This window comes from Lysinibacillus sp. COL-1, from assembly GCF_059814265.1.
On sequence record NZ_JCAWSJ010000003.1, the window covers coordinates 345601 to 576286 of the forward strand.

Below are 230686 nucleotides of genomic sequence, written 5' to 3' on the forward strand. Positions count from 1 at the left end.
TGGGATGGTTCTGATCTAACAAAAGTACGCGAAGAAATTTATGCAAATCCTAAACTTTCAAGCATGAAAGCTATTAAAAATAAACAAATTTATATCGTAGATTATAATTACATGTTTGGTTATGGCTACAACACAATAGATGGAATGGAAGCATTAGCAAAAGAGATGTATCCAGACTTATTTAAATAAGAGAGTCGATTAGACAGCTTAAAAAAGGTAATGTCAACGGTATAATAAGCAATTTTGTAAGGCGAGGGGTTGATTTCCGTTCCGCCAGCCTCCTTTCCAGGGGGCGTCCGATGAGCCGCTTCACTCACTGCGTTCGCTCCAGGGTCTCCTCTGTGACGCTAAATCCCCTAGGAGTGACGCTGGCTCCACTCCAATCAACCATTCTGCAAAAGTGTCTTTTCCTGAACAAAATAGCCCATTATTTATATTATAAGAGAGGATAGCCTCTTATTTTCAATGTGGAGAAGTGATGTGTGACAACACCCCTCCATAAAAGAGTAGTGAATGCCTTCACTTGAACCTTTGCTAAAAAGTGAACATTTTTATTTTATGGATTGGAGTGGAAGGCTACTTGACTCCCGTGGGAATAGCGAGACAGGCGAGCCCCTGCACGAAGCGGTAGCAGAGGAAGCGGCTCGGCGCTCGCCCACAGGAAAGCAAGTAGCCTGCAACGGAAATCCATTTTCACCTTTCACATAAATTCTATGGATGGTTTTGTTTTTCAACACTATGAAAGGGGGAGAAATTATTAATTTCTCCTCCTTTTTGTTATAGCAATGGAAGCAGCTCTCTATTAAACATTGTAATTGTTTCGGCAGATGGATAAAGGATGTTGTGAATCGAGAACGAGCTAGAAAGTTCTTTCTTGGCTCGCTTAATATTAATGGTATCAAACAAATGAGGTTTATAGCACATGCCCAACCAAGCAATGCTCATTGCTGATCCTGCAAAAGCCTGTATTTCTTAAATTTTCGTTAAACACCAGAAGGGAGTACTTAAAAAAAGTATCCCACTCTGTTAGTGTTAACGATATGCAAATAGCTGTATATCCTGTTTGATTATCTTATGTTGACTTGACTTGGAGCAGGGAAGTAGCCTGTATCTATTCCATATTGAATCATTCTGTGAATAAAGGCTGTATTAGGTACTGCACATTCAATTTTCGTATTGACTAAAAATTCTAGTGTTTTTTTGCAATTGAAAATAAACGGGGAATCACCAGCTCCATCACCTTCAAGCTGAGCAATGGCTAACGATAAATATTCCTGTGCTTCTTTTGTATGCTCACTATGCAATAGCCAATTTGTATATTCCTGTGCTGAAACGATTGATAGATCATAGCCAAATTCCTTAATCATGTCGATTAATTCTAAATAAGGAAGCGATACAGGATTACATAAATGGAAGACATGACCGTTTGCTGCTGGCTGACTCGCCAGAGAAACGAGTGCTTGGCTCGCATAATTAATAGGAGTAAAGTCAACATGCCATTGTGCAGTAGGTGTTTTACCTAAATAAAGCATCGATTTAATCATACGGTAAAAGGCATTGTCATCAATATTACGTTGGAATTTGCCTGTTTCAGAGTGACAACTTAAATTTCCTACACGATAAATGGAAATAGGAATGGCATCATTTACAGCATTTCGAACAAGATTTTCCGCCTCTAGCTTACTTTGGGTATACACATTATTAAGCTTCACATCGTAATTAAAATTACCTTTTGCCTCATTTGAGCCCCATTGAATGGCAGCTAACTCCTCTGGAATACCAATTGTTGATACATAATGGAAATGCATACCCGGTTTTCGTTTAGCTATTTCAAGCAAATGGCGAGTACCATTCACATTGACATTATTGAAATGGTCAGCCGCACCAAAATGACGTACATCGGCACCACAATGAATGATTGCATTGATTTTTTCCAGCAACATTTGTTCAGCTTCATCAGATAAATCAAGTTGTTGCTTTCCTAAGTCGCCTGGGATAATTGTGACACGCTCTTTCATAGGATGAACAAGATCGTTGCCAAAGTAAAATTGCATACTATCCATTAGCTTGTCCTCAATCGTTGCATGGGCACCTGGTCGAATAAGACAGTAAATATGTGCATTTGTTACTGTTAACAGCTCGTATAATATATGGCTTCCTAAATAACCTGTAGCTCCTGTTAATAATACCGACGTCATTGGCAAGGGTCTTACAGTTTGAGAGACTTGCAGCGGACTTGGCTCCATTAAATCCTTAAAAACAAGATTAGCTGGTTGCTCTTGATTGTCATTAGCTTCCGGCTGATAATGACGAATATATTGATCTAGCTCTGCAATCGTTTGGTAGTGGAAGAAATCTTGTATTTTTAAGAATGGTATATGCTTTTTCACTTGTACAAGAATTTCAAGCACTTTTAATGAATGACCTCCAATATGGAAGAAATTATCATGAATGCCTATTGGCTCGATACCAAGTGCCTTTTCCCATGCGGTAGCTAGCAGCTGCTGTATATTATTTTGGGGTGCACTGTATGCATGGCTACGCGATAAAACCACTTCCAGTGATGCTAGTTGTTTTCGATCGATTTTTCCTGTAGGAGAAAGCGGCATTTCAGGCAATTCTATAAAACGCTCAGGCACCATATAATCTGGTAGAAGAGTTGACAGGTAGTCTCTTAAAATATCTTCCTCAAGTTGTATACCACTAGTCACTGTATAGTAGGCAAATAAATGATTGTTACCATCGGACTTTTTCTTCGCAATGATTACGACTTCCTGAATGTTAGGATGATTGCTTAACACCGTTTCAATTTCTCCAAGCTCAATACGGAAGCCCCTTACTTTGATTTGTGAATCCTTGCGCCCAACAAATTCAATAATACCACTAGGTAATAGGCGAACTAAATCACCTGTACGATACATTTTTTGTTCTGGCTTCAATAGATGAGGTACAAATACCTCAGCCGTTTTTTCTGGCTGATGTAAATAGCCTGCTGCTAAACCAGCACCTGCAATACATAATTCTCCAGTTTCATGAACTGGGCAAAGCTGCTCATCGCCATTAACAACATACATCTCATAATTAGCGATTGGTCTGCCAATAGGAATACTGGATTGTTTATCTATTATAGAATCCTTTATCTTGAAGTAAGAGGACAATACTGTACATTCAGTTGGTCCGTAAAGATTAATAATTTCTGTAGTTAATCCAAATTTTTCATGCCATTTTTGAACGACAGCAGGTAATAGAGCTTCGCCACCAACAGATAGGTAGTTTAGTGTTGTCAGTTTTTCTTGGTATTCTACAGGTAAATGTGTTGCTAGCTGTGTAAAGAAAGCATTGGGTACAGTGGCAGCGGTTACTTGCTCACGACCAATCATATCAGCAAATGCTTCAATCGATAGACGTTCCACACTTGTTAGCATATGAAGCCTTGCTCCAGAAAAGAAAGCGGTAAAAGTCTCTGTTACTGATGGGTCAAAACTATAGGAGATAAACTGAGAATATACATCGTCTTGTGTTGAATGGTAGATTCTTTGATTATCTGTAATCAAATTAATAACAGATTCATGTTTAAGCATAACCCCTTTTGGTTTGCCCGTAGAACCAGAAGTATAAATAATATAGGCTAGGTCGGATGGATGTATTTCACAAGTTAGATTTTCCTGTGAGTAGCCTTTTTCTGATTGGTTGATCGTTAACACTGTACGTGTTTGGGAATCATTATGTATGAAATCATTCAGTAATGCTGTATGTTCGTTTTTCGTTAGAATAAACGGGGCACCTGTATCGTTTAATAGATACTGACACCGTTCTTTCGGGTAGCTTGGATCAATAGGAACATATACACCACCAGCTTTCAGGACACCTAAAAGGCTGATGATTGTTTCTTTACTTCGTTCCATAACGATTGCCACATAGTTTCCTTTTTGCAGACCGTTTGCTATTAGCATGTGAGCAACTTGATTGGATTGTTCATTTAGCTGATGGTAGGTCATCTTACCATTTTCAAAGGACAATGCAATGCGTTCAGCAAACTGTTGTGCTGCCTGATAAAATACGTCAGGTATTGTGGTGTTTTGATCGTAGTCAGCTAATGTTTGGTTTAAAGTTTGATAGGCTAGTAAATCTTCTTCGTTCAACAGTTGTGTACGATTGGATGGTAGAGTTTGTGGCTCATAAGAATGCGTATTATTCTCTAATGGGTATACATCAAATTCTCGTTTATTATTCAATCATGACAACTCCTATTTTAGAAAAGGGCAGACACTTATGAAGGAGTGTTTATGCCATTAGTTCCACAGAAAATGAATCATTCTCAGAATTCTAACGGACATACATCTCCTGATAAGAGCAGCCCTTTCGCTTTTTTATTTCACTACAAAGGTATTAACAACATTTAATAGTTCATCAGATAACTCGGATAATACTTGAGCTTCTTCAGAAACTCGTTGTACGGTATTCAGCTGAGAGGCAGAAGTTGCGGCAACTGCTCTCGTATTGTCTTTTGAATTGATAGAGAAGTCTTCCATATCTTTAACAGCAGATGTTACTTCTTCCATACCAGCTGCCATTTCTTCAATCGTAGCAGAAAGCTCTTGAATTTGTCCTGTTACATGATGAATGGAAGTTAGAATCTGGCTAAATGATTTTTCTGAATCATTAATCATAACAATTCCATGATCGACCTCTTCTACAGCGTGAACCATGATATTGACAGATTCGTTTGTATCATGCTGGATATGAGAAATAAGTGTAGAAATTTCCCGTGCAGATGCCTCAGACTGTTCAGCAAGCTTACGTACCTCGTCAGCAACCACTGCAAACCCACTACCAGCTTCTCCAGCACGGGCAGCTTCGATGGCTGCATTCAATGCCAGTAAATTTGTTTGGGAAGCGATTCCCGTAATAATGCCCACAATTTCTTCAATTTTATTGGAGTGATCGCCAAGTAATTTAACAGAAGCAGCAGACTGATTTACAGCTTTACTAATCGCATTCATTTGTGCAACTGATTTATTTGTCGATTCATTACCTCTTTCAGCTTCCTCTGATGCTAAGATAGAGGATTCTGAAATTTGATTGGATGTCATCGCAATGCGTTGGATACCAATACTCATTTCTTCAATAGTAATCGTACTCTCTTTTGCCTTTTGAACTTGGAGATCCGCACCACTCGCAATTTCTTGCATAGAAGAAGCTACATTATTATAAGAATCGGAAGCTTCCTGCATATTTGCCGATAAAACGTTGGCTGTGTTTGACACACGAGCAGAAACGTTTGTTGTACTTTTAATGACAGTTTTTAGATTTTCAATCATTAAGTTAAAGTTTTGTGTGAGCGTTCCTATTTCATCTGTAGAAGTAACGGATAATGGTTCAAGCTCTAAATTACCTTCTGCTACTTTTTTAGATTGTAAGGAAAGCTGTTGAATTGGTGTTAATTTTTTTCTCAAAAGAGTGTATACAGCAATAGATGAACCAATTAAGAAAATAACAGTGACTAATAATGTCCATAGAGCTTCAGACATGGCTTTTCCAGTTACCATCGATACGTCATAGTCAATGGCATATGCAGCCAACATATCACCATTTTCATCTAAAATGGGTGTGAGGCCCGTTTTGTAGCTACCAAACTCATCGCTATAAATATCTGTTGCTGTTGCTTTTTTTGTGTTAAAAACCTCTTTGATTCTTGCTAGGAAATCGGGAGATAAACCCATAGCAATCATATCTTGATTATATTCAGCACCTAGTTCTAGTATACTAGATGAAAGAACAGGTGCATTAATATTTTCTCCATTAACCGTAATTAAAAATAGATTGGTAATGCTATCAGAATTGTCATTGATCGCATCCATTTCTCTTGTTAATTTTAAGGCGTCGGAGTTACTGTTTGTTGGATTATCTAGTATTGATTTCAACGTATTGATATCAATCGTTTTTGCTAAGATCATGCCTTTGTCAGAGAGCGATTGATCCATATCTGTTAAATTACTATTTCTGACAATATAATAAGAAAGGCCTAAAGTAACTAAACCAAATAATAATAAAATACTTACCATTATTACGGTTAGTTTTTTGCTAATGGACATATGCTGCTTCTTGCGTTTTTTCATACTTTTCCTCCTAATATGATATAACAAATATTTCAAGCTAAGGATAAGAAATGGATAATTTAGTCAATGTACTGCACATTGAAGATTGTGATGTTATTCGTAGAAGTCCAGATGCATATTAAATATTTATGAATGCAAAGTAATCTATTTATCCCCTAACATTAAACTACTATACTGCCAAAAAAATTGATTCACAACCCAGAAAACTTACTATTTAAAGTCTAGATTTATAAAATTAAAGAAGGAAATTTAGTTTTTTAGTCTGTCTATTTTGTATTTTAGTCTGTATTTTTACAAAAACTTGGATGATTACTAGTATAAAAAAGAAGTTTGCTTGGAACTAGTCGATTTCAATTGAATTAAAAATTTGGTGGATATCCTATTTTTCAACTCCTTGTTAGGGCTTTTTACTTATTTTGTAATGTCTGATATGCTTGAGAATGCTATGGTTTTCTGTCATTTTTATTATGGGAATAAAATGAAAAAAAGGTTATTTCTTTATTCAAAGATGAACAAAGAAATAACCTTTTCTAATTGGCTATGGTCGAGGATTACCAAAGATACCTGGTAAAATATTAGGCAATCCTGGTATTAATGGTGGTGGGAATCCGGGATATTGCCCTCCTGGACGTGGTGGATAAGGTTGCGGCGGATAGGGCTGTGGTGGATATGGACGTGGAGGATAGGGTTGCGGTGGATAAGGTTGTGGCGGATATGGACGTGGAGGGTATGGTTGCGGCGGATAAGGTGGTGGATAGGGTGGTGGATATGGCGGAGGATAGGAACTACCAGGTGGTGTACCTGTACCTGCGGCAGTAATTTGACTAACATCCACAGTCACTATTTGACCGTTATCTAGCTGGATTTCAGCTGTTCTTCCTCCAGTGCCAAATGTTCGAATCAATGTACCTGCATAAGTACCTGTGGGGAGTGTTACCCATATTTTCATACCTGGGCGAAATTGACTGTTAAAATCATCAGGAGCTAATCTAGGATAAACCAATGAAACACACCTTTCTTCATTTTTTCTAACATATGCCTATTGCGATAATTGCCATAGGCTTTAGGCTAGTCAATACTTAAGGTTGAAATTGTTATAAAATATAACAATTTTCATTATAATAAGGAAAAAGGTTAAAAGGATGTTTAGCAAATGGCGATTATTAAAATAAAAAAGATGAACATACAAAATTTACGAAATGTAAGACAAGGCGAAATTGTACTAGGAGTAAATTTTGAGACATTTCTACAAGCAAATGTTGTAGGGCTGTATGGACAGAATGGCTCTGGAAAGACAACCATTGTGGATGCATTTGAAATATTAAAGACACTTATATCGGGTTGGCTTGCTGAAGTGAAACTACCCTCACAAGAAAAACGACTTATCTTAGCAGGTGAGCAAACAGCCTGCATAGATGTCGAATTTTTAGTTGAAAATCAATTTGGGACGTTTTATGTAAATTACTATGTGGAGCTACAGGAGGATCAGCATCGGTTATATACAACGCTGGAACGTCTTAGCTATCGAGAAAATGCTAAAGGGAAGCGTTCAAAGATATTAGTAGCTGTAACAGAGAAGGACGTCCGAATTCGTCAATCAAAACTGGCTGATTTAAGTGAGCAGGCACGTATCCAATTACTTGTTATTCAACAGTTAGCAAGAAAGCAATATATGTCATTTCTATTCCATAAAGATGTAAAGCCATTGTTACAGGAACGACTTTCGGAGCAAGAAATGCAACTACTTCAAAATATTGCGGTTGATTTTAATAGAGACTTACATGTTGTTAATAATCAAAATATAGCACCATTATTTGAAGAACGGATCATGCCGTTTAGTATTCATTTAGAGAAAACGAGAGGTCTAATACCTTACGATTTAAAGGGACCAGCAATATTACCAGAGGATGCATTCTATGCATTATGTGAAGTAATTGAGCAAAGTAACCGTGTGTTAACGGCTATTATTCCAGGTCTAACTATTAAAATTAATGTGATTACAAAGCAAATGATGGATAATGGTGAGCCGGGAATTCGTTTTGAATTTTTATCACAGCGTGGAGAGAGGGAATTACCGCTGCGAACAGAGTCTGAGGGGATTTTAAAGATCATTTCTGTTCTTAGTGTATTGATAGCTGTCTACAATAATCCGAATGCCTGTGTGGTTATTGATGAATTAGATTCGGGAGTATTTGAATATTTGTTGGGTGAGTTGTTAACAGTGATAGATGAGGATGGAAAAGGACAACTTATTTTTACATCCCATAATCTACGTGTATTAGAGGTGCTAGCTATTAAAAACTTATGGTTTACAACGACAAATGAAAATCACCGCTATATGCAGCTAAAAGGCATTAAAGAAGTAAATAATGCTAGAGATGTCTACTTACGTGCTATTCAACTTGGTGGACAGGATGAAGATGTCTATAAGGAAACCAAAACATTTAAAATTAAACGTGCTTTTCGTAAAGCGGGTGTTCAGTATGACTAAAAAGGTACTTTTAATCATTGTGGAAGGACAAACGGAGCAAATTATTTTAGAGGATTATTTAGATGCTCACTTTGCGAATTCAACCATACGTTTTGATGTACAACGTGAAGATATTTTGACAAAATGGGATGCCCATAAACGTATCCCGAATATTAAAAATAGTGTGGTACGAGTAATCCAAAGCTATCTTGAAAAATATAAATTTTTAGCAAATGATTTAACTGCTGTCGTTCATATTACAGATACGGATGGTTGCTTTATTGCACCGGAATGTGTCAAGGTAGATGAGAAAATTGAGCAAAATTTATTTTATACTGAGGATGCTATTTTAGTGAAGTCAGCTAAGCGTAAAGAACAAATTGAACAACGTAATGATATGAAAGCGAAGAATGCTAAAATTTTAATTGCCAACGACCATTTTAGCATTAATCGTATGAAAGTACCTTATCAATTGTTTTATTTCTCTACGAATTTAGAGCATGTTTTATGGGATGAGCGCAATGAAATCCCAACAGAAAAAATACAAAAAGCAGATGCGTTTATGGACAATCTATCTGGCACAATTGAAGAATATTTGAGAGCCTATCTCCCGGTTAGTTCAGAGCTACCTTATAGGGAAAAAATAAAGAAAAGTTGGTCGTTTTTAATGGAAGGTTGCCATTCATTGCAACGAGGTACGAATGTACCACTATTATTTGAAATGATTAAAACGGATGTACAATAAAAACAGGTGACTTGTTTTGTCACCTGTTTTTACTTGGCTTACATTAGCGCATTTGTTCATAGCTACGAATATGAGTTAAAATGGCAGGATCTTTAATTTTAGTATCTTCACTTAGTAATAACAGTTTTGACATGATTTCGGCTGTGCGTGGATCATCATCCACCATTGGTAAGAAAATTCGTCCACGATGCTGTGATGGAACAGCAATAATCGGAATCATCGAACCACCTACTTGATGCACCACACCACTTCCTAAATGTAAGGAGTAGCTTGCTAGCTTACCTTCAATGAGGGCATGCTGTTTTTTCACTTCCACATTGTTTAGCTTCAATAATTTAGCTAATTCTTCTACAATAATACTGCGCATATCAACAGTAGAATGACTTGCCTCAGGATCTACACCACCAATATGAGCAACGCTGACAACAAGGTCAATATCTCGCATAACCTCAGAGAATATCGTAGCAGGAATAACATCTAACACAATATTTTTGCCGGTTAGACGATCATAGAAGTAAACCCCTTCGATTGCAGGTGCTTCAATTTCTGCTGGGGTAAACCAATCTGCCTGTGCATACAAGGATGCCACAATATTTTCCTTGTAATACACTTTACGAGGACCTGTTTCATAACTCATTTGCCAGCCTCGTGTTTTCAGCAAAGCTATTGTTTGTGATGGATTTACCTGATGTCCTGCATAGCGCAATGATTGTTTTTGTGCTTTTTCATCTGCATTGATGAGATATAATTCACGGAACACTTGCTTAAATGGTTGTTGTATTTTGTGCTCAAACATATAGGCTTGCCACTGTCTCCATTGACCACTTTCTAAAAGGTGATAAGGGTGGGCAATCTTGATGGCGGACGTTGGTGCCAGTGCCACAATGTCAGCAGATAAAAGCTGTAAGCCATCTGGTGTAAGCATGCCAACATGTTCATCACTGATAAAGACGAGCTTTTGTAAAAGGGGAGCTAGAATCGGATGAGCTAATAAATGGATAAGCTCATCAGCTGAAAATACAGTTTCTAATTCCATAGCCTGCTCCAGTGCTGGACGCGCCCGTTTATATTGTTCTTGTAAATCTTTTCGAGCTTCCTGCAAGGTTACAATAGCAGCATGTTTTTTTAATGCAGCAGGAATATTCTTTAGACGTTTACCATCCTTTTCAACGACAATGGCTACAGACGCATCTTCTTCAATTTGCAAATGAGCTGTAATTTGCTCGATTTGTTGTGCTTTAAATAAATACTTGATATCGTTAAAGGCTGATAATTCCATACGCCATGTAAAGCGTGTGGCTTCTCCATCACCAGCATTGCGTGCTAAGTTTTCTAGTGCAATACTGGCTGCGCGTGCTTCACTAGCCCGGCGTTGCGCACCAAATTGCTTACTTTCCTTTAAAAATTGTTGAATAAATTGATAGCGTGTTAGGGCATCTTTATCATCAGATTTATTTAAAGGAATCAGGCCAAGTGCGCGTAATTTATCTTTATTACGCTTGTCTTGAATTTCTTGCATAAATGGTTTGGGACTGAGCTTACCGATAGCCGTATCTGCATAAAGCTGTGCCCGACGATGGTTGGCTCCTTCAGAAGCATATTTTGCTGCATCATAGACGAGTTTGAATTTTTTTGCACCAAGTGTTTCGTAGGCACTTTGGAACCAAGCTAAATCGAATGCACCATCACGAAAATCCTCAGCAGTTATGCTAGAGAAGAGGGCAATCTGATCTTTGGCAAAGTCTGATAAAGAATCAGTTGTATGGGCGATAAAATACCAGGCTGATTCCTTTAATCCATCCCAGTCAATGACCTCACTGACAAGGTCTATCCAATGCTGGTTGTACATCATGGCTTCGATTAAACGTTCTTTTGAAATATCTGTTTGTTCCCACGCCTCTTTTAATTGCTGTGCCGTTTCTTCTTTTTTAGGGTAGCAGCTAGTTAGCAATCGAGAGAATACATCCTTTTTCGTTTCGGCTTGCCAAATATAACCTCGTGCAAGCTTTTCTCCATCAAGTGCCTGTAGAATTTGTAAGAAATAATGAATACCCTCAAAATAAGAAATATTACTAGCAAGCTTGGTTACAGTGGTAGGTGTATCACCACGCTTTAGCTCTATGGCTAAAATACGATCAATCGCTTGTTCACGAATAGCAAAAAAATCTGTTAAGTCTTCAAATGACTGCTGATAGCGTTCTAGTAATTTATTAGGCTCGTTAAATATTTCTGAAGCAAGTGTATCAGTAAAGATGGCTTCAAATAAATGATCCTGTGTCAATAACCCAGCCTTCATAGCATCTAAATATTGGAACAGTGATAAATTGTATACATTAGCACTATAGCCTTCGTTTTTCATACGCTTTGTAAGCTCTTCATTGATCGCGAGCATTTTGACATATTCACCATAGGTTGAGTAACCAGACCAGCATCGCTCTACAAATGTCTCAATAACATCCAAATCAATAATAGTAGATGTAGAACGATAGTAATAATAACTTTGCTCTCTAACATCAAGCTGCCACTGATCTGCAGGGATTTGTTTGAATAGCTGTAGCATTATGCCGATAGCCTGTTCAAAGCTATTAAATTCAGGAGCATGCTTTTCTAGTAATGAGAGAGCTTCTTTATGCAACATTGTCTCTCCTGAAATTTTATCGCTATCTTGCGATAGCACAGAGAAAATTTGTTGAATCGTATAGTTATATTTCAAGGAATCAAATTGAACAACTCGTGCTTTAATTTCTTCGTATTGGAAGAAAGGTTTAATAAGTGTATGGGCTGCATCGGAAAGATCATGGGCAGCAGGGTATTCTGATAGATTATTGTAGAAATTAAAATAGACTAAGTCCTCACGGCTAAATAGAGATGACTTGATCCATTGAACAATTTCCTCAGGAATAGGATAAGCATCTAGACTAGCATCTCGCCGACTGTCCGTTTTATCTGTCAGGACACTATATTGTTGTCCTAACGTTGTAGTAATAGGCGTATCATTCCATTGGTACGTCTCATACTCAAGTTCAGCATGTTCATCAAGTACTTGGATAAGTTGCTCAAGCTTCGACAGCAATTTTTCAATATCATATTGAAAAAATTGTTCAAATGGTGTCGGTGTCTGTACATAGAAAGGAACAAGCTGCTGCCAAGGTTCTTCACCATTCATTTGAATGGCCCCATCGGCAATACGATCATATTGAATAGGGGAATGCGGCGTATATAAGCCAAAGCCATTGCGCTCGTTATACTGTGGTACATCCCTTGCTACTAATTGTTCTAACAGAACTTGTTCACTTTTTGTTATTTTTGGTAATAAGGAACATAAAGTGGTAATTTGCTCACTCGTTAAATTGTCGTCCTTAGAAGCTTCTAACAGTAATTCAAGTCCTCCAAGCCTTTTTAACTGCTTACTATCTTTTATCAGTCGTTCAGCACTTTGCAATAACGGGTCCTGTGGTTGAGCTTTTAACAAGGAGATAGCCTCTTTACGAAGTGCCCCTGATTTATTAGCTAAAAGATCTTCAATTTTTACGATTTCTTCTTCGGTTGGTGTCAGAGCATGTATTTTTTTCAATGCAAGAGAACGATTGATGGAGCTGCGATCTCGTAAAGAATTAAATAAAAATTCACGTTGACCTTGTGTTTTAGGATCAAGACAATAAATATTAAGTAAGCCGATTCTACTTGATGGTGAGTAGGAATCTGCCTGTGCAATAATTCGTTGGAATAATACCTCATCTTGTACATGATGGGCCAAAATAATTTGGGCTGAAATTAAATCTTCTAATGATAAATGGACATGGACAAAGGATAAAGGTTTACCTGTAATATTCAGCCCTTCTTTTGTAACTTCATTCTTAGCCCATTCTAGTTGTTCGAATAATAGATATTCAATGCCTTGCAACTGTGCATTTTCTTGCATGAATTTTTGAAGGTTTTGATCCCATTCATGATCTCTTGCATACTCGCTATTAATATAGTGGTTAGCATAGAGGAAATTGCCCCATGCAAAGGCAAATAACTCGATATCTTTCGTCGTTAAAATTAAATCCTTCACAAATGGCGCTGTAAATGAGGTCTTAGATAAATTTTTTAAAAAGGCAAGCGTTGTAAGCTGGATATGTTTGTTACGTTTTAAGAGCGTTGTCACGACAGCATCTAGCCTTGTATAGTCTCTTGTAGCAGTTGCCCATAATGCGACATAAATATCAATTGTACGTTCACTCTTTAGTAGCTGTTCAACAAAGTTATCTTCTTCGATGGCTTGGACAGCTAAAGCTAAAACTTCCTCCGTCACTTTTTGATTTTCAAAGCTATTATAGCCAAGCCCCATCCAAGTATCGACTGCTCGAATCACAGAGGAGAAGCGTGTTAGTTGATGTTCTTGAATAAGTTTCATCATTTTTAGCTGTGCAACAAGATTGCCATGGTCAATATTTTCAACGATTGCTTGTCGTAGCCCTTCTTGACGGGCAGCTGCTACTAATAATTTGCCAAGAGCCTCGTGCATACGGTGGTTATTGGACTTAAAAATACCCCGAATGAACGGATGACCGAAAAAGCTACTGTGATGCTCATCAAATAAAATACTTTCCACTACCTCTTCAATAGAAGGATTTTCTAAAGAGAGTTCGTCAGCAAGCAACTGTTCAAAGACGTTAAAGCCCATTACTTTTATATTTTCATTCTTCAAAACGTAAGAGCTGTAATTGGGATAGGTACCATGTTCGTATTGATGATGATTCGCTAGTAACTCCTCCAAAGTAATTTCCTCAAAGGTCAGCATTTCTTCTATTAATTGTAAACACTGGAATAGATGATCCTGCACGGGTTGAGATGAACGAAATGATCGACGTAAAACATCGGTTTGGAACATTGTAGCATCAAAACGTAATGCTAGTTTCTTAATCTTTAGTGCACGTTCTTGTGAAGAAAATAGCGTAAGCACGTCAAATAGTGGACCACTAAATAGCTCTTCAAGTGTTGAATTTTGTTGAGCAGCAATCAGCTGTTCTATTTCATAATCTCTGTTGTCCATATATTTTAGTAATGCTGCAGCTAATGGCTGTATAGCTATAGGTGCGGAATCGACTATACCTTGAAAATATGTTTTTTGTTCATGTGAAAGTGTCATGAAATATCCCTCCTTACCAAATGCGTCCTGCAAGCATAGTTAATTTAATGAATGTAAAAACATCGTCTTCCTGTATGGTTAAAGGTGTAGTAAGAGAATCTAGCGATTCCTCATTGTGAAGGACCAAGAACAGCTCATCTTGAAATGCTTGAAGCATATTGGACATGGCTTGGTCAACTGACTGTAAAGAATCATTTTTCTTCTCTCCAAAATGTACTTTCCCATACTGGGTTGCGTCATCTAATTGCTGATCCGTTAAGTAAAGATGAAGTGGTGTATCGACCATTTTTTCATTAAATTGTTGTACCTGCTGTGTCACAAGTTGAACAAGTAAATCTTGTAAAGTTGTAACAGGCTCATCAATAGAAAATGGAATTTTTTGAAGCTTACGAGATTTCTTGCCGATTACTTTTTGCTGGTAAAATAAACGCAATCTAACACCTCCTTACAATAATTTCATTATACAAGAGTGGTGATAGTGAAAAGAATAAGGCATATGATACTAGTTGCGTTAAATATTTCGGGAAAAGTGCGACAAAAACTAGCGTACAGAGACTTATGTATAAGGTAGAAAGAGGGGGAATTTATACAGAAGGATATGTCATATATAGAACGTTTGTACGATAAATATTTTAGGGTTGTGTATCATTTTGCGTTTTCTTATACAAATAGTAGAGAAGAAGCAGAAGATAGGACACTAGATATATTGAAAACATTAAAATGAAGGGAAAGTAAAAACATGGATATTATCGAGTACATGGCATACAGCAGTAGAATACATAGCAAACAAAAAATCAGGTGAATGGGGGTTCCGAAGCCTTAGGAAATTATTATTCATACACTAATAAAAAAACTATTTTAAAAAGGATGATAAAATACACCATCCAAAAATTCATCCACTATTCGAAGTAATAGATTTTTGTGGTGTTGTAGCAAGACATCTTTTCTTATCGGGTTTCATAAGATTTATAGGTATGATTTTATCAAGCGAGAAGGAGGCAAAATCATTCAAATACATGTTGTACGGGCTGGCGAGTCTTTATGGGGTATTGCGCAGGCGTATGGGACTACGGTTCAGAGTATTGTAGAGGCCAATCAAATTCCCGATCCAAATCGTTTAGTTGTGGGGCAAGCTCTTGTGATCCCAATTGTCGGAAGTTTTTATTATGTACAGCCAGGCGATAGCTTATGGTCAATCGGGCAACGCTTTGGTATTAATTATGTAACGCTTGCTCAAGTAAATGGTATTAATCCCAATCAACCATTAGCTATTGGAACGAGATTATATATTCCACAACCGCCAAAAACCAGGGCAGAAACATTGGCGTATTTAGAGCCCAGAGGAACATCTGTTAGCGAGGCCCTCTTGAATCAGGCTAGGGAAGCGGGTCCCTATTTAACATATTTAGCTTTATTCAGTTATGAGGCAAGAAGGGATGGAACCCTACAGAGACCACCGAGTCAAGGTGTGACACAAATTGCGGATGATACGGGAGCATCTCTGGCTATGGTTATTTCCAATCTGGAGAATTTTAGTTTTAGTGGCGAGTTAGCGAGAGATATTTTTCAAAGTACGGCTGTTCAAGATTTATTATTTGATAATATTCTTGCAGAAGCAAAGCGACTTGGGGAAGTGAAAGATATCCACTTTGACTTTGAAAATTTGCCAGCAGATCAACGACAAGCTTATAACAATTTTTTAAGAAGAGCTGTCGAAAAATTCCATGCTCAAGGATATACAGTGTCTACCGCACTAGCTCCAAAAACAAGTGATAGTGAACGAGGTCCATGGACAGCAGCACATGATTATAGGGCGCATGGAGAAATAGTCGACTTTGTTTTACTCATGACCTATGAATGGGGATATTCTGCAGGACCGCCAATGGCCGTTTCGCCTCTCCCTGAGGTAGAAGCTGTTGTAAAATATGCGATTAGTGAAATACCTGCAAGTAAAATTATGCTTGGACAAAATTTATATGGCTATGACTGGACGTTACCTTTTGTACAGGGTGGACCGTACGCGGAAGCACTTAGCCCACAAAGAGCCATTGAAATTGCCAAACGTTATAATGCAGCAATTCAGTTTGATTGGCGAGCCCAAGCACCATTCTTTGAATACTATGATGAGCAAGGCAGGGCACATATGGTGTGGTTTGAAGATGCTAGATCTATTCAAGCAAAATTCAATCTTATTAAACAATATAATCTCCGTGGTATTGGTTATTGGAAGTTGGGGCTACCATTCCCTCAAAATTGGGTATTAATTGGAGCCAATTTTGATGTGGTGAAGAAATAACATGAGGAAGGAAAATAGGGTTTACCCAATGTATTTTCTTCTAAGTGGAAATTATCTGTAAAAAACATTTCTAAATATCGGAAAATACATTATAATTATGGTAAATAGTATTTTAGGAGGGATATTTTGGGTAAATTTAAAAAGTTAGGTATTATTTTGACGTCAACAGCATTTTCTGTTGGTATTTTAGCACCAATTTCGCATGTATCTGCAAATGTAAAGGAATCATCGGAGCGTATCGAAATTCAGGTAGCTTCAACTGAAACAAAAGTTACAAAAAACATGCTGATAAAAAAATTACGTTCACTATTCCCAGAAGAGTTCAAATTTGTAGCGGATAATGACTTTAATTCTGGACCAGGTCATTTTTATAGAGATGATACAACGGTTCGATATGAACTAAACTTCTATAAGACAATTAATGGTAAAGATGCACATGGTAGTTTTGTATTTAAGGGCGATGATTTAGAACTAGAAAGTTTTTATTATCAGCCTGCAAATATAGCAGAAGCAATCTATCCAGCAAAGTATTCAGAGAATGAGGCGCAAAAAATTGCACAAAAATTCCTGGGTAAATTTGTTGATTCGGATAATTACAAACTTCGTGATGATTATAACGAATATGGTTTTAATATTACTAGACCATTATCAGAACCAATTACTTACTCCTTTGTCTATTCACCAATTTATAATGGGGTTCTTATTGGAGATCAAAGTATTACTATTCATGTTCTGGCAAATGGTGAAATTACGGGGATGTCTAGTAATGCAGAATCTATTAGTAAAGCTTCCTTTGATCGTTTAGATCAAAAAAAGAATGAGGAAGATATGCTGGCACAAGTTCGTGATAATTTAGCTGTCGAGCTTCGTTATTATATTGATTACGACTACAGATCTAATCAACGTAATGTGAAGCTTGTGTATACGCCTGCCACAGGGTTCAATGGTGTACATGCTCTAAATGGGCAATGGCAGACAGCAAATGGTTTTACTGAGCAATTGCCAAAGACAAAGAGTGTTGAGAAAATTTCAGCACAGCCATTACCACCAAGAAAGAACGGTATGACGGCAGCAGAGGCTGAAGAGTTCGCGAAAAATTTCTTAAAGGTTGATGAGAGTAAAGCGAAGCTCAATATAGAATTAGTAGATGAAAGAGAAAATGACAATGGTGAGACGATATACTCTGTAAACTATACGTATATGTATGGCAATGGTGGATCTGGTAGCTCTTTAGAAATCAATAAGGCGACAGGTGAACTAGTTCAGTATCATGACCTATCGAGAGATTTTTTAGTAGATAACAAAGTAAATGCTATTTCGAAGGACGCTGCATTGAAGAAGGCAACTGATTACTTGAAGGAATGGGCACCTTCATATCTACATGAGTATTCAATGCCAATCGAGGATGCTGTATTTGATCAATATAATAAGGAATATTACTTCACCTTCCCACGCATTATGAATGGAATTGCAGTTGTAGGAGATGGCTTATATGTAGGTATTGGCTCTGATGGATCTTTACGCTCACTAAGTGTATATAAGCAAAAGATAGATAGCTGGCCATCTATCAATAAGGTCATTTCAGCTGACAAAGCAAAAGAAGCCTATAGCAAGGCACTTACATTGCAACTACAATATGTAAAACAAGATATGGAGAATAAACAACATTATGATTTAGTGTATGCTCCTACGTACAATGGTAGTTTATTTAACCAGATTGATGCTATTTCTGGTGAATGGTTAAATAATGTAGATGACTCTAAAGAGAAGCCTGTTATTTCTCACCCAACGGCTGCCAAAGAGTTAAATTATTTATTAAATCAAAATGTGTTAGAGGTAAAAGATCTAGCAAACTTTAATGCGGATGCTGCTGTGACAAAAGGAGAAGCATTGAAAATTTTATTACATTCCTTAACATATGGTTACTATGGTAATGGAGATGGTGAAAAGCAATCCTTTAACAATATTGATAAAAAGCATCCACTCTATGGAGTAGTAGAACAAGCTGTTAAAATGGGGATCATACAGCCTGCAAATCAATTTGCATTGGATGCGACTCTGACTCGTCAAGAGTTTGCAGAGTGGTCAATCAAACTATTACAATTAGATAATGTTGCTAAATATAAAGATATTTATAAATTAAACTTTGCTGATGCAACTTCAATTGATCCAGCGTATACAGGCTATATTGCTTTAGCACATGGTATGGGTCTAATTGATGCACAGCAAAACAACTTTAATGCTACGAAGAGTGTGTCATATGCTGACTTGGCTATCTCAACAGTCCGTTTAGCAAAGGCTATTCAAGAAAATAAAGTTGATCACAACTTCTATTATTAATTAGCGTGTCATTAAAAGGACATTTCCTCATCAAAGGAGATGTCTTTTTTGGGTTAGTTTATAGCTGGATGGGGAAATAATATGGAAAGAAGGGAGTGTATAATTTGAAATTGAAATTTTTATTAACGATTTCTTTCATGACTGTTATTCTTTATGGCTGTAATAAGGATGAAGTAAAGGACGTACCTACTAACGCACCAGCAAATCAAAATGGTACACAGCAGACTGGTGATACGCCAACAGACCAAATGACCTTTAATTTTTTAGAGTTTTCATTAGATGTTGATTATTCTGCAACAGAGTCATATGAGGTAGAATATGAAGACAAAAAATCAGGTATAGAAGCGAAGTTACAGGATGACCGTAAGAATGAAAGACTGCAAGGGGATGAAGCTTATACAAAATTAGAGCCATTATTTAAGCAGTTAAATTTCGATTCGACAACACCTAATGATGAGGTAATCGATCAAGTAATTAAAGTATTTAATATTGAAGCCAACTACCAATCCATTGAAGTCGATGTTGAATTTGTTGACGGAAATGAAAAGGAATTTACACGAATTAAATAAGAGAAATACGCCAGCTAATAGATTCAATACGTTAGCTGGCTTTTCCATTCATTATCGTACCCAATGTCGATGCTTAGCAAGGAAACGAATAAAAGAATTCAGATTGTTTGCCACACCATTTTTATTGGCAAGATGCTGTAAAAACGAAACATTTTCCGTATAGCCTATTGTTTTACAGTGCTGATAGGCCTGTTCAATGAATTGTAGTGCTTTTGATTGCTGATCAGAATGCTGGAAAGCTCCAGTCACATAAACCCCATCATAAAGAACGGAGGAGGTAGTAGCTAATGTTTCTTGAATTTCAAAGCCATTTAGGATGCCTTGCTTAGTACTCACAAGTTCAACCACTATATTTTTACTTAACAATGTAGCCATTAGTTCGTTTAAGTTTTCACTACTATTGTCTGTTACAATCAGAGCTACTTTAAAAGATTTAACATTTTCGACTGCATTGATCATTTGGCTAACAGCAGGTGAGGTTTGTTGAGTATGTGGTACTTCTACTTGGATTGGTGGTACTATACCAATTTGATCAGCAATAGCTGATGCAAGTGTGTAGCTGACATGAGCAAACATATTTACAACTTGTTTTCGAATGTCTTTATTTTTTACTTTTCCAAGTTCGAAGCTAAAGGCATTAATAATATGCTTTTTCTCCACATCGGTCATACTGAGCCAGAATAATCTTGCTTGTGAAAAATGGTCTTTAAAGCTATCGCTACGTGCACGTACTTTGTGTCCTTCCAATTTTTCTTCATAATGTTTATATCCTCCGTCGCTTTCAGAGACAGGAGAGGGTGAGTTATTGGCTAAGGAGTTTTTATGGTAGCTAACTTGCCCGACATTAATGGTTTGTCGGCCATAGCCATCTCGTTGGTTATTATGGAAGGGACAGATTGGTTTATTAATAGGGATTTCATGGAAGTTCGGTCCTCCAAGTCTTATTAACTGAGTATCTGTATAGGAGAACAAGCGACCTTGTAGTAAAGGATCATTTGAAAAATCAATACCAGGTACAACATGTCCAACATGAAATGCAGCTTGTTCCGTTTCAGCAAAAAAGTTATCAACGTTTTTGTTCAGTGTCATTTTCCCAAGGATACGTACTGGAACTTCTTCCTCTGGCCATATTTTTGTTGCATCGAGAATATCGAAGCTAAAATTAAATTCATCCTCAACGGGAATAAGTTGGACACCAAGCTCCCACTCTGGGAAATCGCCTCGTTCGATGGATTCCCATAAATCTCTACGGTGAAAATCAGGGTCTTTTCCAGCGATGATTTGCGCCTCATCCCATACTAATGATTTAACCCCAAGTATAGGTTTCCAATGAAATTTAACAAAGTGTGCTTTTCCTTCAGCGTTGACAAGGCGATAGGTATTAACACCAAAGCCCTCCATCATTCGATAGCTTCGTGGGATGGATCTATCGGACATATGCCACATGACCATATGGGCAGATTCCTGATTATTTGCAATGAAATCCCAAAACGTATCATGGGCACTTTGAGCTTGAGGAATTTCGTTATTCGGTTCAGGCTTTACAGCGTGTACAAAATCGGGGAATTTAATGGCATCTTGAATAAAGAAAACAGGTATATTATTACCAACTAAATCATAATTACCTTCCTGTGTATAAAATTTTGTAGCAAAGCCGCGTACATCACGGACAGTATCAGCAGATCCTTTTGAGCCTGCAACGGTAGAAAAACGAACAAAGACAGGTGTTTTAGTTCCTTGTCCATTTAAAAATTGAGCCTTTGTAATGTCACTCGCGCATTTATAGGTTTCAAAGATTCCATGAGCTGCAGACCCGCGTGCGTGTACCACTCGTTCAGGAATTCGTTCATGATCAAAATGAGTCATTTTTTCGCGAAAATGAAAATCCTCCAATAAAGTGGGTCCTCGTTCACCAGCTTTTAGTGAATGTTCATCTTCCGATATTTTTAATCCTTGGTTGGTTGTTAGAGGTTGATCTTTATCACTTACTCGGAATGCTTTTAGCTGTTGTTGTTTTTGATTGACGTCTTTTTTCATGTAAAATCCTCCTTTATAAGTTACAACTACATTCTACCCGTAGAAGAAGATGGCAAACGTGAGAAACAAAATGATTGCTGATTAAAAATGAATATGTTATTATTATCTCGAATTAAAGATAAATGAATTCGAAGTAAAAGAGGGAGTCGTATGAAGGAAGACAATCGTAACTTAAAAGCATTTACGGTCTTGTTCCGAGCATATCAAACGATTCAGGATGCCACTAAAAGAGATTTACTTCAATATGATTTAAATCAAACCGAATTTTCGGTTCTTGAATTTTTGTACCATCATGGAGAGCAGCCTATTCAAGCGATTGGTAAAAAAATATTAATTGCAAGCAGTAGTATTACTTATGTAATTGATAAGCTCGAGCAAAAAGGCTATGTATATCGAAAGGCATGTCCGAAAGATCGACGTGTTACGTATGTGTTATTAACTTATGAGGGACAGGCTTTAATGGAAAGGATTTTCCCTAGGCATGAACAAAAAATAAACGAGATTTTTGAAGTATTGGAATCGCAGGAGCTGGACACAATGATTTTGTCTCTTAAAAAAGTAGGTAAAAACGCTACTAATTATTAAAAAATTTTACACATATATCTCGAAGTCGAGATAAATGGGAGGAATATTGTATGAATCATTTAAAAGGTGTACACCATGTAACAGCTATTACAAGTAGTGCTGAAGAGAATTATAAATTTTTTACATTCGTTTTAGGTATGCGTTTAGTAAAGAAAACAGTGAATCAAGATGATATTCAAACATACCATTTATTCTTTGCAGATGATAAAGGTAGTGCAGGGACAGATATGACATTCTTTGATTTCCCAAACATTCCAAAAGGGATACATGGAACAAATGAAATATCAAAAACTTCTTTCCGTGTACCGACGGATGCAGCTTTAGATTATTGGGTAAAGCGCTTTGATCGATTGACTGTAAAACATACAGGTATTAAAGAACAGTTTGGTAAGAAAACATTGTCCTTTGTTGATTTTGACGATCAGCACTATCAGCTTATTTCTGATGAGCATAATACAGGAGTTGCTTCAGGCACGCCTTGGCAAGATGGTCCCATCCCAGTAGAATTTGCAATTACAGGTTTAGGGCCAGTATTTGTTCGTGTAGCTAATGTGAAATATTTTAAAGATATGCTAGAAAAAGTGATGCTTTTTAAAGAAATTGCAGAAGAAGGGGATTTCCATCTATTTGAAGTAGGTGAGGGTGGAAATGGCGCTCAAATTATTGTAGAGCATAACACCGTGTTACCTGTTGCTCGACAAGGCTTTGGTACGGTTCACCATGCAGCCTTTCGTGTAGAGGATCGTGCAGTATTAGATGAATGGACTGCACGTTTTGAAAGCTTTGGCTTCCATACATCTGGCTATGTAAATCGTCATTTCTTTGAATCATTGTATGCACGGGTAGCACCTCAAATTTTATTTGAATTGGCTACAGATGGTCCTGGGTTTATGGGTGATGAGCCATATGAAACGCTAGGTGAGAAACTGTCATTACCACCGTTTTTAGAACCAAAGCGTGAGCAGATTGAAGGCCTCGTTCGTCCAATAGATACTGTAAGAAGCTCCATTACGTTCGATAAAGAATATGAGTAATATTATTTCATTCAGTAGGGTTACTACTGGATGAATACATAATTATATTGGGGGTTTAATAAGTGGAATTTTCCAAGCTGATTGATAAGCGTCGCTCTGCTAATAATTTTATCAAGGGCGTTAAGATGACTGAGGAAGATATTCGTCCTATTTTGGAGGATGTTAAGCTCGCCCCATCAGCATTTAACTTACAGCATGCAAGCTATATCATTGTGCTGGATGAGGATATGAAGGAAAGGGTGCGAGAGGCGGCATTTGGTCAATATAAAGTGCATTCAGCTTCAGGGGTAATCCTTGTCTTAGGTGATAAAGAAGCTTATAAAGATACTGCTGAACTAAGTCAAGGTATGGTTGATTTGGGTATAATAACAGCTAGTGAACTAGCAGAAATTGTTGCAGAGAATACTAAATTTTATGAAGAACGTGGTGAGACATTTATGAAGGATGAAGCTATTCGAAATGCGTCTTTGTCTGCCATGCTATTTATGCTTGCTGCAAAAAATCGGGGTTGGGACACTTGTCCAATGATTGGCTTTGATCATCAGAAATTGCGAGAACTATTTCATGTGCCAGAAACCCATGAAATAGCACTGATGATTACAATTGGGAAAGAAAAAGAAGACAGTCGTCGCTTACGAGGCTATCGCAAGCCAGTTGAAGAATTTGCCACTTATTATTAATGTGGTATAAAATAGAATTGCTATACAAATACTATGAATAATGTACATTTAGGAGGAAACATCATGAAAGTGGTAGCTATCGTTGGTAGTATCCGTAAAGAATCTTATAATATGCAATTAGCTCAATTTATTCAAAAACGTTATACAGAAAAGTTAGATCTTGAAGTTTTAAGCTTAAAGGATCTACCAATGTATAATCAAGATATCGAAAATGAAGCACCGCAAGAGGTTCTTGATTTTAAAGCAAAAGTAAAGGCGGCAGATGCTGTACTATGGGTGACACCAGAATATAATGGTACAGTACCAGGCGTTATGGTCAATGCCATTGATTGGCTATCTCGTGTAGATAAAGTAATGATTGGTAAACCATCTATCATTATGGGTGCATCTATGGGGAACTTAGGTACTGTAAAAGCGCAATTACATTTACGCGATATTTTATTCTCTCCTGGCATTAACTCACCATTACTAAGCGGCAATGATGTTTACATTGGTGCTGTTCACACTAAATTCGATGCAGAAGGCAATTTAACTGATGAAGGTACAGTAAAATTCCTTGATGTAGTCATCGATAACTTTTTAAACTGGGCAAAAAAATACATTTAATTAAAATCTGACCCATAAGTATACTTTACTTATGGGTCATCTTATTAGAAAAATAAGAATAGCAGTTGAGCAAAGCAAAGTTGATTTCCTTTGTGAACGATCACTTTGTTCTTTGCATAGAGCTAAGCTTTCAAGGATCATCCGATAAACTGTTTCACCCACATTATTCTCTCCAAAACTACTTCTGTGACGCTAATCCCCAAGGAGTCGCTTGTTTTTCTTCAATCAATCCACTACTCATCAACTAATTTTATAGCAAGTCTGGTTAACGAGGATAGCTTAAGCAATATTAAGTACTAAATTAATTAACTGTTGCTGACGTACATGGGTTGTGACAATCGTTTTATAAAGTTGTGCCGGATCCAAGACCCTGCACAAGAAGAAGCATTAGCATCAAGAAATTTCCCTTAGTGGAGGTCCATTTCGTTATAGACATTTTTTTAATGTTGTTTCTGCATGAAATCTTCATACTTTCACGCTATACTTTTAAGAAATTCTAAAATGGTGGTTACAGATGAGAAAATTATCACTAAAGCTGGGCATCATCTTTTTTATTACATTATTTTGTATCGAAACATTTATGATGTTTTTTTTACATGTCTCCTTAACCAATTCTAGAGTTGAGGAAGAGCTAGCAAGTTTGCAAGCAAGGGGAAATTCACATCGTACAGTATTAGAACAGAACTTCAACGAGGAAACGCTAGCACATGTGGTACTTATGGAATCTAATGAAAGTACGGATGTAGTAGTGACTGATTATGAGGGAACAATACTGGTTTCTTCGCAGCCTGATTTAGAAATTAGTGATATGATCCATAAGATTGAGGGAAAAATACCGTATGAGGGAAGGATCTTACAAGACGATTGGCAAGAGGTTCAAGCGATTGCCACTATTAGTCCTATTCAAAATCAGCAAAGAACGATTGGCTATGTCTTTATGTTTCAAAATACAGACTCCATTCATGCGTTAATGAAACGCTTAAATAAACATTTTCTCATCGTTGGTATAGTATCTGGTCTTGTCACTATAGCAGTCATTATCGTTCTATCTCGAAAGCTTGCTAAACCATTAATTCAAATGAAAGAGGCCACATTGAAAATGAGCAAAGGTGATTTTACAGTCGCCCTTTCTACCAATGGGAAGGATGAGCTTGGGGATTTATCGAATGCTATACAGCTGTTGTCTAACGATCTGAATCATTTAAGGCATGAGCGTAAGGAATTTTTATCGAGCATTGCACATGAGCTTCGCACACCGCTAACCTTTATTAAAGGCTATACCGACATTCTTTCGAAACGGGATTTAACAGAGCAGGATCGTCAAAAGTATTTAGCCATTATAATAGAAGAAACAAATAGACTTTCTCGATTAATTAAAGATTTATTTGATTTAGCTAAAATGGATGAAAACTCGTTTGTGATTGAACAACAAAACGTACATTTAAATTCATTTTTTACAAACATTGAAAAAAAGCTAAGCCCTGCTTTTCAAGAGAAAGGTATACATTTTATTGTACGTTATGAAGAGGGCTTGACAGTATGGGCAGATGAAGCAAGGCTAGAGCAAATCCTAATAAATCTATTAAATAACGCATTAATCTATTGTGCGTCAGGAGATACGACTTCAGTCACCGCAAAGAAACACAATGATGTTTTAAGCATTATCGTTCAAGATACAGGGAAGGGGATTCCAAAGAAGGATTTACCCTATATTTTTGAACGATTTTATCGAGTGGAAAAATCTCGTAGTCGTGCTTTAGGTGGTTCTGGACTGGGGCTTGCTATTGTCAAGGAACTTGTACAGGCGCATGGGGGCGAAGTGAAGGTTAGCAGTGAAATAAATAAAGGAACTACTTTTGAATTATCTTTTAAAGGGGTAGAAACAGATGAAAACCATTTTATGCATTGATGATGAGCCAAGAATGTTAGATTTATTAACCCTTTATTTAGAGCCGAATTTTTATTGTAGAGCTATGTCTTCCGTTCAAGAGGCTTTCGATTTTTTAGAAGATGGGCATGCAGATTTAATTCTTTTGGATGTTATGATGCCAGAGATGGATGGGTGGCAGGCGTGCCAAGAAATTAGGAAGTTTTGGGATGTACCCATCATTATGCTTACTGCAAAAGGAGAGCATGCGGATATTGTCAAAGGCTTAAACCTCGGTGCTGATGACTACATATTAAAACCCTTTGATGAGGAAGAGTTATTAGCACGTATATATGCGGTATTAAGAAGATCGAAAATAGAGGAAAAGGTTATTAGCTTTGAGGGTCTTCGCTTAGATAAGGAATCCTTTGAATTATATTTTCAACATGAGGCAATTCCCCTAACACCAAAGGAATTTTCCATGCTTGTTTTATTTTTAGATCATCAAAATAAAGTATTTTCTAGAGAACATCTAATCACCACAGTCTGGGGATATAATGTGACAATTGAAGATCGTACCATTGATTCTCATGTGCGTAATTTACGAGAAAAATTAAGAAAAAGTGGGTTCCCTGCGGATGATTACTTGCAAACAGTATGGGGTATCGGCTATAAATGGCATAAGTCAATTGATAGAAAACCGTTACAACACAAAAGCTAGAAAACAACCTCTGCCAGAAATGCTGGAGAGGTTGTTTATATTATTTTGAGGTTAATTCTTCTTCTGTCACCCATTTATGATTTTTAACAGCTTCACCATTTGTGGTCGAAGTGTAATCAACCATATAAACAGTCGTTTGGATAGCCTCCTCAATACGGACAGTCGCATTTTCCATACCTTCCATATGCGCTGCGTCCGTTTTTACTTCTGTGCCAGGGGCTAGTGGTGCTTCTTCTGGATCAATCAATTCTTCATGAATCACCCACTTATGATTTTCTACACGCTTTCCACCGGAAGTTGGCTCATAGGAAATAACATAGGCAGTTGTGTTATAGGCACCTATTATTGTTGCTTCGGCACCTCTCATACCGTCCATATGTCCATCCGTAATAATCACGTTACTTCCAACAGAAAACTTCGGATTATCCGCGTTCTTTAATGTGGATGGTACTTCACCTGAGCTTGAGTGGTTCATCGTAGAATGATCCATTTCTTCAGCAGTGTTATTGGAAGTAGATGCAGGCTTCGTTTGCTCCTCCGCACAAGCTGTTAAACTAATGAAGGCCGTTACTGCTAGAAGTCCAGTAGACCATTTTCTTTTAAATATCATGTAATATCCTCCTCACTATTTTCCCTTACTGTAGCAAACAAATGTGCAGAAATGATGGATGTCAATTGCTTTTTGACATGAATGAAGAGAGCGAAATGTTATTGATGTATGTGATAGGAAAAATGGCTAAGATGTGGTGGAGTATCCTCCCATGCCAAAACTATTAAGTAATAGATAGCCAATTTATAACGAGCAAATAGCTATTGTGCTCAAAACTGCGAAGATACAGCTTATATATTGTTCTTCCTTAGAAATAAAATTCCATGTAGACTAACAATCTATAAAAATGTATGATAGAATCGTCACAATTTTATAAATTCAAATACTATTGGTGTGCCATTTTATAATGTCACTTAAAAGGGAAGTCGGTGTAAGTCCGACGCTGTCCCGCAACTGTAACGAGGAGTCCTATAATATTATTTGCCACTGTGGAAGAATGGGAAGGTAATTATAGGGTGTTGAATCGAAGCCAGGAGACCTGCCAGTTAGTAATACCTGTAATGCCCACGAGGATGCAAGCAATTACGGACAATAGCTGGATTTTTTCTGACTTTGTTTATTCTAGGGTATTTCTATGCGTCGTTGCGTATGGAATACCTTTTTTTATTGCTTCATTCATCACTATTCAGTAGGAGTTTGAAACAGATGAATAAAAAATTTATGTTATTTTCCTTCGTACTTTTTATGGTATTAATTGTTTCAATGACCTTTGCTGTAATGGTTGGCTCAGTTTCAGTTACACCATTATATGTATGGAAAGTTATTCTTTCTAAAATCCCCTTTATACAAAATGCCATAGAGCAGGATTGGAGTCGCTCACAGGAAATTATCATTTGGCAAATAAGAGCACCTCGTGTTTTATTGGCTGCTATTGTTGGTGCTGGATTAGCCATTGCGGGGGCAGCCATTCAGGCACTTGTGCGAAATTCCATTGCTGACCCGTATATTTTAGGGATTTCTTCAGGGGCAGCCGTCGGAGCGACATCTGTGATTATTTTAGGAGCCTTTTCATTTTTAGGTATTTACGCGCTTTCAATATCAGCCTTTCTAGGATCATTACTTGCCATTGCACTGGTGTTTTTCTTATCTCGTGTTGGGGGACGGGTTTCTATTTTTCGTCTGTTATTGGCAGGTATGGCTGTTTCCTTTATTTTAACGGCCATTTCTAATTTTATTTTAATGATGTCAAAGCAAGAGGGGGCTTTAAAAGCTGTTATGTTTTGGATGCTAGGTAGTCTAGCAGGAGCTAAATGGAATAATATTATCATTCCAGCTTCCATATTTTTCGTCGTATTTGGGCTTCTCTGGCTACACTATCGAAATTTAAATTTACTTTTACTTGGGGAAGAAGCGGCAGTGACGTTAGGCGTTAATCTTCAGCAATTTCGGATTCAGCTTATATTACTTGTCTCCCTGTTAACAGGTGTACTGGTGGCAGTCAGTGGCTCTATTGGTTTTGTAGGTCTAATTATCCCTCATATAGTACGTTTAATTGTGGGATCTAACTATAAATATGTGATACCGATTAGTGCTTTAATAGGGGGGATTTTCTTAGTGTGGGCTGATGCCTTTGCTCGAATTATCATTGCTCCTCAGGAAATGCCAATTGGTATTATTACAGCCTTTTGTGGAGGTCCATTTTTCATTTGGCTACTCCGTCGCAATAATTATTCTTTCGGTGAAGGAGATTAACTTATATGACATTAGAAGCAAAGCAAGTATCATTCTCCATTAACGATCAACGTATACTACATGAAGTAAGTATTCAAATAAAGAAAAAGCAGTTTGTTGGGTTAATTGGCCCTAATGGTAGTGGCAAATCAACATTGCTAAAAAATATGTATCGTCTTCTAAAACCTGAAAGCGGGACGGTATTATTAAATGAGCATGATATTTTAAAGCAATCTAGTAAAGCAATTGCGAAGAATTTAGCTGTTGTTAGTCAAGATACACCTGTTTTATTTGATTTCACTGTACATGATTTAGTTAGCATGGGGAGAACGCCACATAAAAAACTGTTAGAGCTAGATCAAGAGCAAGATTTTCAAATTGTTAAAGATGCTTTGAAGCAAACAGGTATAGCTCATTTAGAAAAACGAAGCTTTAGCTCCCTTTCAGGTGGAGAGAAAAAACGTGTAATGGTTGCACGAGCACTAGCACAGCAAGCACAAGTGCTTATATTAGATGAGCCAACGAATCATTTAGATATCCAACATCAACTTCAGCTTATGGACTTAATTCAAACCTTACATTTAACAGTAGTTGCGGCTTTACATGACTTGAATATTGCGGCAATGTACTGTGATCAAATTTACGTGTTGCAGCAAGGTCGAATCGTGTGTCATGGGACACCGGAGGAAGTGCTAACACCAGCATTGTTACAAGAAGTATTTGGTGTTTTTGCTGATATTCAAACACATTCCTTGACTGGTAAACCATACCTCACGTATGTTCCTGATCAATTCGCAAAGAAGGTCAGTCAAGTTTAAAAAAGTAAGGACAACTAATTTACATAATATATTCATTATGAAAGTAGCATTTACGAAAATACATGGCATTGGAAACAGTCATACCAGGAAGAGTTTTTATGTTTCTTAGTTAGAAAAATAGTCAATGTTTATACAGGAGACGGATTTTTCATTAGCTAGAGTAAGGACCGCAGTGTATCTGTTTTTAATTATAAAAATGTAACAGGTTCAAAGATATACTCAATGGTTTAAATGACAAAGGACATTCCTCGATATAAGAAGGATGTCCTTTGAGTGTAATTTAATTAAGATACGGCCTTTAACCCTGCTACACCGATGATAATAGCGATGATACTGATAATTCGTGGTAGATTTTTGGATTCACCAAAGAAAATGATATTGACAAGCACTGCACCGACAGTACCAATACCTACCCAGACAACATAGGCAATGCTTAGCTGTAAATAATTGAAGGAAGCATATAAAAGGGCAAATGATAATCCAAAGCCACCGACATATAATAATAAATTTCGTATCGTTTTATTTTGACTATAAAAGCGTAATCCAATAACACCTATAATTTCGGCTATTGCTGCTAATAAAATATATACCCAACCCATTATGCATTCACTCCTTTCTTTTCATCGTGATCTGTTGGTGCGTTATCTGCTAATTTTAATCCAATAACGCCCGATATTAAAATAAACATGAAAATACCTTTAATCGCATTAAACTCTCCATCGAAAATAAAAATGTCCATTAACGTAGTGCCAATTGCACCTGCACCAGCGAAAATAGCGTATACGGTACCAGTAGGTAGGTTTTCACAAGCTTTTGATAAGAAGTGAAAATCGATAGCAATTATAGACACAATAATAATCCAATGCCACCAGGAACTTGCTACATTAAAACCAAATATCCAAAACAATTCAAATAAACTTGTTAGACCGACATATAACCATTCTTTTTGCATAATTAAAATCCTTTCATTAATAGAATTAATGACTGACGTTCAGTCATTTTGTAGATAAAAGAGAACGTCACTTACGCGTGACGTAGGCCAAGTGCATGATATAAAAAGTCTAGAAGTTCAAGCTTAAGCAGTGTCATCGTTTCATCCTTGCTGTCATCAAACAAATAAACTTGTTCTGCGGCAGATTCAATTAGACCAATAATAAGCTTTGCTGACCGTGATGGATTAATTGAATCTCGAATGATGCCTTGTTGTTGAGCCGTTAATAAGAAATTACTCATCCAATCATAGTATGGTGCATAAATGCTTTCCCATTCTTTTAAATGCTCTGTTTGTGCAATTCCAGCATAAATGAGTGCAACGATATCACCATATTCCTTTGTGATCGAGAAAATGATTTCAACAACCTCTTCAAGTTGCTGATCAAAAGGCTTATGATCTGAAACACCTTCATCTACGGTAGTAATAATTCTTTCTACCATATTTTTTGCAATAGCTGGCATGACAGAAAGGCGTGATGGGAAGTAGAGATAAAATGTTCCTTGAGCAATCCCAGCAGCTTTGACGATATCTGAAACCTTCGTCTTTTCAATTCCTTTTTCGCGAAAAACTTCAATTGCAGCTTGAATAATTTTTTCTTCCTTTGACATGCAATCCCTCACTTTTGCCTTACTTGTTTAGTATGTTACAGGATGAGAAAAACAATGTCAATAAAAAATGACTGAATATCAGTCATTTTCATTCAACAAACGTTTGGAAATTAGCTAAATCACAGAGCAGTACGCAATTGTGATGAGGTGAAATGACGTATACTTTTTTTATTTCAGGGAACTTTATGAGTGAAAGGATTGATGATAATGGAAGACATTAAATTTGCTCAATTAGATCCACAGCAACTTGCGAAAATTAACGAGCTTGAAAAAAAGATTGGTGTGACATTAGTTGCCTATGATTCATCGTCAGGGTCATCACATAGTTCAGGTGCTTATGAGACAAATAATAGCACTACCACCAATCATCCATCATAATAAAGTGAGAAATACCTTGCTGTGATGTAAGGTATTTTTATCTTGAGTCCGCTTGAACAAAAAAATTTACGTACTTGAAATACTAAAGGGAGCGATTGAAATGCAAACATTTTATGCAGATTTACATATTCATATTGGGCGTACTTCTAGTGGGCGAGCAGTGAAAATTACTGGCAGTAAAACATTAACATTAGCAAAAATTTTAGAGACTGCTAGTGCTAGAAAGGGATTAGATATTATTGGGATTATTGATTGTCATTCACCCGAAGTAATCGAAGAAATGATGGAGATGATTGAACAAGGTGAACTACAGGAATTAAAAGAGGGCGGCCTACGCTTTCAGGAAACAACGTTGATTCCAGGGTCGGAAATCGAAATTTACGATCAATATTGTCATGGACCTATTCATGTGCTTGCTTACTTTCCAACACTGATGCTAATGAAGCAGTTCTCTGATTGGATGTCCCAACATATGAAAAATATCCACTTGAGTTCACAGCGAATTTATTGTGACGGTCTCACATTACAGCAAAAGGTGCATGAATTGGGAGGTCTGTTTATTCCTGCCCATGTTTTTACACCATTTAAAAGTTTGTTTGGTAGAGGGGTTGAGCGTAGCTTAACAGAAGTCTTTGATCCGCAGCTTATCGATGCCATTGAATTAGGGTTAAGCTCTGATACCAATATGGTAAGTCGTATCAAAGAATTACAAGCATATACGTTCGTTAGTAATTCTGATGCCCATTCGCTTGGAAAACTGGCACGTGAGTATCAAAAGTTACAATTAGCAGAAGCAAATTTTGCAGAATTAAAAATGGCTCTACATGAACAACAAGGTCGAGCAGTAACAGCGAATTATGGTTTAAATCCTTTGCTTGGCAAGTATCATCAAACGGTCTGTGCTAAATGTGGAGAACGACTAGGTAACGAAGCTACCATATGTACAAACTGTGGAAGTATGCAAATCGTAAAGGGTGTAGCTACACGTATTCAGGAACTATCAGAGGATTTTCTGAATGAACGAAATAGACCGCCTTATATTCATCAAGTACCACTTGATTTCATCCCTGGTATTGGCCCTAAAATGATGGAACGTCTAATAGAAGCATTTGGTACTGAAATGAATATTTTACATGTGGTAACGCTCAACCAGCTTGAACAAGTTGTGCCACATAAAATCGCCCATTTAATTGATTTAGCTAGAACGGGTCAATTAGCGATCGAGGTTGGTGGTGGTGGAATATATGGAAAAATACAGTCTGAGTAGAGAAAAGTTTAAAAAGATTGCTGTAATTTAACCTATTTTTAACTCGCCTCTAGTAAAATAGTGAAAACAATGACTATTTTACAAGTGGAGGAGAGAGTAAATGCGATTATCAAAGAAATTTCGTTATTTAGCAGCGAGTGTACTGGCTTTGCAATTAACCATCCCTGTAGTAGCTAATGCACAAGAACAAGACGACTACATAGCACCAAGCTGGGTTATTCAATCTGATTATGTGGCACTAGGCGACTCATTAGCACATGGAATGAATGAGGTAGGTGTTATTGGGTTAGGCTACACGGATTTTATTGCACAGGCCTTACAGCAGGGTGGCTTCCTTACTTCTTATAATAAGGGCTTTGCTATGTCAGGCTACACTACCAAAAATGTTTTAGCAGATTTACAAAATGATGTAGAAAAAACAGTCACAGGTTTTGGATACACAAAGGAACAAGTAAAGTTACGAGCTTCTATTAAAGAGGCAGAAATCATTACATTAACGGCTGGAGCAAATGATTTATTACCATTATTAAAAGAGTCCCAAACAACGGGAATTGATACGATGGCCCTTGTTAAAGCTACTAAAGAAGCTGTATCGAATATTGCTACAATCCTATCTGAAATCAAAAAGATAAATCCACAAGCAGAAATATATGTGATGGGCTATTATAATTCTTTCCCATACTATAGTGAGAATCTACAAAATCAATTTAAACTGTTATTGGCTACAGTGAATTCAACAATTAAAGCAACCGCTGAAAAAGCAGGCGCCATTTTTGTGCCGACATACGATGTTGTTGCAAAGGATGTTGCAAGCTATTTACCAAACCCTGATAACATTCATTTAAGTGAAGCTGGTTATTTAGCGGTCGCAAATGAAGCATTTTTACCAATCATTAAAACTAGCTCGTTATGGGATATAACGAAGGCTATTCAAGTAGATGTGAAAGATCGTACAACTGTAGAGGTTAAATGGCAGGACGCGACAGATAATGTAGGTGTGGCAAATTACAATGTCTATGTGAATGGAAAATTAATCTCAACATTGGATGCAGATACGACAACATTTACACTTGAAGATTTAACAGAAAATACAACCTACAATGTTTCCATCAAAGCAATCGATGCAGCTCGTAATGAAAGTATTCAAAATCCAACGATTACTTTCACTACAAAGGGAACAGTAAGCTTTACAGATACAGCACAGCACTGGGCGAAAGAATACATTCAAAAAGCTGCGGGTGCTGGGCTAATGAATGGTTATACGGATGGGACATTTAGACCTGATAGTAGTGTAACGCGTGCGCAGGCCGCTGCTATTCTTGTGAGAAGTTTAGAGTTATCTACAGATGAGAAGGCACCATTTACTGACATTGCAAATTATGACGCAGTAACACAATCAGAAATTGCAGCAGCATATGTTCATGGGCTTATTAAAGGAACGGATGGGAAATTTAACCCTGGACAGTCTGTTACACGTGCTCAACTAGCATTAATGATAAGTCGTGCCTATGAACAGCAATTTAATCAACCATATAGTGCAAAGGGCGATGTGCCATTTACAGATGTAACCTCTTATAATGCAGAAACAAAACGTGCCATTACCATGTTGTATGAGTTGGGGATTGTGACAGGAAATGAAGGGGAATTCTCACCAGAAGCTGTCACAACAAGAGGTCAAGCCGCTAAAATATTTACAAACCTTAGTCAAATATTCATTAAATAATGCTGAAAAGGTAGGGGGACATCACCTCTACCTTTTGACGTTTTTAATAAAAACGAAGTATAGTCTAACTATGTTGTAGAACGTATTTAAAGAGGAGAATGGGGATGCTGTCATTTATATTATCTGCGAAAAGATTAGTAAAAGGGTTGTGGAAGTCATTTAAACGTCCTCAATTTATCTCATTATTTACTACATTGTTTTTAATCATTTTATCAGGAACACTGTTTTACAAGGGAACGGAAGGATGGTACTGGTTAGATGCTATGTATTTTGCTGTAGTGAGTTTGATACCAACAGGCGTAGAAACAGGGTTATATCCAACAACGACTTATTCTAAAGTATTTACAATGATTTATTTAATAGTTGGTACGGGAGTAATGTTTATTATGTTGCTAATGCTAGGGCGTTCTATCGTAGATTTTTCTCTTAATGAGGAAGAAAAAGAAGAGATGAAGAAACGTTTGAAAAAGTAAAAAGCAGTACGATGAATTTTTGAACAATTCATTGTACTGCTTTTTTTTATGATAGTTTGGCAATAATGCCTTCCTCGTCGTCTAAAACAAGCTCAATCCCAGTTGAGAATGGGTCACTATGTAGAACATCTTTAATCCAAACACGTAATGCACCAATCATAGCTGCTGTATTAAGCACTTCGATTTGACCGTTTACTTCAACCTCTGCACCAAAGCCAGCGTCATCTTCGTAAGTCAATTCGACAAGAACTGCCTCGGGACGAATGTTTTTATAATAAGCTTGAGATAAACAAATAGCATTAATAATATCTTGTTCGTTGATTATTTGTGCCATTGTGCTTCCTCTTTGCGCTTCTTCTCTTTAAACATATTCATAATCTTAACCACAAGCATCACGATAACGGCAATTGCAGCTACATTAATGAGTAGACCTAAAATATTGCCAAGAATCCCCATGCCACTAAATAGACTGCCGAATAATAAACCAGCTAGACCACCAAGCATTAAGCCTTTCATTAGACCGCCAGAGAAAAAGCCACCTTTTTTAGTAGTATCTACTTTATTAGTAGAGGATGAGTTGTTTTTATTTGTTGTTGCATTATTTTGATCTTTAGAAGTATCCTTAGATTTTTGGATATTCGAGCTATTATTGTTGTTGTTGTTAGTGAAGCCTTTTTTACCTGATTTATAGGATTTAGCTTCTGCCGTTGGCGTATCCGAAATGAATAATGTTGCACCAACAGTCGAAAATATCAGTGTCGCTGCAAAAAGAGCGGCAAGAATTTTTTTCATTACTTACATTCCTCCAATATAATTTTGAATTTGGTCATAAACTAGTTCTTATATAGTAATATTACATGAACTATATTAAAAAATAAAACAAACGCCTTCAATAATTGAGCTATATCACCAAATTTGAACAAGTAGTGACAAATGCCATGATTGTGAAAATTCTGCAATAGAAAGGAGTGAAACGATGCTACTAACTTTAACACTTTTCACCACATTATTTCTCGTGTTGTACTTAACAGAAAAAAGGCGCTTTCTCAATGCGGTAGCACTAGGTTTAATAGGGATATATATGATAAGAGCGTTCATTATGCACTATCCATTATTGCTGCCAAATGATCAGGGGATTATTTCAGAAATGGGGATATTTATTATATTGGGAAGCTTTCCAAGCATTATGTTTATTTTATCAATCGCAATGTTTTTCAATAGTAAAGTATTATTAGAGAAGGAAGGGCGTAAAGTACGTAATTTAATGTTAGCCATTCTCGGACTAAGTTTTGTTATTATGATGATATGGTATGTTTTCGTCATTTTTATCCAAATAGAAAATATACTTTGGCATATTCTTTTCTTCTATGCGTTTTTGGTTTTTGGCTATACAATGTTTTTATACACAAGTGTCCTTGCCTATGCAATACTGTATCATTTTACACCCATACGCTATGAACCAAATTATATTATTGTATTGGGCTCAGGGTTAATTGGGGATAAAGTGCCCCCACTTTTAGCAAGTCGTTTAGATGAGGCAGTAAAGCAGTATAAAAAGTATGGGGAGAGAGCTTTTATTATTGTCTCTGGTGGTCAAGGCAATGACGAAAAGCTAACCGAGGCATATGCCATGAAACAATACTTAATAGATGTACATCATCTTCCCACTGACAAGATATTGCTCGAAGATCAATCGACCAATACAGAACAAAATATGGTCTTTTCCAAAAAAATAATGGACCATCATGCGCAGGGAGAAAAATATCGTTCGCTATTTGTGACCAATAATTTCCATGTATTTCGTGCAAGTATTTATGCTAAGAAAGCAAAGCTAGATGCAGAAGGAATTGGCTCAAAGACAGCCTTTTACTATGTTCCCAATGCATTTACACGAGAATTTATAGGCTTATTAGATATGTATAAATGGGCCCATATTACAGTTTTTTTAATCATTACGCTATTCGTTGGCTTATTATTGAGAGCATATGTGTAACCAAATTTCAACTGTCTTCCATATAATAGTGGCAAGGCAGTTTTTTTACATAGTGTGCAAGGGAGGAAAATAATGTACGAGCAAATGTTAGCCAAGCGAAATAAAGAAAGAATTGATTCCCTACAAAATCTGACACAGTCAGAAAATACATGGTTTGCTCAAAATATAAAATTACTTACATTCACGGAAGTTACCCTAACAGCCTTGCAAAAAATATTGTATCAAATAGTGCGAGGGCTATTGAAAGAACAGCAACAACGGCATTTACAAATTATCCATTCAGAACAATCTCAGTCCATACAGGAGAATGTTTTAACATTGTTAGCGGAATATGACGATGTCTTGCGTGATGCCATTCCCGAATCTATCTATATCCTTGTTTGGCAAATTTCTTCGTTAGAAAAGCTAGCAAGCCGTATAGCAGTAGTTGATGATGTACTTGATATTGTGGAGTGGTACTTCCGTCATCAAGATGAACAGCTCCCTATTTTAGATGAAGAGGATTTAGATCATGAAGTCATTATTGATTTATATAAAGAAGCAGTTGAAGAACAAGACGCAGATGCACAATATCAATTGGGAGAATACTACAACGCTAGAGAAGGTGAACATTTTCAACCTGAAAAATCATTGAAATGGTTTGAATTAGCAGCGCTTCAGAATCATGCAGATGCTCAATACGTACTAGGGAATTTTTACTTTGAGGGGATTGGTGTGGAAGAAAATGATTCCCTTGCTTTTTCATACTATGAAAAAGCAGCTTTACAGGGGCATGCGGATGCCGCCAATAATTTAGCGGATATGTATTTCAATGGGGAGGGCGTACCGCAAGATTTTATATTAGCAAAACAATGGTTCGACTATGCTGCAGAAAAAAATGTGGCAGAGGCGATGTTTACGTTAGGAATTATATACGAGCAGGGACTGGGTATCGAAGCAGATGTAGAAGCAGCCTTTAATGCCTACAAAAAATCAGCAGAGCTAGGTTATGTCGAAGCGCAATATCGGCTTGGTGGAATATATTTAGAGGGACGCTTGGGTCAAACAAAGGAGGTAAACCGCGGCCTCTTTTGGTATGAAAGAGCGGCTGAACAATATCATGTAGATGCCTTTTATGATTTGGGCTATATATGGAGTAATGGACTAACTGGTATACGCAATATCGAAAAAGGTATTCATTGGTTTAAACAGGCTGCAATTCAAGGAGACGCGGATGCTAAGCTACAACTAGGGCATATTTACAATAAAGGTGAAGGAATTGCTAGAAACCTAAAAGAAGCCATCAAGTGGTATGGCCTCGCAGCGGATGCTGGTGTTGCAGAAGCTTCTAAAATATTACAGGAACTTAAAGGATTGTAAATTTTGTGTGAAAAAATATAGTTTATTTGAATTATTTATTTGCCATACATTTATAAAACTTTTGATTTAAAACGGGCTGTGTTTTTAGGTATATAGATGCTCTTGTGGAGAGGGTAAAAAATATTGATATAGTGATATTTAAAGAAGATTAATAAAAAAGGATAAGAAAAATAAAAAAAATAGGCATAATAAACAAGAAAACGGGTAAAAAAGCTACCAAATAATATTGTGGTAGCTTTTTTCTTATGCATTACCATTAATTTTAAGATAGGGACTTTTGGTGTGGTATATGTAAAAAAACGGAATCGATAAGATTGACAGCAATTTATAAAATGATTAATGTAAATGAGTGATTTTGAAATAAAGCATACGTAAATAAGTCTACTGTTAGTCATGTACTGACTAGGTCTGCTTGCTGAGCGGGAATATTTTTTATGTGATTGTACAAAGAGGTACTCGACATGCTTTTGGAGGAAGTGTGCCAGACAGAAAGAGTATTAGCCCATAGCATAATAGCTAATCTGTTTTTATCGGTATTTTTTCTTGTATCAATCAATATGTTAAAAAAGGGATTTGGTGTTTCTCAGCCTGCTGAAAGTAAACGGAATGAAAGAGGGAAGATGTGTGATTTTTCAAAAACAGAGAAAGACGAAGGTATTGGATTTACAGCAATATACAGTAAAAATGGATTTGTCTACTCGCCAATCAATGGTGAAACAAATTGAAATGCTGAATCTAACGAAGCAAGACTTACAATATTTAAAAGCTTTCCAGCCATATGTTATGGACAATGTAGATCACATCGTAAACCGTTTTTACAACATGATAGGAACAGAGCATCATTTGGTAGATATTATAAGTCATCATAGTTCTGTAGACAGACTTAAAGTAACACTACGGCAGCATATTATTGAAATGTTTAACGGAACCATTGATGAGGTGTATTACCAAAGACGAGTAAAAATTGCAAAGGTACATGTTCATATTGGGCTTAGAACCCAATGGTATATTTGCGCATTCCAAGATTTATCCATATCATTTATTGATTTAGTCGAAAAAAATATAGAGCACCCCCAAGATCAATTTAATACGATCAGGGCCATATCGAAAATTTGTAATTTCGAGCAGCAGCTGGTTTTGGAGGCTTTTGAAAACACTGTAGAACAAATGAAAGAAAAAATGATGCATGAGAAAGAAGCTATTGAACGACAAATTGTTGATTCTTCCGAAGCACTTGCCACAATTTCTCAGGAAACAAATAATTCATTTTGCTGCTTAAGCAAGCAATCTGATGAAATTAAACAATTGGCTAAAAAATCACTTGATGTCTCAACACTGGCTGAAAATCAAGCACTTGAAGGTCGTGAACGTTTAAAAAATCAATCACAAAATATGCTTAATATTATTCATTCACTTCATGATATAGAAGAAAATATTGAACAATTATCGGATATGTCTAGGGAAATGGAGACAATCATGAATGTTGTTACTAATATTGCTAATCAAACCAATCTGTTGGCATTGAATGCTGCAATTGAAGCGGCGCGTGCTGGAGAAGCGGGCAAAGGCTTTAGTGTAGTGGCTGATGAGGTGCGTAAATTATCTATTCAAACGAAGGATTCGGTTACTTCGGTGGCATTGTTATTGAAAAAAACGAGTGAACGGACAGAGAAATTAGAGCATTCTCTGGCAAATATTCAAGATGAAGTGGCGTCAGGTGAGGAAAACATGTTACAAACTGAAGGTCAATTTACAAGCATATTGGGAGCCATGACAGAAGCAAAGGATCAAAACGACTGTATGGCAACGAAAATACAAGCAATCGTCGGGATATTAAACGAGTTAGGGACATCATTTACAGAAGTAACGAATTCAGCAGAAAACTTAGCAAGCTTTTCCAAAAATCTAAAAGGATAGACTACTAAATTAACGTTTATGTTTCCGTATTTTTTAGACATATTAAACACTATAGTACCTATAAATATGTGTATTTTTGTAAATCTTGAAATGGAAATTCCATATGATTAAGCTAGAGCTATCTCACAGATGAGGTAGCTCTATTTTTGCTAAATTTGTAAAGGGTTTAACGTAATTTTCAATGAAAATAAGTTTATACTGTAGGAAGAACTAAAAATAGGGGCGGTTACTATGAAAACAGTTGTTGTATTAGGTGGCGGTATTACAGGATTATGCACAATGCATTATTTACAACGTCAAGTGAAGGAAAATAATGTAGATGTGCGTCTAGTGCTTGTAGAAAAAAATACATATTTAGGGGGCAAATTATATTCAACACATGAGCAAGGTTTTATTATGGAAACAGGTGCTGACTCGATTGTAGCTCGTCATAAAGGTGTTATGGAGCTTGTACAGGAGCTTGATTTTGAGGAGAATCTAGTTTACAACGAAACAGGTATTTCCTATATTTATACGAATAATGAATTACATGCCATTCCGGCAGATTCTACTTTTGGAATACCAATGAGTTTGGCATCCTTGGAGCAAAGCACATTGATTACAGAGCAAGGTAAACAAGATGCATTAAAAGATTTGACTTTACCAAACAAAGACTTCACAAAGGAAAGTTCAATTGGAGAGTTTTTAACCTATTATTTAGGGGAAGAGCTTGTGAAAAATCAAATTGCACCCGTTCTTGCAGGTGTTTATTCAGGGGATTTACACCAGCTTTCGATTGCCTCTACTTTACCGTACTTGATTGACTATAAGAACGAGTATGGAAGTATCATAAAAGGCTTTGATGCGAATCGTGAGCAATTTGCTAAAGCAGCCAATAAAAAGTTTATATCGTTCAAAAACGGTTTATCTTCTCTAATTGATCGTCTCGAACAAACATTAACTGATGTAGAGATCATCAAGGGTGTTGCAACTGTCAATGTTCAAAAGCAAGAAAACCACTATTCAATTGCCTTAGCTAATGGTGAAAGCATCGAGACAGATTATGTCGTTTTAGCACTGCCGAATGAGGCTGTTCAAGGCCTACTACAGGATGAATCATTAAACCGTTATTTTGACCAATTTACGACAGCTTCAGCAATTACGATCTATTTAGGTTTTGATGTACCAGACTCTAGATTGCCAGCAGATGGAACGGGCTATATTGTCTCACATAATTCTGACGTTACATGTAATGCTGCAACTTGGACAAGTCGTAAATGGAGGCATACATCAAGAGATCATAAATTACTTGTGCGACTCTTTTATAAAAGCATCAATCCAGCATATGAGCAACTCCGTGCCATGTCTGACGAAGAATTAGCAGCGGTTGCTTTAGAGGATGTGCGCAAGAGCCTAGGAATAGAGGAACAGCCAACAGTTATTAATGTCACAAAATGGATTGATCAAATGCCAAAATATGATCTAGCTCACCGTGAAGCATTACAAGGTTTAGTTCAAGAATTACAAGAAAACTATCCTAATCTATCCATCGCAGGTTGTTCATACTTTGGGGTAGGGATTGGTGCTTGTATTCAAAATGGGAAGAAAATCGGTGAGGAGCTTGCAAAGGAACTAGCCAATTTCTAAGCTTTTAAGTGAAAAATATCTTTGTTATGTGAAATAGTCTTGACTCATTCGTCAGTAAACGATATGATTCTTTTAATTATTTAAAAAATTCATACTACATTCTTATCAAGAGAAGCAGAGGGACTGGCCCATTGAAGCTTCAGCAACCAACTTTTTTGTCAGGTGCTAAATCCAGAAGACCATTGAGTCGAAGATGAGAAGGAAAAAACAATGATGAGTCATTAAAGCCTTCTTTTTTTTATAAAAGAAGGCTTTTTATTATACAGAGATATAGGAAGAGAGGCTAGTTTAATGAGATTGCTTGAAAGGTTAAAAACGCATGTATTGACGGCAGATGGCGCAATAGGCACAGTACTTTATGGCTATGGTTTGGAGTATTGTCATGAGGAAATGAATGTACAGAAACCTGAGTTAATTGAAAAGATTCATAGAGAATATATTGCAGCTGGTGCTGATATCATCCAAACGAATACGTATGGTGCAAATGCCATTAAATTAGCTCGCTATGGATTAGAATCGCGTGTCCAACAATTTAATGAAGCAGCGATTACAATCGCAAAGCGAGCTGCGGCAGATGGAGGTCAGTTTGTCTTAGGGACAATTGGTGGTATTCGTGGTATTCGTAAAAGTGATGCAACGTTAGATGAAATCTTAGCAACTATTGAGGAGCAAGCGAGTGTTTTACTTGCTGGGAATCCAGACGGCCTTTTACTCGAAACCTATTATGATTTTGAAGAATTAACAGCTACCTTAAAGATGCTACGGACAAAGACAAAATTACCGATTATTGCGCAAGTTTCCATGCACGAACCTGGTGTTTTACAAAACGGTATGTCTTTAAATAACGCCCTGCATGAGCTAGAAAAACTTGGTGCGGATATTGTGGGTGTCAATTGTCGTTTAGGTCCACACCATACCATTCAGGCGTTTGAAGGTGTAGAACTTCCTGATAAGGCATTTATGTCGGCTTATCCGAATGCTTCACTCCTTGACTTAGAAGATGGTCGTGTCGTTTATGAGTCAGAAGCTGAATATTTTGGTCGAGCGGCTGTGGAATTACGTGATCAAGGGGTACGCTTAATTGGAGGCTGTTGTGGTACGACACCGAAGCATATAGCAGCAGCGAAGAAGTATTTAGAAGAGTTATCACCAGTTCATGAAAAGTATGCCAAACCGGAGAAGATTCAAATTGTTCGTGAAGCAGAGCCAACGAAGTATGAACCTCTTCATGAAAAAGTAAAGCGCGAACGCTCTGTCATTGTAGAGCTAGATACACCTAGACATCTAGAAATTGATGGTTTTTTGGAAGGGGCAAAACAATTGTATGATGCAGGAGCAGATGTCGTCATGATGGCAGACAATTCTCTGGCTTCTCCACGTATTAGCAATATTGCTATGGGTGCATTGTTGAAGAGTACTAATGGTGTACGTCCTCTAACACATATTACATGCCGAGATCGTAATTTAATCGGTCTGCAATCACATTTAATGGGGTTAAATGCATTAGGAATTCATGATGTGTTAGCTGTTACTGGTGATCCAACAAAAGTTGGGGACTTCCCAGGTGCCACAAGTGTTTATGATGTCTCATCAATGGAGCTGATCCAATTAATTAAGCAGTTAAATCAAGGCATTTCCTTCTCAGGTAAACCACTTCGTAAAAAAGCAAGTTTTTCAGTAGCTGCTGCATTTAATCCAAATGTCCGTGTATTAGATCGTGCTGTGGCACGCTTAGAGAAGAAAATTGAGTATGGAGCAGACTACTTTATTTCACAGCCAGTATATACGAAGGAAAAAATTGTGGAAATTTATGAGGCAACCAAGCATTTGCAAGCACCTATTTATATTGGTATTATGCCCGTTACAAGTTATAAAAGTGCTGAATTCTTACATCATGAGGTGCCAGGCATAAAATTATCTGAAGATGCCTTAGCAAGAATGAAGGCCTGTGGTGAAGATAAAGAACGTGCAACATTTGAGGGAATTGCCATTGCGAAGGAATTAGTTGAGGTGGCTGCCCAGTATTTCAATGGCATTTACCTTATCACTCCATTTTTACGTTATGATGTGACATTAGAGTTGATGAAATATATTGAGCAATTGGATGAACAGAAAAAAGGGGTAAGTATACATGGCTAAGCACTTGATTGAAAAGCAACTAGAGAAACGTATTTTAATTCTTGATGGCGCAATGGGAACAATGCTACAAAACGAAAACTTATCCGCTGAGGATTTTGGCGGGGAGGAGCTTGATGGCTGTAATGAAAATCTTGTGCTGACTAGACCTGATGTAATTAAGGAAATTCACCATAAATATTTAGAGGCAGGCGCAGATATTATTTGTACGAATACTTTTGGCGGGACGCCTCTTGTGTTAAATGAATATGATCTTGGCGCAAAAGCGGAAGAAATTAATAAACGTGCCGTCGAAATTGCTCGTCAAGCAGTGGATAACTTTTCAACATCAGATTGGCCACGCTTTGTTGCTGGCGCAATGGGTCCAACAACAAAAACATTATCCGTAACTGGCGGTATTACATTTGATGAGCTAGAGGAAAACTTTTATGTACAGGCGAAGGCGTTAATTGAGGCAGGAGCAGACGTCCTTTTACTAGAAACTAGTCAGGATATGTTAAACGTAAAAGCAGGTACTCTAGGTGTAGCACGTGCTTTCGCGGCAACTGGCAAAGAACTACCCGTCATGATTTCAGGAACAATTGAACCGATGGGTACAACACTCGCAGGGCAAACGATTGATGCTTTTTATATTTCTATTGAACATATTAAACCACTATCCGTTGGCTTAAACTGTGCGACTGGACCAGAGTTTATGACGGATCATATTCGTTCATTAGCAGAGCTTTCCACAGGCTATATTAGCTGTTATCCGAATGCAGGCTTACCGGATGAAGAAGGTTGCTATCATGAATCACCAGAATCTTTATCACAAAAATTAAAAGGCTTTGCAGAAAAGGGCTGGCTTAATATTGTAGGTGGATGTTGTGGGACGACTCCAGCTCATATCACAGCTATCCGTGAGGTTTTAAAAGATGAAAAACCACGCCAAATACCAGAGAAAACACATGGTCATGCGGTATCAGGAATCGAACCATTATTGTATGACGATTCTATGCGTCCATTATTTATTGGTGAAAGAACGAATGTTATAGGCTCTCGTAAATTTAAGAATTTAATCATTGATGGGAAGTTTGAAGAAGCTGCAGAAATTGCACGTGCGCAAGTAAAAAATGGTGCACACGTTATTGATATTTGTTTAGCCAACCCTGATCGTGATGAATTAGCTGATATGCGTGGTTTTATGCAGGAGGTTGTGAAAAAGGTTAAGGTTCCTCTTGTAATCGACTCGACAGATGAAAAGGTCATTGAGGAAGCATTAAAATTTTCTCAAGGAAAAGCCATCATTAACTCTATAAATCTAGAAGATGGTGAAGAACGATTTGATGCAGTAATGCCACTCGTAAAGAAGTATGGAGCCTCATTGGTAGTTGGAACCATTGATGAAATAGGAATGGCTGTTGATCGTCATCGCAAGCTTGAAATTGCCGAACGTTCCTATAAATTACTAACTGAAAAATGGGGACTTGCACCGGAGGATATCATTTTCGACCCGTTGATGTTCCCTGTAGGGACTGGTGATGAGCAGTATATTGGATCGGCTCTAGAAACAATTGAAGGAATTCGACTAATCAAAGAAAAGATGCCACAGACATTAACTGTACTGGGTGTAAGTAATATTTCATTTGGCTTACCACCAGTTGGCCGTGAAGTACTGAATGCTGTGTATCTTTATCATTGTACACAGGCCGGCTTAGATTATGCCATTGTCAATACAGAGAAACTAGAGCGTTATGCATCCATTCCAGAGGCAGAAATTAAACTTGCAAATGACTTACTGTTTAATACGAATGATGAAACATTAGCAGTATTCACAGACTTTTATCGTGATAAAAAGAAAGAAAAGACCGAAGCGGATATACCAAAAACGGTTGAAGGTCGTTTAGCTTATTATATTTTAGAAGGTACAAAAGAAGGGCTGATTGAGGATTTAGATGCTGCACGCGAAATCTTTGAGGCGCCACTTGATATTATTAATGGTCCTTTAATGGCTGGTATGGCTGAGGTAGGTCGATTGTTTAATGATAACCAACTCATTGTAGCGGAGGTTTTACAATCAGCAGGCGTGATGAAGGCTGCTGTTGCCCATTTAGAGCAATTCATGGAAAAGGATGAAGAGAGTGCTGGAAAAGGGAAAATGGTTTTGGCTACCGTTAAAGGAGATGTGCACGATATTGGGAAAAACCTTGTTGATATTATTTTAAGTAATAATGGCTATAAGGTTGTCGATTTAGGCATTAAAGTAACACCAGCACAATTGATTGAAGCGATTCGCAAGGAAAAACCAGATTTTATCGGGCTATCAGGCTTACTGGTAAAATCAGCGCAACAGATGGTCATTACTGCTCAGGATTTCAAAGAGGCTGGCATTGATGTACCGATTTTAGTTGGTGGAGCTGCACTTTCTCGACGCTTTACAGAAACAAAAATTGCAGATGAATACAATGGTCCAGTTATTTATTCAAAGGATGCTATGCAGGGATTAGAGCAAGCAAATCTATTAATGGGTAAGGAAACGCGTGCGAATTTCTTAGCTGAAATCCAGGAATCTCGTCAAAAACGTCTAGAGGCAGATGTAAAAAGAGCTGCACGTCCAGCTAAAGAGATAACAATAAAGCCAGTACGTACTGTAAAGGGAGCGTCAGTATTTTTACCAGCTGATTTACGTCGTCATGTGAAGAAAGACTATGCAGTATCGCATTTATATCCATACGTCAATATGCGTACATTGCTGGGACATCATTTAGGCTTGAAAGGGCAGGTTCAGCAATTGCTAGATGCCGGTGATTCACGAGCAACAGAGCTAAAGGATTTAGTAGATGATTATTTAAAAAGTGATTTATTAAAGCCTTCAGGTTTATATCAATTTTTCCCTGCTCAAGCGGATGGGGATGATGTCGTTGTTTATGATCCTGCCGATAGTAAAACAGAAATTGAACGTTTTACTTTCCCGCGCCAGCAAGTAGAACCATTTTTATGTCTTGCCGATTTCTTAAAAACGGTAGAGAGTGGAGAAATGGATTATATTGCGCTCATGGTGGTAACAGCAGGGCAAGGGGTTATGGCAACAGCTCGTCAGTTAAAAGATTCTGGCAAATTCCTTGAAAGCCATGCACTGCAATCGACTGCACTAGAATTAGCAGAGGGCTTTGCTGAACGTATGCATCAAGAAATACGTGACCAATGGGGCTTCCCAGATGCCACTGATTTTACAATGAGAGATCGTTTTGCAGCTAAATATCAAGGGCAACGTTTTTCTTTCGGTTATCCTGCGTGCCCTAACTTGGAGGATCAGGAAAAACTATTCGGCTTATTAAAGCCTGAGGATATTGGCGTTCACCTTACAGAAGGTTTTATGATGGAGCCTGAAGCATCTGTTTCAGCGATTGTTTTTGCTCATCCCGATGCTCGCTACTTCAATGTTTAAGGCGTAAAATAGGAGGATATAGATAGTCAATGAATTGACTATCTATATCCATTCCATTGAATCATTGAAGAGTGTGAGGACAATTTCATTAAGGAAGTGAGCAGGATGATTCGATTCATGGAAGAAAAAGATATACCTGAGGTTTTAGACATCTATAATGATATTATTTTAACAAGTAAGGCTGTCTACCGATATGATATACAAACTTTAGATGAAAAAATGCGATGGTATAAGGAGCAGCAAGCATTCGGCAATCCACTGCTTGTATTTGTGGAAAATGGGATTGTTGCTGGCTTTGCTACTTATAGTCAATTCCGTCCTTACCCTGGTTATCAATATACAATGGAGCATTCCGTCTACGTGCATAATGAGCATTATCAAAAGGGGATTGCAACGAAGCTCATGCATAAGCTTATAGCGATTGCAGAGGAGCGTGGTGTCAAAACACTCGTTGCTGGCATTGATGGAGAAAACATTGCTAGCATTAAAGCACATGAAAAATTAGGTTTTGAATATGCAGGTACAATTAAAAATGCAGGCTATAAATTTGAACAATGGCTAGACCTTGTGTTCTATCAGTTGCATTTGAATGGACCAACATCATAAAAAGGATATGACAAATGTCATATCCTTTTTATGATGTTTGCGTCTGTTACTGACTTGTACTCTTGTTTTATGATGAGGTCATAAGAAAAAAAGAAACGAGGGAGTAAAGGATGGCAACTATTAAAGAAAAAACAAAAAAGCTACGCCAAGATGTAGCGCCATTTGCTAAATCTAATACGGGTAAAAGTGTTTTTCAAATGATAAATACACTTGTACCGTTAATTGCATTGTGGGTTGCTGGTTACTTATTAGTAGATGTTTCACCTTGGCTAACAGTTGGCTTAAGTGCCATTTCAGCGGGGTTTGTCGTACGAACTTTTATTATTTTTCACGATTGCACACACGGATCATTTTTCAAAAGTAAAAAGGCAAACGACTGGGTTGGATTTTTTACTGGAGTGCTAACATCATTCCCATATGAAAAATGGAAACGTGAACATACAATTCACCATGCAACAAGCTCAAACCTAGACAAGCGTGGTATTGGTGATATTGATATGATGACAGTGGAAGAATATATGCAAGCTTCAAAGGGACAACGATTATGGTATCGCTTTTATCGTAACCCATTCGTTATGTTTGGGTTAGGACCATTATATATGGTGCTTATCTTAAATCGTTTTAATCGTAAGGATGCAAGAAAGAAAGAACGCTTGAACACAATTTTAACGAATATCGTTATGGTCGGAATTTGTGCTGCTTTAATTTTCTTCATGGGCTGGCAAGCATTTTTATTAGTCCAAGGCGTTACCTTATTTATTGCTGGTTCTTTAGGAATTTGGCTGTTTTATATTCAGCACACATATGAAGATTCTTATTTTGAACATGAATCAGAATGGGATTATGTTAAAGCCGCAGTGGAAGGTAGCTCGTATTATAAATTGCCAAAGATTTTACAATGGGTTACAGGGAATATTGGTTTCCACCATGTCCATCACTTAGCTCCTCGAGTACCTAACTATAATCTTGAAAAAGCACATAATGAAACGCCGCCTTTACACATGGCAACAACGATTACGTTACGTACAAGTTTAGAATCATTACGTTACAAGTTATATGATGAAGATCAAGGCAAATTTGTATCGTTTAAAGAAGTAAATGAAATCATCAAACGCAAAGCAAGAGGCAGTATTGCCGCTTAGTTGAAAACAGCCATCTCTGCAAACGAGATGGCTGTTTTATGTAAAAGGATGGGTTTTGTCTAAAGCATGTGCAGGCATAAATTAAATTTTCTTGTTATAATAAGGGAAAAGTAGGAAAGAGCGTGAGATTATGTTGAGGAAATGGCATAGTATTATTCCGAATAGTCCAATGCTCAGTGTATATTTATGGATTATTTTTTGTTTCCTACCGTTTTTCTTCATTTTTAGGAAATCATCTTATATCGAAATCTCGATTGGCATTACGTTTTTAATGCTTTATTTTATTTTCTATCGATTTTCCATGAATTCGAAAAGCGGTTTAGTTTATATGTGGATCAGCTTTGAAATGGCCATCAATATTGTCATGACCATCTTATATGGCTATGTGTATCTATCTATTTTCACAGCATTTTTTATTGGCAACATACGAAGACCTGTCGGCTTTTATATTATGTACGGTCTACATATTGGGTTTACAGTTATATCTACCGGTGTCGGCTTCTTTGTGGAGCTTCACTTATTTTTATCGCAGCTACCTTTTGTTGTGCTAACCATTCTAGCTGTTGTTCTTTTACCATTAACGATTTATTCCAAAAATAAACGTGAAAACTTAGAGGGGCAGTTAGAAACAGCTAATGAACGTATTGCCGAGTTAATTGTTTTTGAGGAACGACAACGAATTGCTCGTGATTTGCATGATACTTTGGGGCAAAAATTGTCCATGATTGGCTTAAAAAGTGATCTAGCTTCTAGGTTGATTGAACGTGATCCACAGCAGGCTTTGATTGAGATTAAGGATATACGCCAGACGGCAAGCATTGCCTTAAAAGAGGTTCGTGAATTGGTGTCAGACATGCGGACGGCAAAATTTGAGGATGAGCTAATGCGTATTTCTCAAATACTAAAGGCAGCAGAAATGGAGTTTGTTTTTGAAGGAGATAAAAATGCATTGCAAGTTCCGCCACTTGTCGAAAATGTTTTATGCATGTGCCTAAAAGAGGCGGTTAATAATGTTGTCAAACATAGTGGAGCAACAAAATGTGAAATTGCTTTCCATCAAAACTTTAAGGAAGTTTACTTAATCGTTCGGGATAACGGACAAGGTATTACGAAAAAACAAGCATGGAAAACGGGGAACGGATTGAAGGGAATGCGGGAACGCTTAGAGTTTATTAATGGGTCCTTTAAGATTGAAAGTGTTGAGGGTACTACATTAACGGTAACTATACCAGTGGCTATTACGCATCAAAATGTCAAAGAAAATCTGAAGAACATATAGAATAGAAAAGAGGCTTGTGACATGATACGAATTGTGATCGCTGAAGATCAGGGGATGCTATTAGGGGCTCTTCGCTCTTTACTTAGTATGGAAGAGGATATGGAGGTCGTCGGCTTAGCAAAAAATGGTGAGGAAGCATTGACGCTGGTGGCAGAGCATCAGCCTGATATTTGTATTATGGATATTGAAATGCCAGTGAAAACGGGACTAGACGCAGCAGAAGAAATGCATAGTATTGGCTCAGATTGTAAGGTCATTATTTTAACTACATTTGCCAGACCAGGTTATTTCGAGCGTGCTAGGAAAGCGAGCGTAAGAGGCTATTTATTAAAGGATAGCCCTATTGAGGAATTAGTAAGTGGGATTCGTACAATAATGGACGGTAAACGTATTTATGCACCAGAGCTTGTTGATTTTGTCTATGAGGATGATAGTGAAAATCCTTTAACAGAGCGTGAAAGCCAGGTGCTGACACTTGTGGCAGAGGGCAAGACGACAAAGGAAATTGCGGCAGAGCTATTTTTATCTGCTGGAACGGTACGTAATTATATTTCAACCATTTTAGAAAAACTAAATGTTGGTAATCGTATTGAGGCCATTGCACGCTTTAAAGAAAAAGGATGGAACAAATAAAGAGAACCTTATCGCATGAGCGCGATAAGGTTCGTTTTTTTACTTTTTGCGTTTTGTTATACGTCCAAGAACGAATGCACCTGCTGCTACAGCAAGAACAGTATTCGTTTTTTTCGTAAACACTTGTTTTGTTACAAGGTTAAGGTTTTGAGGACGCTCAGCTAAACGGCGCATAAAGTAGCCGTACCAATCTTCACCGAATGGAACGTACACACAGAAGTTATAGCCTTCTTTTGCAAGCTCTTTCTGCATATCAGTGCGGAAACCGTATAGCATTTGGAATTCAAATTTATCAAGTGGAATATTATGATCTGCAACAAAGCGTTTTACGTGTGCGATGATATTATGATCATGTGTTGCAATTGACGTAAATTTGCCGTGTAGCAAGTGATATTCAATCAACTCAATAAAGTTTAAATCAATATCTAATTTATCTTGATAGGCGACTTCTACAGGCTCTTTATAAGCACCTTTTACAATACGTAAACGGTAGTCCTTGAATTTTTCGATATCGTCTTTTGCACGGTAAAAGTAGGATTGAATAACTGTACCAACATTATTAAATGTTTTAGATAACTCTTCTACCATATCAAAGGATGTTTGAAGACGGCCGTAGTCTTCCATATCAAAGTTAACAAATATATCATAAGAAGCGGCTTTTTCTACTATTTCATACAGGTTGTCATAACAAAAATCAACATCAATGTCTAAACCTAATTGAGATGGTTTTAATGAAATATGTGCAGCAACACCGTTCTCATGGATGGCTTCGATTACAGTAAGGATTTTTTCTTTTGCAGCCGTTGCTTCTTCTTTACTTGAAACAAATTCACCTAGGTTGTCTACCGTACAAGAAATATTATGTGCATTTAGTTCTTTGATGCTTGCAATTGTTTCTTCAATATTTGTACCAGCTACTACACTCTGTGCTCCTAATTTTAGGCCATATTTCTTTGCAGCATTATTTAATAGTTGGTTTTCAGATAACTGGATGAAAAAATCGCGTAATAACATGGTCATTCTCCTAACTGCATTTTCTTTTTAGTATAACATAAATGTTTTAAACTATATTCATTTCAGCTTAACAATTATTTCATATCAAGTATTTGCATACGTTCATTAAATAGCACAGGATAACTTAAAAAACCAATCATGATGCTGGATAATGTTGCTGTTGTTAAGAGCGCAAAGATGATTAAAAGTTGAAATTGGACAGCATGGATAGGGTCAGCCCCACCAATAATTTGCCCACTCATCATACCTGGTAGCTGTACTAAACCGATTGTTTTTTGGCTTTCAATCGTAGGAATCATACTAGCTTTTACGGCATTGATCAGTTGGCGATGAACGGCTTGTTTTGGCGTGCCACCTAGCGATAAAATTAATTCCATTTGATCTTTATGGCTACTAATTTCAGCTGTAAAACGATTTAAAAATAAAATGGACAGCACCATCGAATTGCCAATTAACATCCCACTAATCGGAATGATATACTGGGCAGTAGCTGGAACAATTTGAAATCCTAGCAAGACACCTTGTGTAACAATTTCTATGACGACAAGTGTCAGTGCTATTTTCCAAGTAATTCCTTTAATACCCACCCCTTTTTTTCGTGCATTTAATGTTGCGACGACAATCATTAGCGCTACCATGAGAAGTATATAACCATAACTATTGGCGTCAAAAACAAATTTTAAAATATAGCCGACAGCAAGCAATTGAACAATGGAACGTAACGTTGCAATGAGCGTATCTTTTTCAAGACCCAACTTTAATGTTTTAGATAATATGAGAGGAATACAGACAAAGATTAGGGTTAAGGATAAGGCTGTAAATGTCATTGATTAACCCCCTGAACAAACACTGCAACACGTGGATTCGTTGGGGCATTAAGTAAAGCACTTTTACCAGTTTCAATTAACTCCCCATCCATCATAACCCATGTATAGTGACCAATTGTCAATGCTTGTTGCAAATTATGTGTAATCCAAATTATCGTGACATTGTATTTTTTGTTAATAGTAGCAATCAATTTTTCAATTTCTTGTACGGATTGACGATCCAGCGCAGATGTAATTTCATCTAATAATAAAATAGAGGATTGATTGATCAGGGTTCGTGCAATGGATACCTTTTGACGTTGTCCACCAGACAATTCACTTGTTGATTGGTGTAAGAAGCTTTCGTTTAATCCAACATCCTCTAAATATTGGACAGCCTCCTGCTGCGAGAGTTTTTGCCCCTGTAGTGTACGGGGAAGGGCGAGATTATCTAGCACTGTACCTGCTATCATCGGAGCTGCCTGTAAAGCAATACCAACATGTCTCCTTAAAGCGGTGGGCTCATATGTAGAAATAGGCTGATTTTCAACGAGTATATGCCCGTTTGTTGGTGACAGAAGACCATTACATAATTTAAGTAGCGTTGTTTTACCAGCACCAGAAGGACCAACAAGAGTCGTAATTTGCCCTTTTGGAAATGACCCAGTAATTGACTTTAATATTATTTTGTCATTTACTGAAAAATGAACTTGTTGAAAGTGAATGGCAGGCTCATATAACGTATTCATTTATTGAAGCTCCTTTGTTATAGTCGGTAAAATAAATGTAGCATGAAATGACTGGAAGATGCAGTTTAAATAGTAGAAAGTAGGGGATTTGGAAATGCAAATATTGTATGTCGATACATTAACGTATACACAGGGGGATATGTATCTAGTGGCTTCAGATAAAGGTCTTGTCTATATAGGAACACCAAATGCATCATTTGAGGAAGTAGAAGTGTGGGCTAAAAAACCTTTTAAAGGGTATGGCTTTGAAGAAAATCCAGAAAAATTACAGCCATATAAGGCTCAATTAACCGCTTATTTTAACCAGGAGCTTACTGAGTTTGACCTACCTGTCCATGTAAAGGGAACTCCTTTTCAATTAGCCGTTTGGGAAGCCCTAAAAGAATTGCCTTATGGTACAACAACATCCTATGGTAATATCGCACAACGCATTGGTAATCCGAAAGCAGTTAGAGCTGTAGGAACTGCAATTGGTGCAAATCCAATACTAGCGATTATTCCATGCCATCGAGTCATTGGCAAAAATGGTCAATTAACAGGCTTCCGAAGTGGCCTCGCTATGAAACAGTTTTTACTTGAGTTAGAGCAAGTTTAAATTAAGTGAAGGTTGATGAAGGGGTTTGAGCAATGGGAAGAGCGTTTCGAGCAAAAGGAAATTAACAATAATCCCCAAACTAAAGGCCACTAAAAAAGAAAAATCTGCCCCCATCATCTAGAGATACAGGAGCAGATTTTTCCACTAGCTATACATGTTGTTCTTCTTGGACATTGCTTTGTGATTTACCGAAATGTGTTAAGCGATGAGCAAAGGTTTCTCCTCTTACAGCAGAGCTTTTGAAAATGTCTTGGAATTCGTAAGCAGGAGCACCATGCTCCATTACATCTAAACCAGCAATCTCTTCTTCAGCTGTTACACGTAATGGGATAAATGCTTTGATAATCAATAAGCCTGCTGACACAGATACGCTAACCCAGGCAACTGTTGCGATGACACCGATTGCTTGAATCCCCAGTAGACCAAAACCACCGCCATACAATAAACCTTGACCACCAATGTCAAATAAACCAACTGCCAATGTTCCCCAAATACCACAAATACCATGAACCGCAATCGCTCCAACAGGATCATCTACTTTTAGCTTCCATTCAAGGAAACGTACACCTTCTACAAGTAATGGCGCGGCGATTAAGCCGATGATGAGGGAGCCCATGATACTGACATTCGCAGCACCAGCCGTAATCCCTACAAGCCCGGCTAATGCACCGTTTAATGTAAGGGAGCCATCAATATGACCGTAACGGAATTTCGTATAGAAAGCGGTAGCAACTACACCAGCAGCAGCTGCAAAGAATGTATTGGAAATAACACTAGGAACAAGTTCAGGATCGGCAGCTAACGTTGAAGCTCCATTAAAGCCAAACCAACCAAACCAAAGTAAAAATACGCCTAAAGCTCCTAATGGGATACTGTGTCCTGTAATTACATTTACTCGACCATTTTCATATTTACCAAGTCGAGGTCCAACCATAACAGCTGCGACAAATGCTGCGACAGCCCCCGTTAAGTGAACAACTGTAGAGCCGGCAAAATCAACAAAGCCTAGATCTGTTAACCAGCCTTGCCCACTCCAAACCCAGTGACCAACAACAGGATAAACAACTAGAGACATAAGTATAATGATGCCGATATAAGCGAAAATATTAGTACGTTCTGCGACAGCGCCAGACAAAATCGTTGCTCCAGTTGCAGCAAACATTGTTTGGAAGATAAAGAAGGAAAGATCATCTACTCCTTTTAAAGCAAAACCGCTAGTGCCGAAAATACCACCTACTGTGTCGCCGAACATAATGGCGTAACCACATAAAAAATAGACAATGCCACCAAGGGAAATCGTTAGGAAATTCTTCATGATGATATTGACGGCATTTTTCGAGCGGGTAAATCCAGCCTCGACCATAGCAAAACCAGCGTGCATAAAGAATACTAAAATAGTGCCAAGCATCACCCAAATTAAATTAACCGATAATAATACTGCATCCATCTACATCTTCCCCCTTTACTCTACTGCAATCGATCCGACTTCTTTTGTTCGGATACGAATTGCTTGTTCTACTGGATAAATGAAAATCTTTCCGTCCCCGACCTTGCCAGTTGCTGCTTCACGCAATAAAATCTCTACGATGGCATCGATTTTCCCATCGTCCACAATCATTTCCAATTTCAATTTAGGTAAAAATTCAATTTCATACGTATTGCCGCGAAAGAGTCCTGTTCTACCTAACTGACGACCACAGCCGGCAATTTCAGAGACGCTTAAACCTGCAATTCCTTCCTTTGCAAGTCCGTCCCGAACGGCCCCAAAAACTTCAGGACGAATGATTGCTTCAATTTTTTTCATGTGTACCAGCTCCTTGCGTAAATTTAATTTACATGTTAAAGCGGAATAAAAATCAATGCAATTGTTTTTTTAGAATGCATGTTACATTACCTTACATCTTATATTTCTATTCTCGAAATAGTTTGCAGAAAATGTTTTTATAAAAGGAATGAAAGCGGTACTAAAAAATGTGTCTAAAATGTGAATAGTTCTAAATTTTCTGACTATTTATGTTAGAAAACCTAACATCAAATAGAAGATATGTAAAACGCAAGAATTTGGGTATATAGTGTATACTAGGACTAATTATCAAAGCGGAAGAAGGGGTTTCTTTTGAGATCAAACTATGCAGATGATAGCTTAGCGCTACACACAGACTTATATCAAATTAATATGGCAGAATCCTACTGGGCGGATGGCATACATAATAAAAAAGCAGTTTTTGAATTATATTTTAGGAAATTACCTTTTGGTAATGGCTATGCCATATTTGCTGGGTTAGAGCGAATGCTTGATTATCTACGTGATTTTCATTTTAGCGAATCCGATATTACCTATTTACGTGAGGAAGTGGGCTACAAGGAGGACTTTATCGAGTACTTGAAAAATATTCGATTCACAGGGGATATGTATTCTATGGTAGAAGGGGAGCTTGTTTTTGCCAATGAACCGATTGTTCGAATTGAAGCTCCATTAGTGGAAGCGCAGCTTATTGAAACGGCATTGCTTAATATTGTTAATTACCAAACATTAATTGCCACAAAGGCAAGCCGTATTAAACAAATTACTAAAAATGAAGTGGCGATGGAATTTGGGACAAGGCGTGCACAGGAAATGGATGCAGCTATTTGGGGAACTCGTGCTGCGTTTATAGGGGGCTTTGCTTCTACTAGTAATGTTCGTGCAGGTAAACTTTTTAATATTCCTGTCTCTGGTACACACGCACATGCATTAGTACAAGCATATAAAAATGATTATGATGCATTCCATGCTTATGCTAAACGACATCGTGATTGTGTTTTTTTAGTAGATACTTACAATACATTGAAATCAGGTGTGCCAACTGCTATTAAAGTAGCTAAAGAGCTAGGAGACAAAATTAACTTTATTGGCATACGTTTAGATAGCGGTGATATCGCGTTTTTATCAAAAGAAGCTCGTCGTATGTTGGATGCTGCAGGCTTCCAGGATGCCAAAATCATTGTCTCGAATGATTTAGATGAATACACAATCTTAAATTTAAAATCTCAAGGTGCAAAAGTAGATGTTTGGGGAATTGGTACAAAGCTTATTACAGCTTACGATCAGCCTGCATTAGGTGCAGTTTATAAAATGGTGGCTATCGAAAATAGCGAAGGGCAACTTGAAGATACAATCAAAATTTCGGCTAATGCGGAAAAGGTATCAACTCCAGGATTAAAAAATGTCTATCGTATTATCGATAAAAAAAATGGGAAGGCAGAGGGCGATTATATTACGATGCAAGAAGAAAACCCTCAAGCTGAGGAACGCATAAAAATGTTCCATCCAATCCATACATTTGTATCAAAGTTTGTCACAAATTTTGAAGCAAAAAATTTACATCAGCATGTCATTAAAAGTGGAGTAATCAATTATCAAAATCCTACTTTGGTGGAAATGCGTGATTATGCTGCGGAAAATTTAGAATTGCTGTGGGATGAATATAAACGTGCGATGAATCCTGAAGAGTATCCAGTCGATCTCAGCCAAAAATGCTGGGATAATAAAATGCGTAATATTGAAGAAGTGCACAATATGGTTAAGCGAATGTAAATAAGAGGAGTGACGGGTACAATGACTTTACAACAACAAATTATTGAAGAATTACTTGTATTGCCTACTATTAATGTACAGGAAGAAATACGTAAATCCATTGATTTTTTAAAGGAATATGCACAACACTATAGCTTTGTAAAAGGATTCGTTCTTGGTATTTCTGGTGGTCAAGATTCGACGTTAACAGGAAAACTAGCACAGTTGGCAATTGATGAACTGAATGCAGAGGCTGGGGAAATGAAGTATTCTTTTTTGGCTGTACGTTTACCATATGGCGTGCAGGCTGATGAACAAGATTGTCAGGATGCCATTGATTATATAAAACCAACGAAAATTTACACTGTGAATATAAAAAATGCTGTAGATGCTAGTGTGTTGGCTTTAGCAAATGCAGGCGTTGAGCTGAATGATTTTGTGAAAGGGAATGAAAAAGCTCGTGAGCGTATGAAGATGCAATATTCAATTGCCGCGATGAATGGGGCAGTTGTGTTAGGAACGGATCATGCTGCGGAGGCTATTACGGGGTTTTATACAAAATTTGGTGATGGTGGAGCGGACTTAATGCCGATTTTTCGTCTAAATAAACGACAAGGTAAGCAACTGTTAGCAGAACTTAAATGTCCTGAGCATCTTTATAAAAAGGTGCCAACAGCGGATTTAGAGGAGAATCGTCCATCATTGCCAGACGAAGTGGCACTTGGTGTATCATATGATCAAATTGATGATTATTTAGAGGGAAAAGAAATTCCTGAAGAACCACGCCGAATCTTAGAAGGATATTATTTGCGTTCTCAACATAAACGTCATATGCCAATTACGATATTTGATGATTTTTGGAAGTAAGATGAGTGAAAAGAGTTATGAAAAAGTGAACTTCGCTTTTGAAAATAGCTCTTTTCTCTCTTTTTTTATGCCATTTGGTTCTATGTTGTTAATGATCAACATATAATGTCGATATAATTACCTATAAGGATAATAAAATGTAGGGGAGGGTAACTTTTTATGAGGACTTCTAGAGTGAGTGCAACGACAAGCAGTGTTTTTCGGCAAGAAAATCAGTATTTGCATGCTGGGGATATTAGCCATAACTTTGGGCAAAATCCACAAAAACTATTTAAAAATAGTTTGCAAAAAAATAAAGAGAAGAAGCACAGTTCAATAAATGCACCAAATCAACAGCAGCAACATCAACATACAGCGCCTATTCATATGGATAGTGCTAGTGATTTACAAATTCGTCGGGAATTAAATGAAACTGCGTTAAAGCTAAGCCGTTTAAGCAAACAAAAGAAGCGACTCAATAGTTACCGTTCTTCCATATAAATAACGAGCTCTCCACATTCATAGTGTGGGGAGTTTTTATATAAGAGTGGAAAAAGAATTGCTCTAAATTCAAAATATTTGAAGTGAAGATGTTCATTGAATGTTCAAGATAATTTTTCCAATTCTTCACTCCGATTTTTAACTAATTTCACAACTAATCTGTAATGTAGAGTATAGCAACAGAAAACTAAATTTGGAGGAAATAGTTGTGAAAAAATTATGGTTACCTGCACTAATATTATTATTTGTACTTGCAGCATGTGGCAGTGAAAAAGCCCAAGTGAAAGAGAAGGAAACGGAGCAAGAGACTACGAAAAATGAAACAGCAACATTGAAAGAAGATTCTGTCCAGGTTGCTTCGCTAGTAGATCCACGGTTACAAGAGCCAAAGGAAGATACAGTTTGTGAAATGTGTAATATGAAGGTTTACATGAAAGATCACGAGATGGGAGTATTTTCAACACAAGCAATAAAAGAAGATGGATCGATTGCTTTTTATGACGATATTGGCTGTTTGTTGAACGCGGAGGTTGCCAATGAAGAAAAAAATGAAAAATTTGTCCGTGATTTTGTGACAAAGGATTGGGCAAAGGTTGAAGATGTAACTATTGTGAAAACAGAGCTGAAATCTCCAATGAACTGGGGCTATATTTATTTTGTGAACAAGGCTGAAGCAGATAAATATATCCAAGAAAATTCGAAAGCTTACGTTGAAGATCTACAAAAAATTAAAGATGATGCATTGGAGAGACGTAAGAAGAAAATGATGCAAAAAAAGGCTGAGGAAGAAAATGGCGAATCTGGTTCCATGCATTCGAATGAAATGAATCATGAACAAGAGGGACACAGTCATTAAAGCGTTAGACTAGGGGGCATTCCTCTAGTCTTTTCATGCTGAATGGGGAGGTGAAGAGTGATGAAACAAATCAGTTTTTTCTTTTTGTTTTTTCTATTTACAAGTCAAACGGCATATGCGGAATTTGATATTCAATTTGCTATTGATCAAGCGAAAACTGGAGAGATTATTCATATTCCTGCTGGTCGTTACCAAGGGAATTTTACGGTGAAGAAACCAATTATACTACGCGGAGAAGAGGGGGTTGAGTTGTATTCTTTAAATAATAACCCTGCACTAAAAATTGAACATGTAGCTAATGTCTCTGTAGGAAATATAATGATAAGTGCAAAAAACAAAGGCATTGTAGCCAATGAGGCAGAGAATCTAGAGTTGAGAGAGATAGAGGTAAAAGATGTTCAAGTAGGTATCCATATTCAACGTTCAAAGCATGTTCGAATTTTAGAAAATAGGATTATTGGTAATCAGTCACATTATGCTGAAAAAGGCAATGGGATTGCTGTGTTTAAAAGCGAGGACATTGCCATCGAACAAAATACTATTGAACAAGTGCAAGATGGTATATACGTAGAAGAAGTGAAGCAAATTGATGTTCAACGAAACAAGGTGACGAATAGCCGTTACGGAACACACTTTATGTATTCGAGTGGTGTGGAGGTGCTTTTCAATACGTATTCACATAATGTTACAGGTCTAATGGTCATGATGACTACTGACTTAGAAATAGCTAATAATACAGTCAGTAGCCATAACGATTTCAATAGCTATGGTCTTTTAATGTATGACACTCAGCAAGCAATGATAAGAAAAAATAGCTTTCATAATAATCGAGTAGGTGTAGCATTGCAAAAAAGTTCAGACATTCAAATACAAGAAAATCGCTTTCGAATGAATCAGACCGCATTAGAAGGTACAAAGGTAGAGGATGACTCAATCATAAATGATAATCAGTTTACGGGAAATATATTAACGGCAAGATCAGACCACCAAGGTTTGCGTCTCATTGGCAATTTTTATGATGATTATACTGGGATAGATGTTGCGGGCGATGGTTTCGGGGATGTTCCCTACGTAGCTGTATCGAGCTTTGGACAGTGGATGGTGAGACAACCAGTTTATCAATTTTTTGTAGCATCACCAAGCGTCATGATCTTGACGTCACTAGATCAGCAAATTAATAAAACAGAACAAAATCTACTCGTAGATAATGAACCAAAATTACTTAGCGATATGAGAAAGACGGAGTTTTCGATAAATATCATACAATTGTTAATTGGTCTAGTGGTATCTATGTGTGGTTTATGGTTTTGGAAAAGAGGGATGCGAATATGACTAGATGGATAACTATTTTGATTTTATGCAGTGCACTATTGGTAGGATGTAGCGATAAAACATATAAACCACGTGAGATTATCAGTGAAACAGATGTTTGTGAAATTTGTAATATGAGTATTGTTCATAATGAATATGCTGGACAGATTGTTTTGAAAAATGGAGACTATGAGATTTTTGATGATATTGGGTGTCTGATGGAATATCTTGAGCTAAATGGTGAGGATGAAGTTGGCGCAGCCTATATTAAAAATAAGGCAAACAATGAATGGATTGACATTTATAAAGCGACATTTGTGTACAACAAAGAGTATTGGACTCCGATGAACTATGGAGTTCTAGCATTTGCGACAAAAGATGAAGCGCAAAAATGGATGACTAATGAAGGAGATGGTCAACTATTGGCTTATCAGGATTTGCTAACGTTTAATTGGGGGATACATGAGTGATGTTTGTGAAAATAGAGCTGAAGCAAATTTTAAGAAGTCGTTGGATGCAGCTAGTAGCCTTTCTTTTTACATTTGTTTTTGTAGCAATTATTGTCATTCAACAAATGGCTTTACCTGTTATCGAGGGTTTTACACGTCAAACAGCATCATTTTTAAATGTATTATTGTTTCTATTACCATTATTTATTGTAAGCATTGGAAGTATGAGTATAGCTGGTGATATAGAATCTGGTTGGTATTCGTTACTAAAAACCTATCCGATGAAACGACGACAATATATTATAGGCAAATATGTAGCAACATCACTTGCCTTTTTACTGGTTGTGTTAGTGGCATTTGGTGTTGTATTAGCATTAGGTGGTTTTTTAGGCGGCGTACGATTACCGTTTGTTTTAGTTACCCTTACGCTATTAAGTATCTTTATTTTTGTATCAATAGGTATTGCACTGGGGGCATTTGCCCAAACAAGGTTATTTGCACTAGCATTATCACTTGTTGTATGGTCCTTTTTTTTATTGCTTATATCTTATGCTTTAATGGCTCTAGGTGCAGTTGTAGCTGGTCATGTTTTACAAAAGCTTACCATCATAACGATACATATAAATCCTGTGGAATGGCTGCGCTTTGGTTATTTTATATTCAGCAATCAAGCTAGTGTGCTTGGTCCAGCGTTTTATGGAGTAACGAAGTTTTATTTGTCGCCATTGGGTCACGTGGTATATGGGATTGTGACGACTTGTTGGATTGTTTTGCCGCTTATGCTTGCTACGAAGTTATTAAAGGAGGACCAGCAACGATGATTCTTTTAGAAGCGAAAAATGTAGCTAATGTCTATGATAATGATAGAGGTTTAAAAGAAGCAACCTTTACATTGTATTCAGGTCGAATTTTAGCGCTGGTTGGAGGCAATGGAGCAGGAAAGAGTACGTTGATTCGACTATTAACGGGGCAAGAAAAGCAAAAATCTGGGGAAATGATATGGCATAAACCACAAGCAATTCGTTATATGCCTGACGATGTAGATTTCCCTACTATGCTAACTGCCGCTGAAATTTTAGAGTTGTTGGCATCTTTAAAACAAGTAGATAAATATGAACAAGAGCAAGTTTTGAAGCGCGTTTCCTTGTGGGACGTTCGCAGGCAACAGGCTAAACAGTTTTCTAAGGGAATGCTACAACGATTAAATCTTGCGCAAAGCTTACTTGGCAGCGGTTCTTTGTTGATCTTAGATGAACCGACTAATGGCCTTGATCCGTTTTGGATAGCGCAGCTGAAAAATATGATGTTGGAGGAAAAGGAGAAAGGGAATACGGTCATATTTTCTACACACTTGCTGTCTTTTGCTGAAGAAATAGCAGATGATATATTAGTTTTACATGAAGGGAAAATTATTGTTTCTGGGACGATAACTGATATTTTTTTACAAGAAGATGCTACATCATTGGAAGAAATATGGTTAAAAAGAATAAAATTGTAACATTCTATTACAGAATGACGTTATATAATAAGGACTAGGCTTGTTTGATAACATTCAAACAAGCCTTCTTTATGAGGATCAATAGTATGTAGCGGTTTCAGATAATTGTTTTAGAAGACAGATTTCGCTATGCTTAGGATAAGTTATCGTGCAATTCACACAATTGCCTGATGGAATAGGAGGCTTTTTTGATTTATGAATTCTCAAATACAGGATGTTTTAGAAAATATAGAAAAAGTAATGATTGGTAAAAGAGAGGTTGCTGAGCTTAGTCTTGTCGCATTATTAGCGAGAGGGCATGTCTTGTTAGAGGATGTACCTGGAGTAGGAAAGACGATGATGGTACGAGCGCTTGCGAAATCCTTTGACGCTCAGTTTAAACGCATTCAATTTACGCCAGATTTATTGCCTTCAGATGTAGTTGGTATATCTATTTATAATCCAAAAACAATGGAGTTTGAATTTCGCCCAGGACCAATTATGGGGGATGTTGTATTAGCAGACGAAATAAACCGTACGTCGCCAAAAACACAATCTGCCTTATTAGAGGGCATGGAGGAGGCATCTGTCACAATTGACGGAAAAACACTGCTAATTAACCAGCCATTTTTTGTTATGGCCACACAAAATCCGATTGAACATGAGGGTACCTATCCTTTACCAGAGGCACAACTGGATCGCTTTTTATTGAAGATAAAAATGGGTTACCCATCTAGAGGGCAGGAAGTAGAAATTTTGCGAAGAGCTGAAAATGGTAAACCAATTGAAAAAATCGAATCAGTGTTATCTGTAACGCAATTAATTGAATTGCAGGAGCTTGTTCAGGGCGTGTATGTGGAAGATTCAGTTAAAAATTATATGGTGGAGCTTGCTGCCCAAACAAGGGAAAATAGCTATGTTTATTTAGGGGTGAGTCCGCGGGCAACATTAGCGCTAATGAAAGCTTCTCAAGCTTATGCATTTATGAAAGGGCGCAGCTATGTGACACCCGATGATGTTCAATATCTTGTGCCATTTGTCTTTAACCATCGTTTAGTTTTAAAACCAGATGCACGCTACGATAACGTAGCCGCAGACGAAATAATCAAGCGCATTATTGCGAGTACACCTGTTCCGACTAAAAGGTTTGCAGAACAATGAAGAAATGGAAAGGCTTTTTAGAAAAAAGCAAACATTTTTTATTGATTACCTTTTTGATGGTCGTAACATTTAGTTACGCTATGTTCCAAGGAGGATTCGTCAGCTGGTTTGTATTTTTTACGGTTAGTCCATTTTTAGTGTACGCACTCTTGTTCTTTGTAGTGAGAGAAGATATTTTACTTGTAGAGCGTAAAATTGAACCAAATCATATAGAACGAGGGCAATCGGCAAAGGTGTTTATTACGATAGAAAGAAGAACACGTTTCCCATTTGCCTATATCATGATGGAGGAACTTGTAGATAGTGAGGGGTTAGTACAGGCTAAAATAGAAAATTCAAATGCCATTAAGTTTGTTGGTTTTAGGAAAAAATTTAGCTGGCATTATGACTTGGAAAAGATGCCTCGTGGAGAGCATCGCTACTTAGGGGTTACAATGGTTTTCTATGATTTCTTTGGCTGGGCAAAAAAGCCTGTCATAGCAGAAAAGGAACAAACTATTTTAGTTTATCCGAGAATCAGGGAGATGAAATACGCTACCCTTCAAACGAAATATGATGTTGGCTCTATGATGTCACCCTATTCCATTGTAAAGGACACATCTATGGCTGTTGGGTTAAGAGAGTATGTTCCAGGAGATCGCTTTTCATGGATTCATTGGAAATCATTTGCGAGAACGCAAACCTTACAATCGAAGGAGTTTGAGGATCGACAATCTTCAGAGTTATTGCTCGTATTAGACGCTAAAAAATCTCCAATGTTTGAAGAAAAAGTGGAGTTAGTAGCATCCATGCTACAGATGATTGTTCAAGAACGAGGAGATTTATCTTTTATTTCCGCTGGAGAAATGACGAAAGTATTCCCGGTTATACAAGGTGAAAAGCAATTAGATCAGATTATGTATCATTTAGCTGCTATAAAGCCTACAGAGAATGTCAAATTCAGATTTTATGATCAGCAATCTTTTAAGCAAGTTGCAACATTGCTTTATGTGACAAGTGATGTATCAGAAGAATTACTACATACTCTTGCGAATTTAGTGAAAAGCTGTATTTGTTTTGTAGTGGCAAAACAGCCACCTGTGCAATCTGAGCTTATGATGCGCTATAAACATATACAAATCGTTTATGTAGACCCAACAGATTTTTATCATTTATTCACGGAGGTGATGAAACCGTGAAACGACCATTAGGGGAATTTATAGAATTAACCATTGCGTATATTATTATATTCTTCATTTTGCGTGAATGGCTTATTCCTATTATGCAATTAACGAATACTGGCGGGATGCAACTCTTCCTTGTGTTTATTGGTTTATCCCTAGCGTTAAGTTTATGCCGAGTACACCAAATATTATCTGGATTAGTGAAGTTAGGCTATATTACTTGGCTTATTGTCTTCACTTATAGTACAAGCCCCGTTTTTTCAGGAGAAACTTTACCGTTTTTATTGTCTGAATGGACAGGGAATATGGCCTCTATACTATCGGGGGATTTTGGACAAGTATCAAATGCCTTTAGGACAGTGCTATTTCTTGTATTAATTTGGATGCTTGTTTATTTAATTCACCATTGGGTTTCAGTGCGGAAAAATATATTTTACTTTTTTGCTATGACTGTCTTCTTTATTGCCACATTAGATACGTTTAGTGATTATGATGGTAAAGCGGCTATTGTAAAAGTTATTGTACTTGGATTAATTATGACAGGAGTACTCTTTGTTAAACGTCTATGGCTTCAAGTTGAGACAACAAGTACTATACTGGAGAAATGGAAAATTGTTATTCCGATGCTTGTCTCAGTATTGCTTGTTAGCTCTGTCGCATTCTTTTTACCAAAGACAGGACCAACATGGGCAGATCCTGTGCCATTCATCCAAGAAATTACTGGCCAAGCTGGAAGCGGAACTGGGGAAAAATCAGTTGGCTATGGCCAAGATGATAGTCAGCTCGGAGGCCCATTCCAAGGGGATAATACATTAATTTTCACGGCTTCTTCTCGTGATCGGCATTATTGGCGTATTGAAACAAAAGATACGTATACATCAAAAGGCTGGATTATTTCGGATGGAAACTTTGGCAAAAATGTCTATGAAACAAATACACCCATTCATACTTCTTTACAAGTAGGATTACCAGAAAATGAGCGACAAATTCAATTAGATATTGCTGTTCCAATGCCATTTTTGATTCAAACTTATGGTTTATTATCTGTTTCAGCTCAAGACGCCACTTTATTTATTCAGGATGAGCAGACTGAAAAAATGACGATAGAGCAGCAGGCGGGTGAATCAAAATCGTTATCAAACTACTCATTGTCTTATAGTGAACCAGTTTATAGTATGGAGCAGCTTCAATTGTCATATCCTACTACACTTGAAACATTAGATCCTTCATATAATCGTTTTCTACAATTACCAAACCAGCTGCCGCAGCGTGTAAGAGATTTAGCTTCTGATATAACGCAAGGTAAAGCTACGATATACGATCAAATTAAAGCTGTGGAAAGTTACTTTAGAACCAATGGCTTTAGATACGATAAAAATGAAGCGGCAATTCCTGCTGAAAATCAAGATTATGTCGATCAATTTTTATTCGATACTAAAGTAGGCTATTGTGATAATTTCTCCACTTCGATGGTTGTGCTTTTACGTTCACTAGGCATACCAGCAAGATGGGTTAAAGGCTTTGCACCTGGCACAGTAGGACCGATAACAGACGGACTGCGCGAATATCGAATCACGAATGACAATGCGCACTCTTGGGTGGAAGCATATATACCTGGCACGGGTTGGATGGAGTTTGAACCTACCATCGGCTTTACAGGTAATGTGAATATTGATTATGATATCCCACTAGATACAGCTGATCAGGAAGAGGTATTGCAGCCAGAAAAAAAACCAGAGCAGCCCCAACCACAAGAAAAGGTATCTGAAAAGGAACAGTCTCCATCAACATTTAATTTAGATGCAGTATGGACATGGCTGAAAAAATTCACTTATGTGTGGATTGCCATCGTGGTTTTACTGATCATTATTAGTATTACGTTATACTTACAACGTAAAACATGGATTCCTAAGATGCATGTGCGTGTATATCGCAAAAAGGTAGCGGATTGGTCAAACTTCGATTCTTCTTACCATGTATTGCTGAAGCAATTATCCCGTATTGGATTGCGTAGAAGAGATGGGGAAACATTGCGTGCGTTCGCTGAGCGAGTAGATGCTGCGCTAGAGACAGATGAAATGCAAAAGCTGACAGAAGTATATGAACAACATGTTTATGGAAAAGATAAGGAGGAAGTCGATTTTAGAGAGCTGAAAGAAAGTTGGGAATATTTAATCAATCGCACTATCAGTTGATTTTAATGTGTACAAAGAGTAAAATGAAAAAAATTAAATGCAAGGATTGCTTTCATATAAGTTCGATAATAGGGTTCGGATGTTTCTACGAAATCACCTTAAATGATTTCTCTATGAAGGCGGATGTTTTCGTTAGGTGAAAAGTATAGTAAATCACTTTACTTTGCTACGCATTCGCCTTTATCACTATTCTAGAGCTTATGAACGCGTAGAAAGTTTTTTTACTTTCTTCGCGTTTTTCTTTGAACAAATGAAAATATCCTTTAAAAATAGTAGAAGAGGTGGAAATTTTGACAGCTAGCCCTTTATTAAAAGAGCAAGAAAAAATCGTTGTACTGGACTTCGGTAGCCAATTTAACCAGTTAATTACGCGTCGTATCCGTGAATTTGGTGTTTTCAGTGAATTGCACCCACATACGGTAACTGCGGAAGAAATTAAAGATATGAACGCAACGGGTATTATTTTTTCAGGTGGCCCAAACTCTGTTTATGATGAAAATGCCTTCCATGTGGATCCAGCTATTTTTGAATTAGGCTTACCAATATTAGGTATTTGCTATGGGATGCAATTAATGGCACATACAAATGGCGGTAAAGTTGAAGGTGCTGAAACGCGTGAATATGGTAAAGCGGAAATCAAAGTCACTACTTCAAATAAGTTATTTGGAGACTTACCAACTGAGCAAATCGTGTGGATGAGCCATGGTGACCATGTAACAGAAGTTCCAGCTGGATTTGAAGTAATTGCTACAAGTGCATCTTGTCCGATTGCTGCAATGGCAGATGTAGAACGCAAATTATATGCTGTACAATTCCATCCAGAAGTACGTCACTCTGTTTATGGTAATGACTTACTACGTCAATTCGTATTTGATATTTGTGAGGCAAAAGGCGACTGGTCAATGGCTAACTTCATTGAGCTTGAAATCGCAAAAATTCGTGAAATAGTTGGCGATAAAAAAGTATTATGTGCTCTTTCTGGCGGTGTAGATTCATCAGTTGTAGCAGTTTTAATTCATAAAGCAATCGGCGATCAATTGACTTGTATGTTCGTAGACCACAACTTAAACCGTAAAGGTGAAGTTGAACAAGTAATGAAAACATTCACAGAAGACTTTGATATGAATCTTATTAAAATTGATGCTCGCAAACGTTTCATGGACAAACTTGCAGGTGTATCAGATCCGGAGAAAAAACGTAAAATTATCGGTAATGAATTTATTTACGTATTTGATGAAGAGGCATCGAAGCTTGAAGGTATGGATTTCTTAGCACAAGGTACTCTATACACAGATATCATTGAATCTGGTACTTCAACGGCGCAAACAATCAAATCACACCATAATGTTGGTGGTCTTCCAGAAGATATGCAATTCCAATTAATCGAGCCACTGAAAACGTTATTTAAAGATGAAGTTCGTGCGCTAGGTTTAGAACTTGGTCTTGATGAAAAAATCGTTTGGCGTCAACCATTCCCAGGTCCTGGATTAGGTATTCGTGTACTTGGTGAAGTTACAGAAGAAAAATTAGAAATCGTTCGCGAAGCAGATTTCATTTTACGTGAAGAAATCGCAAATGCTGGTCTTGACCGTGACATCTGGCAATACTTCACGGTATTACCTGATATCCGTTCAGTTGGTGTAATGGGCGATGCACGTACGTATGATTACGCAATCGGTATCCGTGCTGTAACATCTATCGACGGCATGACTTCTGACTGGGCACGTATCCCTTGGGACGTACTAGAGAAAATCTCTGTCCGCATGGTAAACGAAGTAAAACACGTGAACCGCGTGCTGTACGATATTACATCTAAGCCACCAGCAACGATTGAGTGGGAATAACAGTAACTGCCCTAAAAGCCTTGAGAGGTTTTTAGGGTTTTTTGATTTGATCATTTTTAGTCTATTCATAGATTGTATAATTCGAATTATATCAAGGTTAAAGCAGTAATTGCTGGTAAAGTGCTGTATGTAGTAAACTAAATGAATGCAAAAGAATTGTACTATTCAGATTAGGGGGGATTTAAATGGAGAAAAATAGGCCAATAATTCACACACTTGCTGTTGGAATGCCGAAAGAATTGCTTGATAGTAAAGGACGTTCGATGATTACAGGAATTGAAAAGCAACAAATGCAAGAGGTTTATTTGTCATCGCGTGGCTTCGAAGGGGATGATGTGGCAGATAAAAAACATCATGGTGGCCCAGACCGTGCAGTTTGTTTATACCCTGCAGAGCATTACATACAATGGGAACATGAACTTGGAAAACCGTTGCCTACTGCTGCATTTGGTGAAAATTTAACAGTAACGAATATGTTAGAAGCGGATGTTTGTATTGGGGATATTTATAAAATAGGTAATGCCGTCATACAAATCACACAAGGACGTATTCCATGTAGTACGATTGATAGATATACTGAGGCAACCACATTACTTAAACGTTTAATTGAAACAGGTTATACAGGTTATCTTGCACGCGTACTGGAGGAGGGGTCAATTTGTGCAGATTCAACAATAGAAGTTGTGGAAAAGCATCCTGCGCGTATCACAGTTTTGTACGGCAATGAAGTGTACTTTAAAAATAAAGATGCGATAGCTATGAAACAAATACAAGCAGTGGATGCATTAGCGGAAGATTGGAAAGAAAAACTAGAAAAAAGGATTCAAATCTTACAAAGTAAAGTGATGAATTAAGTCATAACGTTCAAGGGACGATCCTCTAGAATTCGAAAGAGTTCCAGGGGGTTTTTGCTTTTTATTGATTACAGAAATGTTCAGTACTACGTTTATTTAGCGGTGAATTAGTTGAATATGAACATTAAATAAGAATTTTACACGAACTTTCGTATTTATTTTTGTAAAAATGTTCGGAAATGGGGTTGAAATCTAAAAAGTGAAATGATATATTACGAATGTAAATTAAATACGTCGTCGTATAATGTCGGGAATAAGGCCCGTGAGTTTCTACCAAGTTACCGTAAATAACTTGACTACGATTTGGGTTTATCTATGTATAAACACTAATTTATTTCACACACTATGGTGATGAAATATATCGTAGACATGCGACTAGTAGAGTAGTCAGCGTGTCTTTTTTGTTTTCGATATTGAAGACGACCATACGGAGGATTTTTTGATAATGAAAAAATATTTCATGTTCGATGAATTAGGAACTAATTATCGCCGAGAAATAATTGGTGGTATTACAACCTTCCTTGCAATGGCATACATTCTAGCTGTTAACCCAAGTATTCTAGAAAATGCAGGGATGGATAAAGGTGCTGTTTTCGTAGCAACAGCATTAGCAGCAGCAGTCGGTTCTTTGATTATGGGGATTTTCGCTAAGTTCCCAATTTCACTTGCTCCTGGGATGGGATTAAATGCATTCTTCGCATTTACTGTAGTCGGAGCTTATGGTATTCCATGGCAAACTGGTTTAACAGGTGTATTCTTTTCTGGAATTATCTTTATCATTTTATCTTTAACGGGTATTCGTGAAACTGTTATTAACGCCATTCCAGTACAACTTAAATATGCTGTTTCAGCAGGTATTGGTTTATTTATCACATTTGTAGGTTTACAAGGTGCAGGGATTATAGTTGATAGTCCAGCGACATTGGTAACTTTAGGAACTTTTACTGGAGCTACATTACTAGCAGTATTCGGAATCATTCTTTCTGTTATTCTTATCATTAAATTCCGTAGTATTGGTATTTTCTTAGGGATGGTCATTACTGCGGTTATTGGGATGATCACAGGTATCATTGATCCCCCAACAGCAGTTGTTTCGGCTATTCCAAGTGTAGACTCTACATTTATGGTAGCATTGGAACCACTTGGTGACATTGGAACGTTATTTAATGTGAAGTTTTTAGTAGTAGTGTTAACATTCCTGTTTGTAGATTTCTTTGATACAGCAGGTACTTTAATGGCTGTAGCGACACAGGCTGGCTTAGTAAAAGATAATAAATTACCACGTGCAGGACGTGCCTTAATGGCGGATGCGCTAGCAACGACAATCGGTTCTTTATTTGGTACATCAACAACAACAGCGTATGTAGAGTCAACTTCTGGGGTAGCAGCGGGTGCTCGCTCAGGGTTCTCAGCAGTCGTAACTGCAGTACTATTCTTAGTAGCTTTATTCTTCTCACCATTACTAGCTGTTGTAACACCAGCAGTAACTGCACCAGCTCTAGTAATCGTAGGGGTACTGATGGTATCATCATTACGTCTAATTGATTGGGATAAATTCGAAATAGCAGTACCTGCATTCTTTACAGTATTAATGATGCCACTTGGTTATTCAATTGCTACTGGTATTGCAATCGGTTTTGTATTCTATCCAATTACAATGTTATTAGCGGGTCGTAAAAAAGAAATTCATCCTATGATGTATGGCTTATTCTTTGTCTTCCTTGCGTACTTTATCTGGGTAAGATAGTTAAATATATTTTGAAAGGCACCTCAATTGTTAGGTAAGAAACTAATAATTAGAGGTGCTTTTTCATTGCCAACAAAAATAACACGAAACTATTTTGGGGTTTAAGACATTCAAAATAGAGCATAGCCTAAACAAATCAAGTTATTAATTTTCTACATTATATAGAAGAAACTTGATTTCGAATAAATAAGAATAGTTTTACTTCAATGAAACTCTTGCAAACTTATTTTTAAGATGATATATTTAAACACGTTGTTACGAGATAAACGAACAACTAAAAAATATTAACATAAACGGTTGACATGAATTTAACATTATGTTAAATTATAAAAAGTTACTTGATGTAACTATTAAATGAACCTTGAAAACTGAACAAGCAAAACGTAATCAATAAAGTTTCAAATAACTAGCTTTGCTTAGTGAACGAAACAAAATTTTGGACATCAAAATGATGCCAGCAAAACAATTTGAGCTATTCAAATTTCTTTTATGGAGAGTTTGATCCTGGCTCAGGACGAACGCTGGCGGCGTGCCTAATACATGCAAGTCGAGCGAACAGAGAAGGAGCTTGCTCCTTCGACGTTAGCGGCGGACGGGTGAGTAACACGTGGGCAACCTACCTTATAGTTTGGGATAACTCCGGGAAACCGGGGCTAATACCGAATAATCTGTTTCACCTCATGATGAAACACTGAAAGACGGTTTCGGCTGTCGCTATAGGATGGGCCCGCGGCGCATTAGCTAGTTGGTGAGGTAACGGCTCACCAAGGCGACGATGCGTAGCCGACCTGAGAGGGTGATCGGCCACACTGGGACTGAGACACGGCCCAGACTCCTACGGGAGGCAGCAGTAGGGAATCTTCCACAATGGGCGAAAGCCTGATGGAGCAACGCCGCGTGAGTGAAGAAGGATTTCGGTTCGTAAAACTCTGTTGTAAGGGAAGAACAAGTACAGTAGTAACTGGCTGTACCTTGACGGTACCTTATTAGAAAGCCACGGCTAACTACGTGCCAGCAGCCGCGGTAATACGTAGGTGGCAAGCGTTGTCCGGAATTATTGGGCGTAAAGCGCGCGCAGGTGGTTTCTTAAGTCTGATGTGAAAGCCCACGGCTCAACCGTGGAGGGTCATTGGAAACTGGGAGACTTGAGTGCAGAAGAGGATAGTGGAATTCCAAGTGTAGCGGTGAAATGCGTAGAGATTTGGAGGAACACCAGTGGCGAAGGCGACTATCTGGTCTGTAACTGACACTGAGGCGCGAAAGCGTGGGGAGCAAACAGGATTAGATACCCTGGTAGTCCACGCCGTAAACGATGAGTGCTAAGTGTTAGGGGGTTTCCGCCCCTTAGTGCTGCAGCTAACGCATTAAGCACTCCGCCTGGGGAGTACGGTCGCAAGACTGAAACTCAAAGGAATTGACGGGGGCCCGCACAAGCGGTGGAGCATGTGGTTTAATTCGAAGCAACGCGAAGAACCTTACCAGGTCTTGACATCCCGTTGACCACTGTAGAGATATAGTTTCCCCTTCGGGGGCAACGGTGACAGGTGGTGCATGGTTGTCGTCAGCTCGTGTCGTGAGATGTTGGGTTAAGTCCCGCAACGAGCGCAACCCTTGATCTTAGTTGCCATCATTTAGTTGGGCACTCTAAGGTGACTGCCGGTGACAAACCGGAGGAAGGTGGGGATGACGTCAAATCATCATGCCCCTTATGACCTGGGCTACACACGTGCTACAATGGACGATACAAACGGTTGCCAACTCGCGAGAGGGAGCTAATCCGATAAAGTCGTTCTCAGTTCGGATTGTAGGCTGCAACTCGCCTACATGAAGCCGGAATCGCTAGTAATCGCGGATCAGCATGCCGCGGTGAATACGTTCCCGGGCCTTGTACACACCGCCCGTCACACCACGAGAGTTTGTAACACCCGAAGTCGGTGAGGTAACCTTTTGGAGCCAGCCGCCGAAGGTGGGATAGATGATTGGGGTGAAGTCGTAACAAGGTAGCCGTATCGGAAGGTGCGGCTGGATCACCTCCTTTCTAAGGATTATTTCGGAATACAAACCTAGGGTTTGTAAGATTACGTTTTGCGTTCAGTTTTGAAGGTTCATTCTTCTTGAATGAATTACTTCTAATTATGTGCTCCTGTCGCTACGCTTTCGTCGCAAAGCTGCGAGTTGTATAAGCAGGCAGTAGCTTTGTTCTTTGAAAACTGGATAAAACGACATTGAAATTGTAACAAACACATTTATTTTTTTAAGTTTTTTTATAGGCTTAATAACATTAAGAGGGTTTCAAGACACGAGCAGTTCTAGGAAGCAATCGAGTGAATGAAGGAGCGTACTTGAGTACGTGACTGATTGAACGAGTGAAGCTGACAACGAAATGTGATGTGTATTGAAAGCCGTTAGGTTAAGTTATTAAGGGCGCACGGCGAATGCCTTGGCACTAGGAGCCGAAGAAGGACGGCACTAACACCGATATGCTTCGGGGAGCTGTAAGTGAGCTTTGATCCGGAGATTTCCGAATGGGGGAACCCACTACGTTTAATCGCGTAGTATCTTGACGTGAATACATAGCGTCTTGAAGGCAGACCCAGGGAACTGAAACATCTAAGTACCTGGAGGAAGAGAAAGAAAAATCGATTCCCTGAGTAGCGGCGAGCGAAACGGGAAGAGCCCAAACCAAGAGGCTTGCCTCTTGGGGTTGTAGGACACTCAATACGGAGTTACAAAAGAGCGAGTTAGATGAAGCGACTTGGAAAGGTCCGCCAGAGCAGGTAAAAGCCCTGTAGTCGAAAGTTCGTTCTCTCCTGAGTGGATCCTGAGTACGGCGGAACACGTGAAATTCCGTCGGAATCCGGGAGGACCATCTCCCAAGGCTAAATACTACCTAGTGACCGATAGTGAACCAGTACCGTGAGGGAAAGGTGAAAAGCACCCCGGAAGGGGAGTGAAAGAGATCCTGAAACCGTGTGCCTACAAGTAGTTAGAGCCCGTTAATGGGTGATAGCGTGCCTTTTGTAGAATGAACCGGCGAGTTACGATTACGTGCGAGGTTAAGCTTTAGAAGGCGGAGCCGCAGCGAAAGCGAGTCTGAATAGGGCGAAATAGTACGTGGTCGTAGACCCGAAACCAGGTGATCTACCCATGTCCAGGGTGAAGGTAAGGTAACACTTACTGGAGGCCCGAACCCACGCACGTTGAAAAGTGCGGGGATGAGGTGTGGGTAGCGGAGAAATTCCAATCGAACTTGGAGATAGCTGGTTCTCTCCGAAATAGCTTTAGGGCTAGCCTCGTGATGAGAATACTGGAGGTAGAGCACTGTTTGGACTAGGGGGCCATCCCGGTTTACCGAATTCAGACAAACTCCGAATGCCAGATATTTATACACGGGAGTCAGACTGCGAGTGATAAGATCCGTAGTCAAAAGGGAAACAGCCCAGACCACCAGCTAAGGTCCCAAAGTAATCGTTAAGTGGAAAAGGATGTGGCGTTGCACAGACAACCAGGATGTTGGCTTAGAAGCAGCCATCATTTAAAGAGTGCGTAATAGCTCACTGGTCGAGTGACGCTGCGCCGAAAATGTATCGGGGCTAAACGATTCACCGAAGCTGTGGATTGACATCTACGATGTCAGTGGTAGGAGAGCGTTCTAAGTGCGTTGAAGTCAGACCGGAAGGACTGGTGGAGCGCTTAGAAGTGAGAATGCCGGTATGAGTAGCGAAAGACGGGTGAGAATCCCGTCCACCGTATGACTAAGGTTTCCTGAGGAAGGCTCGTCCGCTCAGGGTTAGTCGGGACCTAAGCCGAGGCCGATAGGCGTAGGCGATGGACAACAGGTTGATATTCCTGTACCACCTCCTCACCGTTTGAGAAATGGGGGGACGCAGTAGGATAGGGTAAGCGCGCTGTTGGTTATGCGCGTCCAAGCAGTAAGGCGTGTGTGTAGGCAAATCCGCACACTGTAACGTTGAGCTGTGATGGCGAGTCCGTATGGACGAAGTTCCTGATTTCACACTGCCAAGAAAAGCCTCTATCGAGGTGAGAGGTGCCCGTACCGCAAACCGACACAGGTAGTCGAGGAGAGAATCCTAAGGTGTGCGAGAGAACTCTCGTTAAGGAACTCGGCAAAATGACCCCGTAACTTCGGGAGAAGGGGTGCTCTTGAGCGTGCAAGCGCATGAGAGCCGCAGTGAATAGGCCCAGGCGACTGTTTAGCAAAAACACAGGTCTCTGCAAAACCGTAAGGTGACGTATAGGGGCTGACGCCTGCCCGGTGCTGGAAGGTTAAGAGGAGTGGTTAGCGCAAGCGAAGCTGCGAATTGAAGCCCCAGTAAACGGCGGCCGTAACTATAACGGTCCTAAGGTAGCGAAATTCCTTGTCGGGTAAGTTCCGACCCGCACGAAAGGCGTAACGATCTGGGCACTGTCTCAACGAGAGACTCGGTGAAATTATAGTACCTGTGAAGATGCAGGTTACCCGCGACAGGACGGAAAGACCCCGTGGAGCTTTACTGTAGCCTGATATTGAATTTTGGTACAACTTGTACAGGATAGGTAGGAGCCAGAGATCTCGGAGCGCCAGCTTCGAAGGAGGCGTCGGTGGGATACTACCCTGGTTGTATTGAAATTCTAACCCATGCCCCTTAGCGGGGCAGGAGACAGTGTCAGGCGGACAGTTTGACTGGGGCGGTCGCCTCCTAAAAGGTAACGGAGGCGCCCAAAGGTTCCCTCAGAATGGTTGGAAATCATTCGTAGAGTGTAAAGGCACAAGGGAGCTTGACTGCGAGACCTACAAGTCGAGCAGGGTCGAAAGACGGGCTTAGTGATCCGGTGGTTCCGCATGGAAGGGCCATCGCTCAACGGATAAAAGCTACCCCGGGGATAACAGGCTTATCTCCCCCAAGAGTCCACATCGACGGGGAGGTTTGGCACCTCGATGTCGGCTCATCGCATCCTGGGGCTGTAGTCGGTCCCAAGGGTTGGGCTGTTCGCCCATTAAAGCGGTACGCGAGCTGGGTTCAGAACGTCGTGAGACAGTTCGGTCCCTATCCGTCGTGGGCGTAGGAAATTTGAGAGGAGCTGTCCTTAGTACGAGAGGACCGGGATGGACACACCGCTGGTGTACCAGTTGTCTTGCCAAAGGCATCGCTGGGTAGCTATGTGTGGACGGGATAAGTGCTGAAAGCATCTAAGCATGAAGCCCCCCTCAAGATGAGATTTCCCATTACGCAAGTAAGTAAGATCCCTCAAAGACGATGAGGTAGATAGGTTCGAGGTGGAAGTGTGGTGACACATGGAGCTGACGAATACTAATCGATCGAGGACTTAACCAAAAACGTTTGAAACATTCAATGAACCGTTTATCCAGTTTTGAAAGAATAATTTCTTTTATGAAGGGTTTCAAAATACGAGTAGTTCGAGGAAGCAATGAGAGAGGAAAGGAGCGTACTCAAGTACGTGACTGACTGAAGGACAGAAGCTGACGAAGAAATGCGATGTATATTGAAAGCCGACCATAGTCTAGTGATGATGGCAAAGAGGTCACACCCGTTCCCATACCGAACACGGAAGTTAAGCTCTTTAGCGCCGATGGTAGTTGGGGGCTTCCCCCTGTGAGAGTAGGACGTCGCTAGGCAATTTAAAAAGTCATGGATATATTCCATGGCTTTTTTTGTTTTATGAAATATTCATAAAATGCTATAATAAATTAAATTATATACATATTGATTGATCTTGATTCATAGGAGGAATCAAAATGAGGCGTAACCTTTTTACGGCTATTTCGATCTTGAGTCTACTACTTATATTCTTTCTGTTTGGTTATGATTCAACGAAATGGTATGGAGGCTTTTTTACATTTCTCTATCAAGTCAATATGTTTATGCCCTTTATTTTAGGTGGTTTAGGCATTGTTAGTGCTCTCTTAGGCATTAAAGGCTATCGCATGGTTCTTGTTGTCCTTCATTCATTCCTACTATTATTATTTTTAGGTATCTATTTTAAAGCTTTTTATGGATTTAATGAACCTTAATTGAAACTGCGGATATGAATCTGCAGTTTTTTCTATTGAAAGAACCTCATTATATGTTCTTACATACTTCTTTAAGCAACAAAAGGTATAATGTAATACAAGTAGTAAATATGTAAAACGTGAAGTGGAGAGGAAGAAAAAGTTGGGGAAAAAGCAAATTTGGTATGAGGTACAAGAAAATGAGTCGATCGAGGATTGTTTAGCAAGAATGCAGCAGGATGGTTTCATGGCCATAGGGCGAAAAGAAGAGCCGCTTTTTCATATAGTAGATGGTGAACCAGCCTTTTTGCGTCAAAAAATTCAATTTAAAGCTATACCTACTCAAGATACTGAATAAATTTGACCAAAAACCGAACGTTTTTTTTACGCTTATAAAAAACGTTCGCATTTTTGCATTGACGATAAGGCAATCCCTTGTTAAAATGTGATAAGGAAAAACAAATAAATCCCACATATATGCTAGAGGATTGGCTCTAGTGTCTCTACCCGGCACCGTAAATGCTGGACTATGCGGGAAAGCACTTTTGGCATATTACGAGAAGATCCTTGTGCAGTTATGTACATGGAGATATTCTTGTCTTACTAAGTCCTCAAGTAAACTGCTTTCACGTGTAATAGTAGAGAGTAGTTTATTTGGGGATTTTCTTTGTAAATAGATAAAAATTGCAGTAGCTATTAATAATAGAGGCTTGCACAATAATTGATCATTTTTCTATCGTTTAAAAGGAGCGACAATTTATGAATCCGAAAATCGGTGTCATTATGGGTAGTTCAAGTGACTGGGAAACAATGAAACATGCATGTGATATTTTAGATGAATTACAAGTACCGTATGAAAAAAAGGTTGTATCTGCACATCGTACACCTGATTTAATGTTTGACTATGCAGAGACAGCTCGTGAGCGAGGACTACAAGTAATTATCGCTGGGGCAGGTGGAGCTGCACATTTACCTGGAATGGTAGCAGCTAAAACAACATTACCTGTCATTGGTGTACCAGTTCAATCACGTGCACTTAACGGACTCGATTCATTATTATCTATCGTTCAAATGCCTGGTGGTGTACCTGTAGCAACTGTAGCGATTGGCAAAGCGGGAGCAACAAACGCAGGATTACTAGCAGCTCAAATTTTGTCAACAACAGATGCTGTACTTGCTAATAAATTAGATGCTAGACGTGAAGCAACGAAGCAGCAAGTATTAGAAAGCACAGGTGACTTAGTGTGACGAAGATTATTTATCCTGGACAAACGATAGGTATTATAGGCGGAGGACAACTTGGTCGAATGATGGCGCTTGCTGCAAAGGAGTCAGGTTTTAAAGTGGCTGTTCTTGAGCCTGCAATGGACTCGCCGTGTGGGCAGGTAGCTGATATTCGTATTGTAGCTCCATATGATGATGAAGCTGCTTTAGAAGAACTTGCAGAAGTAAGTGATGTTATCACTTATGAATTTGAAAATATTGATTATGAAGGCTTAAAGCGCTTATCACAAATGGCTTATGTTCCTCAAGGAGCAGAGTTGGTACGTATTACACAAAACCGTATAACAGAGAAAGACGCTATTGTGAAGGCTAGTTGCCCAGTAGCACCATATATTGTTGCAAAAACTTATGAAGAATTAGTAGCCAATATTGATTCGATTGGTTATCCTTGTATAGTCAAAACAGCAAGAGGTGGTTATGATGGCAAGGGACAGCAGCTTTTAAAGTCAACTGAAGATTTACCTTTAGCGAAAGAACTATTCACACATTCTCAATGTATTGCAGAAGGTTTTGTTCCTTTCCTAAAGGAAGTATCGGTCATTGTTCAAAGAAATGGTCATGGTGAATCGTATTGTCAGCCAGTTGGAGAGAACATTCATGTTCATCATATTCTGCATGAAACAATTGTGCCTGCTCGCATATCTGAAAGCACAGCTCAAGCTGCGGAACGAGAAGCTTTAAAAATTGCAGATTACTTACATTTAGTAGGAACGCTAGCAGTAGAAATGTTTGTGTTAGAAGATGGTAGCATTGTTATTAATGAATTAGCACCAAGACCTCATAATTCTGGTCATTATTCAATAGAAGCGTGTAATGTTTCACAATTCCATCAGCATATTCGTGCTGTTTGTGGTTGGCCATTACGTAAGCCAGAACTTTGGGCGCCATCCATTATGGTCAATGTATTAGGGCAGCATGTCGTGCCACTCAGTAACTCAATTGCTAAATATCCTGAATGGTCCATCCATCTTTATGGGAAAGCTGAAGCTAAGGTAAACCGTAAAATGGGCCATGTAACGATTATGACAAAAAGCTTAGAGGAAACACTACAACAAATCGAGAGTTCTGGCATTTGGTCAGAATAGAAGGAGAAACGCGATGATTGAACGTTACACAAGACCCGAAATGGGCGCAATTTGGACAGAACAAAATAAGTACCAAGCTTGGCTAGAGGTTGAAATTTTAGCATGTGAGGCTTGGGCAGAGATAGGCGATATTCCAAAAGAGGATGTTGCTAAAATTCGTGAAAATGCTTCATTTGATGTGAATCGCATTTTAGAAATTGAACAAGAAACACGTCATGACGTTGTAGCCTTTACGCGTGCCGTTTCGGAAACACTTGGGGAAGAGCGTAAATGGGTACATTATGGTTTAACTTCTACAGACGTAGTAGACACAGCACTTTCTTATTTAATCAAACAAGCAAATGATATTTTGCGCAAGGACATCGTGAATTTCATTGATATTATTGCGGCTAAGGCAAAAGAGCATAAACATACGGTGATGATGGGACGTACACATGGTGTTCATGCAGAACCAACAACTTTTGGTTTAAAACTTGGTTTATGGTATGAGGAAATGAAGCGTAACCTTGAACGTTTTGAAGCAGCAGCCAAAGTAATTGAAACAGGAAAAATGTCTGGAGCTGTTGGAACATATGCCAATATCGATCCTCGTGTTGAGCAATATGTTTGTGATCAACTAGGTCTTGCTGCATCACCGATTTCAACACAAACTTTACAGCGTGATCGCCATGCGCAGTATTTAGGTGCATTAGCTTTAGTTGCTACATCAATTGAAAAATTCGCAACAGAAATTCGCGGCTTACAGAAATCTGAAACGCGTGAAGTAGAAGAAGCTTTTGCAAAAGGGCAAAAGGGCTCATCCGCAATGCCACATAAACGTAATCCAATCGGTTCTGAAAACATGGTTGGGATGTCTCGTTTAATGCGTGGATATATGGTGACAGCTTATGAAAATGTAGCTTTATGGCATGAACGTGATATTTCTCATTCATCTGCAGAGCGCGTTATTTTACCGGATGCAACAATTACTCTTAACTATATGCTTAATCGCTTCGGTAATATTGTGAAAAACTTAACAGTATTCCCTGAGAACATGAAACGTAACATGGAACGCACATATGGTCTTATTTATTCTCAACGCATCTTATTAGCATTAATCGATAAAGGATTAGTACGTGAGGAAGCTTATGATACAGTACAACCTTTAGCAATGCAGGCATGGGACGAGCAAGTTCAGTTCCGTACATTGGTCGATGCAAGTGAAAAAATCACATCTTATTTAACACAAGAAGAGCTGGATGAGTGCTTTGATTATAACTACCACTTACAGCATGTTGATATGATTTTTGAACGACTAGGACTTAACTAATATTTATTTAGCCATCTAAAAGTAAATGTTAGAGCCACCAGTAAATGTTTCAGAGTTGAATCGTGGAGACACGATTCAATTCTGATCATTCATAACAAGCGTATCTCATAATATCAGGGGGAAAAACGACATGACTAAAGGTCAACTTTTGTATGAAGGTAAAGCAAAAAAATTGTTCACAACAGAGGAGCCAAATGTGCTACTAGTTGAGTACAAGGATAGTGCAACAGCATTCAATGGCGAAAAAAAAGAAGAAATTGACGGCAAGGGCATTTTAAATAATCGCATTACTTCATTAATTTTCGAAAAATTACAAGCAAACGGAATTGCGTCACATTTCGTAAAACAATTATCAGATACACAACAACTTGTAAAAAAAGTAGAAATTATTCCGATTGAAGTTGTTGTTCGTAATATTGCCGCAGGAAGTTTAGCAAAACGTCTTGGTCTTGAAGAGGGAACAGCCTTAAAACGACCAATCGTAGAATTTTACTATAAAGACGATGCGTTAGGCGACCCACTCATTACGACAGAACATATTGACGTTCTGGATCTTGCGACACCTACTGAAGTAACAGCCATTTATGATGGAGCACTAGCTGTTAACAAAGTTCTACAGCCAATCTTTGCAGATATCAATGTAACATTAATTGATTTTAAATTAGAGTTTGGCCGTGATATGGATGGCAATGTATTATTGGCAGATGAAATTTCACCAGACACATGCAGACTTTGGGATGCAACTACAAAGCAAAAGTTAGACAAAGATGTTTTTCGTCGAGACCTTGGTAATTTAACTGAAGTTTATACTATTATACTTTCTAGACTCGGAGGCAAATAACAATGAAAAAAGTAAAAATCTATGTAACATTACGTGAGAGCATTCTTGATCCACAAGGCTCTGCAGTACAAGGTTCTTTAGCTAAAATGGGCTACGGTGAGGTAGAAGATTTACGTATCGGTAAATATCTTGAGCTAACTCTTAAAGACTCAGAACGTGACATTGATACTCTAGTAAAAGAAATGTGTGAAAAGGTTTTAACGAACGTTGTAATTGAAGACTACCGTTTTGAAGTCGAGGAGGCTAACTAATCATGAAATTCGCAGTACTCGTATTCCCTGGGTCAAACTGTGACATCGATATGTATCATGCGATTAAAGACGAGCTAGGTGAAGAAGTAGAATATGTATGGCATACAGCAACAGATCTAAGTGGCTTTGATGGCGTATTAGTACCTGGAGGATTCTCCTATGGGGACTACCTTCGTTGTGGTGCAATGGCTAATCAATCTAACATTATGGCAGAGGTTAAGAAAGCAGCAGATGCTGGTAAACCTGTATTAGGTGTATGTAATGGCTTCCAAATTCTGACGGAAGCTGGTTTATTACCAGGGGCTTTACTACGCAATAAAAACTTAAAATTTATGTGCCGTACAGTACAGCTAAAAGTGGAAAACAACAATACATTATTCACAAATCAATATGAGCAAGGTCAAATCATCAATATTCCAATCGCACATGGTGAAGGTAATTACTACTGTGACGAGGAAACTTTACAATCACTAAAAGATAATAATCAAATCGTATTCACATACTCAGGTGACAATCCAAACGGTTCTTTAGAAGATATCGCAGGGATTATAAACGAGCGCGGCAATGTATTAGGGATGATGCCACACCCAGAGCGAGCTGTTGATGCATTGGTGGGCGGCGCAGACGGTCTAGCAGTATTCAAATCAATTGTGAAGCAGTGGAGGGAAAATCATGTCAACAACTAAGTTTGAGCCAACAGCACAGCAAATTAAGGATGAAAAGCTATACGCTGGTATGGGGATGTCAGACGAAGAATTTGCAATGGTAGAAGGTATTTTAGGACGTCTACCTAACTGGACAGAGACAGGTCTTTTCTCAGTAATGTGGTCTGAGCACTGCTCTTACAAAAATTCAAAGCCAGTACTACGTAAGTTCCCGACAAAAGGGCCACAAGTATTACAAGGTCCAGGTGAAGGTGCGGGTATTGTCGATATTGGTGATGAACAGGCAGTAGTATTTAAAATGGAATCACATAACCATCCATCTGCAATTGAACCTTATCAAGGGGCTGCAACAGGTGTTGGCGGTATTATCCGTGACGTTTTCTCCATGGGTGCACGTCCAATTGCCATGCTAAATTCATTACGTTTTGGTGAATTAAAATCAGCACGTGGTAAATATCTTTTTGAAGAAGTTGTTGCGGGTATCGCAGGTTATGGTAACTGCATCGGAATTCCGACCGTTGGTGGCGAGATTCAATTTGATCCTTGCTATGAAGGTAATCCACTTGTTAATGCAATGTGTGTCGGTTTAATTGACCATCAAGATATTCAACGTGGTATTGCTGCGGGTGTCGGCAATACAGTTATGTATGTCGGTGCGAAAACAGGTCGTGACGGAATTCATGGTGCAACATTTGCCTCTGAGGAATTAACAGAGGAATCAGATAACCAACGTCCAGCAGTACAAGTAGGGGACCCATTCATGGAGAAACTTTTACTTGAAGCATGTTTAGAAGTTGTAAAATCTGATGCTCTAGTTGGTATTCAAGATATGGGTGCAGCTGGTCTTACTTCTTCATCAGCAGAAATGGCTTCAAAAGCAGGCTCTGGTGTAGAAATGAATTTAGACTTAGTGCCTCAACGTGAGACAGGTATGACAGCGTACGAAATGATGTTATCTGAGTCTCAAGAACGTATGTTATTAGTGGTGAAAAAAGGTCGTGAAGATGAAATTAAAGCGATTTTTGATAAATATGATTTAGATGCTGTAGCAATCGGCCGAGTAACGGATGATAAAATGCTTCGCCTTTTACACAAAGGACAAGTAGTGGCAGAAGTACCTGCTGATGCGTTAGCAGAAGATGCTCCTGTTTATCATAAACCATCTGCTGAACCTGCATACTATGCTGAGTTCCAAGCAATCGAGAACGCAGAACCAGTTGTGACGGATTATAAAGAAACTTTAAATGCTTTACTACAAGCACCAACAATTGCTTCTAAAGAGTGGGTGTACGATCAATACGATTATCAAGTACGTACATCGACAGTTGTGAAGCCTGGGTCTGACGCTGCTGTTATTCGTGTACGTGGGACAAATAAAGGTTTAGCGATGACAACGGACTGTAACTCTCGCTATATCTATTTAGATCCAGAAGTGGGTGGAGCTATCGCAGTAGCTGAAGCAGCACGTAATATCGTGGCAACGGGTGGTACGCCACTTGCGATTACAGACTGCTTAAACTTTGGTAATCCAGAGAAACCAGAAATCTTCTGGCAAATTGAAAAATCTGCTGATGGTATTTCTGCTGCTTGTACGGCATTAAATGCTCCAGTAATCGGTGGTAACGTTTCTCTTTATAATGAGCGTTCAGGTGAAGCTGTTTATCCAACACCAACAATTGGTATGGTTGGTCTTATCGAAGATTTAGCTCATGTAACTACACAGGATGTAAAAGCTGCAGGAGATCTTGTCTTTGTCATTGGTGAGACAAAAACTGAATTCGGTGGTTCAGAGCTACAAAAACTATTAAATAATGGCGTTATTTCAGGAAAAGCGCCAGCTATAGATTTAGAAGTGGAAGGGGTACGTCAGCAAGCTTTATTAAAGGCGATTAAAGCTGGTCTTGTACAATCTGCCCATGACGTTGCAGAGGGTGGTCTTGCAGTCGCTATTACTGAGACAACATTCGGTGCAAACGGTCTTGGTGTTGAAGTAACATTAGCAGGATCTGCTACAACTGCATTATTCAGCGAAAGTCAATCTCGTTTTGTTGTAACTGTCAAAGAAGAAAATGCTGCTGCATTTGTAGAAATCATCAAAGATGCTCACCAAATTGGTGTCGTAACAAATGATGCACTTGTTAAAATCAACGGGGACAAAGGTGTGCTTGTAGAAGGTACAGTGGAGGAATTCCGTTCTAATTGGAAAGGAGCAATCCCATGCTTGCTGAACTCAGAGGCTTAAACGAAGAATGTGGGGTGTTTGGTATTTGGGGTAACCCAAGTCCAGCACACCTTAGCTATTACGGGCTACATGCTCTTCAACACCGTGGACAAGAAGGGGCTGGAATTGTCGTTTCAGATGGACAGCATCTTCGCGCGGTGAAAGGCGAAGGACTAGTTAATGATGTTTTCAACGAAGATAAATTAAAAGCAGTCAACGGCAAAGCGGCTATTGCTCATGTTCGTTACACGACTGCTGGTGGCGGCGGTATTGAAAACGTACAGCCACTATTATTCCACTCCTCAACTGGTAGCCTTTCAATTGCCCATAACGGTAACTTAGTCAATGCGACACATTTAAAACAGTATCTAGAGCGACAAGGGAGTATTTTCCATTCTAGCTCTGATACAGAAGTGCTGGCGCATCTTATTAAGAAAAGCTCGCATTCACCATTCCGTGCAAAGGTGAAAAATGCCCTTTCTCTATTAAAGGGTGCGTATTCTTTCTTAATTATGACAAAGGATGAAATGCTTGTTGCACGTGATCCACATGGTTTACGTCCATTATCTCTTGGAAAGCTTGGAGATGGCTGGGTGGTAGCTTCTGAAACTTGTGCATTTGATTTAATTGGTGCAGAATTCGTTCGTTCTGTGGAGCCAGGAGAGCTCATCATTATTAATGATGAGGGTGTAAAATCGGATCGCTTTGCTGATATGGAAAAGCGTTCGATGTGTGCGATGGAATATGTTTATTTAGCTCGTCCTGATTCAGATATTGATGGCATTAATGTTCATATGGCGCGTAAGCGTATGGGGAAACAACTTGCCCGTGAATGTGCGCATATTGAGGCTGATGTTGTAACGGGTGTACCTGATTCAAGTATTTCAGCAGCGATTGGTTTTGCAGAAGAAAGTGGCATCCCTTATGAATTAGGTCTTATTAAAAACCGCTATGTTGGTCGTACGTTTATTCAGCCAACACAGGAATTACGTGAACGTGGTGTAAAAATGAAACTGTCACCAGTTGTTCAAGTTGTAAAGGGTAAACGTGTAGTAATGGTGGACGATTCAATTGTGCGTGGTACAACATCACGTCGTATTGTCAAAATGTTAAAAGATGCTGGTGCAGCAGAAGTTCATGTTGTGATCTCTTCACCGCCAATGACAAATCCTTGTTATTATGGCATTGATACTTCCACACATGAAGAGCTGATTGCCTCTAGTCATAAAGTAGATGAAATTCGTGATGCAATCGGTGCAGATTCTCTTACGTTCCTTTCTGTTGAGGGCATGGTAGAGACAATTGCACGACCATATGAAGATGACAATCGTGGGCTATGCTTAGCATGCTTTACAGGCAAATATCCAACAGAGATTTTCCCGGATACCATCTTACCACATGAAAAAGAACTATTACGTTAAGAAAAACATCGCAACGGATTGGTGATCGGTAGAAGGCTATACAAAGACTTCTAGGGTACTGAGGCGATTTGGATGATAAGGAGGAACTCTGCGTGTCAAAGGCATATGAACAAGCAGGTGTAAATATTGAAGCGGGTTATGAAGCTGTAAAACGAATGAAGTCTCATGTTGAACGTACGAACCGTTTAGGTGTAATGGGAACGTTCGGTGGCTTTGGTGGCATGTTTGACTTGTCAAAACTAAATCTTAAAGAACCTGTTCTTATTTCAGGGACAGATGGTGTTGGAACAAAGCTAAAACTAGCGTTCATGGTAGATAAGCACGATACAATTGGTGTGGATTGTGTAGCAATGTGTGTCAATGATATTGTTGCTCAAGGAGCAGAGCCACTGTACTTTTTAGATTACGTAGCGCTTGGAAAAGCAGAGCCTGCAAAAATTGAACAAATTGTTAAAGGTGTTGCAGATGGCTGTGTGCAATCTGGTGCAGCACTAATTGGTGGCGAAACTGCGGAAATGCCTGGTCTTTATGAAGAAGACGAATATGATTTAGCAGGGTTTGCAGTAGGTGCTTGTGAAAAGTCTGCCATTGTGACAGGTGAAAAAATCGTTGAAGGCGATGTGCTTATTGGGATTGCATCAAGTGGTGTACATTCAAACGGTTATTCTTTAGTGCGAAAAATTGTTTTTGCAGATCAGCAATATGCGGTGGATGCCATTGTTGAAGGCTATGAAGATTTAGGACCGATCGGGGAGGCTCTTCTCGTGCCAACAAAGCTATATGCTAAGCCAGTATTAGCAGCTTTAAAGGCAGCAGATGTACATGGTTGTGCTCATGTTACTGGTGGAGGTTTCTATGAAAATCTACCGCGTATGATGCCAGAAGGATTAGCAACGGAAATCGACTTAGGTTCTTGGCCAGTATTACGTATCTTTGAATTCCTAAAAGATAAAGGCCAGTTAGAAGATAAAGATCTATATAATGTCTTTAACATGGGGATTGGTTTTGTAATAGCTGTGCCAGTAGCTGAAGCTGAGAAAGTAATGGCAGCAGTAGAAGCAAATGGTGAAAAGGCTTATCCAATCGGACGTGTTATCAAAGGCGACGGAGTAGTGTTTAATGGCTCACATGATGGGAGTTTAGTGTAATGACTGCACCAACAAAAATCGCCGTGTTCGCATCAGGCAGCGGGAGTAATTTTCAAGCCATTCAAGAGGCGATCGGAAGTGGAGAACTGCATGCAAAGATTGAACTAGTGGTGACAGATAAGCCCGGTGCGTTTGTAGTGACACGTGCTGAAAATTTGGGGATTCCAGTGTTAGCATTAAATCCAAAAGAGTTTGCATCAAAAGCAGCTTATGAGACAGCCATTATCGATGCTTTACATGAATGCGATGTGAAATGGATTGTGCTTGCAGGGTATATGCGTTTAATTAGTGACGTATTATTAGCAGCCTTTCCGCAACGAATTGTTAATATCCATCCTTCCTTATTGCCAGCATTCCCCGGGAAGGACGCCATTGGTCAGGCAATCAATCATGGTGTAAAGATTACAGGGGTAACAGTGCATTTTGTTGATGAAGGAATGGATACTGGTCCGATTATCGCACAGGCTGCTGTACCTGTCATTGAAGGAAATCGAGAGGCAACAGAAGCTGAAATTCATAAGCAAGAGCATCTATTATATACAAAGGCTTTACGGCAATTATTACAATAACTGAAGAGGAGTTAGGTCGAGAACCTTACTCAACAAGTAAGACCTAACTCTATTAATCTTATAGAAGCAAGTCAGTTCGTGGTAAGCACGATAAAAATTAGGAGGATATTGTTGTGACAAAACGTGCATTAATCAGTGTTTCCAATAAAGATGGTATTTTAGAATTTGCAAAGGAATTAGTAGCATTAGGTTATGAAATTTTATCAACTGGCGGTACGAAAAAAATGTTACAGGATAATGCGGTGGCTGTAACGGCAGTAGATGAAGTAACGAAGTTCCCAGAAATTTTAGATGGTCGTGTGAAAACATTAAATCCAATGATCCACGGTGGTCTATTAGGAAAGTTTGACGATGCTTCTCATCAAGCACAAATGAACGAGCATGGAATTGAGCCAATTGAGATTGTTTGTGTTAATCTATATCCATTTGTTGAAACAATTTCAAAGCCTAATGTAACATGGGATGATGCAATTGAAAACATTGATATCGGTGGCCCAACAATGTTACGCTCTGCTGCAAAAAACCATCAATATGTAACAGTAATCGTGGACAGCAATGACTATGCAACAGTATTAGAAGAACTAAAAGCAAACGGCGCAACTACAATTGAAACACGTCGTCAATTAGCTGCGAAAGTTTTCCGTCACACAGCCGCTTATGATTCTTATATTTCGAACTACCTGACAGAAGAAGAATTCCCAGAGAGCTTAACGATGACATATGAGTTAAAGCAAAATTTACGCTATGGAGAAAACCCGCACCAAAAAGCGGCTTTCTACCAAAAACGTCTTGGCTCAGACTTCTCATTGGCCTATGCTACACAATTACATGGGAAAGAGTTATCCTACAACAATATTCAAGATGGTAATGCAGCACTACAAATCGTCAAAGAATTTGAAATGCCAGCTGCTGTAGCAGTAAAGCATATGAATCCATGTGGCGTTGGTACAGGTATTACATTAGAGGCAGCATTCGATAAAGCTTATGAAGCAGATTCAACATCTATTTTTGGTGGTATTATCGCGTTAAATATGGAAGTAGATGCAGCAACTGCTGAAAAGTTAAGTCACATTTTCTTAGAAATCATTATTGCACCTGCATTCTCACAAGAAGCGTTAGACATTTTAACGCAAAAGAAAAATATTCGCTTACTAACTATTCCATTTGAGCAAGCAAAACAAGATCAATTCAACGTAGTATCTGTTGAAGGTGGCCTTCTTGTACAAGAGCCGGATCGCTATGGTTTTGGCAATGCAGATATTAAAGTAGTGACAGATCGTGAACCAACAAAACAGGAATGGGAAGCATTACAGCTTGGTTGGTCAGTTGTCAAACATGTTAAATCGAATGCGATTGTTGTAACAGATTCCCAAATGACACTTGGTGTTGGTGCAGGTCAAATGAACCGCGTAGGTGCTGCTAAAATTGCCTTTGAGCAAGCTGGAGAAAAAGCAAAAGGTGCTGCACTAGCATCAGACGCATTTTTCCCAATGAGTGATACTGTTGAAGCAGCAGCAGCGGCAGGAATTACTGCTATTATTCAACCAGGTGGCTCGATTAAAGATCAAGATTCCATTGATAAAGCAAATGAATATGGAATTGCTATGGTATTCACAGGCGTACGCCATTTTAAACACTAATTAATAAAACATATAAGAAACAAAACAGACCGAGATGCTGGTTCATCTCGGTCTTACTTACAAATAGGAGGATTCTCTAAAATGAATGTATTAGTAATCGGAAGCGGCGGTCGTGAGCATGCAATCGCTAAACAATTTAGCATTTCTCCATCGGTTCACAAAGTATTTGTAGCGCCAGGCAATGATGGAATGGGAGGCGAAATAGAAGTTGTAGCTATTGATACAATGGATTTCGCAGGTCTTGCTCAATTTGCCAAGGAAAATGATATTGCGTTAACATTTGTTGGCCCAGAACAGCCACTTGCTGAAGGCATTGTTGATTTCTTTACAGCTAGAGGTTTACGTATTTTTGGCCCTTCAAAGGTTGCAGCTCAAATCGAAAGTAGCAAATCCTATGCGAAAGAAATGATGAATAAATATAATATCCCTACAGCCTCACATGAAACGTTTACTGAAGCAGAAAAAGCGATCGCTTATATTCAAGAACAAGGGGCGCCTATTGTCATTAAAGCAGATGGTTTAGCGGCTGGTAAGGGTGTTGTTGTGGCCATGACAGAGGAAGAAGCAATTGAAGCTGTCGAGGATATGATTGGCAATCAACGCTTTGGTGATTCCTCTTCACGTGTTGTCATTGAAGAATTTTTAGACGGAGAAGAGTTCTCCTTTATGTCCTTTGTACATAAAGGACAAATTTATCCAATGGTTATTGCACAAGACCATAAACGTGCCTATGACGGTGATAAAGGACCAAACACTGGAGGCATGGGTGCATACTCGCCTGTACCACAAATCTCTCAAGAAGTAGTTGATCTTGCATATCATACAATTGTAGAACCTACTGTTAGAGGGATGGATGCTGATGGTGCTTCCTTTACAGGTATTTTATATGCTGGGTTAATTTTAACAAAGAAAGGTCCTCAGGTTATAGAATTTAATGCTCGTTTTGGTGATCCAGAAACGCAAGTAGTGTTACCGCGTATGGTTTCTGATTTTGGGGCATTTATGATGGCTTTAATGGATGAACAGCCATTTGATTTACAATGGTCAGAAGAAGCGATGCTTGGTGTTGTCATTGCAGCAGAAGGCTATCCTGGTGACGTTGAAAAAGGCAAAGCATTACCGAATTTAGAGGCACTTTCCACATCCCATGCAGTATTCCATGCAGGTACAAAATTAGTGGATGGCCAATTTGTTGGTAATGGTGGCCGTGTCCTGTTAGTTGCTGCCAAAGCTCCTACTTTGCAGGAAGCACAGGAAAAGGTATACGCTGGAATTGCTACAGAAACATGGGATCACTTTTTCTTCCGTCAAGATATTGGCTGGCGTACATTTAAGTAATTGTTATTTTCACTAAATTTTAAAATATTTTTAATCATCTTTTGAAACCTCTTGTTGTTTCAAACGTAAGAGGTAAGAGCCGTCTCAATAATAGATTGGGACGGCTCCTTTGACTAAGAAGGATTTTGAGCTTTATTCGTTGAAGAATCGCTACTATTTGAGGAATTTTGAGTTGAAGTGCTGGTGTCAGATTGTTTTGAAGCGGTAGCTTGTGAACCTGAAGAATTACCAGATATAGCAGAGGAAAAATCCTTCATGAGTTTATCGATTTGTTCAGAAGACATAGAATTTTGCCCGCTGAACATACTTTGCATAGAGGTGTTCATGGCATTTTGCATATTGGAGCTTAAGAGCGCCTTTGTTGGACAATATTTAAAGAGTCCCTCAGCCATTTTCATGGCACCTAATGCAATCATTAATCGACCTTTTGTACAATTAGGATCTCTAGAAACTTTAGCGATACCAAATGCTGTCAAACTTGTACCCATTGCAAAACGACAAAATGCATTTTTTTCGCTTAAATTTGCTTGCTGCATCATCATACTTCCTCCTTTAGTCATTGTGGAAAAATTAAGCGAGGTGCACTTTGCTTTATGAAAGTGCTGTGTTACGATTGAAACAAGATGATTGCATAAAGCATAATTTTTATGAAAGTATGCGATTATGCAGTAGTAGTATGTGATTTCAAGTTGGATTTACACAATGAAAAATTACGTAAATTAGGAAGGAGCGAATAGCATGGATCCAGTATGGAAAATAACAAAGTTACGACAGCAATTAGCAGTAATCGATGGGAAAAAGGCACCAGATATCGTGTTGAAAAATGCACGTTATTTGCATAGTATGCTGAAACAATTTGTAGTAGGAAACATTTGGATTTTAGGAGATCGCATTGTCTATGCTGGTGACAGAATGCCTCCTTTATTAGAAGGAACAGAAGTGGTGGATTGTACAGGGAAAACAATTGTACCAGGCTATATTGAACCACACGTCCATCCGTTCCAGCTTTATCATCCACAGTCATTTGCAGATTTTTGTGGTCAGCTTGGAACAACAGCTTTTATTTCCGATAATTTAAGTTTTGTTTTAAATTTAGAAAATAAGAAAGCGTTTTCAATTTTGGATAACTTGAAAAAGCTACCGTTTTCTTTTTATTGGTGGACTCGCTTTGATTCACAAACTGAACTGGAGCAAGAGGAAGAAGTTTTCTCTAATACGTCCATATTGGAATGGCTAGAGCGAAGTGATGTCTTGCTTGGTGGAGAGTTGACAGGCTGGCCTAAGCTGCTGCATGGCGATGATCAAATGCTTTATCGTATGCAAATGGCGAAGGGGCTTGGGAAAAAAATTGAAGGACATTTCCCAGGAGCTTCAGAAAGAACTTTAGCACGCATGAAACTGCTTGGTGCTGATGGGGACCATGAGGCAATGACAGTGGAGGAAGTAGAGCGGCGCATTATGCAGGGCTATGCAGTAACATTACGTTATTCTTCCATTCGTCCAGATTTACCACATCTGCTAAAAGGAATAGTAGAAAAAGAACTTCCTATTTTTGATCATTTAATGATGACAACAGATGGCTCACCACCTTCATTCCATGAGGATGGTGTGATGGATAAATGTATTCAGGCAGCCTTAGATGCAGGAGTATCTCCAATCGATGCCTATCAAATGGCTTCTTATAATGTGGCACGCTATTATAATATGTCTAATTTACATGGGTTTATCGCGACAGGTCGCTTCGCTTCCCTGAATATTTTACAAGATGAATATCATCCTGTTCCTGAAAGTGTCTTATCGAAGGGTGTTTGGTTGAAGCGTGATGGAGAACGTGTGCATAAATTTGCATCAGTTGATTATTCTGCAATCCCAGCATTAGATTTAGATTTTTCATTAGATTCACAAGATTTTCAGTTTTCAATGCCCTTTGGTATTCAGTTAGTCAATGATGTTATTACAAAGCCTTATAACTCTTTCATTACTAGAGAAGGGCAACTGGCGAATCATGACGAGTGCTATTTAATGCTCCTTAACCGGGAAGGTAACTGGCATGTGAATACGATGATTAAAGGATTTGCGACAGATGTTCAAGGCTTTGCATCCTCCTATTCAAACACAGGCGATATTTTGCTAATTGGAAAAAACAAAGAAGATATGATCAAAGCTTTCGAAGAAATGAAGGCTAGAAATGGTGGAATTGTCCTAGTCGAAAAAGGAGAAGTGATAGCGGACATCCCATTAACAATCGGTGGACTTTTATATGATGGAGACGTACTTGCATTAACGGAGAAAGAAAATGCTTTAAAACAAGCTTTAGCAGATCGAGGTTATCAATTAGGAGATGCTATTTACACGTTATTATTTTTACAATCCACTCATTTACCATATATTCGTATAACACCAAAAGGGATTTTCGATGTGATGAAGAATAAGTTATTATTACCTGCTGTTATGCGCTAATTAATGAAAGTGTTTCAGCTGTTTAAACAATTGCCGTCATGTGTAAGTGTTCAAAGGAGAGGTATGCTTGTGTTCAAATCAAAGAAATTATGGATTGCAATGGCATTTAGTGCTTTGTTGATCGGTGGATGTTCAAAGGATACACCAAAAGTCAAAGAAGACGATGACTCTATAGTGGAGGAAGAAACGGTTGGGGAGGAGCCTGTTCAACAACCCAAATTCGTGGCTCCACTCACTGGGGAGGCTGTGCTAGAAGAAATTACACAGCGGCCTATTATGGTCACAATTAATAATCATCCAGCAGCACGTCCACAATCTGGATTGGCTGATGCAGATGTCATTTATGAAATGCTTGCGGAAGGCAATGTGACACGCTTTTTAGCAATATACCAAAGTGAGCTACCTGAAAATATTGGTCCAGTTCGAAGTGCACGCTCCTATTTCATTGATATGGCAAAGGGATTTGATGCTTTTTATGTAGCACATGGCTATAGTCCAGAGGCAAAAACGATGCTCGATCATCGTATCGTCGATCATATCAATGGAATGGCTTATGATGGTATACTTTTTAGTCGTTCCAGGGACCGTGTGGCTCCGCATAATTCATATATTACATCCGAAAACATCCTAAAAGGTGCTGAAATGGTAGGCGCTTCAATGAATTACAGTGAAAAAGTACTTCAGACTTTTTATGAACCCGATGAACGTGGTAAAATAGGCATTGAAACAAGTCAAGTTGATATTTACTATGGAAAGAATGAAGATTTCCACAACTCGTATGTGTATGATCATCAAAGTAATCACTATGAACGACAATCGGCTGGCGTGGACACAAAGGATATGTTAACAGGCGAAACAGTATCATTGGCAAATGTACTATTTTTTGAAATGGACCATCAAACCATTGATGATGTTGGTCGCCAAGCAATTGATTTAACGTCTGGTGGAAATGCGTATGTATTTCAAAATGGCTATTTGAGGGAAGTCGAATGGACGAACGTTAATGGAATACCAATGGCTGTAGAGCAATCAGGGGAGCCTGTAAAGCTTGTACCAGGAAAGTCGTGGGTTCATTTCGTACCATCTTCACCAGGGTTACAAGCAATGGTGAAAACGCAGCCTTAAAGGGAGGAAAATTGCATGCAAATCGAAAAAATTCGGGGGCATCAAACAGATCAATTATTTAAAGCCGTGTTAGAGTTGAAAGACATCGAAGAATGCTATAAGTTTTTTGATGATTTATGTACGATTAGTGAAATTCAATCGTTGGCACAACGCTTTGAGGTTGCACATTTATTGCGTTTGAAGAAAACCTATGAATCCATTAAAAAGGAAACAGGAGCAAGTACAGCAACTATTTCACGTGTGCGTCGCTGCTTCGATTATGGGAATGATACATATGATGAAATGTTAGGTCGTTTGTATCCTGATGAAAAACCGTTTCAAGCACCAAAAGAATAGTAGGGAAAGAGGCTGGGTAGAAGTTCTGCTCAGTCTTTTTCATTTTTTTGTCGTGAATCATAAGCTATACTTGTAAACGAATAGATAGAAAATGATAGGTGGTCAATTAAATGGATTATTTAGAATGGAGACATGTGTTCAAGCTAGATCCAGCTAAGGACATCTCAGATGAGGCACTAGAAAAAATTTGTGAGTCAGGCACAGATGTCATTTTAGTAGGTGGTACGGATGATGTGACATTAGATGGCGTATTAGATTTGCTTGTTCGTGTACGTCGTTTTGAGGTACCAATAGCGCTTGAAATTTCTACAATTGATGCGGTAACTCCAGGATATGATTATTATTTTATTCCAACGGTATTAAATAGTGATGATCCAAAATGGATTAAAAATTTACATCATGAGGCCATAAAAGAGTACGGAGATATTATGGTGTGGGAAGAGTTGGTAGCAGAAGGATATTGTATTTTAAATCCTGATTGTAAAGTAGCACAAGTAACAGGTGCGAAAACGGATTTAACGATTGACGATGTAGTGGCCTATGCACGCATGGCGGAAAATTTCTTTAAATTGCCTGTATTTTATGTCGAGTACAGCGGGATGTATGGGGATCTAGAGGTAGTTCGCGCAGTGAAAAACGAGCTGAAACATACGAAGCTCTTTTATGGTGGAGGCATAACATCTGCAAAGCAAGCGAAGGAAATGGCACAGTTTGCAGATACGGTAGTAGTTGGAAATATTATATATGATGATTTAAAAGCTGCACTTGCGACTGTTAAGGCTGTTAAAAATACGTTATAATTTTAGAACAAATGTTTGTAAGGCGGTGCAAAATGGAACAGTTAACAAAAAATTTACTAGCAGGAATGAATCCTGAACAGGAAAGAGCGGTCAAAACAACTGATGGACCGTTACTTATTATGGCAGGTGCTGGGTCAGGAAAAACACGTGTTTTAACACATCGTATTGCTTATTTAGTGATAGAAAAGGAAGTATATCCATCAAAGATTTTGGCGATTACGTTTACGAATAAAGCAGCACGAGAAATGCGCGAGCGTATTGATGGTGTTCTAGGGAATGGTACCGGCGATAGTATGTGGGTTTCTACTTTCCACTCAATGTGTGTAAGAATTTTACGTCGTAATATCGATCAACTAGGCATATCTCGTAATTTCTCCATTTTAGATTCCACTGATCAGCTATCAGTCATCAAAAATGTGATGAAGGATGAGAATATTGACCCTAAACGTTTTGAGCCGAGAGCGATTTTAAATGCGATTAGTGCAGCGAAAAATGAATGTATTACTGCTGACGATTACGCTGGACAAATGAACGATAAAAACCCTTATGAACAAACCGTTGCACGTGTCTATAAAGGCTATGAAAAAAGACTACGCCGCAATCAATCGCTCGATTTTGATGATTTGATTATGACGACGATTACATTGTTTAAACGTGTGCCTGAAGTGCTCGAATACTATCAAAATAAATTTCAATATATTCATGTAGATGAGTACCAAGATACGAATAAATCTCAATATTTACTTGTACAGTTACTGGCAAAGAAATTTAAAAATATTTGTGTTGTAGGGGACTCCGATCAGTCCATCTATCGATGGCGTGGTGCTGACATTGGCAATATCCTATCTTTTGAAAAGGATTATCCTAACGCCAAGGTCATAATGCTTGAGCAGAATTATCGTTCTACTAAACGCATCCTACAGGCGGCAAATGACGTCATTCAAAATAATACAACACGTTACCCAAAAGAACTGCGCACAGAAAATGCAGAGGGTGAAAAAATTGCCTTATATAAAGCTTATAATGAGCAAGAAGAAGCGCAATTTGTTGTACAAACGATTCAGCAATTAATTGAAAAAGAAAATCGTTCATTTGATGACTTTGCTATTTTATATCGTACGAATGCTCAATCACGTGTGATGGAGGAAGTACTTGTTAAATCCAATATGGCCTATCAAATAGTGGGCGGAACAAAGTTCTATGATCGAAAAGAGATTAAAGACTTACTAGCTTATTTACGACTGATTGCCAATAATGATGATGATTTATCACTGGCACGTATTATTAATGAGCCGAAGCGTAGTATTGGAGCTACATCCTTTGAAAAAATGGCACGCTATGCGATTGATCAGGATCGTTCCATTTTTGATGCGATGAATGATCTTGTATTCATGGGTCTAACTGGGAAAGCAGCAAATTCAGCTGAGCAATTTTATGCAATGATTAAAGGCTTTACAGAGATGCAGGATTATTTATCTGTTACTGAAATTGTGGAGCAAGTCATCGATAAATCAGGCTACCGTACAATGCTGCAAAATGAAAAAACAATTGAAGCAGAAAGTCGTCTAGAGAATATTGAAGAGTTTTTATCTGTCACAAAGGCTTTTGAGGAGCGCAGTGATGATAAAAGCTTAATTGCTTTTTTAACAGATTTAGCTCTTATTGCTGATATTGATGCACTAGATAAAGAAGATGCTTCTAAGGGCAATATTATTTTAATGACGATGCATGCCGCTAAAGGCTTAGAATTCCCTATTGTCTTTATTATCGGTATGGAGGAAAATATATTCCCACATTCACGCTCTTTAGACGATCAAGATGAGATGGAAGAGGAACGCCGTCTTATGTATGTTGGCGTGACACGAGCTGAGGAACGTCTCTATTTAACATGTGCACAAAGCCGAACAATTTTTGGTCGTTCAAGCTTTAATAACGCCTCCCGATTCTTAGGTGAAATTTCAGAAGACATTACAGAGTCCATTTCTAAGGCAAGTGCAGAATCAAAGTTACCGTTTGCCTCTAATAATCGTTCAACAGCTGGCTATCAAAAGCGCACGCTTGGTGCTATTCAACAAACACAGCCTGCTACAGCTCGTTTACAAGCAACGGGTGGAGATCAATTTGGCTGGAAGGCTGGAGATAAGGCGATTCATAAAAAATGGGGAACGGGTATGGTAGTCAGTGTAAAAGGTGAAGGTGATAGTACAGAGCTTGATATCGCCTTTCCACAACCAATTGGCATAAAACGATTACTAGCTCAATTTGCACCGATTGAAAAAGCGTAAGCGGAGGAACATAAATGAACGAAATAGAACAGCGTGTAGCGGAGTTAAATAAAATATTGCATGAATATGGTCACGCCTATTATGTGTTAGATAATCCTGTTGTAGCTGATAGTGTATACGATCAATTATTACATGAACTGATCGCATTAGAGGAAGCAAATCCATCACTCATTTATCCCGATTCTCCTACACAGCGTGTTGGTGGAGCAGTGGTTGAGGGCTTTAAAAAAGTAACACATGATTATCCAATGCTTAGTCTTTCAAATGCTTTTAATGAAGCAGATTTACGAGAGTTCGATCGTAAAGTACGTCAGGCAATTGGAGACCAATTTTCTTATGTATGTGAGCTGAAAATAGATGGTTTGGCTATTTCATTGAAATATGAAAATGGCGTGTTTGTACAAGGGGCAACAAGAGGAGATGGTGTTGTAGGCGAAGATATTACAGCCAATTTAAAGACAATCCGAGCGATCCCACTACGTTTAAAAGATCCTGTGACAATCGAAGTACGTGGTGAGGCGTACATGCCAAAAAAATCATTTGAAAAATTAAATACGCAACGTGCTGACAATGGAGAAGAATTATTTGCTAACCCGCGTAATGCGGCTGCTGGCTCACTACGTCAGTTAGACCCAAAAATTGCGGCAAGTCGTCAATTATCAACTTTTATCTATGCTATTGGTGGAGATGGTGAGTTATATGGTATTGATGGGCATGCGGAAATGCTTGATTATTTAGAGGGTCTTGGTTTCCCTTCGAACAAAGAGCGTCAGCGTTGCTCGACAATTGAAGAGGTCATGGCCTTTATAGAGCATTGGACAGAAAACCGTCCGAATTTAGCTTACGAAATTGATGGTATCGTTATCAAAGTAGATCGGTATGCTCAACAAGATGAGCTAGGCTACACTGCCAAAAGTCCACGCTGGGCCATTGCCTACAAATTTCCAGCAGAGGAAGTTGTCACAACATTACTTACTATTGATTTAACAGTAGGACGTACAGGTGTAGTAACACCAACGGCTATTTTAACGCCAGTACAAGTAGCAGGGACGACGGTACAACGTGCATCGTTGCACAATGAAGATTTAATTCGAGAGAAGGATATTCGCCTTGGAGATACAGTCATTATTCGAAAAGCTGGTGATATCATTCCTCAAGTGGTAGGTGTGCTAATAGAGCAACGTCCAGAGGATTCAGTCCCTTATGTCATGCCAAAAAATTGCCCTGTTTGTGATAGTGAATTGATTCGTATTGAAGGTGAAGTAGCTCTACGCTGTGTAAATCCTGCCTGCTTTGCTCAAATTGCGGAAAGCATAAAATACTTTGTTTCGCGCAATGCGATGAATATTGATGGACTTGGAGATAAAGTAGTAGAGCAATTATTGCGTGCAGATTTAATACATGATGTATCTGATTTATATCATTTAACAGTTGAGCAACTTGTAGAACTAGAACGTATGGGCGAAAAATCTGCAACTAATTTAGTGAATGCCATTCAAGCCTCAAAGGAAAACTCAATGGAACGTTTATTAATAGGTTTAGGTATACGTCATGTTGGTGAAAAGGCAGCTAAAATCGTATCAGAGCAATTTGGTTCGATGGAAGCAGTAATGGCAGCAACAGAGGAACAGCTAGTAGCGATTTATGAAATTGGCGATAAAATGGCTTCTTCGTTAGTAGAGTATTTCTCCAATGAAGATGCACGTGCAGTCATTGAGCGTCTTGCTGAGGCAGGTGTGAATATGACGTATAAAGGTAAAAAAGTAGAAGTGGCTATAGGTGATAGTCCCTTTGCAGGTAAAACAATTGTTTTAACTGGTAAACTTGAGCAATTGACACGCAACGAAGCAAAGGCGAAAATAGAAGAGTTAGGTGGTACTGTCACAGGCAGTGTCAGCAAAAAAACAGACCTTGTGATCGCAGGAGCAGATGCAGGCTCTAAACTGACAAAGGCTGAGCAATTAGGTATCGAAGTTTGGAATGAAGACAACTTAATTGAACAACTTAACCTCATCTAATAAGTGCATGACAGCATATCTTTCTCACAGGGAGAATGCGAAACGATTACATCATGGCGTCGAGTGATTCTTCGACCTAAAACTGACTATTAGTAAAGGAGCACTAAATAATGAAGTCTTTTCGACTCATTCCAGCAATCGTAGCTGCTGCAATGCTAGTCGGCTGTGTACCTTCTGACAAGAAGGAAACAGAGCTTACACAGGAAACGCAACAGAAAGAAAAAGCTGAAACAACAATTATCCCAAGCATACAAATTGATGAATCCTATTATAAGACGCTTATTCCTTATAAAGAGAGTGCAAGCAGAGGTCTTGTTGTGTCTAATATTTATACGAAATATGATATGAAGGAAGTTGAATCTGGTTTAATGCGTCTATCTCAAAATGAGTTTGACACGGAAAACTATTACTTCCAAGAAGGTCAATATTTAGCTGAAAGTACGGTGAGCTCTTGGCTTGCCCGTAGTTCACAAACAGAAGATGGATTAAATCCGCCGACCACAGACACAATGACACCAGAAGAACGGGCAACGAAGGCTCCCGTTTATTTATCCCACATTGTAGAGCAAAATTACTTAACAAAAACGAATGATAATAAAGTGAAATTAGGCGGAATTTCAATAGGTCTTGCCTTAAACTCTATTTATTATTACCAAAAAGAACAGTATGGCGAATATTACGAAAAACCAATTTCAGAAGCTGAACTTGTTGAGCAAGGCAAAAAAATGGCCGCTGAAATTGTTTCCCGTTTACGTACACGCGAAGAGTTAAAAGATGTACCAATTGTTGTTGGTTTGTTTAAGCAGCAAGCTCGCAATCAAATTATTCCAGGGTCATATTTTAGCTATGGTATAGCAAAAGCTGGACAGAACAGTATTGCAGAGTGGGAAGGTATCGATGAAAATTATGTCTTGTTCCCAACTGATGATTCACAGGATGTTTACCGAGATGTCAGCAATAACTTCAAAATTTTTAAGCAAGACGTTGATAAATATTTCTCGAATTATACAAGTGTGATCGGAACAGGCTTCTATCGTAATAAGCAAATACAAAATCTTTCGATTGAAATTCCAATCCAATTTTTCGGTAAAGCAGAAATAATAGGCTTTACGCAATATTTGACGGGTATTCTAATCAATCAATTTGATAATATTCATGTTGAGGTGAGCGTTACTTCTATAAATGGTCCAGAGGCATTAATCATTAAGAAGGCCAATGATAAGGACCCTTACGTGCATGTCTATGATTAATATAGTCAGCCTTTGTGCTGGCTATATTTTTATGTAGATGGCTAGAATTAGAGGGACACAATAGGTAGATAGAGACAACACTTTGTTATAGTAGTGAAAGTTTCTATATTTTTAGTGAAAGTTGTGATTTTTAATATGAAAAATGTTATGATTATTGGCATGGTTAACTTTATTCAACCCTATTGTTATCAATAAAAACAATGAATTGAACCAGTATTCGGAGGTGTGAAAAATGGCTAAATTAACAAAAGAAGAAGTAAAGCACGTGGCAAATTTAGCACGTCTTGCTATTACAGAAGAAGAAGCAGAGAAATTTGCTGAACAGCTTGGAAAAATTACAGACTTTGCGGAGCAGTTAAATGAGCTAGATACAACGAATGTTGAACCAACAACTCACGTTTTACCACTAGTGAATGTAATGCGTGAAGACGTAGCTGTAAAAGGTTTAGACCGTGAAGTAATGATGTTAAACGTAAAAGAACAAGAAGATGGTCAAGTAAAAGTACCAGCTATCATGTAATACTAAAACATAGGAGGATTCCTCATGACGTTATTTGAACGTTCAGCTAAGGAGTTACAAGCGGAAATGAAAGCAGGTAACTTATCAATCGCTGACTTAACGAAAGAAGCATACGAGCGTATTGCAAAGCTTGACAGCGATGTACAAGCATTCCTTGCTTCAAACGAAGAAAAAGCAACTGCACAAGCTGCTGAAATGGATAAAGTCCCATTTGAAGAGCGTGGACCACTGTTTGGTCTTCCAATCGGTGTGAAAGACAACATCGTAACAGAAGGTTTAGAAACAACTTGTGCCTCTAAAATTCTAGAAGGCTTTATGCCAATTTATGATGCCACTGTTGTCAATAAGTTACGTGAAGCTGGCATGATTACAGTGGGTAAATTAAACATGGACGAGTTTGCAATGGGTTCTTCTAACGAAAACTCATACTATAAAACAACAAAAAATCCATGGAACTTAAACCACGTACCAGGGGGATCTTCAGGTGCATCTGCAGCAGCAGTAGCAGCAGGTGAAGTACCATTCTCTCTTGGTTCAGATACAGGTGGTTCAATCCGTCAACCAGCAGCTTACTGTGGTGTTGTAGGGATGAAGCCTACATATGGTCGTGTATCTCGTTTTGGTCTAGTTGCATTTGCCTCTTCTTTAGATCAAATTGGACCAATTACACGCAACGTTGAAGATAATGCGCTATTATTAGAAGCCATCGCAGGCTTAGATCCAAATGATTCTACATCGGCAAACGTAGAGGTACCAAATTACGCTGCAGCGCTTACTGGTGATGTAAAAGGCTTACGTATTGCTGTACCGAAAGAATTCCTTGGTGAAGGTGTTGGCGAAGCAGCACGTCAATCAGTGCTTACTGCATTAGAGGTATTAAAAGGCCTAGGTGCTACTGTAGAAGAAGTATCACTTCCTCATTCAAAATATGCACTTGCTGCATACTATATCCTTTCTTCATCTGAAGCGTCTTCTAACTTATCTCGTTTCGATGGTATCCGTTATGGTTTCCGTGCAGAAAATGTTACAAATTTGATGGACCTTTATAAAGAAACACGTGCACAAGGTTTTGGTGATGAAGTAAAACGCCGCATCATGCTTGGAACTTACTCACTAAGTGCCGGCACGTATGATGCGTATTATAAAAAAGCGCAACAAGCACGTACACTTATCAAAGCAGACTACGACAAAGTATTTGAAGACTTTGATGTTATCATTGGGCCTACATCCCCAACACCAGCATTTAAAATTGGTGAAAACGTCGATGATCCGATGACAATGTATGCGAACGATATTTTAACAATCCCGATGAACTTAGCTGGAGTACCTGCTATTTCAATTCCATGTGGCTTTGAAAACGGACTACCACTTGGTTTACAAATTATTGGTAAATACTTCGATGAAGCAACTATTTACCGTGTAGCTCATGCTTTTGAACAAGCAACAGAGTTCCATAAACAAGTTCCTCAAATGTGGGAGGGAAAATAACATGAACTTTGAAACAGTCATTGGTTTAGAAGTACACGTTGAGTTGAAAACAAACTCAAAAATCTTCTCACCAGCACCAGCTCATTTTGGTGCTGAACCAAATACAAATACAACAGTAATTGATTTAGGGTACCCTGGTGTCCTACCAGTCCTTAACAAAAATGTAGTAGATTTCGCAATGCGTGCTGCACTTGCACTTAATATGGAAATCGAACAAGAAACAAAATTTGACCGTAAAAACTACTTCTATCCAGATAATCCGAAAGCTTATCAAATTTCACAATTTGATAAACCAATCGGTAAAAACGGCTGGATCGATATTGAAGTAGACGGCTATACAAAACGTATCGGTATTACACGTCTTCATATGGAAGAAGATGCTGGTAAACTTTCACATGCTGGGGATCACTCATTAGTTGACTTTAACCGTCAAGGTACACCACTTGTTGAGATTGTTTCTGAGCCAGACATTCGTACACCAAACGAAGCATATGCTTACCTAGAAAAATTAAAATCAATTATTCAATATACAGACGTATCTGATTGTAAGATGGAAGAAGGCTCATTACGTTGTGATGCCAACATTTCTCTTCGTCCGTATGGTCAAGAAGAATTTGGCACAAAAACGGAGCTTAAAAACCTGAACTCCTTCAACTATGTTCGTCGTGGTTTAGAGCATGAGGAATTACGTCAAGCAGATGTATTATTATCAGGCGGTATTATTGAGCAAGAAACACGTCGTTTCGATGAAAAAACAGGTAAAACAATTTTAATGCGTGTGAAAGAGGGAACAGATGATTACCGTTACTTCCCAGAGCCAGACTTAGTTCGTCTTTCGATTGATGATGCATGGCTAGAGAGAGTGAAATCAGAAATTCCTGAGCTTCCAGATGCTCGTAAAAAACGTTATGTAGAAGAATTAGGCTTAACACCATATGATGCAGGAGTTCTTGTTATTTCTAAAGAAATCTCAGACTTCTTCGAGGCAATGATTGTGAACGGTGCAGATGCGAAACTTTCTGCTAACTGGCTAATGGGTGATGTTTCAGCTTACTTAAATGCGGAACAAAAAGACCTTAAAGATACTGCACTAACACCAGAAAACCTTGCTGAGATGGTGAAATTGATCACTGACGGAACAATTTCTTCTAAGATCGGTAAAAAAGTATTTGCTGAATTAGTAGAAAACGGTGGTTCTGCACAGGATATTGTGAAGGCGAAAGGTTTAGTTCAAATTTCCGATGAAGGTGCACTACTAGCCATCGTAACAGAAGTTTTAGATAACAATGCACAATCTATCGAAGACTTTAAAAATGGTAAAGATCGTGCGATTGGCTTCTTAGTTGGTCAAATTATGAAGGCAACAAAAGGTCAAGCCAACCCTCCAATGGTTAATAAATTATTACAACAAGAAATTGCCAAACGATAATACTCGTTGTAACATAATAGCCGAGAGAGCTTTATTGCTCCCTCGGCTATTAATTTTCAAAAATGTAACTAATTTGCAATTTATAACACTTAATAGTTGTTTAAAAAGAGTATTCATAGCAAAATATAGAATAGACAATAATAAGGGGGACGAGCCAATGAAAACTGAACAACAATATTTTCAAGAAGCTATTTCGATACAACAATATATGGAGAACATGACGACGTTGAAAGAAGAGAGCTTCCGTATTTATGATGGTTTTGAAGTGCCAACAAACGATGGCTTCATCGAATTACTAAAAGATAAGCAGCCAAAAATTTTAACCATTACAGAAGATTGGTGCGGAGACGCTATGTTAAACAATCCTATTATTCGTCGTGTTGCTGAAGCGGCAGGGTTAGAAATGCGTACCGTTTTTCGCGATGCTGATACAGAGTTAATTGATCGTTATTTAACAAACGGTGGTCGTGCTATCCCGATTTATCTGTTGTTAGATGATGCAGGTGAGGTTGTAGGAAAATGGGGACCACGTGCGCCTGAATTACAAGAGTTAGTCGTAACGAAACGAGCGAGTTTACCAGATAAAGAAGATCCAACATTTGAAGAAGCTCAAAAAGCTCTTTATGCAGAAATTCGAGAGGAAAATATCTCGAACTCAACTTACTGGACGTATGTCTATGAGGACTTCAAAAAACAGGTAACAAACGCATTACAAAAATAACAAGAGCATTGCAACATTTCAACGTAGAATTTCGTTGAATGAAATAGAATCTTATGAAGCAGGAAGGTATGTTATGAAACGAGCAAGAATCATTTATAATCCTACATCTGGACGCGAAGTATTTAAGAAACATCTACCAGAGGTGTTGGAAAAACTAGAGGTAGCAGGCTATGAGACATCCTGTCATGCAACAACATGTGAGGGAGATGCAACGCTTGCAGCAAAAAATGCGGTAGAGCGTGGTTTTGATATCATCATCGCAGTTGGTGGAGATGGCACATTAAATGAAGTTGTTTCAGGTGTAAGTCCATTTGAAAACCGTCCGAAAGTTGGTCTAATTCCGATGGGCACTACAAATGATTTTGCCCGTGCTGTGCATATTCCTCGAAATATTGATGAGGCTGTAGACATTATAATTCAAGGCGACACATTACCAGTGGACGTGGGTCTCTTAAATGGCGAACGCTATTTCATTAATATTGCTGCTGGGGGACGCATTACAGAACTCACTTATGAAGTACCAAGTAAAATGAAAACAATGCTTGGTCAGTTAGCCTATTATGTAAAGGCAGTAGAAATGATTCCATCCATCAAAGCTTCCCATATGCGTATTGAATATGATGGCGAAGTATTTGATGGGGACGCCATGATGTTCCTATGTGGTTTAACGAATTCAGTAGGTGGCTTTGAAAAACTTGCCCCTGATGCGAGTATTAATGATGGTTACTTTACAGTAATAGTACTGAAAAAAGTAAGCCTTCCAGAGTTTATTCAACTAGCTGCTATGGCATTACGAGGCGAACATTTAAATGACGATCGTGTCATTTATAAAAAAGCCAGCGTTGTCAAAGTCACGACTGAAAACGAAGTCCATCTTAACCTAGATGGCGAATATGGCGGAGACGCACCGGCTACATTTGAAAATCTGAAGCGTCACATTGAAATCTTTGTCCCACTTGCAGATATTCGAGAAGAAGACCGTATTTAATCAATCCAAAAAGCTCATCCTATTTTAGTTGGATGAGCTTTTTGGATTCTATCTGATCGTACTTATAAAAGTAAGGGATCTGCATATTAGGAAGTCCCCTAAAGAGAAAAGCTTCACCACTCCCAAAAATATCTACCCCCCCCACACTCCCAAAGTTAACCTTCCCAATAGAGCCGAAAACCAGAACTGTGCCACATAAGAATCTCTGAAAACCTACTTAATCCGATTGCTTGCTTTATTAAATTGGAATGGACTAAATTATACAATTTCATCTTTAGAACTTAGATTGTGAATGAATTTAGAAAAATGTTTGGCAAATGTGCGTATATTAGTTGAACAAAATTTGAAACCTTAATAATAGCCTGAAATTTCGGTCCGTTATTAAGGTTTTATTCGTTGTAATAGTGGAAAATGGGGGTATGGATAAGGGAAAGGAAGTGTTGCCTTTGTATAAGTCACAAGAAAAGAAACTTATATGGATAAGTTTTGGTGTTGCAATTATTATGCTACTTTCCATTCTTGGAAGAATATTTGGAAGTTAGGGGGGCAATGAGATGATTAATGAATCAGCAGTCTTTTGGAGTCGAGCATTAACGGAGTTAACATTATCGTTCCATATTATTTATGCAACGATTGGTGTAGGTGTTCCGTTGATGATTATGATTGCTCAATGGACTGGGTATAAAAAGAATGATGAGCATTATATCTTAATGGCGAGACGTTGGGCGCGTGGTTTTGTTATTACTGTGGCCGTAGGTGTTGTAACAGGAACTGCCATTGGCTTACAGCTTTCATTATTGTGGCCTAACTTTATGCAACTTGCTGGTCAAACGATTGCATTACCACTGTTTATGGAAACGTTTGCATTTTTCTTTGAAGCTATATTTTTAGGGATCTATTTATATACATGGGACCGCTTTGATAGTCAGAAAAAACATATGCTACTATTAATTCCTGTCGCTGTTGGAGCGTCGATGTCAGCGGTCTTCATTACAATTGTTAATGCTTTTATGAATGCACCACAAGGATTTGATATTGTAGACGGAGAACTTGTCAATATTCAACCTTTTTTAGCGATGTTTAACCCAGCCATGCCGACAAAGGTAGCGCATGTACTTGTGACAGCGTATATGACATCAGCATTTGTACTAGCAGCTATTGCGGGATACAGAATGTTAAAAGGCTCTAAGCATGTATACCATAAAAAATCCTTGCTTTTACTTATGAAAATTGGCTTAATTTTCTCCATAGCTGCTGCTGTAATTGGAGATTTTTCAGGAAAATACTTAGCTGAATATCAACCCGAAAAACTAGCCGCTGCAGAATGGCATTTTGAAACAGAGGGTAAAGCATCGCTTGTATTATTTGGTGTATTAGATGGAGAAGAAGTAAAATACGCCATTAAAATTCCGTATGCTTTGAGCATTCTTGCACATTTTAATCCTAACGCAGAGGTAATTGGCTTAGATCAATTTGCGGAGGAGGATTTACCACCACTCTATATTCATTATCTCTTTGATATCATGGTTTCTATAGGTATGTTTATGGTGCTAGTTTCATTACTGTATGTTGTAGGGAAAGCACGGGGCTGGCAGTTTATACATTCACGGTGGTATCGATGGATTATTGTTGCGGGAGGACCTCTGTCAATCATCGCCATCGAAGCAGGCTGGTGGCTTGCAGAGGTTGGACGTCAACCATGGATTCTTTATGGTTTGATGCGAACACCAGAAGGAGCCACAACGAGTGATCATGTGGATTTAATGCTGTTGTTGTTTGCAGGTGTATATGCAGTATTAGCGGTAGGAAGTATTGTCGTCTTGGTTCGAATGTTTAAAAAGAATCCAATCGAGCGTGAAATTGAAGATCGCCACTCTGAAAAAGGCGGTGACATCCTATGACGTTAGAGGTATTAGGTATTTCCGTATTATGGATTTTTCTATTTGGCTATGTCATTGTCGCATCCATTGATTTTGGTGCAGGCTTCTTCAACGCTTATAGCCTACTAATTGGTAAAAATCATATTTTAACAAATATTATTAAACGTTATTTATCGCCTGTCTGGGAAGTAACCAATGTCTTTTTAGTATTCTTCTTCGTAGGGATCGTTGGATTTTTCCCACAAACTGCTTTTTATTACGGAACGATTTTACTTGTGCCAGTCAGTATTTCGCTTGTACTGTTAGCAATTCGTGGCTCCTACTATGCCTTTGAATCGTATGGCACGCGAGGACATATAGGGTATACGCTGACATACGGTGTGGCAGGTTTATTAATTCCCGCTTCCTTATCTGTTGTTTTTGCCATTGCTGGTGGAGGCTATGTTGATCTGATTGATGGGCAACCTGTGCTAAACTACTGGACTTTATATACAAGTCCATTTGCTTGGAGCATTGTGGTACTGAGCATCGCTGCTGTGCTGTATATTTCAGCCGTATTTTTAACGTGGTATGCTCATAAAGCAAATGACGTAGAAGCGACTAAACTGATGCGAAAATATGCACTTGTTTGGGCAGCACCGTTAATGATTAGTGCACTGGGCATTATGTATGAAATGAAATCCATTAACCCAGAAAGTTATAGTCACATGGTGAATTTATGGTGGATGTTTGCGATTTCAGCTGTCTTATTTATTATTACAGTCATGCTCATTGCCATGCGTAAAAAGTACGGACTTGCAGTTGGGCTTCTTATTGCTCAATTTGCTGTAGCCTTCTTTGCATATGGGATAGCACAATATCCATACTTACTGTATCCGTATTTAACAATTTATGATAGTTTTACAAGCACACAAATGGCGGTTGCTTTAGTCATCGCATTTATTTTAGGGCTGTGCCTTCTTCTTCCTTCACTCTATTTATTGATGAAACTATTCTTGTTCAATAAAAACTATGTGACAGGAAAAGAAGACAATCACGCATAGGAGGAAATCAAGGTATGCAAAGTTTCTTAATTTTTTATGCACCTTTTATTGTCGTCATTCTTGGGATCTTGTGTGCATTTTGGTGGGCACCAAGGGATTATCATATTACAAAAGAGCAAGAAAAGAGTCGCGAATAGCGGCTCTTTTTTCAAGTTAGTGAGGAGAACAATATAACGGGCAAGTCTTGTTCTTTTTTCATTCGCCAACACATGCTACAATAAGGAGATTGAAATGGAGGATGTACGAATGTCAGCACCCGTGAAAAAAAATGATCGACTTTCAGTTTATATAGAAGATTTAACACATGATGGCAATGGCGTCGCAAAGGTTGATGGCTACCCACTATTTATACAAGGCGCACTTCCGAACGAAACAGCTGAAATACATGTGATGAAAACCTTGAAAAATTATGGCTTTGCAAAAGTTGTAGATATTATTAAGCCATCTTCAGATCGAGTAGTAGCACCCTGTGATTATTTCAAGCAATGTGGCGGCTGTCAACTACAGCATTTATCCTATGAGGGGCAGTTAAAGTGGAAAGAAAATATGGTGCGCAATGTGATGCAGCGCATTGGTAAAATTAATGCACCTGTTCTTCCTGTAAAAGGAATGGAAGAGCCTTGGCATTACCGTAATAAAGCGCAAATCCCCTTCTCTGTAAATGAAGAAGGACAAGCGATTGCAGGTTTTTATAAAACAAAAACGCATAGCATTGTAGATATGGATCGTTGCTTAATTCAAACAGGAGAAGCGGACGCCATTCTTGCAGGCTTGAAAAAGGAATTAACGGCGATAGGAATTCGCCCTTACAATGAGCATACACACGAAGGAATGCTGCGACACGTTGTCATTCGTAAAGCACGAGCAACAGGTGAGGTCATGGTTGTCCTTGTAACAAAAAAGAAAAAGTTCCCACAAAAAGAGGCAGCCGTTGCAGTGATTCAAAGATTAGTTCCGAACGTTACGTCGATTATGCAAAATGTGAATAATGAAAAAACCAATGTGATTTTTGGTGATGATACCATCAATCTTTGGGGCAAGGACATCATTATTGATACAATTGGCGATGTACGTTTTGAGATTTCAGCTCGTTCCTTCTATCAAGTCAACCCAGAGCAAACAGAGGTCCTCTATAAACAAGCACTTGATTATGCTAACTTGCAAGGGGATGAACGAGTGATTGATGCTTATTGTGGCATTGGTACCATCTCTTTATTCCTGGCACAAAAAGCAAAGGCAGTCATGGGGGTTGAAATTGTCCCACAAGCGATAGAAGATGCCAAACGTAACGCGGTCCTAAATAGTTTTTCAAATACTTATTTTGAGGCCGGCCCAGCTGAGGAAGTTATACCAAGATGGTATAAGGAAGGAAAGGAAGCAGACGTACTGGTAGTTGATCCACCACGTAAGGGCTGTGATGAAGCACTTTTAAAAACCATTTTAGAGCAACAACCAAAGCGAGTGGTCTATGTATCCTGTAACCCAGCTACACTAGCACGTGACCTTCGCATTTTGGAGGATGGCGGCTATCAAACACAGGAAATTCAGCCAGTAGACATGTTCCCGCATTCGACGCATTGTGAAGCGGTTGCTTGGCTAACGTTAGTAGAGTAGAAAAGCAGATGGTGTAGAGAAATCTATACTATCTGCTTTCTATTTAGACAATTACCATTTAAGAACATTTTCGATATAATAAACGTGACTGATTTTCAAAAAGTTATTGGGCATGATATAAATGTAAAATTGAGCTTTATATTTTGGACTGAAAGTATAGAGTTTTATTCATAGTGAGAGGATTTGGGTTTAACATGATAGATAATTTTTGGCGTGATTTACCACGACCATTTTTTGTGCTGGCACCAATGGAAGATGTGACAGATGTTGTTTTTCGACATGTAGTAAATGAAGCGGGTCGGCCGGATGTATTTTTTACAGAGTTTACAAATTCGGATAGCTATTGTCATCCAGAGGGACAGAAAAGTGTACGTGGCCGTTTGACTTTTACAGAAGATGAGCAGCCAATGGTGGCACATATTTGGGGGGATAATCCCGACTATTTCCGTCAAATGAGTATTGGTATGGCAGAGCTCGGTTTTAAAGGCATTGATATTAATATGGGTTGCCCTGTACCGAATGTGGCATCAAGAGGAAAAGGGAGTGGCCTTATTCTCCGTCCAGATGTCGCGGCAGAATTGATTCAAGCAGCAAAAGCGGGTGGATTGCCTGTCAGTGTGAAAACCCGTCTTGGCTATAAGGAGATAAATGAGTGGGAGGAGTGGCTAACACATATTTTACAACAAGATATAGCGAACCTTTCGATTCATCTACGAACAAGAAAGGAAATGAGCTTAGTAGATGCGCATTGGGAGCTTATTCCGGAAATCAAAAAATTACGTGACCGTATTGCACCAAATACGCTACTAACAATCAATGGAGATATTCCTGACCGTCAAACGGGACTGCAGCTAGCTGAACAATATGGTATTGATGGCGTGATGATTGGGCGAGGTATTTTTAAAAATCCGTTTGCTTTTGAAAAAGAGCCAAAAGAGCATAGCAGTAAAGAGTATCTTGATCTTTTAAGACTGCAGCTCGATCTGCAAGATCAATATGCGGAAGTACTACCACGTTCCATCACAGGGCTTCACCGCTTTTTCAAAATTTATGTCAAAGGATTCCGTGGAGCTGGTGAATTAAGAAGCCAATTGATGAACACGAAATCAACAGATGAAGTGCGTGCATTGCTAGATAACTTTGAAGCAAATAATATGGAGTGACCTGTTAGCTGGTAAGAATGGAGCATAATTCATAAAAAGCAAGGGCAGGAGTAAGCAATATCGACTCCTTACTCTTGCTTTTTTTCTGGTATAAAGGCTACAAATGAATCTTCCTATTTATTTTAACCTTTATAAGCAAACAGCATTTTTTAGACAAAATCAAATACATCACCAATCAATCTCCCTATGCCTCTAAGTAACCAGAAAAGGACTCTAAAAGGCAAGAGAATGAGTTCAGGTATCCAAACGAGTACATCAAAAATGAGATCTAAAAATGTATAACCGCTGTGGTACTTCTTGCCTTTTCTTCTTTGCCACCAATCCTTCATAAATTCTCAATCCTTTTTAACCGTTACAATTTTTTAATATATTTACGATCAAATGTTTATTAAGTTTCAAATGAACAGTAGAGACTATCATCTTTTGCTAAAAAACGTTTTTGTTTAGGCATGTGAAGCTACTTTCGTAGCGCATATTTCTTCACATAACAGTATACTGCTAAAACATAAACTTGCCTTTTTCGAATGTGCATATTACAATAAAAAGTAAGTTAATAGCAGGTTTGAGTAACTGAGAGACCATTGAAAACGTATGTACCTAGTGTACATATGCTTTTGATGGTCTTTTTTTATCTTTAAAATGATGAGGGAGGAAATAAAATATGAGTACAGCTTCTGCGATACAACGACAACAAACAATGGAGGAACTACAAGGCAGGGAGTATGATTTATTAGTAATTGGTGGGGGCATTACAGGGTGTGGTATTGCACTAGATGCTATTGCTCGCGGTCTTTCTGTAGCATTAGTGGAAATGCAGGATTTTGCAGCAGGTACCTCTAGCCGTTCAACAAAATTAGTACATGGCGGTTTACGCTATTTAAAGCAATTTGAAATAAAAGAGGTAGCAGAGTTAGGAAAGGAACGTGCCATTGTTTATGAAAATGGTCCACATGTGACAACACCTGTTTGGATGCTGTTACCTTTTCATAAGGGCGGGACATTTGGAAAATACTCTACAAATCTTGGCTTGCGTGTCTATGATTTTTTAGCAGGAGTCAGACGTGCTGAGCGTCGTTATATGTTAAATGCAGTTGAAACCGTTGAGAAGGAGCCATTAGTGAAAATAAAGGGATTACTTGGCGGTGGTATGTATGTGGAATACCGTACGGATGATGCTCGTTTAACGATTGAGGTAGCGAAGGCAGCGATTGAAAAAGGTGCAACATTAATTAATTATATGAAAGCCGAAAACTTCTTATATAATGAACAGCGAAAAATCAATGGCATTGTAGCAAAGGATTTAATAACAGACCGTACAATCGATATTCGTGCAAAGGCAGTGGTTAATGCTGCTGGTCCATGGGTGGATGATGTGCGCACAATTGAAGGGAAGCAGGCAGGTAAGCATTTAATTTTATCAAAAGGTGTGCATATTGTTTTTGATGAATCAAAATTCCCATTAAAACAAGCTGTTTATTTTGATACACCTGATGGTCGTATGGTATTTGCCATTCCTCGTCAAGGTAAGACCTATGTAGGAACAACAGATACGTTCTATGAGGGCGATGCTCGTAATATGGATATTTATCAAGAGGATCGCGATTATATAATGAACGCGATTCGTTATATGTTCCCAAATGTAAAGGTGACAGATGCGGATATTGAATCAAGCTGGGCAGGTGTGCGTCCGTTGATTCATGAGGACGGAAAAAATCCGTCTGAAATTTCTCGTAAGGATGAAGTGTGGGTATCACCATCAGGACTTGTAACAATTGCAGGTGGGAAATTAACAGGCTACCGTAAAATGGCTGAAACGGTATTAAATACGATTGCACAGGAACTAGAGCAACAATTTGGCATTCAATCTTCTCCATGTACAACAAAAAAAATACCAATTTCTGGTGGTGACATTGGCGGTTCAAAGAAATTATATGCCTTCTTACATGACCATACAAGATTAGGCAAAAAATTAGGCTTATCCGAAGAAGAGGCTAAATTTTTAACACAGCATTATGGTAGCAATGTAGATATTGTCTTTAACTATGTTAAGGAAGGACATCCAGTTTTACCATCATGGCTGTATGCACAATTAATGTATGGTATTCATCATGAATTGGTCGTTCATCCGAATGACTTTATGGTTCGCCGTACAGGATATATGTTCTTCCAAATGGCCATTGTTAAACAATATAAAGAGGCTATTTTAGATGAAATGGCTAAGCAACTCAACTGGACAGCACAGCAACGTACACAATATGAAGAAGATGTTAAGAAAGAAATAAAACGAGCGACAACTGCGCTATAATGAGGTAGTTACTCTCATAATATAAGGTGAGCATTTACCCTGTATTATAAGGGAAGGAGAGAATGGTATGCATTTTGATAATCAACAGGTAATTCCTGCAGCGCGTACTGTTAAGCAGTTTGACGAAATAATAGCAAGTCCATTCACTTATATTGTCCTCTTGGAGGTGCATATTAGCTTATTGATGTCTTTAAAGCGTGAGGCACATCGGCATGGAAAAAAATTAATTATTCATGCTGATTTAATTCATGGCTTAAAAACGGATAATTTTGCAGCGGACTTTTTATGTAATGATGTTCGTCCCGCTGGTATTATTTCAACTCGTTCCAATATGCTAATGAAAGCCAAAGCTCGTGGAATTATGGCTATTCAACGTGTGTTTTTGATTGATACGATTGCTCTTGAAAAAAGTTATTCGATGATTGAAACAGCACAGCCTGATTATATTGAGCTATTACCAGGCATTATTCCGTCTATGATTCAAGAAATCTATGAGCGGACACAAATCCCTGTTATTACAGGTGGCTTAGTGCGTACAGTGGACAATATTGAAGAAGCGTTAACTGGGGGCGCTATCGCCGTTACAACATCTAATAAGAAATTATGGGAAAATTTCAATAAATAGTTGACTCTGTATGTTTTTTTCTCTAAAATGAACTTAAGTTCATAAGCGCGTGGTTAGGAAAAGGAACCCACATTTGTTCATCTACATGTTTTAATGTAGTTTGATTAAATGTGGGTTCCTTTTTGTTTTCTATGGGCTATTATCACAAAGGGGGACTTCACTATGTCTACGTTTACAGCTGAGCTGGTCGGCACAATGATTCTTATTTTATTTGGTGGCGGCGTTGTAGCTGGTACTGTGCTAAACAAATCGAAAGGCTTTGGTGGTGGATGGATTGTTATTACCTTTGCATGGGGACTTGCTGTTGCAATGGCAGCCTATGCAGTAGGGGGAATTAGCGGTGCTCATCTAAATCCTGCACTAACCATTGCTCTTGCCACGATTGGCAATTTTCCATGGGGAGATGTACCAGCATATATTGCAGCACAAATGATTGGTGCATTTTTAGGAGCAACGCTTGTTTACTTTATGTATTTACCACATTGGCAGGCAACAGCAGATGCAGATACAAAATTAGCGCCATTTTCCACAATGCCAGCTATTAAGCATCCTTTATCAAATCTACTATCTGAAATGATAGGAACATTTATTTTAGTATTAGGCATTTTAGCGTTAGGTACAAATACGATTACAGATGGTTTAAATCCATTTTTAGTTGGTCTGTTAATTATTGTGATTGGGATGGCTTTAGGTGGCCCAACAGGCTATGCGATTAACCCTGCCCGCGATTTGGGTCCACGTATTGCCCATTTTATTTTGCCGATTTCAGGAAAAGGTGATTCTGGTTGGGGATATGCATGGATACCAGTTGTAGGTCCAATTATTGGTGGTACATTTGGTGCATTGTTTTTCCAACAAATATTTGAAGGGAAAAATAGTATAGCATTTTGGATTGTTGCAGTGATTGTTGTTACTATTTTCATAGGGGCACAATTAACTGTCAAGAATGTTCAAGTTGAAGACTAATTTATTTGGAGGGATTTCTATGTCAGAAAAAAAATATATTTTAGCGTTAGACCAAGGCACAACAAGTTCAAGAGCTATTCTATTTGATGAAAAGGGTAAAATTGTACACACTGCCCAACAAGAATTCCAACAACATTTTCCACAAGCAGGCTGGGTAGAGCATCATGCAGAGGAAATTTGGTCATCTATCCTATCTTGTATTGCAACCGTGTTATCAGAAAAAGGAGTGGATTCAAGCCAAATTGCAGGGATTGGGATTACAAACCAACGCGAAACAACCGTAGTGTGGGATAAACATACTGGTAAACCTGTTTATAACGCAATTGTTTGGCAATCACGTCAAACGAATGATATTTGTGAGCAACTAAAGGAAAGCGGTTACAATGATTTATTCCGTGATAAAACAGGCTTATTAATTGATGCTTACTTCTCTGGCACAAAAGTGAAGTGGATTTTAGATCATGTTGAGGGAGCACGTGGAAAAGCCGAGGCAGGAGAGTTGCTATTCGGTACAATTGATACATGGCTCATTTGGAAGTTATCGGGTGGGAAAGTACATGTAACAGATTATTCAAATGCTTCTCGTACATTGATGTATAATATCCATGAGTTACAGTGGGATGAAGAACTGTTAGAAATTTTAACTGTTCCTGCCTCTATGCTGCCAGAAGTACGTCCTTCTTCTGAAATTTATGGCTATACAGAGGAGGCTTTATTCTTTGGCTCTGCTGTCCCAATTGCGGGTGCTGCCGGTGACCAACAAGCAGCATTATTCGGTCAGGCATGTTTTGAAGAAGGAATGGTCAAGAACACATATGGCACAGGCTGCTTTATGTTAATGAACACAGGCGAAAAGGCAGTGAAGTCAAATAATGGATTATTGACAACATTAGCTTGGGGCTTAGATGGTAAAGTAACGTATGCTTTAGAGGGAAGTATTTTTGTAGCAGGCTCAGCGATTCAATGGCTACGTGATGGTTTGCGTATGTTCCGTAATGCGAGTGAATCAGAGCAATATGCGACGCGTGTGGAATCAACAGATGGAGTTTATATTGTCCCAGCATTTGTTGGCTTAGGCACACCGTATTGGGATTCTGATGTACGTGGAGCTGTCTTTGGCTTAACACGTGGGACATCGAAGGAACATTTTGTACGTGCGACACTAGAATCATTAGCTTATCAAACAAAGGATGTATTAGCAGCGATGGAAGCAGATGCTAATATTCCGTTAGCAAAATTGCGTGTAGATGGCGGAGCTGTGGCAAATAATTTCTTAATGCAATTCCAAGCAGATTTATTAAATGTCCCTGTTGATCGCCCAGTTATCAATGAAACAACAGCTTTAGGTGCTGCCTATTTAGCAGGCTTAGCAGTTGGCTATTGGCATTCAACAGAGGAGATCGGTAAGTATTGGAATTTAGATCGTCAATTTACACCAAATATGAGTGACGAGCATCGTGACAATATTTATGCAGGCTGGAAAAAGGCTGTTGCCGCAGCGCAAGTATTTAAGTAAGCAAACCATTTGAGAGGCTGGGGTATAACTAGCTTCAATTAATGAGAAATCCGAATTCGGATTTCTCTATTTTTTATGTTGTCTCCAGATAGCTCGTAACGAATGTCCAATGAGTCCTCAAATTTTCGATCATTTGAGCGAGGACTTTCAATGCTAATTCCTTTTCATTTTCTTCTGGTATGATTTCTTTTTCAAGCAGCTCTTCGTATAGCTGTTTTGCCATTTGCATTAGCTATTACTTCTGATAAGTATTTTTGTCTGTTTTTATTTAAGAAAGGTGAAGAAAACGTCCAATTCTTTATAGAGTTGGGCTTTTTTGTTCGTAAGGAATAGAGGATTTAGAGAGAAATCAGAGAATTGTATATAAGTACCATTATATGTAATGACGTTTTATAGGAGTTGTATGAAGATGGTTGTGACAACGAGACCGTTAAAAATTAAGTATAAAAAGTTAGCTAATCCTTTTCAGGAGTTTATGCAGATCAATCCTCACAATAATGCCCTTACGAAGGAAGTGGTCTTTCTACGTTATATTGGTATACCTGATTCTGTAGATCTTTATAAAGAAAATATTTTAAAAATGGATGAGTATTTCACAAAGCAAAGCGTATTTTATTTACGACTACATAGGCTTGAGGTCATCAATAATAAGAAAGATGCAGATAGACTGTCGGAGCTTTGGGGAGATTGGCAGGCTGCTGCTGATAGTATGCAGTTACTGTATGAGACATCTTTATGCGGTAAATTAGCGAATGATCAACTTGAATGGACAAAAAAGCTTAGCTTTAAAAAAATTCTCCATCTTTTTAAAGAACATCAGCCGCATGCTAATGACACGTTACTAAAAAACTTTGCAGTTAAATTTTTATATTGGATGGATTATTATTTACCACAAATTTTTTCTAAGGAAAATCAAGCATCCTTTAAAATTGTTTTTATAGGAGACATTACGCAGCATGAATCATTATTCTTATATTTTTTATCGACACTTGGCTGCGATATATGTTATATGAACCCTAAAGGGGATATCACTAATTTGTATCCTATCATAGCAGCATCATCTACTTTGCAGAGTTGTCGTAATTGCTATGAAAAAGAATTCATAATCCCTAAAATGCTCTCGATGAAAAGCATACCACCACAACAACCGACGATTCTCCCAGTTCATAGTACTAGTATGGTTACTACAGAAGAGTGTAGTTATGAACAGTTGGCTTCTTTAGCGACGTCTGTTGTGATGATAAAGACATTTGGTGCAGATGGTAAGGTGTTATGTTTTGGTTCTGGAGTTGTTCTCCATCGCGATGGCTATATTTTGACGAACTTGCATGTTGTAGGTGGTGGGAACTATTATTCAGTGCTATATGAAAATGATCCAAACGAATATATTACCCATCAATTTGTGAAATATCATGACATGCATGATTTGGCTATTTTGAAGGTAGACAGAACAAGTCTACCTTTGCCTGTTAAAATAGAGGGTCAATTAGTTCGCGGGCAAAAAATTGTGGCGATTGGCAGTCCCTTAGGATTATTTAATTCGGTTTCTGATGGAATTGTTTCAGGCTTTCGAGATCTTCGAAAAATGTCTATGATTCAATTTACGGCTGCTATTTCCAATGGCAGTTCTGGTGGTGCTTTATTGGATATGCATGGACGATTGGTCGGTTTGATAACAGCAGGCTTTGATGATGGTCAGAATCTGAACTTAGCTGTACCAGCTCATTTGATTTATCAATTTGCCCAAAACTTTATTGAAGTATCAGGCTAATTTCCACTATTCAACCATTGCTTTTTCATTCGTAATCTTATAGAATGTAGAACGGTATAAATGAACGATATATAAATCCTTTAATACGGTCCAGAGAGGCTGAAAAGGGCTATGTGATATTTTTAAGCTAATATCTTTGCTTTGTCATGCCCTTTTGTCCTCTGTGACGGAAGGGCTTTTATTATTGTTCCATACTCCTCTTTTAAAGGAAGTCCCGTGAGGCTTCAAAAGAGAATGGACAAGACAGCTATAATCCATTCACTAAAAGAGATCGACAACTAGAAAATTGGAGGCTACAAAGAATGGATTATCGTAAAAAAACCGTGGTCGCTTCAGTGGCAGGGTTAACGCTAGAGGGAATGGACATTATGTTTATTTCTTTTGCTATGACAATGATTATTGCAGAATTTAATATTGATCTTGCAACTGGTGGATTGATTTCATCCATCACGAATATTGGAATGCTGATGGGTGGTATTATTTTTGGTGTGTTGGCCGACAAATATGGTCGCGTAAAAGTGTTTACGTATACCGTCATATTATTTGCCATCGGAACAGCCTTAACAGGCGTAGCAACAAGTATTGAGCAAGTTTATGTTTATAGATTTATCGCTGGCTTAGGAGCTGGTGGGGAATATGGTATTGGTATGGCACTTGTGGCGGAGGCTTGGCCGAAGAATAAACAAGGAAGAGCTTCTTCGTATGTAAGTGTAGGGGCACAGTATGGGGTGATCTTAGCGGCATTACTAAGTGCCATCATTTTACCAACTTTAGGATGGAGAGCTTTATTCTTCGTCGGTTTATTACCAGTCATTTTTGCCTTTATCGTACGTAAAAATCTTGATGAATCACCAGAATGGGTGGCGTCACAGAATAAACAAAACAATAAGCAAGAGAAAGGGAAACTGGCCCAATTATTTGCTTCACCACGAATCACGATGACGACTCTTTCGCTGATTTTAATGGCTACTGTTCAAATCGCAGGCTATAATGGCCTCATGATTTGGCTACCATCTATGCTACAAAAATCGCAAGGATTATCAGTTTCCAACTCAGCCTTGTGGACAATTAGTACCGCTGTCGGCATGATTATTGGAATGCTGACATTTGGTAGATTTATGGATCGTTTTGGTGCAAAGCGTACATTCGGTATCTTTTTATTAGCCTCAGCCTGTGCAGTATTCCTTTATTCCTTTGCAACAGGTGCAGTAGCCATATTATTAGGCGGTGCAGTTGTAGGATTTTTCTCTAACGGAATGTTTGCAGGGTATGGTGCATTAATTAGTAGCTTCTATCCAGTCCAAATTCGCAGTACAGCAACAAATACTATTTTTAACTTTGGTCGAGCAATAGGAGGATTTTCACCAATCTTTGTCGGCTATATTTTACAAAGTTACGATATGACAGTCGTTATGATTTACTTAGCAGCATTGTATTGCATTTCCTTTATCGTCATGCTGACACTTCAGGGAACAGGCAAGGGTTTGCAAACGGCTTAATCCTATACATCACGAAAGAACGAATTCCACTTCTTCAAATGGGATTCGTTCTTTTCTTATTAGTTTTTATTTAATTATAATAAACCTTTTGAACGTTTCTCAGCGATTTCAACAAGGCGTTTTGTAATTTCTCCTCCAACGGAACCATTTGCGCGAGAAGATGCTTCTGGCCCAAGCTGAACGCCAAATTCTTGTGCAATTTCATATTTCATTTGATTGACAGCTTCGTGTACGCCAGGTACTAGAAGCTTATTTGAACTACGGTTATTGTTAGCCATTGTTCTCACCTCCTTGAGCTTAGAATGGTTGCTTACCAACTTTTCATACATTTAAAAAGAAGGAAACGCACACGCTAAATGCTAATAACAACAACTTGTGGAAAGCCAGCAATAATCAGCAAACTCTCTGTTATAATTAAGCCTGGCTCTTTACTATAGAAGGTTGATTAAAGGAGGAACAACAGAATGACGAATAATGATATTTTAATTCGTTTACGCTATGCATTCGATATAAAAAATGTAGATATGGTGGAAATTTTTAAGCTAGGTGGTATGAACTATACGAAAGAAGAAGTATTAAATATGCTCATTAAGATTAATGATGAGGAAGAAGCACCAGAAACATACATTAGTTGTAATAATAAAATGTTGGAAGCTTTTTTAAATGGACTCATTACCTTTAAACGTGGGCCACAGAAGCCAAAGGAAGGACAGGCTGAGGGACCACTACCTGTGTCTGGAAAAGAAAGTCCGAACAATATGCTATTAAAGAAAGTGAAAATTGCCTTATCCTTAACAACTGAGGAGATGCTTGAAATTTTATATGATGGTGGAATTAAGGTGACAAAAGGTGAATTAGGTGCCATTTTAAGAAATCCAAGTCACCGTAATTATAAAGAGTGCGGTGATTCGTTCGTACGTAATTTTTTAAGGGGCTTAACATATAAATATAGAGGGTAACAGACAGATGTTTTAAATCATAAAGTACCATTTTTTTCTTTAAAATTCGTTGACAATTTGTGACGAAATTGTGTACAATAAATTTATCACAAATTGTTCACAAAAAAGATGAAAAATGTTCACAAACAAAGGGGTGCTTGTATGATTTATTTTGACATCTTATTAGTAGCTATTGCATGCGTTACAATGCCTTTTATTGTTGCAGTTATGCTAGATATTTTTTATGCAGAACGAAAAAAAGTTCGTTTTTCATTACGTCGTACTTCATTATGGTATATCGCTATGTTTGCACTATCGTTTATACCATCCGTTTTACTTGTCACACAAAACGTATAATGCAATCAAACACTTAGGGGTAAGTGGAATGAAATAGGCAGCTACAACTCGCATTGAGGTCGTAGCTGTTTTTTTATGTTGATATGACAAAATGATTTTATACCGAAATGGAAAGGTTCAATAAATGACATGGTGAATGAAAACTTCACAATGATGTATTCTCAAGTAAATAAACACTAATTAAAGATGCATTCAATAGTCTAAAATACGCAGTATGATTATTGCTGGTATGATTGTTATTGGGATTAGCCGGATTCCGGGAATGTTAGGGGAAGCTTTCAAGTCAATTTATAATGGGTATCACAATTGTCGTGGTGAGCTTACTTGTACTACCATCACAACATGTCCTTGGTGCAAGCAGTAAAGAAAAATTAAACTATGGAGAGCACGAGGTCATTGAATTTCAATGGATTCGTGTTTTTTATTAGAATGAAAAGCTAGAGTCGAGAATAAAATTGCTAGTACATCAACCTATTTTTTCTAGCAATTATCTTGATAAAGGCGGGGTCTGAATGAAAAATATTTTCTTCATTTTATTAGGGATTGTCTATCTTTTTCTAGCAAATGCAATTGAATTAGCCATCATTAAGCCATTATTTTTTTTAATAGGACTTGCTTTAGTCAGTATTGGTAGCATTCGATATATAAAAGAACGTTATATTGCTGCACAAACTTTGGTACAAATGACGGAAGCTAGTGAAGAAGAGATAATGGCTATTCCTCATACCCAATGTACATTATCCAATGATGCTTTAAATGCTTTATTGTTAAATGAACAGACAAATACGCTTATTTTTGCACGAAGAGAATCGCTAGATGAAGAGTTGACAATAATAGAGATTCCATTTAACAAAATATATGAAGTGGCCATCATGGAAGACGAAGAGTTTATGATTAGAACAAAGAATCACCTTATGAGTGGGTCTTTACTTGGGGAAGCGGATGAAATAGAGGAAGTGGAGGTGGAGGAAGATACCATTTCACAGCTTTCTTTAAAATTAGTGGTGGATCATTTATCAGAGCCAATTCAAGAATATATGTTTATGGATAATGGTGAAGAGCCAATTTCAAAAGAGGAAGAGGACTACAAGGAAGCTATGGAGCTTTGTGAGAAATGGTTTCAAAAGATAAGCGTAATTATCAAACGTCATGAATTGGAAAGAGTTCCGATCAATCATTGGCAATAATCGAAAAAGCTATCTCGAATTAGAAAAATTTGAGATAGCTTTTGTTGTGTAGTTCGTTAAATTTTAAATTGCTGTAGTTGGGTGTTTAGTTCTTCAGCCATTCCTGCGAGTTGATTTGCACTTCTAGCGATTTCATCCATTGTAGCGGCGGTTTCCTCTACAGTTGCTGTTGTTTGTTCAACACCGGCGGCGGATTCCTGTGAAATAGAAGCCATGTCATCTATAGAGACATTAATGGTTTCTGAATTTTGAGCAAGATGATGTAAATTAGTAGAAATGGTCGTAATATTCTCGATCATATCCTCTACTGCATTTGATATTTGATCAAATGTTTCGTTTGTTTGATCGAGCTGTGCGGTTCCTCTTTTAACTTCTTCATAGCCTGATTGTAGGGCAGAAGTGACATTGCCTGTCTCACCTTGAATACGATGGACGATTGTTGAAATATCCGTGACAGAGAATTGCACTTGTTCAGCGAGCTTGCGGACTTCATCTGCGACAACGGCAAAGCCTTTTCCGTGTTCACCCGCTCGTGCTGCTTCAATCGCTGCATTGAGTGCGAGTAAATTTGTTTGATTTGAAATCTCGTCTATAACTGACACAAGCTTGGAAATTTCGGCGGACTGTTCATTCAAACTTTCAACCTTTTTCACGGAATCTAGCATAATGTCATTAATCGCAGCCATTTGTTTAGTCGATTGAACCATTAAGCCTTTACCAGAAACCGTTAAATTTTGGACATGGCTAGAATGTTCTTTTAATTCAATGCCTTCTTGTGTTGTGTCGTGAATACTGCGCTTAAAGGCTGTCATTGTTTCTGCTAAATCACCCGTTGTGGACGCTTGTGTTTCTGTACCTGAAGCAAGCTCTTGCATGGTTACTGTAATTTGCTCTGTCCCTGCTTGTACTTCATTCGATGATTGAGCCAGCTCTTCACTACTTGCGGCCACTGTTTCTGAAACGCTGTAGATGGAATGAATCGTTTGTTTTAATTTATTGTTCATTTCATTAGCAGCAAGCATTAACGTGCCGATTTCATCTCGTGTTTTCACTGCTAATGGCTCCAGTTGCAAATTACCATCTGCTAATTCTTTCATACGATTCGCTACAACTTTAACCGGTCTGGAAATGGTACTAGCTGTAATAATAGCAATTAGAATACCAGCTATAGTTAAAATTAAACTGAAAGCAATCCCGATTGTTCGATTTTGAGAGCTTGTTGAAACAACATCATTACCAACGGACGTAATCGCATCGGCACGTTCATCCGCAAGTTCCTCATAACCATTGCGTACTTTTGTCACGAGGGCATGTGTATCCATTAAATTTTCTAAAGCTAACTCTTTATTGCCCTTTTCGTAGATATCAAACACCTCAGTGTTGACAAGATTACTCCAATCACGTGCTATTTCTACTAGCAGAGTACGTTCATCTGATGTTTCATATTCGTCTAGAATAGCATTGTTTTCCTCAGCCATTTGACGATATTCATTAAACGTTTCCTTATATTTTTCATCACCAGTCATTACATAGTTTAAAGCTGCTGATAGTCGCACACTCATAGATAATGCTAAATTTTTACTGGCATTTAAAACAACTAGATCTTCCTTTACTAAACCTTTTGCCTGTCTCTCCATATTTGTATTGGAATTGTAAGTATAGGTTGTAAAGCTCACTACTAAAACTAACAAAAAAATAAATGCACTTAAAATTCGAGCTTTAAGTGTTTTAAACTGTAAAATGCCTTTCATTTCCCCATCCCTTTACTATCTCATTGAGAATTTTATTCAATCATAATTATTATTTTATAACTATTTGTGTAGATTAATAAGGCTTTCGGTAAAAATAGTTAAAAATAGTTTTTTAGTACAACCGTATAATGGGTTCTGGGTTGCCTGTAGTTAAATATATATAGATGTCTAACGACTAATGAATATATTTGCGTATAATTTTCCTATATAATAAGAAAAAAGCACCTGTAGCAAAATGCTTCAAGTGCCATGTATTATAAAAGATCTATTGTTTTTGTTTTTTTGCTTGCCGCTCCCATTGCAATAATGAAGGGTATGGATCAAAAGCCCATTCGGTTCTTCCATTAAATTTGTAAATACCATAATGAAGATGAGGAGGGAATTTTCCTGATGTACCTTCTTTCCCATATCCAGAGCTTCCCACATAGCCAAGCACCGTGCCAGGCTCTACAACAGAGCCTACCTCAATGTCCTTATGATAGCTACCAAGGTGGGCATAATAGTGATAGGAGTTATGATTATCACGAATACCAATACGCCAGCCACCAAATTGATTCCAGCCTTTTACCTCAACAATTCCATAGGAGGTAGATAAGACAGGGGTTCCATAACTTGCAAAAATATCGGTTCCTTCATGAATCCGACGTCCACCCCAGCCTCTATTGGCACCCCAAGTACCCCTGTAACTGTAATTCGAGCGAATATTGAGAGGGAAGGTATGTGCATCCAGTTCAATTGTTTTAAAATGTCTGTACAGTGTGGAAATCGTAAAAATTTGATTGACTGCTTCTTCACTTCCATAATATTCCCATAATGCTAATTTAAAATCCTCATCAGTCGTGCCGAATTTTCCTAAATAACTAGCCATTGAAAAAATGACATCCTCATCATCCTTTGGACTAGCGATTCCATCATGATTCCCATCAAGGCCCATACCACCGAAATAGCTAATCGTCTCAGGTGAGGTATCTTCCTTTACAGGATTTAATGCGCCTGACCAATATTCATCAGAAAATTGGATAGCCAAATAGCCTTCTCGTTTAGGGATATCTTTACGAACAGATTGGAGATTTCTTTCATACTGATCGATAGCCGCTAAAAAATGCCAAGGAATGAGTAATTCATCAAATTGTACATAATAGGACATACGCTGTTGTAAAGCTTCTTCTTCTGTTAGCTCCTCTTTTGCAAAAGAGGCAGTAGGGTACAGCATCATTCCTAAAAATAAAAATGTGAAAAGAAAAATAAAATGGCGATGCAATGATGGACCTCCTTTCTAACGTTAGAATAACCGAAATTTTTATCTTCATTCAGTAAGCTTAAACAGCCAATAAATCCGCAATCTTTTTATCCCTAAAAAAGAAATAATAAGAAGAAACGTCGTCAAAGAAAAAGTAATGGGTATCATCATGCCATTAACTTCATACTATGTTATAAATCAAGCCCTGAATGGAGGGAAGGCTATTAACATTTTAGATAAAGTGAAAAACTATCGCGAAGAAGAAAATAGGCTGAAGTGGGAAGGGACATTTGCAGATTATTTAAACATCATTAGGGAAAGACCTGAAGTTGCTCAAACAGCCCATTCACGCGTCTACAATATGATAAAAAGTTCTGGTGTAGAGGAACGCGATGGGCAAAAAATGTACAAATTTTTCGGACAAGAAATTTTTGGGCTTGAAACAGCAATTGAAAGACTGGTGGAGGAATATTTCCATCCAGCAGCGCGCAGGTTAGATGTTAGAAAACGTATTTTATTATTAATGGGACCTGTTAGTGGTGGTAAATCAACAATCGTTACTTTACTGAAGCGTGGATTAGAACAATATTCGCGCACAGATGAGGGTGCGATTTACGCAATTAAGGGATGTCCTATGCATGAAGATCCATTACATTTAATTCCACATCATTTGCGTAATGAATTTTTTGAAGAGTATGGTATAAGAATTGAAGGAAGTTTATCGCCTTTAAATACGATGCGTCTTGAAAAGGAATACGATGGGCGTATTGAAAACGTGATGATTGAACGTATTACCTTTTCGGAAGATAAACGTGTGGGCATCGGAACATTTACACCATCAGATCCTAAATCACAGGATATTGCTGATTTAACAGGAAGTATTGATTTTTCTACTATTGGTGAGTTTGGTTCAGAATCAGATCCCCGAGCATATCGCTTCGATGGGGAACTCAATAAAGCCAATAGGGGTATGATGGAATTCCAGGAGATGCTGAAACTCGATGAGAAATTCTTGTGGAACTTATTATCTCTAACACAGGAAGGAAATTTCAAAGCGGGGAGATTCGCTTTAATTAGTGCAGATGAATTAATCGTTGCTCATACAAACGAAACGGAGTATCGATCCTTTATTTCGAACAAGAAGAATGAGGCATTACATTCTCGAATTATCGTTATGCCGATACCGTATAACTTAAAAGTTAGTCAGGAAGAGCATATATATCAAAAGATGATAAAAGAGAGTGATATGTCCCACGTCCATATTGCACCGCATGCTTTAAAGGCCGCAGCAATCTTTTCGGTTCTCACTAGATTAGAAGTGCCGAAAAAACAAGGTGTGGATCTGATTAAGAAAATGCGCTTGTACGACGGAGAAAATGTGGAGGGATTTAATTCCGTTGACTTGGAGGAGCTGAAAAAAGAGTTTCCGAGCGAAGGGATGAACGGTATTGATCCACGCTATATCATTAACCGTATTTCTTCTGCTATTATTCGTAAAGAGGTGCCATCGATTAATGCATTAGATGTTTTACGGGCACTGAAGGATGGATTAGATCAGCATGCTTCTATTTCTCAAGAGGATCGCGAAAAATATATGAATTACATTGCGGTTGCACGTAAGGAATATGATGAAATTGCTAAAAATGAAGTACAAAAGGCTTTTGTGTACTCCTATGAAGAATCGGCAAAATCATTGATGAACAATTACCTTGATAATGTAGAGGCATTTTGTAATAAAAATAAGCTATACGATCGACTAACTGGTGAGGAAATGAATCCTGACGAAAAATTAATGCGCTCGATTGAGGAGCAAATTGGTATTTCAGAAAATGCTAAAAAGGCATTTCGTGAGGAAATTCTCATTCGTATTTCTGCTTATGCACGAAAAGGTAAACGATTTGACTACAACTCTCATGAAAGATTGCGAGAAGCGATTCAAAAGAAATTATTTGCGGACTTGAAAGATGTTGTGAAAATTACTACTTCTTCTAAAATGCCAGATGAATCTCAACTGAAGAAAATTAATGAGGTTGTTGCAAGACTAGTTGATGAACATGGCTATAACACAACATCGGCAAATGAGCTGCTGCAATATGTAGGAAGTCTACTCAATCGGTAATTAATTTTCACCTTGATTTGGATTGTTACAAGTCAGATAGGAGTGTCCCAATTTTAGGGCACTCCTTTTACTATCAGGACAAGGGATTAATATAGATGCACAATTCATTTTACGAAAAAAGTTCAAGAATTTGGCTCACAAGCATAGTATAGAAAAAGCGAATTTGATAGATGGGTGAGGATAAAAATGACTGAACACGAAAATAAACGCTTTGTCATCTCTCAGGAAAATTGGTCTCTCCATCGTAAAGGGCACCAGGACCAGCAACGCCATATGGAAAAAGTGAAGGATGCGATTAAAAATAATTTACCCGATTTAGTTAGTGAAGAGAGTATTGTGATGTCTAATGGTCGCGAGGTTATTAAAATACCGATTCGTTCACTTGATGAATATAAAATTCGATATAACTATGATAACTCTAAGCATGTAGGGCAAGGACAAGGGGATAGTAGTGTTGGAGATGTAGTAGCTCGAGATGGCAGTAAAGCAAATCAGGCTCAAGGTAAAGGAAAAGAGGCGGGTGACAAGCCTGGCCAAGATTATTATGAAGCGGAAGTCAGTATTGAGGAAATTCAGAACGTCTTATTTCATGAACTTGAGTTACCTAATTTACAACAAAAAGAAAAAGCAGATATTAAAACCGAAAAAATAGAGTTTAATGATATTCGAAAAAAAGGGCTAATGGGCAATGTTGATAAAAAACGTACGATTTTAAATGCAATAAAGCGCAATGCCATGAAAGGGAAAGCTGAAATTACGCCAATCCATAATGATGATTTACGTTTCAAGACGTGGGATGAGATTGAAAAGCCCGAATCCAAAGCAGTAGTACTTGCCATGATGGATACGAGTGGTTCGATGGGAGCTTTTGAAAAATATTGTGCACGGAGCTTCTTCTTTTGGATGACGAAGTTTTTACGCTCCAAGTATGAAACAGTGGAAATAGAATTTATTGCCCATCATACAGAGGCGAAGGTGGTCACGGAGGAGGAATTTTTCACAAAGGGAGAAAGTGGAGGAACTATTTGTTCGTCAGCTTATAAAAAGGCACTGGAATTGATTGAAGGTAAATATCATCCTTCTCGCTATAATATTTATCCTGTACATTTCTCAGATGGTGAAAATATTTCAATGGATAATGAAAAGTGTTTGAAACTGGTGGGAGAGTTAATGGATGTCTCCAGTATGTTTGGCTATGGTGAGGTGAACCAACATAACCGTTTTTCAACACTTATGTATACTTACAAGAAAATTGATGATCCCAAATTTAGATACCATGTTTTGAGAAAAAAGGGCGATGTATACGATGCCTTAAAGAGCTTTTTCAAAAAAAATGAAGAGTGAGCTCAGCACCACGTTCAAAGGAGGCGGCGTAAAATGGACACGAAAGAGCTTCACCGAGCAATAGATGAAATTACCGAAATTGCCTCAAGCTTTGGCTTAGATTTCTATCCAATGCGTTATGAAATTTGTCCAGCAGATATTATTTATACATTTGGCGCCTATGGTATGCCTACGCGTTTTTCCCATTGGAGCTTTGGAAAACAATTTCATAAAATGAAGCTTCAATATGACTTAGGGCTTAGTCAGATTTATGAGCTTGTGATCAATTCTAATCCATGCTATGCATTTTTATTGGATACCAATACGTTAACTCAAAATAAATTGATTATCGCTCACGTATTAGCACACTGTGATTTCTTTAAAAATAATGTGCGTTTTTCCAATACTAGAAAAGACATGGTAGAGAGCATGACGGCAACGGCCGAACGAATAGCTGGCTATGAAAGAGAATATGGCAAGGATGAGGTTGAGCAGTTTTTAGATGCAGTGTTAGCTATTCAAGAGCATATTGATCCCTCCATTATACGTCCTAAGCTATCTTGGAGTGAGGATGAGGAGCTTGAAGATGAAAAAACACCAGCAAAATCACCATACGATGATTTGTGGAGCATCGAAGAAAAAGAAAAAGTGTATAAACCTATTAGACGAAGATTAAAGCAATTTCCACCAAAGCCAGAAAAGGATATCCTGTTATTCCTAGAGGAGTATAGCCGTGAGTTGGAAGACTGGCAACGAGATATATTAACAATGATGCGGGAGGAAATGCTTTATTTTTGGCCACAATTGGAAACGAAAATAATGAATGAGGGATGGGCTTCCTTCTGGCATCAACGAATCATGCGAGAATTAAAATTAACAACCGCTGAGACAATCGAATTCGCCAAGTTAAATGCAGGGGTTGTCCAGCCGTCCAAAACATCAATTAATCCATATTACCTTGGGATAAAGATTTTTGAGGATATTGAAAATCGCTATAATAACCCTACAGAGGAAATGAAGCGGTTAGGCGTGCAGCCAAACACCGGACGTGAAAAAATCTTTGAGGTAAGAGAGATAGAATCAGATATTTCCTTTATTCGAAACTACCTAACCAAAGATTTGGCAAAGCGAGAAGATTTATATTTGTTCCAAAAGAAAGGGAATGAATATCGTATCACTGATAAAGATCATGAGATGGTACGAGATCAGCTTGTATCGATGCGTGTAAACGGCGGCTTCCCATATATTGTGGTGAAAAATGGCGATTATTTACGTAATGGTGAGCTCTACTTAGTACATGGTTACGAAGGGATGGAGTTAGATCCGCAGTATTTAGAAAATGTATTACCTTATATTTATCAACTATGGGGTCGCCCGGTACATTTAGAAACATACGTGGATAATAAGCCAATGCTCTATTCATATGATGGTACAAAAAATTATAAACGTAATGTCTAATAAAAAACTTCTATCTGTTGACAGCTTGCTCAAACAGATAGAAGTTTTTTAGATCCTACTGCTCACTATCTTCAGTTAACACATCCATGTCCTCTTCATTACTTTCACTATGATTTGAAGATGAATGGATATCGCTATCAATTACTAAGCTATCCCGTACTTTTATTCCTTGCTGGCCACCTGCCTCGTCATTATGATTACCAGCTATACCACTTCTGCCATTTCCATCAGCAAATTGAGAATGAACATTGCGTGTATGACTACCGTTACTAGCATTTTGTCCACCTTGGTTGGCATTTGTACCTACATCATGATTGATTTGACCTCCACCTTCTGCTCGCTGTTCAAAGTGAAAGTCTGTATTTCCTATATTGAATGTAAAATTAATCGTTATATGATTTTTCCCTTGCTTATTAGAGGATTCCCGCTCAGGTTCGTCAGGTCCAAAAAAATTTTTAGAACTAAAACCAGACATTATTTCTCCTCCTTTCGTTTAATATACTATTAACATATTAGCGCTTCGTAAACCCACTTGTACGTGTAGCCATGTTATCTAGAGAAAAGGTAGGAGTGTCCAGAGGTAAACTCAACGATTTTTGCTATCTATCCAATAAATTTGTTAAAATGAATGAGATTTGATTATTTAGTGAATGGGAACGGAGAAGCAACGTTGAGAACATTTAAAAAGGTTTATATAGAAATAACGAGTGTTTGTAATTTAGCATGTAGTTTTTGTCCACCTACAGCTCGTGCAAAAGGACTTATAAAAGTCGAACAATTTAATAAAATATTAGACGAAATTCGCCCACATACCAAATATATTTATTTGCATGTCAAAGGAGAGCCACTTTTACACCCAAGGATCGACCAGCTATTAGATGCCGCCCATGCAAAGGGATTTAAAGTCAATATCACAACAAATGGGACACTTATCAAAAAGAATCGGGAAAAAATATTAGGAAAACCGGCATTACGTCAAATTAATTTCTCATTGCATAGTTTTGATGGGCATGAAGGTTCTGAAAACCGTGAAAAGTATTTGGGGGATATTTTGGATTTTGTGCGGGATGCTAGAGAATATAAGACCATCATTTCCTATCGTTTATGGAATTTACAACAGGATCATGTTTCGGATGTTGCAGCACGTCGAAATCGTGAGACATTAGAAATATTAGAAAACGAGTATAATCTTGACTATCACATTGAAGAAAGAGTAGAGCCTGGTAAAGGGGTAAAAATTGCTCCTCATGTTTATTTGAATCAGGATCATGAATTTAAATGGCCGAGCTTGCTTGAACAAGAGGACGAGGGTAAAGGTTTTTGTCATGCATTGCGTAGTCAAGCAGCTATTCTTGTGGATGGAACAGTTGTACCTTGCTGCTTAGATGGTGAAGGTGTCATTAATTTAGGAAATGTTCATGAGAAATCCTTCTCAGAAATTGTGGAGGGAGAACGTGCCAATAAGATTGTAGATGGCTTCTCACGAAGAGAGGCTGTTGAGGAACTATGCAGAAAATGTGGCTATCGTCAAAAGTTTGGTATGTAGCTATTATTGAAAAGAAGCAGCTCCGATGTGTCATTGACCATTGGAGCTGTTTTTCTTCGATTGGGAATCAATCGTATCTAAAAAATCCTTCGTAATACGAACTACGTATTTTACCTCGTCTAAGTTACGTTCTCTTAATAATGATCGATGAATGTCTAGCATGAGGTTCTTTTCCTCAATATCAGTAACGCCAGATAATTTTTGAAAATTAAAAAGCTCCTCAGGGGTAATATCCAATGCCTTCATAATTGTTTCCAATGTACTAAGGGTAATATTAGATTGTCCATGTTCGATATTGGAAACGCGTCCTTTACTGAAACCTAACTTCCCTGTTCTTTCAGCCACTTCTTCTTGGCTTAGCCCTTTGGATAATCTAATAATACGGAGTTGTTCACCTACTAGCTTTAAAAAATCTGACATATGATTCACCTCTATGTTAAAAGCTAGTGAAAAATAGTGGAAATGACTATACTATTATAGTGGTATAATAGAGAAAATGTACCGTTAAAATGGTACAATGTTTAATGAGAAATCTTTTATTAGACAATAGCCTAAATAAGTTACTAGGTAAAAGGCGTTAGTGAAGGTTGCTTTAAGGGTATAAAATGGGACAGGGGATTGGAGGATCAAACATGGTGAAGCAGTTTTTTATAGAAGAAGTAGCAAAAATCCAAGTGGGTAATAGCATGATGAATGATACAAGTTTTGCGAGAGAAGGCACTCCTTTCATATCCGAAAAAACGCTAATGAAATTAATAATAGAAGATGATTTTAGTCAAGTACCGAGAGTTGATCATACAATGGATTCGCTGACTATGTCACAAGTGCCTGCTAAAAGTATCCTTCTTAACAAAATCAATTTGAAAGAATCCTCAATTTATCAGTGTAAAAAGGCTGTATGTATTGGTCAGGATATTATTGCCATCATCCCTAATGAATCGATAATTGTCAGTGATTATTTATTGCACTTTTTAAAATGGTATCAAGTAAATAATGACGTGTGTAATGTCTATCATTTAATGATTGAATTACCACCGATTGATATTCAACTTCACATAGCACAGTTATTAAACGCTATCCAACATTTATTAGTTAATAAAGATTCTTTAGTAAAGGCGATAGAGGGGCTCCCACAGTATTTTAATCATATTTCAAGGCAAGTCAAACAGCATTCAAATGACCTACATTATGGCTTTGAACAGCTCCAACGGCAATATATTGATATGTTACATATATTTTTTAATGGTGATTTTTTGAATGATCATTTTAATGTTAAGTGATTGAACAAAACAAAAATCGGTGCAAGATGGACATTCAATCCTTGCACCGATCAGTTATATTTCAATAATAATTGGTAAAACCATAGGCTTTCGTTTAGTTTGGTTAAATAAATATTGTCCTACTGCTCTTTTGATTTCACGTCGTAGAACATGGATTTGCTGTCTGTTTTCTTCTTGTAGTTCTACAACGATTTCTTTGGTAAGCACATTGACCTTATTCAACAGCTCCTCGAAATCCTTCGCATAAACAAAACCACGGGATATGGTATCAGGTTCTGAAATAAAAGCACCATCTACTTTATTGAGTGTTAAGACGATGACAAGCATTCCGTCTTCTGAAAGCTGCTTGCGATCACGAAGGACAATGCCTTCAACTTCACCTATGCCGATTCCATCAACATACGTATCACCTGCTGGAATTTTACGAGTTTGTCGTGCCTTCGAGTTTTCAATATCAACGACATCGCCGTTTTTCATAATAAAGGTATTCCCTTTTTGGACTCCAACCGCTTCTGCTAATAAGCGATGCTGGTGTAGCATGCGGAATTCACCATGAATAGGGATGAAAAATTGTGGCTTCATAAATGTTAGCATAAGCTTCAGATCTTCTTGATGACCATGTCCTGAAACATGCATGCCTGTATGGCTGGAAGATCCATAAATAACTTTTGCACCAAGCTGAAACAAATTATCCACAATCCGCGATACACCCTTCTCATTGCCTGGAATTGGGGAGGCCGCTAAAATAACCGTATCATCTGGAAGAATTTTCACTTCACGATGGTTGCCATTTGCTAAACGGGCAAGCGCAGCTAGAGGCTCGCCTTGGCTACCTGTGCAAAGTACCACGACCTCCTCTGGTGGAAGGTATTTCACTTCTCGTGCATCAATTAACATATCTTCTGGAACAAATAAATAGCCCCGTTCTATCGCTACATCAACAACATTGACCATGCTGCGTCCCAATAAAGCTAACTTCCTATTGGTAGCAATAGCTGCATGTACTATTTGTTGGATACGATTAACGTTTGAAGCAAAGGTCGAAATGATTACTTTCCGTTCAGCATGTAAAAAAGCATCCTCAATATGGTGACCAACAAGCTGTTCAGAAGGTGTTAAACCTGGCCTCTCTGCATTCGTACTTTCCGAGATAAGAACGAGCACTCCTTTTGAACCAATTTCAGCCATTTTATGAATATCGGCAAATTGATTATTAACGGGTGTTAAATCAAATTTAAAATCGCCAGTATGGACTACGTTCCCTTCAGGAGTGCCCATTACGATTCCTAAACAATCAGGTATACTATGATTAGTTCTAAAGAAACTAATATCCATTTGTCCTAAATGTAGAGCGGAGTCAGCGTGAATTTCAATTAAATCGGTTTCTCTTAACAGCTTATGTTCTTTGAGCTTTAATTCGATAAGCCCTAGAGTAAAACGAGTAGCATACACAGGCACATTCAATTTTTTTAATAAATAGGGGATACCACCGATGTGATCTTCATGACCATGCGTAACAATTAGAGCCTTCACTTTTTCTTTATTTTCCAGTAAATAAGTAATATCAGGAATAATTAAATCAATACCAAGTAAGGTTTCATCTGGAAATTTTGCTCCGCAATCAATAATGATGATGTCATCTGCATATTGTACTACATACATATTTTTTCCAATTTCATTAATGCCCCCTAAGGCAAATATGGATAATAACTGTTTACTTGTGGACAACGTATTCCCTCCTATAGCTCTCCTTTAACTATAGGTAGTATAGCTTTTAGCATTTCATCCTATACGAAAACAATAATGCTACTAATTGTATTTCACGAAATGGGGTAAATCATTGTCTAATTTTGTGGCATATACATAGGGATTGGTTAGAAATCATGCTCAATTTATTCATGATGCACTTTATCCCTCAAAAAAAGGTGATATGCAATTTGCCCAGACAAGCGAACAGGATTAAACATAACAAGAGGCTATCTATTTTGATTTACAACTATAGATAGCCTCTTTCATTAGGGATGAATCACTACTTCTGTACCAATAGGGACGATGCTGGCAAGCTCTTCAACATCTTGATTTTGCATTCGAATACAACCATGTGAAACAGCATGCCCAATAGAGCTAGGATCATTTGTGCCATGAATTCCATAATGTTCTTTAGAGAGACTCATCCACATCGTTCCAAAAGGACCACCAGGGTTTGGAGCTTTATTGATGATAATAAAACTGCCTACTGGTGTTTCATGAAGCATGCGTCCGACTGCGATAGGGTATTGTTTTTGAAGGATATTATTTCTATATAAACGTAGCCAGCGATTATTGGTAGATATTTCGATACGGTAAGGAATTGTATCGGGATTTGGCAAGCCCGGGATGACAATTTGTTGACCAATAAAAAGATGATCAGGCTGGATTCCTGGGTTAGCAGCAATAATGGATGCCAACGGAGTACGATAATCCTGAGCAATTTGAGTCAGTGTTTCTCCAGCTTTAACTGAATGAATCAATCATTATTCCCTCCTCTGCAAAGGTTTATGATTTTACTATATGCTTCAAATGATTTGATATTGAATCACAACAAGAAGCAGAGAAATTAGTGAAAAGTGAACGCGATCAATATATCTCCTTTACGGATAGTAGGGGCATCTACCATGAATTGCACACAAAGCATGTACGAGTGATTCAAATAGCTGAATATCATCGAATGGATAAAGGTGCAAAAGGGAGTGACACATAATCTGTCCAGCTTTACACACATTATAGAGAAAGGAGTGTGACAGAAATGGACATGGGTAAAGTACCACATGAAAAGAAAATGTTTATGAATTTAAATAGCAAGGACAAACCAGACATGGTTGAATCAGATACAATTAGTCTTTTCGATTTGCATGAAGATATGCAGACTGTCGATGCCATTCCAGTAGAGGAGCTCAATAAACGAGTGAAAAGAGAAGGCGATGAATTAATTGAAATGCAGCCAGATGAATTGTAGGAGGTAAAAATGCTATGAATCATGAAAAAGAAGCCCATTTTACGTCTGTGGGCACGAATATTAATGAAGTAAAGCAAAAAAATGCAGATGCAGGATTATCCTATAATGAGGTAAAGGCATTGTTAGCTAAAAGTGGAGGGCAGGGGACGGCCATTTATAGTGACACAGATATAGAAGAAGTAAAGCAAGATATACACAAGCACCAACAATAAGCGTAGTGGGAGGAGTAAGTATTGAATGCTCTTCCTTTTTTTATTTTACAATGGTAGGTAAAGGAGGTGCAGGAACATGTCAAATGGAGAAGAGAGCTGTCCATTATGTGGGGGAGAAAATCATTGTGGGGTAGAAAAAGGTGAAAAAGGGTGCTGGTGTATGACGGTGCACTTTCCAGAAAAGCTATTAGATGCAGTGCAAACGGAGCAAAGGACATGTATTTGTCCGATATGCTTAGATACATATAGGAAAGAACAAGGATAATTTTTACGATGAATGAGGCTGTAAATATGGAGTCATTGGTACAATTGTCTATCGCACAACAACCTAGCGGGCATACATTACTCTGAAAGGAGTGTGTCTTATGGCTAAACCAATTGAACTCAGTAATGTAACAAAGGCATATTTAGAGGAATATCAGCGAATCCTCAAAAAAATGATGCAGGGCATGACCTATGTAACGATTACTTGTAGTATTTCTGAAAATTTTATTAAGCAAATTATCCCTCATCAAGTTGCAGCAATTCAAATGTCCGAAAACGTTTTACGCTATACAACGAATATCCCTGTACAAAATCTTGCATTAGAAATTATTCGAACTCACACAGAAATGGTTGAGAGTCTTGAAGCGATACAAAATCGATGTTGTGTCGTGCAAAATTCAGAGTATGAATTATACGAGTATATGTGTGCTTATAAAGAAATTACAGAAGCTATGTTCAATGCAATGTGTGCACCACCAGTATCGAATAGCATTAATATCAATTATCTACGAGAAATGATTGTCCATCATCAGGGTGGTATCCGTCTGGCACAAAATGTGCTGAGATTCTGTATTTGCCAAGAATTAATCCCTATTTTACGTTGTATGATTCAAACACTTTGTGAGCAACTAGAAGTTATGGAAAAGTTACTGGATAGCTTACAAAATTGTGATTGCGAATGCTAACACTTTATGTGAAACGCTAAAGTCAGACATGATTTTAGCGTTTTTTCTGTGTAAAAATAGTGTTTAACAGGGAAAATGAGAAATTGTCAATAAAGTGGACAAAAGAATAAGACGGTGTAAAGAATTTTTTGAAAATCTATTTTTGTATTAGTGTTGTTGGTAAAATATATATGTTTTATTAGTTGAAGGTAATGAAGAAAGATCTATAATTCGTTTTAAAATATTGGTAATTTTTATTTACTTTATTACAAAAGGAGTGGTAACAATGTTCAAAAGGAAGAAAATAAATCAAAATTATGATTATTTCTCAGCTGCGAAAAATTCAGATATTGAGGCTAATGAACGCTTTAAAGAAAAGCTAGATTTTCTTGCTTTATCTAGAATTAGAAGAGAATCTGTTGGATTTTTACGCAAAATCTATGAAAATAATCGCCAACAAATACTCGACAATTTTTATGATCGTTTATTGGAAATTCCAGAATTTAACCAAGTTATCAATACGCATTCATCAGTAGAGCGTTTAAAAGGGCTTTTTGATTCACATTTTATAAGCCTATTTGATGATGAATTAGATTTAGATTATGTATTTAAACGACGTAAAATCGCTTATGTACATGCCCGAATCGGTGTACTGCCGAACTGGATGATTTCTGCCTATACGCTCATTAACCAATTAATCATACCGCTGATTGTCAAAGAGCTATCACGCGATCAAGAAAAAATGCTGGATGTCCTATTGTCTTATGATAGTCTAGTAACGATCGACCAACAGATCATTTTAGAAACCTATATTGAAATTCAGGCTGGCTCTGTTGTAAATGGTTTAGGTGAAATTATTACTTATAATACCCAGTTAGATACGATTAAGGAATTGATTGAATTTCAAGATATTCAGCAACAGGAGATTGTTGCAGCAGATCGATTGATGCACGAGCTAGATGAGAGTATTGAAGAAATCGCCGCATCTGTTGGTGATATTTCAGCCCAAACAAAGCATGCCTTTAAAAAATTAAATCAGGATTTAGAATCGTTACAACAAGTATCATCCATTTTACAAACAACCGATGAAGGTCATAAATCCATGCAGGAGGATATAAAGCGTTTAGTGGAACGTGTCAATAGTGTAGCGAAGCTGATGGAATTAATTAAGCGAATTGCAGATCAAACAAATTTATTGGCTTTAAATGCTTCTATTGAGGCGGCTCGTGCTGGAGAAGCGGGTAAAGGCTTTGCAGTTGTTGCGGAGGAAGTTCGAAAGCTTGCTGATGATACAAGTACATCTGTCAAATCTATACATACAGATATACAGGAGCTACTACATATTACGCATAATATTAGTTCACTAACAACTCAATTTTCACAGGATTTACATCAAGGCGTCACGGATACCTTACATATTTCACAGACGCTTGCAGAGATAAATAAAAGTTTACAGCAGCAAGGAGCTCGCTTTGAGGAAATTGCCACAACGACAAAGGTACAAGCACAATCTGCTACAACTATTTCTGAACGTAACCATACTATCACGGAGAGTATGCAAAAAAGTAAGATCATCGTTTTTGATATGGGCTCGGCTATCTACAAGTTAAGTAAAATGATTGACGGATACCGATCAACAACAATTTCTAAAAATTTTATTATTAGTCAGGAGGATATTATTGAATTAGCTATTACAGACCATTTATTATGGCGCTGGAAAATCTATAATCTACTGCTTGGCTTTGAAACAATGACTGAGCAGGATGTTGGCTCACCACAGGAGTCGCGCCTTGGTGAATGGTATTATGGTACAGGGAAAAAGCTACTAGGTGAAGAGCGTGTCTATGTAGAGTTAGAACAACCATTTATTCATGTCCATGATATAGCTAAAAAGGCGGTACGAGAATATAATATAGGCAATAAAAGGGAGGCTGAAAAATATCTGAAGGAAATTACAGAAGAGTCATATATTGTAATTGAAAAACTAAAGGCCTTAAAGGAAATTTTATTGAACGGGAAAAAACAATATATTCACTAAAAATTTGAGAGCAAGCTAATGCTGGGATTAGCTTGCTCTTTTTTTATATTTCTATTGACGAATCAATAGATGGGACACACATAAATGTTACGGTGCGCTGTGTGCTATCATAAAGACACCATTCACGGTGGTCGACAACAGAACCAACATTGACACCATACTGTTTATTTTGTAAGGCAATTGGTTGGCCATAGCGAATACGAATGGGTAGTTTCTTTTGCTGATGATAAAGGCCTGATTCATGACTATGACCAAAGAAAAACAGTGGCTTATGAAAAGGAAGGAATGTTGGCTGCCAGCTTACACTCCATTTAAATTGATGTCCGTGTATTAGTGTCGCACCATCTATCTCTATCGTCTCAGGTAAAGCCTGAAAACGTTCGATGCCAGTGACCTGCGTAATGCGTTCCTCTTGATTACCTCTTATAGAGGGGAAGGTTAGTAATTCTTCAAATTCGCTTTCTACTATGGCTGCCTTTTGTAAAGGTAAGCCAGATAAGGTTTGCGCTTTTTTCTTACTGACGGTGCATTCATATAAATCACCTAAACCAATGATTTTTGCTTCCTCTGCTGTTTGTTGAATATGAGCTAGAACAGCTTTAGTATCTTCTATATTAGAATGTAAATCTCCTAAAAGTGCATAAAGCATGTCAATCCGGCCTTTCCTAAAAATAATCGTACAAATATCATACACCCAATAGAAATTGATAGAAAAGTAAAACGTCTAAGAATATTTCGTTACTTCTACTTCATATTTTGAATGTGTAGAAAAATTGCCATGAAACGCATTGCTTGTTAAAATATAATCATAATTTTCTGAATTTTTAGTAGTTTCATAGTTTCAGACACTATCCAGCATTAAAAAATGAATTTTTGGAGGGTTTATAATGACGATGTACATGACAGATATTCTTGAAAACTATGCTGTGCAACAACCGAATGCAATTGCAACCTTGTATGATGGAAAAAAGTTGAGCTATCGCGATTTTTATCAACGTGTAGAAAGATTTGCAGCATACCTACAAGAACAGGATTTTGAAAAAGATGATGTGATTGCATTATATACGCTCAATTCAGATTTGTTTTTAATCGCTTATTTAGGTGTCCAACTAGCAGGTTTTATTGTGATGCCTATTAACACTAAATTAGCAGCACCTGAGGTTGATTTTATTTTTAATCATTCACAAGCAAAGGGTCTCATTTATGATGAAAGGCTAGCAGAAGCATTGGAGGATGTTGCCTATACATTCCAACATACGATTGGATTTAAAGAAATGAGAAACATTTTTGAAAATGAGGGATGTGAAAGAAAGCTTGTACAATTAGAGGCCCATGATACAGCAGTGGTCATGTATACTTCTGGGACAACAGGTAAACCAAAGGGCGTCATGCTAACACATCAAAATATCGTGGCTACTGCCGATATTTGGTCTTCTTCAATGAAAATGTCTAGCAAGGACAAGATGTTTATTTGTACACCTTTATTCCATTGTGCTGGCCTGCACGTCTTTGCTATGCCAATGTTCTATCAAGGAGGAACAGTTGTTATCGAAGAAGCATTTTCACCAACAAAAACGTTAGCGCAAATTGCCGCAACTGAAGCGACTATTTTCTTTGGTGTTCCATCCATGTATACCATCATTTTAAATACGCCTGGATTTAAGGAACATAGCTTTCATCATTTACGTTTATTATGTTACGGGGCTGCTCCAATGCCTTATGAGCTCGTAAAGCAAGTGAAAGAGGCATTTTCAAATGTAAAGGTTCAAAATCTCTATGGTCAAACCGAAAATTCACCTGCAGCTACCTCTTTATTAGATAGGGATGCATTAACGAAAATTGGCTCTGTTGGGAAGCCATTAGCTCAGACGGAGGTATGCGTGGTTGATAGTGAAGGAAAGTCAGTACCAGCTGGCGAGGTTGGCGAAATTTGTGTTAAAGGGCCACAAGTAATGAAAGGTTATTTGCGCAATCCAGAGGAAACAGCTAGAACGATAAGAGATGGCTGGCTCTATTCAGGAGATTTAGGACGCTTTGATGAGGAAGGTTATTTATATATTGTAGATCGGAAAAAAGATATGATCATCCGTGGAGGGGAAAATATTTACCCGATTGAAGTGGAAGAAGTGCTATATCAAATGCCAGAAATTTTAGAGGCAGCAGTGATAGGATTACCACATGAAGTATATGGAGAGGTGCCAAAAGCATTTATTGTATTAAAGGAAGGGCAGTCACTCGATGAAAAGGCAATATTATCTTACTGCCAAACAAGACTTGCCAAATATAAAGTACCGTATGAAATTGCATTTTTAGTAGAACTGCCGCGCAATGCTTCAGGTAAGGTGTTAAAGCATACATTACGACCTAAAGTGACGACGATTTAAGTACTATCCACGATGCATAGGCATAATTGTTAGCCAGTTTTTTCAAGCTTACTCGCAAGTTTCTGTGTACCTGCCGCTTCGCTTTCCATACAAAAAATTATGTCCTGAAATAAGATAAAATAGGAACGATTATAAAAGTATCGTATAATAGAGTCTACGACAAATTGAATAAATAGAATGGCGAAGGGATTACTCTTCCAATTAGAATAGGAGCGGAATTTGTCTTGTGGACGGGGTATAAACGCCTTTTACTTATAGGCATTTTGATTATTATGTTACTTTCGAGCTGTCAGCCATTTTCACAGCAAGAAGCAGAACAAAAAAATCCATTAACTGTTTTAACGGTAGAATTTAATAGCGGGGCACCTATCCCCAATCTCTATGTCACAGTAACAGATGTACAAACAGGTGATGTAGTAGAGGAAGCGATTGGTTCAGAAGAGGGAGAAGCCGTATTCGCGAAGCTCAAGGCAGGGCGAGAATATACCATTGCAGCAACAACACTGGAAAATAGTACAACAAACGATGGATATACAACAATCGAGAATTTTACGTATGATACAACGAAGCCATACTATCGATTGCAAACACACTTCTCTAGAGACGAGCAGGAATTAGATGTACCTGTTGTCATGCAAAAGCCAGAGCTTCCACATGGCTGTGAAATAACATCACTCACAGCTGTCTTAAATTATTTTGGAATGAATGTTTCAAAGCTTGAAATGGCTGATAACTATTTACCAAAGCAAAATATACGTACTGTAAACAACCAACGTTTTGGGCCAAATCCACAGGAGGCTTTTGCAGGGAATCCGCGTGATAAAGCTCATGGTATGTATGTTTTTGCTGAACCTATTGTTAAGGCGGCAGAGGCAGTCATTGCAGATAAACAAGCTGATTTACGCGTGTCAAATATGAGTAATGCCTCACAGGACGAGATTTTACAGCTTGTTCGCGAGGGAGTTCCTGTTGTAACATGGGTGACGCTTGATTTATCGTCACCTAAACGAAATGCAAATAGAGGCTGGATTTTTGAAGGTGAGACAATATCACATGAAGCCTATATGAACTTACATGCAGTTGTCTTGACAGGGCATTTAGGGGATAAAGTAGTAGTAATGGATCCATTAAAAGGTTATGTTACATACAATGTCGATCAATTTTTCAAAAGTTATCGGGAATTAGATCAGCAAGCCGTAGCTATTCATAAATAAATTAGCCATAAATCTTTAGTATGTTACACTAATAAAAAAGCAGAAGTGAGTTGAGTAGAATGGCCATTGAGCACGCTTTTTTACCGGTTTTACTTGGGGATGAGATGAATGCTTATGGCATGGCCAGAGCATTTTACGAAGCCTATGGTGTGAAGCCACTTGCATTAAACCATACGAATATGGAAAAAATTCATCAAAGTGATTTACTGACTTTTCGTGAGGTACCGAGACTTCATATAGACGAAAGATTTGTTACGGCACTTCAGGCTATTGCGCAGGAATTCGTTGATAAAAAATTACTGCTACTAGCCTGTGATGAATTTTATGTCAAAAAAATAATAGAACATAAAGCGGAATTAGCAGAGGATTTCATTATTCCTTATGTAGATGCCACACTTGCTCAGCAGTTATTAACTCGTGAAAAGATGTATGAGCTTTGTGCACAATATGGTTTTCAATTTCCTGCCATGCATGTCTGCACGGTGAATGATTACGAGGACTACGACATGCCATTTGAGTATCCAATTGTCATAAAGCCCATGAATATGACAAAATATGCTACATGTATTTTTCCTGGTAAGAAAAAAGTATATATTGCGTATGATAAGGATGAAAAGGACAGTATATTCCATGCTATTTATAAGGAATCGGCCTATCGAGATGATCTTATGATTCAACAATATATTCCAGGGGAAGATGCGAATATGCTTGTTGTTAATGCCTATATAGGGCAGGATGGCAAGGCAAAACTTCTTGCGGTGGGTAATCCCATTTTAGAAGAGCATTCTCCAGAAGGGATTGGTCGTTATGTAGCCATCATGACAACCTATCATCAGGAATTAATGGACAATGTAAAGACGTTCCTTGAAGCCATACAATTCCAAGGCTATGCTACATTTGATATGAAATATGATGATCGTGATGGTCAATATAAATTGTTGAGTATTGAATTACATAATGAACTTTCCAATTATTATGTGACAGCTAGTGGCTATAACTTCATGCAGTATGTGGCGGATGATTATGTTCGAGGTAGTAAACAGTCGCTAACATACGTGCAAAACAAGCATCTTTGGACCATTGTACCAAATGGTGTACTTTTCAAATACGTACAAAATGAACAGTTAGTCATTGAAGCGAAAAGTTTGATTCGCCAAGGGATGGCTACAGATTCTATTTTTAGTTATAAGGATATGAATGCGAAACGTTGGTTGAACGTTACGCTTGATAATTTAAGCTTTTATCGCAAATATAAGAAATATTTTAATAACAAAGGTCTGTCAAATATATGAAAAAACAAACTTTAGGTATTATCGGTGGCGTAGGGCCACTTGCAACAATGTTTATTGGAGAAATGATTGTAAGACGTACGAAGGCACAAAAGGATCAGGAGCATTTGCATACGATCATTGATAATGATACAAATATTCCTGACCGTACGGCTTTTATTTTAGATAATAAAAAGGATAATCCAGTTCCAGTCATCATTGAGGATGCTAAAAAGTTAGCTTCTGTAGGGGCAAATATGATTGCAATCCCATGCAATACAGCCCATACGTTCTATCATGAAATTGATGAGGGCTCTCCCATTCCTGTATTGAATATGATTCGTGAAACGGCGAAGCGTGCTGCTGATTTAGGAGCAGAGCGTGTTGGAATTTTGGCAACAACAGGAACATTAACATCACGTATGTACCAGGAAGCCTTAGAGGAATATGGCATTACACCAGTTGTTCCAGATAATGAGATGAGAGCCTATGTGATGACCATCATTTATGATTATGTCAAGGCTGGCAAGGATGTTACGTTGGAGGATTGGCAACCAATAGAAGAGGCGATGCTAGCATTAAATTGTGACCGCGTTGTCTTAGGCTGTACAGAGCTATCTATTGTTAATAGGGATTTGAAATTAAATGAAATTTATATTGATTCATTAATCGTTTTAGCTGAATGTGCCATTTTGGCTTGTGGCTATGAGCTAGTCGATTAGTCGTTAAATAAATTGAAAAGGATCTGCTTGCTTTTCACGGGTAAGCTACAAGTCTTTAAAGAGTTGTGGTCAAGCTTACTTTTTTCCGTGTTGGGTTAGGCAGATTTTTTATGGAAGGAATCAATGGTTTCCTGAAACGATTGGACAATAGCTTCGTACATATAAAGTAGGAAACGGCGGAGTGTGTTAAACTAGTGTCAAGTAGATAGAAGGTGGGAAATAACATGTCAGTCATTAATTTATTAAAAGAAGAAATACAAGCAAAATGGAATTTTGAAACACCCATGAAAATTCAAGATGAAATGATACCAGCTATGCTTGAAGGCAAAGATATTGTAGCGGAATCGCCAACAGGATCAGGTAAAACATTAGCGTATGTTTTACCATTATTGAATAAAGTGAATGGGGCAAAAAAGCAAACACAAGGACTGATTGTAGCTCCTTCACAAGAGCTTGCGATGCAGATTGTAGAAGTTATCCGTGAATGGACGGCAGGCACAGATATTACAGTTCAACAACTGATTGGTGGTGCCAATTCTGCTCGTCAAATTGAAAAGCTAAAGAAAAAACCAACGATTGTCGTTGGCACACCTGGTCGTTTAAATGAATTAGCACGGGCAGGGAAATTAAAACTAAAAGAAATTGAAACGGTTATTTTAGATGAGTGCGATCAATTACTGAGTCGTGAATACCGTGTTGTCGTCAAATCCTTTATCGAAGGCTCGGCTTTTGGCCGACAAGTCGTTGTTGTTTCGGCTACGATAACGGAGGAAATTGAATTAGTAGCAAGTCGTATGATGTTTGAACCTTTACGTTTTAAAATTAAACCTGAGGATATGTTAAAGGTCGGTAAAGTAGTACATTCTTTTGTGAAAGTAGAAGAACGTGATAAAACAGATTTCCTACGTCGACTCTCACATACAGAAGGCTTAAGAGCACTAGCTTTTGTCAATAATATCGATCAATTATTAATGAAGGAAACAAAACTGCAGTACCGCTCAGCACCAATTGTCACTCTTCATTCCGACATGAAAAAAGAAGAACGAAAAAAAGCGTTAGATGCATTCCGTAAAGGAGATGCCCGTATTTTAATTGCCACAGATATTGCGGCTCGTGGTTTAGATATTGCTGGTTTAACACATGTTATTCATGTTGATGTACCACGAACAATTGAGCAGTATTTACATCGTTCAGGTCGTACAGGTCGTGCGGGCGCAGATGGTGAAGTATTAACGTTATTATCGTATCATGATGAAAAAACGTATAAAAAGTGGACAAGGGAAGTACCAGGCAAGCCTGTGCAAAAAATATGGCATGATGGCAAGCTGATGGAAGGTAATTCTAAAACAATTGGACAAAAGCGAGGGAATTAATATGACGTTTGAAGAAAAATTACAGGCATATGCAGAGCTTGCGGTAAAAGTGGGTGTCAACATCCAACCAGGTCAGTACCTATTAGTCAATACATCGGTAGATGCTTTGGATTTTGTTCGTTTAGTTGTTAAAGAGGCTTATAAGGCTGGCGCAGGACGTGTACATGTGAATTTTTCAGATGACGAAATGGATCGTGCCTATTTTGAATATGCTTCTGACGAGGAGTTTAGTCGCTTCCCTGAATGGGTCGTAAAAATGCGTGATGAGCTTATTGAACGTAAAGGGGCTCTATTATGGATTGATGCAGCAGATCCTGATAATTTGACAGGCATTCCAGCAGACAGATTAGCAACCCACCAAAAAGTATCTGGTGCAGCATTGAAAAATTATCGTAATGCCGTCATGAAGGATTTAATTGCTTGGTCCATTGTTGCGGTCCCTTCACCTAAATGGGCAGCAAAGGTATTCCCCCATTTAACAGAAGAGCAGCAAGTACCTGCCTTATGGGAGGCAATCTTTAAAACAGTGCATATTGGGGAAGGTAATGCAGTGGATAATTGGCGTCAGCATATAGCCAATTTAGAATCGCGTGCACAGCTTCTAAATAATAAAAAGTATGCAAAGCTTCACTATACAGCACCGGGTACAGATTTAACAATTGCTTTAGCACCACAACATAAATGGGTTACGGGTGGCAGTAAAACGCCAGAGGATAATGTCTTTGTTGCCAATATGCCAACTGAAGAAGTGTATACCCTTCCAATGAAGCAAGGTGTAAACGGTTATGTCAGTAATTCAAAGCCATTAGTTTATCAAGGCAATATGATTGATGGCTTTAAATTAACATTTGAAGAGGGCAAAATTATTAAGGCAGAGGCTGAAGTTGGTCATGATTTATTACAAGAACTAATTCAAGTGGATGAAGGCTCAAGCTATTTAGGTGAAGTAGCACTTGTCCCTCACGAATCACCTATTTCAGCGTCAGAGATTTTATATTTCAATACATTATTCGATGAAAATGCTTCAAACCATTTAGCTATTGGTGAAGCATATCCGACTTGCTTAGAAGGTGGTAGAGACTTAGAAAATGGTCAGCTTGAAGCATTAGGAGCTAATATTTCTGTGACACATGAAGATTTTATGATTGGCAGCGGAGAAATGGACATTGATGGTATTTTACCAGATGGTACGGTAGAGCCTATTTTCCGTAAGGGTAGCTGGGCTTTTTAATCTTTAGTCAGAAAGAAAAGGAGGAGAGCAGATGAGACGATTATGGAGCTTAATCGGTGTGACGATATTATCCATGACATATTGGACTTCATCTGCTTTTGCTCAAACGGAAAGCTACGTGGCGATTGGAGATTCATTAGCTGCAGGTCAAACACCTTATCAAGAAATTGATGTAGGGTATAGTGATTTAATTGCCATGAAATTAAGTTCGATTGGACAATTATCGTTTTATACAAAAGAGCTTGCTTTTCCAGGCTTTACAACAGCGAATGTGTTAGACCGAATTCAATCGGAGGAAGCGCAACATTTATTAGCAAACGCCACACTGATTACGGTGTCAGCAGGTGCCAATGATTTATTGCGTCTTGTTCAGGTGAACCCAAGTGCTGGAACTTTAGCTTTTTCACAGTTGCAGACAGATTACGCTTTAAACTTGGCGAGAAAAAATATGACAACGATTTTAGATGAGTTAGTAGAACGTGCACCAAAAGCAAAGGTATATGTCATGGGCTATTATTTTGCCTATCCAACTGTCCATCCGTCACAAAAAGAAGGAACCAATGCACAGCTAGTTAAATTAAATGCGATTTTACAGCAACAGGCAGAGCATGCAGGAGCAGTTTATGTAGATGTCTATGATGCCTTTGGATTGAATGGAACAAGCTATTTACCAAATAGTGCTGACGTCCACCCGAATGCTGAAGGCTATCGTCAAATGGCTAACTCATTTTTACAGGCTTATAGTGGTAGTGATGCTTTACAGATTTCTTCATCAGAATTACCTAAGGCAAATCCTTTGTCATTTGAGGAAATTGTCAAGCAACAATCATCAGCGAAGCCCCAGAAAGAGAAAGTGACACAACAACAGCCTGCTCGTGTTGCTTACGTTATTCAGGGATTCCCAGGTTATCAAGCTTTTATCAAAAACATCTAAATAATCGTTAGCAAAGGCATCTTACCCAATAAGATGCTTTTTTTCTATGAAAGCCAATATTGGATAGAACTACTAAACTGCTAGAGAGCACTAGAGAGGGAATAGTCATGCTAAAATAGAAAGAAGACTAGGAGGTACAACAATGAAAATATTTCATACAGCAGATTGGCACTTAGGAAAACTTGTTCAAGGTGTCTATATGACAGAAGATCAACAGTATATTCTCGAACAATTTATACAAGCGATAGATGAGGAAAAACCAGATGTAATTGTCATAGCAGGTGATCTATATGACCGTTCGATGCCTCCTATAGAGGCAGTCAATTTACTAAATGATGTAGTAGCAAAAATTGTATTAGAGAAGAAGATTCCTGTTTTAGCGGTGGCGGGAAATCATGATAGTGCAGGTCGACTGAATTTCGGTAGTCGTTTAATGAGTGATAGCGGTTTATATATCAAGGGTCAATTTACAAAAAATCATGCACCTATTGTTTTGAATGATGAGCATGGCGAAGTGCATTTCCATCTTGTACCGTATGCAGAGCCGGCTTCTATTCGCAGCATCTTTGAAGAAGAGGCAATCCGCTCTCATCAAGATGCCATGCAAAAAATAATTGAGTATATCACGCCAGAAATGGATTCAAGCAAACGTCATGTTTTTGTTGGACATGCTTTTGTAACGAAGTATGGTGAGGAAGAAGCGAATACAAGTGATTCAGAGCGACCGCTTTCCATAGGAGGCTCAGATTGTGTGAGTGCAGCTTTATTTAAACCCTTTCATTATACAGCACTTGGGCATCTACATAAGGCACATTTTGTCTTAAATGAAACCATTCGCTATGCAGGCTCTCCATTAAAATATTCGTTATCTGAGCATTTACATGAAAAAGGCTTTTTAATCATTGATTTAGATGAGCATGGTAATAGCACAGTAACTAAAAGAAAGCTTGTGCCAAGAAGAGATTTACGAGTAGTAGAAGGTCAATTAGAGGATTTATTAAAGCTCACACCAAGTGATGATTATGTATTTGTCAGATTGACGGATACAACTTCGGTGTCTTCGCCGATGGAACGCATTCGCAGTGTGTTTCCGCACGCTATGCATGTGGAACGTAAGGTATTACGACAAGAGGTGTCGCGTGAGCTACAAGTTGTAGAAACGGAAAAACTAGAGGATATTGATTTATTCCGTTCTTTCTTTACCGATATTATCGGTATTCAGCCAGATGAAGATACGGAACGCCTTTTCACAGAGATGTTACAGGAATTATTAGATGAGGAGCGAGAGACAGTAAAATGAAGCCATTAAAGTTAACGATTACTGCATTTGGTCCCTATAAAGACACTGAAGTAATTGATTTTCAAGAACTAGGGGAACATCGATTGTTTGCTATTTCTGGTAAAACCGGTGCTGGAAAAACAACCATTTTTGATGCCATTTGTTATGCCCTTTACGGATCAGGCAGTGGTGAGGATCGTCAGGATACGGCTTTACTGCGAAGTGGCTTTGCTCATGATGATATTTATACAGCTGTAGAGCTCATGTTTGAAATGCATGGAAGGGTCTATCAAATAATACGACAGCCCGGTCATATTAAAGAAAAAAATAAAACGATTACTGGGAAGAAAATAGAGTTAGCTGAAGTAAAAGAGGGAAAGCTTGATTATAGCATTGTAGAGAAGCAGCAAACGCTTGAAGTCGATAAAAAATTGCAGGAAATAATAGGTCTCACAAAAGATCAATTTAGCCAAATTGTGATGCTACCTCAAGGTGAATTTCGCAAGCTATTAACCTCAGATTCTACAAACAAAGAAGTTATTTTGCGGAAAATCTTTAAAACAGACCGCTTTGGTGTCATGACGAAAAAGCTTGATGCTAAACGAAAAGAGGCAGAGAGTGATCTACAACGTGCCAAACAATTAAAAGAACATTTACTTGGTCAAATTGACGGTGTCTTACCACAACGTTCATCAGCGTTATTCACATTAATTGCTGACAAAACGGAAAATTTACATCAACTAAAGCAGGCACTTGATGAGGAGATTATTTACTATACAAAATGTATTGAGGATGAACAGCTACAATATGAAGAAGCTTATAGCCTTCATCAAAAAGAACAAGAATATTATCGATTAGCTAAAACACTGAATGAGCAATTTGATGAGCAAGCGAATCGACAGCAGCGACTACAAATGCTGTTACAAGAGCAGGACTCATATAGCGCGAAGGAGCAGGAGATTGTTTTAGCAGAACAAGCAGAGCGACTTGTGCTACTTGAACAACAATGCATTGATTTACGTGCTGAACTTAATGTAAAGGAACAAGCTTTTCAGCAAGCACAAGTTAAGCATCAGCAAACAGAAGAGCAACTGCAGCGAGCCCAAGAAAAATATAGGGTAGAAGAGGCGAAAGAGCCTGAGCGTCAACAAATTTTGCAGCAGGAATTGCAATTATTAGCGTCATTGCCTAAATTCGAGGCCTATGAAAACAACGTGCAGCAGCTGCAAATAGCTGAGCAGTATGTTGAAACAGCAAAAATGGCGGTGGCTGATAACCTGACGTTATTGGAAAAAGAACAAGAGCAATTGCAGCAATTTTCTCAAACGATGGAAGGCTATGAAAAACAGGTTGAGCCATATGAAAGCTACTTAGAACAGTTACCGAAACTACGTGAACAGGTAGCTTTAGTCAAACAAGCTGAGAAATATAAAAGTGCCGTAGAGTTAGCACAGCAGGACGTAGCTGCCTCAGACATTCACTATCAAGAAAGTAAAAAGGCCTTTCTATTATTGCAGCAACGGTGGCTGACAAGTCAGGCTAGTATTTTAGCGGAACAGCTAAAGGAAGGGGAGCCCTGCCCTGTTTGTGGCAGTATGACTCACGAGAAAACACATAAAGAGCAACTGGAAGTTATTGAACTTGCTCAAGTGGAAACGTTAAGAGTGAAGGCTTCTTCAGACGAGCGTATGTATCTAGAGAAGGCAGCACTTTTGTCATCTACGCAACAGCTTCTTCAAGATACATATCAGCAGCTAGAAGCACAGCATATTAAACAAGAAGACCAAGCACAGCTCATCGCTACTTTACACAAGACAGAGCAAGAGATTGCGAGCTTAAAAGTTGTCCATCATCAACTAGCAGATATGCGATTAAAGCTAAAGCATCAACGTGATAGAATAGAGCAGCTTAGAAATAAAAAGATGGAATTAGAGCAATATTTAGCTGAGCACATGAAAGAATGGACAAGATTACAAGCGGTTGTAGAAGAACAGCTCAAGCAGATGCCAGCCAATTTACCAACATTACAGCAATTAAAGCAACAACTTACGGATGTTAGTAAACAGAAAATGGATTTGCAAAAAACATGGCAAGAGAGTCAAGAAAATTTGCATGTCGTAAAAGAAGAGACAAGTAATGCAAAACTAACTGTAGAAATCGCCAAACAATCTTTTGAGGAATTACAACTCAAAATGAATGAAAAGCGGCAGCAATTTTCAGCAAGCATGCAGGAAATCGGCTTTGACAGCTATGAGGAATACGCAGCTGCCAAACGGAGTGCGAGCCAATTGGAGGCACTTCGCAAAGTATGCAGTGACTATGCTTTACAGGTACACACCCTGAAAATCCAAATAACTGAAGGGGCTATGTATCTTCAAGGGAAAGAGAAGCAAGATTTAGTGGTGATGGAAGCAAAAGTAGAACAACTTCGTACGGCGTATGAGGAAGCATTTAAACGTTTGCAACAGATGAATGGTTTTGCACAAGCATGCCAAGACTTTATAAAAAAAGTAGAAGAAACAGCGAGAGAGCTTCAGTTACTTGAACAAGAAGCTGGTCGAGTAAAGGAACTCTATGGATTATTAAACGGACAAAATTCGAAAAAGCTGTCCTTTGAGCGATACATTCAAATTAATTACTTAGACCAAATTACCGATGCCGCTAATATTCGTCTTTATCACTTATCAAATGGTCAATTTGAGCTTAGACGTTCTGATAGACTAGAAAAGCATGCGAAGCAAAGTGGGCTTGGGCTTGATGTATATGATGCCTATACGGATCAATTACGTGATGTGAAAACATTATCCGGTGGCGAAAAATTTAATGCTTCCTTAAGTCTTGCTTTAGGAATGGCAGATGTCATTCAAAGCTTCCAAGGGAATATTCATATTGAAACCATGTTTATTGATGAGGGCTTTGGCTCGCTTGATGAGGAATCTTTGAATAAAGCAATTGATACATTAATTGCTTTACAGGATTCTGGTCGTATGATTGGCGTGATTTCTCATGTGCCTGAATTAAAATCAGCGATGCCAGCGGTCTTACATGTAGAAAAAACATTGAATGGACATAGTCAAACCCACTTTGAAGTGAAATAAATAAAAGGCGTATTTCCAAAACAAGGGAATACGCCTGCTGTTTATTTTTTTCGAGGGGTGGCTGTAGGTGTTGTCCCTTTTTTTGCAGCCATTACTTTTTTCACGATAGGAATAACAATAGGTGCTAATTTTACGGCGGTTTTCACAACATTTGATACTTTCATTCAAAAACAGCTCCTTTTACAATTACTACTACCTGTTTCGCTTAAAAATGAAACATTAACGAATAACACGAACAGCTTGAATAATATTCCATATTACAATTCCTAGTGAGACGATGGCATAAATGGCAAACGAAACGAACCAAATAATCAACATCGTATTATTGCCGGACGTTGGATCCAAATTAAATGTAGAAAAAACAAAGACAATAAAGAACAGAATGCCGAAAACAAAAGGAATTAAATGAGAGATAAGTGCACGAATTGAATGTCTTTTTACGTCACTATCTTTCGTAATAATGTACACAATTAATGGGACGATAAAAGGGGCGAAGAAAATACTTAAATAACTAAAGGCAGATAAAATTTTTTGGTTCTCCATAGTTGTACCTCCTTTTTTAATATTTACGCATGAAAAACAGCAAAGTTTCAAAAAAATAATATATGGAAGAGGTTGTAATCCTTCTATCCTTTGCGTACAATGAGAATGTTCAAATAAATTCAGATGTAACGACCACAAGGGGAGCTGATGATGTCAGCTGAGACTGGGCACGTAATGCCTTGACTCTTTGAACCTGTAAGTTAACGCTTGCGTAGGGATGTGGATAGAAACCGACACTAGTACGATGTGAGGCTCTGTCCTGGCATCGTTTTTTCATTCTTGAGGGAATAAAAAGGTGTCAGAAAGAGACATATCAGCGCATTTCTATTCCTGCTCTTGTATCCTACATCGGAACAAAGGAGAGAATATATATGGACAAAAAAAGACTATTAATGCTTGTGGAGATTGCGATATTTGCAGCAATCGCTCTTGTGCTTGATCAGGTTTCCTTTAAAGTATGGGCACAAGGTGGTTCTGTTAGTCTAGTCATGGTACCTATTATGTTAATAGCATTTCGCTGGGGCTTAGTAGCTGGGCTAACAACTGGATTACTCGTAGGTGTAATGCAAACCATGTTTGGTGCTACGATTGTGCACTGGCTACAAGGATTCCTTGATTATGGTGTTGCTTTCACAGTTGTAGGATTAGCGGCGGTTGTGCGTGGACCCGTGTTGGCGGCTGCCAAAAATGCCAACAAAACAAAAATGGCACTTTACATTATATTAGGTACGGTGCTTGCGGGCTTCTTACGATATGCAGCCCACACGATGGCTGGCGCTGTATTTTTTGCAGAATATGCTGGCGATCAAAATGCATGGATCTATTCCATCATCTATAATGGTACATATATGCTACCAGCAACTATTTTAACGGCAATTGTAGGCGTTCTTTTATTCACAGCTGCTCCACAATTAATGCAAAGAAAAGCATAAAACATGCCCCTCACATTTGTGAAGGGGCTTTTTTGTCGCAAATAACTCTTTGCGCACTTCGCAAAGTAAGGAAGCATACAATATTTAAAGCGTTTATCGTTATACGCATAACAAGTTATGTTATATTAAAGTATAGATATTAGATGAAAGGGACGTTATACATGATTGTAAAAACGCAAGAAGAGATTGAAGCTTTTAAAAAAATAGGACGCATTTGTGCTGAAATTCGTGAAGCGATGAAAGCTGCCACAAAACCAGGTGTTACAACATTGGAGCTAGATGAAATTGCTGGCCGTATGTTTGCAGAGGCTGGCGCGATATCTGGTCCAAAGGGAGAATATGATTTCCCAGGGTATACATGTATTAGTGTCAATGAAGAAGTGGCGCATGGTATCCCCGGAAAACGTGTTATTCAAGAAGGGGATATTGTAAATATCGATGTTTCTGGTTCATTAAATGGTTACTTTGCTGACACTGGTATTTCATTTGTGGTTGGTGATGGCTATGAGGACAAAGAAAAGCTATGTCGCGTTGCCAAAAGCGCCTTTGATCGAGCAATGACAAAGGTAAAGGCTGGGTCTAAATTAAATCAAATTGGTAAGGCAGTTGAACGTGAGGCGAATGCTAATGGCTTAACTGTTATTATGAATTTAACTGGTCATGGCTTAGGTCAATCTTTACATGATGAGCCGAATCACATTTTAAATTACTATGATGCATGGGATTCTACAATTATGAAAGAAGGTATGGTGCTTGCGGTTGAGCCGTTTATCTCAGCGAAGGCAGAGCATATTGTAGAAGCTGGTGATGGTTGGACATTCATTACACCTGATAAATCACTTGTAGCTCAAATTGAACATTCAGTCATTGTAACAAAAGATAAACCGATTATCCTAACATCATTAGACGAAGACTAGAATGCAATGAAATGAAAAATCCTGCTTACCAATTTATTTTTGGTAGGCAGGATTTTTTTTAATAAATAAAATACCAACAAAGAGAACACCGCATAAAAAGAAGGCGGCTGTAGTGACAAGTAGCTCATCAAAACCATTATGTAAGGCGATTCCTATATAAGCCCAAATAAAAACACTAGGAAACAAAATATCAAAGTGATGGAAACGGATATGTAGCGCAAGTGCTCCACCTAATGTCAGCAAAATTACTGCCCAAAGAGGCGTACTAAGACCAAAGCCGTTCCAACCATAAGCCGTTAACGTAAAACTGATATTTGTAATAAAAATAAATGTCATCCATGCAAAATAAATGGAGAAAGGAATACGACCTGACATTGCTTTGTCATGAAGAGGGTACGTATTATACAACATAAATAAATACAAGACTAAGAGTAATGTAATGCCAAGTGAAACAATAAATAACTCATGATGCCATACGTATATCATCAATGCTTGCAATATATTTATGCAGCTAAAAAGCGCAGACTGTTTCATAGTTGTCTTTCTGATATTCATAACTAACCAATAACCGAGTAAAAAATAAATAAGAATCCAAATTACATGACTTACACTAACTGGTGCAAATACTACAGAAAAGCGATTAGCGATTTCTAGCATAGATTGACCGTTGATATTCACGAAAAAGGATGAAAAGGTTAGGATGAGTGAGACAAGATAAGAAATTGTCATCAAGATAAACCGAGGCATGTTTTCCTCTCCCTTCGTGTTAGATTTTATAGGGAAAAGACAAATAAGTATAGTGCTGTCACTATTTTTATTATAACGGAAACTTTCAACAATGTATCGTGTTGTTTTGCTCGTAATATCTACAATTTACCATCTCAATAGGCATCCATATATTTCTTTAGTACAATAAGAATATCCAACCAAAAGGAGTGAAGTTTCATGGCACAAAATTTGAAAAACCTAGACCTATCCATTGAACTAGATAAAAAGATGTATAAAAAGAAATTAAAAGTACTCCAATATGAAATGTTAAATGCACAGCAGTTTTTACTAAAAAACAAAATAGGTTTAATCTTAGTATTTGAAGGAATGGATGCTGCTGGTAAAGGTGGCGCGATCAAACGATTGATTGAACGTGTAGATCCGCGCGGTTATGTGGTACACCCTATCTCAGCTCCACAGCCACATGAATTACGCTATAACTATTTACAAAGATTCTGGAGAAAACTACCGCAGCATGGACAAATCGCTATTTTCGACCGCTCATGGTATGGACGTGTACTAGTAGAGCGTATCGAAGGCTTTGCAACAAAGGATGAATGGTCTCGTGCGTATGAAGAAATTAATAATTTCGAGAAAATTTTAACTGCGGGAGATTACATAATTATTAAGTTCTGGCTACATGTTTCAGATGAAGAGCAATTAAAACGCTTTAAAGAACGTGAAGAAAACCCTTATAAATCTTGGAAGCTAACAGACGAGGATTGGCGGAATCGAGAAAAATCACCACAATATATTGAAGCGGCGAATGCAATGTTTGACAAGACAGATAAAAAGGATGCTCCATGGATTTTAGTTGCTGGAGACGATAAAAAACATGCGCGTGTTCAGGTGCTTCAAGAAACAATTGCACATATTGAACGTGAGGCTCAAAAACGTGGTCTTCATCTAACAAATGTATTAGCTAATGGACAGCTAGAGGATGCTGATTCATCCAGTTTAGAAATAATAAATGAGAAAAAGCAAGAACAAAAAACAAAATAATAAAATGGTGCTGCTGTAACAATAAGACATGAGCTGTTTTAGTTGTAGCAGCATCTTTTTTTACATACAATGAAATAAAACTAGGGTTTACAATCATTAGATTGTAGCCAATGTGAACAGAGAATGAGAAATGTACTGATATTTATTGGAAGGCTAGTGTGGAGAAATGGTGCTTAAAATTTGGAATTTATTAAGAAAAAAGGGTGGGAATGTGGTAACGATAAAGGGGGAAAAATGCTACATCCGCACATTCCAAGAAAAAGATGCACGAAGTTTATCGGGTCTCGTAAGCCGCAATAAATACTTTTGGTCTGTATACGAGCCACTACAAAAACCTGAATATTATACAGTTGATGCTCAATATAAAAAAATTCAAGAGAGTCTCTATTTAATGGAGTCAAAACGAGAATTTACTTTTGGTATTTTTGAGCATGGAACAAATAATCTAATAGGGCATATTGCACTTTATGCTGTAAAACGCTTACCGTACTCAAGTGCATTTGTTGGCTATGCGATGGATGAAATCTATGTAGGCAAGGGAATCGTCACAGAGGCTGTAAATATGGTGGTGAGATTCGCATTCGATCAAATTGGTTTACACCGTGTAGAGGCATATGTCTCTACACAAAATAACCCCTCTATGCGCGTATTAGAGAAGGCTGGATTTCAACAAGAGGGTCTGCTAAGGAGGCTACTGTATATTAATGGCCGATGGGTAGATCACTATATGTATGCGCGTTTAGAGGATGAATAGAAAAACAAGTGCCTATCCTTCACGAGAGATGGGCACTTGTTTTTTATTAGCTATTATTTGCTACCGTCTTCAATTAAATCAAGATGACCTGTATTCGGATCAATGATTAAACCATGAACAGGAACGTCTTTCACCATTAATGGGTGATTACGAATCGTATCGACACTTTTCTTAACACTTGTTGCTACGTCACCGAAACCACGTAAAAATTCTTTTAAATCAAAACCAGAATATTCCAACATTTTGATTGTTTCTGGATCAATACCCCTTGTCACCATTTCACTAAGCATAGCATCAGGGTCAACTGCACTCATTCCGCAGTCATAATGTCCAACGACATACACTTCATCAGCTTGTAGGCCATAGACAGCCACTAATAAACTACGCATAACTGCACCGAAAGGATGGCTCACTAATGCGCCAGCACTTTTCACTATTTTTACATCGCCATTCCGCAAATTCATAGCTTTTGGTAAAAGCTCTACAAGACGAGTATCCATACAAGATAAAACAACAATACGTTTATCAGGATATTTTGTAGTGATGAATGGTTCATATTTCTTTTCTTGTACAAACTCTTTATTAAACTCTAAAATATCTTGTAACATTGTCATGAATATTGCTCCCTTCCTTACAAAAATATTTTAGAGCAAAACGTTCAATATGCAAACAATAAAGACTTTTTTCAGATAATTTTTACAATAAAGAAGCAGTTTCCTACGCTTTAATAGATGAAAATAACTTGTAAGTGATAAAAAAACAGCTACCATTGCAGTAGCTGTTTTTTTATACATTAATATTCTTCGTTTGGCTTTGGATCTACAGTTACTGAAGACTTGCTATCTAAACCAACTTGTAGGTAGTGGATGAAGAATCCCGTTGAAATTAATAAAACTGCTGAAAAGCCAAGAACAGTTGTAATGAACATTATTAGAGCTCCTCTCTACTTAAATGATCTACTAAACTTCCCTAAAACAATTATACAATAGGTTACTAGGAAAATCTAAGGATAATTTATGACAACCTTAACATACTTAGCCTAGAATACTATTAGTAGGAATGGATTATTTAGATTGCCCAATTTCCATCGCGGAATATTGGGTCTATTTGATCATCATGAGTAATTCCATCTATATTCATCTTATCCGATCCAATCATAAAGTCTACATGTGTCAAGCTTTGGTTAAGACCATGTGCACTTAATTCCTCAGAAGTCATTTCTTTACCACCCTCAATGCAAAATGCGTAGGCACTGCCAATGGCTAAATGATTCGAGGCATTTTCATCGAATAATGTATTGTAAAATAATAAATTAGATTGTGAAATAGGTGATTGATGTGGAACTAATGCTATTTCACCAAGATAATGAGCACCCCCATCTGTTTCAATAAGGGAAGCTAAAATTTCTTGTCCTTGCTCTGCCTTCACGTCAATGATACGACCATCCTTAAATGTTAAAGTGAAATGATCGATAATATTGCCTCCGTAGCTTAATGGCTTAGTACTGGAAACATACCCATTAACACCTGTTTTTAAAGGGGCTGTAAAAATTTCTTCTGTAGGCATATTGGCCATAAATGCTTGGCCCTGTGTATTAATACTACTGCCACCTGTCCACACATGATGTGTAGGTAACTCAATAGTTAGGTCAGTGCCTGGAGCAGTATAGTGGAGCGACTTATATTGCTTCCCATTTAAATAATCAGCTTTGCTATGTAATTCCTGATCGTGAGCATGCCAAGCTTCTATAGAATGTTCAACGTCAATACGTGTCGCTGCAAAGATGGCTTCCCATAATGCATCCATTTGTTGTTCCTCTTGTAAGTGAGGGAATACTTTTGCTGCCCAGGCTTTAGATGGAGCAGCGATAACTGACCAACTAAATTTATCAGACTGTAGCGATTGATAATAGTTTGCTAATGCTTTACCAGATGCTTTTTGGAAGGCCATGATTCTGTCACGCTCTATACCTTTTAGTAAATCTGGATTTTGTGAGCTAATGCTTAAGAAAGCGGCTCCGTGTTCAACCAACCATTCACGCTCTTGCACTTTCCATGGCGGGAAGAAATCAAATGAGTCTTTTGGTGCTCCCTCATAACGAGCACGTACAAGCTCGTCATCCGATAAATCGACAAATACCTGTTTTGCACCATTTTTATAAGCTATTTTGGTAATTATTTGCGCCAATTTTAGGTTATCAGTCGAACAGCTTATATAAAGATAATGACCTTTTTGGATATTTACTCCTACTTTCACAGCTAATTCGGCATATTTTAGTAATTTTGTGTTAAATGATAATAACAAATTCATATCCCCTTTCGATATAAGACAGTTTAGTGTAATATTCTTAATTCAATATAATCAAAAATGGTCGAAATGTGAATAAAAAGCATTAATTACATCGAAAAATAAGTGAAATACATTTATACTAGGAATATATATATTTAAAATATGGAAAAACAGACGAAAATAACAGTAATAGTAGATTTGGAGGTTCTAGGATGGATAAATCGTCGATTATAGGGTTAATACTTGCCTTAGTAGCACTATTAACGGGGATGGTGATGAAGGGTGTAAGCTTAAGTGCATTTTATAACCCTGCAGCCATTCTAATTATCATTTTTGGTACTATTTCAGCAGTAACAATTGCCTTTCCAATGCAAGAGTTAAAGCGCGTACCGAAGCTATTTAAAATTCTTTTTAAAGAAACGAAATTAGCGAATGATATAGAAATTATTAAAATGTTTTCACAATGGGCTGACTTAGCTCGTCGTGAAGGACTATTAGCACTTGAAAGCAAGGCTTCTGAAATTGAAGATCCATTTTTAAAAAATGGTCTTACATTAGCAATTGATGGTCAAAATGCTGACTACATCCGTGATGTACTAACGGAAGAAGTGGAAGCAATGGAAGAGCGTCATGCTAGTGGGTCTGCTATTTTTACGCAAGCAGGTACATATGCACCAACTTTAGGGGTTCTTGGTGCAGTAGTAGGGTTAATCGCCGCATTGGCTGATATGAACGATATCGAAAAGCTTGGACATGCTATTTCGGCTGCTTTCATGGCTACATTACTCGGTATCTTTACAGGTTATGTTTTATGGCACCCATTTGCGAACAAGTTAAAGCGTAAGTCTGCTTTAGAAGTAAAACAAAAGAGAATGATGATTGAGGGTATCCTTTCAGTATTAGAAGGGGAGGCTCCACGTGTAATTGAACAGAAACTATCATCATACTTAACGATGGAAGAACGTCGTCAAATTTCTGGTGAAAGCGGGGCGGGTGGCCTTGGCAAAGAAAGCTAAGAAAAAAAAGCATGATGAACATATTGATGAATCTTGGTTAGTTCCATACGCAGATATTTTAACTTTGCTCTTAGCTGTGTTTATTATTTTATTTGCCTCAAGTTCAGTTGATCAAGAAAAGTTAGAGAGAATGTCGGCGGTATTTAGTCAAGTATTTGACGGTGGAACAAGCTTTCTAGAGCAGCCTGCACCAGTACCAAGCCCGAATGCAGATAGCGACCAAACGCCACAGCAAAATTCGGCCTATTTAAAGGATCAACAAGAGCTAGCAGCTATTAAAGATAGTGTGGACAACTTTATTGCAGTTAATGAGATGGAAGGTCAATTTGCAACTGAAATGACAGATGAGGGATTGCTTGTAACTATCCGTGATAGTATTTTATTTGATCCTGGTAAAGCAACGATTAAACCAGAATATATTCCAATTGCAAAAGAGCTTGCGGATGTATTAGTGTCTAATCCACCTCGTAATATTGTTATTACAGGTCATACAGATAATGTGCCAGCTGGCCCTAACTTCTCATCAAACTTGGAGTTATCATTAATGCGTGCGTCTAATTTTTACATGGTATTATTAGATAGTAATTCACAATTAAAGTCTGAGAACTTTAGTGCGAAAGGCTATGGTGAAAACCGAGCGATTGCTCCAAACGATACAGCAGAAGGTCGTGCACAGAACCGACGTGTAGAAGTGCTTATTCAGCCATTGGTTACCGAAGATGGTTCAGAAGCAAAAAATACACAATAATAAAAAGCTATTAGCGGCTGACCAATCGTCATATGCTAATAGCTTTTATTTACTTTACTTACGTAAAGACCCCAATTCAGCAACAATCGCTTGCATTTCACTTGGGCTAAATGTTTCTCTTTTCATCACCATCTCATATAAATACACTAAATCTTCATAATTAGCTTCATCGAAATGTTCTGATTTCATTGCATCAACATTCACCATGCGTAGCTTGTCCTTCATTTGATCCACCATATACACTACGTTTTCCTTAGACGGAACTGATAAATCCATTTTTTACCCTACCTTTCATAATCCTCGCACATATCATTTCATTGAATAAAAAAAATGTCAACTCCGTATTTGAGCATTGCTTTAAAAATAGACTGTTATTGGGTAGAATAAGTGCAGGAAGCTGTTTATTTATGAAATAATAGGGAATATGCAAATACACAAGCAGGGGGTTATAAATATGGGTCAGAGTAAATTATTAGCTTCAATCGTAGCAGGAGCAGCAGTTGGTGCTGCATTAAGTATGCTCGATGGTACAACGCGTGAAACAACAATTGCTACAACTAAAAAAATGAAGGAAGCCATCACATATTATGCATCAAATCGTGAAGAACTACAGGTGCTAGTGGAGGAAAAAGTGCTGGCAGCAAAAGTGCTTTGTGAAAGCGTGTCTGATAATGTTAACACGATTGCTGAGAAGGTTGATGAATTTAAAGAATTACCTTCCACAATACAAGGGATGATTGAGGACACGAAATCAGCCTTTACTTTACCTGAAAAAGAGTAAAGGAAGCTTTAGGAGGAATTATATGGAAGGAAAAAAAGCAACAATGCAAAATGCTTTTGGGTTCGTAAAGTCGTTTGTCTCTCCTGAGGAGGAATCGATTGACGTGATGACATCCAAAGGCTTTGTTCAAGATTTAATAAGTCGGCTAAAGCGAGTTGAAATATCTGCGCTTGCTGCACAATTGGCTTATTTCTTTTTACTATCGTTCTTCCCCTTACTTATTTTCTTAGTGACGCTATTACCGTATCTAAATTTAGAAACGACACAGGTCTATTCATTTTTAGTGAATATCTTACCAGATGAAGTGTATAAGCTGATTGAAAATACGCTGAATGAGATTTTAACAAATCGAAATAGTAGTTTATTGTCCATCGGGGTTCTCGGTACAATTTGGTCTGCATCGAAAGGTATTAATGCGCTTATTCGAGCTTTAAATAAAGCCTATGATACAGAGGGGAGAGCTGGCATATTGGATAGAGGGTTGTCACTGGTTTTTACAATCGCTCTTGTAATTGTGATGGCTGTCGCTCTCTTACTACCAGTTTTTGGTCAGCAAATAGGGCATTTCCTATTTTCAATCGTTGGAATTGAGGAGCAATTTGAATCTATTTGGCACAAATTAAGATGGTCAATACCACCTTTACTTATTTTTATCGTTTTAATGGGAATCTACTGGGTCGTTCCAAATACAAGCCCGCGTTTAAAAATAATGGGTGTATGGCCAGGGGCGATGTTTGCGACACTTGCCTGGTTAGCAGTCACATATGGTTTCTCTTTCTATATTAATAATTTTGCAAATTATTCTGCTACATATGGTAGTATCGGTGGTGTCATTATTTTAATGCTCTGGTTATACTTTACGGGGATTATTATCATCTTTGGTGGGGTATTAAATGCTACCATGCAAAAAAGGGCACTACAAAAAGAACTTCATGAGTAAGGAAATAACAATAAAACAAAATGAGCCTCGCTTTTCTTTATGAGAAAGGCGAGGCTTTGTCATTAGATATTTTTATTGAGCATGCGTAAACCGTTTAAAATAACTAGAATTGTACTACCTTCATGTCCGATTACACCTAAAGGTAGGTCGACTACTTGTAAAAAGTTAGAGGCGATTAATAAAACAATAACACCGATAGAGAAGAAGATATTTTGTTTTACAATACGCTGCATTTTACGAGATAAGCGCACAGCATAAGCAATTTTGGATAAATCATTTTTCATTAACACAACATCCGCTGTTTCTAATGCAACGTCTGTTCCTTCACCCATCGCAATGCCAGTAGTTGCCGTAGCTAATGCAGGGGCATCGTTAATACCGTCGCCGACCATTCCAACAAATTGATGTTGTGTAAGTAGGCGTTTCATTTCAGTAACTTTTGTTTCAGGTAGACATTCTGCTACATATTCGGTAACGCCAGCTTCCTTTGCAATGACTTTGGCTGTTTTTTCATTGTCACCTGTGAGCATTACTACTTGAATACCGAGATCTTTTAATAGAGCTACAGCCTTTTTAGCTTCGCTGCGTACAGTATCTTTTAGAGCTGTTAAGGCAACAATACCATGCTGATCCCGAATAAAAATAACTGTTTTCCCTTCTGCGGCAAGTTTTGTAGCTGCACTATTTGCAAAGTCATTGGCAAGCTGAGTACCAACAAACTCAGGTTTCCCTACTTGATACTCCTCATTGTGGATCGTCCCTTTTATACCCCAACCAGGAATATCCTCGATTGTTGCCTGTGGTAATGTGTTAATTCCTTCTGCTTTAGCGTATGTGGTAATGGCTTGAGCTAGTGGGTGATTGGATTGCGATTCAATCCCTGCAAGCTTTGCTAAAGCTAGATTACGATCTACGCCTTCTCGGACAATAAAATCTGTAACAACTGGTTTCCCCTGTGTTAAAGTACCTGTTTTATCGACAGCTAAAGCACGTAAAACACTGAGATGCTCTAAATGTAAGCCGCCTTTAAAAAGCACACCATTTTTTGCACCATTTGAGATGGCTGCTAGTGTTGCAGGCATAATTGATGCTACGAGTGCACAAGGGGATGCAACCACCAATAACACCATTGCTCGGTAAAATGTCGTTGTCCAATCCCAGCCGAGTAAAAAGTGGGGAAGGAACATCATTAAGGCAACACCTAATAACACAAATTTTACATAAGACCCCTCAAATTTTTCGATGAATTGTTGTGAGGGAGATTTTTCACTTTGCGCACTTTGGACAAGTTGTATAATTTTTTGGAAAAGTGTTTCTGAATTTGCTTTGGTCATTTCCATCGTAATAGCACCATTTAAATTTACTGTGCCTGCAAATACTTCGTCACCTTCGATTTTTGAGACAGGCAGCGGCTCTCCACTAATAGCCGATTCATCAATAGAAGACTGTCCTTTGAAAATAATACCATCTGCTGGAATGCGTTCACCTGGTTTAATTAATAAATGATCGCCGATATTTAACGTGGACACGGACACTTTCATAGGTTCAAATCCGCCACGCACTAACCAAGCTTCTTCTGGCTGTAAATTCATAAGTGCTGATATTTCACGATGACTTTTATTCATTGCATATGTTTCAAGTGCACCACTTACTGCGAAAATGAAAATAAGAATAGCTCCCTCTGTCCAATAGCCGATTGCTGCAGAACCAATGGCGGCTAATACCATCAATAGCTCTACATTTAATTTTCGATCTTCAATCGTTTCTTCAATGCCCTCTTTTGCTTTTGCGAATCCACCTACAAAAAATGCAATTAAATATAGTAGAACTGAAGCAGTTGTTTGTCCGCTCGTATCTAAACGCCATGCAAGTAAGATGAAAATGCCCGCCATCAATGCAGCGATCAATTCAGCATGTTCTTTTGTTTTCTCAATTAAATTTATATTTTCTCGATTAGAGTATTCCATCTATATCCCTCCTGATAATGAAAATCAATATCAAAACCTTTATAAATTAATATTTATTAAAGTTTTTAATTGAAAATGGATTTCAATTACCATCTCTTTTATTTAGAATTATTATAACAAAGGAATTTATAAAAATAAAGTAGGAAGTTTGAAGGATATTTACTTTGACCATAGGGTGATGATGATAGGGGATTTTAAATAAAAAAAGCACAGTCTATTCACTAGGAATATTCTGTGCCTTACAAAATGGTGCAATCAAATGGATGACTACTACCGTTTATTTAATTAGAAAACTCTTTCTGCATGCAAAGCAAGTTTATCTAATGATGATTTATCGACATCTGCATGTAGAGAGTTACCATGTGAGTCCATTGTTACAACTGCTGTAAAGTTTTCTACATTTAAGTGCCACATAGCTTCTGGAATACCAAATTCCATTAAATCAACGCCGTCAACACCTTTAATGCAGTCTGCATAGTATTGGGCTGCTCCACCGATTGCATTTAAGTAAACGCCACCATGTTCATTTAGAGCTTTTAATGTTTTTGGTCCCATTCCACCTTTACCAATCACAGCACGGATACCGAATTTTTTCATAATATCACCTTGGTAAGGCTCCTCACGAATAGAAGTAGTTGGTCCAGCTGCTTTTACTGTCCAGTGGCCTTCCTCATCTTTTGCCATTACAGGTCCGCAGTGATAAATAACTTGTCCATTTAAGTCCACTGGTGCATCGTGGCTCATTAAATGGTGGTGGATAGCGTCACGGCCAGTATACATACGACCAGTAATAGAAACGACATCTCCCACTTTTAGTGAGCGAATTTGTTCTTCCGTAATTGGTGCAGTAAGCTCTACTAGATTTGTAGTTGTATCTTCTGTTGTAGCAGCTACTTCATCTTCTTTGAACGTGATTTTTTCACCTTCTTGGTAGTGCCAATTCATAATTTCGCCTGTTTGTGGATCGATGTCCACAGCCATACGACGGTAAGCCCAGCAGTTATAAGCTACTGATACATAGAAGGAAGCAGGGATACGGTGCATCACCCCAATTTTACAGCCTAGTAATGTTGCTTCACCACCGAAGCCCATTGTACCAATACCGAATGTATTAGCTGTTTTGACAACATACTCTTCTAATTTTGCAAGATCTGAATTTGGGTTTGTATCTTCAACATGGCGGAATAATTGTTCTTTTGCTAAATCGTAGCCAGAAGAACGATCTCCACCAATGCCTACACCGATGAAACCAGCTGAACAGCCCTGACCTTGTGCTTGGTACACAGAGTGTAAAATACATTTACGAATACCGTCTAAGTCACGACCTGCACGACCAAGACCTTCTAATTCGCATGGTAAGCTGTACTGAATGTTTTTATTTTCACAGCCGCCGCCTTTTAGAATTAATTTAATTGTAATGTAATCTTTTTCCCATTGTTCGAATTTCATAACTGGTAAACCATCACCAAGGTTATTCCCACTGTTTGCACCAGTTAAAGAATCTACCGCGTTTGGACGTAATTTAGCATCTGCTGTTGTATCATTGATTGCTTTTTTGATTGCAGCTTTAATTTCTAATTGGTTTACGCCAACAGGTGTATAAATTTTGAAAGTTGGTAGCCCTGTATCCTGACAAATTGGTGACACATTATCTTCTGCCATAATAATATTATTTGCAATTGTGTCTAAGCTCATTGCAGCACGTGTACCAGCATTCTCAGCTTCTTTTGCTTTTTTAATAGCACGACGTACATCCTTAGGTAAATTCGTAGATGTTTCAGTAATTAAATCATAAAGACTTTTCTCCAAAGTTTGTAGATTCATTGGTATTGCCCCCCATAGAAAAATTGATTATTTCCACGTTACATTATACTCTTTTCAACTAATGAAAAAAAGAGTCCTTATCTGAGAGCCCTAAATTAAAGCTTGTTTTCATAGTATTTGTGAGAAGGGGTTGATTTAATAGAACGTTTGTTCTAAAATAGAAGTGAATCCACATTTAGGAGGAATTTGAATGGCTGCTAAAAATTTACTTGAATTACCGGAAGAATTTGAAAAATATAGACCATTAATAGAAGAAACAATGAAGCCTGTTGTATTGGTTGATACGAAGGTAAGCAAAACATCTTTATTTCAAAGTAAGTTTGCAGGGGATCCCTATTTTCCACTGTCGATGGAATATCCAACAAATAACAATGGACAACCTTTGAAGCTATTAGCTCAAATTAATTTTACAGAAGTACCAAAGCATCTAGCGAATTTTCCAGAAGAGGGAATATTACAGTTTTATATTGATGGTTATGACGATGTGTTAGGAATGGATTTTGATAATGGACAAAATCAAGAAGGATTTCGTGTTATCTTCCATGAATCGATCGTGCATGATGAAACAAAGCTCGTTCAAGATTTTTCATTTGTCAAATTAGTGGATGAGGAGATGTATTTTCCTGTAGAGCGTGAAATGGCACTATCCTTTCAAGCAGGCTTTGAACCATTGTCCATTGATGATTTTAGAAGTAATGACATGTACGCCAGTATCTTAACATCAATAGAGGATGATGATACATTAGAAGATGCTTTCTATGATGCTTTGACTGGTGATGGACATAAAATAGGTGGGTATCCGTACTTTACACAGGAAGATCCACGAGCATACGGTGATTATACGGACTCTACAATCATGTTATTACAGATTGATAGTGTAGGTGATGATATCCTTTGGGGCGATTGTGGTGTCGGCAACTTCTTCATTACAGCAGAAGAGCTAAACAATAAAGATTTTAGCAAGGTACTTTATAATTGGGACTGCCACTAAAAAACAAGCGAGCATATAATATGCTCGCTTGTTTTGACTCATTATTGTTCACGAGCATTAAACTGCTCCATTTTATCTTCTAAATCATCCATCATTTGAATTAAGCGATCGATATCCTCTAATTCAGCAGTTTCGGGATCAAGGGCATCTAATACTTCTAAAAAAATTTCAAGACGCTCTTTTAAGTAGGTTACTTGCTGTTTTTTATCAGTGATTGGCTTTGACATTCGTACACCTCATTTCATCCCTTTTATCGTAGCTGATTTGGGCTTAAATTTCAATGTTTAGGTAAACACCTAGGACTAAGAGATTAATTTTAAAAATCAATAGGCAGAATATTTACAATATTGAGGTTGTATGTTAAAGTTGTTTTAAGATAAAGTAAAGGAGCTGATTGGAAAAAGTATCATTGCAAAGCTAACTCGAAAAGGAGGGAGTTTAAACAAGTATCCGGTAATAATCAAAAGCCGAATTTCGTGTTTATACAATTAAATGAATATAAGGATTAGTTAGGCCTTAGCGTAAAATCACATGTGGTGAGCGCTAAGGCTTTTTGATATGCTGTTCTTTGGAAGAATGACGATATTGGAGGATAAGATGACATACTTCTCAGATTACAGCAAAAAACGATTTACCATTTTAGTATTAATTGTATCCATATCAGGCTTTTCACAAGGGATGCTGTTACCGCTTATTTCGATCATATTTGAACGGGATGGCGTATCCTCGGCATTGAATGGCTTGAATGCAACAGGTTTATACATAGGAACACTATTAATCTCACCATTTATCGAGCAGCCTTTACGAAAATGGGGCTACAAACCAATTATTTTAGTTGGAGGAGCACTTGTTTTTGCATCTTTGCTAGCATTTCCCTTCTGGAAAAGTGTGACCTTCTGGTTTGTCCTTCGTTTGCTCATTGGAGTAGGGGACCATGCCTTGCATTATGCGACACAAACATGGATTACAAGCACAGCAGATCATAAAAGTTTGGGAAAAGGAATGGCCATCTATGGCTTGTCATTTAGTATAGGCTTTGCCGTAGGGCCACTTATGGTGAAGCTGATTGAGATTGCTGAAGCGTTACCGTTTATCATATCATCCATCATGTGCTTGTTTGCATGGTCTTTTGTATTTTTCTTACAAAATGAAAAACCTGAGCGACTAACAGGCGACTTAAATGCAAGAGGATGGCAACGCTACAAAATGGCTATTTTATTTGGATGGATGGCGTTTTTAGGACCTTTCGTTTATGGATTCCTTGAGTCTTCATTAAATGCTTTATTCCCAGTTTATGCTTTACGCAAAGGCTACGAAGTAGGTATGATCCCTATTATTCTATCTGTCTTTACATTTGGTGGGATTTTAACACAAGTACCACTTGGTGCATTAGGGGATAAAGTAGGAAGACGGAATATCTTGATGGTAGGCTCGTTTGGAGGCGCTATGCTTTTTGCAATCGCCAGCTTTTTAGAGCACTCTCAATTAGCTGTGGCTATAGCATTTTTCTTAACAGGCACTTTAGTTGGCTCCATGTTTTCTTTAGGGATTACATACATGGCTGATCTAACACCAAAGGAGTTACTGCCTACAGGAAATTTACTTTGTGGAATTGCTTTAAGTATTGGTAGTTTAACAGGGCCTTTTTTAGGTGGCGTTTATATAGAATATGTAAAAAATTATAGCTTCCTTTTACTTGTAGCAATGTTGTTGCTAGCTGTTGCTATGGTGCTACTTGTATTTGGACGCCAAAAGCATAAACAAACATTAATGGCAAAATAAAAAGAGCGGGGCTCATCTCCCGCTCAAAAACAAAAAACGCCCAGCAAATCCGTGCTGTTATGGCGTTTTTTTGCGTAACAAGGATGTTCCGTCCAAGTTACATAGGTTTGGCACCTAGAAATGTATTATACAGGCATGTTCTTATGAAAGCAATAAAAAATAAAATGGGTAATTTTGGACTTTATACATCTTTCTCTTTATAATGAAAGAACACTTGCTTAAGAAGGAGGTTTTATCATGACTGAAATGAAAAAACTATCTATTCATCGTGCCTTAACAGAATTAAAGATGCTGAACCTACGAATTGAGACAGCAACGAATGAGGTTAGTGCAGTAGTAGCTAATCGAAAAAGTAATCGTAAAATGAATGGTGTAGACATTCAAGAATATGAAAAGCAAATGCAAGCGGCCTATGATAAGGTGGTAGGCTTGATTAGCTATCGAAATAAAATAAAAGCTCTAGTTGTACAGTCTAACGCTAGCACAAAGGTGATAGTTGGTAAGGAAGAAATGACTGTAGCAGAGGCAATCGAACGGAAACAATCTATTCAATATGAAAAGAATTTGCTAGAAATCATGCAGCATCAATATCGTTCAACCATTAATACCGTTGCCAAAGAAAATGATGCATTACCTGAAAAACTGGAAACCTATTTAATTAACATATTAGGTAATAAAGATAAACAGTCTCCAGATGAAGTCAAATTACATACTGAAACATTTATGAAGAGAAATGAGTATGAAATCATTGATCCTTTAAATGTCAAAAAACAAATTGAGTCATTGAGCACTCGTATTGAAGAATTTGAATCAGAGGTTGATGCTGTCCTATCGGAATCAAATGCTACGACATTTATTGAAGTGGAAGCTTAACGAAATAAATAGGCATGGTCTAGCGAAAATGGAAAACGAAAAGTCGCTCGCGCTTAAAGGCATGTGTGCGAGTTAAAACGTCAAACATGTCTTACTCAAAGGAAACTTTCAACTAAACTGATATGAAGGTTTAAAGGTTAAAGGTGAAAGATCAAAACTTACGTGTCAAAGTTCTTTTGATAAAAGCTAAAAGTTTAACATTTAAAAATCTTTTAAATCCTGGGGTATTGGTTAAGGTATCGACTTTTCTGGACCGTCCATCACCCACCAGGCAGCCTGTGCTGTGCATGACATAAAAAGGACATCTCAATTTATTTTGAGATGTCCTTTCAGACTGTAATTTATATTGTCTACTTAAAGGGGAATAAGCAATGTTTCTTTGAAAGGTATGCATTTTTATGAAAAATAATTTAGTTATTTATTATTCCTATAATTTGAATTGGAATTTGCCAGAGACAATTCAAAACGAAGCAAAAGCATTTCTTTGTCAAATTCCCAATGAACTATTGCCACTTATATTTCAAAAATATTCAAAAGAATGTTGGGAGAACGCAGTCGATGTCGTCATATCTATCGGCTATCCAAATAACAAAGTGGCTTTGCCTAAGTTATATGAATTATTTAAGGATTTGAATTGGCCAGGAGCATCAAAAGCCTTAGATTATATAAAGAGTCTAGAACGTCATGTGAATAGTATATATATAGAAAATGCTTGTGCTAAAGCTGTTGAGGAAAATGATACGGAATGGCTTTATTTTTTGTATGAGGTAAGTGTACAACTACATATTAATAAAGACGATTTTAAAGATATTAATTTATATCACGTAATGAAAAATGCTTATGAAGAAGCTTGAATTGAATATTTTTATTGAGAAAGAGTAGCATGTGCTACTCTCAGACTGTAGGCAAACTTTCAAATTTTTTGAGTTTGTCTACAGTCTGACACATCAATTAATTTTGATGTGTTTTTTATTTATTCATTCATTCATATAAAAAGGAAACCAAGGTAAAAAAGATGCAGCCTGTAATATACAGACTGCATCTAAAAAGTCGCCAAACTATTTCTGATACTCAGGTTTCAAAACCATGCTACAAACGCATTCCACCTGTGCCGTCTGTGCGAACATATCGACAGGCTGGATATACTCAACATGATAAAGCTTTGATAATTGTTGTAAATCCTTCGCCAAAGTGGATGGATTACAGGACGTATAAACAAAACGCTTAGGTTTTAGCTTAAGCACTGTTCGAATAAATTCTGGTGCTAGTCCAGTTCGTGGTGGGTCTACTGTAATGACATCTGGAGTAAAACCTTCCTTGCGCCATTTGGCAAGGACACTTTCGGCTGTGCCGACTGCGTATTTTGTATGCTTGAAGCCATGGTTGCGCGCATTTTTACGCGCATCTTGAATACTTTCTGGAATGACATCCATCCCACGTACTTCTTTCGCCTGATCTGCTAGCCATAGCCCAATTGTTCCAACACCACAATAGGCGTCAACAACTGTTTCTTTCCCCGTTAATGCAGCGGCCTTTTTTATTTCATCATAAAGATGAACAGTTTGTGTTGGATTTAGCTGGAAGAAGGCACGAGCTGATAAATCAAAGGCTAGTTCACCAAGCTCTTCATGAATCGTTTCCTTGCCATCCAGTACAATGGTTTCATCACCAAATATTAATGATGTTTTTTCACGATTAACATTTTGTGCTATCGATACGATACTCGGATCGATTTTTTTTATACGTGTGATAAGTTCAGTTAAATGAGGGATTTCTTTTCGTGTTGTGACAAGAACTACTTGTGTCTCGCCAGTACGAATCCCTGTACGTACAACAATCGTACGCACTAAACCATCTAGCGTACGACCGTCGTATATAGTGATATTTAGTTTTTGCAAAATCTTTCTTGTGGCTACGGTAATTTTAGAAGTGACTGGGTGCTGTACGAGACAATCATTAATATTCAAGAGCTTATTGCTTCCTTCAGCAAATAAACCTGCGTATACACGCTTACCCTCTTTACGTACTTGGAATTGGCTTTTATTACGATAGTGCCAAGGATTATCCATACCAAGTGTTTTACGTACTTCGATCGTTTCAGTTAAAGGTTTGGCATAACGTTCTAATGCTTGAATGACAATGTCTCGCTTTTCAATTAGCTGTTTATTATATGTCATATGTTGAAGCTGACAGCCGCCACATTCGTTATAAACTGGGCAAGGTGCCTCCTGACGATGCTTCGAAGCTTTACGAATGTCTAAAACTTCTGCTTCAGCAAAATTACGCTGTGTTTTTGTCACCTGAGCTGTAATTTCTTCTCCGGGAATAGCTCCTTTTACAAAAACTACATTACGTTTATAAAACCCTACACCCTCACCATTAATACCAAGCCTTTTTATTGTTAGTGGGAATTTTTGTCCCACGGTCATTGTTGTTTGCTGCGTCAAACATTCCACGTCCCTGCTCTATAATGTCATCTCCCCATTATAACGAAGGAGCAGGCGATTGCAAAGCGACAGGAAAATCTTCATATTCCAATACTAAATCGTCAAGCGATAAGAAGGTATAGCCCTGCTTTTTAGCTTCCGCAATAAACATTGGTAAAGCTTCGGCATTATCCTGTGCTACAGTATGCATTAAAATAACAGCACCAGGATGTAATTGTTCCATAAGTGCGTTATAGGCATAATCCGCACCACGACGTTCATCCTTCATCCAATCCTTGAAAGCCACAGACCAGAAAATATGGCGATAGCCTTCAGCATTTCCGACTTCTAAAAGTTTTGCATTGAAAGAACCTTCAGGTGGCCGAGCATATGTTGTACGATCGATTCCAGTTAATTCACGTAACTTCCCATCAAATTTCTGCCATTCCGTACGCATTCCATCTGGAGAAAGTCGCGCCATATTGGGATGACCGTATGAATGATTCCCAATAATATGACCGTCTTCCACCATGCGTTTCACTAAATCGCTGGCACTGTCTAAATAATGCCCTGTTAAAAAGAAAGTTGCTGGTACATTTTCTTTTTTCAATGTATCCAAAATACTTTCAGTAAAGCCGTTTTCATAGCCATTATCAAATGTTAAATAGGCAATTTTTTTATCTGGCTTTCCTTTGTAAATCGCACCATATTGGTCAAGTAGCTGATCAAGCTGCGCTCCTGCTTCCGCCTGCTCACCATTTTTAGCACGCTTAAAGCCCCAATGGTGCTCATCAGAACCAGCAGCGAAATAAGGATTAATACTAATTCCTGCGGCAATAATAAAAGTAGCAATTACCGCACCTACAATATGTTGTTTCCACATAAAAAACGCATCCTTTCTTTTTCATTAGAATGCGTAGTTTATAAAAAAATTATCCAACTTAATTTTTGCTAATTCTGAGCTTTTAGCAAATCTTCAAGTGCTTGCTTTAAAACAGGATATTTAAATGTAAAATGATGTTGTTGTAAAACAGTGGGCAGCACATGTTGTCCTTCTAAAACAAGCGAACTTTGTTCACCAAGAGCTAAACGCATCGCAAAACTTGGGACAGGCATCCAATGGCGTCTGCCCATGACTTCTGCGATTGTTTGTCCGAACTCTTTCATTCGCATAGCATTTGGAGCTGTTACATTAAATGGACCACGAATATTTTCATTTATAATCGCGAAATAAATTGCGCGTACTACATCATCAATATGTACCCAAGAGAGCCATTGTTTACCAGAACCAATTGTTCCACCTATATACATTTGATAGGGCAATAGCATAGGTGGTAGTGCACCGCTATTTCGGCCTAAGATGACACCAAAGCGTGCAAAAGCCACGCGAATCCCTAATGATTCTGCTCGTTTCGCATGTCGTTCCCAATCATGGACGGTTGTACCCAAAAAATCATGGGCATAGTCCATAAAATCCTCATGATAGACAGCTTCTGTAGAAGTAGGATAAATCCCCACGGCACTAGCATTGATAAGAACTTTAGGCTTTGACGTTAGCAAGTCCATTATCTTCACTAATTCAAGCGTTGCATTCATTCGGCTCCAATAAATAGCCTTCTTCTGTTTTTTCGTCCAGCGCCCATCATTTAATGAAACACCTGCTAAATTAACAAAGGCATCAGCACCCTCTAAAAAAGGCAAAGGCTGCTCGTGCTGCTGTAGCCATTGTACATAGTGAATACCATTTTCTAGTCTTGAGTGATGACGTGTTAAGACAAAAACATCATGTCCATTATCCTGTAATAGCTTTATGAGTGCACTCCCGACAAAGCCAGTGCCACCTGCAATAACGATTTTCATAACAAGCACCTCTTCTCTGATCGAATAAAAACACTTACTAGTAAGTTTAACACTTAACTCAAAAGCGAACATCTTCAGTGCATTCCAGAATAAGCGTAAATACTCGCGGAAGGAAGAGGAATACTTGCGGAGTGAAGAGAAATACTCGCGGAGGGAAGAGAAATACTCGCGGAGGGAAGAGAAATACTCGCGGAGGGAAGAGAAATACTCGCGGAGGGAAGAGAAATACTCGCGGAGTGAAGAGAAATACTCGCGGAGTGAAGAGAAATACTCGCGGAGTGAAGAGAAATACTCGCGGAGTGAAGAGAAATACTCGCGGAGGGAAGAGAAATACTCGCGGAGGGAAGAAGAATACTCGCGGAGGGAAGAAGAATACTCGCGGAGTGAAGAGAAATACTCGCGGAGTGAAGAGAAATACTTGCGGAAGGAAGAGGAATACTCGCGGAGTGAAGAAGAATACTCGCGAATGAAAGCAAAACCCTCTTGTCAGATCACTGCTCCCTTAAAAAAGAAATGCTATAATATGCAATAGTGAGGTGTTTGCTATGCGTATAATTACGAAAATTGCACGTCAAAAAAACAATTCTGAACGATATAATATCTATATAAATGAGGAATATGCTTTTCCAGTTGATGAAGCCATACTTATTCAATTCGGTTTAACAAAGGGAAAGGTGCTTGATGAATTTGAAATCCAAGAGATTGCCTATGAGGATGAAATACGTAAGGCCTTTAATAAGGGGTTAAACTTTCTTTCTTATCAAATGCGAAGCGAGCATGAGGTGAAGAAAAAACTGCTCGCATTAGATTTTGGAGAAGCCGTAATATTGGAGGCAATTCAGAAGTTAAAGTCTTATGGCTTTATCAATGATGAAAACTATTCAAAGGCATTGCTTGATACCAAGAAGGCTACGATGAAAAAAGGGCCGAGAGCCATTAGACAAGATCTTATTAAAAAGGGCATTGAGAAAAATTTGCAGGATGAAGTGCTTGCTACATATAGTTTTGAGGAACAATTAAAACTGGCAATGCAGTTAGCGGAGAAAATTATTCGCTCACAGAATAAGAAAACGCCAACACAAATAAAGACCAAGATCCAGGACTTTCTTTTAAGAAAAGGTTATGCATTTCCGATCGTGGAAGAGGTGCTTAGCCAAGTTGAGATAGTGCAGGATGATGATAACTGGCAGCAGTTATTAAATACTCAAGGCGAAAAAGTTTGGAAAAAGTATGTATCGAAGTATACTGGTTATGAGCTAAAGATGAAAGTTAAACAGGCGCTCTATCAAAAGGGTTTTCCTATAGAAATAATAGATCGTTTTATAGAAGAGAAGGAGAATGAAGAATGAACGAAAAAAATTATGCTGCGATGACCGAGCACGAACTGCGAGAAGAAATTGCTTTTCTAAAAGAGAAAGCTCGAAAGGCAGAACAGCTAGGAATTCTCAATGAGTTTGCTGTTTATGAGCGCAAAGCTTTAATGGCAGCAGCGTATTTAGTAGATCTGGATACGATTGTTCCTGGAGAAATGTATCGTATTGATGGTTCAGATAATGAGTTTTTCCAAGTAGATTATTTAAAGGGTCGCTTTGCTTGGGGACATCGTTTAGGCGGAGACAAGTACCAAGAGGCATTACCTGTATCGATATTATCCCCTGTAAAGGCGGGTAAGTAAATGGAAGAAAAACTTGAAAAATTAACAGCAGAGTTACTAGCAAAAAATCCACAAATGTCTGTTGGACGGGCACGAGTTTGGGTGGAATTATTATGGAGTGATTTTGAATCAACAGCTGCGAAAGCAGGATATGCTTATCGTGGGGCAGAGTACACAGAAAATCTTGTGCGTCAATTAATTGCAAGCTATGGTGATAAATTACATGTTTTTGCAGGACGCAATCCGAAATATGCTCATTTCTTAGATGCCAGTGATGATATGTTACAATAATAAAACCCTGACCACTATTGGTCAGGGTTTACTGCTTAATTACTTGCGCCAATTTGTAGCTTTTTCTGTAGTTTATCTTCTGTAAAAATCCACCCTGTATAAGACGTAACAATTTCATAATCATCGTTTAAATGTGCAACAGCTACGAAAGGATAGCGATTATCACTACGATAACGTAAATCGATTAACCTTACTTCTGTTAAGCCATTTTCAAGTTCTGAAATTTCCCATCTGTACATTGGAGAGAAGGACACAAATGCAGCTAGATTAGAATCTTTCATTGCCGCATCTATAACTGGAGTTTTAGGTAAAGGCTTGATTTCGAATTTATCGTAAATATTAACAGTCCTTCCATAAGCACGCCCAACATAATAATGAGTCTTAGACTTGGCTGCGATTCGCCAGTGGAAGAAGCGCATTGTAGGTGCTACAATAACATATTCCTCGTCCTGAATGGTATGATGCACAGCTTTTTTTACAGCTCTTTGAACAGCAAATCGTAAAATATAATAAATCACAATTACGATATACATGATACTAAATGTCCAAACTGGATTTGTGCCAAATGCCCATAACACTATACCGAGGCAATGTAAGGAAAAGATAATTGGATCGAATGTATTGATGACACCTAATGCTACCCATTTTTTAGAGAATGGCCGAATTGCTTGCGTACCATAGGCGTTAAAAATATCAACAAAGACATGAAGGCCAACAGCTAAAAAGGTCCAAAGCCATAAATGAAACACATTTACGTCTTGCAAAATAAGCGATAAAACAACTGTAATTAAAATAGGCCAAATAGCCACAGCTGGTAGTGAATGTGTAATTCCTCGATGATGTCGAATATAGATAGCGTTATTACGTAGCTTTAACACAGTGTCGACATCTGGAGCTTGTGAGCCAATAATTGTCCCTGCCATTACTGCTGTAAAAGTCATTGAATGATTGGCTACTACAGGGTCGGCTAATGCAAGACCGCCAAGGGCAATACCCATAACGAAATGTGTACCTGAATCCAAAAATATCCACTCCTAGTATGCGGTAAAATCGAGTACAATGTGCATACATCTTTATTTCAATAATAATAAAAGATCTATTAAATTTTATGACATTCAAGCAAAGGAGACGATTTTTGTCGACTAAACCCGAATGTTCTTTTCTTAATTGTATACCCTTTTCATCATAAATTAAATCGTAAAAACAACGGAGGTCACTGTGAATTACCCATATGTAACAGAATTTCGACAATCTTTAGTCGACTGGTTTAACGCTGAGAAACGCGACTTACCGTGGAGACATACAACTGACCCTTATAAAATTTGGGTATCAGAAGTGATGCTACAGCAGACACGTGTCGACACAGTTATTCCTTATTACAATCGTTTTATGGAAAGTTTTCCAACATTAGATTTGCTCGCAGAAGCACCACAAGAATACTTACTGAAGCATTGGGAAGGTCTTGGGTATTATTCTCGAGCTCGCAACTTACAAGCAGGTGCTCGTGAGGTTTTAGAAAATTACGGAGGCGTAGTACCAGACAATCGCCACGAAATATCAAAATTAAAAGGTGTTGGTCCCTATACTGCAGGTGCTATTTTAAGTATTGCCTACAACAAGCCTGAACATGCAGTAGACGGTAATGTTATGCGAGTTTTAAGTAGGGTACTTGATATACATGATGACATCGCTATGCCAAAAACGAAGAAAGTTTTCGAAGTAGCGGTGGAGAAACTCATTGATCCTGAGCATGCTTCCTCTTTTAACCAAGGTTTAATGGAACTCGGCGCGCTTATTTGTACACCTACCTCGCCCAAATGTTTATTATGCCCAGTACGAGAATATTGTACGGCGTTTAATGAAGGGGAACCAGACAAATTACCTGTCAAATCAAAAAAAATAAAAATGAAGCACCTTACATATGATGTCCTTGTATGTGAAGATGAAAACGGACGATTTTTAATGCAGCAGCGTCCTGAGAAAGGTCTACTTGCTAATCTATGGCAATTTCCGATGATTGACACAAGCCAATCTACAGTAGAAAACTTTAAAAAAGAATTTACAGTAAATGTTCATGCCGAACATGAGTTGCTTACATTTAAACATGTTTTTTCACATTTAACTTGGCATATAAATAGCTATTATATGAAATGTGAGTCTTTTGCGCAGGGCGATTGGCTAAGCCGAGAGCAAATAGAACGTTTGCCGATGCCTGTCCCGATGCTAAAAATTTGGGAAGAAGTCAAAAAGTAAATCGCAGGAAATTAAATCCATCTTAAAATAATCAATTCATGAGCATAAAAGTCATCACCTCAGTACACAATAACTAGCGTGGAGGTGAATGAAGGATGAAAAAACAAAACAACCAAAATTTCCAACCGAATAAAAACATGCAACGTCAAAGTGAAGAGTTTGGTTATGAAACGGACGTAAATGAAGTGCAAAAGCAAAATGCAAAAGCAGAGCAAAAGAAAGCTCCAGCTTCAGGCCGTTTCTCTAAAACTAACCAAGATTTAGGTGAGTAACACTTTGTAACTGCATAACTGCATTTACCTCTAAGGGGCTGTCTAAAATCCGAAAAGATGAAAAAGACAGCCCCTTTCTAATTGCTAAGAAAATCCTCTAAAAGTGGTATAGCGTTGCAATTAATTAAATAATCCCACTGAGGCTGACAAGCTTATAAAAATCGCTTTAATTGACTAAATTTTATACTAATTCAAAATGGCGTAGTGAAATTTGTGGTTTTCTAACTACACCTTTCGCGTACACATTGCTATAATATACTAGAGACTGCTAGATTTAGGTAGCATAGACGAAAAGGTGGGCTTCAAAATGGCATTACCGGTAGAAGGAGAAACGATACAAATACATAGTTATAAGCACAATGGCCGTATCCACCGTGTTTGGCAAGAAACGATGGTTTTAAAAGGAACAAAGAATATCGTTATCGGTGCGAATGAACGGACCCTTGTGACAGAATCCGATGGTCGGACATGGCTAACGAGAGAGCCTTCTATTTGTTACTTTCATGCGGAACACTGGTTTAACATCATCTGTATGCTACGTGAAGACGGTGTGTATTATTATTGTAATCTAAGCTCACCATTTGTTTTCGATAATAATGCCATTAAATATATCGACTATGATTTAGACATTAAAGTTTATCCTGACATGTCTTATACCCTCTTAGATGAGGATGAATATGAGCTTCATCGTAAGGAAATGTCTTATCCTGAAGTCATTGATAAAATTTTAAAGCGCAATGTCGATAAATTAATAAGCTGGATTCAACAAAAAAGAGGACCATTTGCACCCGACTTCATCGATGTCTGGACAAATCGTTACAAGTTCCAGCTTGATATGCAGTCAGATGATTGTTAGTGACACCTATTAGTTTACCTAATAGGTGTTTTTTTGTTGGATACAGCCAACTGTAAAGAGAGAAGTAAAATAGTTCGCTGTAAAGTCAATATAACTGTATTTTAATCAAAATATTGCTATAATACGTAGGGCATTCATAATCGAATGTCTGTTTCTTTTTGTAAGGATGTGATGAAAAGTTGGGAAGCATAAAGCGGTATATGCGCTTTGTAAAACCATATACATGGGAAATTATTTTAACGATTATCATTGGTATAGTGAAATTTGCTATTCCCCTGTTTATTCCACTACTCATTAAAATTGTGTTAGATGATATTATTGCAGCAGAAGACCTAACAGATGTAGATAAAACAAAAGAGCTGTTATATTGGTTAGGCGGAACTATTATTGTGTTCTTTATTATCCGTCCACCAATCGAGTATTATCGTCAATATTTTGCACAACACGTTAGTAATAAGGTGTTGTTTGATATTCGTAAGGAAATCTACGCACATTTACAGCGATTAAGTTTAAAATATTATGCCAATACACGTGCTGGAGATGTTATATCAAGGGTCATTAATGATGTTGAGCAAACGAAGAACTTTGTTATGACGGGGTTAATGAATGTTTGGCTGGACCTAGCGACGATTATTATTGCGATTATCATTATGCTAACAATGGATGTAAAGCTGACATTAGTCGCATTAGTCGCTTTCCCATTTTATGCATTAAGTGTGAAATACTTTTTTGGCAAACTGCGAGCTTTAACACGTAAACGTTCTCAAGCACTTGCGGGTGTACAAAGTTATTTACATGAACGTGTAGCTGGTATGAGCATTATTAAGAGTTTCACACTAGAAAAGCATGAACAAAAATTATTTGATACAGCAAATGGGGAATTTTTAGAAAAGGCACTCGACCAAACAAAGTGGAATGCTAAGTCATTTGCAGTAGTTAATACAATCACGGATGTAGCGCCATTGCTTGTCATAGCCTATGCGGGCTACCAAGTCATAAATGGATCACTTTCAGTTGGAACAATGGTTGCTTTTATTGCTTATATTGAACGATTGTATGGTCCACTTCGCCGCCTTGTAAGTGCCTCGACTACTTTGACGCAGTCGATCGCCTCAATGGATCGGATGTTTGAATTAATAGATGAGCCCTATGAAGTGAAAAACAAGGACAATGCTCGTGAACTACTACGTGCAAATGGGGAAGTTTGCTTTCACAACGTGTCCTTCCAATATGAAAAAGTTGGCGCATCTATTTTAAATGCTATCGATTTTACGATTAATCCTGGAGAAACTGTTGCATTTGTTGGGATGAGTGGTGGTGGTAAATCCACGATTATCAGTTTGATTCCTCGTTTTTACGATACAACAAGTGGTAAGGTGACGATTGATGGACACGATGTACGAGATATCACTATACATTCGTTACGCTCACAGATTGGTATTGTTCTGCAAGATAATATACTTTTTAGTGATTCTGTTAAAGAAAATATTTTAATGGGACGACCAGATGCAACAGATGAACAAGTCATTGAGGCAGCTAAAGCTGCAAATGCACATGACTTTATTATGGGTTTGCCTAATGGCTATGATACAAAGGTTGGAGAACGAGGTGTAAAGCTATCTGGCGGGCAAAAACAACGGGTTGCTATTGCGCGAGTATTTTTAAAAAATCCACCGATTTTAATCCTTGATGAAGCTACTTCTGCGTTAGATTTAGAAAGTGAAGCATTGATTCAAGAATCACTCGATAAACTTGCTCATGAACGGACGACCATTATCATCGCACATCGTCTGTCTACTATTACCCATGCGGATAAGATTTTCGTCATAGATCATGGGCAATTAATAGAAAATGGTACACATGAACAATTAATGGACAGACAAGGAACGTATTATAATTTATTCCAAGTACAGCATTTAGATTAAAATTTATATGATATATGGAATTTTTTCAAAATAGCCTTTCATTTAATGAAGGCTATTTTTTTGTTATAAAGGCTAAAAAACTATCTCTTTATAAGATTTAGTTATTATGAAATGAGATTAATGTAGAAATACTATGTAATTTGGAGAATATTAGTGATTGAAAGAGCAAAGATTTTTAGGTAGAATTATCTGAAAATAGGGAATTTAACGAAAGTTATAGTATGCTATTAATAACATTATACAACTAAGTAAAATATAGGTAGGGTGGGACGTTGCGCATGAGGAAGAAGCTACTAGAAATAAAAGGTTTAAAAACAACCTTTTTCACAGATAATGGACAAATTCCTGCTGTAGATGATATCAATTTTTCTGTCCATGAAGGGGAAATTTTAGGAATTGTAGGAGAATCGGGAAGCGGAAAAAGCGTTACGTCGTTGTCCATCATGGGATTGATCCCATCACCACCAGGGAAAATAACAGGTGGCGAAATTTTGCTAGATGGCAAAAATCTCGCAAAATGTACGGATAAACAAATGCAAAAAATTCGTGGAAAAGACATTGCGATGATATTCCAGGAACCAATGACTTCTCTCAACCCCTTGTTTACGATTGGCGACCAGCTAAAAGAAGCAATTCTAATTCATAATCCAAAATGGTCGAAAAAGGAAGCGTTTGCAAGAGCGGTTGAAATTATGAAACTTGTAGGTTTACCACGGGCTGAGGAATTGTTAAAGGATTACCCCCACCAGCTATCTGGTGGAATGCGTCAAAGGGTTATGATTGCCATGGCACTTGTTTGTGATCCTCAAGTATTAATTGCAGACGAGCCTACAACCGCATTAGATGTGACGATTCAGGCTCAAATATTACAGCTCATGAAAGACTTAAATAAACGGTTGAATACAGCTGTGTTGTTAATTACACATGATTTGGGCGTTGTAGCGGAGACTTGTGAGCGAGTGATTGTAATGTATGCTGGACAAATCGTGGAAGAGGCACCGATTCAAGAAGTTTTTACTAATCCGAAACATCCTTATACACAAGGACTTATTCAATCAGTACCTGATATGCGTTATAAAAAAGACAATCTATATTCTATTCCTGGTAGTGTACCAAAACCTGGGAGCATCCAGGTCGGCTGTCGATTTGCGGCACGCTGTGAACATGCGATGGAACGTTGTTTACAAGAAACACCACCTTTATTTGAGGCAGCAGAGAACCATAAATCGAGATGTTTTTTACTAGAGAAGCAGGGGGTGGAACAGCGTGTCGAAAGCGTTATTAAAGGTTGATGGTTTAAAAAAATATTTTCCTATTCGAAAGGGTGTCCTGAATTCACATGCTGGGGATGTGAAGGCGGTGGATGATGTTTCATTTGAGGTATTTGAGGGAGAAACATTAGGCATTGTAGGAGAGTCAGGCTGTGGTAAATCCACAACAGGCCGCTTATTAATGCGTTTATTGGAGCCAACGGAAGGTAAAATAGAATTCGCAGGTAAAGTAATTTCAGAATTATCCAATAATGAAATGAGGAAGGCACGTAGAGATATTCAAATGATTTTTCAGGATCCCTATGCCTCATTAAATCCGCGCCATAACATCGGCAAAATTTTAGAGGAGCCCCTTATTGTTCATGGCATAGGAAATGCCAAAGAGCGGAAACAAAAGGTGTTGGAGCTACTTGAGATTGTTGGATTGAATGAATATCATATCAAGCGTTATCCGCACCAGTTTAGCGGAGGGCAAAGGCAGCGTATCGGAATTGCTAGAGCCTTGATGACCAACCCGCGCTTAATTATTGCGGACGAGCCAGTATCTGCGCTAGATGTGTCCATACAGGCACAAGTATTAAATTTATTGCAAAAGCTGCAAAAGGATTTAAAGCTGACTTATATTTTTATTTCCCATGATTTAGGGGTAGTGCGCCACATCAGCAATCGTGTTGGCGTAATGTACCTAGGTAAATTAGTAGAGTTGACAGCGAGTGAGGACTTATATGCTGAACCGCTTCATCCATATACACAGGCACTCTTATCTTCGGTCCCTGTTCCTGATCCGATGTTTGAACGGGAACAGATCATTATTTCTGGAGATATTCCGAGTGCATCAAACCCGCCAAGCGGTTGTACTTTCCATACGAGATGTCCTTTTAAAAAGGAGCAATGCTCCCAAGTAGTACCTAAAATGCAAGAAGTAAAACCGGGTCATTATGTTGCTTGCCATCTTTATGAGGCGCTTCAACATTCAATGATATAAAAACTCATAGGGGGAAATTTAATGAAGAAAAAGAAGCTTTGGACTTTAGGGGTAATGCTACTCCTTATTCTCTCGACAATCTTAGCAGCTTGTGGCGGCTCAGATACTAAGGATACGGGTAGTAAAGATACATCAACTGGTGGCGATACAGCTGGCAGTGGTGAACCAAAAATATTAGTGTATGGTCGTGGTGGAGATTCAGTAGCACTAGACCCTGCTGTTGTTACAGATGGTGAATCTTTTACGGTAACAGCTAATATTTATGAAACATTAGTAAACTTTGGCGAACAAGATGTAACGATTCAACCTGGGTTAGCAAAATCATGGGAGGCTTCAGAAGATGGATTAACTTATACTTTTGAGCTACAAGAAGGTGTGAAGTTCCATGATGGTACAGATTTTAATGCCGAGGCAGTTGTGAAAAATATTGAACGTTGGAAGTCAAGTACTGATAAATATCCTTATTTTAGCTCCCAATTTGTCGTTGGAGACAAACAAGTAATCGAATCAGTTACTGCTGAAGGTGACTATAAGGTTGTATTTAAGTTAAGTCAACCACAAGCACCATTCCTAAAGAATTTAGCCATGTCCCCATTTGCGATTGCTTCGCCTACAGCATTTGAGGCAGATGAAGAAGGCTTATCTGCAAATCCAGTAGGAACAGGCCCATTCAAATTTGTTAGCTGGGTACGTAATGATTCTGTAACGATCGAGAAAAACCCAGACTACTATATTGATGGCTATCCAAAATTAGATAAAGTTATTTATCGTTCTATTCCAGATAACTCTGCGCGTTTAAATGATTTGTTAGCAGGCAATATTGATGTGGCTGATGGTTTAAGTCCATCTGATAAAGCAACAATCGAAGGCGATGCTAAATTACAATTAATCGAACGTCCATCTATGAACGTTGGTTATCTAGGTTTAACAGTGACTCGACCACCATTCGATAATGTCAAAGTGCGTCAAGCAGTCAACTATGCAATTGATAAGCAAGCATTGGTGGATGCATTTTATGAAGGACTAGCAGAGCCAGCGAAAAATCCAATGCCACCAGTAATTTCAGGTTATAACGATGATGTTACAGGCTATACGTATGATCCTGAAAAGGCGAAGGCATTACTTGCTGAAGCAGGCTATGATGGTAAAGAAATTGAGTTATGGGCAATGCCAGTACCACGTCCATACATGCCAGACGGACAAAAAGTAGCAGAAGCGATTCAAAAGAACTTAGAAGATGTAGGCATTAAATCTAAAATTGTATCATTTGAATGGGCTACTTATTTAGAAAAAGCACAAAATGGTGAAGCGGATGCATTCTTACTTGGCTGGACAGGTGATAATGGAGATGCGGATAACTTCCTATACACGTTATTAGACGGTGATAATATCCATTCTAATAACTATACATTCTATGACAATCCAGAATTACACAAGTTGTTAACAGCTGCTCAAACTGAAATTGATGAGGACAAGCGTAATGAACTTTATAAGCAAGCTCAAGTCATGATTTCTGAGGATGCTCCATGGGTTCCACTTGCTCACTCTATTCCAATTTTAGCTGCTAATGTGAAAGTGACGAATTATATTGCGCATCCTACAGGTTCTGACCGTTTAGATGCAGTAGATATTCAATAGTAAACTTCATTTTCTAATTGAATAGAGGAGTTTAAAAGAATCTGCTTGCTTTTCTGCGGGTAAGCCGTGGAAATCTCGCAGATTCTTTTCTAGTAATAGACAATCATTTTCTCCTGTGTGAAAGATCACTCATCTAAACATTCAAAATCGTTTGGTGAAGGTTCAACCTTTCAACAGTATATAAAGACTTCAAAGTAGATTATGAAAATCATAGAGAGGTGATGAAGATGCTTCACTATATGGGGAGACGTTTACTCCAGCTAATCCCAGTTTTGCTTGGAATGACTTTTATCGTCTTTATGTTGATACGCGCAATACCTGGTAATCCAGCACAAGTTATTTTAGGACAACAGGCGACAAAAGAGGCGGTCGAGGCGTTAAACGCAAGTTTAGGATTAGATAAGCCTTGGTATACACAATATTTTAGTTATTTAGCAGGCATTTTTCAGGGAGATTTAGGTGTTTCCTTACGTACAAAATTACCTGTATCAGAAGAAATTTTTCCATACTTAGCAGCAACAGCTGAACTTGCATTTTTCGCAATGATTATTGCCATTGTTATTGGGGTGAATGCGGGTATTATTTCTGCATGGTTCCAAAATTCTTGGTTCGATTATACAGCGATGGTGGTGGCATTAGTTGGTGTATCTGTACCTGTATTCTGGCTAGGCTTGATGGAACAGTGGACATTTAGTAGTCAGCTTGGCTGGTTACCTACTTCTGGTCGAGAGGATGTTCGAAATCCAATAACCTCTATAACCCATTTTTATTTATTGGATACGCTCATTCAAGGGCGCTTCGATCAATTTATTGAAGTTGTAAAGAGGTTAATATTACCGGGAGTTGCACTGGCAACCATTCCTATGGCTATTATTGCAAGAATCACAAGATCTTCTATGTTAGAAGTTATGCGCTCAGATTATGTACGTACTGCAAGAGCAAAAGGCCAAAAAATGTTTATTGTTGTGTATAAGCATGCTTTAAAGAACGCTATTATTCCTGTAATAACGGTAATCGGGTTACAGACGGGGTTACTACTAGGGGGAGCCATTCTAACAGAGACGATTTTTAGTTGGCCAGGAATTGGTCGTTATATTTATGATGCGATTGGCTTCAGGGATTATCCTGTCATTCAATCAGGTATTCTAATCGTTGCATTTATTTTCATCATGATTAACTTAATCGTGGACTTACTGTATACAGTGATTGATCCACGTATTAAATACAAATAGAAGGGAGCTGCAATGATGACTGGAGCAATTGACATAAAAAAAGAAGCAGCACCAGTTCAAGAACGAGCGGTCGGTCCATGGTTAGAGGGCTGGCGAAGCTTTAAAAAGAGCAAAATCTCTTTAATAGGTGCAGGGATTGTTATATTTTTTATATTACTTGCTGTAGTAGGACCGCTCGTTGCACCACAAGGGATAAATGAACAAGATTTATCGAAGCGTTTACTAGCACCATCAGGTGATCATTGGTTTGGAACAGATGATTTTGGGCGAGATATTTTTTCTAGAATCATTCATGGTGCACGAATTTCGCTATGGGTAGGCTTTTTTTCAGTTGTTTTATCGGTAATTGTTGGTAGTTTGCTTGGTATTATCGCCGGTTATTATGGTAAATGGATTGATACAATTATTTCACGTATTTTTGATATTATGCTCGCTTTCCCTAGTATGCTATTAGCGATTGCTGTTGTGTCGGTACTAGGACCATCCTTACAAAATGCATTAATTGCCATTGCCATTATTAACATACCGAATTTTGGACGTTTAATTCGTTCCAAAGTGTTGAGCGTCAAAGAAGAAGAGTATATTGTCTCAGCAAAAGCAATCGGCATGCGTGATTCACGAATTTTATTTTCACATATTTTGCCGAATTCTATGACGCCTATTATTGTACAAGGAACGCTTGCAATTGCGACTGCCATCATCGAAGCAGCAGCATTAGGCTTCCTCGGACTGGGCGCTCAAGCACCAGCACCTGAGTGGGGAAAAATGTTAGCAGATGCTCGAAAGTTTTTATTAAATGCTCCTTGGACTATGATTTTCCCAGGATTAGCAATTATGCTAACGGTTCTTGGCTTTAACCTGATGGGAGATGGCCTAAGAGATGCACTCGATCCAAAGATGAAAAGTTAGTTAAATACTATAGCCTTCTACTAGTTAGAAGGTTTTTTTTAGCTATTTTGCCCATCTATACGAAAGGGAATAAAAGGAACTCTTTTACAGCAAAGTCGTTTTAAAGAGTAGTAGGTAACAGGAGGAATTTTCTAAAAATAAGCGAAAATATCTTTTAGGAGCCATTAATTGAATTTTTTGTCACGTTATTTTAGACTTAAAAAGTAGAAAAAATTTATTTTAGTAGATTATTACTTACCATATAATCTTTCAGTTGAAATACATATTTGAGGAGGGTGTTAAAATTGGGGATTAATTTACAAAAAGGGCAACGAGTTGATTTAACAAAAGGTAACGCAGGTTTAAATAAAATTAAAGTAGGTTTAGGGTGGGACCCTGTAGCGCAAGAGAAAAGTGGCGGCTTTTTAGGTGGTTTATTTTCTAGTAGAAATAGTGGCAGTGGCAGAAGTATAGACTGTGATGCTTCAGTCTTAATGCTGCAAGATGATAAGGTGATAGCGGGAGACGATGTTGTTTACTTTGGAAAATTAACAAGTAATTGCGGCTCTGTTCGACATTCTGGTGATAATTTAACAGGAGACGGCGATGGCGATGATGAAGTAATTACAATTGAGCTATCGTCTGTACCAACGCAATATAACAAGCTTGTGTTTGTTGTAAACATTTATGATGCAGCAGGTCGTAATCAACATTTCGGTATGATTCAAAATGCATATATTCGTGTGTATGATGACAGGACAGGAAGCGAACTAATTCGCTATAATTTAACTGATAATTATTCGAATTTAACGACGTTAGTCTGTGGAGAAATTTACCGTCATAATAGTGACTGGAAATTTGCTGCAGTTGGTACGGGAACGAATGATATAAAACTTGGCGATGTTGTTCGAAGATATCAATAAATAAATGACTATATAGGAGGAATAAAGAGTATGGGAATTTCACTACAAAAAGGTCAAAAGGTAGATTTAACAAAAACAAATCCAGGATTAACAAATGTTGTTGTAGGTTTAGGCTGGGATACAAATAAATATGACGGTGGTAATGATTTTGATTTAGATTCTTCTGTATTTTTACTGGCTGATACAGGCAAAGTAGCTGATCAAAATGACTTTATTTTCTACAACAATACAACAGGTGGCAACGGTTCAGTTGAACATTCGGGCGATAATTTAACGGGTGTTGGTGAAGGTGACGATGAAGTGGTAAAAGTTGCATTAACTCAAGTGCCTGCTCATGTTCAACGACTAGCCTTCACTGTAACAATCCATGATGCAGAGTCTCGTAGTCAAAATTTCGGAATGGTGTCTAATGCGTATATTCGTATTGTTAATGCTGCTTCCAACGAGGAAATTATCCGTTATGATTTAGGCGAGGATTTCAGTATTGAAACAGCTATCGTAGTAGGGGAATTATACCGCCATAATGGAGAATGGAAATTTAATGCAATTGGTGCTGGCTACCAAGGTGGCTTAGCTGCTTTATGTAATGATTACGGCTTAAGTGTAAACTAAAATTTCATCTTTGGACAGAAAGGGAGATTTTGAATGGCTATTCAATTAAGTAAAGGGCAACGTATTGATTTAACCAAGCAAGACCCAGGATTAAATAGCATTGGCATTGGCTTAGGCTGGGATGTTAAGCAATTTGATGGTGGGCAAGACTTTGACCTCGATGCATCTGTATTTTTACTAGATGCATCAGGTAAATGTCGTAATGAACAAGATTTTATCTTCTATAATAATTTAGCGAGTCTAGACCAATCTGTTGTTCATACAGGTGATAATCGTACGGGTGAAGGTGATGGGGATGATGAAAAGATTCTTGTCAACTTAAAGCAAGTATCACCTCAAATTGAAAAGATTGTGGTAACGGTTACCATCTATGATGCTGAGGGTCGTCATCAAAACTTCGGACAAGTACTAAATGCTTATGTGCGATTGACAAATGAAGATTCGGGATCAGAGGTATTACGCTATGATTTAGGCGAAGATTTCAGTATTGAAACTGCCGTTGTATTTTGTGAGCTTTACCGTCATAATGGCGAGTGGAAATTTGCCGCAGTAGGCTCAGGCTATCAGGGTGGACTAGCAGCATTAATCAACGCATATGGCCTACAGTAACGAGTAGGGTATAGGTACATGACATGACGGGGGATCTTCGGTGGATGTAATAAACGAGATATTAAATACATATGCACAGTTTTTTAACTGGCAGATGTGGGGACAAGTTTTAACAGATCCAGTATCATGGGGCCTTATTTTTTCATTGATTATTATGGAAGGGCTATTGTCTGCAGACAATGCGCTTGTTTTAGCAGTACTTGTTAAACATCTTCCACAGCATCAGCGGAAAAAAGCGCTAATGTATGGGATGTTTGGGGCTTATTTTTTCCGATTTCTCTTCATCGGTATTGGCGTTTACCTCGTAAAATTCTCTATTGTTAAAGTGATCGGTGCAACTTATTTAATGTGGTTAGTCATATTACATTTTAAAAATAAAAGCACTGATGAAGGAGACGCACACAAGTTTAAGAAGACAGGTTGGATGGTTCGAGTCTTTGGTACTTTCTGGGCGACTGTTATTTCAGTTGAATTAATGGATATCGCCTTTTCAGTAGACTCTATATTAGCGGCATTTGCCATATCCGATCAAGTATGGGTTCTTTTATTAGGTGGAGTTTTAGGCATTATTATGATGCGTACCATCGCTGGTGTATTTCTTTCATTGATTGAACGTGTACCAGAACTTGAAACGACTGCCTATATTTTAATTGCCATTATTGCATTGAAAATGTTTGCTAGTATTTTTGGATTCCATCTTTCACATGAAGTATTCTTTATTATTTTAATTGCTGCATTCTTATTGACGTTTATTGTTCACAAGATGAATAAGAAAACAGCAGTGTAAACAAGGCACTGTATTGGTCTGTATAGAACAGGCTGATACAGTGCTTTTTTCACAAAAGGCATAGTTATCGGGGAGAGGATTAGATGCAACACTTTGCAACAGAAGCAGAGACGATTTTTTTTAAGAAGCCACAGCCTTTTACTAAGTGGGAAACGCCAGATATTTTATCATATGCTCTAGGTGCGACTCTGTATATGCCAGCTTCTATGCCTGCGATTGTGAGTTTGATTCAATCACAAAAATATGAAGAACTCACATCGCTCGTCATTGATCTGGAGGATGCAGTAGGCGATATAGAATTACGAGATTGTGAAGCGAAGTTGATGGAGGATATTAGTGAGCTATATGCACTCTATCAACAAAAAAAATTATTACTTCAGGATCTACCATTACTTTTTATTCGTGTACGTCATGTTGAGCAATTTCAAAGGTTAACAACTATTTTAGGGGAAAAGCAAGAAATATTAACGGGCTATGTATTTCCAAAGTTTACAGCAGCACAGGGCGCCCGTTATTTTGAGCTTCTTGAACAAACAATTTTAGAAAATGACTTAATTTTATATGGTATGCCGATTTTAGAGAGCCGTGAGGTGCTCTATAAGGAATCTCGCATGGAAGCATTATTAGACATTAAGGCAGTGCTACATCAATACAGAGCTCGTGTATTAAATGTACGTATTGGTGCTACTGATTTCTGTGGCATTTATGGAATTCGTCGTCGTATGGACTCGACCATTTATGATATCAGTGTGATCCGTGATTGTATTGCAGATATTGTCAACGTCCTTGGTCGTGAGGAAGACGGGTTTGTTATCTCCGGGCCTGTGTGGGAGTATTTTAGTAATCAGCGTGTATTAAAGCCTGCATTAAGAGAAACACCATTTAGTGAAAAGGGAGCTCTTGATACGAGGAAAGCATTATTAGACGATTGTTTAGATGGATTAATGAAAGAAGTGTTAATGGATAAACAAAATGGTATTGTGGGAAAAACAATTATTCATCCTAGTCATATCCGTGTTGTTCATGCCCTCTATGCCATTTCCTATGAAGAATATTTAGATGCTCTAAGTATTGTAGAGAATAATGATGGTCGCAAAGGTGTGATGAAAAGTCACTATGCGAACAAGATGAATGAAATCAAACCACATATGAGATGGGCACAGCGAATATTAAAACAGGCACAGGTCTATGGTGTCTATCATGAATCTGTCGATTTTGCCTCACTCTTATTAAATTCAGAAATAGGTGGTAGTGTTTATGCAACAACAAATGAGTAAATTAAGCATTTTACCGGATTATTCAATCGATATAGAAATTACCCACAATCCGCATAATTTTGCGCTAACCAACTTGTTTAAAATGGCTGCTCGTATTAATAAGAAAAGGCAATTTTTGTTTGTAAGCACCGTACTTGGTAAACATTTAGCTGTGCGCCCGCAAGTGCCCTTACTGACAGGGACCCTGCTCGCCATGATGTATCATCAGCATCTTACTGGACAAAAAGTAGCAGCTTCATCAGCAGTCGTTAAAGCTTTAAAAGAGGGTGCGGGTTTGTCAGAAGTACAAAATGCGGATTTGTCAGAAGTACAAAATTCTACAGAGGGTAGCCTCGAGTTAGCACAAGAAACATTGTTCATTGGATTTGCCGAGACAGCTACTGCACTAGGACATGCGGTATTTAACGCATACGATTCCAATGCAATGTATATTCACACAACACGTGAAGTGCTTCCCGATTTTGAGCCCTTTGTTACATTTGAGGAAGAACACTCCCATGCGACAAGCCATAGAATTTATACTGAGGAGCCAGAAGTGTTACTACAAGCTAAAGACATTGTGTTAATTGATGATGAGATTACTACTGGAAATACGGTTATTAATATCATTCAAACATTAAGACAGAAATTTCCGTTAGTTAAGCAGTATGCTGTGCTCTCTATTTTAGATTGGCGTTCTGAACAGCAACAAAAGATTTTTCAGCAATTAGAAGAGCAATGGGGTATTTCCATTACGTTCACCTCAATCATGTGTGGACACTTTAATTGTTCTGGTATACCAAGCTTAACGAGCACACAGCCTAATATACTAACACAACCTACAAATAATCTGACACTATGGCCAATTCAAGAATCTATTGATCGTAAGTTTTATCGATCTATTGCTGAGAATAAATTCGTAAATAGTCAACCCTATCTAGTAGCAACAGGGAGATTTATGCTCACGTCAAAACAGCATTTTCAACAAAAGAAAATGTTACAGACCATCGCCAAGCAATTACAAAAGCTTCGTACAGATGGTCCGGCATTAGTTATTGGAACAGGTGAGTTTATGTATGTTCCTATGCAAATTGCCTCTTATTTAGGAAACGACGTTTATTTTCAATCAACTACTCGTAGTCCGATCTATTGTACGGACGATTTAGGATACACGATTACTGAAAAAATAGCCTTTGAAAGTCCAGAGAATAATGGCGTTGATAATTATTTATATAATATACAAAGCCAATCCTACACGGAACTTTTCTTTATGGTGGAACGTATAGCAAGTAAAGAGGTTGTTGCTCGTGTGGTAAATGAGTTACAAATACTAAGTAACGCCAAAGTCTACGTGATTTGTATGCATGAATGGGAGGTAGAACAATGATTTCAACTTTGCAGCCAGACAAAATGGGGAGCTATGCACCAGATGATGTTCTATTTTTATTGCGTGATATTGGGCATGTTTATCTTGAACTGGATAATGAAAAACGTGAACAGCTTATTCAATCAGGCACACATTATTCTGAAATGCTACCAATGGAAAGGCAACCATCTAACACCTATATGAATCTTTTTTATAAAACGTTAGATGCGTATGTAGAGAGAGTAGCCATCGCTGTTGGAGTGGTGGCAGAGCAAATCATTGAAAATAGAGGGCTAGAAAACTTAGTGCTTGTTAGTTTAGCAAGGGCAGGTACACCCATTGGCATTTTAATCAAACGGTATATAGCCATGCGATATAGGGTGAATATTCCACATTACTCTATTTCTATACTACGTGGTCGAGGGTTTGATGAGGTAGCGATCCGTTACATTTTGACAGAGCATCCCCTAGGAAATCTTCAATTTATTGATGGCTGGACAGGAAAAGGGGCAATTACCAATGAATTAATCCATTCCTGTCAAAAATTTAATGCGCAACAGCCCGGACAATTAAATGCCAATTTAGCTGTATTGGCTGATCCTGGGCATTGTGCTACCATCTATGGAACTCGTCAAGACTTTTTAATCCCGTCTGCTTGTTTAAATTCGACTGTATCTGGATTGGTGAGTAGAACGGTGTTAAATTTACAGTTCATGGATGCAAATGACTTTCATGGTGCTAAATACTACAAAGAGTTAGAAGATATGGATGTCTCTAACCTGTACATAGAACGTATCGTCACATGTTTTGAACATGTACAGAGTACGATATTGCAACAATTTCAAGAGCAGGTCATCGCTCCCATTACTTGGGAGGGCATGAAGTCTGTGCAAAAGATTCAACGCGATTTTGGCATTGAGAATATTCATTTTATCAAACCAGGTGTAGGTGAGACGACTAGAGTGTTGCTTCGACGGTTACCTTGGAAAATTTTAATTAATCCACAGTACTTGCATGAATTGGAACATATTTTATTATTAGCCAAAGAAAAAAATGTACAGGTAGAAGAATATTCGAATATGTCCTATGCATGTTGTGGCTTAATCAAAGCATTATAGAGGAGATTATGATGATACTATTTACATCGGATTTAGATAGAACGCTTATTTATTCTCAACGTATGATGGAGAGTTTTCCGCCGATTACAGAGACAGTGGTCGTTGAACACAAGGCGGAGAAAGCAATGAGCATGATGACGCAGGCAACAGCATCTCTATTGCAACAGATACACCAACAAACAATATTTGTACCTGTTACGACTAGGGCATTACATCAATATAAAAGAATTCATTTTATTAGTGATATGTGTCCTGCTTTTGCAATTACAAGCAATGGGGGTACAATATTAGAAAAGGGCCAGCCCTCTGAAAAATGGACGAAAACACTATGTAGACGTATTGAAGATTCTTCAATCCCACGAGAGGATCTGTTAAAGCATTTTCAATCAATTAAATCCGATACATGGCTACAACGTTCTTTGTATATAGATAATCTGTTTTATGTACACCATGTGGATCTTGAAACTTTACCACACATGGAATTACAAGCTATGATTCAAGAGTTTGATACGTATGGCTGGTATGTTCTTTTACAAGGTAAAAAATTGTATTTTATGCCCAAGGTACTGACGAAGGAAGCGGCTATCGAATATATGAAAGAGTTCTGTACATACGATGTGCATATAGCGGCAGGGGATTCTATTATGGATTATGGAATGCTGGCGATGGCTGATTTAGCTTTTACACCGAATCATGGAGATTTAAAGGATAAACAGCCAAAAGTTTTACAAAATACAACTTACTCGGCTTATAATGGTGAAGCATTTACTAAAGATTTGCTAGATACGGTTTTACAGATGACTTCACAACAGACAATAGTATAAGCTTTCAATTATTTTTGTCATAAGATAGAGTCGTCCTATGACAAATGAATGCTTCAGCATATGCTGAGGATGATTTTAGGAGGTGCGTTTGTATGCAAACAATCACAATTAAATCAGTGTTGGAGCGTCATCCTGATGATTGGCTACAGGCGTTTCAAGATTCACCAAAGGATCGTGCATTTTATGAGGAAACAGCACAACAAGTTAGTTTTAGTAGGATTGCTGTTCGTGTATTAGGTGTACCAATCGAAGAAGATGATTATTTCAATTCGTTATTTACATTGTCACAAAACGCTAATATCCATATTTTAAGTGAAGAATTAAATAAGCATATTGAACAAAAGGATTTTCAAGCCATACAAACAATTTTATCGCAGCATCAACAAACGCCAAAAGGGCTATCTATTAATCGTCTAGTGGCGATGATGTATGGTCATCAGTTAATACCAAAGCATGATGATGGTGTTATGAATCGCCATTTACAATTAGCGACCATTAAAGTAGTAGAACTATTCCAACAACAACAATCGTTAGGTCTGCTAGCAAATGATTTTCGCCGATTTTTAATTGATATGGTGAAGTGGCTAAAAAACCATTGGATTATATGGACAAAATCCATGAAACCAACGGATGATTTTCCTAAAGTTGTTTGGTATGGGGAAACCACTATAAGTCAGCGTTATTTCTTATTACTATTAATGGAGCTTGGCTGTGACGTCTTAATTTTCGATCCAGCTAAAATAGATGAATTAGCAGAGATTGACCCTACTGATACATTCTCTATCACGTACGCATATGCTAATCAAACAACTTTACAGCCATTTCCTGATAAGCTTCGCGATCGGCAGGCAACGGTAGGTTATCGCTCTAGTCAGCATTTTGAACAATTAATGCATGATCAACAATCAGGTGTCTATAAGCCTTGGCAGTTTAAAGATTTTATGCCACGTTCATTAACATTACGGATGACATATGATGATATTTTTATTTATGCAAAAGAGAAGGCTTTGGTTCGACCGCAGTTTGAAGTGATTGGAGATGAGGTAATCATCCCAGTTATATTTGCGAAAATTAGTGGTGTTTCAAGCCAAAGAGAAGAATACTGGCATCAAATGCATCAATTACTGACAAGTTCGCAAACCGTTTTTGTACAGGAATTTCCTTATGCAGCAACAAGCAGAGCCAATTTTCATTTTCATTATAAGCATTGCTTAGTGAATGGGGAGCTGTCAGTAGAGCGTATTATGCAAAGTGATTGGTGGCAATATGGTGAGTTAACATTGGAGCTACAGCGTGCAATCGCCCACACGATAAAAACTTCCTGTGAGCAGCCCATGTTGAAACAACAGCCAAATGAGACTTTATATGATTTACAGTTATTTTTATTCAAACAAATGACGATGATTCCTCAGGATATCCTGCGATTAATGCAAAGCTTTGATTATTCACAAGATGTACCCAAACTGGTATTATATCAAGCACCTCAGCAACCAGCTTTATCACGTGAGGATATGGCATTATTGGCATTTTTAAATCGTTTTGGTATGGATATTATATTTTATAATCCGACAGGCCAACTTGACTTAGAAAAGCATTTGCAAGAGGATACATTCGATGTACATCGTTTAGAACATATGCTATTTGACTTGCCCTATGAAGAACCCAAACAGCAAAAAACTGCACCCGATAAAATCATTAAAAAACTCTTTAATCGTTTTTTCTAATGGCAGGAAGGAGGCGGCACGAATGTCAAATATCTCGAAGACGTTGGAGCAGCTGACCTTAGAAACCGCTGACGCCGTCAAAGAACAGTTGCGAGACCATGCAGAGGTTCAGCATATTGCTAATCGAATCAATGTGAAAAATCAGTTAGAACTATTGGCGCTGGGAAAAGAGCCAGCGACAAAATTAGCTACATTTGCAGATCAGATTTTAGCTATTATCACCCGCTCAACATCCTTCGAATCAAATGAATTATTTAAGCAGCTTGAAGCTCTAATGCAGACATTTGATAAAAAAGATTTTACTGAGCAAAAGGGCTTTTTTAAAAAGCTATTTGCACGTAAAACTAAAAATGATGAAGATTTATTTGCCAAATACAATGTACTGGGTAGAGATATTGAGAAAATTCATTATCATTTTGTGTTGATGGAAGAGGAATTAGCGAAGGATAATCGAATACTTGCACGATTATATAACGAGGACTTGATGTACTATCTTGAACTAGAAAAATATATAGTAGCTACTGATATAAAATTACATGAAGTACAAACAACATTGATTCCGATGTATGAAAAGCAGAGCGAGGCTGGTAATCAGGTGGCGAAAATGGAGCTGAATAGTTTGCAAGCAATTGCTGAGATGCTCCGACAGAAAATAGATGAATTAGAAAAATCACGTATGGTCGCCATTTTAACAGCTCCGCAAATCGAAATGCTACGTCATGGCAATAGTGAACTGATTGAACAAATTAATGGCGCTTTTGTTAAGACCATCCCTGTTTTTAAAATGGGATTAATGAATGCGGTGAATGATAGGCGACAACAATTACAAAATCAATCTGCATCAGCCTTTGAAAATCGTCTGAAGCAATTCGGAGGAGCTAGCGATGAAGCGGTGCAATTAAGCACTGCTATGGGTCAGCAATCAGGCCCAACACAGAGCCTCGAAGAAATGTGGGACATTATTGTTTCAGGTATTGAAAATTATCAGCATTTACGTGATGAGCAAACGGTAAAACGTCAGCAAGCAGAGCAACAGCTGCTAACATTGCGAAACTAACACCCTTCCTCTAAAGTAGGTCACTACTTGGAGGATTTTTTTTGTATAGTAAAAGCGACAGATTAATCTTGATTTAGCGGATGTTCAAACTCCCCTTGATTTAAGATCATCTGTCGCTTAAAACGCTAGTTAAATAAATTCTTCTTCAAATTCTACATTGATTTCATGTCCATGATGACTTTGATAGGATACGATGAGTGTATCTAGATGCTCTAGATTTTCCTCATAATCTAAAATACGCGATAGTATATAAAGTAGGTGATAGCTAGAAAATTCCATATCGCCTTCTTCGCGAGCAAAGTTGACTTGCTTGATGAAAATTTCCATCAGTTCATTGCGTTGGACATAGTCGATGCTTTTACTCCACTGTGAATGCTCAGGCTTTAATTTCCCTGTATATTTCAAGAGCAATTGTTCATGGTATGTTAATAAGGAATCAAGTCGCTCCTGTATCATCAAGTGAAATTGCGTAGGTAGCTGCGCCAATTCGTTTTCATGCTTATGCAAACGCTGTAGTAATTCTAAGCTTTTTTTGGAAGTTAAAATCATTTGACGATAGACTACAAGTTTACGTGCTTTCACATACTTTTTATTTTTGAAGTAATTACGCTCTTCCTTGAATAAATCATACAGCGTATCCACGCGCAACATACGGCTTTTAAATTTACTTAATGCTCCCTTTGTGGATGTATGCTCAGAAGCCTGACGTACAGCAAGTCGTGTCCAACGAATAATATCGTCCTGTAAAATATAGATTTTACGGAATAGTTTTACCTCGTATTTCGGTGGTAGGAAAACAAGGTTAACAACAAATGCTGCTAACACTCCAACTAATATAGTAACAAAGCGTATCAATCCAAACGTTAAGAAGTCATCGCCTTGAAATTCCATAATAGCCACGACTGACACCAACGCCAACGAAAGCGATTTTTCAAGTTTAAACTTCAACATTAAACCAATAGCTATTATGACGGCTATGCCAATGGCAACAACATGATGGCCAAAGAGTAAGCCAAACATAACGGCGATAGTCGCACCTATAATATTTGCCTGCACTTGCTCTACAATAGTTTGATATGAACGATAAATAGAAGGCTGAATCGCAAAAATGGCTGCAATTCCAGCAAAAACAGGTGAAGGTAGCTTTAATAACTCTGCGATAAACAGTGCTAAGACAATAGCGACACCAGTTTTAAATACACGGGCACCTAATTTCATAAAGATGTCCTTTCTGTCTAATATTTTTTAGTTTCTTTACATTATAGAAGGAAGTGCACATAAAATACATAGATTTGTATGCTTGAATATGAAAAAGGCGACTTTTACTAACAAGTCGCCTTTGTATTGTCACATGCTTACAATTGAGAAAACGCAGTATCTACGGCTTTAATAGTTTCAAGAATATCTGCTTCCATATGCTCAGTTGTTAAGAACCACGCTTCGTATTTAGAAGGAGCTAGATTGATACCTTGCTCAAGCATCAATTTAAAGAAACGACCAAAGATTTCACCGTCAGAGTTTTCAGCTTGGTCGTAGTTTTCTACTTTCACATCTGTAAAGTAAATCGTTAGTGCCCCTTTGAGGCGATTTAACGTGATGGTTACGCCATGCTTCTTGGCAGCAGCTAAAATACCCTCTTCTAGAATTCCACCTAATCGATCCATTTCATCGTAAATACCTGGTGTTTGTAGCACTTCTAGGCAGGCAATCCCTGCTTGCATAGAGGCAGGGTTTCCAGCCATCGTACCTGCTTGATATGCAGGGCCGAGGGGTGCAACTGTATCCATAATTTCTTTACGACCACCGTATGCTCCGATTGGTAAGCCACCGCCAATAACTTTCCCCAGTGCTGTTAGATCAGGTGTTAGACCGAGTAAATTTTGAGCACCGCCATAGTGGAAGCGGAAGGCTGTGATGACTTCATCGTAAATCGTTAAAGCACCTTTTTCTTTTGCTGTCGCATGTACTAATTCAAGGAAACCTGGGTTTGGTTCCACAATACCGAAGTTGCCTACGATTGGTTCAATTAAGATCGCTGCAATTTCCTCGCCCCATTTATTCATAGCTTCTGTAAAGGCTTCAGGGCTATTGAAAGGTACCGTAATAACTTCTTCAGCAGTCGAAGTTGTTACACCTGCTGAATCAGGCGTTCCTAATGTTGCTGGGCCAGAACCGGCAGCTACTAATACTAAATCGAAGTGACCGTGGTAGCAACCAGCAAATTTCATGATTTTTGTTCGGCCTGTATAGGCGCGTGCAACACGAATAGTTGTCATAACAGCCTCAGTACCAGAGTTGTTAAAACGCACTTTGTCCATAGATGGGATGGCTTCTTTTAGCATTTTTGCAAAAGTAACCTCATATTCAGTCGGCGTTCCAAACAATGTACCATTTTCAGCTGCATGTGTAATGGCCTTTGCAATATGAGGATGGCCATGACCAGTAACGATTGGTCCATATGCTGCTAGATAGTCGATATAACGATTGCCATCTACATCCCAAAAATAAGCGCCTTTTCCTCGAGCCATTGCCACAGGAGAACCGCCACCTACTGCTTTATATGAACGAGAAGGGCTGTTTACACCACCCACGATATGCTGTATAGCCTCTGCATGTATTGCTTCAGATTTTGCGTGATTCATAGAATTGCCTCCTAACTTTTTATACGTAATCTATTGTAGACCTATCGTTGTAAGAAATCCAAAGAAATTAAGGAATATGACTTGATTTGTTACTTAGAGTAAAATAGAACCTACAGAGGAGGAGATTGTTATGACTTTACTAGAAGGACAAAAGGCGCCAGATTTTTCTCTAATGAATGAAAAGGGAGAAATGGTGCAGTTAGCTAATTTGAAAGGACAGAATGTTATTTTATACTTCTATCCCAAAGATATGACACCAGGCTGCACGACGGAGGCTTGTGATTTTCGTGATAAGTTCGAGGACTTCAGTCATTTAAATGCTGTTGTTCTGGGTGTTAGTCCAGATAACGCAAACAAACATACAAAATTTATTGATAAGCATGGTTTACCGTTTTCATTATTAGTTGATGACGATCATACCGTTGCTGAAGCATATGGTGTGTGGGTTTTAAAGAAAATGTATGGACGTGAATATATGGGCATAGAGCGTTCAACGTTTTTAATTGATACTGAGGGTAAGCTTGTAAAAGCTTGGCGTAAAGTACGTGTAAAAAATCATATTGAAGAAGTGTATACCTATTTAGCAGATCAGGAGGCAGCAAAGTGAAAATCTATTTTACATTTGAACCTAGACCAGATTTACGAGAGCCGTTATTAGCAGAATTTCCACAGGTTGATTTTATCTTCAAAAGTGGCTTATCGAATGAAGTTCTTCAACAAGCGGATGTTTTAGTTACATATGGTGAAGATTTAACAGAAGAAAGTATCCAATATGCGACAAAGCTAAAATGGATTTTCGTTGCCTCAGCAGGTATAGAAAAAATGCCAGCTCAAGCGATTATTGAACGTGGGATTTTAGTTTCGAATGTCCGTGGTATTCATAAAACACCAATGGCTGAATCGATGCTTGCCCATATTTTAGCGATTAAACGTGCGTTACCTTGGATGTATGAGCAGCAAAAGAAAAGTGAATGGTCGAAAAAAGCGCAGCAAACGGAATTACGAGATAGTACGGCGCTTATTTTAGGCCCAGGAGCGATTGGTTCAGAAGTTGGGCGTTTATTGCAGGCTTTTGGTGTGACGACGATTGGTTGCAACCGCTCTGGAAAAGAAGCGGCGTATATGGATACGATGATTAGCTTTGCTCAATTAAAAGAGGCCTTACCTAATGCGGATATCGTTATTTCGGTGTTACCAAAAACAAAAGAAACGACCCATTTATTAAAAGAAGAGCATTTTGCTGCTATGAAAAATAGCGCCATCTTCATGAATTTTGGTCGAGGCAATTTAGTGGGAGAAAAGGTACTCATTCAAGCAATCAAAAAAGAGCAAATTGGTTACGCCGTTTTAGATGTCTTTGAAGAAGAGCCTCTGTCAACGGACAATCCATTATGGACGTTACCGAATGTCATTGTATCACCACATGTATCTAGCCATTCTTCTCGTTATGTTGAACGAAGCTTAGAAATTTTCAAGCCAAGCCTAACAAAATGGCTGAAGGGTGACACGGATTTAGAAAATACGATGGATTTATCTAGAGGATATTAAGGGCCAGCCATTGATTTATTGAGAATAAGCAATGTGTGATTGTTGACGAAGTAGTGCGAATTGGATACACTATTTATAACAATTATAAATTAATAATACTTATGGAAGAGGTGCATGACGATGTCTGCAACGCATTTACAGGATGCACTGGACACGTTAAAAACAACTGGTGTTCGTATTACTCCTCAGCGTCATGCTATTTTGGAATATCTTATTCAATCAATGGCACATCCTACTGCCGATGAAATTTATAAAGCACTTGAGGGAAAGTTCCCTAATATGAGTGTAGCGACTGTCTATAACAACCTGCGCGTATTTCGTGAAGTGGGTCTTGTGAAAGAACTGACTTATGGAGATGCTTCAAGTCGCTTTGATTTCGTGACAAATGACCATTACCATATGATTTGTGAATGCTGTGGTAAGATCGTCGATTTCCATTATCCAGGACTCGACGAAATAGAGCATTTTGCATCACAGGTAACTGGTTTTGATGTGCACTCGCATCGTTTAGAGATATACGGCACTTGTCCATCATGTAAAGTTGCTACTGCTAAAGTACAATAAAAATCCTAGCTCTTACAAGGGCTAGGATTTTTTTGTTTTATTATTATAGGATTGATCAAACTCTTTACCTTCTAAAGTTGGATCAAGCGTTAGTGGTTCATTACAGTACATGCACATATCAACACGCCCTAAAACCTTTGTATGTTTATGACAATTAGGACATTCCACTTGAATAGCTCTTGTTGAAAGCAACCCGATCCAAGCATATACGACTGTGCTACCGATAATACATAAAACACCTAATGACATGAAAATTAAAACTAATATCGGGCTATTTTTAAAGAAAATTCCTCCGTACATGACAATAAAACCGAAGAAGATTAGTGCTAATGCGAATGAACGAATTTTATTAATTTTACTTTTGTAAGGTTTCATATTTCATCTTGCCTCCCAATCTAAAATCTACTATAACATATAAGGGCGAAGTATTTTAGCTTTGAGATGAATGAAAGAAGGAATACTTTTAGAGTATGTCGAATTTTTAACGGAACAAGAGAACCTATATGAATAAAGGGGGGCTGAACATGGAGCAGGTATTGCGTCCAATCTACCAAGAACGTGCGAGTCAGTCGAATACATTAGGCGTAATTTTAGTGGAGAAGCGTGAGGAACATAGTAACGTTACAGATACATTTGATACAGTTTTATTAATTATCGTAAAAGAAGCAGAGCAGCCAGTCTTTTCGAAACATTACTTATATGAAGGAAATAAAGTAGCTCTACATACAGTTACAGAGAAGTTAATACGAAAATGGTTGCTCATCGGTTCTAATAAGAAGGTAGTCGATTGGATTTTCTTTGGAAGGGTGTTATTTGATCGTAATGAATTTTTGCATAAATTAAAAATAGAATTGCAAGAATTCCCGTATAGCGGTCGTAAAATTAAAACAGGCATCCAATTCTCAAAGTTAATTCGCAGATATCTGGAGGGGAAAGAATACTTCGATAAAGGAAGTTACTTGGATGCTTATAATCACGTAGTCGATTCATTACATCATTTGGGTCGTCTTTCTATTATAGATAGCGGACTATACCCTGAAGTTACTGTTTGGGCACAAGTGAAAAAAATAGAGCCTGCTATCTACAAGCTGTATGAAGAGCTAGTGACGAGTAATGAGCCAATAGAAAAGCGCTTAGAATTATTGTTTTTAGCAAGTGAGTTTTTAATTCATTCTCGTACACGTGATGGTGCACAGCATATATTAGAAGTTATGCAAACGAAAGACATGTGGACGATTCAGGAATTGCATGACCATCATGAGCTCATGAATTACTCAGTAGATTTAGAAGTGTTTGTCGAATATTTAGTGGATAAAGGCTATATTCAAATAGAACCAATTGCTGCAAAAAATGAGATGATATTTCACCGTCATTACAAGGTCAATAAAGAGGCACTAGAAATGGGGCAATGACTGTAGTATGCTTGTAATCGAGGTATTTAAAAATACCTCGATATTTTTTTAGAAAAGTAGTTGACGAATGATATCTTGGTATTGTATTATATTAATTGTCGCTAAGACATAACGAAATGCTCGATGAAAAACATAAAAAACTTTTTCAAAAAAGTAGTTGACATGATTTGAGCGAGATGTTAATATTAAGAAGTCGCTGAAAAACGACTCGAATAATGAACCTTGAAAACTGAACAAGCAAAACGTAATCAATAAAGTTTTTAGTAACTAACTTCGGTTAATGAACAAAACAAAATTTTGGACATCAAAATGATGCCAGCAAAACAATTTGAGCTATTCAAATTTCTTTTATGGAGAGTTTGATCCTGGCTCAGGACGAACGCTGGCGGCGTGCCTAATACATGCAAGTCGAGCGAACAGAGAAGGAGCTTGCTCCTTCGACGTTAGCGGCGGACGGGTGAGTAACACGTGGGCAACCTACCTTATAGTTTGGGATAACTCCGGGAAACCGGGGCTAATACCGAATAATCTGTTTCACCTCATGGTGAAACACTGAAAGACGGTTTCGGCTGTCGCTATAGGATGGGCCCGCGGCGCATTAGCTAGTTGGTGAGGTAACGGCTCACCAAGGCGACGATGCGTAGCCGACCTGAGAGGGTGATCGGCCACACTGGGACTGAGACACGGCCCAGACTCCTACGGGAGGCAGCAGTAGGGAATCTTCCACAATGGGCGAAAGCCTGATGGAGCAACGCCGCGTGAGTGAAGAAGGATTTCGGTTCGTAAAACTCTGTTGTAAGGGAAGAACAAGTACAGTAGTAACTGGCTGTACCTTGACGGTACCTTATTAGAAAGCCACGGCTAACTACGTGCCAGCAGCCGCGGTAATACGTAGGTGGCAAGCGTTGTCCGGAATTATTGGGCGTAAAGCGCGCGCAGGTGGTTTCTTAAGTCTGATGTGAAAGCCCACGGCTCAACCGTGGAGGGTCATTGGAAACTGGGAGACTTGAGTGCAGAAGAGGATAGTGGAATTCCAAGTGTAGCGGTGAAATGCGTAGAGATTTGGAGGAACACCAGTGGCGAAGGCGACTATCTGGTCTGTAACTGACACTGAGGCGCGAAAGCGTGGGGAGCAAACAGGATTAGATACCCTGGTAGTCCACGCCGTAAACGATGAGTGCTAAGTGTTAGGGGGTTTCCGCCCCTTAGTGCTGCAGCTAACGCATTAAGCACTCCGCCTGGGGAGTACGGTCGCAAGACTGAAACTCAAAGGAATTGACGGGGGCCCGCACAAGCGGTGGAGCATGTGGTTTAATTCGAAGCAACGCGAAGAACCTTACCAGGTCTTGACATCCCGTTGACCACTGTAGAGATATAGTTTCCCCTTCGGGGGCAACGGTGACAGGTGGTGCATGGTTGTCGTCAGCTCGTGTCGTGAGATGTTGGGTTAAGTCCCGCAACGAGCGCAACCCTTGATCTTAGTTGCCATCATTTAGTTGGGCACTCTAAGGTGACTGCCGGTGACAAACCGGAGGAAGGTGGGGATGACGTCAAATCATCATGCCCCTTATGACCTGGGCTACACACGTGCTACAATGGACGATACAAACGGTTGCCAACTCGCGAGAGGGAGCTAATCCGATAAAGTCGTTCTCAGTTCGGATTGTAGGCTGCAACTCGCCTACATGAAGCCGGAATCGCTAGTAATCGCGGATCAGCATGCCGCGGTGAATACGTTCCCGGGCCTTGTACACACCGCCCGTCACACCACGAGAGTTTGTAACACCCGAAGTCGGTGAGGTAACCTTTTGGAGCCAGCCGCCGAAGGTGGGATAGATGATTGGGGTGAAGTCGTAACAAGGTAGCCGTATCGGAAGGTGCGGCTGGATCACCTCCTTTCTAAGGATTATTTCGGAATACAAACCTAGGGTTTGTAAGATTACGTTTTGCGTTCAGTTTTGAAGGTTCATTCTTCTTGAATGAATTACTTCTAATTATGTGCTCCTGTCGCTACGCTTTCGTCGCAAAGCTGCGAGATGTATAAGCAGGCAGTAGCTTTGTTCTTTGAAAACTGGATAAAACGACATTGAAATTGTAACAAACACATTTATTTTTTAAGTTTTTTATAGGCTTAATAACTTGGTTAAGTTATTAAGGGCGCACGGCGAATGCCTTGGCACTAGGAGCCGAAGAAGGACGGCACTAACACCGATATGCTTCGGGGAGCTGTAAGTGAGCTTTGATCCGGAGATTTCCGAATGGGGGAACCCACTACGTTTAATCGCGTAGTATCTTGACGTGAATACATAGCGTCTTGAAGGCAGACCCAGGGAACTGAAACATCTAAGTACCTGGAGGAAGAGAAAGAAAAATCGATTCCCTGAGTAGCGGCGAGCGAAACGGGAAGAGCCCAAACCAAGAGGCTTGCCTCTTGGGGTTGTAGGACACTCAATACGGAGTTACAAAAGAGCGAGTTAGATGAAGCGACTTGGAAAGGTCCGCCAGAGCAGGTAAAAGCCCTGTAGTCGAAAGTTCGTTCTCTCCTGAGTGGATCCTGAGTACGGCGGAACACGTGAAATTCCGTCGGAATCCGGGAGGACCATCTCCCAAGGCTAAATACTACCTAGTGACCGATAGTGAACCAGTACCGTGAGGGAAAGGTGAAAAGCACCCCGGAAGGGGAGTGAAAGAGATCCTGAAACCGTGTGCCTACAAGTAGTTAGAGCCCGTTAATGGGTGATAGCGTGCCTTTTGTAGAATGAACCGGCGAGTTACGATTACGTGCGAGGTTAAGCTTTAGAAGGCGGAGCCGCAGCGAAAGCGAGTCTGAATAGGGCGAAATAGTACGTGGTCGTAGACCCGAAACCAGGTGATCTACCCATGTCCAGGGTGAAGGTAAGGTAACACTTACTGGAGGCCCGAACCCACGCACGTTGAAAAGTGCGGGGATGAGGTGTGGGTAGCGGAGAAATTCCAATCGAACTTGGAGATAGCTGGTTCTCTCCGAAATAGCTTTAGGGCTAGCCTCGTGATGAGAATACTGGAGGTAGAGCACTGTTTGGACTAGGGGGCCATCCCGGTTTACCGAATTCAGACAAACTCCGAATGCCAGATATTTATACACGGGAGTCAGACTGCGAGTGATAAGATCCGTAGTCAAAAGGGAAACAGCCCAGACCACCAGCTAAGGTCCCAAAGTAATCGTTAAGTGGAAAAGGATGTGGCGTTGCACAGACAACCAGGATGTTGGCTTAGAAGCAGCCATCATTTAAAGAGTGCGTAATAGCTCACTGGTCGAGTGACGCTGCGCCGAAAATGTATCGGGGCTAAACGATTCACCGAAGCTGTGGATTGACATCTACGATGTCAGTGGTAGGAGAGCGTTCTAAGTGCGTTGAAGTCAGACCGGAAGGACTGGTGGAGCGCTTAGAAGTGAGAATGCCGGTATGAGTAGCGAAAGACGGGTGAGAATCCCGTCCACCGTATGACTAAGGTTTCCTGAGGAAGGCTCGTCCGCTCAGGGTTAGTCGGGACCTAAGCCGAGGCCGATAGGCGTAGGCGATGGACAACAGGTTGATATTCCTGTACCACCTCCTCACCGTTTGAGAAATGGGGGGACGCAGTAGGATAGGGTAAGCGCGCTGTTGGTTATGCGCGTCCAAGCAGTAAGGCGTGTGTGTAGGCAAATCCGCACACTGTAACGTTGAGCTGTGATGGCGAGTCCGTATGGACGAAGTTCCTGATTTCACACTGCCAAGAAAAGCCTCTATCGAGGTGAGAGGTGCCCGTACCGCAAACCGACACAGGTAGTCGAGGAGAGAATCCTAAGGTGTGCGAGAGAACTCTCGTTAAGGAACTCGGCAAAATGACCCCGTAACTTCGGGAGAAGGGGTGCTCTTGAGCGTGCAAGCGCATGAGAGCCGCAGTGAATAGGCCCAGGCGACTGTTTAGCAAAAACACAGGTCTCTGCAAAACCGTAAGGTGACGTATAGGGGCTGACGCCTGCCCGGTGCTGGAAGGTTAAGAGGAGTGGTTAGCGCAAGCGAAGCTGCGAATTGAAGCCCCAGTAAACGGCGGCCGTAACTATAACGGTCCTAAGGTAGCGAAATTCCTTGTCGGGTAAGTTCCGACCCGCACGAAAGGCGTAACGATCTGGGCACTGTCTCAACGAGAGACTCGGTGAAATTATAGTACCTGTGAAGATGCAGGTTACCCGCGACAGGACGGAAAGACCCCGTGGAGCTTTACTGTAGCCTGATATTGAATTTTGGTACAACTTGTACAGGATAGGTAGGAGCCAGAGATCTCGGAGCGCCAGCTTCGAAGGAGGCGTCGGTGGGATACTACCCTGGTTGTATTGAAATTCTAACCCATGCCCCTTAGCGGGGCAGGAGACAGTGTCAGGCGGACAGTTTGACTGGGGCGGTCGCCTCCTAAAAGGTAACGGAGGCGCCCAAAGGTTCCCTCAGAATGGTTGGAAATCATTCGTAGAGTGTAAAGGCACAAGGGAGCTTGACTGCGAGACCTACAAGTCGAGCAGGGTCGAAAGACGGGCTTAGTGATCCGGTGGTTCCGCATGGAAGGGCCATCGCTCAACGGATAAAAGCTACCCCGGGGATAACAGGCTTATCTCCCCCAAGAGTCCACATCGACGGGGAGGTTTGGCACCTCGATGTCGGCTCATCGCATCCTGGGGCTGTAGTCGGTCCCAAGGGTTGGGCTGTTCGCCCATTAAAGCGGTACGCGAGCTGGGTTCAGAACGTCGTGAGACAGTTCGGTCCCTATCCGTCGTGGGCGTAGGAAATTTGAGAGGAGCTGTCCTTAGTACGAGAGGACCGGGATGGACACACCGCTGGTGTACCAGTTGTCTTGCCAAAGGCATCGCTGGGTAGCTATGTGTGGACGGGATAAGTGCTGAAAGCATCTAAGCATGAAGCCCCCCTCAAGATGAGATTTCCCATTACGCAAGTAAGTAAGATCCCTCAAAGACGATGAGGTAGATAGGTTCGAGGTGGAAGTGTGGTGACACATGGAGCTGACGAATACTAATCGATCGAGGACTTAACCAAAATGTTTGAACCATTCAATGTACGTTTATCCAGTTTTGAAAGAATAAAAAATATTATAATATACTTGTAATTTTGATAAAATATGTTATAATAAGTATTGTCTTTCAAATAGTCTAGTGATGATGGCAAAGAGGTCACACCCGTTCCCATACCGAACACGGAAGTTAAGCTCTTTAGCGCCGATGGTAGTTGGGGGCTTCCCCCTGTGAGAGTAGGACGTCGCTAGGCTATATACTAAAATTATTCCGAAGTAGCTCAGTTGGTAGTAGCACCTGACTGTTAATCAGGTTGTCGCAGGTTCGAGTCCTGCCTTCGGAGCCATTCTTGGAGAGTTGTCCGAGTGGCCGAAGGAGCACGATTGGAAATCGTGTAGGCGGTTAACACTGTCTCAAGGGTTCAAATCCCTTACTCTCCGCCAGCACTTTGATTTATTCCAAAAGTTGGCCCCTTGGTCAAGTGGTTAAGACACCGCCCTTTCACGGCGGTAACACGGGTTCGAATCCCGTAGGGGTCACCATTTAAATACCCAGATGGAGGATTAGCTCAGCTGGGAGAGCATCTGCCTTACAAGCAGAGGGTCGGCGGTTCGAGCCCGTCATCCTCCACCATTATTTTTACAATAGTATATGATTATCGCGGGGTGGAGCAGTGGTAGCTCGTCGGGCTCATAACCCGAAGGTCGTTGGTTCAAATCCGGCCCCCGCAACCAAATGGTCCCGTGGTGTAGCGGTTAACATGCCTGCCTGTCACGCAGGAGATCGCCGGTTCGATCCCGGTCGGGACCGCCATTTATTTTAATAACAAGGGTCAGTAGCTCAGTTGGTAGAGCATTAGATTGAAGCTCTAAGTGTCGGCGGTTCGATTCCGTCCTGACCCATCATGTTTTTTTGCCGGTGTAGCTCAGTTGGTAGAGCAACTGACTTGTAATCAGTAGGTCGTGGGTTCGACTCCTATCGCCGGCACCATGTATTCCCGGAGGGGTAGCGAAGTGGCTAAACGCGGCGGACTGTAAATCCGCTCCTTAGGGTTCGGCGGTTCGAATCCGTCCCCCTCCACCAGTTTTATTATTATAGGGGCATAGTTCAACGGTAGAATAGAGGTCTCCAAAACCTTTGGTGTGGGTTCGATTCCTACTGCCCCTGCCAATTAATTTTATGGCGATTGTGGCGAAGTGGTTAACGCACCGGATTGTGGTTCCGGCATTCGTGGGTTCGATTCCCATCAGTCGCCCCATTTAAAGTAAAATTAATAAAAATTATAATATAATGGCGATTGTGGCGAAGTGGTTAACGCACCGGATTGTGGTTCCGGCACTCGTGGGTTCGATTCCCATCAGTCGCCCCATTTATATAATTATCTTTTGGGGTATAGCCAAGCGGTAAGGCAACGGATTTTGATTCCGTCATGCCCTGGTTCGAATCCAGGTACCCCAGCCATTTTGCGGAAGTAGTTCAGTGGTAGAACACCACCTTGCCAAGGTGGGGGTCGCGAGTTCGAACCTCGTCTTCCGCTCCAACTTCGATGGCGGCATAGCCAAGTGGTAAGGCACAGGTCTGCAACACCTTTATCACCGGTTCAAATCCGGTTGCCGCCTCCATATTTTAACTCTAATCGGTGTATCCGATTTTTTTTATCTCCATTATGCCGGTGTGGCGGAATTGGCAGACGCGCACGACTCAAAATCGTGTTCCTTTGGAGTGTCGGTTCGACCCCGACCACCGGTATCCTAGACAGTATGTTAAAACTGTCTATAGAAACGTTTCTTACTTAGTGTAAGAAGCGTTTTTTTATTTGTCATCAATAATAATATTGCATTCTAAACCTCGCGTGAATGATTAAAATTTTTTATGCCAAAAGAGGATATAAATACATACATACATATTGAATAAACAGTAAATACGAAGGTAGGTGTGGAACATGATTATAAGGGAAGCAAAATTGTCGGATGCTAAAGGCATAGCAAAAGTTCATGTAGATAGTTGGAAGAATACTTATAAAAATATTCTTCCTACCGAGTATTTAGAAAAATTGTCTTATGAGCAAAGAACAGAATTATGGGTAAGGAACATCTCTAAAGTTGATCATTATGTCTTTGTTGCAGAAAACAATAATGGGGAAATTATTGGATTTACTGATGGTGGTAAGAGAGCTGAAAATGAAATTGAAGGGTCTGGGGATTTAACATCAATCTACATTTTAGACCCATTTCAGGGTCAAGGAATAGGCAGTAAACTAGTCAATAAATTGTTTACTAAGTTGAAAGCATTAGGCTATGAAAAAATATTTGTTGAGGTTTTAGAGGGTAATCAGTCGAAGCGTTTTTATGAGAGATTGGGTGCTAGATTAGAAAAAACGGAAAAGATTAATATAGGAAATAAAGACTTAGACTTATTAATTTATGTGTGGAGTAATATAGATCCTGTTCTTTATCAAACTAGAGGAAAAAGAAAGGCTGATTAAAATAAGTAGCATTGGTGGTGAAAATTTTGCATCCCATACAACGAAATGAAATACCTAAAGACATAATTGAGTATGTTGGAGGAGTTATCCATATTTATTTTCCAAGACAAGGACATACATCGGATGTAGGAATTCTTAATTCTAAAAGAGGAATATTCGTTTTAAAAAGAACAAAAGGAAAACAATTTTGTTCCTGGTTAACGAAAGAAGCAACTGTCCTTAAACATTTATCAAAATCTACATTACCAGTTCCAACGTTGCATTATTTTATTGAACAACCATTAGAAAATCAGTCATGGGCTTTAATGGCATATTTAGAAGGAGACACCGTTAGAAGTGCACTAGAAAATGAGATTAAAGAGGAAAACAGACATGAAATAATATTTAACTTTGGAAAGATCCTTTCTGCCATTCATTCAACCCGATGTCCACAAGAGTTAGTAAAAGACACACCATGGATAGACGATATGTTGGGACAAGCTGAGTTTAATTTGAAAAATTTTAAAGTAGATGGCACTCCAAAATTATTAGATAAATTGAAAAGGAAAAAACCAAAAATCATTCAGCAAACATTTATACACGGTGATTTCACAATTGACAATGTTCTTGTACAGAATAGAAAAATTTCAGGAGTTATCGATTGGAGTGCTGGAGCATTAGGTGATCCACGATATGATGTTGCTCTGGCGGTACGCCCTAAACCACATGTATTTGAAACAGAACAAGACGAACAGATATTCTATGAAGGGTACGGCGTTAAGTTAATAGACCAAAATGAATACAATTACTTTAAAAATGGATTATATGAATTTTTTTAAATTAAAAATATTTTAAACCGTTCTATAGGATAAAAACTTCCTTTATAGATCGGTTTTTTATTTTCCCGTTCATTTTTAATGATTAGTTCATGCTCTGTTCATGTAAACATTTTAAGCTATGAGTAATCAAAGAAATGGAGGGGTTAGTAATGAATCTTGCGTGGAAAGAGATAAAGAAGAATAAAGTACGGTTTTTAATCTTGGGCTCCATTATCTTCCTAGTTAGTTTTTTAACGTTTATTATTTCGGGTTTGGCAAATGGTCTATCGCAGGATAATGCAGCTTTAATTAAAGATTTACCGAATGGGCAAATTTACATGGCTGAAGATGCAGAGGGGACGTTTAATCTTTCGAGAATTGATAGCGACCTTCAACAGGAAGTCATGGGGAAAGAGAAAGAAGCAGTAGCTTTTTCGATTCAAATGGGCTTTTTAAATGATCAAGACGATAAACAGCAGAGTGTTGCCTTTGTTACATCTACCGAGTCCAGATTGTTTCAAAATGTGCATCAAGGGGAGGTACTGTTAGATAGCTCGTTACAGGATAAAGGAATCAAAGTCGGAGATACATTAAAGAATAATCAATACAATGGTGAGTTCATCGTTAAAGGCTTTGTGGAGCAAAAGAAATATAGCCACGCACCTGTCGCTTACATTAGTGAAGAGGCCTATCACGAGATGTATCGTGTAAATGACAAACAGTTAATTTATGTACCAAATAGCGAGCCAAAAGAGTTTAAAGGGCTACAAGCATACAACAATAAAGAATTTCTCAATACAATTCCCAGCTATAGTGCGGAACAGCTATCTTTAAATATGATTATATGGTTCTTAGTTGTCATTAGTGGCATGTTATTCGCCATTTTCTTCTATATGATGAATGTGCAAAAAATTGGTTTGTATGGCATCTTAAAAGCAATTGGTTTAAAAACAAGTAAGTTGTTTAAAATGATCTGGACACAGATGGCTATTATTACAATGATCTCACTTGTCATATCCATTAGCCTTAGCCAGTTATTTAATGTTGTTGCACCTAAGGGAATGCCCTTCACCTTAGCAATTGGCACTACAACACAGTTATCCATAGTGTTTCTTATCATTGGCTTTATCGGAGCTACATTGTCGGGTCTACAAATTAAAAAAATTGAACCGTTACAAGCCATACAACAAGGGGAGGCATAATCATGACATTGTTTACAATTGATGAAGTGCGAAAAACGTTTAAAAATGGTGAAGTGGAGGAGGAAATTTTAAAAGGTATCAATCTTTCGTTAAAAGAGGGGGAGATTACTGCATTGGTAGGTGCGTCTGGTTCAGGGAAAAGTACACTGTTAACGATAGCTGCGGGACTACAGCCAGCAACAGATGGGCAAGTGTTTTTCGAAGAACAAAATCTTACAACGATGAGCACTGAGCAGGTACGGAAATTACGTGCAAGTAAATTTGGCTTTGTCTTTCAGTTTGCGCATCTCGTACCATTTCTGACAGTGGAGGAGCAGCTGCTGTTAATGCTAGATGTTGCTGAGTCTCGGTTAAAGAAGCACGAACAGCAGCATGAAGTGAATCATCTACTACAATTAGTTGGAATGGCTCATCGTAAAACGGCTTATCCTTCCTCCTTATCAGGTGGAGAAAAGCAGCGTGTAGCAATCGCACGTGCCATCATTCATCAACCAAAAGTATTGTTTGCTGATGAACCAACAGCTAGTTTAGACTCCCAGCGTTCTAAAGAAATTATGCTGTTGCTAAGAGAATTAACGAAAACATTAAAGATTACAACATTAATGGTGACACATGATGAAGAAATGCTCGCCTATGCTGATCGTATTATTAAAATGAGCGATGGGCTTGTGTTACCAAATGCTATGTACTAATTGGAAATACCACAATCATATCTTTTATGGTTGTGGTATTTTCATATGAAGAGTAAAAATTGACTTAGATGGGTAAAGAATTGAAGGAGGAGGGATAATGTGAAGAACCTATTGAAAATTATATGTTCAATCCTGATAACTGTTTGTCTATTACCTAAGGAAGTACGGGCAGCAAGCTTTAAAGATTTAACTGATGAGACATTATCAACAGAAATTGATTATTTAGTAGAGCAGGATATTGTGAGGGGGTATTCAAATACTCTGTTCAAGCCGAACGAAAAAGTTACGAAAGCACAGGTTGCTGTGATGTTAACTCGTGCTCTAGGATTAAATACAATCAATATAAAAAATCCTAATTTTCAGGATGTAACGACTGCGCATAAGTATTATAAAGAAATTGCTGCGGTACAAAATGCGGGCATTTTTAATGCAGTCGATAAATTCCATCCAGATGCAATGATTACAAGAGGACAAATGGCTATTGTACTGCACAGAGCCTTTCAATTAAAGGGCTCAGATCCTTATTATTTTTCGGATGTAACGGAGCAGACACCAGGCTATAAAGAGATTTTAACATTGGCTCATAATCATTTAATAAGAGGTTATGAGGATGGAGCATTTAAACCAAATGAGCCTGTTACACGTGCTCACTTTTCAGCATTTTTGGCACGAGCGATGACTCTGACTAAGCCTGATTTGCTAAAAGATCCTGCTTTTGTTTATACGTATGCTCATTATTCTTTAAGTGATAATCAACGCTATACGTTAAACTATCAATATGACCATCATGACGGTAAAAATGATGTATGGACAGTCCAAAATGTAAGTACAGCACAAACATTTCCTAATGAACTGTTATATGGACATGACCGTATATATGGTCAAGCTATTGCTAGTGATGCTACCACACATTATGATTTGTATTTGGAACTACCACTTAGAATAGGTGTCATTTTACATGAGGATGACGAGGGAGTGACGTCTGGTGTACGAGTGACAGTTAAAACGACTAACGGTACTGTGCGAGCTGGTGAGGTTCAATATACAGGTGTCGTGATACTTGAAGAAAGATCCATCTATAGTGATGTGGTGAAAATTTATTATTTTGTAGATGGAATTGGTTTAGTGAAAGAGCTACACAATGACATTGTTGTGTTAGAGTTATTAAATCGTACAATGAAATAAATTGAAAGCAAGCCTCTTTTTGAAGTGGGCTTGCTTTGTTGTTAGTTTTGTAATGTAATATGAAAAAAACGCTGAAGAGCTTGCAGCCATTCTTTGTCATTGTGTGTAGTATAAATTGTTAAGGATGAACCTTCATAGATTCTAAATTCGTTGTTCATCATGGTATGACGTCCACGAGTAGTGCGAATCATAGCAATTTTATTTTTTTGCTGCGAGAGTCGAGGTGCAAATTTTGCCTCATTTGCATCATCATGAAAACTATAAAGCAAACGCCAATTTTGTTTTGTTTGTTCAAACAGCATCCAACCATTTGCTTCATCTCGTTCTATTTTATATAACTCTTGGCCTTCACGATGTTGATGTCCTGCAATCAATGGTACTGGCTTACAGGGTGCTAAAGCACCTACTCCTACATCTGAGATATAGGTCTGTCCACCCTCATTTATTAATAAAAGCTGGTGCATAGGAATCTCCTCTGTAGGTGTATCTTCTGCCACGTTACGCCAAAACTGCGCATATCGATTCGTAACAGAGAATCCAAGTTCCCGCAAGAGCCAGCTAAATAAGATATTGAGTTCAAAGCAATTGCCACCACGTCGTTCAACCATTATTTTTTGATATAAATCAGGAATAGCGAAGGAGATACCACGGTTCAAGGCAACATCTAAATTTTCATAGGGAATGGTCAATAGATGTTTCGTTTGTAGTTGTCCAAGTAGTTGTATAGTTGGCTCTAAAGATCCTTGAAATTGAATATGCTGTAAATAGTGATGAATCTGAGAATTCATAAAATCGCCTCACTTCCTTATTAATAACATAACCGAAATAGTCTAAGATTACACGCATAAACTGAAGGAGGAAATGATAGAAAAATAGCTAAATAACTAGTAAGATTAATATATTAGCTACTATAAAGTGAAATATTTTACATATTAGTTAATAATATTGAGGGTAAGGTAGGTATCGTAATTACTATGAAGTGGATAGAAGTAAATACATATGAGGAAATGAGCGAAGTTGCAGCTCATATTTTCTCCAAGCAAATACAAGAGAAACCTAATAGTATTTTAGGGTTAGCAACGGGTGGATCACCTGTTGGTATGTATAAGAAATTAGTGGCGAGACATCAGGCAGGTCATCTATCTTTTAAGGATGTTCAAACTTTTAACTTGGATGAGTATGTAGGTCTTGAGCAAACAAGCCCAGCAAGCTATTGGACTTTCATGCATAAGAATTTATTTAATTTTGTAGATATACAAGAAGAAAATATACATTTGCCAAATGGCAAGGCAGCTGACTTAGCTACCGAATGTCTTGCATATGATAGACGTATTGAGGAAGCAGGAGGCATTGATTTACAGCTGCTTGGAATCGGTGTGAATGGTCACATAGGCTTTAACGAACCCGGCACTTCGTTTGATTCTATGACTAATATAGTTGAGTTAACAGAGTCCACAAGAACAGAAAACGCTATTTACTTTGATGACCCTTCTGAAGTGCCCACACATGCGATTACGATGGGCATTCAATCCATTATGAAGGCAAAGGAAATCGTCCTTATTGCCTTTGGAGAGAAGAAGTTGGATGCAATGGAAAAATTGAAGAGTGGTTATGTGACGGAAGATTTCCCAGCAAGTCAATTATTAAACCATCCTAATGTTACGATTATTTATGGTGGAACAAACTAACAAGAATAAGCAAGGACTTCTTATAGTGGAAGTCTTTGCTTATTTGTTTTTCCGGTAGGATAATTTTCATCGAAAAAAAATAAATATTCACCTTGTTCGCACCAAACAGTATGACACTGTTATTCCAGCAAAAAAGCAACGATAGAAGCAAAAATACCAGCAATCGTTGCTGTCTATTTCCAAGGAATAAAGTTTGTGCTAGATAGTGTGTCTGGAAGGTAACTCTATGGCGAGATTATCATGAAGCGATAACTTCTAATATTATGGTTTATTTTAGGCATGAAGCATCCAATAATCAATGCTCCCATAGTATGGCTATGCTAAAATAAGGAAAAGAGGAGTGATTGCGTTGAAAAGTACAGTACCATATCTACAAAAAGGTGATTTAGTTGGTGTTATTGCCCTTTCAAGTCTTGTAGAGCCTGAAAAGCTAGGAGATGCATTAGCTTTTTTGGACGAATTGGGGCTTCGCTATATTGTAGGTGATACGATTCATGCTAAACATGATTATTTAGCTGGAGATGACGAGACCAGGTTAGGTGATCTGCATGAAATGGTGAAAAACCCTGAAGTGAAAGCGATCTTTTGTGCCAAGGGAGGCTATGGCTCTGCACGAATTGCTGAAAAAGTTGATTATACTTTATTAGAGGAAAACCCTAAAATTTTTTGGGGCTTTTCAGATCTGACATATTTACATTGTGCCATCAATGAATATGCCAACCTAGTGACATTTCATGGCCCTCTGCTTATGGCAGCTAGTAAGATGGATGACTTATCAAAGAAAATGTTTTTACAATTATTTTCCCCGATGGAAATTCAGTATACAGAGGCGATTTCTCCTTTAACAACAATTGCTGGGGGTGTTGCAAGAGGTGAAATTATCGGAGGCAATCTCTATCGTCTTGTCAGCACATTAGGAACCAAATTTGAAGTGCGTACTGAAGGTCGAATTTTATTGATAGAAGAACTAGGTGAAACGATTCCAGGAATTGATTCGATGCTTCAGCAATTAAAACAGGCTAGGAAGTTAGAACAGTTAGCAGGTGTAATCATTGGCTCATTTACACAGACAGGAGCTGATGAAGCGGCATTGCATCTGTTGATGAAGGAGTATTTTGCTGAATTGGGCATTCCGGTTGTGGCTGGCTTTAAGATTGGGCATGAAACGACGAATATTGCCATTCCACTAGGAGTGGATGCTATTTTAGACGCCGAGGAAAAGGTATTGAAAATATTACCTGGCGTACATAAATGATGTAGGATGGATATTGAAAAAACACTATATGAATCGGCAGTAGCATTAGCAGAAAAAAGATATCCCTCTGGCTGGGGAGGAACTGCAACTTTGTATACTGAAGATGGGCGGATTTTAACAAGTATCGCACCAGAGGTCATGAATGCCAGCTACTGAATTATGTATGGGAACGGGAGCCATTCTAGAGGCCCATCAATTCAATACAAAGGTTACACATTCAATTTGTGTTGCTCGAGAAAATGAAAAATCAGAACTTACACCATGCGGGGTCTGTCAGGAAAGACTTTTCTATTGAGGAGAGAATGTGAAAGCTGCGATTACGAATGCAAATGGTGAATTAGTATTTAAGTTATTAAAAGAAATTCAACCCTATCATTGGTATAAGGCTTATGAGCAATAATACAAAAAGAGGCTTATACATAATTAATTTGGCTATTATGAAAGCCAGATAATTTTAAGACAAAAAGCAAACCCGAGCTACTACAAAACACTAAAGGAGTGTTTCGTAAAATAGATCGGGTTTTTCATTGGTTTGTCCCAGCCTATTTTTAACTTAGTTAATATGGCTCGGCATCATGACCTTTATTGATAGCATCTTGAGGTGCTTGATCGCCATCGATATTGCCAAGTGGTTTAGAAGCGGAGGCGTTTTTTCGTGCCTTATGCAAACCTTCTTTGAGTAAACGACCATATTCTTCATCCGCTTCCTCTGCTAGCGCAATCATTGCATTTTGAATATCCTCGTGACAGACTGATAAATCGCGTATTAAGTTTTCAAGAAGTTCATTTCGCTCCCACTGCTCAAAGCTACGGTAAGTTTCGCCAGCTTGCTTAGTATTACTTTGACGATCGATTGATTCACGAACAAGATTTCCCTCTACATAGGGTGTATGTTCTTTCCCAGCTTGTGTCGCTTCCTTTAAACCATTGAGCATAGATGGCTCATAATTTATATGTGGATTTTGACCGGGTGCTAAATCACGTTTATACATCATTTGCCCACCATGTTGATTGGTAGCAACACGCTTTTTAGGCGCATTAATCGGTAGCTGTAAGTAGTTAGCCCCTACACGATGACGCTGTGTATCGGAGTAAGAGAAAGTACGACCTTGTAGCATTTTATCATCAGAAAAATCTAAGCCATCAACCAGTACCCCTGTGCCGAATGCGGCCTGTTCCACCTCAGCAAAATAATCCTCAGGATTTTTGTTTAATACCATTTTGCCAACTGCATACCATGGGAATTGATCGTTTGGCCAAAGCTTTGTATCATCCAATGGATCAAAATCAAGCTCAGGATGTGGACCATCCTCCATTATTTGAACATGTAGCTCCCATTCAGGATATTCACCACGATCGATGGCATCATATAAATCTTGAGTGGCATGATTGAAATTTTTCTGTTGGATTTCTTCTGCTTCTTTTTGTGTTAAATTTTTAATGCCTTGTAGTGGTTCCCAGTGATATTTGACAAGAACCGCATTCCCTTCATCATTAACCCATTTATACGTATTGACCCCAGAGCCTTGCATCATACGATAATTAGCTGGAATCCCCCAAGGTGAGTAGACAAAAGTGACCATATGGAAGGTTTCTGGAGAGCTAGCACAAAAGTCAAAGAAACGTTCGACGCTCTGAATATTAGTAATAGGATCTGGCTTAAAAGCATGGATCATGTCTGGGAATTTCATGGCATCACGAATAAAGAATATTTTTAAATTATTGCCCACTAAATCCCAGTTGCCATCCTCTGTATAAAATTTGACTGCAAAGCCTCGTGGATCACGTAAAGTTTCAGGGGAGTGACCGCCGTGTATCACAGTTGAAAAACGCACCAAGACAGGCGTTTTCTTCCCTTTATCCTGAAAGACTTTTGCACGTGTATACTTTGAAATTGGATCATCACCCACAACACCGTAAGTTTCAAAATAACCATGTGCACCAGCACCACGAGCATGGACTACTCGTTCAGGAACTCTCTCTCGGTCAAAGTGACTCATCTTTTCTAGAAAATCATAATTTTCAAGTGTTGCAGGACCACGATTACTGATTGTTCGTAAATTTTGGTTGTTGGTAATCGGATGGCCCTGTCGATTTGTTAAGGTTGTATCTTGCTCATGTGTTGAATCATTTTGCTGTGTCATAGTATGACCCCTTTCCTATAGATACTTCCATTTTGTCCTTGAATGGGGCAAACTAGACATTCGAATTCATCGACATTTAAACTTGGCATCAATGTGCCATGATTTACTGTTTATGTCCTTAAAAAAATGCTGAATCTACATAAAAAGGCTCTCCATACATAAATGTAGGAGAGCCATGGATGGCGTTTTCAAACGGAATCAAGTTGGTTGAGTATGGCTTTTGCCTATAGTTGGTCATTAGTCATCGGTCATACAGTAATAGGTAACTTGTTATTGGTTTGAGGCAAGTTAGCTCAAAAGCTGAATTTGAAAACAGCACATCCAACTCGGTTTGGAGTCTCACCGCCCCGAGATTAGAAATAACGAGAATCGTCAAAGTTAATTTGTATACTATAATTTTTTGAATTAATAAGATTGGATAGTTTATGTGCATCTTTTTCGAGTTGAATTGCTCGTTCTCGATATGCATCAGGCTCATACAAAGTGATTTCGTATAACATTGCATTTTCACCATAGCCAAATCGGACACTTTCTTTTTCACGCATACTAAATTCTTTACACAATTCAGCCTCGGCACGGAGCTGTGTCGCCAATTCGATGGCTTCTACTAGTGCTAACTTTTCACCTTTAAAATCGACTGTGTTTTGAATGTTCGCTTCATATACTAAACGGTCTAGCGTACGTGCATCGAGACGAATTTGTGCTAGGTCAGCCTCAATAAGGGGGAGAGCGCGATTACTTGTTTTAGGAGCTTGTCCTTTTTCTACTGTCACAACAGCACTACGATGTAGTTCACTAACAAGCTCTTGAGTTTTCTTCCCTAAAATACTTTTTAGTTTAACTGCTTCTGCAAGATTAATCATGAAAACACGTCCTTTTTATAGTGTTGTAGATGGCGCATTATTTGACAAAAGTGCGGTTTGATAATGACCGCCATGGATTTGATTAAACATTTTTCCTGCTGACGCAAGAAGTTCGTTTGCTGCTTCAGTTGTTAACGATGGTCGGAGATAAAATATATGTAATGCCTCAGTCGTTTCCTCTGTAACAGCTGTGCGTTTAGAATCGACAAAAGGTGAGCCAAATGCTCCTACTTCATCACGACTATATAGAATATTTGTTAATGTATTCAATCGCCCATTTAAACCTTCGTAACTAATTTCATCATGACCAAGAGCAATTTCCACAGACCCTTTGATTGGAGCGACATCATACAGCCCAATTGGCATTTCGTATTGGAGAGAAAAGAAATTATTTAAATCAACACCTGAATGAAGTGGTGTTAAATAGTTTTGCTTACTAATTCGACGCATTAGGCTTTCTGCTGAATGACGGTAACGGTTTGGATCAGCACCAAGCTTTTTCCATAGCTGTCTCCATTCTGCGATACCCTCACGCTGTGTCACGGGTTGTGCTTGCATTTCTAGAAAGAGATTTTCCTGATACAATTGCATACGTCCTTTAATCATTTGAGGGGATTCTGCTACGACAATTTTGGTATAATGAATAATGCCGATTTTTAGCTCGGGATGTTGTGCTAATAGAGATTGGTTAATGGAAATTTCCAATGAACATCACCTACTTTATCTATTTCTATTATTGTACCATGTAAGGAGTTGGAAATAAAATGAACATACATGACCTACAACGTGACTTTGTGGCATATGCGATGTCCATTGGCGTTGATAAAATAGGTTTTACAACAGCAGCTCCCTTTACAGAACTAAAGAACAGATTGCGTCGCCAGCAGGAGCTAGGCTACCAGTCTGGTTTTGAAGAAAGTAATATTGAAAAACGTACCGAACCCCTTCAATTATTAAATGAAGCAGAGAGCATTGTAGCGATAGCTGTTGCCTATCCTTCGCGTATGCAAAATGCACCAGTTGGTAAAAAAGGTGCAAGGCGTGGAATTTTTTGTCGAGCTTCATGGGGTGTCGATTATCATACAGCAATACGTGAACGTTTGAAGTTATTATCTGCTTGGCTTGAGGAACACGTCGAGGGTGTGCGAATTGAATCGATGGTAGATACGGGAGCACTTGTAGATCGAGCTGTAGCAGAACGTGCAGGCATTGGCTGGAGTGGGAAAAATTGTTCCATTATAACGCCTGAATTTGGCTCTTATGTGTATTTGGGAGAGCTCATCACAAATATCCCTTTTGCGCCAGATAAGCCAATGGAGGATGAATGTGGAGATTGTCGATTGTGCTTGGATGTTTGTCCGACTGGCGCCTTAATCCAAGGAGGACAACTGAATGCGCAGCGCTGTATTGCCTTTCTGACCCAAACAAAGGGATTACTGCCTGATGAGTTCCGAAATCATATCGGCAATCGTCTTTATGGCTGTGATACATGCCAGACAGTATGTCCTAAAAATAAAGGGAAAATTAATTGGATGCATGAAGAATTTATGCCAGATCCAGAGCTTGCCAAGCCATTATTGACTCCTCTTTTAACGATTTCTAATCGAGAATTTAAGGCCAAGTTTGGTCATGTCTCAGGCTCTTGGCGTGGGAAAAAGCCTATCCAGCGTAATGCCATTTTAGCACTCGCTCATTTTAAAGAAGAAGCCGCCATACCAGATTTAATTGATGTTCTTCAAAAAGATGAACGTCCTGTCATTCGTGGCACAGCTGCATGGGCTTTAGGCAAGATAGGTGGAGAAATAGCCCAATCTGCTTTACATGAAGCGGAAGTTACAGAACAGGATGAAGAAGTACTCAGTGAAATTCATAAAGGGTTGCAGTTTTTCCAATAAGTTGAGTCAGGGCAATTGGTTTACTTGCTTTCTATTAGAGGGTGAAATCAGTCACTGGAATTGTCGGAGAAGCGGCTCTAGTTTGAGCGGAGGGTGCTCCAAAAGGTTGGGGTTTCGTTCATAAAGGAAGTCGGTTCGCTCTAAAAGAGCCGTGCCTGCTCATAATATGTGGAAAAGTCGCTCCCAAAGAACTATGGCCCGCTTACCGAGAGGGAAAACCGACTCAAAAGAACTGAGTCTCATTTTATCCGAGGGGCTACTCATTCTAAAAAAATCTGGCTCTGTTCAAGAGCCTGCTGAAAGAAATTTTGAATAAGGAAGTGTGTCGTTATGCCATTGCATATCGTTTTATATCAACCAGAAATTCCAGCTAATACAGGGAATATTGCTCGTACTTGTGCTGGTACGAATACATCGTTACATTTAATTCGTCCACTAGGTTTTTCGACGGACGATAAAATGTTGAAACGAGCAGGCTTAGATTATTGGCATAGTGTGAATATTGTCTATCATGATTCACTGGATGATTTTATAGAGCATTCTAAAAATGGAGATGTTTATTTAATCGAAACGTATAGTGATGAGCCGTTTACGACGCATGATTTTAGTGATCAAGATCGAGATATTTATTTTATGTTTGGAAAAGAAACGACAGGGTTGCCAAAGGACTTTGCATATGATCGACGAGATATGTGCTTGCGTATTCCGCAAAGTGATCATATACGTTCACTCAATTTGTCTAATACGGCTGCCATTGTCATTTATGAGGCATTACGACAACAAGGCTATCCAGGTTTACATTAAAAAGGCAGTTCTCCGCATGTGAGAACTGCCTTTTTAATACTAAAACTTCAATAACACAACATTACCAGCAGGGTCTTCTGTTTGGAATCCACCAGCAATTTCTATGACTGGTGCACCCATTACACGAAGGTTTCCTTTCATAGTGGCTGCTTGTTCTTCGTTATCTAGTCGCAAGGAGAATGTTTTCAAACCCACTTGATTTTGGCCAAGCTTTGGAGCATTTTCTGAGTGCCACGTGTTTAAACCGATATGATGATGATAACGACCTGTTGAAATGAATAGTGCTTGGGAACCATAGCGTGTGACAATCTCAAAACCTAAGCCTTTAGTATAAAAATGCTCAGCTTCTGCTAAGTTGGAGACAGATAAATGAATATGACCCATCACTGTACCAGCAGGAAGTCCATTCCAGTTTCCATCTCCTTCTTCTAAAATAGAACGGATATTGAGTGGTTCTGTCACCATATGCACGTAATCATTATGCCATGTCCATTCGCTTTCATCACGATCCACATACACCTCAATACCGTTATGGTCAGGATCATTTAAATAGAGTGCTTCACTGACAGCGTGATCAGAAGCCCCAAGGTGTACACCTTTGTCGTGAAAATGAGTAATGACATTGGCTAGGTCACGGCGAGTTGGCAATAATAAGGCGAAGTGATAAAGCCCTGTCGTCATGCTTCGCTTTTCTTCCACTGCTTCAGGCTGAACAATGGTTAAAAGAGCAGTTTCTCCATCGGTAGTCAACGTAGCTTTATGTGATTCTTGCTGTAAAATTTTAAAGCCTATTATTTCTTGATAAAAGGTTAAAGAGCGTTGGAGATCGCTTACTTTTATTTCAACATTCGTTACATAGGTGTTAGGTTTTTCATGGAAATGCATAGAGGATACCTCCAAATAGTTATCTTTTTTTATTAAGTTACTTTATGTAAGTTAGTTTATTTTAAAAACAAATGAAAGTCAAGTATTTCTATTGTTCTACAAAAAAAGAAAATCACTAAGCCTTGCAAAATGCTTAGTGATTTTCTTGAGCTATTATTTGTCTGCTTTGTAGTCGCCTTCGTATCCAGCGGTAAAAATAGCTGTTAAGAAAGCAACTGTTACACCAATGATTAATAATAATTTCATGGAAGTACCCTCCTCATGTTCTAAAGACATCTCTTTTTAGTATAGCCTATCTATTATAAAAATGAAACGACATAGCGGAATAAAATATGTCAGAAATGGTTCAAACATCTCGATATCGGGAAAACTATAAATGAGGTGATCATTATGGAAAAAAAAGTGCCAAACATTGAAAATGGTTCAATGGCTAGAGATATGAAAGAATTAAAAGATTTGGGAAAACAGATGGAGCATTTACGAGATGGTCTTGAACTGGCAGAGGATGAACGTATTGCTGACCCTATACAATTGGAGGAGGATACGGAAATCGAGAAAAAGTAAGGTTTAAAACAGCTGCTTTATTTTTCTTAAATCCAATTTTTTGTATAATGGTACTAGGAAAAGAAAGGGGTTGTGCTTCTTGCATTTACAATCAACGAAAACATTATCAAATGGTGTAGAAATGCCTTGCTTTGGTTTAGGTGTTTATAAAATGACTGAACGTGAAGAAACATTACAGGCTATTGATAAAGCACTTAAATTTGGTTATCGAGCTATTGATACAGCGTCCTTATATGGCAATGAGGTAGAGGTAGGGGAAGCGATTCGTCATTCAGGCATTCAACGTGAAGATATATTTGTTACGACAAAAGTGTGGAATAATGACCAAGGATATGATGCCACATTACGCGCTTTTGAGGTTTCATTAAAGAAATTAAATATAGATTACCTAGATTTATATTTAACCCATTGGGCTGTCCCAGAAACTTTTGAAGAAACCTATCGAGCAATTGAACGTCTATACGATGAAAAATTAATTCGAGCGACAGGTGTATCGAATCACCATGAGCATCATTTAGAAAAAATACTGGCAAAGGCAAATACGGCTCCGATGGTCAATCAAGTGGAGTTACATCCTTATTTACAGCAAATCCCATTACGCGCATTTTGCAGTGAACATCAAATTGCTGTTACTGCATGGTCACCGCTAGGGCGCGGAGGCGTACTTACTGACCCTACAATAGTGGAAATAGGGCAAGAAATCGGAAAGACGGCTGCTCAAGTAGTGTTACGTTGGCATTTACAAAACAATACATTGGTTATTCCTAAATCAGTGACACCAAGTCGAATCGAGGAAAACGCACAGATTTTTGACTTTGAATTAACACAAGCCCAGATGGAGAAAATGGCTACATTAAATCGAAATCAACGATTTGGGCAAGATCCTGATCATTTCAAATTTGATTTTTAGGAAATAAGTAAATCCCGCTCTCAAATAGAGGGCGGGATTTCATGTTGTTGAAAAAAGGTAATGTCAACGGCATAATAAGCAATTTTGTAAGGCGAGGGGTTGATTTCCGTTCCGCCAGCGTCCTTTCCAGGGGGCGTCTGATGAGCCGCTTCACTCACTGCGTTCGCTCCAGGGTCTCCTCTGTGACGCTATGAACTGACCCCAAAAATTTGAACTTTTAAGAAACTCTTCGAAACTCAACTGGACTTTTTCCGTTGAGTTTTATTTTTATCCGTTCATGATTGTAGTAGTGGATATAGTCTACTAACGCTTTTTTGAATGCTTCGTAGTTCTTAAACGTTGTTGCGTATAGAAATTCTGATTTCATAATGCCAAAAAAGCTTTCTATCACGGCATTATCTAAACAATTTCCTTTCCGTGACATACTTTGCTTGATTTCATGTGTTGCCAATAACGCTTTAAAACGTGGTATTTGATATAACCATCCTTGATCAGAATGGACGATTAAGCCACTCTTTTTCGGTAACTTTGTATACGTAAACGCCTTCTTAAAAGACTGTTGAACTAACTCAAAATTAGGTGATTTTGATACCTCATACCCAACGATTTCTCGATTGAATAAATCTAATACAGCGGATATATAGATTTTTTGACCGTTTATTTTAAACTCCGTTACATCGGTTACCCATTTCTGATTGGGTGC

At 38.5% G+C, this 230686-nt stretch carries 204 protein-coding genes, 16 tRNA genes, 6 rRNA genes, 1 pseudogene and 6 riboswitches (2 of these 233 running past the window's edge); of the genes and pseudogenes, 176 read left to right on the top strand and 51 right to left on the bottom strand.

Features of this window, described 5'->3' with window-relative positions; genetic code table 11:
* Positions 1-189, top strand: partial view of an ABC transporter substrate-binding protein gene (locus AC6BKE_RS06100; RefSeq protein ID WP_036118989.1) — the end only. 822 nt of this gene lie to the left of the window's left edge; only the last 189 of its 1011 coding nucleotides appear in the window; the start codon falls outside the window, past its left edge; the stop codon is at positions 187-189.
* 878 nt (positions 190-1067) lie between these two features.
* Here the strand turns inward: AC6BKE_RS06100 and AC6BKE_RS06105 are convergent.
* The 3 genes from AC6BKE_RS06105 to AC6BKE_RS06115 all read right to left on the bottom strand — a co-directional run bounded on the left by AC6BKE_RS06105 (position 1068) and on the right by AC6BKE_RS06115 (position 7122).
* Positions 1068-4235: a non-ribosomal peptide synthetase family protein gene (locus AC6BKE_RS06105; protein WP_499856175.1), complete on the bottom strand. Its 3168-nt coding sequence runs from the start codon at positions 4233-4235 to the stop codon at positions 1068-1070.
* Between the two features lie 135 nt (positions 4236-4370).
* Complete coding sequence (locus tag AC6BKE_RS06110) at positions 4371-6119, bottom strand: methyl-accepting chemotaxis protein (protein ID WP_036118985.1); 1749 nt, start codon at positions 6117-6119, stop codon at positions 4371-4373.
* 538 nt (positions 6120-6657) lie between these two features.
* The gene (locus tag AC6BKE_RS06115) at positions 6658-7122 is read right to left on the bottom strand and encodes a hypothetical protein (RefSeq protein WP_036118983.1); all 465 of its coding nucleotides are present in this window, start codon (positions 7120-7122) and stop codon (positions 6658-6660) included.
* Between the two features lie 150 nt (positions 7123-7272).
* Between AC6BKE_RS06115 and AC6BKE_RS06120 the strand changes: the two genes are divergently transcribed.
* Positions 7273-8610 (top strand): AAA family ATPase, encoded by a 1338-nt coding sequence (locus AC6BKE_RS06120; protein WP_499856177.1) that lies wholly within the window; start codon positions 7273-7275, stop codon positions 8608-8610.
* Positions 8603-9334 carry a hypothetical protein gene (locus AC6BKE_RS06125; protein ID WP_036118980.1) on the top strand — a complete coding sequence of 244 codons (732 nt, stop codon included), beginning with the start codon at positions 8603-8605 and terminating at the stop codon, positions 9332-9334. The genes AC6BKE_RS06120 and AC6BKE_RS06125 overlap by 8 nt, the downstream gene beginning before the upstream one ends.
* Before the next feature lie 43 nt (positions 9335-9377).
* Here the strand turns inward: AC6BKE_RS06125 and AC6BKE_RS06130 are convergent, their stop codons facing one another.
* Together AC6BKE_RS06130 and AC6BKE_RS06135 are read right to left on the bottom strand one after the other, a co-directional pair.
* Positions 9378-14468, bottom strand: a complete 5091-nt coding sequence (locus AC6BKE_RS06130) for a DUF4132 domain-containing protein (protein WP_499856180.1) — start codon at positions 14466-14468, stop codon at positions 9378-9380.
* A gap of 13 nt (positions 14469-14481) precedes the next feature.
* Complete coding sequence (locus AC6BKE_RS06135; protein ID WP_058843580.1) at positions 14482-14901, bottom strand: hypothetical protein; 420 nt, start codon at positions 14899-14901, stop codon at positions 14482-14484.
* A gap of 690 nt (positions 14902-15591) precedes the next feature.
* Here AC6BKE_RS06135 and AC6BKE_RS06140 point away from each other — a divergent pair.
* From AC6BKE_RS06140 to AC6BKE_RS06150, 3 genes are all read left to right on the top strand, one after another.
* On the top strand, positions 15592-16764 hold the full coding sequence (locus AC6BKE_RS06140) for a glycosyl hydrolase family 18 protein (protein WP_419185182.1): 1173 nt from the start codon (positions 15592-15594) through the stop codon (positions 16762-16764).
* Between the two features lie 126 nt (positions 16765-16890).
* The gene (locus tag AC6BKE_RS06145; RefSeq protein ID WP_036118974.1) at positions 16891-19104 is read left to right on the top strand and encodes a YcdB/YcdC domain-containing protein; all 2214 of its coding nucleotides are present in this window, start codon (positions 16891-16893) and stop codon (positions 19102-19104) included.
* 95 nt (positions 19105-19199) lie between these two features.
* The gene (locus AC6BKE_RS06150) at positions 19200-19673 is read left to right on the top strand and encodes a YusW family protein (RefSeq protein WP_244508184.1); all 474 of its coding nucleotides are present in this window, start codon (positions 19200-19202) and stop codon (positions 19671-19673) included.
* Between the two features lie 51 nt (positions 19674-19724).
* Here AC6BKE_RS06150 and AC6BKE_RS06155 read toward each other — a convergent pair whose 3' ends face one another.
* Positions 19725-21710 (bottom strand): catalase, encoded by a 1986-nt coding sequence (locus AC6BKE_RS06155; RefSeq protein WP_342504390.1) that lies wholly within the window; start codon positions 21708-21710, stop codon positions 19725-19727.
* A 150-nt stretch (positions 21711-21860) separates the two neighbouring features.
* On the opposite strand from AC6BKE_RS06155, the gene AC6BKE_RS06160 reads away from it, so the two are divergent.
* The 6 genes from AC6BKE_RS06160 to AC6BKE_RS06185 all read left to right on the top strand — a co-directional run bounded on the left by AC6BKE_RS06160 (position 21861) and on the right by AC6BKE_RS06185 (position 27203).
* Positions 21861-22295, top strand: coding sequence for a MarR family winged helix-turn-helix transcriptional regulator (locus AC6BKE_RS06160; RefSeq protein ID WP_036124642.1), 435 nt, complete (start codon positions 21861-21863; stop codon positions 22293-22295).
* 50 nt (positions 22296-22345) lie between these two features.
* The gene (locus AC6BKE_RS06165; RefSeq protein ID WP_058843584.1) at positions 22346-23329 is read left to right on the top strand and encodes a ring-cleaving dioxygenase; all 984 of its coding nucleotides are present in this window, start codon (positions 22346-22348) and stop codon (positions 23327-23329) included.
* A gap of 62 nt (positions 23330-23391) precedes the next feature.
* Complete coding sequence (locus AC6BKE_RS06170; RefSeq protein WP_499856183.1) at positions 23392-24009, top strand: nitroreductase family protein; 618 nt, start codon at positions 23392-23394, stop codon at positions 24007-24009.
* Positions 24010-24072: 63 nt separating this feature from the next.
* Positions 24073-24615 carry an NADPH-dependent FMN reductase gene (locus tag AC6BKE_RS06175; protein ID WP_271911067.1) on the top strand — a complete coding sequence of 181 codons (543 nt, stop codon included), beginning with the start codon at positions 24073-24075 and terminating at the stop codon, positions 24613-24615.
* Between the two features lie 514 nt (positions 24616-25129).
* Positions 25130-26524, top strand: coding sequence for a HAMP domain-containing sensor histidine kinase (locus tag AC6BKE_RS06180; protein WP_089934263.1), 1395 nt, complete (start codon positions 25130-25132; stop codon positions 26522-26524).
* The gene (locus AC6BKE_RS06185; protein ID WP_036124632.1) at positions 26502-27203 is read left to right on the top strand and encodes a response regulator transcription factor; all 702 of its coding nucleotides are present in this window, start codon (positions 26502-26504) and stop codon (positions 27201-27203) included. Before AC6BKE_RS06180 ends, AC6BKE_RS06185 begins: the two co-directional genes overlap by 23 nt.
* 40 nt (positions 27204-27243) lie before the next feature.
* Here AC6BKE_RS06185 and AC6BKE_RS06190 read toward each other — a convergent pair whose 3' ends face one another.
* The gene (locus AC6BKE_RS06190) at positions 27244-27813 is read right to left on the bottom strand and encodes a YdhK family protein (protein WP_499856186.1); all 570 of its coding nucleotides are present in this window, start codon (positions 27811-27813) and stop codon (positions 27244-27246) included.
* Between the two features lie 312 nt (positions 27814-28125).
* Positions 28126-28313, top strand: a riboswitch (cobalamin riboswitch).
* 145 nt (positions 28314-28458) lie between these two features.
* Between AC6BKE_RS06190 and AC6BKE_RS06195 the strand changes: the two genes are divergently transcribed.
* Both AC6BKE_RS06195 and AC6BKE_RS06200 read left to right on the top strand, forming a co-directional pair.
* Positions 28459-29505, top strand: a complete 1047-nt coding sequence (locus AC6BKE_RS06195) for a FecCD family ABC transporter permease (RefSeq protein ID WP_330493949.1) — start codon at positions 28459-28461, stop codon at positions 29503-29505.
* A gap of 5 nt (positions 29506-29510) precedes the next feature.
* Entirely contained in the window at positions 29511-30302 is a 792-nt protein-coding gene (locus tag AC6BKE_RS06200; protein ID WP_036124627.1) for a heme ABC transporter ATP-binding protein, read from the top strand.
* A gap of 284 nt (positions 30303-30586) precedes the next feature.
* Here AC6BKE_RS06200 and AC6BKE_RS06205 read toward each other — a convergent pair whose 3' ends face one another.
* The 3 genes from AC6BKE_RS06205 to AC6BKE_RS06215 all read right to left on the bottom strand — a co-directional run bounded on the left by AC6BKE_RS06205 (position 30587) and on the right by AC6BKE_RS06215 (position 31904).
* Complete coding sequence (locus AC6BKE_RS06205; RefSeq protein ID WP_058843587.1) at positions 30587-30901, bottom strand: DMT family transporter; 315 nt, start codon at positions 30899-30901, stop codon at positions 30587-30589.
* Positions 30901-31254 (bottom strand): DMT family transporter, encoded by a 354-nt coding sequence (locus AC6BKE_RS06210; RefSeq protein ID WP_036124623.1) that lies wholly within the window; start codon positions 31252-31254, stop codon positions 30901-30903. Before AC6BKE_RS06210 ends, AC6BKE_RS06205 begins: the two co-directional genes overlap by 1 nt.
* A 71-nt stretch (positions 31255-31325) precedes the next feature.
* The gene (locus AC6BKE_RS06215) at positions 31326-31904 is read right to left on the bottom strand and encodes a TetR/AcrR family transcriptional regulator (protein WP_036124620.1); all 579 of its coding nucleotides are present in this window, start codon (positions 31902-31904) and stop codon (positions 31326-31328) included.
* A 207-nt stretch (positions 31905-32111) separates the two neighbouring features.
* Between AC6BKE_RS06215 and AC6BKE_RS06220 the strand changes: the two genes are divergently transcribed.
* From AC6BKE_RS06220 to AC6BKE_RS06235, 4 genes are all read left to right on the top strand, one after another.
* Positions 32112-32282: a hypothetical protein gene (locus AC6BKE_RS06220; protein ID WP_170829888.1), complete on the top strand. Its 171-nt coding sequence runs from the start codon at positions 32112-32114 to the stop codon at positions 32280-32282.
* Positions 32283-32382: 100 nt separating this feature from the next.
* On the top strand, positions 32383-33549 hold the full coding sequence (locus AC6BKE_RS06225) for an endonuclease Q family protein (protein WP_499856188.1): 1167 nt from the start codon (positions 32383-32385) through the stop codon (positions 33547-33549).
* Positions 33550-33649: 100 nt separating this feature from the next.
* Positions 33650-35272 (top strand): S-layer homology domain-containing protein, encoded by a 1623-nt coding sequence (locus tag AC6BKE_RS06230; protein ID WP_340809543.1) that lies wholly within the window; start codon positions 33650-33652, stop codon positions 35270-35272.
* A gap of 104 nt (positions 35273-35376) precedes the next feature.
* On the top strand, positions 35377-35745 hold the full coding sequence (locus AC6BKE_RS06235; protein WP_036124610.1) for an ion channel: 369 nt from the start codon (positions 35377-35379) through the stop codon (positions 35743-35745).
* 46 nt (positions 35746-35791) lie between these two features.
* Here AC6BKE_RS06235 and AC6BKE_RS06240 read toward each other — a convergent pair whose 3' ends face one another.
* Entirely contained in the window at positions 35792-36079 is a 288-nt protein-coding gene (locus tag AC6BKE_RS06240) for a DUF2653 family protein (RefSeq protein WP_036124608.1), read from the bottom strand.
* Complete coding sequence (locus tag AC6BKE_RS06245) at positions 36067-36537, bottom strand: hypothetical protein (RefSeq protein WP_036124606.1); 471 nt, start codon at positions 36535-36537, stop codon at positions 36067-36069. Before AC6BKE_RS06245 ends, AC6BKE_RS06240 begins: the two co-directional genes overlap by 13 nt.
* 184 nt (positions 36538-36721) lie before the next feature.
* Between AC6BKE_RS06245 and AC6BKE_RS06250 the strand changes: the two genes are divergently transcribed.
* The 10 genes from AC6BKE_RS06250 (at position 36722) to AC6BKE_RS06295 (ending at position 51863) form a co-directional block, all read left to right on the top strand.
* The gene (locus AC6BKE_RS06250; RefSeq protein ID WP_036124604.1) at positions 36722-37738 is read left to right on the top strand and encodes a YdcF family protein; all 1017 of its coding nucleotides are present in this window, start codon (positions 36722-36724) and stop codon (positions 37736-37738) included.
* A 72-nt stretch (positions 37739-37810) separates the two neighbouring features.
* Complete coding sequence (locus tag AC6BKE_RS06255) at positions 37811-39097, top strand: SEL1-like repeat protein (protein ID WP_499856189.1); 1287 nt, start codon at positions 37811-37813, stop codon at positions 39095-39097.
* Positions 39098-39721: 624 nt separating this feature from the next.
* Positions 39722-41014, top strand: a complete 1293-nt coding sequence (locus AC6BKE_RS06260) for a protoglobin domain-containing protein (protein WP_499856191.1) — start codon at positions 39722-39724, stop codon at positions 41012-41014.
* A gap of 231 nt (positions 41015-41245) precedes the next feature.
* A complete protein-coding gene (locus AC6BKE_RS06265; RefSeq protein WP_058843593.1) occupies positions 41246-42640 on the top strand; it encodes a protoporphyrinogen oxidase in 1395 nt (464 codons plus the stop codon).
* Between the two features lie 99 nt (positions 42641-42739).
* Positions 42740-42840, top strand: a riboswitch (SAM riboswitch).
* 91 nt (positions 42841-42931) lie between these two features.
* Positions 42932-44779 carry a bifunctional homocysteine S-methyltransferase/methylenetetrahydrofolate reductase gene (locus AC6BKE_RS06270; RefSeq protein ID WP_499856193.1) on the top strand — a complete coding sequence of 616 codons (1848 nt, stop codon included), beginning with the start codon at positions 42932-42934 and terminating at the stop codon, positions 44777-44779.
* Complete coding sequence (gene metH / locus AC6BKE_RS06275) at positions 44772-48203, top strand: methionine synthase (RefSeq protein ID WP_036124594.1); 3432 nt, start codon at positions 44772-44774, stop codon at positions 48201-48203. Before AC6BKE_RS06270 ends, metH begins: the two co-directional genes overlap by 8 nt.
* 105 nt (positions 48204-48308) lie before the next feature.
* Positions 48309-48809 (top strand): GNAT family N-acetyltransferase, encoded by a 501-nt coding sequence (locus AC6BKE_RS06280; protein WP_036124592.1) that lies wholly within the window; start codon positions 48309-48311, stop codon positions 48807-48809.
* Positions 48810-48919: 110 nt separating this feature from the next.
* Complete coding sequence (desA, locus tag AC6BKE_RS06285) at positions 48920-49951, top strand: Delta(5) desaturase DesA (RefSeq protein ID WP_036124589.1); 1032 nt, start codon at positions 48920-48922, stop codon at positions 49949-49951.
* Between the two features lie 130 nt (positions 49952-50081).
* On the top strand, positions 50082-51230 hold the full coding sequence (locus AC6BKE_RS06290) for a sensor histidine kinase (RefSeq protein WP_419185187.1): 1149 nt from the start codon (positions 50082-50084) through the stop codon (positions 51228-51230).
* Between the two features lie 21 nt (positions 51231-51251).
* On the top strand, positions 51252-51863 hold the full coding sequence (locus tag AC6BKE_RS06295) for a response regulator transcription factor (RefSeq protein ID WP_036124587.1): 612 nt from the start codon (positions 51252-51254) through the stop codon (positions 51861-51863).
* 39 nt (positions 51864-51902) lie between these two features.
* Here the strand turns inward: AC6BKE_RS06295 and AC6BKE_RS06300 are convergent, their stop codons facing one another.
* From AC6BKE_RS06300 to AC6BKE_RS06310, 3 genes are all read right to left on the bottom strand, one after another.
* Entirely contained in the window at positions 51903-52877 is a 975-nt protein-coding gene (locus tag AC6BKE_RS06300) for a proline dehydrogenase family protein (protein ID WP_499856196.1), read from the bottom strand.
* Positions 52878-52951: 74 nt separating this feature from the next.
* The gene (locus AC6BKE_RS06305) at positions 52952-53704 is read right to left on the bottom strand and encodes an ABC transporter permease (protein ID WP_036124583.1); all 753 of its coding nucleotides are present in this window, start codon (positions 53702-53704) and stop codon (positions 52952-52954) included.
* Positions 53701-54432, bottom strand: coding sequence for an ABC transporter ATP-binding protein (locus AC6BKE_RS06310; RefSeq protein ID WP_499856198.1), 732 nt, complete (start codon positions 54430-54432; stop codon positions 53701-53703). The genes AC6BKE_RS06305 and AC6BKE_RS06310 overlap by 4 nt, the downstream gene beginning before the upstream one ends.
* Before the next feature lie 94 nt (positions 54433-54526).
* Between AC6BKE_RS06310 and AC6BKE_RS06315 the strand changes: the two genes are divergently transcribed.
* Positions 54527-55027 (top strand): methylated-DNA--[protein]-cysteine S-methyltransferase, encoded by a 501-nt coding sequence (locus tag AC6BKE_RS06315; RefSeq protein WP_499856201.1) that lies wholly within the window; start codon positions 54527-54529, stop codon positions 55025-55027.
* A 148-nt stretch (positions 55028-55175) separates the two neighbouring features.
* Here AC6BKE_RS06315 and AC6BKE_RS06320 read toward each other — a convergent pair whose 3' ends face one another.
* Together AC6BKE_RS06320 and AC6BKE_RS06325 are read right to left on the bottom strand one after the other, a co-directional pair.
* Positions 55176-56474, bottom strand: a complete 1299-nt coding sequence (locus AC6BKE_RS06320) for an ammonium transporter (RefSeq protein ID WP_342504397.1) — start codon at positions 56472-56474, stop codon at positions 55176-55178.
* A 15-nt stretch (positions 56475-56489) separates the two neighbouring features.
* A complete protein-coding gene (locus AC6BKE_RS06325; protein ID WP_036124574.1) occupies positions 56490-56831 on the bottom strand; it encodes a P-II family nitrogen regulator in 342 nt (113 codons plus the stop codon).
* Positions 56832-57143: 312 nt separating this feature from the next.
* Here AC6BKE_RS06325 and AC6BKE_RS06330 point away from each other — a divergent pair, with 312 nt between their 5' ends.
* From AC6BKE_RS06330 to purD, 31 genes are all read left to right on the top strand, one after another.
* Complete coding sequence (locus tag AC6BKE_RS06330) at positions 57144-58604, top strand: nicotinate phosphoribosyltransferase (RefSeq protein ID WP_499856204.1); 1461 nt, start codon at positions 57144-57146, stop codon at positions 58602-58604.
* A gap of 21 nt (positions 58605-58625) precedes the next feature.
* Positions 58626-59450, top strand: a complete 825-nt coding sequence (gene nadE, locus AC6BKE_RS06335) for an NAD(+) synthase (RefSeq protein ID WP_499856206.1) — start codon at positions 58626-58628, stop codon at positions 59448-59450.
* A gap of 159 nt (positions 59451-59609) precedes the next feature.
* Positions 59610-59930 carry a hypothetical protein gene (locus AC6BKE_RS06340; protein WP_058845195.1) on the top strand — a complete coding sequence of 107 codons (321 nt, stop codon included), beginning with the start codon at positions 59610-59612 and terminating at the stop codon, positions 59928-59930.
* 208 nt (positions 59931-60138) lie between these two features.
* Positions 60139-60786 (top strand): hypothetical protein, encoded by a 648-nt coding sequence (locus AC6BKE_RS06345; protein WP_499856209.1) that lies wholly within the window; start codon positions 60139-60141, stop codon positions 60784-60786.
* 60 nt (positions 60787-60846) lie between these two features.
* A complete protein-coding gene (locus AC6BKE_RS06350; protein WP_499856211.1) occupies positions 60847-62118 on the top strand; it encodes a right-handed parallel beta-helix repeat-containing protein in 1272 nt (423 codons plus the stop codon).
* Entirely contained in the window at positions 62115-62567 is a 453-nt protein-coding gene (locus tag AC6BKE_RS06355) for a nitrous oxide reductase accessory protein NosL (RefSeq protein ID WP_058845192.1), read from the top strand. The genes AC6BKE_RS06350 and AC6BKE_RS06355 overlap by 4 nt, the downstream gene beginning before the upstream one ends.
* Entirely contained in the window at positions 62567-63367 is an 801-nt protein-coding gene (locus tag AC6BKE_RS06360; protein WP_499856442.1) for an ABC transporter permease, read from the top strand. The genes AC6BKE_RS06355 and AC6BKE_RS06360 overlap by 1 nt, the downstream gene beginning before the upstream one ends.
* Positions 63364-64044: an ABC transporter ATP-binding protein gene (locus AC6BKE_RS06365; RefSeq protein ID WP_499856213.1), complete on the top strand. Its 681-nt coding sequence runs from the start codon at positions 63364-63366 to the stop codon at positions 64042-64044. Before AC6BKE_RS06360 ends, AC6BKE_RS06365 begins: the two co-directional genes overlap by 4 nt.
* Positions 64045-64239: 195 nt before the next feature.
* A complete protein-coding gene (locus tag AC6BKE_RS06370; RefSeq protein WP_342544348.1) occupies positions 64240-65184 on the top strand; it encodes an AAA family ATPase in 945 nt (314 codons plus the stop codon).
* Positions 65181-66362: a DUF58 domain-containing protein gene (locus AC6BKE_RS06375; protein ID WP_089934295.1), complete on the top strand. Its 1182-nt coding sequence runs from the start codon at positions 65181-65183 to the stop codon at positions 66360-66362. The genes AC6BKE_RS06370 and AC6BKE_RS06375 overlap by 4 nt, the downstream gene beginning before the upstream one ends.
* Positions 66359-68542 (top strand): DUF4129 domain-containing transglutaminase family protein, encoded by a 2184-nt coding sequence (locus AC6BKE_RS06380; RefSeq protein WP_499856216.1) that lies wholly within the window; start codon positions 66359-66361, stop codon positions 68540-68542. Before AC6BKE_RS06375 ends, AC6BKE_RS06380 begins: the two co-directional genes overlap by 4 nt.
* 32 nt (positions 68543-68574) lie before the next feature.
* Positions 68575-68676: riboswitch (purine riboswitch) on the top strand.
* Positions 68677-68832: 156 nt separating this feature from the next.
* Positions 68833-70386 carry a glutamine-hydrolyzing GMP synthase gene (guaA, locus tag AC6BKE_RS06385; protein ID WP_036124553.1) on the top strand — a complete coding sequence of 518 codons (1554 nt, stop codon included), beginning with the start codon at positions 68833-68835 and terminating at the stop codon, positions 70384-70386.
* A gap of 185 nt (positions 70387-70571) precedes the next feature.
* Positions 70572-71240, top strand: coding sequence for an MOSC domain-containing protein (locus tag AC6BKE_RS06390; RefSeq protein WP_101967016.1), 669 nt, complete (start codon positions 70572-70574; stop codon positions 71238-71240).
* A gap of 217 nt (positions 71241-71457) precedes the next feature.
* Positions 71458-71559: riboswitch (purine riboswitch) on the top strand.
* Positions 71560-71685: 126 nt separating this feature from the next.
* Positions 71686-72987: an NCS2 family permease gene (locus AC6BKE_RS06395; protein WP_036124549.1), complete on the top strand. Its 1302-nt coding sequence runs from the start codon at positions 71686-71688 to the stop codon at positions 72985-72987.
* A gap of 486 nt (positions 72988-73473) precedes the next feature.
* Positions 73474-75025: ribosomal RNA gene (locus AC6BKE_RS06400) — 16S ribosomal RNA — on the top strand.
* Positions 75026-75395: 370 nt separating this feature from the next.
* Positions 75396-78323: ribosomal RNA gene (locus tag AC6BKE_RS06405) — 23S ribosomal RNA — on the top strand.
* Positions 78324-78509: 186 nt separating this feature from the next.
* A 5S ribosomal RNA gene (gene rrf, locus AC6BKE_RS06410) occupies positions 78510-78625 on the top strand.
* Together the 16S, 23S and 5S rRNA genes form the textbook arrangement of a ribosomal RNA operon.
* 120 nt (positions 78626-78745) lie before the next feature.
* Positions 78746-79021 (top strand): hypothetical protein, encoded by a 276-nt coding sequence (locus AC6BKE_RS06415; protein WP_036124085.1) that lies wholly within the window; start codon positions 78746-78748, stop codon positions 79019-79021.
* Between the two features lie 142 nt (positions 79022-79163).
* Positions 79164-79358 carry an NETI motif-containing protein gene (locus tag AC6BKE_RS06420; protein ID WP_089934989.1) on the top strand — a complete coding sequence of 65 codons (195 nt, stop codon included), beginning with the start codon at positions 79164-79166 and terminating at the stop codon, positions 79356-79358.
* Between the two features lie 93 nt (positions 79359-79451).
* A riboswitch (purine riboswitch) is annotated at positions 79452-79550 on the top strand.
* A gap of 209 nt (positions 79551-79759) precedes the next feature.
* Positions 79760-80248 (top strand): 5-(carboxyamino)imidazole ribonucleotide mutase, encoded by a 489-nt coding sequence (gene purE, locus AC6BKE_RS06425; protein ID WP_089934991.1) that lies wholly within the window; start codon positions 79760-79762, stop codon positions 80246-80248.
* Entirely contained in the window at positions 80245-81369 is a 1125-nt protein-coding gene (gene purK, locus AC6BKE_RS06430) for a 5-(carboxyamino)imidazole ribonucleotide synthase (protein WP_036124076.1), read from the top strand. Before purE ends, purK begins: the two co-directional genes overlap by 4 nt.
* Before the next feature lie 13 nt (positions 81370-81382).
* Positions 81383-82678, top strand: coding sequence for an adenylosuccinate lyase (gene purB / locus AC6BKE_RS06435; protein WP_036124073.1), 1296 nt, complete (start codon positions 81383-81385; stop codon positions 82676-82678).
* Between the two features lie 130 nt (positions 82679-82808).
* The gene (purC, locus tag AC6BKE_RS06440) at positions 82809-83519 is read left to right on the top strand and encodes a phosphoribosylaminoimidazolesuccinocarboxamide synthase (protein ID WP_089934996.1); all 711 of its coding nucleotides are present in this window, start codon (positions 82809-82811) and stop codon (positions 83517-83519) included.
* A gap of 2 nt (positions 83520-83521) precedes the next feature.
* Positions 83522-83770 carry a phosphoribosylformylglycinamidine synthase subunit PurS gene (gene purS, locus AC6BKE_RS06445; protein WP_036124064.1) on the top strand — a complete coding sequence of 83 codons (249 nt, stop codon included), beginning with the start codon at positions 83522-83524 and terminating at the stop codon, positions 83768-83770.
* Positions 83771-83772: 2 nt separating this feature from the next.
* Positions 83773-84456 (top strand): phosphoribosylformylglycinamidine synthase subunit PurQ, encoded by a 684-nt coding sequence (gene purQ / locus AC6BKE_RS06450; RefSeq protein WP_054611985.1) that lies wholly within the window; start codon positions 83773-83775, stop codon positions 84454-84456.
* Positions 84443-86677 carry a phosphoribosylformylglycinamidine synthase subunit PurL gene (gene purL, locus AC6BKE_RS06455; protein WP_499856220.1) on the top strand — a complete coding sequence of 745 codons (2235 nt, stop codon included), beginning with the start codon at positions 84443-84445 and terminating at the stop codon, positions 86675-86677. The genes purQ and purL overlap by 14 nt, the downstream gene beginning before the upstream one ends.
* Positions 86653-88077 carry an amidophosphoribosyltransferase gene (purF, locus tag AC6BKE_RS06460; RefSeq protein ID WP_058844201.1) on the top strand — a complete coding sequence of 475 codons (1425 nt, stop codon included), beginning with the start codon at positions 86653-86655 and terminating at the stop codon, positions 88075-88077. Before purL ends, purF begins: the two co-directional genes overlap by 25 nt.
* 92 nt (positions 88078-88169) lie before the next feature.
* Positions 88170-89225 carry a phosphoribosylformylglycinamidine cyclo-ligase gene (gene purM / locus AC6BKE_RS06465; RefSeq protein WP_036123480.1) on the top strand — a complete coding sequence of 352 codons (1056 nt, stop codon included), beginning with the start codon at positions 88170-88172 and terminating at the stop codon, positions 89223-89225.
* Positions 89225-89794, top strand: coding sequence for a phosphoribosylglycinamide formyltransferase (purN, locus tag AC6BKE_RS06470; protein ID WP_036123479.1), 570 nt, complete (start codon positions 89225-89227; stop codon positions 89792-89794). Before purM ends, purN begins: the two co-directional genes overlap by 1 nt.
* Positions 89795-89907: 113 nt before the next feature.
* Positions 89908-91434: a bifunctional phosphoribosylaminoimidazolecarboxamide formyltransferase/IMP cyclohydrolase gene (gene purH, locus AC6BKE_RS06475; RefSeq protein WP_036123476.1), complete on the top strand. Its 1527-nt coding sequence runs from the start codon at positions 89908-89910 to the stop codon at positions 91432-91434.
* 81 nt (positions 91435-91515) lie between these two features.
* On the top strand, positions 91516-92772 hold the full coding sequence (gene purD, locus AC6BKE_RS06480; RefSeq protein WP_036123475.1) for a phosphoribosylamine--glycine ligase: 1257 nt from the start codon (positions 91516-91518) through the stop codon (positions 92770-92772).
* A 113-nt stretch (positions 92773-92885) separates the two neighbouring features.
* On the opposite strand, the gene AC6BKE_RS06485 is transcribed toward purD, so the two are convergent.
* The gene (locus AC6BKE_RS06485) at positions 92886-93311 is read right to left on the bottom strand and encodes a YgaP-like transmembrane domain (protein ID WP_058844200.1); all 426 of its coding nucleotides are present in this window, start codon (positions 93309-93311) and stop codon (positions 92886-92888) included.
* Between the two features lie 199 nt (positions 93312-93510).
* Here AC6BKE_RS06485 and AC6BKE_RS06490 point away from each other — a divergent pair, with 199 nt between their 5' ends.
* The 17 genes from AC6BKE_RS06490 to AC6BKE_RS06570 all read left to right on the top strand — a co-directional run bounded on the left by AC6BKE_RS06490 (position 93511) and on the right by AC6BKE_RS06570 (position 113892).
* The gene (locus AC6BKE_RS06490; protein ID WP_036123472.1) at positions 93511-95232 is read left to right on the top strand and encodes an adenine deaminase C-terminal domain-containing protein; all 1722 of its coding nucleotides are present in this window, start codon (positions 93511-93513) and stop codon (positions 95230-95232) included.
* A 69-nt stretch (positions 95233-95301) separates the two neighbouring features.
* Entirely contained in the window at positions 95302-96357 is a 1056-nt protein-coding gene (locus tag AC6BKE_RS06495) for a DUF3048 domain-containing protein (protein ID WP_442916384.1), read from the top strand.
* A 15-nt stretch (positions 96358-96372) separates the two neighbouring features.
* A complete protein-coding gene (locus AC6BKE_RS06500) occupies positions 96373-96693 on the top strand; it encodes a YerC/YecD family TrpR-related protein (protein WP_004225717.1) in 321 nt (106 codons plus the stop codon).
* Between the two features lie 110 nt (positions 96694-96803).
* The gene (gene pcrB / locus AC6BKE_RS06505; RefSeq protein WP_340812175.1) at positions 96804-97493 is read left to right on the top strand and encodes a heptaprenylglyceryl phosphate synthase; all 690 of its coding nucleotides are present in this window, start codon (positions 96804-96806) and stop codon (positions 97491-97493) included.
* A 32-nt stretch (positions 97494-97525) separates the two neighbouring features.
* On the top strand, positions 97526-99778 hold the full coding sequence (pcrA, locus tag AC6BKE_RS06510) for a DNA helicase PcrA (RefSeq protein ID WP_499856226.1): 2253 nt from the start codon (positions 97526-97528) through the stop codon (positions 99776-99778).
* Positions 99779-99792: 14 nt separating this feature from the next.
* Positions 99793-101796: an NAD-dependent DNA ligase LigA gene (gene ligA, locus AC6BKE_RS06515; protein WP_340812173.1), complete on the top strand. Its 2004-nt coding sequence runs from the start codon at positions 99793-99795 to the stop codon at positions 101794-101796.
* 110 nt (positions 101797-101906) lie between these two features.
* Complete coding sequence (locus tag AC6BKE_RS06520; RefSeq protein WP_036123459.1) at positions 101907-103046, top strand: CamS family sex pheromone protein; 1140 nt, start codon at positions 101907-101909, stop codon at positions 103044-103046.
* 232 nt (positions 103047-103278) lie between these two features.
* On the top strand, positions 103279-103566 hold the full coding sequence (gene gatC / locus AC6BKE_RS06525; protein WP_004225708.1) for an Asp-tRNA(Asn)/Glu-tRNA(Gln) amidotransferase subunit GatC: 288 nt from the start codon (positions 103279-103281) through the stop codon (positions 103564-103566).
* 24 nt (positions 103567-103590) lie between these two features.
* Positions 103591-105054, top strand: a complete 1464-nt coding sequence (gene gatA, locus AC6BKE_RS06530; RefSeq protein WP_058844195.1) for an Asp-tRNA(Asn)/Glu-tRNA(Gln) amidotransferase subunit GatA — start codon at positions 103591-103593, stop codon at positions 105052-105054.
* 1 nt (position 105055) lies between these two features.
* Complete coding sequence (gene gatB, locus AC6BKE_RS06535; protein WP_036123454.1) at positions 105056-106483, top strand: Asp-tRNA(Asn)/Glu-tRNA(Gln) amidotransferase subunit GatB; 1428 nt, start codon at positions 105056-105058, stop codon at positions 106481-106483.
* Between the two features lie 157 nt (positions 106484-106640).
* Entirely contained in the window at positions 106641-107204 is a 564-nt protein-coding gene (locus tag AC6BKE_RS06540) for a thioredoxin family protein (protein WP_036123452.1), read from the top strand.
* Between the two features lie 73 nt (positions 107205-107277).
* The gene (locus AC6BKE_RS06545) at positions 107278-108192 is read left to right on the top strand and encodes a diacylglycerol kinase (RefSeq protein ID WP_036123451.1); all 915 of its coding nucleotides are present in this window, start codon (positions 107278-107280) and stop codon (positions 108190-108192) included.
* Between the two features lie 554 nt (positions 108193-108746).
* Positions 108747-110093 carry a cytochrome ubiquinol oxidase subunit I gene (locus AC6BKE_RS06550; protein ID WP_499856231.1) on the top strand — a complete coding sequence of 449 codons (1347 nt, stop codon included), beginning with the start codon at positions 108747-108749 and terminating at the stop codon, positions 110091-110093.
* Positions 110090-111115, top strand: coding sequence for a cytochrome d ubiquinol oxidase subunit II (locus AC6BKE_RS06555; protein WP_036123446.1), 1026 nt, complete (start codon positions 110090-110092; stop codon positions 111113-111115). Before AC6BKE_RS06550 ends, AC6BKE_RS06555 begins: the two co-directional genes overlap by 4 nt.
* 14 nt (positions 111116-111129) lie before the next feature.
* Entirely contained in the window at positions 111130-111252 is a 123-nt protein-coding gene (gene cydS / locus AC6BKE_RS06560) for a cytochrome bd oxidase small subunit CydS family protein (protein WP_004225690.1), read from the top strand.
* A gap of 109 nt (positions 111253-111361) precedes the next feature.
* A complete protein-coding gene (rlmD, locus tag AC6BKE_RS06565; RefSeq protein WP_499856444.1) occupies positions 111362-112729 on the top strand; it encodes a 23S rRNA (uracil(1939)-C(5))-methyltransferase RlmD in 1368 nt (455 codons plus the stop codon).
* Positions 112730-112923: 194 nt separating this feature from the next.
* Positions 112924-113892, top strand: coding sequence for a tRNA dihydrouridine synthase (locus AC6BKE_RS06570; RefSeq protein WP_101966914.1), 969 nt, complete (start codon positions 112924-112926; stop codon positions 113890-113892).
* Between the two features lie 149 nt (positions 113893-114041).
* On the opposite strand, the gene AC6BKE_RS06575 is transcribed toward AC6BKE_RS06570, so the two are convergent.
* Positions 114042-114221, bottom strand: coding sequence for a hypothetical protein (locus AC6BKE_RS06575; RefSeq protein ID WP_089934634.1), 180 nt, complete (start codon positions 114219-114221; stop codon positions 114042-114044).
* A gap of 332 nt (positions 114222-114553) precedes the next feature.
* Between AC6BKE_RS06575 and AC6BKE_RS06580 the strand changes: the two genes are divergently transcribed.
* The 4 genes from AC6BKE_RS06580 to glpK all read left to right on the top strand — a co-directional run bounded on the left by AC6BKE_RS06580 (position 114554) and on the right by glpK (position 119304).
* Positions 114554-116197 (top strand): glycerol-3-phosphate dehydrogenase/oxidase, encoded by a 1644-nt coding sequence (locus AC6BKE_RS06580; RefSeq protein WP_499856233.1) that lies wholly within the window; start codon positions 114554-114556, stop codon positions 116195-116197.
* Positions 116198-116264: 67 nt separating this feature from the next.
* Positions 116265-116822, top strand: a complete 558-nt coding sequence (locus AC6BKE_RS06585; RefSeq protein WP_036123424.1) for a glycerol-3-phosphate responsive antiterminator — start codon at positions 116265-116267, stop codon at positions 116820-116822.
* 162 nt (positions 116823-116984) lie between these two features.
* On the top strand, positions 116985-117788 hold the full coding sequence (locus AC6BKE_RS06590; protein ID WP_036123422.1) for an MIP/aquaporin family protein: 804 nt from the start codon (positions 116985-116987) through the stop codon (positions 117786-117788).
* A gap of 19 nt (positions 117789-117807) precedes the next feature.
* Positions 117808-119304 carry a glycerol kinase GlpK gene (gene glpK / locus AC6BKE_RS06595; RefSeq protein ID WP_499856235.1) on the top strand — a complete coding sequence of 499 codons (1497 nt, stop codon included), beginning with the start codon at positions 117808-117810 and terminating at the stop codon, positions 119302-119304.
* A 73-nt stretch (positions 119305-119377) separates the two neighbouring features.
* Here the strand turns inward: glpK and AC6BKE_RS06600 are convergent, their stop codons facing one another.
* The gene (locus AC6BKE_RS06600; protein ID WP_157492969.1) at positions 119378-119533 is read right to left on the bottom strand and encodes a hypothetical protein; all 156 of its coding nucleotides are present in this window, start codon (positions 119531-119533) and stop codon (positions 119378-119380) included.
* A gap of 180 nt (positions 119534-119713) precedes the next feature.
* Here AC6BKE_RS06600 and AC6BKE_RS06605 point away from each other — a divergent pair, with 180 nt between their 5' ends.
* Together AC6BKE_RS06605 and AC6BKE_RS06610 are read left to right on the top strand one after the other, a co-directional pair.
* Entirely contained in the window at positions 119714-121075 is a 1362-nt protein-coding gene (locus AC6BKE_RS06605; protein WP_499856237.1) for a S1C family serine protease, read from the top strand.
* 302 nt (positions 121076-121377) lie between these two features.
* The gene (locus AC6BKE_RS06610) at positions 121378-122574 is read left to right on the top strand and encodes an MFS transporter (protein ID WP_499856239.1); all 1197 of its coding nucleotides are present in this window, start codon (positions 121378-121380) and stop codon (positions 122572-122574) included.
* A 74-nt stretch (positions 122575-122648) separates the two neighbouring features.
* On the opposite strand, the gene AC6BKE_RS06615 is transcribed toward AC6BKE_RS06610, so the two are convergent.
* Positions 122649-122852, bottom strand: coding sequence for an alpha/beta-type small acid-soluble spore protein (locus AC6BKE_RS06615; protein WP_004225662.1), 204 nt, complete (start codon positions 122850-122852; stop codon positions 122649-122651).
* Between the two features lie 186 nt (positions 122853-123038).
* On the opposite strand from AC6BKE_RS06615, the gene AC6BKE_RS06620 reads away from it, so the two are divergent.
* The 3 genes from AC6BKE_RS06620 (at position 123039) to AC6BKE_RS06630 (ending at position 125056) form a co-directional block, all read left to right on the top strand.
* Positions 123039-123533 carry a YehS family protein gene (locus AC6BKE_RS06620; protein WP_036123415.1) on the top strand — a complete coding sequence of 165 codons (495 nt, stop codon included), beginning with the start codon at positions 123039-123041 and terminating at the stop codon, positions 123531-123533.
* Between the two features lie 141 nt (positions 123534-123674).
* Positions 123675-123869: a hypothetical protein gene (locus AC6BKE_RS06625; RefSeq protein WP_036123412.1), complete on the top strand. Its 195-nt coding sequence runs from the start codon at positions 123675-123677 to the stop codon at positions 123867-123869.
* A gap of 512 nt (positions 123870-124381) precedes the next feature.
* Positions 124382-125056 carry a hypothetical protein gene (locus AC6BKE_RS06630; RefSeq protein WP_036123410.1) on the top strand — a complete coding sequence of 225 codons (675 nt, stop codon included), beginning with the start codon at positions 124382-124384 and terminating at the stop codon, positions 125054-125056.
* A 56-nt stretch (positions 125057-125112) separates the two neighbouring features.
* On the opposite strand, the gene AC6BKE_RS06635 is transcribed toward AC6BKE_RS06630, so the two are convergent.
* Together AC6BKE_RS06635 and AC6BKE_RS06640 are read right to left on the bottom strand one after the other, a co-directional pair.
* Positions 125113-126807 (bottom strand): methyl-accepting chemotaxis protein, encoded by a 1695-nt coding sequence (locus AC6BKE_RS06635; protein ID WP_271911018.1) that lies wholly within the window; start codon positions 126805-126807, stop codon positions 125113-125115.
* A gap of 265 nt (positions 126808-127072) precedes the next feature.
* Positions 127073-128068, bottom strand: coding sequence for a M23 family metallopeptidase (locus tag AC6BKE_RS06640; protein ID WP_036123406.1), 996 nt, complete (start codon positions 128066-128068; stop codon positions 127073-127075).
* A gap of 202 nt (positions 128069-128270) precedes the next feature.
* On the opposite strand from AC6BKE_RS06640, the gene AC6BKE_RS06645 reads away from it, so the two are divergent.
* The 3 genes from AC6BKE_RS06645 (at position 128271) to AC6BKE_RS06655 (ending at position 132947) form a co-directional block, all read left to right on the top strand.
* Positions 128271-130166 (top strand): PrkA family serine protein kinase, encoded by a 1896-nt coding sequence (locus AC6BKE_RS06645; RefSeq protein ID WP_499856445.1) that lies wholly within the window; start codon positions 128271-128273, stop codon positions 130164-130166.
* Between the two features lie 186 nt (positions 130167-130352).
* Positions 130353-131510 carry a sporulation protein YhbH gene (yhbH, locus tag AC6BKE_RS06650; RefSeq protein ID WP_036123405.1) on the top strand — a complete coding sequence of 386 codons (1158 nt, stop codon included), beginning with the start codon at positions 130353-130355 and terminating at the stop codon, positions 131508-131510.
* Positions 131511-131543: 33 nt separating this feature from the next.
* Complete coding sequence (locus AC6BKE_RS06655; RefSeq protein WP_036123402.1) at positions 131544-132947, top strand: SpoVR family protein; 1404 nt, start codon at positions 131544-131546, stop codon at positions 132945-132947.
* Positions 132948-133002: 55 nt separating this feature from the next.
* Here AC6BKE_RS06655 and AC6BKE_RS06660 read toward each other — a convergent pair whose 3' ends face one another.
* Positions 133003-133422, bottom strand: coding sequence for a hypothetical protein (locus AC6BKE_RS06660; RefSeq protein ID WP_036123400.1), 420 nt, complete (start codon positions 133420-133422; stop codon positions 133003-133005).
* Between the two features lie 195 nt (positions 133423-133617).
* On the opposite strand from AC6BKE_RS06660, the gene AC6BKE_RS06665 reads away from it, so the two are divergent.
* Entirely contained in the window at positions 133618-134493 is an 876-nt protein-coding gene (locus AC6BKE_RS06665; protein WP_058844185.1) for a radical SAM/SPASM domain-containing protein, read from the top strand.
* A 30-nt stretch (positions 134494-134523) separates the two neighbouring features.
* Here AC6BKE_RS06665 and AC6BKE_RS06670 read toward each other — a convergent pair whose 3' ends face one another.
* The gene (locus AC6BKE_RS06670) at positions 134524-134913 is read right to left on the bottom strand and encodes a helix-turn-helix domain-containing protein (RefSeq protein WP_004225641.1); all 390 of its coding nucleotides are present in this window, start codon (positions 134911-134913) and stop codon (positions 134524-134526) included.
* 212 nt (positions 134914-135125) lie between these two features.
* Between AC6BKE_RS06670 and AC6BKE_RS06675 the strand changes: the two genes are divergently transcribed.
* A complete protein-coding gene (locus AC6BKE_RS06675; RefSeq protein WP_249646128.1) occupies positions 135126-135773 on the top strand; it encodes a restriction endonuclease subunit S domain-containing protein in 648 nt (215 codons plus the stop codon).
* A 54-nt stretch (positions 135774-135827) separates the two neighbouring features.
* On the opposite strand, the gene AC6BKE_RS06680 is transcribed toward AC6BKE_RS06675, so the two are convergent.
* Together AC6BKE_RS06680 and AC6BKE_RS06685 are read right to left on the bottom strand one after the other, a co-directional pair.
* Positions 135828-137501, bottom strand: a complete 1674-nt coding sequence (locus tag AC6BKE_RS06680; protein ID WP_101966923.1) for a ribonuclease J — start codon at positions 137499-137501, stop codon at positions 135828-135830.
* Positions 137502-137788: 287 nt separating this feature from the next.
* Positions 137789-138283: a L,D-transpeptidase family protein gene (locus AC6BKE_RS06685; protein ID WP_036123389.1), complete on the bottom strand. Its 495-nt coding sequence runs from the start codon at positions 138281-138283 to the stop codon at positions 137789-137791.
* Between the two features lie 89 nt (positions 138284-138372).
* Between AC6BKE_RS06685 and AC6BKE_RS06690 the strand changes: the two genes are divergently transcribed.
* The 6 genes from AC6BKE_RS06690 to AC6BKE_RS06715 all read left to right on the top strand — a co-directional run bounded on the left by AC6BKE_RS06690 (position 138373) and on the right by AC6BKE_RS06715 (position 141947).
* Positions 138373-138513 carry a hypothetical protein gene (locus AC6BKE_RS06690; RefSeq protein WP_180957821.1) on the top strand — a complete coding sequence of 47 codons (141 nt, stop codon included), beginning with the start codon at positions 138373-138375 and terminating at the stop codon, positions 138511-138513.
* A gap of 45 nt (positions 138514-138558) precedes the next feature.
* The gene (locus AC6BKE_RS06695; protein WP_036123386.1) at positions 138559-138768 is read left to right on the top strand and encodes a YczO family protein; all 210 of its coding nucleotides are present in this window, start codon (positions 138559-138561) and stop codon (positions 138766-138768) included.
* A 14-nt stretch (positions 138769-138782) separates the two neighbouring features.
* On the top strand, positions 138783-138980 hold the full coding sequence (locus AC6BKE_RS06700) for a hypothetical protein (protein ID WP_058843710.1): 198 nt from the start codon (positions 138783-138785) through the stop codon (positions 138978-138980).
* A gap of 76 nt (positions 138981-139056) precedes the next feature.
* Entirely contained in the window at positions 139057-139245 is a 189-nt protein-coding gene (locus AC6BKE_RS06705) for a cysteine-rich CWC family protein (protein ID WP_499856241.1), read from the top strand.
* A 100-nt stretch (positions 139246-139345) separates the two neighbouring features.
* Complete coding sequence (locus AC6BKE_RS06710; RefSeq protein WP_036123376.1) at positions 139346-139930, top strand: DUF305 domain-containing protein; 585 nt, start codon at positions 139346-139348, stop codon at positions 139928-139930.
* A gap of 265 nt (positions 139931-140195) precedes the next feature.
* On the top strand, positions 140196-141947 hold the full coding sequence (locus tag AC6BKE_RS06715) for a methyl-accepting chemotaxis protein (RefSeq protein ID WP_340812154.1): 1752 nt from the start codon (positions 140196-140198) through the stop codon (positions 141945-141947).
* A 43-nt stretch (positions 141948-141990) separates the two neighbouring features.
* On the opposite strand, the gene AC6BKE_RS06720 is transcribed toward AC6BKE_RS06715, so the two are convergent.
* Complete coding sequence (locus tag AC6BKE_RS06720; RefSeq protein WP_058843707.1) at positions 141991-142596, bottom strand: metallophosphoesterase family protein; 606 nt, start codon at positions 142594-142596, stop codon at positions 141991-141993.
* A 238-nt stretch (positions 142597-142834) separates the two neighbouring features.
* Here AC6BKE_RS06720 and AC6BKE_RS06725 point away from each other — a divergent pair, with 238 nt between their 5' ends.
* The 9 genes from AC6BKE_RS06725 to AC6BKE_RS06765 all read left to right on the top strand — a co-directional run bounded on the left by AC6BKE_RS06725 (position 142835) and on the right by AC6BKE_RS06765 (position 155450).
* On the top strand, positions 142835-144331 hold the full coding sequence (locus tag AC6BKE_RS06725) for a class I adenylate-forming enzyme family protein (protein WP_082673698.1): 1497 nt from the start codon (positions 142835-142837) through the stop codon (positions 144329-144331).
* A 224-nt stretch (positions 144332-144555) separates the two neighbouring features.
* Positions 144556-145545 carry a C39 family peptidase gene (locus AC6BKE_RS06730; protein ID WP_499856244.1) on the top strand — a complete coding sequence of 330 codons (990 nt, stop codon included), beginning with the start codon at positions 144556-144558 and terminating at the stop codon, positions 145543-145545.
* Between the two features lie 59 nt (positions 145546-145604).
* On the top strand, positions 145605-146837 hold the full coding sequence (locus AC6BKE_RS06735) for a carboxylate--amine ligase (protein ID WP_058843706.1): 1233 nt from the start codon (positions 145605-145607) through the stop codon (positions 146835-146837).
* Entirely contained in the window at positions 146834-147535 is a 702-nt protein-coding gene (cuyB, locus tag AC6BKE_RS06740; RefSeq protein WP_499856247.1) for a cysteate racemase, read from the top strand. The genes AC6BKE_RS06735 and cuyB overlap by 4 nt, the downstream gene beginning before the upstream one ends.
* 224 nt (positions 147536-147759) lie before the next feature.
* Positions 147760-148908, top strand: coding sequence for a DEAD/DEAH box helicase (locus AC6BKE_RS06745; RefSeq protein ID WP_036123358.1), 1149 nt, complete (start codon positions 147760-147762; stop codon positions 148906-148908).
* A 1-nt stretch (position 148909) separates the two neighbouring features.
* A complete protein-coding gene (locus AC6BKE_RS06750) occupies positions 148910-150139 on the top strand; it encodes an aminopeptidase (RefSeq protein WP_330493928.1) in 1230 nt (409 codons plus the stop codon).
* Positions 150140-150170: 31 nt separating this feature from the next.
* Complete coding sequence (locus AC6BKE_RS06755) at positions 150171-151073, top strand: SGNH/GDSL hydrolase family protein (protein ID WP_036123352.1); 903 nt, start codon at positions 150171-150173, stop codon at positions 151071-151073.
* Between the two features lie 142 nt (positions 151074-151215).
* Complete coding sequence (locus AC6BKE_RS06760) at positions 151216-152373, top strand: exonuclease SbcCD subunit D (protein ID WP_499856249.1); 1158 nt, start codon at positions 151216-151218, stop codon at positions 152371-152373.
* On the top strand, positions 152370-155450 hold the full coding sequence (locus AC6BKE_RS06765) for an AAA family ATPase (protein WP_499856251.1): 3081 nt from the start codon (positions 152370-152372) through the stop codon (positions 155448-155450). Before AC6BKE_RS06760 ends, AC6BKE_RS06765 begins: the two co-directional genes overlap by 4 nt.
* A gap of 41 nt (positions 155451-155491) precedes the next feature.
* Here the strand turns inward: AC6BKE_RS06765 and yxzF are convergent, their stop codons facing one another.
* Both yxzF and AC6BKE_RS06775 read right to left on the bottom strand, forming a co-directional pair.
* Complete coding sequence (gene yxzF, locus AC6BKE_RS06770; RefSeq protein ID WP_255358792.1) at positions 155492-155614, bottom strand: small protein YxzF; 123 nt, start codon at positions 155612-155614, stop codon at positions 155492-155494.
* A 55-nt stretch (positions 155615-155669) separates the two neighbouring features.
* Positions 155670-155993: a magnetosome magnetite crystal formation protein family gene (locus AC6BKE_RS06775; protein WP_036123342.1), complete on the bottom strand. Its 324-nt coding sequence runs from the start codon at positions 155991-155993 to the stop codon at positions 155670-155672.
* A 127-nt stretch (positions 155994-156120) separates the two neighbouring features.
* Positions 156121-156228, top strand: a riboswitch (TPP riboswitch).
* Positions 156229-156364: 136 nt separating this feature from the next.
* Here AC6BKE_RS06775 and thiT point away from each other — a divergent pair.
* Both thiT and map read left to right on the top strand, forming a co-directional pair.
* Positions 156365-156925: an energy-coupled thiamine transporter ThiT gene (thiT, locus tag AC6BKE_RS06780; protein ID WP_058843704.1), complete on the top strand. Its 561-nt coding sequence runs from the start codon at positions 156365-156367 to the stop codon at positions 156923-156925.
* 161 nt (positions 156926-157086) lie between these two features.
* Positions 157087-157842: a type I methionyl aminopeptidase gene (map, locus tag AC6BKE_RS06785; protein WP_499856253.1), complete on the top strand. Its 756-nt coding sequence runs from the start codon at positions 157087-157089 to the stop codon at positions 157840-157842.
* Positions 157843-157875: 33 nt separating this feature from the next.
* Here the strand turns inward: map and AC6BKE_RS06790 are convergent, their stop codons facing one another.
* Positions 157876-158589 carry a TspO-related membrane protein gene (locus AC6BKE_RS06790; RefSeq protein WP_499856255.1) on the bottom strand — a complete coding sequence of 238 codons (714 nt, stop codon included), beginning with the start codon at positions 158587-158589 and terminating at the stop codon, positions 157876-157878.
* Positions 158590-158787: 198 nt separating this feature from the next.
* Here AC6BKE_RS06790 and AC6BKE_RS06795 point away from each other — a divergent pair, with 198 nt between their 5' ends.
* Together AC6BKE_RS06795 and AC6BKE_RS06800 are read left to right on the top strand one after the other, a co-directional pair.
* On the top strand, positions 158788-159612 hold the full coding sequence (locus tag AC6BKE_RS06795) for a polyphosphate kinase 2 family protein (RefSeq protein ID WP_036123330.1): 825 nt from the start codon (positions 158788-158790) through the stop codon (positions 159610-159612).
* A 166-nt stretch (positions 159613-159778) separates the two neighbouring features.
* Positions 159779-160366 (top strand): GNAT family N-acetyltransferase, encoded by a 588-nt coding sequence (locus AC6BKE_RS06800; RefSeq protein ID WP_051891670.1) that lies wholly within the window; start codon positions 159779-159781, stop codon positions 160364-160366.
* 53 nt (positions 160367-160419) lie between these two features.
* Here the strand turns inward: AC6BKE_RS06800 and AC6BKE_RS06805 are convergent, their stop codons facing one another.
* The 3 genes from AC6BKE_RS06805 to AC6BKE_RS06815 form a co-directional block, all read right to left on the bottom strand.
* The gene (locus AC6BKE_RS06805; RefSeq protein WP_036123327.1) at positions 160420-160980 is read right to left on the bottom strand and encodes a beta-class carbonic anhydrase; all 561 of its coding nucleotides are present in this window, start codon (positions 160978-160980) and stop codon (positions 160420-160422) included.
* Positions 160981-161159: 179 nt separating this feature from the next.
* On the bottom strand, positions 161160-161294 hold the full coding sequence (locus tag AC6BKE_RS06810; RefSeq protein WP_255358791.1) for a hypothetical protein: 135 nt from the start codon (positions 161292-161294) through the stop codon (positions 161160-161162).
* Between the two features lie 140 nt (positions 161295-161434).
* On the bottom strand, positions 161435-162676 hold the full coding sequence (locus AC6BKE_RS06815; RefSeq protein ID WP_499856256.1) for an aminopeptidase: 1242 nt from the start codon (positions 162674-162676) through the stop codon (positions 161435-161437).
* Between the two features lie 191 nt (positions 162677-162867).
* On the opposite strand from AC6BKE_RS06815, the gene motA reads away from it, so the two are divergent.
* Together motA and motB are read left to right on the top strand one after the other, a co-directional pair.
* A complete protein-coding gene (gene motA, locus AC6BKE_RS06820) occupies positions 162868-163671 on the top strand; it encodes a flagellar motor stator protein MotA (RefSeq protein ID WP_036123322.1) in 804 nt (267 codons plus the stop codon).
* Positions 163655-164419 carry a flagellar motor protein MotB gene (motB, locus tag AC6BKE_RS06825; protein ID WP_036123321.1) on the top strand — a complete coding sequence of 255 codons (765 nt, stop codon included), beginning with the start codon at positions 163655-163657 and terminating at the stop codon, positions 164417-164419. The genes motA and motB overlap by 17 nt, the downstream gene beginning before the upstream one ends.
* Before the next feature lie 54 nt (positions 164420-164473).
* Here motB and AC6BKE_RS06830 read toward each other — a convergent pair whose 3' ends face one another.
* Positions 164474-164695: a DUF1128 domain-containing protein gene (locus AC6BKE_RS06830; RefSeq protein ID WP_036123318.1), complete on the bottom strand. Its 222-nt coding sequence runs from the start codon at positions 164693-164695 to the stop codon at positions 164474-164476.
* Positions 164696-164873: 178 nt separating this feature from the next.
* Here AC6BKE_RS06830 and AC6BKE_RS06835 point away from each other — a divergent pair, with 178 nt between their 5' ends.
* Both AC6BKE_RS06835 and AC6BKE_RS06840 read left to right on the top strand, forming a co-directional pair.
* On the top strand, positions 164874-165200 hold the full coding sequence (locus tag AC6BKE_RS06835) for a YtxH domain-containing protein (RefSeq protein ID WP_499856258.1): 327 nt from the start codon (positions 164874-164876) through the stop codon (positions 165198-165200).
* A 22-nt stretch (positions 165201-165222) separates the two neighbouring features.
* Complete coding sequence (locus AC6BKE_RS06840) at positions 165223-166140, top strand: YihY/virulence factor BrkB family protein (RefSeq protein WP_036123312.1); 918 nt, start codon at positions 165223-165225, stop codon at positions 166138-166140.
* A gap of 62 nt (positions 166141-166202) precedes the next feature.
* Here AC6BKE_RS06840 and AC6BKE_RS06845 read toward each other — a convergent pair whose 3' ends face one another.
* Complete coding sequence (locus tag AC6BKE_RS06845) at positions 166203-168107, bottom strand: heavy metal translocating P-type ATPase (protein WP_089934593.1); 1905 nt, start codon at positions 168105-168107, stop codon at positions 166203-166205.
* A 285-nt stretch (positions 168108-168392) separates the two neighbouring features.
* A complete protein-coding gene (locus tag AC6BKE_RS06850) occupies positions 168393-169931 on the bottom strand; it encodes a fumarate hydratase (protein WP_036123075.1) in 1539 nt (512 codons plus the stop codon).
* A gap of 190 nt (positions 169932-170121) precedes the next feature.
* Here AC6BKE_RS06850 and AC6BKE_RS06855 point away from each other — a divergent pair, with 190 nt between their 5' ends.
* The gene (locus AC6BKE_RS06855) at positions 170122-170922 is read left to right on the top strand and encodes a YwqG family protein (protein WP_089934591.1); all 801 of its coding nucleotides are present in this window, start codon (positions 170122-170124) and stop codon (positions 170920-170922) included.
* 41 nt (positions 170923-170963) lie between these two features.
* Here AC6BKE_RS06855 and AC6BKE_RS06860 read toward each other — a convergent pair whose 3' ends face one another.
* Positions 170964-171149 carry an SE1561 family protein gene (locus tag AC6BKE_RS06860; protein ID WP_036123069.1) on the bottom strand — a complete coding sequence of 62 codons (186 nt, stop codon included), beginning with the start codon at positions 171147-171149 and terminating at the stop codon, positions 170964-170966.
* Between the two features lie 370 nt (positions 171150-171519).
* Between AC6BKE_RS06860 and AC6BKE_RS06865 the strand changes: the two genes are divergently transcribed.
* The 3 genes from AC6BKE_RS06865 to AC6BKE_RS06875 all read left to right on the top strand — a co-directional run bounded on the left by AC6BKE_RS06865 (position 171520) and on the right by AC6BKE_RS06875 (position 174431).
* Positions 171520-172704: an MFS transporter gene (locus AC6BKE_RS06865; RefSeq protein WP_036123066.1), complete on the top strand. Its 1185-nt coding sequence runs from the start codon at positions 171520-171522 to the stop codon at positions 172702-172704.
* A gap of 237 nt (positions 172705-172941) precedes the next feature.
* Positions 172942-173577 (top strand): hypothetical protein, encoded by a 636-nt coding sequence (locus AC6BKE_RS06870; RefSeq protein ID WP_499856261.1) that lies wholly within the window; start codon positions 172942-172944, stop codon positions 173575-173577.
* 398 nt (positions 173578-173975) lie between these two features.
* Positions 173976-174431, top strand: coding sequence for a hypothetical protein (locus AC6BKE_RS06875; RefSeq protein WP_499856263.1), 456 nt, complete (start codon positions 173976-173978; stop codon positions 174429-174431).
* 204 nt (positions 174432-174635) lie between these two features.
* Here AC6BKE_RS06875 and rlmD (AC6BKE_RS06880) read toward each other — a convergent pair whose 3' ends face one another.
* The 3 genes from rlmD (AC6BKE_RS06880) to AC6BKE_RS06890 all read right to left on the bottom strand — a co-directional run bounded on the left by rlmD (AC6BKE_RS06880) (position 174636) and on the right by AC6BKE_RS06890 (position 177863).
* Positions 174636-176024, bottom strand: a complete 1389-nt coding sequence (rlmD, locus tag AC6BKE_RS06880) for a 23S rRNA (uracil(1939)-C(5))-methyltransferase RlmD (RefSeq protein WP_499856265.1) — start codon at positions 176022-176024, stop codon at positions 174636-174638.
* Between the two features lie 37 nt (positions 176025-176061).
* Positions 176062-176886 (bottom strand): polysaccharide deacetylase family protein, encoded by an 825-nt coding sequence (locus AC6BKE_RS06885; protein ID WP_058843697.1) that lies wholly within the window; start codon positions 176884-176886, stop codon positions 176062-176064.
* A gap of 68 nt (positions 176887-176954) precedes the next feature.
* Positions 176955-177863: a TIGR01777 family oxidoreductase gene (locus AC6BKE_RS06890; RefSeq protein WP_499856268.1), complete on the bottom strand. Its 909-nt coding sequence runs from the start codon at positions 177861-177863 to the stop codon at positions 176955-176957.
* Positions 177864-177987: 124 nt separating this feature from the next.
* On the opposite strand from AC6BKE_RS06890, the gene AC6BKE_RS06895 reads away from it, so the two are divergent.
* From AC6BKE_RS06895 to AC6BKE_RS06910, 4 genes are read left to right on the top strand one after another with little or no spacing between them, the layout of a single operon-like run.
* A complete protein-coding gene (locus AC6BKE_RS06895; protein WP_499856270.1) occupies positions 177988-178395 on the top strand; it encodes a hypothetical protein in 408 nt (135 codons plus the stop codon).
* Between the two features lie 13 nt (positions 178396-178408).
* Positions 178409-179212, top strand: a complete 804-nt coding sequence (gene recX, locus AC6BKE_RS06900) for a recombination regulator RecX (protein ID WP_499856271.1) — start codon at positions 178409-178411, stop codon at positions 179210-179212.
* Positions 179209-179538, top strand: coding sequence for a YfhH family protein (locus AC6BKE_RS06905; RefSeq protein ID WP_036122247.1), 330 nt, complete (start codon positions 179209-179211; stop codon positions 179536-179538). Before recX ends, AC6BKE_RS06905 begins: the two co-directional genes overlap by 4 nt.
* Positions 179539-179808 (top strand): YfhJ family protein, encoded by a 270-nt coding sequence (locus AC6BKE_RS06910; RefSeq protein WP_036122243.1) that lies wholly within the window; start codon positions 179539-179541, stop codon positions 179806-179808.
* A 35-nt stretch (positions 179809-179843) separates the two neighbouring features.
* Here the strand turns inward: AC6BKE_RS06910 and AC6BKE_RS06915 are convergent, their stop codons facing one another.
* Positions 179844-180830, bottom strand: coding sequence for a metal-dependent hydrolase (locus AC6BKE_RS06915; protein ID WP_036122239.1), 987 nt, complete (start codon positions 180828-180830; stop codon positions 179844-179846).
* Positions 180831-181026: 196 nt separating this feature from the next.
* Between AC6BKE_RS06915 and mutY the strand changes: the two genes are divergently transcribed.
* The 19 genes from mutY to AC6BKE_RS07010 all read left to right on the top strand — a co-directional run bounded on the left by mutY (position 181027) and on the right by AC6BKE_RS07010 (position 201404).
* Positions 181027-182061 (top strand): A/G-specific adenine glycosylase, encoded by a 1035-nt coding sequence (mutY, locus tag AC6BKE_RS06920; RefSeq protein WP_036122236.1) that lies wholly within the window; start codon positions 181027-181029, stop codon positions 182059-182061.
* A gap of 95 nt (positions 182062-182156) precedes the next feature.
* Complete coding sequence (locus AC6BKE_RS06925; protein WP_008173504.1) at positions 182157-182333, top strand: gamma-type small acid-soluble spore protein; 177 nt, start codon at positions 182157-182159, stop codon at positions 182331-182333.
* A gap of 307 nt (positions 182334-182640) precedes the next feature.
* The gene (gene ntdP / locus AC6BKE_RS06930; RefSeq protein ID WP_036122234.1) at positions 182641-183189 is read left to right on the top strand and encodes a nucleoside tri-diphosphate phosphatase; all 549 of its coding nucleotides are present in this window, start codon (positions 182641-182643) and stop codon (positions 183187-183189) included.
* Between the two features lie 200 nt (positions 183190-183389).
* Positions 183390-185114: an ABC transporter ATP-binding protein gene (locus AC6BKE_RS06935; protein WP_499856274.1), complete on the top strand. Its 1725-nt coding sequence runs from the start codon at positions 183390-183392 to the stop codon at positions 185112-185114.
* Positions 185115-185392: 278 nt separating this feature from the next.
* Positions 185393-186406, top strand: a complete 1014-nt coding sequence (locus AC6BKE_RS06940) for an ABC transporter ATP-binding protein (RefSeq protein WP_499856276.1) — start codon at positions 185393-185395, stop codon at positions 186404-186406.
* Positions 186381-187370, top strand: a complete 990-nt coding sequence (locus AC6BKE_RS06945) for an ABC transporter ATP-binding protein (RefSeq protein ID WP_036122226.1) — start codon at positions 186381-186383, stop codon at positions 187368-187370. Before AC6BKE_RS06940 ends, AC6BKE_RS06945 begins: the two co-directional genes overlap by 26 nt.
* Positions 187371-187391: 21 nt before the next feature.
* Positions 187392-189008, top strand: a complete 1617-nt coding sequence (locus AC6BKE_RS06950; protein WP_499856278.1) for an ABC transporter substrate-binding protein — start codon at positions 187392-187394, stop codon at positions 189006-189008.
* A 227-nt stretch (positions 189009-189235) separates the two neighbouring features.
* Complete coding sequence (locus tag AC6BKE_RS06955; protein ID WP_036122220.1) at positions 189236-190240, top strand: ABC transporter permease; 1005 nt, start codon at positions 189236-189238, stop codon at positions 190238-190240.
* Positions 190241-190252: 12 nt separating this feature from the next.
* A complete protein-coding gene (gene nikC / locus AC6BKE_RS06960) occupies positions 190253-191149 on the top strand; it encodes a nickel transporter permease (protein ID WP_036122217.1) in 897 nt (298 codons plus the stop codon).
* Between the two features lie 284 nt (positions 191150-191433).
* Positions 191434-192051 carry a TerD family protein gene (locus AC6BKE_RS06965; RefSeq protein WP_036122214.1) on the top strand — a complete coding sequence of 206 codons (618 nt, stop codon included), beginning with the start codon at positions 191434-191436 and terminating at the stop codon, positions 192049-192051.
* A gap of 30 nt (positions 192052-192081) precedes the next feature.
* Positions 192082-192663 carry a TerD family protein gene (locus AC6BKE_RS06970; protein ID WP_036122212.1) on the top strand — a complete coding sequence of 194 codons (582 nt, stop codon included), beginning with the start codon at positions 192082-192084 and terminating at the stop codon, positions 192661-192663.
* 33 nt (positions 192664-192696) lie between these two features.
* Complete coding sequence (locus AC6BKE_RS06975) at positions 192697-193272, top strand: TerD family protein (protein WP_036122208.1); 576 nt, start codon at positions 192697-192699, stop codon at positions 193270-193272.
* Between the two features lie 40 nt (positions 193273-193312).
* The gene (locus AC6BKE_RS06980) at positions 193313-194059 is read left to right on the top strand and encodes a TerC family protein (protein ID WP_499856281.1); all 747 of its coding nucleotides are present in this window, start codon (positions 193313-193315) and stop codon (positions 194057-194059) included.
* Between the two features lie 83 nt (positions 194060-194142).
* Positions 194143-195336, top strand: a complete 1194-nt coding sequence (locus tag AC6BKE_RS06985; protein WP_342544309.1) for an HpcH/HpaI aldolase/citrate lyase family protein — start codon at positions 194143-194145, stop codon at positions 195334-195336.
* A complete protein-coding gene (locus tag AC6BKE_RS06990) occupies positions 195317-196702 on the top strand; it encodes a phosphoribosyltransferase family protein (RefSeq protein ID WP_499856282.1) in 1386 nt (461 codons plus the stop codon). Before AC6BKE_RS06985 ends, AC6BKE_RS06990 begins: the two co-directional genes overlap by 20 nt.
* Complete coding sequence (locus AC6BKE_RS06995) at positions 196699-197799, top strand: cysteine protease StiP family protein (protein ID WP_499856284.1); 1101 nt, start codon at positions 196699-196701, stop codon at positions 197797-197799. Before AC6BKE_RS06990 ends, AC6BKE_RS06995 begins: the two co-directional genes overlap by 4 nt.
* 11 nt (positions 197800-197810) lie before the next feature.
* Positions 197811-198623, top strand: coding sequence for an HAD family hydrolase (locus AC6BKE_RS07000; protein WP_499856286.1), 813 nt, complete (start codon positions 197811-197813; stop codon positions 198621-198623).
* A gap of 92 nt (positions 198624-198715) precedes the next feature.
* Entirely contained in the window at positions 198716-200347 is a 1632-nt protein-coding gene (locus AC6BKE_RS07005; protein ID WP_499856288.1) for a YceG family protein, read from the top strand.
* A 22-nt stretch (positions 200348-200369) separates the two neighbouring features.
* Entirely contained in the window at positions 200370-201404 is a 1035-nt protein-coding gene (locus tag AC6BKE_RS07010; RefSeq protein WP_330493920.1) for a toxic anion resistance protein, read from the top strand.
* Between the two features lie 129 nt (positions 201405-201533).
* Here the strand turns inward: AC6BKE_RS07010 and AC6BKE_RS07015 are convergent, their stop codons facing one another.
* Positions 201534-202622: an FUSC family protein gene (locus AC6BKE_RS07015; protein ID WP_036122179.1), complete on the bottom strand. Its 1089-nt coding sequence runs from the start codon at positions 202620-202622 to the stop codon at positions 201534-201536.
* Between the two features lie 137 nt (positions 202623-202759).
* On the bottom strand, positions 202760-204046 hold the full coding sequence (locus AC6BKE_RS07020; protein WP_499856291.1) for a glutamate-1-semialdehyde 2,1-aminomutase: 1287 nt from the start codon (positions 204044-204046) through the stop codon (positions 202760-202762).
* Between the two features lie 130 nt (positions 204047-204176).
* Between AC6BKE_RS07020 and bcp the strand changes: the two genes are divergently transcribed.
* The 3 genes from bcp (at position 204177) to perR (ending at position 206158) form a co-directional block, all read left to right on the top strand.
* The gene (gene bcp, locus AC6BKE_RS07025) at positions 204177-204653 is read left to right on the top strand and encodes a thioredoxin-dependent thiol peroxidase (protein WP_036122175.1); all 477 of its coding nucleotides are present in this window, start codon (positions 204177-204179) and stop codon (positions 204651-204653) included.
* On the top strand, positions 204650-205594 hold the full coding sequence (locus AC6BKE_RS07030; RefSeq protein WP_036122172.1) for a D-2-hydroxyacid dehydrogenase: 945 nt from the start codon (positions 204650-204652) through the stop codon (positions 205592-205594). The genes bcp and AC6BKE_RS07030 overlap by 4 nt, the downstream gene beginning before the upstream one ends.
* Before the next feature lie 120 nt (positions 205595-205714).
* The gene (gene perR, locus AC6BKE_RS07035) at positions 205715-206158 is read left to right on the top strand and encodes a peroxide-responsive transcriptional repressor PerR (RefSeq protein ID WP_004230508.1); all 444 of its coding nucleotides are present in this window, start codon (positions 205715-205717) and stop codon (positions 206156-206158) included.
* Positions 206159-206179: 21 nt separating this feature from the next.
* On the opposite strand, the gene AC6BKE_RS07040 is transcribed toward perR, so the two are convergent.
* Entirely contained in the window at positions 206180-206533 is a 354-nt protein-coding gene (locus tag AC6BKE_RS07040; protein WP_004230509.1) for a YgzB family protein, read from the bottom strand.
* A 149-nt stretch (positions 206534-206682) separates the two neighbouring features.
* On the opposite strand from AC6BKE_RS07040, the gene AC6BKE_RS07045 reads away from it, so the two are divergent.
* The 25 genes from AC6BKE_RS07045 to AC6BKE_RS07165 all read left to right on the top strand — a co-directional run bounded on the left by AC6BKE_RS07045 (position 206683) and on the right by AC6BKE_RS07165 (position 218975).
* Positions 206683-207570 carry a nucleotidyltransferase-like protein gene (locus tag AC6BKE_RS07045; RefSeq protein ID WP_036122165.1) on the top strand — a complete coding sequence of 296 codons (888 nt, stop codon included), beginning with the start codon at positions 206683-206685 and terminating at the stop codon, positions 207568-207570.
* Between the two features lie 347 nt (positions 207571-207917).
* Positions 207918-209469, top strand: a 16S ribosomal RNA gene (locus AC6BKE_RS07050).
* A gap of 242 nt (positions 209470-209711) precedes the next feature.
* Positions 209712-212639 (top strand): 23S ribosomal RNA (locus AC6BKE_RS07055).
* Between the two features lie 112 nt (positions 212640-212751).
* Positions 212752-212867: ribosomal RNA gene (rrf, locus tag AC6BKE_RS07060) — 5S ribosomal RNA — on the top strand.
* A 16-nt stretch (positions 212868-212883) separates the two neighbouring features.
* Positions 212884-212960, top strand: a tRNA-Asn gene (locus AC6BKE_RS07065).
* 5 nt (positions 212961-212965) lie between these two features.
* Positions 212966-213057 (top strand) — tRNA-Ser (locus AC6BKE_RS07070).
* Between the two features lie 24 nt (positions 213058-213081).
* Positions 213082-213156: transfer RNA gene (locus AC6BKE_RS07075), tRNA-Glu, on the top strand.
* 15 nt (positions 213157-213171) lie between these two features.
* A tRNA-Val gene (locus AC6BKE_RS07080) sits at positions 213172-213247 on the top strand.
* A gap of 26 nt (positions 213248-213273) precedes the next feature.
* Positions 213274-213348, top strand: a tRNA-Met gene (locus AC6BKE_RS07085).
* 3 nt (positions 213349-213351) lie between these two features.
* Positions 213352-213427, top strand: a tRNA-Asp gene (locus AC6BKE_RS07090).
* A 16-nt stretch (positions 213428-213443) separates the two neighbouring features.
* Positions 213444-213516: transfer RNA gene (locus AC6BKE_RS07095), tRNA-Phe, on the top strand.
* Positions 213517-213528: 12 nt separating this feature from the next.
* Positions 213529-213604 (top strand) — tRNA-Thr (locus AC6BKE_RS07100).
* 9 nt (positions 213605-213613) lie between these two features.
* Positions 213614-213697: transfer RNA gene (locus tag AC6BKE_RS07105), tRNA-Tyr, on the top strand.
* 13 nt (positions 213698-213710) lie between these two features.
* Positions 213711-213784, top strand: a tRNA-Trp gene (locus AC6BKE_RS07110).
* A gap of 12 nt (positions 213785-213796) precedes the next feature.
* A tRNA-His gene (locus AC6BKE_RS07115) sits at positions 213797-213872 on the top strand.
* Between the two features lie 35 nt (positions 213873-213907).
* Positions 213908-213983: transfer RNA gene (locus AC6BKE_RS07120), tRNA-His, on the top strand.
* Between the two features lie 17 nt (positions 213984-214000).
* Positions 214001-214075, top strand: a tRNA-Gln gene (locus AC6BKE_RS07125).
* 4 nt (positions 214076-214079) lie between these two features.
* Positions 214080-214154: transfer RNA gene (locus AC6BKE_RS07130), tRNA-Gly, on the top strand.
* 8 nt (positions 214155-214162) lie between these two features.
* Positions 214163-214236: transfer RNA gene (locus tag AC6BKE_RS07135), tRNA-Cys, on the top strand.
* A gap of 46 nt (positions 214237-214282) precedes the next feature.
* Positions 214283-214363 (top strand) — tRNA-Leu (locus AC6BKE_RS07140).
* 193 nt (positions 214364-214556) lie between these two features.
* Positions 214557-215099, top strand: a complete 543-nt coding sequence (locus AC6BKE_RS07145) for a GNAT family N-acetyltransferase (protein WP_499856293.1) — start codon at positions 214557-214559, stop codon at positions 215097-215099.
* Between the two features lie 17 nt (positions 215100-215116).
* The gene (locus AC6BKE_RS07150) at positions 215117-215917 is read left to right on the top strand and encodes a phosphotransferase family protein (protein ID WP_499856296.1); all 801 of its coding nucleotides are present in this window, start codon (positions 215117-215119) and stop codon (positions 215915-215917) included.
* Positions 215918-216066: 149 nt separating this feature from the next.
* A complete protein-coding gene (locus AC6BKE_RS07155) occupies positions 216067-217098 on the top strand; it encodes an ABC transporter permease (RefSeq protein ID WP_499856297.1) in 1032 nt (343 codons plus the stop codon).
* A gap of 2 nt (positions 217099-217100) precedes the next feature.
* On the top strand, positions 217101-217790 hold the full coding sequence (locus AC6BKE_RS07160; RefSeq protein ID WP_249646138.1) for an ABC transporter ATP-binding protein: 690 nt from the start codon (positions 217101-217103) through the stop codon (positions 217788-217790).
* A gap of 99 nt (positions 217791-217889) precedes the next feature.
* Positions 217890-218975: an S-layer homology domain-containing protein gene (locus AC6BKE_RS07165; RefSeq protein WP_499856298.1), complete on the top strand. Its 1086-nt coding sequence runs from the start codon at positions 217890-217892 to the stop codon at positions 218973-218975.
* Positions 218976-219016: 41 nt separating this feature from the next.
* Here AC6BKE_RS07165 and AC6BKE_RS07170 read toward each other — a convergent pair whose 3' ends face one another.
* Positions 219017-219763, bottom strand: coding sequence for an arylamine N-acetyltransferase family protein (locus tag AC6BKE_RS07170; RefSeq protein ID WP_089934979.1), 747 nt, complete (start codon positions 219761-219763; stop codon positions 219017-219019).
* Positions 219764-219949: 186 nt separating this feature from the next.
* Here AC6BKE_RS07170 and nagB point away from each other — a divergent pair, with 186 nt between their 5' ends.
* The 3 genes and pseudogenes from nagB to AC6BKE_RS07185 all read left to right on the top strand — a co-directional run bounded on the left by nagB (position 219950) and on the right by AC6BKE_RS07185 (position 222318).
* Entirely contained in the window at positions 219950-220663 is a 714-nt protein-coding gene (gene nagB, locus AC6BKE_RS07175) for a glucosamine-6-phosphate deaminase (RefSeq protein WP_499856299.1), read from the top strand.
* Positions 220664-221012: 349 nt separating this feature from the next.
* Positions 221013-221918 (top strand): S66 peptidase family protein, encoded by a 906-nt coding sequence (locus AC6BKE_RS07180; protein ID WP_036119268.1) that lies wholly within the window; start codon positions 221013-221015, stop codon positions 221916-221918.
* A 6-nt stretch (positions 221919-221924) separates the two neighbouring features.
* Positions 221925-222318 (top strand): annotated as a pseudogene (locus AC6BKE_RS07185) (cytidine deaminase).
* A gap of 157 nt (positions 222319-222475) precedes the next feature.
* Here the strand turns inward: AC6BKE_RS07185 and AC6BKE_RS07190 are convergent.
* From AC6BKE_RS07190 to AC6BKE_RS07200, 3 genes are all read right to left on the bottom strand, one after another.
* Positions 222476-224062 (bottom strand): catalase, encoded by a 1587-nt coding sequence (locus tag AC6BKE_RS07190; protein WP_499856302.1) that lies wholly within the window; start codon positions 224060-224062, stop codon positions 222476-222478.
* A gap of 353 nt (positions 224063-224415) precedes the next feature.
* Positions 224416-224925 carry a hypothetical protein gene (locus AC6BKE_RS07195; protein WP_036119262.1) on the bottom strand — a complete coding sequence of 170 codons (510 nt, stop codon included), beginning with the start codon at positions 224923-224925 and terminating at the stop codon, positions 224416-224418.
* A gap of 15 nt (positions 224926-224940) precedes the next feature.
* Positions 224941-225630, bottom strand: a complete 690-nt coding sequence (locus tag AC6BKE_RS07200) for a B3/B4 domain-containing protein (protein ID WP_089934985.1) — start codon at positions 225628-225630, stop codon at positions 224941-224943.
* Positions 225631-225689: 59 nt separating this feature from the next.
* On the opposite strand from AC6BKE_RS07200, the gene queG reads away from it, so the two are divergent.
* Both queG and trmL read left to right on the top strand, forming a co-directional pair.
* Positions 225690-226820, top strand: a complete 1131-nt coding sequence (gene queG / locus AC6BKE_RS07205; RefSeq protein ID WP_058844477.1) for a tRNA epoxyqueuosine(34) reductase QueG — start codon at positions 225690-225692, stop codon at positions 226818-226820.
* 330 nt (positions 226821-227150) lie between these two features.
* Positions 227151-227624: a tRNA (uridine(34)/cytosine(34)/5-carboxymethylaminomethyluridine(34)-2'-O)-methyltransferase TrmL gene (gene trmL, locus AC6BKE_RS07210; protein WP_058844476.1), complete on the top strand. Its 474-nt coding sequence runs from the start codon at positions 227151-227153 to the stop codon at positions 227622-227624.
* A gap of 39 nt (positions 227625-227663) precedes the next feature.
* Here the strand turns inward: trmL and AC6BKE_RS07215 are convergent, their stop codons facing one another.
* Positions 227664-228509, bottom strand: coding sequence for a VOC family protein (locus tag AC6BKE_RS07215; protein ID WP_089934987.1), 846 nt, complete (start codon positions 228507-228509; stop codon positions 227664-227666).
* A gap of 390 nt (positions 228510-228899) precedes the next feature.
* Here AC6BKE_RS07215 and AC6BKE_RS07220 point away from each other — a divergent pair, with 390 nt between their 5' ends.
* A complete protein-coding gene (locus tag AC6BKE_RS07220; RefSeq protein WP_170829926.1) occupies positions 228900-229073 on the top strand; it encodes a hypothetical protein in 174 nt (57 codons plus the stop codon).
* 79 nt (positions 229074-229152) lie between these two features.
* Positions 229153-229983 (top strand): aldo/keto reductase, encoded by an 831-nt coding sequence (locus AC6BKE_RS07225; protein ID WP_342504437.1) that lies wholly within the window; start codon positions 229153-229155, stop codon positions 229981-229983.
* A gap of 217 nt (positions 229984-230200) precedes the next feature.
* Here the strand turns inward: AC6BKE_RS07225 and AC6BKE_RS07230 are convergent, their stop codons facing one another.
* Positions 230201-230686, bottom strand: partial view of an IS3 family transposase gene (locus tag AC6BKE_RS07230; RefSeq protein ID WP_499856447.1) — the 3' portion only. The gene runs 369 nt beyond the window's last position; the window shows 486 of its 855 coding nt (coding positions 370-855); its start codon lies off the right edge, out of view; it ends in the stop codon at positions 230201-230203.

Coding starts and splice junctions, on each gene's coding strand:
- AC6BKE_RS06580 (WP_499856233.1), top strand. CDS start 114,554: ATGAGTACAGCTTCTGCGATACAACGACAACAAACAATGGAGGAACTA.
- AC6BKE_RS06585 (WP_036123424.1), top strand. CDS start 116,265: ATGCATTTTGATAATCAACAGGTAATTCCTGCAGCGCGTACTGTTAAG.
- purL (WP_499856220.1), top strand. CDS start 84,443: ATGTCAACAACTAAGTTTGAGCCAACAGCACAGCAAATTAAGGATGAA.
- AC6BKE_RS07170 (WP_089934979.1), bottom strand. CDS start 219,763: ATGAATTCTCAGATTCATCACTATTTACAGCATATTCAATTTCAAGGA.
- AC6BKE_RS06995 (WP_499856284.1), top strand. CDS start 196,699: ATGATTTCAACTTTGCAGCCAGACAAAATGGGGAGCTATGCACCAGAT.
- AC6BKE_RS06670 (WP_004225641.1), bottom strand. CDS start 134,913: ATGTCAGATTTTTTAAAGCTAGTAGGTGAACAACTCCGTATTATTAGA.
- AC6BKE_RS06725 (WP_082673698.1), top strand. CDS start 142,835: ATGACGATGTACATGACAGATATTCTTGAAAACTATGCTGTGCAACAA.
- AC6BKE_RS06810 (WP_255358791.1), bottom strand. CDS start 161,294: ATGTTCATTACAACTGTTCTTGGCTTTTCAGCAGTTTTATTAATTTCA.
- perR (WP_004230508.1), top strand. CDS start 205,715: ATGTCTGCAACGCATTTACAGGATGCACTGGACACGTTAAAAACAACT.
- AC6BKE_RS06360 (WP_499856442.1), top strand. CDS start 62,567: ATGTTTGTGAAAATAGAGCTGAAGCAAATTTTAAGAAGTCGTTGGATG.
- yxzF (WP_255358792.1), bottom strand. CDS start 155,614: ATGAAAGTATCAAATGTTGTGAAAACCGCCGTAAAATTAGCACCTATT.
- AC6BKE_RS06755 (WP_036123352.1), top strand. CDS start 150,171: ATGAGACGATTATGGAGCTTAATCGGTGTGACGATATTATCCATGACA.
- AC6BKE_RS06695 (WP_036123386.1), top strand. CDS start 138,559: ATGGACATGGGTAAAGTACCACATGAAAAGAAAATGTTTATGAATTTA.
- AC6BKE_RS06600 (WP_157492969.1), bottom strand. CDS start 119,533: ATGCAAATGGCAAAACAGCTATACGAAGAGCTGCTTGAAAAAGAAATC.
- AC6BKE_RS06390 (WP_101967016.1), top strand. CDS start 70,572: ATGGAGAAAAATAGGCCAATAATTCACACACTTGCTGTTGGAATGCCG.
- AC6BKE_RS06120 (WP_499856177.1), top strand. CDS start 7,273: ATGGCGATTATTAAAATAAAAAAGATGAACATACAAAATTTACGAAAT.
- AC6BKE_RS06340 (WP_058845195.1), top strand. CDS start 59,610: ATGAGGACTTCTAGAGTGAGTGCAACGACAAGCAGTGTTTTTCGGCAA.
- AC6BKE_RS06395 (WP_036124549.1), top strand. CDS start 71,686: ATGAAAAAATATTTCATGTTCGATGAATTAGGAACTAATTATCGCCGA.
- thiT (WP_058843704.1), top strand. CDS start 156,365: ATGGACAAAAAAAGACTATTAATGCTTGTGGAGATTGCGATATTTGCA.
- map (WP_499856253.1), top strand. CDS start 157,087: ATGATTGTAAAAACGCAAGAAGAGATTGAAGCTTTTAAAAAAATAGGA.
- AC6BKE_RS06630 (WP_036123410.1), top strand. CDS start 124,382: ATGAAAAATATTTTCTTCATTTTATTAGGGATTGTCTATCTTTTTCTA.
- AC6BKE_RS06545 (WP_036123451.1), top strand. CDS start 107,278: ATGAAACGAGCAAGAATCATTTATAATCCTACATCTGGACGCGAAGTA.
- purS (WP_036124064.1), top strand. CDS start 83,522: ATGAAAAAAGTAAAAATCTATGTAACATTACGTGAGAGCATTCTTGAT.
- AC6BKE_RS06485 (WP_058844200.1), bottom strand. CDS start 93,311: ATGATGCAGCAAGCAAATTTAAGCGAAAAAAATGCATTTTGTCGTTTT.
- AC6BKE_RS06210 (WP_036124623.1), bottom strand. CDS start 31,254: ATGCAAAAAGAATGGTTATATGTCGGTCTAACAAGTTTATTTGAATTG.
- AC6BKE_RS06660 (WP_036123400.1), bottom strand. CDS start 133,422: ATGTCTGGTTTTAGTTCTAAAAATTTTTTTGGACCTGACGAACCTGAG.
- purC (WP_089934996.1), top strand. CDS start 82,809: ATGACTAAAGGTCAACTTTTGTATGAAGGTAAAGCAAAAAAATTGTTC.
- pcrA (WP_499856226.1), top strand. CDS start 97,526: ATGGAACAGTTAACAAAAAATTTACTAGCAGGAATGAATCCTGAACAG.
- AC6BKE_RS06675 (WP_249646128.1), top strand. CDS start 135,126: ATGGTGAAGCAGTTTTTTATAGAAGAAGTAGCAAAAATCCAAGTGGGT.
- AC6BKE_RS06325 (WP_036124574.1), bottom strand. CDS start 56,831: ATGAAAAAAATTGAAGCAATCATTCGTCCTGAAGTTTTTGGGGCCGTT.
- AC6BKE_RS06705 (WP_499856241.1), top strand. CDS start 139,057: ATGTCAAATGGAGAAGAGAGCTGTCCATTATGTGGGGGAGAAAATCAT.
- AC6BKE_RS06220 (WP_170829888.1), top strand. CDS start 32,112: ATGGAAGACATTAAATTTGCTCAATTAGATCCACAGCAACTTGCGAAA.
- AC6BKE_RS06815 (WP_499856256.1), bottom strand. CDS start 162,676: ATGAATTTGTTATTATCATTTAACACAAAATTACTAAAATATGCCGAA.
- purN (WP_036123479.1), top strand. CDS start 89,225: ATGACTGCACCAACAAAAATCGCCGTGTTCGCATCAGGCAGCGGGAGT.
- AC6BKE_RS06925 (WP_008173504.1), top strand. CDS start 182,157: ATGAAAAAACAAAACAACCAAAATTTCCAACCGAATAAAAACATGCAA.
- AC6BKE_RS06590 (WP_036123422.1), top strand. CDS start 116,985: ATGTCTACGTTTACAGCTGAGCTGGTCGGCACAATGATTCTTATTTTA.
- purB (WP_036124073.1), top strand. CDS start 81,383: ATGATTGAACGTTACACAAGACCCGAAATGGGCGCAATTTGGACAGAA.
- AC6BKE_RS06885 (WP_058843697.1), bottom strand. CDS start 176,886: ATGTGGAAACAACATATTGTAGGTGCGGTAATTGCTACTTTTATTATT.
- AC6BKE_RS06625 (WP_036123412.1), top strand. CDS start 123,675: ATGATTTATTTTGACATCTTATTAGTAGCTATTGCATGCGTTACAATG.
- AC6BKE_RS06175 (WP_271911067.1), top strand. CDS start 24,073: ATGAAAGTGGTAGCTATCGTTGGTAGTATCCGTAAAGAATCTTATAAT.
- gatA (WP_058844195.1), top strand. CDS start 103,591: ATGACGTTATTTGAACGTTCAGCTAAGGAGTTACAAGCGGAAATGAAA.
- AC6BKE_RS07015 (WP_036122179.1), bottom strand. CDS start 202,622: ATGAAATTAGGTGCCCGTGTATTTAAAACTGGTGTCGCTATTGTCTTA.
- AC6BKE_RS07145 (WP_499856293.1), top strand. CDS start 214,557: ATGATTATAAGGGAAGCAAAATTGTCGGATGCTAAAGGCATAGCAAAA.
- motA (WP_036123322.1), top strand. CDS start 162,868: ATGGATAAATCGTCGATTATAGGGTTAATACTTGCCTTAGTAGCACTA.
- AC6BKE_RS06205 (WP_058843587.1), bottom strand. CDS start 30,901: ATGGGTTGGGTATATATTTTATTAGCAGCAATAGCCGAAATTATAGGT.
- AC6BKE_RS06870 (WP_499856261.1), top strand. CDS start 172,942: ATGACTGAAATGAAAAAACTATCTATTCATCGTGCCTTAACAGAATTA.
- AC6BKE_RS06955 (WP_036122220.1), top strand. CDS start 189,236: ATGCTTCACTATATGGGGAGACGTTTACTCCAGCTAATCCCAGTTTTG.
- AC6BKE_RS07215 (WP_089934987.1), bottom strand. CDS start 228,509: ATGCATTTCCATGAAAAACCTAACACCTATGTAACGAATGTTGAAATA.
- desA (WP_036124589.1), top strand. CDS start 48,920: ATGGCAACTATTAAAGAAAAAACAAAAAAGCTACGCCAAGATGTAGCG.
- AC6BKE_RS06975 (WP_036122208.1), top strand. CDS start 192,697: ATGGCTATTCAATTAAGTAAAGGGCAACGTATTGATTTAACCAAGCAA.
- AC6BKE_RS06865 (WP_036123066.1), top strand. CDS start 171,520: ATGACATACTTCTCAGATTACAGCAAAAAACGATTTACCATTTTAGTA.
- AC6BKE_RS06830 (WP_036123318.1), bottom strand. CDS start 164,695: ATGGATTTATCAGTTCCGTCTAAGGAAAACGTAGTGTATATGGTGGAT.
- AC6BKE_RS06715 (WP_340812154.1), top strand. CDS start 140,196: ATGTTCAAAAGGAAGAAAATAAATCAAAATTATGATTATTTCTCAGCT.
- glpK (WP_499856235.1), top strand. CDS start 117,808: ATGTCAGAAAAAAAATATATTTTAGCGTTAGACCAAGGCACAACAAGT.
- pcrB (WP_340812175.1), top strand. CDS start 96,804: ATGGATTATTTAGAATGGAGACATGTGTTCAAGCTAGATCCAGCTAAG.
- AC6BKE_RS06735 (WP_058843706.1), top strand. CDS start 145,605: ATGGCCATTGAGCACGCTTTTTTACCGGTTTTACTTGGGGATGAGATG.
- rlmD (WP_499856444.1), top strand. CDS start 111,362: ATGTCAGCACCCGTGAAAAAAAATGATCGACTTTCAGTTTATATAGAA.
- AC6BKE_RS06230 (WP_340809543.1), top strand. CDS start 33,650: ATGCGATTATCAAAGAAATTTCGTTATTTAGCAGCGAGTGTACTGGCT.
- AC6BKE_RS06950 (WP_499856278.1), top strand. CDS start 187,392: ATGAAGAAAAAGAAGCTTTGGACTTTAGGGGTAATGCTACTCCTTATT.
- AC6BKE_RS06225 (WP_499856188.1), top strand. CDS start 32,383: ATGCAAACATTTTATGCAGATTTACATATTCATATTGGGCGTACTTCT.
- gatC (WP_004225708.1), top strand. CDS start 103,279: ATGGCTAAATTAACAAAAGAAGAAGTAAAGCACGTGGCAAATTTAGCA.
- AC6BKE_RS07155 (WP_499856297.1), top strand. CDS start 216,067: ATGAATCTTGCGTGGAAAGAGATAAAGAAGAATAAAGTACGGTTTTTA.
- AC6BKE_RS06890 (WP_499856268.1), bottom strand. CDS start 177,863: ATGAAAATCGTTATTGCAGGTGGCACTGGCTTTGTCGGGAGTGCACTC.
- AC6BKE_RS07195 (WP_036119262.1), bottom strand. CDS start 224,925: ATGATTAATCTTGCAGAAGCAGTTAAACTAAAAAGTATTTTAGGGAAG.
- AC6BKE_RS06700 (WP_058843710.1), top strand. CDS start 138,783: ATGAATCATGAAAAAGAAGCCCATTTTACGTCTGTGGGCACGAATATT.
- recX (WP_499856271.1), top strand. CDS start 178,409: ATGCGTATAATTACGAAAATTGCACGTCAAAAAAACAATTCTGAACGA.
- yhbH (WP_036123405.1), top strand. CDS start 130,353: ATGACTGAACACGAAAATAAACGCTTTGTCATCTCTCAGGAAAATTGG.
- AC6BKE_RS06245 (WP_036124606.1), bottom strand. CDS start 36,537: ATGAAAAAAATTCTTGCCGCTCTTTTTGCAGCGACACTGATATTTTCG.
- AC6BKE_RS06235 (WP_036124610.1), top strand. CDS start 35,377: ATGCTGTCATTTATATTATCTGCGAAAAGATTAGTAAAAGGGTTGTGG.
- cuyB (WP_499856247.1), top strand. CDS start 146,834: ATGAAAAAACAAACTTTAGGTATTATCGGTGGCGTAGGGCCACTTGCA.
- AC6BKE_RS06290 (WP_419185187.1), top strand. CDS start 50,082: ATGTTGAGGAAATGGCATAGTATTATTCCGAATAGTCCAATGCTCAGT.
- AC6BKE_RS06200 (WP_036124627.1), top strand. CDS start 29,511: ATGACATTAGAAGCAAAGCAAGTATCATTCTCCATTAACGATCAACGT.
- AC6BKE_RS06990 (WP_499856282.1), top strand. CDS start 195,317: ATGCAACAACAAATGAGTAAATTAAGCATTTTACCGGATTATTCAATC.
- AC6BKE_RS06765 (WP_499856251.1), top strand. CDS start 152,370: ATGAAGCCATTAAAGTTAACGATTACTGCATTTGGTCCCTATAAAGAC.
- AC6BKE_RS06155 (WP_342504390.1), bottom strand. CDS start 21,710: ATGAAAAAAGACGTCAATCAAAAACAACAACAGCTAAAAGCATTCCGA.
- AC6BKE_RS06190 (WP_499856186.1), bottom strand. CDS start 27,813: ATGATATTTAAAAGAAAATGGTCTACTGGACTTCTAGCAGTAACGGCC.
- AC6BKE_RS06570 (WP_101966914.1), top strand. CDS start 112,924: ATGATAGATAATTTTTGGCGTGATTTACCACGACCATTTTTTGTGCTG.
- AC6BKE_RS06520 (WP_036123459.1), top strand. CDS start 101,907: ATGAAGTCTTTTCGACTCATTCCAGCAATCGTAGCTGCTGCAATGCTA.
- AC6BKE_RS06935 (WP_499856274.1), top strand. CDS start 183,390: ATGCGCTTTGTAAAACCATATACATGGGAAATTATTTTAACGATTATC.
- AC6BKE_RS07010 (WP_330493920.1), top strand. CDS start 200,370: ATGTCAAATATCTCGAAGACGTTGGAGCAGCTGACCTTAGAAACCGCT.
- AC6BKE_RS06500 (WP_004225717.1), top strand. CDS start 96,373: ATGCAAATCGAAAAAATTCGGGGGCATCAAACAGATCAATTATTTAAA.
- AC6BKE_RS07005 (WP_499856288.1), top strand. CDS start 198,716: ATGCAAACAATCACAATTAAATCAGTGTTGGAGCGTCATCCTGATGAT.
- AC6BKE_RS06850 (WP_036123075.1), bottom strand. CDS start 169,931: ATGAATCTACAAACTTTGGAGAAAAGTCTTTATGATTTAATTACTGAA.
- trmL (WP_058844476.1), top strand. CDS start 227,151: ATGCCATTGCATATCGTTTTATATCAACCAGAAATTCCAGCTAATACA.
- AC6BKE_RS06840 (WP_036123312.1), top strand. CDS start 165,223: ATGGAAGGAAAAAAAGCAACAATGCAAAATGCTTTTGGGTTCGTAAAG.
- AC6BKE_RS06720 (WP_058843707.1), bottom strand. CDS start 142,596: ATGCTTTATGCACTTTTAGGAGATTTACATTCTAATATAGAAGATACT.
- AC6BKE_RS06365 (WP_499856213.1), top strand. CDS start 63,364: ATGATTCTTTTAGAAGCGAAAAATGTAGCTAATGTCTATGATAATGAT.
- AC6BKE_RS06635 (WP_271911018.1), bottom strand. CDS start 126,807: ATGAAAGGCATTTTACAGTTTAAAACACTTAAAGCTCGAATTTTAAGT.
- AC6BKE_RS07000 (WP_499856286.1), top strand. CDS start 197,811: ATGATACTATTTACATCGGATTTAGATAGAACGCTTATTTATTCTCAA.
- AC6BKE_RS06800 (WP_051891670.1), top strand. CDS start 159,779: ATGGTGCTTAAAATTTGGAATTTATTAAGAAAAAAGGGTGGGAATGTG.
- AC6BKE_RS06110 (WP_036118985.1), bottom strand. CDS start 6,119: ATGAAAAAACGCAAGAAGCAGCATATGTCCATTAGCAAAAAACTAACC.
- AC6BKE_RS06195 (WP_330493949.1), top strand. CDS start 28,459: ATGAATAAAAAATTTATGTTATTTTCCTTCGTACTTTTTATGGTATTA.
- AC6BKE_RS06180 (WP_089934263.1), top strand. CDS start 25,130: ATGAGAAAATTATCACTAAAGCTGGGCATCATCTTTTTTATTACATTA.
- ntdP (WP_036122234.1), top strand. CDS start 182,641: ATGGCATTACCGGTAGAAGGAGAAACGATACAAATACATAGTTATAAG.
- AC6BKE_RS06610 (WP_499856239.1), top strand. CDS start 121,378: ATGGATTATCGTAAAAAAACCGTGGTCGCTTCAGTGGCAGGGTTAACG.
- AC6BKE_RS06745 (WP_036123358.1), top strand. CDS start 147,760: ATGTCAGTCATTAATTTATTAAAAGAAGAAATACAAGCAAAATGGAAT.
- gatB (WP_036123454.1), top strand. CDS start 105,056: ATGAACTTTGAAACAGTCATTGGTTTAGAAGTACACGTTGAGTTGAAA.
- AC6BKE_RS06300 (WP_499856196.1), bottom strand. CDS start 52,877: ATGTTATTACGCGATTTTTTCATCCAGTTATCTGAAAACCAACTATTA.
- metH (WP_036124594.1), top strand. CDS start 44,772: ATGGCTAAGCACTTGATTGAAAAGCAACTAGAGAAACGTATTTTAATT.
- AC6BKE_RS06165 (WP_058843584.1), top strand. CDS start 22,346: ATGAATCATTTAAAAGGTGTACACCATGTAACAGCTATTACAAGTAGT.
- purF (WP_058844201.1), top strand. CDS start 86,653: ATGCTTGCTGAACTCAGAGGCTTAAACGAAGAATGTGGGGTGTTTGGT.
- queG (WP_058844477.1), top strand. CDS start 225,690: ATGAACATACATGACCTACAACGTGACTTTGTGGCATATGCGATGTCC.
- nikC (WP_036122217.1), top strand. CDS start 190,253: ATGATGACTGGAGCAATTGACATAAAAAAAGAAGCAGCACCAGTTCAA.
- AC6BKE_RS06775 (WP_036123342.1), bottom strand. CDS start 155,993: ATGGAGAACCAAAAAATTTTATCTGCCTTTAGTTATTTAAGTATTTTC.
- AC6BKE_RS06805 (WP_036123327.1), bottom strand. CDS start 160,980: ATGACAATGTTACAAGATATTTTAGAGTTTAATAAAGAGTTTGTACAA.
- AC6BKE_RS07190 (WP_499856302.1), bottom strand. CDS start 224,062: ATGACACAGCAAAATGATTCAACACATGAGCAAGATACAACCTTAACA.
- AC6BKE_RS07040 (WP_004230509.1), bottom strand. CDS start 206,533: ATGAAACCTTACAAAAGTAAAATTAATAAAATTCGTTCATTCGCATTA.
- AC6BKE_RS06250 (WP_036124604.1), top strand. CDS start 36,722: ATGCTACTAACTTTAACACTTTTCACCACATTATTTCTCGTGTTGTAC.
- AC6BKE_RS06860 (WP_036123069.1), bottom strand. CDS start 171,149: ATGTCAAAGCCAATCACTGATAAAAAACAGCAAGTAACCTACTTAAAA.
- AC6BKE_RS06185 (WP_036124632.1), top strand. CDS start 26,502: ATGAAAACCATTTTATGCATTGATGATGAGCCAAGAATGTTAGATTTA.
- AC6BKE_RS06760 (WP_499856249.1), top strand. CDS start 151,216: ATGAAAATATTTCATACAGCAGATTGGCACTTAGGAAAACTTGTTCAA.
- nagB (WP_499856299.1), top strand. CDS start 219,950: ATGAAGTGGATAGAAGTAAATACATATGAGGAAATGAGCGAAGTTGCA.
- AC6BKE_RS07160 (WP_249646138.1), top strand. CDS start 217,101: ATGACATTGTTTACAATTGATGAAGTGCGAAAAACGTTTAAAAATGGT.
- cydS (WP_004225690.1), top strand. CDS start 111,130: ATGCAAAGTTTCTTAATTTTTTATGCACCTTTTATTGTCGTCATTCTT.
- AC6BKE_RS06550 (WP_499856231.1), top strand. CDS start 108,747: ATGATTAATGAATCAGCAGTCTTTTGGAGTCGAGCATTAACGGAGTTA.
- AC6BKE_RS06215 (WP_036124620.1), bottom strand. CDS start 31,904: ATGTCAAAGGAAGAAAAAATTATTCAAGCTGCAATTGAAGTTTTTCGC.
- AC6BKE_RS07020 (WP_499856291.1), bottom strand. CDS start 204,046: ATGAATCACGCAAAATCTGAAGCAATACATGCAGAGGCTATACAGCAT.
- AC6BKE_RS06620 (WP_036123415.1), top strand. CDS start 123,039: ATGACGAATAATGATATTTTAATTCGTTTACGCTATGCATTCGATATA.
- AC6BKE_RS07045 (WP_036122165.1), top strand. CDS start 206,683: ATGGAGCAGGTATTGCGTCCAATCTACCAAGAACGTGCGAGTCAGTCG.
- AC6BKE_RS06370 (WP_342544348.1), top strand. CDS start 64,240: ATGAATTCTCAAATACAGGATGTTTTAGAAAATATAGAAAAAGTAATG.
- AC6BKE_RS06265 (WP_058843593.1), top strand. CDS start 41,246: ATGAAAACAGTTGTTGTATTAGGTGGCGGTATTACAGGATTATGCACA.
- AC6BKE_RS06375 (WP_089934295.1), top strand. CDS start 65,181: ATGAAGAAATGGAAAGGCTTTTTAGAAAAAAGCAAACATTTTTTATTG.
- purD (WP_036123475.1), top strand. CDS start 91,516: ATGAATGTATTAGTAATCGGAAGCGGCGGTCGTGAGCATGCAATCGCT.
- ligA (WP_340812173.1), top strand. CDS start 99,793: ATGAACGAAATAGAACAGCGTGTAGCGGAGTTAAATAAAATATTGCAT.
- nadE (WP_499856206.1), top strand. CDS start 58,626: ATGACTTTACAACAACAAATTATTGAAGAATTACTTGTATTGCCTACT.
- AC6BKE_RS06315 (WP_499856201.1), top strand. CDS start 54,527: ATGCAAATATTGTATGTCGATACATTAACGTATACACAGGGGGATATG.
- AC6BKE_RS06280 (WP_036124592.1), top strand. CDS start 48,309: ATGATTCGATTCATGGAAGAAAAAGATATACCTGAGGTTTTAGACATC.
- AC6BKE_RS06130 (WP_499856180.1), bottom strand. CDS start 14,468: ATGACACTTTCACATGAACAAAAAACATATTTTCAAGGTATAGTCGAT.
- AC6BKE_RS06555 (WP_036123446.1), top strand. CDS start 110,090: ATGACGTTAGAGGTATTAGGTATTTCCGTATTATGGATTTTTCTATTT.
- AC6BKE_RS06655 (WP_036123402.1), top strand. CDS start 131,544: ATGGACACGAAAGAGCTTCACCGAGCAATAGATGAAATTACCGAAATT.
- AC6BKE_RS06240 (WP_036124608.1), bottom strand. CDS start 36,079: ATGGCACAAATAATCAACGAACAAGATATTATTAATGCTATTTGTTTA.
- bcp (WP_036122175.1), top strand. CDS start 204,177: ATGACTTTACTAGAAGGACAAAAGGCGCCAGATTTTTCTCTAATGAAT.
- AC6BKE_RS06575 (WP_089934634.1), bottom strand. CDS start 114,221: ATGAAGGATTGGTGGCAAAGAAGAAAAGGCAAGAAGTACCACAGCGGT.
- AC6BKE_RS06355 (WP_058845192.1), top strand. CDS start 62,115: ATGACTAGATGGATAACTATTTTGATTTTATGCAGTGCACTATTGGTA.
- AC6BKE_RS06270 (WP_499856193.1), top strand. CDS start 42,932: ATGAGATTGCTTGAAAGGTTAAAAACGCATGTATTGACGGCAGATGGC.
- AC6BKE_RS06795 (WP_036123330.1), top strand. CDS start 158,788: ATGGCACAAAATTTGAAAAACCTAGACCTATCCATTGAACTAGATAAA.
- AC6BKE_RS06310 (WP_499856198.1), bottom strand. CDS start 54,432: ATGAATACGTTATATGAGCCTGCCATTCACTTTCAACAAGTTCATTTT.
- AC6BKE_RS06125 (WP_036118980.1), top strand. CDS start 8,603: ATGACTAAAAAGGTACTTTTAATCATTGTGGAAGGACAAACGGAGCAA.
- AC6BKE_RS06350 (WP_499856211.1), top strand. CDS start 60,847: ATGAAACAAATCAGTTTTTTCTTTTTGTTTTTTCTATTTACAAGTCAA.
- AC6BKE_RS06985 (WP_342544309.1), top strand. CDS start 194,143: ATGCAACACTTTGCAACAGAAGCAGAGACGATTTTTTTTAAGAAGCCA.
- AC6BKE_RS06970 (WP_036122212.1), top strand. CDS start 192,082: ATGGGAATTTCACTACAAAAAGGTCAAAAGGTAGATTTAACAAAAACA.
- AC6BKE_RS06540 (WP_036123452.1), top strand. CDS start 106,641: ATGAAAACTGAACAACAATATTTTCAAGAAGCTATTTCGATACAACAA.
- AC6BKE_RS06160 (WP_036124642.1), top strand. CDS start 21,861: ATGAAGGAAGACAATCGTAACTTAAAAGCATTTACGGTCTTGTTCCGA.
- purQ (WP_054611985.1), top strand. CDS start 83,773: ATGAAATTCGCAGTACTCGTATTCCCTGGGTCAAACTGTGACATCGAT.
- AC6BKE_RS06940 (WP_499856276.1), top strand. CDS start 185,393: ATGAGGAAGAAGCTACTAGAAATAAAAGGTTTAAAAACAACCTTTTTC.
- AC6BKE_RS06750 (WP_330493928.1), top strand. CDS start 148,910: ATGACGTTTGAAGAAAAATTACAGGCATATGCAGAGCTTGCGGTAAAA.
- AC6BKE_RS06855 (WP_089934591.1), top strand. CDS start 170,122: ATGGCTGCTAAAAATTTACTTGAATTACCGGAAGAATTTGAAAAATAT.
- AC6BKE_RS06255 (WP_499856189.1), top strand. CDS start 37,811: ATGTACGAGCAAATGTTAGCCAAGCGAAATAAAGAAAGAATTGATTCC.
- AC6BKE_RS06490 (WP_036123472.1), top strand. CDS start 93,511: ATGGATCCAGTATGGAAAATAACAAAGTTACGACAGCAATTAGCAGTA.
- AC6BKE_RS06710 (WP_036123376.1), top strand. CDS start 139,346: ATGGCTAAACCAATTGAACTCAGTAATGTAACAAAGGCATATTTAGAG.
- AC6BKE_RS06615 (WP_004225662.1), bottom strand. CDS start 122,852: ATGGCTAACAATAACCGTAGTTCAAATAAGCTTCTAGTACCTGGCGTA.
- purE (WP_089934991.1), top strand. CDS start 79,760: ATGAATCCGAAAATCGGTGTCATTATGGGTAGTTCAAGTGACTGGGAA.
- AC6BKE_RS06905 (WP_036122247.1), top strand. CDS start 179,209: ATGAACGAAAAAAATTATGCTGCGATGACCGAGCACGAACTGCGAGAA.
- AC6BKE_RS06845 (WP_089934593.1), bottom strand. CDS start 168,107: ATGGAATACTCTAATCGAGAAAATATAAATTTAATTGAGAAAACAAAA.
- AC6BKE_RS06295 (WP_036124587.1), top strand. CDS start 51,252: ATGATACGAATTGTGATCGCTGAAGATCAGGGGATGCTATTAGGGGCT.
- AC6BKE_RS06415 (WP_036124085.1), top strand. CDS start 78,746: ATGAGGCGTAACCTTTTTACGGCTATTTCGATCTTGAGTCTACTACTT.
- AC6BKE_RS06305 (WP_036124583.1), bottom strand. CDS start 53,704: ATGACATTTACAGCCTTATCCTTAACCCTAATCTTTGTCTGTATTCCT.
- AC6BKE_RS06835 (WP_499856258.1), top strand. CDS start 164,874: ATGGGTCAGAGTAAATTATTAGCTTCAATCGTAGCAGGAGCAGCAGTT.
- AC6BKE_RS06790 (WP_499856255.1), bottom strand. CDS start 158,589: ATGCCTCGGTTTATCTTGATGACAATTTCTTATCTTGTCTCACTCATC.
- AC6BKE_RS06605 (WP_499856237.1), top strand. CDS start 119,714: ATGGTTGTGACAACGAGACCGTTAAAAATTAAGTATAAAAAGTTAGCT.
- AC6BKE_RS07220 (WP_170829926.1), top strand. CDS start 228,900: ATGGAAAAAAAAGTGCCAAACATTGAAAATGGTTCAATGGCTAGAGAT.
- AC6BKE_RS06320 (WP_342504397.1), bottom strand. CDS start 56,474: ATGGATGCAGTATTATTATCGGTTAATTTAATTTGGGTGATGCTTGGC.
- AC6BKE_RS06910 (WP_036122243.1), top strand. CDS start 179,539: ATGGAAGAAAAACTTGAAAAATTAACAGCAGAGTTACTAGCAAAAAAT.
- AC6BKE_RS06875 (WP_499856263.1), top strand. CDS start 173,976: ATGAAAAATAATTTAGTTATTTATTATTCCTATAATTTGAATTGGAAT.